The organism is Methylophaga nitratireducenticrescens, from assembly GCF_000260985.4.
In the GTDB taxonomy this organism is placed as follows: Bacteria; Pseudomonadota; Gammaproteobacteria; order Nitrosococcales; family Methylophagaceae; genus Methylophaga; species Methylophaga nitratireducenticrescens.
In genome coordinates this window covers 1785214-2015899 of sequence record NC_017857.3, presented here as the reverse complement: position 1 = coordinate 2015899, position 230686 = coordinate 1785214, and the positions used below count along the sequence as shown (strand labels likewise).

Below are 230686 nucleotides of genomic sequence, written 5' to 3'. Positions count from 1 at the left end.
CAGTATATCAGAAATACAAAGCCATTTTTGATTATTTTGATGCCTTGCTGATTGGGCTGACCGCCACACCCAAAGCCGAAGTCGATCACAATACATACGGCTTATTCGGCATTGAAGATAACAATCCGACTTTTGCCTATGAACTGGATAAAGCCGTTGAAGAAGGCTTTTTAGTGCCACCCAAGGCAATATCGGTACCGCTGAAATTTATGCGTGAAGGCGTGCATTACAATCAATTATCTGACTATGAAAAAGCCCAGTATGAAGAAAAGTTTGGTGATCCCACCCAGGGTGAAGCGCCGGATGAGATTGAAAGTGCGGCGCTGAATAAATGGTTATTCAATACTGATACCGTGGATAAAGTACTTGATTATTTAATGACTTACGGCATTAAAGTGCAGGGCGGTGACAAACTCGGTAAAACCATTATTTTTGCCAAAAGTCATGCACATGCGTTGTTTATAGAACAACGTTTTAATAAAAATTATCCTGAATATGCCGGGCATTTTTTACGGGTCATTGATAACTACGAATCGAAAGCCCAGGATCTGCTGGAAACGTTCGTTGATCCTTATGAAGAACATAATCCGCAAATCGCCGTGTCGGTCGATATGATGGATACCGGTGTTGATGCGCCACGCGTGGTGAATCTGGTGTTTTTTAAACCGGTGAAATCGCCTACTAAATTCTGGCAGATGATTGGTCGTGGTACGCGTTTATGTCCTGATTTGTTTGGACCGGGGCAGGATAAAACGCATTTTGTCATTTTTGATTATTGTCAGAACTTTGAGTTTTTTGATGCGAATCCGGATGGTGTGCAGGGAAGACTGGTTAAAAGCCTGATTCAACAAGTGTTTGAAGCAAAGCTGGAAGTCGCCATGCTGATTCGCGGCAACATTGAGCGAACTGAAGAGCAGGGGGCTTTGGCGGAAAATTATATCAGTGAGTTGTATCAAGCGATTTCGGGATTAGATAGAAACCGTTTTGTCGTCAAAGCTAAACTCAGATATGTCGTAGAGTTTAGTGATAAGGAACGCTGGCAGAATTTATCCAAAGGCGATTTGCTCGATATCAATACAGAACTGGCCAACCTGGTTCTGGCTGATAAAGACGATGATGAGTTTGCCAGGCGTTTCGATATTTTAGTGCTGAATTTCCAAATTGCGTTGTTGACCGGTTCGCATAGCCTGAGTCAATTTATTAATAAGTTAAGCAGCACCGCTAATGCCTTGTTAAAAAAGCAGAATATTCCTGCAGTGGCCCTGCAAAAAACGCTGTTAAATGAGCTGCAAACAGAACAATTCTGGCAATCCATCAATGTGAATCGTCTGGAGGATGTGCGCGTAGCCTTACGGGATTTGATGAAATATCTCGATAAAGATCAACAACCTATTGTCGAGACGACATTTGAAGATACGCTGGATCATGATGGTGTCAGCATCCATGAGCCAATCGGCACTTATATCACGCTGCAGAGCTACAAAGACAGGGTAGAGTCATATGTGCGAAGTCACAGTGATCATCTGGTGATTCAAAAGCTAAAGAGCAATAAAGCCATTACCGAAACCGAAATCAATTTACTGGAAAGCATCCTGTTTGATGGCAAAACAGTGGGTACCAAGCAGGATTATATTGATACCTATGGTGATAAACCGTTAGGCGTGTTTATTCGAAATATTGTCGGTCTGGATATGGCTGCCGCTCAAGCGCATTTTGCCGAGTTTATTCAGGCTGGTAATCTGAAAGCCGACCAAATGACCTTTATCAACAACATTATCAGTTACCTGACAAAAAATGGTGTGATTGATAAATCCATGTTGTTTGAACCGCCATTTACCCATATTCATGACCAAGGCTTGCTGGGTGTGTTCGATGATGCTGCCGCGACCAAAGTGATTAGTTTGATTGATCATGTGAATGGCAATGCATTGGCGAATGTCAGTTAGCTATGTTTTTGGAATACATTAAGAAAATAAAAGACGTCATCAGTCTTAAAGAATGGTTGGATGATCTACGTTATGCCAAACGAGCAAATGCATCCTTCGGATGCAAGAGAAATGCATGAATATCTGAAACGAAAAAATCTTTATGATGATATTAAGAATCTGAGAACATCTAAATTTCTTGATTAACCAAATTACCAACCATTCAGAATTTAAAATCTTGTGGGGTTTGTATCGTAAAAACGTGTGACTATTACTAAAAGCGTGTCTATTCAGTTACATATAAGCCATTGATTTCAAATGAAATGGATTTTTCAGAGTACTAAAAGTCAGTCTATTTTTTTGTAGTAAAAGTAGAGCTTAAGCGTGAAATGGTAGTAAAAGTATGTCTTAAGCGACCTGACACTGCTTCAACATTTTCAAGCTAATCAATACTTGAGTATTGCTCAAAGTTATTCACGTTAGAAGCTAATCGGAAGTGCTAAGAAGAAATAACTGATTACGGAATATACTTAGATTTAAATCTATCTCGTTAGCTAAATACCCCATGTTCAATTCTGCCAAGCAAGTTCAAAACTTGTTCAGAGCCTTCTTTAGTTTTGGCTAACTCTAAAGGAGTTTTATTAGCTAAAGCTCGCTTTGGAGTTTTTAACCAATATTCAAAATTCTCTTCGCCAAGCACGTCCGTTGCCCGTGCTCGAACTTTTGCCAATATCTCATTTACATCATTACTTGGAGTTACCATAAATATCTCCTATATTGGAAATGAAATAAAATTATATTTATTGACATACTATTAATGACTGAAAAATGTCAACAAAGTAGTTGCGATTCACTATTCTAATGCTGCTAATGCTCTACCACACTTACAATATAATCTGGGTTCAAAAGTTGTTAATAAATCCAACCAGTTTTTTAGGTTTTTAGCTTCATCACCTTCAGTTGGTAAATAAACAAGTTCTGATATCCAGTCGCCAGAATACTTCAGCCATTCTTCAAGTTCGATATGAGCTGCAGCGGCATATAAGCCGATACCTAATAATGTTACTTGTGAATGCTCACCCACATAGTTTCTATATCGTCGTGCGAGAATCCCCACCTGGGCAGCAAGTTCAGTATTTCGTGTTCTTGCAGCAACGGAAGCCAGTCCTATTAAAATTGATAAAATTTCATCCTGTTGTGTTGTTTTATATAGTTGGTGTTTGGCATCTTTCAGGATCACAATAAGCTGATCTATATATTCATCCTCTAACATACATATCTGTGAAAAATTGATTAGAGGAGCAATTCCTTTTAAATTTAGCTGAAATTCTTCTTTGATGACCTCTTTATAAAGTTCTGGAGGTATTTTTTGTACAGGAATATTTCCCTCCAATGGCCCTGGTAGCATGAAATTAACTTCAAGTTCGAAATAAGGTGCTGGTGATGAGCCATCGGTATCAAAGAATAACTCCCCAAGCTTTAATTGGTTTAACTGGTTCTTAAATTTTAGTGCTGACGTATAAAGTCTTCCTACTAATTCTGATTTAAGCTGTTTCGTTGATTGATAATCTGGAAACCAGAAAGGATCTAATCTCAGATCAATCAAGCTTTGGCAATAAAATGTCATCGTATGACTGTCCAGGATCATCCGAGTAAAATTGTTATCGGGAACAACATCTTTTCTGAGGATGCATTTGTGAATAAGGGCTGCCTGAGTATACGAGGCGAGGCGTCTATAGAATGTCGGTTTGTCTTGAAATAATTGTAAAAGAGCGAGCTCACTATCTACAAGAATTATTAAGGCGTTTAGCAAATCCCACTTATATTCATTTTTATCTACCAGCTTAAGAAGCAATTTCTTTATACACGGTCCAAGGTCTGGATAAGTTTCTAGAAGAGTTATACCTAATTCGACTAAGCCGGTTTGTGAAATTAGTTCGCCTTGTGTGGATAAATTTTCAAAAACTTTAATAAGTACAGACTCATCAATCTCAATTTCGCCTAAAGATTTGATAATAGCTGAATGTGATGACATCAATAAGGCTGATTCTATACCTGCGAAAGCATCATGATGTAGTAGCGTATCAAGATGGACTTTTAGTTCAGACTGAGAATATTCAGAAATATTTTTACTATCCTTATGTATACCTATTAAACGTTCGTAATATTTGATGTTCTGAGGAACCATTGTTTCTAGTTTGTTTACTCCTTGATCAATTTCCTGGTCAAGCTTTTCAGTAATATAATAAGGAGTATTATTTAGATCATCTTGTAGATCATTTATTTCATCATCAGTGAGTTGAGCAACTTTTAGTTTTTTTCTCCAGTAGCTGACATCACTATAAGGTAATTGTCTCTTTGAAGATTCAAGATTAAATATAGATAATCGTTCATTGGTAACGACTGAAAACGGCCAAAAATCATCAAGTATAATAGTTTCTGATTCGTTTGAAAGACGAACTACATAGCCATACTCTGAGTGATTTTCTAGGGTTAAATCCCAAATATTTTGATTATTATCTTGTATTTTTACTACTTTATTATTGTTGGCGGCACTTTCTCTTACGGAGTTAAATAGCTCAGAGCGTTTAAATGAAATATTTAGATTTTGAACAGAAAGCTTCGAATCCAGTGCAATGCCAAGTTTATTTCGAAAAGCAGAGGTTGATATAAGTGTGTTTTTAATTGAGGGAGGGAATAACTCTAGAGCTATTCCTACCATTGCTAAACGTTCTTCTTCAGAAGGCCTCATTTATCAGAACCATCTTCGTAAATCTTACCGCTATTTATTTTCTCTATTTCATGTTCTGCCATAGAAATTAGCCAATTATATGAAGTTGGATCACTTGCTTTTAGCGGCTGAAGAACCTTTTCTTCGAGCCATCTCCAATACTGTTCTTTCATTTTTTTCGACATGCTAGTGGGGGTATACATCAATGTGCTTGCTGTTAATCCTGCTCCTATTCTTGCCATTTCAAAGCCAGTATCACCTAAAAAACAATGTGACCATCCTTGGTAATCAATGAATTTGAATAGCCAGTCAGATCTGGCAACACATAGTTCATAGTCACTATTTTCTAACCATTGCCCTTTTATGATGTCACTAAAAAGTTTGAATAATTCTGATAGCCACTTATGATCTCGTGGTAATTGGACAAAATGACTCATTTTTAAAAGTTGTATATTGTCTCTAATAGCTTTTAGTTCGGCTGTTTCACGAAGTATGCCTTGAGCTAAATAGGTTTTATTGAGATGGTAGTTAATCTCTTCGGATGTTAATGGAATAAATATATAACCAGCTTGTCTAAGTTTAGTTATATTTATAGCCCATTGTTCATAATTTAGTATTTCACGACATTTTAATGTTTCGAGGAGATCTAATGTTGTATTTATAGGAGTATTTTTTGATTCAAAAAGTCCGTTTAAATGATTATTCATGAATCTATCATCAATAATGACACTTTGAGCATCTTGAATTGTTGAGAAAATTTCTAAAGATGAGTGTTTGATTTCATCTTCCGAACTATCCTTTAAAATAGAAGAGGGAGCAATTCTTACAGAGCCAGATTGGATGCCTTCACATAAGATGACTCTAATCTTTTCTATAATGTCATCAGCTTTATTACTTTCTGTTTCAAAATTTTGTAATCCATTTTGTTCTTGTACATATTCTGAAGAGATAAATACTGTGAAATGCGACGCGATCTTATCCATAAGGTCTAGTTGCAAAAAGTATGTAACCGATAGGCTATCTAAATAAATATTTGATTTATCATCTATTTCAAATAAGTCAGGCCATTCTCCTTCATTTTTCGAAAGGTATCTAATCGCTTCATCTTTCTCTGCCTCAGTCATTATTCCAGACATATATAATTTATTTACTATCGATGAACAGCTACATAAATGGTTTGCAAAAGATGATAGGTCTGCAAGCTCCTTCATCAATGAATCGATTTTGTGCACAGGAAATGGCCTAACTACCAGCTTTTGAATTTTGTTCGTTTCTGACTCATCTTTTGCTATACATAGAAGTTGGGCTAGTTCGTTTCCTATTTCTAGTGCAAGCTCCATATTAGGAGTAAATTCTTGAGAAAGTACTTTGACTTTGTTATTTGAAATTAGGCGCCCGATAGTTTTAGCTTTTTCTATTCTTGAAGGCTGATGAAATCCTACTTTTTGTTTTTCTGTAAATAGCCAGCTTAAGGTGGAGTGGGGGATCTCTATCGCTTTAAAGCAGTCAATAATCTGTTTTAATAAACCAAGATATCCTAACGTCAATAGTGAGGTCTTATCGATACTAACTATTTCATGAGGTATAGAGATTGTTGATCTGATATTACTGAATGCTGGGATTAGAGCTCTGTTTATAAGTGCTCGAGTACTTGTGTTAAGCAGTGCCGGATATAAATAAAATTCAGTCAAAGACTTATTTAATTGTTCAGCTACCATTGATATCGGAGCAACACCATCATTTAAGGCTTGCCATACTTTTCTATCTCGTTCACGCCATTTTGGAATTAGTTCATAAAGATCTTGCAAACTTATTTGATGGATAGAATCACTTTCATTGGCATCACTAAACCATTGAGCTGTATAGCTTTCATCCTCCCACCCCATTGCGGTAGCAGTAAAATATGCCGACATAAGTACTTCAGGAGAGTTATTAGCTTTTCCAGCTGCAGCAATAATGAATTCTTTTGCTCTTCTACTTTGGACAACTTTTGCCAATTGACCAGCAGTTAACAACTCATTTGCTGTTCGTTGCTCGCGGTTTAACCATTCATTTTCAAGAAAAGGAAGCAGTAACTCCCAGTTCCCACTAGTAATTGCTATATTTATCTGTAAATCTCTGCAATAAGCTTCATTTATTTGAGCCGTTAATTTATCGAGTTCTGCTTGGCTATCAACTAAATTGCCTTCACGGTAAAGAGTCCATGCCCAGTGGGCTTGAAGAATATGTGATTGCAGGAGAAACTCTGGATGTTGTCTTAAAAATTCACCAATTTCTTTAAAGCCTCCGCATTCACTCCATGCGTTAACTAGAGTGTTCGCATCCTCAACGGCTTTTGTTTTTTCAAATAAACATAGAGAGTATTGGAGTAATTTGGGATGGTGTTTTCTAGTCTTTAAAGAGTTAACTAATATCACTAGATCATTGATATGGCCAGTTTTTTCATATTGTGAAACCAATAAAGAAGCTAAGTCGTGATCTTTGTCTTTACAAGTGGCAATTATTATTTTTAAGCGCTCAAGTTGCGCTAAATTTAATGTGCTGTCCGCAATGTTTTCAAGATAATTTGTTGCTTGGTTTGTTTCTCCGGATTGAGCCAAAGCCTCAATTTCAATACAAGATAGAACATCTGGCTTAATAACTAGCTCAATTTGTTGTCGGTGTTTTTCTAAATATTTATATGCGTGTTTAGCGTCTTTTAGACACAGTAGAAGTTCAAACCTTGCCATTGCCGCATCAAGATCTTTCCCTCTTGATAGGGCAGTTCGACGATCAATTTCTTTTTCAACAATATCGAGATCTACTCTAATTCCAACATTGAACGCAAGTGGAAAGCGACGTAGGAGGAGAGCGGCATCATTTGAGATACTATTCTCAAGTTCTTGTTTAGCCTTTGAAGATTGAAATGAATCTTCTAATTGTAGCCATAATCGATAATCTTCGACGGTTTTGGCGATATCCTCACAGCCTAAATCTCTGGCTATACTGCTACAAGTGATAAGCAAATCAATTGCTCTGCTTCTATGTTCAAGAGCAACAGCATCAGATGCTAAAGGAAACTGGCCTATTTTATTAGGAATAGAATTAGTTATTATATATCGATACTCATCTGGCACTACTTGAATTAAATGCGCCATTGCTACGAGATTTAATAGTGCAGGATAGTCTTTATAATCTGAGTCATTGATTGTTGAAATATTGTCAATTAATAGTTCCCATTGTTGAAGAGCAAATAGAGTAGTAATGATTGCTGTTTTACCTTCGGAATCAAACTGAGACAATTGAAGGTTTGAACTTTGTTTCCAATCTAGTGCTTCTTGGGGGCATTTGTTTAAGTTTATGAGCATATAAGCTGCTGAATATTTCAGTTCAGTTGGTGTAACCATTAGGTTTGCAACAATATCAAACACATTTTCTGAACTCACATTAATAAATGCTTCTGCGATGATAATTTCTTCTGTAGTACCTAGCTTTTTAGCTTCATCAATGGCATTTTCTGCTATACAGCGGTTTTCACCACTACTCAAAAAGCGTGCACACCATGACAACGCTAGACATTTAATCTGTGTGGAGCCGTTTTTTAAGTTTCCCGACAAAATTTTACGAACTAAGTCTTTTGCTCTTTCTTGTGTTTGAAATCCACGGAGAAAACGTGATTTTCTAATGATTGTAAGTTCTTTATTTATATCAATATCAATAATTTCACTTCCACTAAAGTTTTCAGTAGAAGCCATCGAAGACAGCTTATCATTTAATTTTTCTACAACTAGATTAGCTGTTTCTATAGGCTGAGCTGATAATTTGCTGCTTATGGTAGAGATGCCTTTTACTGTAGTCTCCCTAACTAAATCAATTTTTTGCTCGATTACAGTATTTCGATGAAGGGTTTTCAGCTCTTTCTGGATAAAATTAAGAATGTGAGTGTATATCTCAGAGCTTTTATCTTGTGGTTTACAGATACTATAATGGTCTGCATCAACGGGTATAGCGGTGTGAGCAACCCCTGGGTCAGCACTATTGGCAGGGACAATTAATTCTTTATAACACCAAAATATTTTTGAGGATCTAGTCTCAAATAAAACAAGATGCTCAATTTCTTGCGTGCTAGCCCATTTTTTGTACCAATTATTGAGATCTCGAAGTTGTGGACTGTTTAGAATAAGACTATAACTGGCTTGACTAGGTCTAGCGAAAATTCGAAAAAAATTGGCTCTACTACCTAGAGGTGATCCTGAATGTGGTGTCGCTAAAAAAGCAACTCGGCGTGCTCGTTTAATAAAGTCATTAGCTTTTGCATTAGAGTTTGCCTCAGATTCAGCGTTTCTCAATATTTGTTTGATAACAAGACCTCCGAGACTATGGCCTATAAAAATTATCTCACCTTGTTGAAGTTGGGGCTTAGTAAGTAGTAAAGAGAGAAGGTTCAGTCCTCGATCTGTCAGATGCATTGCTTCCCCCCCAAACCAAAGACTTTTATCTGCAGAATAATCAATAGTCCATATTGAAATTTCATTTGAATTATCATTTATCCAACGTGGCCAGAATTCAGGGATCAGTGATGAAGACTGCCATGTGTCTGTTGAGTTTCCGTCTAGCCCATGAACAAAAATGACGTGCTGTTTCGTGTCATTATTTGCTTTTATCTTCAAATCTATTTTGGACAAGTCCTTCTCACTTCTAAGTTTTAGTCATCAAATAATTTACCCTAGGTGGTAGGCCTTATTAGACCATTAGTCTCCATCATCAGGCCTCTTAGAAGTGTACGCAAAGTCAGGGTAAAGAACCACAGACTTGGCTCATGGAAAGGACTGGACGAAGTAGAACATGCCACATTGAACTGGGTGGACTGGTTCAACAATCGAAGACTACTGGGTCCGATTGAGGATATTCCACCCGTAGAGTATGAAAATATGTATTATCAACAAGCCGAGTCTGCTGCCGCATGACTCAAATAAAAATCCCTCCGAAAAACTCGGGACGATTCAATTAAGATTTTCTAAACCTATGTCTCATAATGATTTTTACAAGAAAATTGAATCATTTGCTATGCTCTATATTAAGTTTGTTGGCTGTTCACTTAAGAAGTTGGTAGTTAATTGAATTCAGCATCTACATATTCTATAGAGGGTGGGGTAAATTCATGAGTACAAAAGAATGGATATATCGCTCGGATACTCAATATGAAACGACTTTGTATCAAGATGTATTTTCTGATGAGAACAAAGTAAACACAGCAACATTATCTATTGAGAATCCTACTACGTTTTCTGTGAGCTATTCAGAAAACAATAATTCAAATGGTATTGGGCATTTGACAGTGAAAATTCCTGTGTCTGTCCTCGATGAAATGGCGATAGCTTGGTGTAAACAGCGAAAGCTCCAAGGGGCCTTGGGTGGTCCAGTTGGACAAGAATGGGGTTCTCCAGATGCTGATTATGATTAGTTTTTATCAATGAATCTGCATGATCGGATACAAGAATTAATAAGAGAACAACATGGGTATGGTCACAATGGGATTCTGTTTTCATTCTCACTTAAGTTATGCAAAAAAATTGATGAAGCATCAAAGCATGACTCTTTCGCTAAGAAAACCTTAAACGAGATATTGAAGTTGCTTAAAAACTATAAAAAGGACTGTGACTCTTACAAAAAGCGTGTCTATTTGTTTTCAGCTAAACCATTGATCTATATTCAGACTAATTTTTCCCAGTAGTAAAAGTCAGCCCATGTTTTTGTAGTAAAAGTCGAGCTTAAGCGTGGTTTGATAGTAAAAAAATGTCTTAAAAGATGTGATACTTCTTTTGGGGTATTAAAATTAATATGTAACTATGAGACTTAGTTTGTTGCAATGAATATCTGGATTTTACCGAGATTATTAATGGCATTAAGACTTAGTTAAGATCAGATAGAGCAGAGCATGGTTGTGTCGGATCTATTATCGATTTTCCTTTATATTCATAAGTTCAAGTATCAAGTTAAATAGTAAATCATGGCTTATTGATTTGTCTTTGTTTGCTATCGTATTTTCCCAATCAAAATTATTTTCATGTTTAAAGCTATCAGATAACCAGATTAGCATCGGAACATGTTTTTGGGCTTCAGGAGCAATTCGATAGGGCAGTCCGTGGAGATATACACCGTTTTCCCCCAGAGATTCACCATGATCAGAGACGTATAGGAGCCCTACATTATATTTAGACTCAAGGGTCTTTAATGATTCAATGGTTTCAGAAATTAGTTCATCCGTAGCTAAAATACTGTTGTCATAAGCGTTAATGATCTCTTGTTGTGTACACTTTTGCAGTTGATTTGTTTCACATTCAGGGAAAAATTTCTTTTGGCTTACTGTACTACGTTTAAAATATTCCGGGCCATGGCTACCTAACTGATGCATGACGATAAATGCATCTTTTGAAGGCGGTATTGAAGCTACTTTAATTTCAAATGCTGGAATTAATTCCAAATCACTACATTTCTCACCATCACAATCAATAATATCTTGAGTAGGAATACGGTCACACATCCCTTTACAACCTGAATTGTTATCCAACCAAGTTACATCAACGCCTGCTCGTTGAAGAATGTCGAGTACATTGTCACTATTTTTGGCTATATCAGCATCATAACTTGCCTGATTAAGGTATGAAAACATGCATGGAACAGAGATAGCTGTTGCCGTTCCGCACGAAGCAACCTCACTAAAGTTCACCATTGAATCAGGAGCATTATCTAGCAGTTGCAATAGCTTTGGTGTTGTATTTCTATGATAACCATTGAGAGTGAAATGATCTGCCCTTGCCGTTTCGCCTACGATCATTACAAATAAATTTGGTTTAATTTTATTAATTGGTGTAGTTAACTTTGCATTCAATGCTACCAATTGAAATTCAGTTGGAAAAGCGGAGGCTACTATTTTTTCCCCGACAGAAATACTTGCTGAAATGGCATTGAATGGCACGGCTAGATGCTTAACTTCACGGTGATTTCTAAAAAAGGAAGAAAGTTCTTTGTAGTTAAACTGTAAAAATCCTGCGAGGAGGATAAAAGTTATTATTAGAAGTGTGAGCCATACTTTTAGTTGATGTCCAAAACCTCCCCATTGTATATTCATTTTTTTGTTAATCATGGCAGGTATAAACAAAAACAATACTAAATGAAAAAATAATCCGGTCCCAATCAAGCCTTGAGTTTCATTCCAATCCGTTTCAACCACATTTTGCAGCATATCCTTATCAATGAGGATGCCATACTTCATCATGAAGTAGCTGCTAAAGGCCGAAATAGTAATTAGTATCAGGAGCCAACCTTTTAACAGTCTTTTAAACGAGAATAATGAAACCAATATAAGATTCATCATAAAACTAAGAGCGACTATCTTAAATTGTAGCGATGGCTCAAAAGCGTTAAGTTGATTGAATAGAAAATAAAATATAGGTAAATTGTAAGCAACAGTGATAAATAGTGATGACAAAATTATATATACCCAAGATGGGATTGCTATTGAGTTACTAATCGCTATATAAAATGTATTACTTTGTAAATAAGATGAAGATTTTTTTGCGAGAGATAACATTGTTAAATTTCACTTATAAAGTTATTAACTCCCACTCTATAAGTTGAATCTTAAAAAATGCTTAAATCTAATTTATTGGCAATATTATTTTTACTTCAAACTGTTCTTTTTGCTGTGTGAAAGTGATTTGGCCTTGATGTAAATCAATAATCATCATTACTATCGATAATCCGAGTCCAGCCCCTGCAATATGCTGGTGCTGGCTATGCCTATAAAAGCGTTCTCCCAAACGATCAGACTCCGTAATAATGTTGTTATTGTTTTTAATTGTAATTAGAATATTATTTTCTGGAGCATTTGTTACTTCAATTTCAACTACTTGTTCTTGCTCTGAATATTTGGCCGCATTATCCAATAAATTTCGCATCACTATTTGCAGTAAAGATGGATCACCATAAACTTCACAATTTCTATCAATCTTAGTTGACCAGCTTACTTTCTCTAATTGATGGATTGATAGCTGTGACATGCTTTGTTCAAGCAAATCATTCACATTAAGCCTTTGAGGAGCGAGTAGAGAAGACTGCTCAATTCTTGCCATAGCAAGTAATTGATTGACCAGATGAACCATCCTTTTACTGCCAGTATCGATTGCCGAAATTGCTTGTTGTTTTTCTTGTTCGGTTAAATCCGAGTTGAGATTTTGAGCATGTAATTGAAGAATACTTAGCGGTGTTCTAAGTTCATGTGATGCATCGATGATAAATCTTTTTTCTTTATCAAGATAAAGAGTTATCCTTTTTAACAAACCATTAATGGCTACTTGTATTGGTTTTAATTCACTGGGCAAGTTGGTGTGAACTTCAGTTAACTTTTCAGGTTTTTTATCTCTTAACTGTTGGCTTAAGTGACTAAGTGGTCTTAAACTTAGTCCAATAATAAAATAAATTAAAATACTTAATGGAATAATTAATAATAATAAGGGTCGTATTTGCGTTGCCGCCATGTGTCCACTCATTTCACTGCGAACATCTTCTCGCTGAGATGTATTGACCCAAATATCTTCGACAGGATCATACAAACTAAAGGTTATCCATTTATAATTTTTTTCCGCTATTTCATGGAAGCCTTCTGTTTTACTTTGTGCTAAAAAAGAAGTGGCATTTTCTGATAGTAATATTAACTTTTCATTACGCCATATCTGAAAAGCAATTTTGCTTTCATATTTATGCTCTGGGAACATCCTTTCTTGTGCAGAGGTAAGCTGTTCACCTGTATCAATTCTTGTGGGCACAGGGATTACAATGGGATCTTCAGAAAATTTGTTGGGGTTAACTTTATATAAGGTCCACAATAAGCGTGCAGTTTGAGCAAGCTGAGCATCATAAATCTCGTCCATTTCGTGAAGTGAGTTATGGTACGAAATTGAAGCTGTCATCCCTAATATGATGATCATCAGTAGATTAATACTAACTAACAACCATAATTTGATCGAGTTAAACGTCATATTCTTCTACTAACATATACCCAATTCCTCTTACGGTTCTAAACAAATCATTTGATAGTTTTTTTCTCAGATGATGAATATGAACTTCGGTTGCATTGCTGTCTATGTCACCCTCCCAACCATAACTTAATTCATCAAGATATTGTCTGCTTAGAATACGATTGGGGTTCATCATAAACTCCTTTAACAAAAGAAATTCTCGTTTTGTTAATATGACGCTCTGACCGTTATATTCACAGTCATGAGTCTGTAAATCTAATCTCAAGCTTGAAATAAATAAAATATCATCCTTACGTTCCGAACTGCGTCTTACTAGTACACGAATTCTAGCTTCAATTTCACGAACATCGGTTGGTTTCACTAGGTAATCATCTGCACCATTATTTAAAGCAGCTAGCTTAATTTCGATTTGGTCCTGTGCTGTTAAGACTAAAATAGGCAGACTATGTCCATTTTTACGTATAGATTTAATTAGTGGAACAGCTGAGCCATCGGGTAATCCTAGATCCAGAATCATTAACGCAAACTCACCGTTCAAAACAGCTTGTTTAGCATGTAATCCTGTCGTGCAATGTTCTAATTGATACCCCATACGCTTTAATGCGGTTATGATCCCTAATGCTAATAGCTGATCATCTTCGATTAACAAAATTCGCAAAATATGTTTTCCTCACTTATCAAACCATTTAGGCCGTTTGTTCATCGGAATAAAGTAATTTAAAAATGACATAACTTGAGAACAAACAAATGAATAAAGTTGTGATGTCATGTGAGAGAAAATGTGCTCCCCTTAATTGTTGGCTAAAACCAAAGAGTAAGCCAAAGCCCATGCCGATTCCCAGACCATAATATCGCCAAGCTGGTTTTATCTCTCTCAACATAAAAAATAATGCGACCCAAGCATAACCGATGCTGGCATGGCCGGCGGGGAAACAGTAAGCCATGGGCAGACTATTGGATCTATGAGCGAATAAACTTAAATATGGTCTATCACCACCAAACAGATCTAAACTCCAGGGGCAATCTATGTCGGTAATTGATTTGAGATAACTGACAGCAACAAATGAAACGATTAATGACAATGTTAGTCCTTGCCATGCCCTAGCCAGGGAGGAGTATTGTTTATGTTTAACGGTGAAAAAAATGGTGATAACTAATACTGATAGCACTGCTATATAATTTAACCATCGACCACCATCATGTAAAACTTCATTGGTTAACCAATATTTTCGTAAAAGCCATTGGTGTCCCTCTAAAGCATAGATATAACCAGCAAGCTTCAGATCTCCTCCAAAATACTCTAGTCCCATCATTAAACAAAAATACACTACTAATAGTAGCCAAAAGGTATGGTTCCTATAGATAGCTTGCTTCACCATAAAATAATTAACCACGTCAAAAAAGCCGTAACCAAACTTACAAACACTGCCGCAGAACCAATATCTTTGGCCTTACCACTTAACGTATTAAACTCATGACCAATCCTGTCAACAACGGTTTCTAATGCCGTATTGAGTAGTTCAGCGACAACGATTAAAGCCAAGCTAAAGAGCAACATTACTTGCTCAACTGATGTGATATTAAGCAAAAAGGTGATTGGCACTAGAAACACAATAAGTAGGAGCTCTTGGCGAATGGCTGCCTCGCTTTCCCAGCTCGCACGTAATCCTTGGTATGAATACTGTGTCGCATAAAACAATCTTTTTAATCCCGTATAGCCCGTCTTCATTTTTTACCTCAACAAAAATTACTAGGCTCATATTATGTTCGATTTCTTAAGCAACGCTTAAGTATTGAAATTTATATTGGCCTCGAAATCTTTGCAGCTGACTACTTATATCAGCGAATAAGACGCAGTTAATGCATACGGGAAATATAAATAAATGCTAAAGAATCTAAACCGAACCTGGCTGATATTTGGGCCATATCAATTATTTATCAAAATCATGTTGCTAGGATTGTTCATCCTCTCATTATCGAGAATGGGTTTGGTGGTTTGGCAATGGGAAAGAGTTTCGGCTGTCACAGACCTTTGGACTATGTTCAGTCAGGGTGTTAGATCGGATCTGATTATTATGGGAATGTTAATGAGTCCCATAGCTCTATTACTACCAATACTTGTTAATCGATGGTTTTGGCCTGTCTCTCGGTGGATATTATTGATATGGAGCGTATTGATCCTGACGTTTATTGTTTTTATGGAGATTTCTACACCCGCTTTTATCATGCAGTATGATCTGAGGCCAAATCGTCTGTTTATTGAATATCTTAAATACCCTCATGAAGTATCTTCAATGCTATGGAACGGTTTCAGGGCTGAAGTTCTGGTAGGGAGTCTGGTAACGATATTATCGGGTTGGGGCATCACACGATTACTCAAATTACAATTCATCAACTTCAAGTTTGATTGGCCAGAATGGAAGATATGGTTGTTTTGGCCTGTCTTGGTGGTAATCCTAGCTTTGATGATCCGGTCTTCACTCGGACATCGTCCAGCAAATCCAGCATTATTTGCCAGAACTTCAGATGCCATGGTTAATAGTCTTTACATCAATTCGGCATGGTCTGTTTATTTTGCGATTTACAATATGCAGCACGAAGACAAATCCTCAGAGCTTTATGGAAAAATGTCTCATGAAGAAGTCCTTGGCACGTTGAGTCAACTCTATCCATGGATTCCAAATGATGCTGATGCAAAGAATCCTACCATGCATTTTCAGCAAGCAACTCAACACCGAGATAAACCACTCAATTTGGTAATAATTCTGGAAGAAAGCATGGGAGCAAGTTATGTTGAATCTCTTGGTGGACTGCCGGTAACACCAAATCTCGATCGATTAAAAAAAGAAGGTTGGTGGTTTGAACAACTTTATGCAACCGGAACGCGATCTGTTAGGGGTATTGAAGCGGTGGTCAGTGGTTACCTTCCGACACCGGCTAGAAGCGTTGTTAAATTGTCATTGGCCCAACAGAACTTTTTCACACTTGGTGGTTTATTAAAACAACAGGGCTACTTTACTGAATTTATTTACGGTGGAGAGTCTCATTTTGACAATATGGCCAGCTTCTTTATTGGCAATGGCTTCGAATCTGTCATTGATGAGCGTGATTTTGAGGATCCAATCTTTACAGGTAGCTGGGGTGTGTCTGATGAAGATTTACTCAATAAAACACATCAACGTCTTTCGGAGTTAAATGCTAAAAATCAACCATTTTTGAGTTTTGTTTTTACCTCTAGCAATCACACACCTTTTGAATATCCTGATGGTCGTATTCAACCTTATGACCAGCCTAAGCAAACGGATAACAACACAGTTAAATATGCTGATTACGCATTAGGAGCGTTTTTTGATAAAGCTAAACAAAGTGATTATTGGGATAACACACTGTTTCTCGTCGTGGCAGATCATACTAATCGGGTTTATGGCGACGATTTAGTTCCAATCTCAGGGTTTCATATCCCAGCATTAATAGTCGGTGCTGATATGGAATCAAAGCAAATTAAAACTGTGTCCAGTCAAGTTGATTTAGCGCCTACATTGTTATCTTTAATGGGGGTTTCTGCGAATCATCCGATGATTGGACGCGATTTAACCATTGAGTCAGAACAGCTTTCACCTGGCCGCGCCATGATGCAATTTGCTGACTATTTTGCACTTATGAAGGGGACAGATGTGACGGTTTTAAGGATGGATCAACCATCCAAATCTGGACAATATGATCGGTTAAAACGACGTATGGAAGTTATTGGCGACGCAAGTGAGTCACAAGAGAAGGAAGCTTTAGCACACTCATTGCTACCTTCATGGCTATATCGAGAACAACGTTATGGAATCAGTGATTAACAACACTCGGATTGAAAATAACATTGGCAAAATCAATCACTGATTTTAATTAAACCGAAGTCTTTAAGACTTAACACAATGCGATTTTCCACAATATTTTATTATGTTTAAACATTAATTGAAAAATTAGTAATTGCTGATAAGCGAGGTGTCTCGACGTACTTTCCAGATCATGCTCAGGATATAATAGAGACACCACTCATATGGACATTTCTATGTTCAAACTCATATTTTGGAGACATCAATTAAGTTAAGCCTATCTTAAGTTTCAAGTCAGACAATGCTGCTTCCTTATCTGATTGAGTAAGCGGCCTATTATGTCAAACCAAACGAGCAAGCAACTTGAATTTGCTGAAAAATATAATGAACAACATGCGAAAGCCTATTTCCAGAAACACACAGATGGATTAGCAAGAAAACTGTCAAACTGGCGTGATCAACAGATCGCCAGAAAAGCCTTAAAAATAGCGGGTAATCCGACAAGCGTATTGGATGTCCCGTGTGGCACCGGACGCTTTTGGGATGTGCTGACTGAAAACCCTAAAAGGCATGTCTATGCCTGTGATAACAGTCAGAAAATGATTGATATAGGACTGCAATATCGCGAAAAACAACTCATTAAGAAAATACATACATTTAAAGCTTCTGCTTTTTCATTACCACTTAGTGACGGTTATGTTGACAATATTTTCTGCATCCGTTTATTACACCATATTGGTTATTCCGAGGATCGTCTTAAACTATTAAAAGAATTTCACCGTGTAAGTAAATCCACAGTGATTGTTTCTCTTTGGGTGGATGGTAACGTTAAAGCCTGGAAACGAAAAAAACTCGAATCGAATCGAACTAAACGCCATTATCAGAACCGTTTTGTCATACCTCAAAAGACTATTGAAAAAGAATTCAACGAGGCTGGTTTCAGTATAAAAGCCTATCTAGATTTCATCCCGAAATACGCGATGTGGCGAACTTATATTCTCGAAAAAAATGAGAATATTTCATGTTAAACACTATCAATAGAGTCAGTTTGTTACGCTCGCCCCCTAACAAGGACAGTAATGTTTTTGAAGAACTTTGGCATATTAATACACCCTGGTTTGAAACACCCAATGTTCGTCGCGGCGGTTGGAGTGGTGTTGTCAAATGTATGATTGATAACTTTGGGAGATCAGAAAAAGTTTTTATCAAGAGGCAAGAAAATCATATGACAAGGACGCTTATGCATCCACTTAACGGTATTCCAACTTTTTTGCGTGAATACCATAACATTCAATTACTTCATGCCAAAAATATCCCAACGCTGGACGTTTTATATTTCGGTACAAAAGGTGCCAAAGCTGTTCTAGTTACCAAGGCGTTAGAAAGGTATATCAGTTTGGATAAAATTGAACTTTCAACTTTAGTACCAGAAGACAAAAAAACATTGATTTCTAGTATAGCCATAGTAATACGCCATTTACATCTACATCATTACCAACATAACTGTCTCTACCCAAAACACATCATGGTTCGTCAACGTGCAAATGGTTGGGATGTAAAACTTATCGATCTTGAGAAGATGAAATATCGTTTAGTAAAAAAATTGGCAGTCATCCATGATTTAACCACCTTTGTTCGTCATCTAAGTGAGATTTGGTCCGCGAGGGAAAAGGTATTATTTTTTCAAGCTTACTTTGAACAGCCGAAAATATCGTGTCAATCAAAAAAAATCATTAATACGGTGTGCAAAAGGATTAAATGGAAAGATGATGCTAGAAAACAATTTGAATCAGCACTCATCACTTGATTGTGATGACTAATATATATTTATCTGATATTGGGGGGGCCAGTTTTACGAAATAATATGAGGTTAAGGAGAAGTTTTACAAGTTACATTTCAAGTCTGGATTAAATGATCTTGATTAAAACATTTAGGTATTAAATTTTCTAATTTTGTGATTAGCTTTCAGTAATAACACAACTTTCAAACGTATTTTTTTCGAAACCACATTGATATAATTCTAGCTAACAAGACCCCTCCCGCTTCCCTTAGAACAGCGCACCGCGAGGGGTTACTCGTTTTTCACACTGCGATATGTGTCATCTTTCACTCGTCCTCATCAGCGTTATTATCTTTTGATATAAGTAGCCTTCTAGATGGCAAGGCTCGGATTAAACGTTGACGATAGTCAAAATATTTTTTATCGGATAAAAGTTCCAACAGGTCATTAGAGACTGCTAAGTAAGAACGAAGTTCTGCTGCCTCCAATGCTGGTAGATTCATTAAAGCACGCTGAATAAGAAGTTCGGTGGGATTTCTTTTCGATAAGTCTTCACGGACAAATGGCTCAATGGATACACCAAAATAATCTGCAAGTGCTTCGATCATGAAGTAATTGGGTTTTGAAATTTCATCATTTTCCAAATGCCCAATTTCAGAGTTTGAGGTACCTACTGCTGAACAAAGTTCACCTTTGTTAAGGTTCGCAATCTCTCGAAGGAATAAGAGATTGGATGATAAAAATACCTCTTTTCTGTTGTTCATCGTCACGAAACCATGAAACAAAACAAGTATTTTAATTTAAGCCTATCTGATGATTTTGGCAATAACCCATAAACTAGATTACAGTTTTATATTATCTGCAACCGAATTTAACCGATTTGTTAATTCAAATAGGTTGCGAAATTATGAAATTTTTTTAAATTAAAACTTTATAACACATCCGCAAAATATTGAATAATTCTAAATCTTGTGTTCATTAGATGTTTCTTATTTGTTTTTACTAGAAACTGAAATGGAGGCGGGTGATGGGGAAAATATATTCAACAACCGCACCGGGATTGTTTTCACGAGGTCCTTTTCCCATACCTCCCAGGCGAAGAATTGCCAATCAATTTCATCGATTATTTAGTATTAAAGCTGGCATGAGGACAGTATGTGTAGAGAGTCCTCTTGAAGCAGATGCCATTTATTGGGCTGAATCCGACCCTAATATTATTGAAGTATGCGAACAACCACTTCGAATCCATATGCCATTTGGTAATAGACCTTACTTTACCTTCGATATTTCTTTTAAATGGACATCGGGAAACGAATGCTTTTATGAAATAAAACCTGAATCAAGCATGGAGCGTTCATCGAACAACAATCTAATCCCTAAAAACTGGGAAGTGATTCAGGATATATGCAGGGCTAACGCTTATACCTGTCAAGTACTCTCTGATAAAACAATAAATGAAAAATCATTGGAAATAGCTAATTGGCGACGGTTACTTCCCTATGCCAGAACGGCATATGAATCAGATGAACCTTGGATAGTTGAAATGATTATTCATGTTCTTAAAGGGATTGATAAAGCCACTATTTATCAAGTTTTTGCACAGATGCCTGAGGTTTCAAATGAAAAGATTATCTGCTTTATTGCAAAGCTCATTCATCAAGGTCAGATGTCGGCAAATTTGAATAGCGCTCGCTTATCAGGTATGACCACCCTCAGCTTGATCAATCATGATGATTAACGGATTTTTGTGATCTGAAAATTCAGGAGAACAGCTATCATGAAATCTTCAATAAATGAGAATATTCAAGTAAACATGGAAAACTGGTTTCCAGTGGATACAAGTAATTTCAGCACAAGTAAGCTAAGGAAGTATAAACAAAGAAAAAAAGCGCTTGATCTTTATCTTTCCACACAATACTCGTTAGAACAAGTAGCTGTGATAACAAAGCTATCTCAAAGCGAAATAAAACGTATACGCAAACGAGCCCTAACACTCTCTGAAAATGGCATATATTTCGGATATTTAGCTTGCATACCTAATCTGAATCTCAAGGGTTATAAACGTTCGAATCCTCTAATGCTGGCTGGGGCTGGTAGATTTAATTATTTTCTTGAGAAATTCCCAAATGTTAAACAAAAACTCGACGCCTGGGCACTCGGTCGCTCAAGCCCCAGTCACGTGGCAGTGAGGGGAAGATTTTATAAGAGAATCTATAAAGCTTTCAGACAATGTTGTCAGGATGAGGGGGTAGATATTAATTTCGATTACCCATTTACTAATAATGATATGGGAATGGGAGCTGTAAGAAATTATTGTGTAAGGTTGAAGAATTCACATTTTGCACAAGCCGCTAAAGTTGATTATGGTGACTCGTCAGGTAGGTTGTGTGTCAATAGTGTTCATTCCATTTCGCCAACAGCATCTTTACAACCATATGATGTGGTGCAACTTGATGGTCACAAAGTTGACACTGAAATTTCCATAAAGCTAATGGATGAATACGGGGATATTCAGAGGGTTAATTTATCTCGGATCTGGCTGTTAACGCTCATCGATACAGCGAGCCGAGCAGTATTGGGATATTCAATAAGTCTGAAGCAAAACTATTCTTCTGAGGATGTTTTAACTTGTATCGCTGGTTCTTTGCAGTCATCCGAAGCAATGTTGCCTGGGCTACCTTATTATGAGATTGAAGAATGTAAAGGTAGACTTTTTAATTGCATAAAATTTGATAATGCATTCTCCCAAACGTCTTCTTGGTTACAAGAAAAGTTAATAGAAATAGGGGTTCAGGAAGTTATTACAAATAGGCCTGCAAGGCCTCGTTCAAATGCGATTGTAGAGAGATTTTTTCAAACTCTTGAAGAAGAATCCTTCCATCAATTTCCAACTACCACTGGTAGTTCTCCAAAAGATCCAAGAACAAGAAATCCACTCAAAGCAGCTAATGATTTAGCTATTCATGTAGAAGATATCGAACATGCAGCTAAGCTGACAATTCAGTGGTATAACAACTGCCCACATTCGTCCCTCAACGGCAGTAGTCCACTAGAATTTTTAAACAATTCCTTATTGCATAAGTCTGATTTAGTTCGTTCTTTAAGTGAAGACGATTTATCTTTGGAAAAACTCTTTAAACGACAGTTTCCACTGAAAATTAGAGGGAATAAGGCTCAGGGCCATCCTCCATATGTTCAATTCAAAAATGCCCGTTATAGCAGTCCTACTTTAACTTCCAGTCCAGAGTTGATCGGTGAATCAGCCATTTTCGAAACAGATATCAGAGATATACGTAAAGGAAGATTATTTAAAAGTAATGGAAAATATCTTGCTGAAGTTTCAGTAAATCGACAATGGGCAGAACACCAGCATTCATTAAGAGATCGGATAGCTATCCTAAAACTTGCAAAGGATAAGAAAATCCAATTTGAAGGTAATTCACCTATTACTAAATACATAGATTTCCTAGCAGAGCGCTCTTTAATCAGCAGAAAAGAGCGTAATGAATATATAAGAGTGAGCCGTATCCTTAAAAAGGATGTTCAAGAGAAGAAAAAAGAGATAAAAACTAAAGCTTTTATTCCAGAAAAAACCATATTTTTGTCTAAAATTTCTAACTTAAGGTAGTCAATCTCATGACAACTTTCGAGGACAAAGATCAAATTCATCCGTTGTTACAAGATAATGCTATTTTTCCTACAAGAGCGCTCGAAGAATTTATCAATACTCTTCGATATTGGCTAATGAATCTTCTTCCTGGGGGTATTGTTTACGGCAATCAACGAACAGGAAAAACTCAAGCATTAAGATATCTCATTAACAATATACAAACATCACTTGGAGAAGATATACCGGCTATCATTCTAAGTGCATGGGAACCAACCGTAACCAGCACTACCGAAAATCGTTTCTTTGGCGAGTTACTTTATGCATTAGGCTATGCAATTCCTAATTCAGGTACCGCGGCCATTAAACGGAGGAGGGCTATTGACTTTATTATTGGTAAAACCCGAGATAAAAAAGAACATAGGTATTTGTTAATAATTGATGAAGCTCAATGGTTGTCTAGTAGCCAGCTTCGATATCTAATGGATATCCATAATCAACTCAAATTTGCCAATATAAGGCTAATTACTATTCTGGTTGGACAGCCAGAACTACTTATGATGAAGAATGATCTTCGCACCCGCAAGGAACGACATTTGTTGGGGAGATTTATGACCGATAGTCATGAATTTCATGGATTACAAAATTTAAATGATTTAAAAAGAATCATGCATTCTTTAGATAATGACTCTGAATTCCCAATTGGTTCAGGTTGCTCATACACACAGTTTTTTGCACCTCTTGCATATCAGCGAGGATGGAGGGTAGAACAAGATGCTGACTTAACTTGGCGAGTGTTGAATGAGATGCTGGCTAGCCAGGGTATTACTACAGCTGGCCCCGGCTTTCCAATGCAACCTTTCACAGCCTATTTCATATGGTTATTTCGTACTATTCAACAAATGGACTCACCAGAGTTCACTCTCACTGAAGGGCTGATTGAAAGAGGACTGCTTCAAGTAGCAATTCAGTTTCAAGACCTGGGCTAGGCTCAATAAATGCTTTTACAAGCCAATACCTTAATTGGATTGTCTAAAAGAGAAGTTCTTGGCGAATCAATACTTGGAATTATGAGTAAAACAGCCGCAGATAATTATTTATGCTGGCGTGAAATAAAACTGATTTTTTTAGATAAACCAAATAAAGGACCGCTTTTTAATAGAACACTTGCTTCTCAATGTGACGGCATAGATTTTACAGCTATAAGCAGCTTATATGTGTCGGAAAACGACTATAAAAAAAGTTTTGGATATTTTTACTTTCCAAGTTGGATCCCCTTTGAACGCCTCGAAAAATCACAATTGTGCCACCAAAATATAACCATATGTCCAGAATGTGCAAAGCTGGGTAAACATCTATTTCTTCACCAAATCAAATTATTCGGTTTCTGTCCTATACATAAAGTCAAATTACACGATACCTGTTCAAGTTGTTCAAAACAGATTGGATACTTCCAAATTGATTCGGGCAATAGAAAAAAGGAAATTTACAATGCTTTTAAATGCAAGTTTTGTGGTCATGAAAATCTTACCTTTAATAATATCTCATCCAAAAATCTAAAATTATTTCAGAACAATTTAAAGAGCTTTTTAAAAGATTATGAGGTTTGGTTAACCGATCTTAACAAAATATATTCGCAATATGCTTGGATGAATATTTATGGCAATTTGAACATAGCTTTGACACTCTCAAAGCCTCCTGAACAAGTATGGAAATCACTACAAGACACTGTGTTTTTTATAAAGGGTGAAGTTGAATATGAACTGTGCTCAGGAGCATCAAAACTACCTGATAGTGCTTCGATTTTGCAAAAAAAACTCAGTTTTAATAATTTATGTGAGGAATTATTATTGTTTAGTCAAGATCAGCTCACAAAAATAGAAAGCAGGTTCAATATAAGCAGAAATCAATACAGAACAGCTTATTTTCTGACTCGGTACACGAATATATTTTATGGGGAAAACTATACGATTTGGGCACATGCTTACGTTGAGCTTTGTCATGCAATGTATTATAGATATCAAAGAGGTCACGAGTTTAGTGATGTATTCAGTTCACATTATTGGTTAATAGGGATGTGGTATACACATTTTGCTGCCCCTTTACTCAAGTACTTCGAAATTCATGATGCAAATCACGTGAAGATCCTAGTTCGATTAAGCAAAATCTGGATCCGTAAGTTTATAGTTCAGCTATTTAGTAACGAAGTCTATCGACTAAGTAAAGGGCTTATTGGGATTGAACAAGATATATGGTGCAGACTGATAGACAGAGTGGGGGAAGACCATCCATTATTTTCATTAGTTGTGGCTTACAAAATGGAGTCAGAAACAAATAAAGTTTGGATTTTCAGGGAGGGTCCAGCAATAAAAGATCTAATTTTTTTGCAAAAAAGCGGTTTCAACGGATTTACCCCAATTAAGCAACAATGCTTTACTAATTACAGAAAATTACATTCTGTTTTCAAAATCAGTGGAAAACCATTTAATAAGTACGACTATTTTGAAATGTTATCAAAAAAACCAATAGTAAAAATAAGCTAAATATAGCTTATGATAATATCTCTTATCAAAAGTAATAAGCAGTTAAAAAGGGCATCAAACTTGAGTGAAGATCACGATGACTTTCCAGATGTCATTAAACAAGATTTACCAGTTCTAATTGGAAAATTACCTGCCGGTTCAAATCCGGTAGATACCTATCTATCTGGTAAAGCCGATCACACTAAGCGAATGGTCAAAAGTCATATGAATAAGATTGCTGTTTTATTCGGATATGACAGTTATCTTTCAGCTCCTTGGGGAAATCTGAGATATCACCATGTGCAAGAATTACTAGGGCAATTGAAAAATGACGGTTACGCACCCAAAACCATCAATGCCATCTTAGCTGCAGTTAGAGGTGTGGCTACAGCGGCCTTTAATATGTATCAACTGGATGGTGATGATCTAGAACGTATTCGCGGTGTGAAAATGGTTCGTGGATCACGATTAAAATCAGGAAGGGTTGTCCCAGCAGGAGAACTAAGTTCATTGATATACACCTGTATTACTGATGAAGGTCCTGCTGGAATACGAGATATAGCAATAATTGGCATTCTTTATATATGTGGCCTGAGAAGAAGTGAGGCTGCAGCATTATCTTATAAGGATGTAAATGTCGAAAACAGAGAAATACGTTTGATTGGGAAAGGGAATAAAGAACGTAAAGTCTTCATGGATTCTGGAACACAAGCTGCATTAAGTGATTGGATAACACTTCGGGGTGACTGGCCAGGCACATTATTTTGCCGAATTCTTAAAAGTGGCAAAGTTATTCAAAATACGAGTATGACTGACCAAGCGATATACGGAGTCTTAACGAAACGTTGGAAACAGGCCGGAACACCGGCATTAACACCCCATGATTTCAGGCGAACGTTTATATCAAGTTTATTAGCTAAAGGTGTTGATCTATTAACTGTGCAAAGAATGGCCGGGCACAGTGATCCAAGAACAACCAGTGGTTATGATTTGAGACCTGAAGAAGATATGAGGACTGCTGCGACAATGTTGCATTTACCATATCAAAGCATCATGAATTCAAAAAACTAACGCGAGCTTAAGACACACTTTTAATAATACGTCGGAGCTTTGGACATACTTTTATTACAAACTTCAGAGCTTCGGACATAGTTTTAATGCAAAGAGACATACTTTTAGTTCTGAAAAGGACATGCTTTTACTAAGAATCACAGTTAACTCGGAACTGGATTCGAGCATGGCTTCTCTCGATTTCTTGTCTTTTTATAAGTTCGTATAATGTATATTATGTAAAATTATGTACCGATTATCAAATCCTATATTGAATGTAAGTACTTATCAACTAAAGATTTACCAGATACATCCCTTTTGAATTAATTGGTACAAAAAGAATGGATAGTTTAAGTTTTCGGGTTTGTCTTAATCTATGTATAAGAACTCATCGTTTAAAAACGTTACGATGAAAACTCTGTTTGTTAACCAGGAGGAAATCATGGCTGCTGACTTTATAAAAGATGCGAATTCTATTGAGCAGATTGTTGATGGGATAAATACTACCGAAGCATCTTCGGAGGTAAAATATTTTGGTGAATACAAATTAGACAGCGGTGAAAAACTTGCCGCTCACTATGCCTACGAACAGGTAGCAAATTATGAGCATATTAGCGATGATGAAATTAAAACCCATCTACAGGAGTTGAAGTCTAAAGATGCCCACTTTGATATGAATGAGTCTCTGCAGATTGCCAAACAATTCTGTAGTAAGTGTGAAACTTAATATTGCTTTACACTGACTCTTATCAGTTGGTTTATAAAATGAGGAAAAAAACATGAGCTGGAGAGAAACTGAAAACGAAAAAACCTATTCTGATGCTGAAGTCGAACAAAGGCTTAAGGCTGAGTTACCAAACTGGTATCTTGAGAATGGCTGGATCCGCCGAAAATACAAAACCAGCGGTTGGAAATCCACTTTAATGGTCGTTAATACAGTAGGACATTTGGCTGAAGCCGCCTTCCACCATCCTGATCTCACTGTTTCATATGCTTTTGTTATTGTTAAGCTGACTAATCATGCAGCGAAAGGCATTACTGATAAAGATTTTGAACTGGCGAATAAAATCGAAGAAGTCGTTATGTGGCAACCTGGGCTGATTGAAGGTGGAGCACTGGTTGGTACTCCAGATGATGCTCGTTTTAAATACATTAAATACGACTAATTATGGAATTGGATATCAGCCCTTCTTTAAATGTTCTTGGCGAACCATTACAAAGTTGCAGTCATGATCCGCTGACTGGTTTTTTCCGCGATGGATGCTGTAATACTAGTGATCAGGATTTTGGCTCGCATACGGTTTGTGTTGAAGTAACTCAGGCATTTCTTGAATTTTCACGGTTTCGTGGCAATGACTTAAGCACCCCTGTTCCGGATTTTGATTTTCCAGGATTAAAACCGGGGAATCGATGGTGTCTATGCGCCCAGCGCTGGCTTGAGGCAGAACAGCATGAAGTAGCGCCAAGAGTCGTGCTTGCCAGTACTCATCAGCGTGCCACAGAGATTGTTCCGTTAGCGTTATTGAAAAAATATGCGTTAGATTTGATGTAAGGTTTGCATGTTTAGTTATTGATATTAAAAAACTAAACTGCAGTTTTAACTTGTCGTTGCACAAAGAAATCTTCGACCTGATTGATATCCTGTGTGATCGGCATGGCAGGCAGACTTCGCATAAACACTTTGCCGTAGGGTTTGTTTAACAGCCGTGGATCACACAGGATCAATACACCATGATCCTGTTCATCACGAATTAAACGACCTATTCCCTGCTTTAACTGAATGACTGCAGATGGAATTTGAATGCTGCGAAACGGGTTGCCGCCCCGCTCTCGCAGATTATTGATGCGTGCTTCCAATACCGGATCGCCCGGCGAGGCAAATGGAATTTTATCGATTAATACGCAGGATAAGGCTTCACCTCGTACATCAACACCCTCCCAGAAACTGTTTGTTCCCAGTAAAACGGCATTGCCATGCTGACGAAACTCTTCCAGTAAGGTGGCCTTCGCCCCGCTCCCCTGCACCATTAATGGATAATCCAGATCGGCCAGTAAATCCGCTACTTCATGCATTGCCCGATAACTGGTAAACAATAAAAAGATGCGTCCCTGACTGTGCAAAATAACTTCTTTAGCTATATCAGCAACGTATTGATTGTATTGCCGATCTGAGGGTTCAACTGGAATATTGGGTAAATACAAAAGACTTTGTTTTGCATAGTCAAACGGGCTTTCCCAGCTGGCATATTCAGCGTTTTCAATGCCAAGATGCTGGCAGAAGTGATTAAATTTGCCGGCGACAGTTAAAGTTGCTGAGGTGAAAACCCATGCCGCCGGTTTTTCTTCCAGCCATTGTTGAAAATGCTGACTAATTTCAAACGGGGTGGCATGTAAAACAAATCCAGTTGGTCGATTATCGAGCCAAAGCACTAGATTATCGTCATTTTGCTCAGAGAATAATTGAATAATATTGACTAGCTCTTTAGCTCGAACATGGCATTGCGATAGCCCCGGACTTTGAACCGCCAGGGGTTCCAACTCTGATTCAAACACTTCAAGATAATCAACTAACTCATTGAAATTATTTTTAATTTCATCATTGAATAACTGTGTTAACCAGGGCGTACGTTGTTCAACATTACCAATGTGCAGACGTAACGATTGTAGTTTGGCTTGCAGTTTTTCTGCATGTAATCCCAGGGTTTTGCTGTCGGCTGCGTGTTCCTGAACTTCCTGCACGGTATCCCGGCATAGTTCAACGATTTGATTGCTGCTGATTCGATTGCCGAGAAACTGACCTGCAATCGCTGGGAGCTGGTGTGCCTCATCAATTATAAAAGCATCAGCCGTTGGTAATACCTCACCCTGTCCTGCGGATTTCAAGGCAAAATCAGACATCAGCAAGTGATGATTAATCACCACAATATCAGCTTCCTGGGCTCGACGACGGGCTTCCACAATAAAACACTGCTGATATTCAGGGCACTGCTGTCCCAGACAGTTATCTACAGTTGAGGTCACTCTTGGCCATAGATTTGATTGGTTTTCCAGCAGATCGGACTCGCTTAAATCGCCATTTTTGGAGCTTTGTGACCAATCACGTAAAGACCTTAAAGCATCACTTTGCGAGAGTAATAAAGGATCTTGTTCTGCCAGAGTCAGTCGATGATGGCATAGATAATTACTACGCCCCTTGAGGATGGCCGCTTGAAATGGTACAGCCAACGCTTTCCGCAATGTGGGTAAGTCGCGTCTGAATAATTGATCCTGAAGATTTTTAGTCCCGGTGGAAATAAAAACTTTTTGACCGGATAAAATGGCGGGTGCCAGGTAGGCAAAGGTTTTACCGGTGCCTGTTCCGGCTTCAGCGACTAAAACTGTAGCAGAGGCCAGGGTATCGGCAATACGCTGAGCCATTTCCTGTTGTGCCTGACGCGGATGATATCCCTTGATTTGCCTGGCAAGAATGCCGCCATCAGCAAAAATCTGTTGTAAATCATCCTGCATAACAACGTCCGTACAACTCCATTAACCTGTCTGGGTAAATCACGTAGCCTGATTATCCCAGATTTCAGGTTCTGCACCATTTTCAGCCGTCCAGATCCGTTCACCGATAATTTTGAATTGGGCGATAGACATGGCGCCACGTTTTTTACGATTACTCTCACGATCAGTCAGTGCTTCCTGGATAACCTGCTTGGAAGCATAAAATATTTCTATTGGCTGATATTCATCATCAAACAATACCAGTAACACTCCATCCCATTCCTGTGTTGGGTTTAATTGACCAATTCGTGGGGTGGATTTGCTGCTATCAAAAATGGCACGACCTTTAATCACCAGTTTTTGATCGGCTAATGTGCCACTTTTGCCGATTGCGTCATAACTGGAATTCAAATTATCCAGTAACTGCAGATCCAGCGATTTTGCGGCATCAAAACGAGCAATTTCACCGGTGACCGGCAAGGTGCTGCCAGTCGCCTGACGATAGCGTGCGGCCAGCTGTCGGGTTTCGTGCATTAATGTATCGATGGAATATAAATCCATTTCTATCTCAGACCGCTTTTTTTATTCACATTGAAGCATTATACATGGCAAAAAAAAACGGTCTGCCTGCTTTCGCAGACAAACCGTAAATTTTGTCGAGGCTGTGAATAACCTACTAGGGCCTGTTGACCTTTCATAACCACCACTGCTGGAGGCTATTTTTCATCCAACAAGGCGGCGGAAATGATGCGATGTAGTTGTCCTACATAAGTCATTTCCAACGCGGTAGGGCGGAAAAATAGTCCCAGCCCTTCGGGTTGTGGCTGAAAATGCACTACTCTGCGTTGCTCGTCATTTATTTAGAGTGACTAAACTTCACTCCTCGCGCCTTGATTGGTACATTTTCAGTCACAACAGAGGCGGTTATGAAAGATCAACAGGCCCTTATTAAGACCACAAACCAATGCAAAAAATTCAATTATGATTTTTTCGCATCCAGTTCTTTCTGATAATACTTATGAACCAGCTTATCCTGGTTTTCCAGAAGATAATCAATGCTTGGTTCATGATTCATCGCTTTCTCGATGGCGCGAGTAGTCGCACGACGATGCACATCAAATAACGCTTCGTGATCCAGGTTTTCAACGCCAGTAATACCAGGGTTTAACCAGACTGACACGATGATGCCTAAATCATTGGCTTTTTCTTTAGGGATAGTGCCGTTACGTACAGCATCCAATACACCATTGGCAATTGCACCTTGAACTGTCCCCATCAGGATATTGGTATAGGCAGTGTTTTTAACAGTTACTTTACTGACCATAATTGTCGCAGGACGAACCTGAACATCTGTATTCATCAGCGCTAAAACACGTGAATGACCTTTGACCTGATCACCCATTAAATTAGCAAAGGCAGTTCCTACTGGTCCATCCAATTCGCCAATAACAACTTCTGGTTCCGCAGCAGTCAATGGTGGGCCATCAGCGATCAATGCTTCACCAGTTCGCATCACAATTCTCTCACTCATAAGCTATTGCTCCTTGAATTAGTACTAAGAAAACAAATCATTATCCCGGTCTGAACCACATGTCGCAACCTTATAAACCTTTATGACAATATTGATGCAGAGTAAACTGACATTTTTTTGCTTGGATTTAGCATGACCGATATTGCAACACCTTATGAACGCATTGGCGGAGAATCAGCCGTTCGTAAACTTTGTCACACCTTTTATAAGATTATGACCGAGACGCCGCAAACCCAGCTCATTCGGAGCTTGCATCCGCAAGAAATACAACTTAGTGAAGATAAACTGTATATGTTTTTGACTGGTTGGTTAGGCGGCCCTCCTTTGTATACGGAAAAGTATGGACATCCAAAATTGAGATCTAGACATTTACCCTTTTCCATTGGTATAGAAGAGCGTGATCAATGGCTTTATTGTATGACGGAGGCACTAAACACAATGGATCTCGATCCGTTATTTACTACACAACTAATGAGTTCATTTGCCCAGACCGCAGATTTTATGCGTAATCGACAGGAATCGGAGTAAATATGCATATTGGTGCGGTCATAATTGGTGATGAAATTCTCAGCGGTAAACGTCAGGACAAGCATTTCAATCAATTGCAAATCATGCTGGCCAAACGCGGTCTTGAACTCAGCTGGACCTTGATTGTTGGCGATGATCCACAACAACTTGAACGGGCTTTGCGTTACAGCATGAGCAGTGAAGATCTGGTGTTCAGCTTCGGTGGAATCGGTGCAACGCCCGATGACAGAACCCGCCAGACAGTCGCCAAAATTGCCGATGTACCGTTAATCCCTCACCCTGAGGCAACTGCTGAAATCGAGGCGTGTTTTGGTAAAGATGCTTATCCCAACCGTATATTGATGGGCTACCTGCCAGAAGGATCGAGAACAATTCCTAATACAATCAATCGCATACCGGGATTTTCTTATGCAAATCATCACTTTACACCGGGCTTTCCGGAGATGGCCTGGCCGATGGTGGAGTGGGTTTTAGATAATTTATATCCACATTTAAAAAATCAACGTCCTGCCACGGAGCAGACTATTTTTGTACAACGTGGACGTGAGTCGGATTTGTTACCGGTAATGAATCAGATTGTTAACGATTATCCACTTCTGAAATTATCCAGTCTGCCTCATCTCGGTGACCCCCCCCATATCGAATTCAGTCTGCGTGGGGATTTGGATCAGGTTGAACAAGCCATGCAATTTATTAAACAGGCTGTTGATCAAGCCGGTTTTGTCTGGTCCAATCAGTTAATCCAGTAAAACCATAGCGGTAAACTCGCCATGCAGAGCACGGTCGTTAATGTCACTGCTGCCGCGTAAAGCGATGTATCCAAACCGTAGCGTTCACAGATCACAATCCCAAATACCATCGTCGGCATGGCAGCTGATAATATCACCGTAGTCATAATATCGGTCGGCAAGCTCAGGACCTGAGTCAACAGCCAAACACCCGCTGGCGCCATAAATAAGGTAATTGCTGCCACTGGTAGTAATAGTGGTAACAGGTTCAATCGCAGGCTCTGCCACCGAATGCTCATCCCCAGTGCTATCAGCATTAGAGGCACCACGCCACCTGAAAGCGTTTGTAAGGCAGAATGAATAAACTCAGGGCGTTCCACATTAAGCAAATTTAATAGCACTGCAATGGTCACTGCCCATAAAGGCGGGATCTTCAGCATGCTTTTTAATGGGTGCGCTGACTGATCGTGACTGCCGTAATATTCGGCCACTAGCATCCCGACCGTCATTAACACCGGTGTACAGGCAAATAAATCGTATTGCAGGATAATAGCATTCGACCAGCTGCCAAGCACCTGATCCAACACTGGCAGGCCAAGATAGGTGACGTTGGGAAAAGTTGCCGCCAGGATCAACGCGCCCTTTTGGGCATTGGTCACCGGAATCACTTTTAATACCAGCCATATAGACAAGGCTGCTGTCGCCAGACCACTCATTGCCAACAGCGATATCTTCATTGAAGTGATATCCAGTGGCGCTTGCCAGATCACATCAATCACCATGGCTGGCAACAGAATATAAAACACCAGATCGGTCAGTGCCCGGCGATGAGCCAGCGCCGGGATGTGTCTGGGGGCCAAAGCCTGCCATAGTGCACCACAGGCAATTAATACGGCCATTTGCGCCAACACCATAAACATCGGAAGACTACCTTGAATGGAGGACAGGTGATCGTATCAATCGGTCACTGATAACAAAAGCCAAAAGTCAATTGCTTTGCTTGCATGGTGCTGGATTTAGCTTGCCTGACGGCAGTTGCACAGGTAATGTTAGCCCGATTACTGGATGATGCTGTAAAACAGCTGTCTCATGCTGACTCCAGCCTGATGATACCTTTCATAATGAGGTTGTTTCTTATGTCTTTATCAAAACAATTACTTATCTTGCTAACACTGATTTTTCTGATTGTGTTCTCAGTAAATTTTGTCATGAGCATGGACAATATCCGTAGTTATCTGCAGGGCGAATCGGAAGTGCATGTACAGGACACCGCAACCTCACTTGGTTTATCACTCAGCCCGCATATGGCTGATGAGACTGATCCGATTTTACGGACCATGATGAACGCAATTTTTGATACCGGTTATTACAAGGAAATGCGGTTACTGGATGTGGATGGCAATGAATTGATTCGGCTGACCAATCCCGATGAAGTGCGTGGTGTACCCAGCTGGCTGATCCGGTTTTTTCCCATCGAAACCGCCACTGCTGTCAGTGAACTCAGTACCGGCTGGAATATTGCTGGTACCCTGCAAGTCACCAGTAATCCTGGTTATGGTTACCTCAAGCTATACGAACAATTTAAATCCACACTCAAATTTTCATTGTTAATTCTGCTAGGCGCGATTTTGCTGTTGTTGGTGGTGCTGAGAATGACCTTACGCCCATTAAAAGCCATAACTGAACAGGCAAATGATATTTCTGCAGGGAAATTTACCGTTATTGAAAATTTACCCTGGACCAGAGAAGTACGCTCAGTCGCCAAATCCATGAACAGCATGTCAACCAAAATTGGCAAAACCATTCATCACCTGAATTTGCGACTTGATAAGCTCAATGACAATTTGAATCGTGATCCCCTGACAAACTTATTAAATCAGCAAATGTTCAATGTCGATATAAAACAGGCGCTCTCCATTGGCGAGTTCGGCCATGTTATCTACATCAAATTCGATGACTTGAGCGCAGTGGTGAAAAATCAGGGCAAAAATGCAGTTGATGCATTGCTGATAGATTTTGCCAGCCAGTTGCAACAATTACCCTTTGCCAATGTGCGCAATTATCGCTGGTACGGATCAGAATTTGCTGTTCAGACAACCGATAGCAATATCGAGGATATAACTCAGATTGCCGAACATATTCAGGCTCTGGCCAGCGAACTGGGTCAACAATATGAGCATAGCGACTTGCTGCATATGGGGATTGTTTCCTACGAACGCAGCAGTGAAATTGAACGACTGATGCCAGCCTTGATTGAGGCCTACGAGCAAGCACGGTTGATTGAGGCCAATGCTTTCTACATTAAGGAAAACACCTTAAGCTCAATGACTGAAATGAGCTGGAAAGCGACTATCGAACAGGTGATTAATACAGATTCGGCGATGATTACCTTTACCAACCAGGCTTACAACTACAGTGATAAGGCAAAACCCCACCTGGTAATGCGGGAAGCCTTTACCGAAGTTCGCGATGCAAACGGTGATTTGCTGCCCATTGGTACCTTCTTCTCAATGGCTGAGGCTTTTGATCTGGTTGAAACGCTGGACAAACATATTGTGCAAAAGGTGTTGGACTTAATGGCCAAAGAGTCCAATCCAGCCCCGGTCACAATCAACCTTTCTCTGGCATCAATTGCTTCAGCAGACTTTCGTCAATGGCTTGGCAAAGCAGTGATTCAATCAGGCTTATCACCTGCCCTGTTAGCTTTTAGTGTGACCGCTTATGCTGCGGCCAAAGATCTGGATACATTCACCAATTTCAGCATCTTTGTCAGACAGTTAGGCGCTCACAGTTTATTAAAACGTTATAGCAGTGATGTGATTCCGGTGAATCTTTTGAAAGATCTGCATATTGATTACATTCGCCTGGCACGCGATCTGACCACAGATATCCGTAGTAATACCAATAAACCGGACTTGCTCGATATCATTCAGGAAATTGCCCGCTTACTGGAAGTAAGAGTATTGGCAGAAAGTGCAAAAGACGAACAAGACTTTCTCTGGTTGCAACAGGCTGGCTTGTTCGGTATTAGTCGTTAATCAATGTTGCTTCGGCTAAAACCTGTTGTATTAATCTTATTGCTGGTCTGGTGGCTGCCGTTTTCTGTTCCGTTGCTGGCAGAATTGCTGATTTCAGAAGCGTTATTGCAACGAATTGAAAATGAATACGATAGCGATGCCAGACAACGCGTTGAAGCCTGGCAAATATTGATGCAGGAAAATCAGGATTTAACAGAGCGGGAAAAACTCGCGGTAGTGAACGATTTTTTTAACAGTAATGTCCTGTTTGTTGATGATATTTTGTTATGGGATAAAGAGGATTACTGGGCTACGCCGATTGAAATGCTTTCCATTGGTGCGGGTGACTGTGAAGATTATTCCATTGCCAAATACTTCACTCTGAAACAGCTCGGTGTGGATGAAGATAAACTGCGAATCACTTATGTTAAAGCCATTGACCTGAATCAGGCACATATGGTTTTAACCTATTTTGAAAATAAACGTGCCATTCCGCTGGTACTGGACAATCTGATTAATGAAATTCAACCGGCTAGTCGTCGTCAGGATCTGACACCTGTTTACAGTTTTAATGGCACAGGGTTATGGCTGGCCAAATCCCGTGGCGAAGGACAACGGGTAGGTGATGCCTCACGCTTATCATTGTGGGAAGACTTAGCTGCCAGAATGCGGGCCGAAACCGTTGCGGATTGAAGATAACGTTTTTTGTTACAGAGTACGTCCGGCAATCTGATTAATCTGTGCAATCTGTTGTTGAATTTCGATTTCCAGTTGCAGTAGTTGGTGACGATGTTTATCAGCAACTTCCTGACTACGTAAAAAACTGGTTAAATCCACTCCACCCATATCAAAACTGCGTTGTTGCATATCAACATATTGCTGACTGACCGCATATTGTTCTTTCAATAGCGTCTGTCTCTGTTGCAACGTTTTAAGGGTATCCATCGCGGCAAGCAAGTCAGCTTCAAGCTGACGTTTCTGTTGCTGCTGGGCAATCTGCAAATCGGCTAACTGCCGGCTGGCCTGTGCAATAGCCGGTTGCTGATATTGTTTATCGTTCAAGGCAAAGCTGACGCCCACACCAACGCTGTTGTTGTAGGGATCGGCATGTTCATCCCGTTCACGTTTGACTCCAACAGACAGGCTGGGATGCTGCACATTGTCATACCGCGCATTAGCCATTTCACTGCGTTGTCGGGCAATTTGTTGCTCCAACTCAGCTAATAACGGATGGGCTTTATCAATTTCAGTCGACGCCGGTAAGTTTTCTTCAATCACATCGGGTAATACCTGCTGTCCGGTCAGGTACTGGTACTGATTTAAGCTTTTTTGCAAATCCATCTTTGCTGAAGCCAATTGAGACTGCATTTCCAGATGATGACTTTTTGCCAGCAGAGCTTCTGAGCTGGCTAAATCTCCCCCCTCTACCCGATTTTCAACATTCTTTAGCAAGTTTCGGGCATTGTCCCGTAATGTTTCGGCATGGCGAACTTTGACTGCAGAAAGCATCACTAGCCAGACATGACGTCTTACCTGTGCCGAGGCATCAAGGCGAATCCGTTGTTGATAGTAAGGCAGTTCTGCGGCCAGATGGCGCGACAGATTCTGTTGTTGACGCTTCTCACCGGGTAGCCAAATCGGCATTTCTACTGAAGATTCCCATTCCTGCAGCCCCTCACCACTACCAATGACATCATTAAAATGATTTACCGATAAACTTAAAGGCTCGGCAAATATTTTGCCAGCAAGATCTGCACGACTTTGTGCCAGCGCATCCATGCTGGATTCAGCTTGTCTGGCAGGGTGCTGGCTGTAAACGTAATCCGTCAGTGTTTTCAGCGTGATGGGATCCGCTTCCTCAGCATTAACGGAATAACTGAACAAACTTGAGCTCAGTCCGAATAATAAACACAGCATACGCAGTTTCATGTTCTACCCCTTATTCGGTGGTTTGAGTCTTGCCGTGACGAAGTTTGGCAAAATTTTCGGCAATGCTTTCATGGAACGACAATAATGCCGGAATGACCAGTAACACTAACACCGTGGCAAACATCAAACCAAACGAAATCGATACAGCCATTGGAATCAAAAACTGCGCCTGAGGCGATGTTTCAAATAGTAATGGCGTGAGCCCGCCAATAGTGGTTAAAGAAGTCAATAATACTGCCCTTAACCGTAAAACCGAGGCTTCAATAATGGCATTTTGGGTCTCCAGGCCTTTTTCCCGCAGGTTTTTGAAAAAGGTCACCAGAATAATCGCATTATTGACCACGATGCCCGACAGCCCAAAGATGCCGAATAACGACAGAATGGTCAGATCGATATTGAGTAACCAATGGCCGACCAGCGCCCCAATCAGACCAAATGGAATGGCAGTCATTACCACTAGCGGCCAGCCATACGATGCAAATACCCAGGCCAGAATGATATAGATTAACGCAAAGGCCAGCAGTGTGCCCTGCTTCATATCACCAATGGTATCGGCCTGTTCTTCTGCCCTGCCCTCAAAAACTACCTGGATGCCATAACGCGCCATCAAATCAGGTAGAAATTCTTCCTGTAAATCCGCCAGAATATTGTTGTTATTGGTGACCTGACTGTCTACGGTTGCCGTGACATGTACCGCCAGTCGAGTATCAGTATGCCGCAACACATCAAAGCCGCGCCGAGCGTCAAAGTGCACCACTGAGTCCAGCGGCACACTGCCACCATCTGGCAGGCGGATCATAAAATCGTCGAGTGAGGCCTGAGTATTTCGCTGGCTATCTGGAAACATCACCCGAACTTCAACTTCATCATCACCATCCTGAAAAATCTGTACCAGACGTCCGTCGTAAGCCGAGCGTAATTGTCTGCCAACGTTTTCTACCGTTAACCCCAACACCTCGCCCTGCTCTTTGAGGCGATAAATCAACTGTGATTGACCATAAGGCAAATCATCCTCAATCGCACTCACGCCGGGATAACGCTGTAATACTTCAATAACCTCAGTGGCAGCAGCTTTTAGGTTATCGGTAGTGCCGCCGGTGAGCCGAATATCAATATCACTACCCGGTGGTCCACCGCGACGTTCCGATATGGTGAAGGTTTCAATGCCCGCAGGCATAACGATCTTCTCGCGCCAGGCATTAATAAAGGTCTGATTGCGAACATCACGTTGATCTGGTGAGGTCAGTTCAACCTGTATTGAGGCAAACCGATCATCAACCTGAGCGGCAGACATTCCTCCGGCAGTGCCCGCCGCGCCCAGCTTGCTGGTGGCGACATCAACCAATGGCTGGTCCCATTGCTGATCAGTTTGCTGCAATGTCGCCGTGAGATGTTGCAGAAATTTATCAGACTCACTGCGCGGCGTTCCAGCAACAAAACGGGCATTGGCTAACACCGTGGTGCCTTCAGGGGATGGGAAAAAGTTAAAACTGATGCGACCACCTGCCAGCAAACCAAAACTGATGATCAGTAACGCCATGGCAATACTCACCGTTAAGCCACGATTTTTTACCGCATTGGTGACCAATGGACGGAAAAGATCGTCACGCAGATAATTGAAAGCATTATCCAGTCGTGCACGTATGGCCGAAGGCTTGGCATGATGAATATTTTGAAAACTATGGCGCAGATGCCCGGGCAGGATCAGAAAACACTCAATCAATGAGGCGATAATCACACAAATCACTACAAACGGAATATCAAACAGAATATTACCAATCACACCACTGATAAGCATTAATGGAATAAATGAAGAAATGGTGGTCAGCGAAGAAGATAAAATCGGTGCCAACATGCGTCTGGCACCACCTTCCGATGCTGTCAGTGATGGTTCACCACTCTGATAATGGGCAAATGCATCTTCCCCGACCACGATGGCATCATCAACAATAATCCCCAGCGACATGATCAGACCAAACAGGCTGATCATATTAATACTGCCGCCCAATGCATATAACACCGCTATGGCCGCCATAAAGGAAACCGGTATACCGACCGCTACCCAGAATGCGACGCGCCCATGCAGGAATAGAAACAGAATGCCCAATACCAGCAATAATCCGCCCAGACCGTTTTTTAACAGTAGATTGATCCGCTCTTTAATCAGTTGCCAGCTGGCATCATAGACTTTGAGCTCAACGCCATCAGGTAGTGTTCCGGCTTTTTCATCCAGCCATTTTTCAAGCACCCGTGCGCTTTCCAACGAATCAGCATTTTCAGTGCGTTGTAACTCCAGTTCAATGGCGGGTTGTCCCTGATAAAACAGATTCATCTGTTTACGTAAAGGCCGACGCTCAATTGTTGCCACATCTTCCAGTTTCACTAATCCATTGGCGAAATCGGACTGAACCGGAAATTCAGCAAAAGCCTGCACATCACGCCCCTGATCCAGACTGCGGATCTGCCGTGTGCTTTCATCATTGCCTATTTCACCGGCGGGTAAATCCTGACTCAGCTGGGCAATACGATCAGCAACCTCATCCAGATCCAGTCCCAATGCTTCCAATTTGGTTTTATCCAGCTGAATGGCTATTTCTTCAAGCGGTAATCCGCTGATATTGATCCGCGAGATACCACGGTCCAGCAACTCATGCTCAATATCATGTGCAAGGTAACGCAAGGAGGCCAAGTCGCCGGTTTCACTGGTGATCAGAATGCGCGCCACACTCTCATAATTGGTGACCAGGGTGACTTCAGGCTCTTCACTATCCGTGGGTAAATTGCGGATCTGAGCAATTCGATCCTTGACCTGATCCAGCGCCTGTCCCATATCGCTTTTTTCAACAAATTCAAGCGTGACCCGTGCCATACCGTAAGATGAGGTTGAGGTCATCTTTTTCACATAATCAACACTGCGAAGTTCCTGCTCCACTTGACGGGTAATCGACTCAGCAACGTCCTCGGCACTGGCACCACGCCATTCAATACTGACGCTGATAATATCCAGAGCAAAGGTCGGGAAAAACTGAGTGTTAATACGATTTAATGACAGAACCCCGGCGAGGATCATCACCATCATCAACAGATTGGCCGCAACCCGATGTTGGGCAAAGACACCAATAAAGTCACGTTTCACCGTATTATTCATCTTTAATACTTACGGATAACCCATTGATAGCATTAGGCAATTGAGTAACAATAATCCTATCGCCTTGTTGCAAAGCGTCGCTTTGAATCAGCAAGCGGCTTTTGCCATCCTGATCGGAATAATCACCGATTTTGCTGACGTGCACCGCTTCAAGCTGGTTATTACGAACCCGATAAACCCGATCCAAACCATATAAAGCACTGTAAGGAATGGCTACAGTATCCTGCCGAACAGGCAAATCCAGTTGGGCGCTGACAAACTGTCCTGCGGCCAAGGGCCCCGGATCACCTTGCAGACGGAACAGGCCATCTCGTCCTGCGACATTGGCATTCACTTCACCGCTGAGGCGTTGTAATTCAAATTCATATTGCTGACCGGAAACGTCTGCGGTGGCGGTCAAACGCTGTGTTTCAAGTACTGAATAAATATCCATCAGATAACGCTGCGGAATGGATGCACGCAATTCCAGTTGCTGCATATCATAAAGTGTCATTAAAGCATCACCGATCTGCACCCTGTCGCCCTTGGCAATTTGCCGATTAGTGATTCGACCTGAAAATGGCGCTTCGATAACGGTACGACTCAGATCCAGTTCTGCACGGTCCAGTTGTGCCTGAGCCTGTTGACGGTTTGCCTGAAGCTGGGCAATTCGAATGGGATGATCCTGAATATCAAATTGCCGTTGTTTAAGCTCCAGGCTTTGTTGCGCCTGTAAGGAGATTGACTCATCCAATAAAGCCTGTGACGACAACTGGCTCTGTTGCAACTTTTCGGCACGATTCACTGCCGCTTTGGCCAGATCAACTAATTGCTGTTGTGTACCTAACAAGGCTTGATTGCGTTGAAGTTGCGACTTTTCTGCGTCGATCTGTGCATCAATCAATGCCAGTTCGGCAGCAGCCTGCTCGACCGCCAATTGCGCTTCTCGAGGATCCAGTTCAATCAGCACATCACCCTGTTCAACATATTCGCCATCAAACACATAAACCTCAGCGACATCTGCGGTAACAGCAGCTCGCAAATTAGCCATTTGCGGCGCTTCAAGACGACCATACAACGTTAATGTTGGTGATAATGCGGCAAAATCAATCGTCTGGGTCTCAACCAAGACACCCTGTACCGGACGATCCTGAACCGGAGCCTGGGGACGGGTACTGATTAACGTACTGAATATTACGATGGCCAATGCCACGACCAGCAAAGGGGGTAACAAACGTTTAATCAAAACCCTACTCCGTTAAATTTTCATTGGTGACTTTGGCAGATCACTCCGCTTCTGTCACGATGATTAAGCGTAAAGCATCCAATTTCAGTTCGGCCTGATGCAAATACTGTTGCAGCTGTTGCTGTTGCGACTGCAGCGCTTCAATTTCTACTGGCTTGATATGGGTATTTTGTTCAGCAAGATGCTGCAGACGATTCAATTCATGGTCGGTCAGTTCGGTCATTTTACGGATAGCCTGTTCAATTAACTGTTTTTGATGGTTGTCTGCCATTTTTTTACTAGTGTCAATTAAGTTATCGATTCGGGATCTGGCGACCTGCACCATCTGCTGAGCAGTATGTTTGGGAATGCGACCAGCTTGCTGATTCATTTCCTGCTCCGGCAACTGTTCTTCAAAACACCGGCCATTCTCGTCTATAACAATTCGCAGGTACGATTCCGGAATATACCGCGTAATATTAAACTGCTTCGGTGCAGGACAATGCATCACAAAGGCGACTTCAAGTAACAGACTTCCGGCGGGCACCAGATTACTTTTTAACTGACAGAATGCGGTATTGCCCAGATCAGAACTGATCACCGCATCCATTGCCGACAACACCAATGGATGCTCCCAGCTCAGAAACGCCATATCCTCGCGGGATAATGCTCTGGCACGCTGATAAGTGGCTGTTAAACCGTCTTCTGGCAGATCAATTTCATCACTACGTAACTCATCACCACGCTGCAATATAATACTGTCAGCGCTGTGAGCCTGTTGCTCCACACCGTAAGCATCAAAGAAATCATCCATAAAAGCAGCCAGTTCCAATGGGCTGCTGGCATCGTCTACCTGCATCAGGATCTCTTTTGCCGCGGCTTCATCATAGGAATTCAATGTGAGCAGTCGGTCCCTGCCCTGACTGAGACTTTCGCGTAATTGCTGTTCTGCCTTTTGAGTATCCTTAAGCAATTTGGCAAAGGCTTTTTTGTCTTCGGGATGCCTTAGGCACTGCTCCAGCTGATCAGCAAATTGCTCACGTAATGCGGCACCGGTTTTACAAACCGATTCAAACGCATTTAAACCCTGCTGATACCAGTCCAGCAACAATTGCTGAGCAGTATCCTGATAAAACGGCAGCACGATATTGACGGTATTACGCTGGCCGATACGATCCAGTCGCCCAATGCGCTGTTCCAGCAAATCGGGATTGAGCGGTAAATCAAATAACACCAGATACGAACAGAACTGGAAGTTACGGCCTTCACTGCCAATTTCCGAGCAGATCAGAATCTGTGCGCCCTCTTCATCATCAGCAAAAAAAGCCGCAGCACGATCGCGGGTAATTAACGTCATCTGTTCATGAAATACGGCGCTTCGCACCCCATGTTGCAGACGCAGATGTAATTCCAACTCTTTTGCGGTTTCAGCATTGGCAGTAATTAATAAGGTCTTTTCACCACGGTGCTGTTTCAGCCAGCTCACCAACCATTCAACCCGCGGATCCAGCTCCAGCCAGTCTTCACCTAAAAGTGTTTCGGGTTGTACCAAGTGAGTAAGCTCGCTGTTGGTTTCCGGCAAAAACTGCTCTGGAAACTCCAGTGGATAAGATGTTAACTGCCGCTCAGGAAACCCTTTAACCGTATCGCGGGTATTACGGAATAAAATCCGCCCGGTACCGAATTGGTCAAGAAACCGTTGTTTAGCCTGTTCACGTGCTGCTGCAAATTCATCACTTTCAGCCAGTGCAGATAACAACTCATCATCCAAATAAGGTTTTAATTGGGCTTTTAAACTTTTGTTTTTATCGAAATCACTGGCGGATTCAACCGCCATCAGTTGATCCAGTAACAGACTGATTTGCTGATAATGCTGCTGTTCTTCACGAAATTGCGCCAAGTCATAATAGCGATCCGGATCCAGTAACTTCAGACGAGCAAAGTGACTGTCCATACCTAACTGTTCAGGTGTAGCGGTTAACAATAAAACTGAGGCAATCTGTGCGGCCAGCTTTTCCACCAGTTGATAGCCTTCACTGCTCTGATCTTCATGCCATTGCAGATGATGCGCCTCGTCCACTACCAACATATCCCAGCTTGCCTGCAACACATCTGTTTGCATTTCAGGATGATTTTCCAGCGTCTGTAAATCAGTTAAAACTAATTGTGCACTATCAAAGGCATTGCCCTCGTCTAGTTCAACCAGCGCTTCGTAACGTTCGGCATCAATCACTGTAAAAGCCAGATTAAACCGTCGCAGCATTTCCACCAACCACTGATGCACCAATGCTGAGGGAACGATCACCAATACACGACTGGCCCGACCCTGCATGATTTGCTGATGCATAATCAAGCCGGCTTCAATGGTTTTCCCCAAGCCAACTTCATCGGCCAGTAAAACTCTGCTAGAAATGCGGTTGGTCATTTGTGAGGCAATGTAAAACTGATGCGGCAGACATTGCACCCGAGCACCTAACAGACCAAATACTGGTGATTGATGCAAACGATGGAAATATTGATGAGTACGGAGACGTAGTTGAAACTTGCGGTTTTTGTCTATCTGACCGGCAAACAGGCGGTCTGTGGCCTGACTGAACTGCACAAAACTATCCAAATCCATTTCATGAATGCTGATGGATTCACCGTTTTCAGTCTCACCTTGATAAACAAAACAACCATTTAATGGATGCTTTTCATTGATAGTAAAACGTTCTCCGGTACGCGTTTTCACCTGTTCACCGAGCGGATAATCAACCCGACTCAGCGGCGCATTATTGGCCGCATAACTGCGCTGCTCTTCGGCAGCCGGAAAGGAAATTTCAATTCGTCTTCCGGTGACTTCAATGATGATACCCAGACCTAACTCGGCCTCGCTGTTACTGACCCAACGTTGGCCAACTGCAAAACTTATTTCTGACAAACTGTGCTACCTGATTAATTGCGATGAATTTAGACATTGCCCAACCTGACAGGCGAGCAAAATATGCCGATATGGTAAATTGTCAGGCTGTATTTTCCTATAGTAAATAAGATGTCCAGCCAGTTTTTTATACTTCGCACTCCTTCAATCAGCGAATCGGAAATCAAAAAATCGCGGTTTATTGGTGTGGCCATGCACTGTGACAGTGAACAATCGGCTTTAAAACAGCTTCGGCAATTGGCTGCCCAACATTCTTCTGCAAATCATCTGGCCTTTGCCTGGCGGATCCGCGCAGCGGAAGGGTTTATCACCGAACGTTTTTTTGATGCCGGCGAACCCTCCGGTACTGCAGGCCGACCCATTCTGTCACCGTTACAGGGTGAAGACCTGATTAATACGGTTGTGGCGGTCATTCGTTATTTTGGCGGGGTTAAATTAGGCACAGGAGGTTTGACCCGAGCTTATGGAAATGCCGCCAAACAAGCCATCGATGCGGCCGGCAAGCTTCCCTGGGTAGAAATGGCGCAACTCAGCTTAAAGATTGATTACAGCCAGTTACAAATGCTGGAATATCAGCTTAAACAGATCAAAGGACGAATTGTCGATCAGCAATTTACCGATATGGTCAGAGTGGTAATTGAATTGCCCGCTGAGCATCTTGTCGCAATTCGCGAACAATTCAGTTCGTAAACGTTATCAAACGCTGGTTAATTTCAATGGTACTGAAAGCAAATTGTTGCTCAATGAAATTCAGGCTATTGCGATGATAGAAAAACACATGGGTCATATCGTTTTTGTAATGCCATTTGGCGAAATCAATGCTGTTCTCAAATAGTTGAGTCATGCAAAACAATTTACCACCTGGATTTAACAACGATTTAAGCCGGGCGAATTCCACCGCCGGTTGATGAAAATGTTCAATAACTTCGCAACAGATAATAAAATCATATTGCTCGGATAACACGCTGTTATCCGGATGAAAAACCGGATCATACAGCTTTGTCTGATAGCCTTTTTCAGTAATGATTTTACTGATAACAGGTCCAGGCCCCGCCCCAAAATCCAGACCGATTTTGTCAGAGGTAATTTGGCTTAGAATAGCCTCGGTGATGGGTGAGACAAATTGCTGATATCGTGGATCATCAACATCATTTTCATGGGTCAGGTATAACGCTGTTTCGCTTTCCGTATCTGGCAAATGCTGTTTATCCATCTGCACAGCATGACATTCATCGCATTGCCAGTAATCGCGACCGCGCCAGTTTTGATAAAACGTCACTGGCGCGGCACATAAGCGACAATTATTCTCGATCCACGGGGTCACAACGGTAAAAAGCTGGTCAGCAATCCTATCAAACCACCAAACACGCCACCCCAGACGACGAGCCAGCCCAAATGCTGACGAATCAGATCCTGAATCATCTGCTTGACCATTAAGGGTGTCAGTTCTTCCAGGCGACTATGGACAATAGCGTAAATCTGCCGATATAAATCATCACTGACTGGCCCACTGCTGAGCTTTTCTCGCAGATGCTGCTGAAAATGTTCGCTATGGGCAATATCATTCAATGAGTGCTGCATTTTACGAACAAACGGTTCTTTCAGTGGATTAAGCGCCTTGGCACCGCCAACCATTGATAACATGCTGCCAAATGATGATTCCATAATGGTGGCCACCAGATTATCAAACACCGGATTCAGGTCAGTTTGATCGATGATTTCGGAAAAATCGAGTTGATGGTCACGCTTATCATCGAGCATTTCGCTGACAAAACGATCCAGACTTTGCTGATTGAAGAACTGTTCCATCACCAGTTTTTCAATCGCCGTGCGAAACTCACTAAAGCGCGCTGTAATAACACCGGATCCATACAATCCCGGCACTTTTTCAAACAGCATATGAATGGCCAGCCAGTTCGTTATCCCTCCTGCCAAGGCAAACATTCCCATGGATAAAACCGGTTCACGCCAAGGTGTATCCAACAATAAACCTACGCCAATCACTGCGGCCGCGCAGAGATTGGTTAATAAACTCTTATTCATCGGCAGTTAATTCTATTCAGTCTTTAGTCCAGCGGGTTAATGCTTCAATGATCTGTTGCGCCTGATCGCGGCTGGAGATATTGAATTTTGAACGTTGGCCATACTCACCATTACGTTTTTGATAGCGACGGATCGTATATTTATCAGGACCAAACTCGCCAGTTTTGCGATCCAGATCCTGATAACGGAACATCACGGTCGCCCAGGCACCTTTGGTAAGAACAACCTTATCGAGTTCCTTGACGGTGGTAACATCGCCTTCCTGATAGGTCACCGTTAACTCATCAACTGTTTCTGACATAGTGTTTATATTCCTTTGATTTAATTAAAAAACTGTTTAAGCGCATTGTATAAATGCGAAGTGTCCTGGCTGCCGGCAAGCTCTCGAATCGAATGCATGGCAAAAGTTGGTACCCCTATATCCAGAGTGTGAACGCCCAGATTACTGGCAGTCAACGGACCGATAGTACTGCCACAGCCCATATCCGTTCGCACCACAAAATCCTGCACCGGCACATCAGCCAGTTCACAAAGCTGCCGGAAACGTGCACTGCTTTGACTGTTAGTGGCATAGCGTTGATTGGCATTACTTTTAATCACCGGTCCTTTATTCAGAATGGGACCATGTTGTTCATCATGCCGATCAGCATAGTTGGGGTGAATACCGTGCGCATTATCCGCAGAAATTAATAATGAGTGCTGGATAATTCGTTGATAGCTTTCATTATCCTGGGCCAGACGCTGCAGAACGGCGGGCAAGAAGGTTCCCTGTGCGCCACTGGTCGACACACTGCCGACCTCTTCGTGATCTGTGCATACCAGTAAATTGGCCTTATTTTTCGATCCGGCCAATAACGCCTGCAAGCCAATATAACAACTCAGCAAATTGTCCAGGCGCGCAGCACTGATAAAGTCTTCATTGATACCGACCAGCGCCGACGGCTGGGTATCGTAAAAACAGATTTCGTAATCCAGCACTTTACCCACCGTCAGTTCACCCTGCTCGGATCTGAGCTGTTGCTCGAGTAAGGCACGGAAGTCCGGTTTATCACCCTCTTCGGTTTGCAGCACTATCGGTGGCAGGTGTAGCTGCGGATTAATACTGCGATTCTGATTAACGTCCCGATCCAGATGGATGGCCAGACTAGGAATAGCCGCCACAGGCTTTTTGAAATTAACCAACGCATGACTTAATTGACCATCAGCATCAGCAAAACTTACGCGTCCGGCCATCGATAAATCGCGGTCGAACCAGGGGTTTAACAGAGCTCCACCATATACTTCAACGCCCAGCTGCCAGAATGAATTTTTTACTGTGCCTGGTTGCGGTTTGACTTTTAAACAAGGGCTATCGGTATGTGCCCCCACCATTTGAAAGCCAGCTTCTGCCAAGTTGATATCGGGCAGATTAAACGCAATGATGGAGGAATCATTGCGGGTAACATAATAGCTACCGGTCGATAATGTTCCCCAGCTGTTTTTTTCATTAAGCGGTTTATATCCAGCAGCCTCCAGAGCCGCTTTCATATTGGCGACTGCATGAAACGGTGTGGGTGAAGCATCAATAAAATCAAGTAAACCACGATTGAGGTTATGGGGAGACGTGCTGCTCATGATGAATTCCGGAGTATGAAACTGGACGATATGGTAACGATTTTGTTGCATCAATGTGACAAATTCAGCCGATTGTTTCAATCTTCTATGTTCTGGCCGCGATAAATCCGTTTACTTTTAGGCTTTGAGGACGATTGTTTCTCAACCGGTTGGGAGGGACTGTTAACCCTTTTGATGTTGAGTCTGTCTGCGCCTTTTCAAAAACCAGATGCCCACGATACATACGTTTGGTGTTTGACTGGTTGGCAGAAATTAACTTTTTGATCTTGTCTTAAGAGATAATCCTACACGGCAAATTTTTCTGCTCATTTTTCATGTTGGCTCGTCTGCTCAGCAAACTGTTTAACGTTACTTTGTTGAGTTATTAATCATCGCAGCTATTTGGCTATGACAAGGCCTTATTCTGTATCGTTCTGGGATTTTGATCGAATGATGCGCCGGGCATTACCGCCATGTAAACGACAACGATCAGCCAAAGCGCCCAGCGACCATGCTTCAGGCTGGCGGATCGCCACTGAACGTTTGCACTTCTTCCCGCCTGGTAATCGTGCACCACATGGCGGGCGATAACGTTTGATCTTTTCCCATCCTTCCAGGGTTTGGGTGGCTTTACGAATGACTTTTACTTCCCGGGGTGACAAACTGTTTTGATCGACTGGACGTGTTTTTTCATCAGTATGGCGCCACCAGTAACGCACCACTGGCAATGGTAGTCCAAAACGACGAGCCAAATCATCAGGTTTTCGGTAAATTTCCATCTCCAGCAGCGTCAATGCAGCTTGTTCCAGACGAGTGGTAAATTCGCGGCTTTCTTCAGGTGTCATGCGGGTAAACAGGTGGCTGCAACGCAATAACCTCTTCGGTTAGATCTATATCTTCTGATTCGCTAATAGCCACATTGCGAACAGAAACTCCTGCATCCATCACACTTTGAGGGTCACCGGTAATCAATGGGTGCCATTCTGGTAACGATTCGCCTTCGGCCAGTAAACGATAGGCGCAGGTATCGGGCAACCAGTCAAAAAAGTGTGCCTGCTCTACGCTGAGTTGGATACAATCCGGCACAGTCTTTTGACGATTCGCATAATCCTTACAGCGACATGTTGAAATATCCAGTAATTCACAGGCTACACGGGTGTAATACATCCGTTCATCGGCATCATCTTCAAGTTTATGCAGACAGCATCGTCCACAGCCATCGCAAAGGCTTTCCCACTCGGTATGTGTCATCTGTCCAAGACGTTTATGTTTCCAGAACTCGGTAGATGTTTTATGCTGGTCAGTCATGAATCAATCAGTCTTATTATCTTCGCTGCTCAGTACGCTGATACAGCAATTTGATCCGCAATCTGTATTGGTTGCGGGAGAGTCGGCCAGGCTATGCCTGAACGACTGCCAAGATACCAGATCACTGGCGCTGGCGACACCATTTGAACAAGCACAACTCAAGCAAATTCACAGTGTGGATCTGGCGGTAATCAGCGATTTGACGGAAACTTTGCCGTTACAGGCCGGACAACAATGGCTGGGCTATTTACGCAATTTGCATGCACCACATATCATTTTGATTGCCGATCCTGCGCTGGCGCAAAAACAAGGATGGCAATTTCACGATTATCTGGCCATGGGCCTGCATCATATTGCCGGAACCAGTGATGGTTTACAGGTGTTCAGTTATGCTATTGAAAATTACCAACCCAAGCGCGACTGGCTGAACAGTCGTTTCTGGGCGAATCCGGAAAACTATGACAAATATCGTTGGTAGGTTGTCATCAGATTGTCATCAAATCCCTCTAGTTTGCTTGGGGGTGTCGGGTTACATAAACACTACACAATTACCGCAATTTTTATGTTCAAGCTTATCGTTAATTAACCTTCAAACAAGCCATCAAAATGGAAAACATGGAAACACAAATTGATCTGAATAGCTCCGACCTTTACTTGAATCGTGAGTTGAGTCTGCTGGAGTTCAATTGGCGCGTATTACAACAAGCTCTGGATCCCAGTGTGCCATTGCTGGAAAGACTGAATTATCTGTGTATTTCCAGTACCAATCTGGATGAATTTTTTGAAGTACGAGTGGCCGGTCTGATCCAACAGATCGAAATTGGCGATCCCTACCTGGAAGCTGATCAAATCAGCGCTCAGGAAGCATTAAGGTTGATCAGCATACGTGCCCATGAATTGGTTGATGAGCAATATTCAGTACTTAACAATGAATTATTACCGTTACTGGAGCAGGAAGGTATTAAAGTCCTGCCAAGGCCGATGTGGACCAGTGAACATAGTGCCTGGCTGGAACAGTATTTTCGTGATGAAATTCAACCTATCCTCAGCCCTATTGGATTGGACTCCTCACATCCATTTCCCCGATTACTCAATAAAAGTTTAAATTTTATTGTATCGATGGATGGCAAAGATGCTTTTGGCCGCAATATCGGTTTTGCCATTTTACAGGCCCCTAGAGCGCTACCACGGGTGATCCAGCTGCCTCCGGAGTTATGTGAACCGGGTCAATATCACTTTGTGTTTTTATCATCAATTATTCATGCGTTTGCCGATGATTTGTTTTTTGGGATGAAGATCAAGGGCTGTTATCAATTTCGCGTTACCCGAAACAGTGATTTAGCCATTGATACAGAAGAAACCAGTGATTTGCTGGCAACCATTGCAGATGAATTGACGCATCGTAATTACGGTGACGAAGTACGACTTGAGATTGCGCATAACTGCCCTGAAGAAATGGTTAATTTCCTGCGTGACCAGTGTGCAATGCATCAGGATAACGTCTATTTGGTCAATGGCCCTGTGAATCTAAGCCGTTTGCAGGCTTTGCATTCAATGGTTGAACGTTCGGATTTGAAATTCAAACCCTTTACTCAGGGACGACCAAATGGTCTGACGTCAGAGGTGGAAATCTTTGGGCTGTTAAAACAGAAGGATGTTCTTTTACATCATCCCTTTCAATCCTTTACCCCCGTCATTGATCTGATCAAACAGGCGGCTTCCGATTCCAGCGTGCTGGCTATCAAACAAACCCTGTATCGTACAGGTGCTGTTTCACCCATTGTCGATGCATTGGTTGCCGCCGCTCACGGCGGAAAAGAAGTCACTGTGGTTATTGAGTTGCGGGCGCGTTTTGATGAAGAAGCCAATGTTGCGTTGGCATCCAAGTTACAACAGGCGGGTGCTCATGTCGTCTATGGCATTGTTGGCTATAAAACCCATGCCAAAATGTTGCTCATTCTGCGTCGTGAAAATAATAAATTACGTCGTTACGTCCATCTGGGTACCGGTAACTACCATCGTAGTACTTCTCGTATTTATACCGATTATGGATTATTGACCTCAGACAAACAGATTGGTGAAGACGTTAATAACCTGTTTATCCAGCTCACCAGCTTGGGGAAAATCCCCAAAATGCATAAATTAATGCATGCACCATTCAATCTGCATCAAGGTTTACTGGATAAAATTAATCGGGAAATTGCTCACGCTGAAGCCGGCAAAAACGCGCATATCATTGTTAAGGTCAATGCATTGGTTGAACCTGAAATGATTAATGCCTTCTATCGTGCGTCCATTGCAGGTGTTAAAGTAGATTTGATTGTACGTGGTATCTGCACATTAAAACCGGGGGTTGCAGGCGTTTCGGAAAATATCCAGGTGCGAGGCATCATTGGTCGTTTTCTCGAGCACACTCGGGTATTTTATTTCGAAAATGGCGGCGATTTTGAAGTCTGGGCAGGTAGTGCCGATTTGATGAAACGTAACCTGCTACGTCGAGTCGAGACCTGTTTCCCAATTGAGTCAAAACGCCTGCAAAAACGAATTATCGATGATCTGAATCTGTACCTTACTGATAATACTCAGGCGTGGGTTTTATCGGCTGATGGTCGCTATCGGCGTGCCCCCCGCAACGAAGGAGATGCAATGATCAGTGCTCAGAACACGCTTCTGGAACAATTGGCGAAAACCAATTAATCATGCAAATAATCGCATTTTTTAATCTGAAAGGTGGTGTGGGTAAGACCACATCTGCAGTAAATATTGCCTGGCAAGCCGCAAATGAGGGCATTCCTACGCTATTATGGGATTTGGATCCGCAAGGTGCTGCCAGCTGGTTGTTGCAACGCAAAAGTAAATCTAAAGCGGAAGCCAAAAAACTGTTGTCAGGCAAAACCCCGATTGGGGAATTGGTCAAGAACACGGATTATCCGTTGTTGGATATTATTCCGGCCGATTTTTCATTCCGGCAAATGGATTTGGACCTGGCAAAAGCTGGGGATAATAAAAATCAACTGGCAAAACTGTTAGCCCCGTTTGGTGAAAGCTATTCGTTAATTGTTCTGGATTGTCCACCCAGCTTTTCGGAATTAACTGAACAAATGTTTACTGCGGCTGACGTAATTTATGTGCCGATTATTCCCAGCCATTTATCGATGCGAACATTTGAACAAACGCGTGACTTCTTCAAAGAAAACAATCTTAAACCTAAACGTCTGCACGCTTTTTTTACCATGGCAGATCGCCGTCGCAGTCTGCATCGAGTAATGCTGGCTCATCCGCCTAAAGTTTTAAAACACGGATTGCAAACAGCTATCCCTTATGCCGCCGTAGTGGAAAAAATGGGTGAAGTCAGAGCACCTTTGGCGGCTTTTGCGGCAAATTCAACAGTCAATAAAGCCTACCAGGCATTGTGGCAGGAAATTAAACTCACGCTTGATAGCTCAAGCTGATTTTTGCATTCGCCAGCAATAATGAATTTTTGAATTACGTTCAAAATCAATTGGTAGCGTAGCTTTGCTAATATCTTTTATATCCAGAGCTTTCAATGCCGATGCATTCAGTTTGAAATCACGGCGATTGGTTGAAAAGAATATTTCACCGCCAGGATTCAACATGCCTGCCACCTTTTGCAGCATATCGCTATAGTCCCGCTGAATATCAAACACCCCTTCCATTTTGTTGGAGTTGGAAAAGGTCGGCGGATCAACAAATATCAAATCAAAACGTAAATCCTGCGTTGCAGGCTCATTTAACCAGGCCAATACATCCGCACGAATAAATTGATGCTGCTCACCAACAAAGTTATTCAATTGCATATTATCTCTGGCCCAGCCAAGGTAAGTATTTGACATATCTACGGTGGTAGTCGATTTAGCGCCGCCTGCAGCAGCATAAACCGTCGCACTGCCGGTATAGGCAAACAGATTCAGAAAGGCTTTGTCTCTGCTGTTTTCAGCCAGCATCTGCCGGGTGATTCGGTGATCCAGAAATAATCCGGTATCAAGGTAATCCGTTAGATTAATCCAGAAGCGAAGATCATTTTCCCGTACTTCAAAACGCTGACGTAAAGCCGCCTGTGACTCATACTGATTAGAACCACGTTGTTTCTGACGTAGCTTTAGCGCAACTTTATCGTCCTTTACACCCAACACAGCCGGAATGATTTGCATGACTTCATCCAGACGTTCACTGGCTTTTAACGGATCGATATCCGCTGGCGGTGCATATTCCTGCACATGAACGTAATCTCCGTAGACATCAATAGCCACAGCATAATCGGGTAAATCAGCATCATAAAGCCGGTAACAATCCAGCTGGTTTTTGCGTGCCCATTTGGCTAAATGCCGAACATTCTTTTTTAATCGATTAGCGAACATCTCCGCTTGTGGAGAAACATTTTCCACCACCGATGAACTAACAGCAGGTTTTGCTTTGGTTTTCGGCGTTTTATCCCACGGTGAAGGTGAAGCTGACATCTCCTGTTGCACCGGTTTGGCATCACGGCGTAATGGTTTGGGGGCACGATATGACAAGACTTCACAGGCAATCGGGCCATTGTCAAAGGGCTTGCTGTCAAATAGAGTGAGGCCGGTCAATTTACCCAACTGGGCGTTGTCGGTAATAATGGTCGTTCGCCATGCCGGTAAATGGTGATTCACTAAATCACCAAGCGCTTCGTAAACATTATGTAACGAAGCGGCATCACCAATACGTTGCCCGTAGGGTGGGTTTGAAACCACTAACCCAACGTCAGGTAAGGTTTGAGCGACCGTCGCCCAGTTCTGCAGATCACGATGGATAACCTGAATACGATCACTCAGTCCGGCGGCTTCAATATTGGCTTGGGCCGCCGTAACGGCAGATTTATCCTCATCCCCGCCCATTATCATCGGCAATCGCGCCAGTCCACTGAGGCGTCTTCTTTCAGCATCCGCTTTTAATTGCTGCCAGGCAGCCTTGTCATGCTGCTTCCAGTAGAGAAAACCAAAATAATCTCGCTGTAAACCGGGTGCAATATCGGCTGCCATCAATGCTGCTTCGATCAAAAAGGTACCACTACCACACATCGGATCCAGCAATGCCCAACCTTCACGGGCAAGCTTTGACCACTCAGCAGACAATAATATGGCTGCCGCCAGATGTTCCTTTATCGGAGCATTAGTCTGACTGACACGATAGCCGCGTTTATGTAAACTTTCGCCGGATAAATCAATACTGACAATCGCCTGATTATGTTTAAGATAAACATTTACCCGCAGATCCGGTTGATGCAAATCTACAGATGGTCTTTTACCCGATAAATCACGTAATCGATCAACGATGGCATCTTTAACTTTCTGCGCACCAAACTGGGTATGATGGATTTTCGAACGGAAACTATTGAAATCAATTGCCAGAGTGGTGTCTTCAGCATCGATATGCTCTTCCCAGGCGTACTCTTTAATCCCGTTATAAAGCTGATCGGTGGTTTCGGCGGTGAAATGAGCGATTGGCATCAGCACTCTGACTGCGACGCGTGACCATAAACAGACTTGATAGGCTTCTTTAAGGCTACCGGTGAAACGTATGCTGCCCGCCTCTGTTTTGTATTGTTTAATACCGATTTGTTTGAGTTCGGTTTCCAGCAACGGCAACATGCCACGTGCTGCGGTGACGGTGAACTTGTGTTTAGTCATGAAACTATCCTGATATAATCACAGCATTTTAATACAGGTAGCACTTCACATGGCAGTCAATGATAAACAACGTCGATATCTGAAAGGATTGGCCCACCCGCTAAAGCCCGTAGTAATGATTGGTAACGCGGGTCTTACTGAAAACGTACTGGCTGAAATTGAAAATGCTTTGGCCTATCACGAGCTGATTAAAGTCCGAGTCAGCGGCCAGGAAAAAGCTGATCGCAAGCAAATGCTGGATGAGATCGTGGAAAAAACCGGTGCAGATTTAGTCATGGTCATCGGTCATATTGGTGGTTTATATCGCCCGGCTGATAAACCCGTCATTCAGTTGCCGGGTTAATTAAAGGGATAATTCATCTTGATACAAAAACCCGCTGAAACAGAACAGAAACTTGCTTCCATTATTGCTGAGCGATGGAGTGGCAAGGCTTATGATGCTACGCAGGCGGTTAGTGATGACATCATCATGGCACTTTGTGAAGCTGCATTATGGGCCCCCTCCTGCTACGGCGAAGCACCATGGCGTTACGTTATCTGTAACAAAATCAAAGACGAAATAAGCTGGCAAAAAACATTGGATTGTCTTGCTCCGGGCAATCAGCAATGGGCGGTAAATGCACCGTTATTGATCGTGACGGCATCCCTGCCCCACTTCACTCACAACGGCAGCGAAAACCGTTGGAATGGATATGATACTGGCGCGGCCAGTCTTAATTTATGTTTGCAATCAACCGCATTCGGTCTGATGTCTCATCAGATGGGTGGATTTGATGCTGATAAATTACGAGAGGCTTTAGCCATACCAACCACTGTAAACCTGTGGTCGGTAATTGCTGTTGGTTATCCTGCTGCGCTGGATACGTTGAGCGCTGAAGCCTTAGAACGGGAACTAAAAGCCAGGCAGCGGCGTCCTTTAAACGAACATTTTTTTGAAAATCGCTGGACCGGTTAAAACATATATCAATGAAGTTGAGGTAAGTAAAATGAAATCAATGGTGATTATCACAGCCCTGAGTTTATTCAGTAGTGCCGCTTACGCATACGATAAAATTTATTTGAAAAGACTGCTCGAAGAAAATCAATGTCACCATTGCAATTTAAGTGAAGCGCCACTGGAAGATCATGATCTGGAAGGTGCTGATATGAGTGAAGCCAATCTCAAAGGCATTATTCTTACCAATGCCAATGTTAAAGGTGCATGGTTTACGCATTCAAGGATGCAGGGAGCGCAGCTTGAAGGAGCCGATCTAAGTAATTCCTTAATGGATTACGCCCAGCTGATGGATGCCAATCTGAAAAATGCCAAACTGGACGGTGCACATTTGATTTTTTCGGATATGAGTGGCGCAGACTTAACCGGGGCATCAATGAAAGGCGTTCATGATCGAGGCATTAAATTCTGCAACACCACGATGCCAGATGGTAGCGTAAATAATGATGGTTGTTAGTTCAGTAAGAAAGGCATCATCTCTTTCTTGATAACCTAATAAGCCACATGCAGTGTTGGTGAAGGAAGATAAACCGAGCCCAGGTTAATACTCCTGATATTTAAAGAAAAATTCCCGGTAAATTACTCCTGACATTCGTCGCAGTAATCGTTAGTATACGGCGGACAAATTCAGCCATAGGAACCTATTTTGTTTTTGAAAAAAATCGTCTTCGTTTGTTTGTTGGTACCAGTTTTATCCCACGCTGCACCCGTTACGTTGATTCTGACCAACGGTGATCGTTTGCAAGGTGATTTATTAGAACGTAATCAGGAATCCCTTACTATTAAACATCAGCTGCTCGGTGAAATGATCATTAACACCAATACCGTCTCCGAAATCAAAACAGATTATGAGGCTCTGGCCCAGCAAACACCAACAGATGACACTCCCATTATTGAATCGGTTGACCTTGCTGAGGCTGAACCGGAAGATAAAGGCCTGCTGGGGACCGGCTGGTTAACAAACTGGGAAAGACGTTTTGATCTTGGACTGGCTGGAAGCCGTGGAAAATCAGATAACAGTCAGGTTAACGTGGCTTTTAACGCTGATCTAGCCACAGAAGAAACCCGGATTAACAGTCGAACTGCATATTATTATGCGAAATCCGAAGAAGAGACGTCTGACAACAGCTTTTTTACCTCAATTAACCGCGATTGGTTGAAACCTGAAACACCCTGGTTCATGTTTGCTGGTGGACGATTGGATGTTGATAAATTCAAGGATTATGACTATCGGCTCAATGCCAATGCTGGTTATGGTTATGAATTTGCCAATACTGATGATTGGTTATTCGTTGGACGTTCCGGTGCAGGTTTTAACAAAACGTTTGGTGGCGAACGTGAAGAATTTACCCCTGAAGGATTGTTAGGTCTCGAAACACGCTGGCGCATTAATGCTGCGCAACGTTTAGCGTTAGCCAATACGTTTTATCCTAGTTTCGATTCTTTCGATGCCTACCGGAATGTAACCACATTCGACTGGATTCTTGATTTGGATGAACGTGCTGGCGTAGCGTTAAAAGTCGGCATGACCAATGAGTATGATTCAGAGACGGAAGATGAGGTTAGTAAACACGATTTCAAATATACTTTGTCGCTGTCTTGGAGTCTTTAGGACTCAGCTGTCTAGCCCAGCAATGGAAGCAATGAACACAGATTAACCGTCCTGAGTACACGTTTTCAGATGCTACTCTGTATACTGACGCTGAAAATTATTAAGCTCAGAAGCTTCCAAGTAAATTGAAAATTAGTGAACAATCAACAGCAACAACTTAAAACTCAAATAAAAAACACCATGCTCGCCGACCAGCACAAACTGCGTCGGCGATTAGTGCAGTTACAGAATAAATCCGCCAATGAAAATGAATGGCTGAATCTGCAACAGCAAATTGAACGTTCAAATGAGCGCTTTCAGTTTCGTTTGAACAACCTGCCGAAGCCTTCCTTGGAGGCTGATCTTCCCGTAATTGAAAGAAAGGAAGATATCGCTAAAGCGATTCAGCAACATCAGGTCATTATTCTTTGTGGTGAAACCGGTTCTGGTAAAACCACGCAGTTACCCCAAATCTGTCTTGAGCTGGGTCGGGGTGTCGGTGGCCTGATTGGCCATACTCAGCCGCGACGTATTGCAGCCCGGACTGTAGCAACACGTATCGCTGAAGAACTAAAGTCCCAAATCGGTGAAGCAGTTGGCTATAAAGTCCGGTTTCATGATCAGGTAAAAGCCGATAAAAGCTATATCAAACTGATGACAGACGGTATTTTGCTGGCTGAAACACAAAATGATCCCTACCTGAATCAATATGACACGCTGATTATTGATGAAGCGCATGAACGCAGTCTGAATATTGATTTTCTATTGGGTTATCTCAAACAATTGCTGCCGAAACGCCCCGACCTGAAACTGATCATCACCTCGGCAACCATTGATACTCAACGATTCTCTGAGCATTTTGACAATGCACCGGTTATCGAAGTCAGTGGCCGAACCTACCCTGTTGAAATCCGCTATCGTCCCTTATTAAGTCGCGATGATGACAGTGAAGATCTGGATTTTGTTGATGGTATCGTCCAGGCGGTGGACGAATTATGTCGAGTCGGGCCAGGCGATGTACTGATATTTTTATCAGGTGAACGTGATATCCGTGATGTTTCTGAAGCGCTACGCAAACATCACCCACCCAATACAGAAATTCTGCCCCTATTTGCCAGACAGTCGGCCAGTGAACAAAATCGGGTGTTTAAAACCAGTGGCCCGCGCCGTATTATTCTGGCGACCAATGTGGCGGAAACGTCGTTGACAGTACCGGGTATTCGTTATGTCGTCGATCCAGGTCTGGCGCGAATCAGCCGCTACAGCGTACGCAATAAAGTGCAACGTTTACCGATTGAGAAAATATCGCAATCCAGTGCTAATCAGCGATCCGGTCGTTGTGGTCGTGTTGCTGCCGGGGTTTGTATTCGTTTATACGACGAAGAGGATTTTGCTGCCAGACCGGCATTTACCGATCCGGAAATTCTGCGTACCAATCTGGCCTCCGTTATTTTGCAGATGACCGCATTAAAACTGGGCGACCCGGCTAAATTTCCGTTTATCAATCCCCCGCCACCGAAGATGATCAACGATGGTTACCGGTTGTTGGAGGAACTCAATGCTGTAAATGGCAAACGGCAAATAACCGAAACAGGCCGACAGCTTGCCAAATTACCGATTGATCCGCGTATCGCCAGAATGATTCTGGCGGCAAATGATCAAAACAGTCTGAATGAAGTACTGGTAATAGCCAGTGCTCTGAGTATTCAGGATCCACGAGAACGTCCGATGGATAAACAACAGGCGGCAGATGAGGCACATAGCAAATACAAAGACGACCGATCAGATTTTTTAGCGTTTCTTAAGCTATGGGATTTGTATCATGACCGTCAGAAACACTTAAGTCAGAATAAATTTCGCAAATACTGCAAAGAAAACTTTCTGTCTTTTCTGCGTCTGCGTGAATGGCATGATATTTATCAGCAACTGCACGTGCAAACCACGCAGATGGGCTTCAAGCCTAATCAGCAACCGGCTGAGTATCAACCTATTCATCAAGCCTTGCTCAGCGGTCTGTTAAGCAATGTGGCCATGAAAGCTGACCAGCATAGTTATGCCGGCACACGTAATCTGAAACTGAAAATTTTTCCAGGCTCAGCATTACATAAAAAAGGTCCGAAATGGATCATGGCTGCCGAGCTGGTGGAAACCGGACAACTTTATGCCCGGATTGTCGCCAAAATTGAACCCGAGTGGATTGAGCCGATTGCAGGAGATCTGGTTAAACGCCAATACAGTGATCCGCATTGGGAGAAAAAACCGGCTCAAGTCGTCGCTTTTGAAAGTGTCAGTCTGTATGGATTACCCATAGTAAATCGTCGGAAAATTCATTACGGACCATTGGATCGCCCTACTTCCAACGAAATATTTATCCGTGAAGCTTTGGTCAATGGTGACTTCAACTGTCAGGCAAAATTTTTCCAACATAATCGCCAGCTGATTGATGAAATTGAACTGTTGGAGCAAAAATCACGGCGACGTGATGTGTTGGCAGATGAAGATACTCTGTTTGCCTTTTATCATGAGCGTATTCCTGACGATATTATCAATGGTCATGGCTTTGAAAAATGGCGTAAACAGGCAGAGAAAAAAGACCCACAGTGTTTGTTTATGAGCCGTGAGATTCTGATGCAGCACAATGCTGATCAGGTAACGGTTGATAGCTATCCGGATCAGTTGCTGGTGAACCGTGTTCCGTTGCCGCTTGAATATCATTTTGAGCCTGGCAAACAACATGATGGTATTACCCAGACGATTCCGCTGTCACTGCTCAATCAAAGTGATCCCGAACGTTATGAGTGGTTAGTGCCTGGCTTGTTACGTGACAAGGTCATTTTTTTGCTTAAAAGCCTGCCTAAATCCTTGCGCCGTCATTTTATTCCTGTACCGGATTATGCCGATCGCTGCCTGAAAGCATTAACGCCTTATGAAGGTGCATTGTTGCCTGCTTTAACTGAGCAATTACGTAAAATGACTGGTGTTGAGATTAAAGCAGATGATTGGCGGCAGGAAGATCTGCCACTGTATCTGAAAATGAATTTCAAGCTGGTTGATGAACAAGGTGAACTGCTGGCAGAAAATCGTGATTTAAATCAGTTAAAGCAAGACTGGTCAAAAGAGGCTGCTGCCAGTTTCCGTCAGTTACCTGATTCTGAGTATGAAAAATCCGGGATGACTGGCTGGGAATTTGATGCGTTTCCTGAACACATTGTGATGCAGCAAAACGGCCTGGAAATGACGGCTTACCCTGCCCTGGTAGATCGTGGTGATCATGTAGATCTGACGCTGATGGATACCTTGCAGCAAGCTAAATCATTCTCAGCAATAGGGTTGAGAAGACTATTTATGCTGGCAGAAAAAGATAACGTTAAATATCTGCAGAAAAACCTGCCGGATATACAGAAGATGTGCCTGCATTATGCCAATGTGCCTGCTGCGCCATTTGAAGAGAACAAAACCCAGCAGATTACTCCATGCGAGCAGTTGAAACAGGATTTGATAGCCGTTGCATTTGATCGGTGCTTTCTGAAAGATCAGGACTGGCCACGCGATAAACAACAGTTTGAACTGCGGCTGCAACAACGCAGTAGTGAACTCATTAACATTGCCAACCAACTTGCCAGACTGATCGCTGAGCCATTAAGCGAATATCATGCGATTGCCAAACGGCTGTCTGGAAATATTCCTCTGGCGGCGATGCATGCGGTTAAAGACATCCGTGAGCAATTAAATTATTTGCTGTATCAGGGATTTGTGCATCACACTCCGGATGAAGCTTTACAGCGTTTACCCGCTTATTTTCGAGCCATCGGTGCGCGTCTGGATAAACTGAAAACCGATCCAGCCAAAGATCGTCAACGACAAATGGAGGTCCAGCCCCACTGGCAGCGTTATCTGATCAATATTAAACGCGCTGATAATGAAGCAATGCAGCAATATCGCTGGATGATTGAAGAGTTTCGTATCTCGGTTTTTGCCCAGGAAATTGGTACTGCCTGTCCCGTATCAACCAAACGTCTCGATAAGCAATGGGCAGAATGTTAAAAAATTAACGTTAATTTACAGAACATTCAGTCACAGTTCAGTTAAACATTGTTACCCTGACTTGAGCTTCAATTGTGTGGAGTATGTCATGGATAAAATGATTGCTAGTTTGGTTGTCATCAGACATAACTGTTTTCATGACATCTCCACTCACTCCACAGTGGCGAAGATTCAGAGCGAAGACGCTTTCTCGTATAAGGACCTGGTTCAATACAATGTCATTTCAAGATCCCCAAATTACAACACTAAAACTGGCCCATAAGCAGCTATGTGTTTACGTTTAGCAGGATTGATATTTCTATGTTCCACCAGTGTCTGGTTTAGCCCCGTTCAGGCCCAAGCTTCTTATACCGTTACTGAAGGTAATAAATTGGACTCACAAACTTATCGAGGCTATTTGCTTTATCGAAATTGGTGTGCGCGTTGCCATGGTACTTTTGCACAGGGACTCGCAGGGCCCAATTTAGCTAAAAGCCTGAATAAACTATCCAAAGATAAATTCATGCAGGTGCTGATTGAGGGGAAAAAAGGTCGTATCGGTATCATGCCGAGTTTTGAGGATACTCCTCAGGTTATCAATGGACGAGAACAACTCTACAATTATCTTCGTGCCAGGGCTGACAATGCCATTGGTCCGGTGCAACCGACACAGGGAACAAAATGATGTGTTCAATAACGTGCAGTTTGCTATTATCGATTCATAACAAGCATACAAAATATAAGGCTGTTCCATGAAGTTTCCCTGGTATCTGTTACTTTTTATGCTAACGTTACCTTTGTCTGGTTACACTGATCACTTGCCGCCAGATGCGGAAGCAGGAACCAGTATTAACGATATAGCCTTACCACTGACCAAGAAAACTGCTGCAGAATTAGCTCAGGTGGAAACCGGTGGCCGTGTTCTGTCGGTAGAACAGGAACAATATCAAAACCATACGGTTTTTCGTGTCAAAGTTTTACATGTAGATGGTAAGCTGAAAACCTACCGATTGGATCGGCTAACCGGATATCAAATGCAATAATCATGCGTGTTTTATTAATTGAAGATGAACCTCACCTGCGAGAACAAATCGGCCAGCATTTACGCCAACACCAACTAACCGTTGACATGAGCGCAGATGGTGAAGATGGATTGTTTCTGGGCTCTGAATATCCTTATGATGTTGCTGTTATCGATTTGGGATTACCCAAATTATCCGGGATTGATGTGATTAAACAGTTGCGTGAACAGAACATTTCTTTTCCGATTTTAATCCTGACCGCTCGCAGTCGCTGGCAAGATAAAGTGGAAGGCCTTGAAGCTGGAGCCGATGATTATCTGGTTAAGCCCTTTCATTTCGAAGAATTACTGGCGCGTTTGAACGCACTGGCACGACGTGCCGCTGGCTGGTCAAATTCCACCTTGCGCTGTGGACCGGTTGAATTAAATCCCGCATCTCAACAAGTGACATTTAATCAGTCCTCGATTGATTTGACCGCCTTTGAATATCGTTTATTGCATTATCTGATGTTGCACGCTGGCGAAGTGATTTCCAAAACCGAGCTGACAGATCATATCTACGATCAGGATCAGGATCGCGACAGCAATGTCATAGAAGTATTTGTCAAAAGATTACGTAATAAACTGGACCCTGATAAAACCCTAAATCCAATTGAAACATTACGTGGCCGGGGCTATCGGCTGAATTTACCACGTGAGTAAACTGAATTTATCACTGACCAATCGCCAGTTGATAGCCATCACCTTGGTATTAAGTGCTTTTCTGGGTATTTCTGCATTCAGTTTATATAACGCCTTTGCCAGTAGTGCAGAAACAGCTCAAAAACAGCGTTTATTAAATTATGTGTATACCTTGCTGACCGCTGCAGAAATCAGCCATGATGGTAAGTTACATATGCAGGGAAACCTCGCTGAGCCAAAATTTGCTATTCCCAACTCAGGTCTTTATGCACAAATTACCAGTGGCAATAATATTGTCTGGCAATCGCCTTCAGTCATCGGTTTGTTTTTGGCGCTCCCCCATCATCCAGGCCCTTCTGAACAGTTGTACAGCCAGATAAATCTCGATAACGGCATGAAATTGCAGAATCTTGCGTTTGGTATTGTCTGGGAAAATGATGATGGTGAACATTTTGATTACACCATTAATGTTTCTGAAGATCAGCATATGCTGGAGGCGCAGATAAATGAATTTCAATTAAATCTCTGGTACTGGCTGGGTGGTACTGGCCTGATGTTGTTAATCGCTCAATGGCTAATTCTACGTTGGAGTTTGCAGCCGCTGCATAAAGCAGCAGCGGATCTACACGCTATCGAATCGGGACAACAACAACGGCTGGGAGACAGCTATCCCAGCGAGTTGCAACAACTCACACGAAATATTAATAACTTACTGGATCACGAACAATCTCGACGGCAACGCTATAAAAATTCGCTGGCAGATCTAGCGCATAGCCTGAAAACACCATTGGCTTTATTACGTTCTGAACTGGAAAATTGCGATGATATAGCAGCCTGTAAATTAACCGGCCAGGAGCAATTGAATCGTATCAATGCATTGGTTGATTATCAGTTGCAACGTGCAGCCACAGAAGGAAAAAGTAATTTATTGGCACCAGTATCAATTGGTGAAATTATCACTAAACTGATGAACACACTAAAAAAAGTTTATCAAAGTAAAAGTATCCATACACAATGTGAAATTGAACGTGATGTCATGCTCCATGCCGACGAAAGTGATATGTATGAGCTGCTTGGCAATCTGCTGGAAAATGCCTTTAAATACTGTAACAAGCAGGTCAACATTGTATTACGTCAGCAAAATCACAGAATTTTAGTGCGTATCGAAGATGATGGACCGGGAGTTCCCGCACATGCCAGCGCAGATATTATCAAACGTGGCAGACGAATGGATACCCAGATTGAAGGCCAGGGATTAGGTTTGGCGATTGCCAGCGATATCGTAGATGCCTACCAAGGCAAAATCAGTGTGCAACAAAGCTATCTGGGTGGTGCCTGCTTTTTAATCGAACTTATTGATCACTGATTTTGCTGTAATTGCTGCAGATACTTAAACAATAGTCGGGCAGATTTTGGCGGCTGTTGTTTGACGGCTTCCTGTTTGGCATTCCGGACCAACTGTCTTACATGTTGATTATCAAAATCTTTAAAGTAACCGCGTAGTTCTGTTACAACGATATCATCTTCCGCTAACAAGCGATCCCGCCAGTTTTCCAGTTGATGAAACTGATCAGTTTGAGCCTGTTTTGGCTGCTTCAGTTGTTCCAGTTTCTGCTGAATTTCTTCATGATCCAGTCGAGCAATGATGCCGCCGATATAACCTTTCTGACGTTTTAAAGCGCCTTTGCTCATGGATTGGGCGTTGATCACTGCTTCAGTTAAATCCTCGTCCAGTTCCAGCTTTAATACATCTTTTTTAGGCAACTCAATCAAGTCCTCGCCTAGTTTTTTCAGCTCATCAAGCTCACGTTTAATGCGAGATTTGCTTTTCGGAATCGAAGACCAATCAAACTCCTCATCAAGGTGATCCTGTTCAAATTCTTCATTCATTATTATTCACCTTGTACTGTCACGATCACACGACGCTGCTGGCGATGCGTGCGATGTTCCCATAAGCGTTCCCTGCCAGATACCCAGAGCACATTTGCCATTGCTCACGGGTACAACTAGATCGGGATTAGTCAAAACGGTTCGGATATGCGCACTCATATCATCCGGACCTTCGTCCTGATGCAAGAACATTGCATCACCGTCCGGCACTATATGCTGCATAAACGTTTCCAGATCTCGTCTGACATCAGGGTCAGCATTTTCACAAATCATCAAAGAAGCACTGGTGTGCTGGACAAATACATGACAGGTTCCGGTAGTGATACCCGAAGCAGATACAATTTTAGCCACATCATCAGTGATATTAATGGTACTGCGGCCTTTCAATTCAAATTGTAATTGTTGTTGCAAAATCATTTTGTTCTACCTTTTTCAAAAGCAGCAAAAGCATCACCCGAATCGAGGCTCTTTATGACTAAATCCCCTGCTTTATTCTGATCTGAAACCAGTCCGCAGTGCCATAAAGCCATTGCTGCTCCATAAACCAGCAAATCATACGCTACCCCTTTTTCACCCTGTAATGCCGCAATGCCACGTTGAGCAGACTCTGCCGCTGTCAGTTGATCCAAATCAGGCATGACTCCTCGGGTCTGTTGATCAACTCCAAATGCCTGAGGATCCAGTGAGCAGGGTTTTAATGCGCCATCAATCAATAAAAAGTTATCTGAGGTTTCACGTAAGGTCGGCACAATTCCGCCTTCCAGACCACGTACGATCAATGCGCTGTCAAAACCACTTTGTTTGGCAAGATAAGCCAGCACTGGAGGATAGGCTTTATGTACAAAGCCAATTTGCAGATGCGTTTTTTTAGCCTTAACCGGCATCACCAGCTTTTCCAGCGTCGCCAGACTAGGGCGTTTAATCATCAAACGACGTAAATCCTGTAAAGCAAACAAGCTGGGGGTGGTAATAGCCTGATCCAGATAAGCCCAGCCAATATTAGTAGTATTTAGTTGCTCGGCGGCTTCTGCAACAGTCAATTGTATATTCACACCCGCCGCTTCTAACACCTGTGCATGAGTGACACCGAATTTCGGCGCCATTTGGTAAACACCTTGCGATAACGCCGGTAAACCGCATGCTGCCATGACGGCAGGCAAAAATGCTGCGATTGGACAATGGCGACTAAAACCATTAAACGGATCGGAAAGTAGCATTACATTATCTACCTCAAGTGCATGCTGCCCGGTCTTTTCCTGGATAGCCAACAACAGTCCCAGATTTTCCTCATCCGTTTCACGTTTCATTCGCAATGCAATCAGCATGACCGCCATTCGCACCGGATCCACTTCACCGGAGAGGATTTCCAGCATCGCTTCACGGCTTTCCTCAAGACTGAGATCTTTACTCAGATGGGGGCCGGTGGCGACTTTTTTGATAGCATCAGCAACTGCACTCATTTAATTAATCCACTGTATTAGGGTCGCTTCATCGACCACATCAATCCCGAGAGATTGGGCTTTATTCAATTTGGAACCGGCGTCTCTACCCGCTACCACATAATCGGTTTTGGCTGAAACGCTACCAGCCACTTTGGCACCCAATGCCAATAACTTTTCTTTGGCTTCGCTACGCGACAGGTTTTCCAGGGTTCCGGTTAGTACAATGGTTTTACCAGCCAAAGCTGAATCCGCATAAACCGGTTTTTCTTCCGGCCAATTGACCCCGGCATCCAACAACCGCTGAATCACATCCAGATTGTGGGTTTGTTGGAAGAAAGTATAAATATGATGGGCAACTACTGGCCCCACATCTTCAATTTCAATGAGCTCGTCTTCTTTAGCTACCGTTAATTTATCCAGCTCAACAAAGTGTAAAGCGAGTGATCGGGCGGTCGCTTCACCGACTTCTCGAATGCCTAATGCATATAAAAATCGTGCAAAACGGGTATTTTTGGCTTGCTCTAATGCATTAACCAAGTTTTCGGCAGATTTTTCACCCATACGGTCCAAAGCCGAAAACTGTTCTTTGTTCAGATAAAACAAATCCGCTGGATCTTTAATGAGCTCAGCATCAACCAGTTGTTCAACCAGCTTATCGCCTAGACCATCAATATCCAGAGCTTTGCGCGAGGCAAAATGTTTTATGGCCTCCTTGCGTTGTGCGCCACAGAATAAACCACCACTGCAACGCGCTACGGCTTCACCTTCTACCCTTTCAACCTCTGCCCCGCAAACTGGACAATGCGTTGGCATTACGAACTCGGTGGCATTGGCAGGACGCTTGTCTTTAACTACCTGAACGACTTCAGGAATCACATCCCCTGCCCGGCGAATAATCACCGTATCGCCAATTCGAACATCCTTACGTCGGACTTCATCCTCATTATGCAGCGTGGCATTACTCACCGTAACACCACCGACAAAAACCGGTTGCAAACGCGCTACCGGGGTTAATGCACCGGTGCGGCCAACCTGAACTTCAATATCGACAACCTGAGTGCTTTCTTCCTGTGCCGGAAATTTATAGGCAATTGCCCAACGCGGTGCACGTGAGACAAACCCCAAACGTTCCTGCAAACGGCTGTCATCGACTTTGAACACCACCCCATCAATATCATAGGACAAACTGGCCCGGCGCTCCCCAAGCTGATGCAGATACTCCAGGCATTCATCAACACCCTTTAATTGTTTGGTATCAGGAGAAACAGCTCCACCCCATTCGCTGATTATCTGCATGGCTTCTGTATGGCTGGATGGACGCTCCATGCCCTGAAGTTCTCCAAGGCCATAACAGAACAATGCTAAAGGTCGACTAGCCGTTACCGAGGAATCGAGTTGCCTTAATGAGCCTGCAGCAGCATTGCGTGGGTTAACGAACAGTTTTTCATTGTTGGCCAGACGTTGTTGATTAAGCTTTTCAAAACCCGCTTTAGGCATATAAATTTCACCACGGATTTCAACTACTTGCGGAACATTTTTGCCGTGCAGTTTCAATGGGACATTGCGGATGGTTCGAACGTTTTCGGTGACATCTTCACCCACCGCGCCATCACCACGAGTGGCAGCCTGAACCAGTAAACCATTTTCATATCGAATACTGATGGCCAGACCATCCAGCTTGGGTTCAGCAGCATAAGTAATCACAGCATCGGTATTGAGACGATCCAGAACACGCTGATTAAACGCGGTCAATTCGGCTTCATCAAACACATTATCCAGCGACAACATGGGCATCGCATGAGTCACTTGGGTAAATTTATCCAACGGAGCCGATCCCACCCGTTGTGTCGGTGAATCCGCAGTGATCAGTTCAGGGTAATCGGCTTCGAGTTTTTTTAATTCAGCAAATAACCGATCATATTCGGCGTCGGTTACTTCCGGATCATCCGCGCTGTAATACAGAAAGTTATAACGGTTGATTAAGTCTCGAAGCTGTGCGGCTCGCTCGCTGATTTCAGGTGAAATCGTCATCAGATTTATTGCCTGCCTGCAAAGATAAATTTAACTCAAAAATTCGGTTACGCGTGGCTTCCAAATGTTTATCGGTAATCGGTTCACGTTTTTCATCACAGAGGATGCCACCCAGATAGGCGGTCAGTTGTTGTGCGGTATCCAGCATCGAATCAAATACCGTAAGACCGTTTACCGGGCCAGGAAGTCTGGCAAACATTAACAAGCCGGGAGTCTTCATTGAAATCAATTGATCAGGAAGCAAGGTGCCGGGATCCAGAATATTCGCCACACTGAACAGTGTCTGACGGCGATTATTAACGGTATAACGATGATATATCTGCATATCACCAAAATGCATTTCCTGCTGTTCCAGCGCAGATTTGATTGCGCGTCCGGTAAACATTTGTGATTCGGGGGCCATAATGGTTAATGCCACCACCATTTCCCAATCGGGCGTATCGTCTTCTTCATCTGCATCGGCAAATTCGTCATCCATTTCCGAATGGTCGAATTCGTCGCCAACATCAGCCACATCTGAATCCATACGAACTTTGGGGCTGTCGGATAAATCTACCGTATCTTGCGCAAAAACCGAGTCGAAACGCGCGTGAAAATCACTATTCTCGTCGTTATCAAAACGATCCAGTTCACGCTCGAATTCCTGGGCGCGCTGTTGCTGCCGGGAATGGCTATACCAGCCGCCAATAATCAGCGCCACTAAAACAACTACAGACAGGAGAATGATTTCTAACACTTAATTAAATCTGCCAACTCAGGGATAATAACGGTTTTGTTCACTCTTAGAGATTACCTATGTCTACGCTACCAAGCAAACAACTGGAAACCTTCGATAACGCAGTACCGGAGCGGGATTATACCATCCACATCGAAACACCTGAATTTACTTGTCTGTGTCCGAAAACAGGTCAACCGGATTTTGCCACGATTAAGATCGATTATGTACCTGATTTAAAATGCGTTGAACTGAAGTCTCTGAAACTTTACTTCTGGTCTTACCGTGAAGAAGGTGGTTTTCATGAAAAACTGACCAATCAAATCCTGACCGATTTGGTAGCTGCAACTGAACCACGTTTTATGCGCGTAACGGGTATTTTCAATGTTCGTGGCGGTGTGTATACCAACGTCGTTGCCGAGTACCGTAAAGAAGGTTGGGTTGCACCAACACCTGTTCATCTTCCATAAATATGCGCGATAGTGCATGGATTGGCATTGATTTCGGCACCTCCGGGTGCCGGATCTGCGCCATCGACCTATCCGGCAATATTATTGCCCAGACTAAACAAAACCTTCCCGCAGATCCACACCCCTACCCCTCACCAAAACAGCAGTCTTACTATCTTTTTGAGGCTTTAACAGATCTGGTAAAGCAAATTCCCGAGTTTGCAATTGATTCAATCAGCATTGATGCAACTTCCGGCTCAGTGATGTTATGTGATTCACAAGGAAATCCTCTGACTGAGATGTTGATGTATAACGATCAACCTGCTTCCTTGGCGAGTGAAAAAATAGCGGAAAAAGCACCTATCAATTCAGCTGCACATAGTCCCAGCAGCGGTTTGGCAAAATTGCTGTATTTTCAATTAACCCTGGCGTTACCTGAAAAATATTATCTATTGCACCAGGCCGACTGGCTGGCGATTCAACTCGGCGCTACACCCGGTATGACGGATTACAATAATGCCTTGAAGTCCGGTTTTGATGTAGTAGCAAATCACTGGCCCGGCTGGCTGAAATCAATAACGCCAATGAGCGTTTTGCCAACTGTAGTTGCACCAGGCACCGTGATTGGCAAACTCTCAGAAGCCGTTATGCTAGAACTTGGGATAAAACAGTCAGTACCACCATTGATTAAGGCTGGAACCACTGATAGCCTGGCTGCATTTATCGCTACGGGTGCCAACCGCGTCGGAGAAGGCGTAACGTCACTGGGTTCAACACTGGTCTTGAAACTTATCTGTAAAACTCCGGTATTTGATGCTCAAACAGGCGTTTACAGCCATAAGCTGGGAAATCGCTGGTTATGTGGTGGCGCGTCTAACACCGGTGGAGCAGTATTGAGACATTTCTTTACTGACGAACAATTAATCACGTTAAGCCAGAAAATTGATTTAAAGCAGTCTCCACCAGTCTATTATCCCCTGCTAAAGCCAGGAGAACGCTTCCCAATTGCTGATCCAAACTATCCACCACAAATGTTACCCCGCTCAGCGGAAGATCATCTATTTCTGCATGGGTTGCTGGCTGGCATTGCCAGTATAGAAAAAAAAGGTTACCAATATCTTCAACCATTAAGTGCTACACCGTTAACGTCGATTCGAAGTGTTGGTGGTGGTGCTAAAAATCCTGTCTGGACACAGCTACGTCAGTCATTATTGCGGGTTCCATTCGAATCAGTGGAACAGACTGAAGCAGCTTATGGCAGTGCATTACTTGCAAGAGATGGTCTTACATTATTCCAATAAGGTATTGAAAAATGGGTGATTTCATACAAGGCTCACGCTATTTACTAAGTGGTTTCAAACTTATCAATCAGCCCGGCGTACGTCGCTTTGCCTATATTCCAATTTTGATAAATACCTTGTTGTTTGCCGGAGCGATCTGGCTAGGTATTAACCAGTTTGATTATTGGATGACACAATTGACACCAACCTGGTTACCGGAATGGTTATCCAATGCCTTAATGTGGATCCTTTGGCCATTGTTTGCGGTACTGATTGTATTAATTGTATTTTTCACCTTTTCTATTCTCGCCAATATCGTTGCTGCACCATTTAATGGACTGTTGGCAGAAGCTGTAGAAAAACGTTTATCCAATCAGGCTCCGCCTGAACAAACTCTCTGGCAATTAATCGCAGACACACCCAGAATGATTTTTAATGAATTACGCAAATTGTCTTATTTGCTGAAATGGATGATTCCACTGTTCATCCTGTCGTGGATACCCGGACTGAATCTCATCGCACCCTTGTTATGGCTATTTTTTTCCAGTTGGACTCTGGCACTTGATTATCATGACTATCCGTTGGGAAATCATTTAATGGGATTTAAGCAGCAACGTGAACTGCTCAGAACCAAACGTTCATTGGCTTTGGGTTTTGGCATGACCACTCTGGGAGCAACCATGATCCCGGTGGTTAATTTTCTGATTATTCCAGTCGCTGTAGCTGGTGCAACGGCCTTGTATGTTGAAAAATTACAAAGCCATTCCAATAAGAAAACACCTCTAAATTAACAATTTGAATGTCTCGAGACGATTCATGTGCCAAGGAAAAAGATGAGCTGTGGTGCATTTGCAACATAATGACTGAATAAGCTTATCCGTACCTTTCCACCCTTGTCAGCAACCATTTTTCCTGCGCTCAGCCCTCCTTAATCACTAAAATCATCATCCCTCTGTTTCAAATCAGCTCGTGCCATTCACTCTTTGTTGGACAAAAACCACAATTAACGATTGCTCAACTAAATAAGAAGCATTAACATTACAGTTCCAATTTTTTAAACCATAAGGATCAAAAATGAAATTAAAACCACTTATTGTCATGCAAGCATTGGCAATTGGGAGTTATTCAATGGCTGCAAGTGCTGAAGAACCAATGAATGCAGAGTTTAAAATGCCTGCATTGCAAGTTGTCGGCTCTGAAGCAGATAGTATTTCGCGTCAGACTGGTGCGGTAATCATCATTGACCGTGAAGAAATTGAACGTATTCAGCCAACCTCAACTGAAGACGTTTTGCGCCGAGTTCCCGGAATAAACGTCAAGACCGAAGAAGAATCTGCCGTGGTCAGCAATGTCGGGATCCGCGGACTTTCTGCCAGCGAATCTAAATCTTTGATTCTTGAAGATGGTGTTCCGGTTGCTCCAGGCCTGTTTATTGGTAACGATCGTTATTTCAATCCTCGCATTCAGCGTATGGAAGGTATTGAAATATTGAAAGGTTCTTCATCTTTACGTTACGGACCCTCTACCATTGGTGGGGTGATCAATTATCAAACTAAAACGCCTGATGACGGCGTACATCTTTCTACTCGTTTTGGCTCTTTCAATACACGGGAAGCAACTTTAGAAGCTGGTGGTCGTACAGAATCTGGAGATAGTTTCGCTGGTATCGTCGCCACCCGTGCGCTAAGTGATGGGTTTATGGACAAAGATTACCGCATGAGTGACATCATGATTAAAGCGGGAACGAAGTTAAACGAAAACCATAGCCTTGGTGTGAAGTACTCCTATTACCAAAATGAAGCCAACATATCTTACCGTGGCTTGTTTCTGGATGATTACAAATCAGGTAGAACCTACAACCCTGCACCAGATGATTACTTCCTGACGGATCGTAGAGCTGTTGATATTAACCATGAATGGCATTTAACTGATAATGCAACGCTGACTACATTGGCCTATTGGAGTGAAGTAAGCCGTGATTATTGGCGTTATGGGGTTAATACAGCTGCCTCAAATGATGCTGGTCGCTGGGTTTACACTGATAGTCTAAATGGTAATAACCGAAGCTTTGAGCGTTATGGAGCTGAAACCCGCTTATCAGTCGATCATGGTTTGTTTGGTTTGAATAACCAAGCTGAATTTGGTGTTCGCTGGATGACCGAGGAATCTGATGACAAGCGTATTCGTGCCACTCGTGATCAGGATCGAACCGGTGTTAATGACCGTCATAGAGAAGATAGTGCGGATAGTTTAGCCGCATACGTTATGAACCGTTTTGAAATAACAGAGCGCTTTGCGGTAACTCCTGGCCTGCGAGTTGAATCATATAAGCAAAAACGTAAGGTTCTCACACAAAATAACGAATCAGAAAACACATCAAATACTGAAGTACTGCCAGGCATTGGTGCTACATATCAATTGATTCCTGAAGCACAATTATATGGTGGTGTATATCGTGCGTTCTCTCCGGCTTCAAATGGCGTTGCACTTGATGGACTCAAAGATCAGAATTTGGATGGTGAACGCTCTGTAAATTATGAATTAGGGGTGCGTGGTGACTCCGGACCAATGTCCTATGAACTTACTGGTTTTTATATGGACTTTGATAATCTGGTTGTTACTGGAAACTCCGATCCAAACTTATCTCGATCGAATGCCGGTGAGAGCAAACACTATGGTTTGGAAGCGGCTTTAGGTTATGAGTTGGGCGGTGGTTTCAGTGTCGATACAAATCTAACATGGGTTCCCTACTCTAGGTTTGAAGCAGGAGAGAATAGTGGTAATCGTCTACCGTACTCTCCTAAATTCCTGGCAAACGTAGCTTTGAACTACACTCAAGGTAAATTCTCAAGTTCATTAACTGCCCATCACCGTGGTGAGCAATATGGTGATCCAACGAATCTTGAGGATATTCCGAATGATGCTGCAGGTGGTATCTGGGGTGGAGAGATGTCTTCATACACCGTCTATGATTTCTTTGCACAATATCAAGTCAGCGAACAATTTCGTGTGCGTGGCGCTGTGAAAAATCTGACTGATAAACATTACATCACAGGTCTCCGCCAAGGTATTTATGTTGGCCCAGAGCGTTCTTTCGAAGTGGGTTTTGATTATAGCTTCTAATCCTAAAACCAATGGGGTGCGGCAACATTGCCGCACCCCAGTTTTAGTTATCAGTTTCTTTTATTTAAGCACTAATTCATCAAGCAAGTTCTCAATATCATAATCACAAGAACCACATCCTGAAATTGCGCCAGTTTTTCGGGAGATAGTATCGGTATCGACGATACCCTGCTCAATCAGACTGATAATTTTCCCTCGGGTAGTTCCACTACAATCACAAACCACCTCATCAGCATTAGCTGGGTTACTATTGTTGTTATTCATACACATTCGTTACCTGACGATAAGTGTTTTTAGTTTGGTTTAACGTCACGACGCCTCGGAAAGACTAAACTTATTGTTTTTGTGACAATTTAGTCAAAGCGGCATGAATCCGTTCAACAGCCTGCATTAAACGCGTTTCATCGGTGGTATAAGCAAAGCGCACATGCTTATCGGCAAGATGCTGCCCAAAATCATTTCCCGGTGTAATCGCAACACCGGCTTCTTGTAAAAGATAGCGTGACAAATTCATACTGTTGTTCATGGTGTCACTTAGAAATTTGCTGCAGTCCGCATACAAATAAAATGCGCCCTGAGGTTTCACCGGAATGGAAAATCCAATTTCCTGCAGCGCGGGTAACAAAACATCCCGACGTTTCTCAAACACCTCTCTGCGTTGTTCAAGTATATCCAGACTATCTCGATCAAATGCCACCAGAGCAGCATGCTGGGCATTGGTTGGCGCAGCTAAAAACAGATTCTGAGTCAGACGATCCATCACTGGTTCAAGACTTTCGGGTACGACTACCCAGCCTAAGCGCCAACCGGTCATACCAAAGAATTTGGAAAAGCTGTTGATCACTATCGCTTCGTCGTCTACTTCCAGAATCGAGGGTAAATGAACACCATCGTAATTTAACCCATGGTAAATCTCATCGACGACTAACAGACCTTGTTTAGCCTTGACGGCCTCTGAGAGGGCTTTTAAGCCGACTTTATCAATGATCGTTCCGGTTGGGTTGGAAGGAGTAGCAACCAGGGCCATTTGGGTATCCTGATTCCAGTATTTTTCGATATGTTGTGGAGATAATTGGTAGGCCGTATCAGCTCCTACTGGAACTGAAACTGCAGAGGCTTCCACGAACCTGGCAAAATGACGATTACAGGGATATCCCGGATCGGTCATCAATAAATGCTTGCCGGCTTCTAACAATGCTCCCATCACTAACAGCAATGCACCGGAGGCGCCCGGTGTAACCACAATCCGCCGGGGTGAGATATCCAGCCCGTATTGCTGCTGATACCATCCGGCAATTTTCTCCCGTAATGCCATTAATCCCAATGAGGGGGTATAAAAGGTATCGCCTTTATTTAACGAAGTAATTGCAGCGTTAATAATTGGTTGAGGCGTCAGAAAATCCGGCTCACCTATTTCCAGGTGGATAATATCCCTGCCCTGCACCTGCAGTATCTTCCCTTGCGATAATATATCCATCACCTGAAACGGTTTAATATCCTGGGCGCGCTGGGTAACGTTAATTGGCTTGGGCATGTAAATCCTGAAGTGATTGAGCTGTTATATAGCTTGTTTTAATCGGCGAACCATCGATGACTTGGCATGGGGCATCCGGTTCGCCAAGTTGGTCTACAACACAAATTGCCTGCGTGAAGTTTTCTTCGACAGTATAGGCATTCACGGTCACCAATGTGGTTACACCTGCCCCAACAGACGCTAATAAACCGTTGGCAGAATCTTCAATGGCCAGACAGTCTTTTGCTTCCAGTTGCAGTTGTTGCAAACAATAGTGATAAATATCTGGTGCAGGTTTTTTTGCAGAAACCATATCGCCCGCTGCAATGCAGTCAAACCAACTAATGGCTGACTCCCCCAGCGTGGCATTAATTAATGCTGTGACATTTTCTGCAGTGGTCGTTGTGGCGATCGCCAGGCGAATTTCTTGTTCTCTTAATTCTCCGAGTAATCGTTTCACACCCGGACGTAATTCAATAATCCGTGTTTTAAGCAATTCAAGGTAATATCGTGTTTTATCTGCATGGAGACAATCAATTATTTCACTGAAATTACCTGCAGAACCACACTGTAAATGAAAATTTTCCAGATAATATTGAATACGTTCCTTACCACCGGATACTGCCAATAGTTGTCCGTAAATCTCCTCATCCCAATACCAGTCCAAGCCCGCTCCGGCAAATGCGCGATTGAAGGCCTGACGGTGCCCATCACGCTCCGTTTCAGCAAGTGTTCCATCCACGTCAAAAATAACGGCTTTTAATTGTTTCATTCGTCTTTTTAATTTTAAAAATAGGGTAAAATAGCGCAATTATTTTGCACATGCCCGAAGCATCTGGTATAGATGCGCCCTTGTTTTTAGAAAGTATGAGGTTTGCCAACATGGACCCGAACCAAAATGATGTTAGTTTCACTCCGTACCAACCGGGTGAAAACGAAGAATATATGAGCAAAGATATGGTAAAACATTTTCGAGATATTCTCGAAAAATGGCGTTCGCAACTAATGGCAGAAGTTGACCGCACCGTTCATCATATGCAGGACGAAGCAGCAAACTTCCCGGACCCTAATGACCGGGCTACACAGGAAGAAGAGTTTACTTTGGAATTACGTACACGTGATCGTGAACGTAAGCTGATCAAAAAAATCGAAGAATCCCTTATTGATCTGGATAAAGGTGATTACGGTTTTTGCGAATCATGTGGGGTTGATATCGGTATTAGACGTTTGGAGGCCCGCCCAACAGCAACACTCTGCATTGACTGCAAAACACTGGATGAAATCCGCGAAAAGAACCGCGCCTGATTGAATATTCAGACTCACCTCATACTGAGTAAAGGTCGGTCCCAAAAGCCCTGTGTTTACAGGGCTTTTTTATCGTTCGTAGATATACAGTAGATCCACACCACTTTGGGTGCCGGACTCGGCTTGCAAGGTCCATATTTTACTTAATGTATAACGCAATTGAACGGTGCTGACCGGCTCAAAAATACCAATGCCATAGCCTAAATAAAGTTTAGGCGACAGATATTTGCCAATTTGCACGGCGGCGTTATCCGGACTTTCTCCAGTGAACTCAACAGTATCCAGACCAAAGGTGCTGGCAATCTTTTCACTGACAGCATTGCCATTGGAAATCCCCAGATTGGTGGCAGCTGAGGCCAACATCGCCGCATCAGCAGCACTTGCCTGCCCTAATGGTCGTCCCAACACAATATACGACAGTACATCTTCCTGGCTCATGGATGGGTTTGAAAATAATGTGGCTTGTGGATTGTTGGCTGGTCCGGTGATATGAATACCCGCTTCATAATCTGTGCCTGTGCGAACTGCTTTAATATCCAGATCGGGATTATCAATGGCCGTTCCAGCAAATCGCACTTTGCCGTTATTAATTTTTAATTCGCGACCATAGGCAGCATAAATACCGTCGTGAACAGTAATTTCGCCATCGCCTAATAATAGCTCTCCGGCTTCGCCATAAATTCGTAAATCACCTGCGAGACGACCGTTAAAACCCAGGGCACGAATCAAGACGTTTTCACCCAGTTCAACCGTCACATCAACATCAGTGGCTAAACGCATTTTCTCTTCTGTCGTATCCTGTCCAACCACGACAACATCCGGGCTGGCTGAAACAGTAGTATTAAAATCCATGGGTGCCAGATCAGCAGTAGGTATTGTTACTTTACCGCCGATTTTGGCCGTTTCAGGAGTAATTCTCAGCGTTAAATCCGGGGAGGCAATCACATAGGCCTCAGGCAGGTTCATTAATTCTAATTTGTCCCCCTTAATCGTCGCATCCAGCAACCAATCAGAATCGGTCATTGTGAAGTCACCAGCCACTTCCAACTGACCTTCTGCTGACTGAGCCTGTAATAATATTTTCAAGCCGGATAAAGGATCACCATTGATGTCGGCATTAATTTCGGTCAGGGTAATCCCCATATCGACCAGAAATATCTGGCCATCACGCAAACTGATAGCAGTCGTTAATTCAGGCTGATTGAAAGTGCCCTCCATATCAACATGAAGTTCCAGCTTGCCTGCCAGTTCATCAAAGGCCAGCGTTTCCAGATTTAATGAGGCAAGGTCTTCAATAGAGTTCTGCAATTGCAATGTGACTGGCGTATCCATGGGTGCCACCATTACCGTTTTGATTGGTGCGGTTTGCAATCTGGCTTCAATAGGCTCTACCCCGGCAATGTCCGGCTCAATGGTGATGGCAACCATGCTTTCTTCTGCCGTCAGCTGATAGCGTAGATCAACCGCATTAAATGCAATCGGTTGCTGCTGGCTTATCCCTTCAGACTGCAGTTTTAATATGCCATCATTCAGCGATAAATTACCCGTCCCGGTAATATCGCCCCCGGTTTGCATGGCTAATTGGAGGTTACCGGAAATTTCACCTGATAATGCAGCGTAGTTCTCTATTAAAGGCTTGAAAGTCGCCACCGACAACTGATTTATTTCAATTAATGTTTGTGCACCATCTGCGGTATTTTCACCCTGTAAACAAAGTTGTGCCTGCTCAGAAGATTGCCAGCAGTGTTGTGAAACAATCTGTTTACCGGCTGATAATTGAATCGCTCCCGGCTCACGTAACTGCCAGTCGCCAGCGATATCATTGGTAACGGTCATTGACTGCAATTGCCCAGACCATTGGTCATCTTTATCCAGGCTGCCTTGCAACAGACTGGATAATGTGCCGATTTCGGATTGAATCTCCAGCGCCAGTTGATGTTGGTCAAGCTTGCCATTCAGACTCAAATCAATGGAGTCGATATTCTGCTGTGCAATCGTAATCGCCGTGGATTGAATATTAAGTTTACTTTGCTGATTATCCGTCAGATCCACCTGGGCATCTGCTGAAATAGACCCTACAGTCAGCTCATCCGCCCAACGGATAGCTGAACCGTCGAGATTGGCATTTAATTTTAATTTGGCCAGCTCACCGTAAAGTTGCCCTTTTCCACTCAGCGTGCCAAATAATTCGGGATGAAAATCCTGCAGATTGGGGGATGACAAACTCCAACTCAGGTCCAGTTGTTTCTCTACTTTGCCGTTTAATGACAATTGCGAATCACCCAGATTCAACTGCAGATTTTCGATATCGATATCGGTATTTACTGCTTGCAGATTACTGTCCAGTGAGAAATTACGATCACGTAACAGGCCATTTAAATGTAATTCCTGCACACTGGCATGAAACTCGTTTTCACCTTTATCCTGAAACGTTACCTGAACCTGACCACTAATCAGCCCGGGCCACTCTGCAGCGAAGGCAGCAGGATCAAGCTGTCTCAATGTCAGTTTGCCATCAACTGCAAGCTTTTCTTTCCAATTAATACGGCCACTGAATCCTGCCCCGCCATCAGCTATTTTGGTATCGGCCCGAACATCCGTTATGCCTGTTTCCGGACTAGTTGCTACCAGATTGAGAATGAGCGGAATCTCATCGACAATAAAATCCGAGTCAACTGTTAAATTAAAAAGCTGTTTCTCTCCATCAAGCTTAAATTGCCCGATATAACTTTCTACCGGCACGCCGGTTAAACTGGCAGGAAGCTGCAGGTTTTTCCATTCGCCACCCAATTGATAAGCTAACTCCGGCTGCCAGCTCAAATCGCCACTGACGTCTAGTTGACCTAACGCCGACTTGATTTCAAGAGAGCTTATCGAGGCCTTATGCATATCCCCAAGTAGGTAAGAGGTTATATTCCATTCCTGTTCCATGGCCTGCAAAGAACTACTGAGGATTAAACGATAGTCCTGCAAAGTACCATCAACGGAAAATTCACCAGAAGCCTTCCCTACCAGCAGTTCAGCATCTGTCTGCCAGGGCCATTGTAATTCTGACCAGCTGCCGTCAATGGAAAAAACACTTTCCATGGGATCTTCTGCAATGAAGATGTTTCCATGCAATTCGGCAAAACTGTTCTGACTGATTGCCGTCATCAGATCTACCCGCCAACTTTGCAAATCGTTGGAATTGACACTTAAACTGGCCGCTACAGGTGGATTTAACGTCTCAGAGCCTTGCAACTGAAAATCGAGCTCTGCCTTAGCACTATCCAACGTACCTTTGGCATTCAGATTTAATGCTGTCAGATCTCCAATTTCATTGTTCAGGATGCGTGATAATGGCAGCATTCCGCTTTCAGCCGTCAATCGCCAATCCAAATCATCAAGAATATTACGCACCATCAAGGTTTGCTCAGAAGCGAACGGTTCGCCCAGTTGCTGACGTAACGTCATTTGCTGCAAATCACCGGTAATCGTCCCGGTAGCAGAAATAAGCCCTAATTCCGGATCATTAAGACGGGCGCCATAGTTCAGATTGGTAGCATGTGGAGAGCTCAGGTTGACGTCGCCGAGCAAAGTAAACGCCAGAACATCCCGATTCAGTCGTAATGATGAAAGAATTAACCGATCGTAGTTCACCCGTAATGACGTATCAAAACGATCGAACAATGGCGTTATATCGCCTTGAGGACTAAGCCGTTCTGCATGTGTTATTCGGAAAGAACGTAAATGAATTGCCAATGGAAGACTGATATCCGGCACCGTAAAGTCTTCATCTGCGGTAACTTCTTCATCCAGCCCATCTTTTTGTTTAATTTGCAACCGGTCGATATGTAACTGATTAATAATCAAACGGCTGGAAAGCAACGACCATAACTGCCAGCGAGCATCAATACTTTTTATATAAAACGCATCACCCTCTTCAGGTTCATACGAGACACCTTGCAGATAAATGCCGTCATAAAGCCGGCCACTTGCTTCATCAATCGACAGTGCTGGAAGAGATTGCTGAGTGAAATTGAGTGCGGTGTTAAAACCGGACTTTGTCATCAATAACCAATACATTGCTGCTGGAACAACCAGTAGCAATACAATTGCGATTATCCATAATGCGCGTTTTATCACAAATCAGGCCCTATCACGATATGCAAACCGAAAGGCTTGTCTTCATCTGAAATCCCATTGGCTATATCAACACGAATCAAGCCAACTGGTGAACGCCAGCGAATGCCTACACCCACACTATACTCTATTGGATCAGACCAACTATTGAATGCGTTACCAAAATCAGTAAAAATTGCAGCGCCCCAGTTTCTAACAAACATATGTTCATATTCGACACTCCCTACCGCCAGATAACGCCCCCCAATGACTTCATCCAGATCATTTTCCGGACCCAATAATTCATAATCAAAACCACGAATGCTGTTATCACCACCAGCAAAGAAACGTAGAGAGCTGGGTAATTGTGAAAAGTCATTGACCTCTGTTGCACCAACTGTCGCACGGGTGATAATTCGGTTTGACTCACCAAACCCCTGGATATATTTACCACGGACGACGATCTGACTAAAACTGATATCAGATAAAATACCTTCAGCCGCACCACTTAGTTCCAAACTGACTCGTCCACCCTGGCGGGTATAAAGTGTGTCATCTGCCCAGGTTCTTGCATACGCAATACCGGGAATCAGTAATGAAGTGGAAGCTGATTCGTCAGACACATCAAAACTTTCATTTAAAAACTTGATGCTACCGGTTTCTTCCCAGCCCCAACGCATTCGGTTGTAATAAGTCCCAACAGCTATGGATCGACTTTCACTGGTATCAGTATCTTCTTGTTTATATTCTGTATTGAAACCCACCGTATCAATATTTTCACTCCAGAATGGCATCTGGTAATCAGCCCCAACCCGAGTGGCAATCTGCGATAGACGGCTTTCAACCGAGAGTCTGTGTCCACGCTCATTCACGTACCGGTTCTGCCAGCCCAGACTCATTCTGGCGCCTGTATCCGTACCATATCCGATACCTGCGCTATAGCGATGCTTAAGATTTTCATTCAGCGAAACGTCTATCGGCACTTCTGCCTTTTCACGAACAGATGTCATCGCCTGGGCTGAGACCGTGGCGAAGTAACCACTGTTTTGTAAATTATTTCGCAGCCTGAGTAATTTATTGGCATCGAAGGGCTCGCCGGGTTCAATTGGTGTCATAGCCTCAAGTAGATTTGCATTGACAACGGTATCGGGAAATTCAATGTCACCGAATTGATAGCGTTGCTTTGAGTCGTATACCAGACAAATATCGGCAGCTTCGGCTTCTATATCGACACTGACTTTGCTACAGGCAAACGCACCGTCAAAATAACCACGCTCAGCTGCAAGTCTCAAAAAGGCTTTTTTGGTATTTTCATAACTCTGATGATCAAAATGGTCCCCAATCTTTAGCGGCAGTTTATTGAGTATTTTGGTAAAGGCTGGATCCGTCTTGGCATCCCCCTCCACTGCGGCATCAATCTGGCGAATGATAATTGGCTGACCAAGATCAATTTTATATTTGGCTAACCAATTATTTTCATCTGTTTCGGTTAACTCGGCTGCAACTTCGGGGGAATAATAACCATACACGGTAAGCATATGCTTCAATTCTTCAACGGCCTGTTCATGTAAGCGCTGAACACTGCGGGAATCCAATCGCGGACTGTTTTTCTGCCGATTGATACTCAAACCATTTACTATGGTTTCACTCCAGTCCTTTTCTATACCCTCAAGCTCGATCTTGATATTTTTTTCGGTGTCAGCCCAAACCATAAAGGGTTGAAATAAACACAAAAAAAACGCCAGGATGATTCTGCTATAGAAAAGTTTTGGGCATAACGGCATAGAGTTTCTGTCATGATTTACGAAGAGTGTAAAAGTGAATGCATCTAGTTAGTGACATTCATTATGACAGTTTCAACACGACAGCGTTCTTAACGCAGGTTATTAGGGCTTGTTGATCTTTCATCTCCGCCTCTGTTGTGAGCTGAAAAAGCGTCAATCAAGGCACGAGGAGCGCCGAGTGGCGCTTTTTCAGTCACAACCTATTTTTGCACCCGCCTGTGTTGTATGAAATACATCCCTGTATATCACCGCTACGTGGTCAGCTAAGCTATTCAAATGCGTTCCAGGTTCATTTTGTCAATCACTTATGCAGGATGGCTACACTGCGTGCTTTCCGCCTTGCCGGACACAAAAATAGTCCCAGCAGTGGTGGATATGAAAGATCAATAAGCCCTAATCAGTTGGGTCTGGCAGATTTTCTTTTCGAAAAGCACTTGGTGAACAACCAAAAAAATGACTGAAGCGTCGACTGAAGTGACTCAAATCATTAAAACCGTAGTTATAACAAGCCTCAGTGATACTCTGACCACCTCGTATCGCATCAGCGGCTGATTTTAGTCGAACCTGCTGATGAAACTCGCCTGGCGTACAGCCTAGTTGTTTTTTAAACTCAACATACAAACGGCTCCGGCTCATGCAGGCTTGGCGACAGAGTTTATCAATGTCGAGAGGTTCTGATAGATTTTGCTCCAGTGTATGAAGTACAGCGGTAATCCCATTGGTATCCGGCGCCTGCTTGCAATAACTCAGTAATACTTCACGACCTTGCTCACGTAGTAGCCTTATCACCAACTCAGAAACGCCCAAATCGACCATCATTTCTTTATCGGGATCATTGCGAATAAAAAATGAAACCATTTTTTCCAGCAATTGCTGAGTATCCTGAGTGTGATGTTTATGAATAATACGAGGTTGATATTCCCAGTTATATTCAGGCACATCTGTTTTTACCAAATCCCGCATGCGGCTGGAAATAGCTTCAATACGCTCTCTGGAAATTTCGATAGTCAAACAGGTAGTTGGTTGCTGCTCATTGGCATCAGGAAAATCAATTTCAACCTGTTCACCTGGAGGCATAACATAAGACTCGTGTGGTACGAATAATTCGCCCGTTGCATTGTAATGATCATGCATCACTTTACGACCACTGACCATTCCGCAATACAATAGGTGATCTGCATTGAGTGCCACGCCGGTAGAAGTGTGATAAGTATCGTAAATACTCAATTCTGTTTCTGGACCATTGAACGTCACTTTATTTTCTATCAACAACTGACGGTTTTCTCGTCGACTACTTGATGTGAAGGTCTTCAGGTCCATAATATAACCATTGATAAATAATGTTTGATTGTGTGACCGTTAATGACTTTTAGTCAAGTGATTGAACTTTTTGCCGTAATATTTATTCATCACACTTGCCGGGATTTTTACACATTGATAGCAAGATTATTGAACATTGTGTTAACTTTTTTGTCATCTATGGACTGACAGTCAAGTAATTAAGAATACGAGTCAAGTAGTTTATTTACTATAGGTCTTATGCTGGATATTTGAAAACATCCCAACAACAAGAGAGAGAATTATGATTTACGCAAAACCAGGAACACCAGAGTCAGTGATCTCATTTAAACCACGTTATGAAAATTTTATTGGTGGTGAGTGGATTGCCCCTGTTAAAGGCGAATACTTTAATAACATCACTCCAGTAACCGGCGAAGTAATTTGTGAAATACCTCGCTCAGGTGAAGCCGATATCGAATTGGCTCTGGATGCCGCACATGCAGCACGTGAGGCATGGGGTAAAACCTCTGTACAGGATCGCAGTAATATCCTGTTAAAAATTGCAGATCGTATTGAAGCGAATCTTGAAAAACTGGCCGTTGCTGAAACATGGGATAACGGTAAAGCTGTCCGTGAAACATTGAATGCCGATATTCCTTTAGCAGCTGATCATTTTCGTTATTTCGCTGGTTGCTTGCGTGCACAGGATGGCACCATGGGTGAAATTGATGAAAATACTGTGGCCTATCATTTCCACGAACCGCTAGGCGTAGTCGGTCAAATCATTCCGTGGAACTTCCCATTATTAATGGCAGCATGGAAACTGGCGCCGGCTTTAGCTGCAGGCAACTGCATTGTTATGAAACCGGCTGAACAAACACCGGTGTCAATCCTGATTCTTGCAGAATTGATTGCAGACATATTGCCTGCCGGAACATTAAATATTGTTAATGGTTTTGGCCGCGAAGCTGGTCAAGCGCTCGGTACTAGCAAACGTATTGCCAAAATTGCATTTACTGGCTCAACACCTGTTGGCTCGTTGATCATGAAATACGCAGCTGAAAACATTATTCCTTCAACAGTAGAACTGGGCGGTAAATCACCAAACGTTTTCTTTGAAGACATCATGCAGCAAGAACAGGATTACATTAATAAATGTGCTGAAGGCATGGTACTGGCGTTTTTCAACCAGGGTGAAGTTTGTACCTGTCCTTCCCGTGCTGTTATCCAGGAAAGCATCTACGACGAATTCATTGCTGTGGTCATGGAACGTGCCAAGCTGATCAAGCGTGGTAACCCGCTTGATACCGAAACCCAAGTTGGCGCACAGGCATCACAGGAGCAGTTCGACAAAATCCTCAGCTATGTTGAAATTGGTAAACAGGAAGGCGCTCAACTGCTAATGGGTGGTGGTGTAGAACAATTAGGTCCTGAATTCAATAATGGTTTTTATATCGAACCAACGTTGATGAAAGGCCATAACAAAATGCGTATTTTCCAGGAAGAAATTTTTGGACCTGTCGTCTCAGTGACCACTTTTAAAGATGAAGCTGAAGCACTGGAAATTGCCAACGACACCGAATTTGGTCTGGGCGCCGGTTTATGGACCCGGGATATGAATCTGGCCTATCGTATGGGCCGCGCTATTCAAGCCGGTCGCGTTTGGACTAACTGCTACCATCATTACCCTGCTCATGCTGCATTTGGTGGTTATAAAAAATCCGGTGTGGGTCGTGAAACCCATAAAATTGCTCTGGAACACTATCAACAAACCAAAAATCTATTGGTCAGTTACAGCACCAGTCCTCTCGGTTTCTTCTAAAACCCCGTTCTAACAACCTAACTCTCCCCTAAGCTTTGCTTTCGGGAGAGTTTTTTATTGTATGCTGACTACTTTTAACTGTGGCGGCGGGCTATACTCAAAAAACAAAAAGAGAGAATTATAAGGTTAGGTATTTATGGCTCAGAATAATATTGAATCAACTCTTCATGAAAATCGGCATTTCCCTCCGAGTGAAAGCTTTTGTAAAAATTCTGCGTTAAATCATAAAAAGCTTGATGCACTTTATGTTAAAGCATCAGAGGATTATGAGGCATTTTGGGGTGATTTGGCGAAACAGGAACTCGATTGGATTAAGCCTTTCAGTAAAACATTGGATGACAGCAATGCCCCTTTTTATAAATGGTTTGCTGACGGTGAATTGAATGTTTCATATAACTGCCTTGATAGACAATTAAAAGATAACGCAAACAAGACTGCCATTATTTTTGAAGGTGAACCCGGCGATATCCAACACATTACTTATCAAGTGCTTTACGAGAAAGTCTGCGTGTTTGCTAATGCGTTAAAAAAACAAGGTATTAAAAAAGGTGATCGCGTCATTATTTATATGCCGATGGTTACTGAAGCCGTAGTCGCAATGCAGGCATGTGCGCGAATTGGTGCTATCCATTCAGTGGTCTTTGGTGGTTTTTCAGCTGAAGCATTGAAAGACCGCGTTGAAGATACACAGGCTAAACTGGTCATTACAGCCGATGGCGGACATCGTGGTGGCAAAATTATTCCGCTAAAAAATACTGCTGATCAGGCATTGAGCAAAGGCTGCAAGAGTGTTGAAACCGTTATCGTTTTTCAACGTTGTAATAATGATATAAACATGCAGGATGGCCGGGATATCTGGTGGCATGATGCTGAACAGGAGCAATCAGCAGAATGTGAACCCGAACCAATGAATGCTTCGGATCCGCTCTTTTTACTCTACACATCTGGCTCGACTGGTAAACCAAAAGGTATTCAACATTCATCAGCCGGTTACCTTTTGAATGCCATTAACACCATGCGCTGGGTGTTTGATATTCAGGAAAAGGATGTTTTCTGGTGTACTGCAGATGTTGGCTGGGTTACCGGTCATACTTATGTTGCTTATGGGCCTTTGGCGGTCGGCGCGACAATGATCATTTATGAAGGTGTGCCAACTGTGCCGGATGCTGGACGTTTTTGGGATGTCTGTGCACGTCATCATGTCACTATTTTCTATACCGCTCCAACAGCGATTCGTGCCTTGATGAAAGCAGGCGATGAAATTCCACAGCGCTATGATCTCTCCCATCTGCGTTTATTGGGCACAGTCGGTGAGCCAATCAATCCAGAAGCCTGGATGTGGTATCACAGGGTTATTGGTCAGGAACGTTGTCCGATTGTAGATACCTGGTGGCAGACAGAAACTGGAGCTCATATGATTGCGCCAGTTCCCGCCGTTACAGTCACCAAACCAGGTTCATGCACTCGTGCCCTGCCCGGTATTGATGCGGCAGTGGTCAATGAACAAGGAGAAGCGCTTGGTCCCAATCAAGGCGGTTTTCTGGTGATTCGCAAACCCTGGCCGGCCATGATTCAAACTATCTGGGGAGATGATCAACGTTATAAAGATACTTATTGGCCCTATTTCGATGGCAAATACTATTTGGCGGGTGACAGTGCTCGTATTGATGAGGAAGGATACTTCTGGATCATGGGGCGTATTGATGATGTGCTAAATGTTTCAGGTCACCGTCTTGGTACCATGGAAATTGAATCGGCATTAGTTGCTCATGAATCTGTTGCTGAGGCTGCAGTAGTCGGTAAACCGCATGAAGTTAAAGGTGAGTCGGTATTTGCTTATGTCGTTTTAAAAGGCGAACGTCCTGAAGGCGGCGTTGATGAAGACATGACTAATGAATTAAGAGCATGGGTAGCCGAACAAATCGGACCTATCGCCAAACCAGATGAAATTCGTTATTCCGATAATCTCCCCAAAACCCGCAGCGGTAAAATAATGCGTCGTTTACTACGAGCCATTGCCAAGGGTGAAGAGATCACCCAAGACACTTCAACGCTGGAAAACGAAGGCATTTTATTGCAGTTGCAAGGTAAGGCTTGATGGCGAAAGCCGAAATCGAAAGCCAGGAAAATCAGCGGCTGGATAAATGGCTTTGGGCTGCGCGGTTTTATAAAACCCGCAGCCTGGCTGTTGAAGCCATTAATGGTGGAAAAGTGCATGCAAATGGTCAACGCGCCAAACCCAGCCGAACAATCCGTCCTGGTGATCAATTAACCATTTCACAACCACCTTATGAATATGTTATTGATGTTTTAGCTTTGAAAAAACAACGCCGTCCGGCCAGCGAAGCCCAGTTGCTATATCAGGAAACACCGGAAAGCCGTGAAAAGCGCGAATTATTACGCGAACAAATCAAAAACGAACCATTAGGTTTTCGTGATCAAAAAGGTCGGCCAAGTAAACGCGATCGTCGGCATATTATTAAATTTACCCGTGGCGACTAATGGCTAAATCTTCCTTGCTTAATGCTGCAAATAAACAGCTTTTATCTCTTCACTATGCTGTTGAATTGCAAAAAACAGCTGCCAGTATTGGATTTGACTGGCCGAATATTGATGGGGTAATTGCCAAAATTCATGAAGAACTGGATGAGGTTGCTGCTGAATTGGATGAAGCTGATCCAATGAAATTACAGGAAGAAATCGGCGATTTGTTATTTGCCATTACCAATCTTGCCAGACACTTAGACGTCGATCCTGAACAAGCCATCCAGCAATGTAATCAAAAGTTTCTCCGCCGTTTTCAATTTATTGAAACGCAGATAAACCAACAGGGAAAATCATTGCAAGCGGCTTCATTAGATGAGCTTGACGCACTGTGGGATAAGGCGAAACTAATCGAGAAACAACATTAGAAATAACAAGAAACGTATTGATAAAAAATAACAACAATATCATAACCAACGAGAACACCCGATAAGTGCTGTTAATAAAAAACCTCAGGGTATCACTGCCATTATCGCCATCAAAAATCACACTCTAACTTGTCGTTTGTAACTGGCTATCCGGGTTCAAATACGGGCCTCTGCCCGGTGGGTAAACGTTAGTTTGTTGTTTGATGATTATTTTCCAGCGGAAGCACCTAATAATGAAGTATTGGTTTCAAATTGCTCTTGACCAGTATAAACCAGAAAATGTTTACCTTTCGCCCGAGCGATCATACCAATTCCAATATCCTGTGCAATGCTCAATCCCATTTCCGTCACCCCACTGCGAGATAAAAGTAAAGGTACCTGCATTTGGGCGACTTTAATAACCATTTCTGACGTCAGACGACCAGTGGTATAAAACACTTTATCGTTACCTTTAATTTCATTCAGCCACATCCAACCTGAAATGGCATCAACCGCATTATGCCTGCCTACATCTTCAACAAAACATAACACTTTATTTTGTTGACACAAAGCACAGCCGTGCACTGCCCCAGCCTGTTTATAAATTTCGTTATATTCGTTCAAAGCATGTAAAACGTCATAAATAAATTGTGCGTTGAAAACGGGGCATTGCAGTTTCAACTCAGACAACGAATCCATCACATGAGCAAACATAGTGCCCTGTCCACAACCGCTGGTGGAAATGCGTCTGGACATAAGTGAATCAAGATTATTTTTTTGTTGATGCGTGGTGACAGCAACAGCCTCAACATCCCAATCTACCTGAATAGATTTGATATGGGTTAATTCATCCACCAGACTTTGGTTACGTAAATAACCTAGTGTCAGTAACTCTGGCTGAGCACCAAGCGTCATCAGCGTCACAATCTCACGGTTATCCAGGTAAATGGTCAACGGCCGTTCACCAGTTAATGATACCTCGCGGTGTTCACCAAACTCGTCTGAAACAATAGTGGTTTGCAAACGATTAATCCCATTATTGGTCATTTCAGGTAAATATCTAGCCACCGGTCACGCTCATATGCCTGAAGAGAATTGGTTCGGCCTTGATGTTAAAATCATGGCCTTTAGGTTTGATGGCCATCGACTGGATAATAGCTTGTTTCAGTTTGTCGGCATCGCCTGGGTAGCGACGAATGACTTCACGCAGGTCCATTGAATGTTCTTGACCTAAGCACAATAGTAAACGGCCTTCAGTCGTTACTCGAACACGATTACAGCTTTCACAGAAATTATGGCTATGCGGGGAAATAAAACCTATTTTGCTGTTAGTGCCAGCGACTTTGAAATAACGAGAAGGTCCGCCGGTATTAGCAATAGAACTTTGCAAGTCAAAATGCTTTTGTAATGTATCCAATACTTCATCACTGCTACAAAAGCTCTCATCGCGATTGTGGGTTACCTGCCCTAAGGGCATTTCTTCGATATAGGAAATATCCAGATCGTTATCAATGGCAAACTGAGCCAGATCGACAATCTCATCCTCGTTTCGACCTTTCATAATCACTGTATTAAGTTTTATACGCTCAAAACCAGCCTGTTTGGCTGCGGCTATTCCAGCCAAAACCTGCTTTAAATCACCAGTTCGGGTTAATTCACGAAAACGATTACTATTCAAGGAGTCCAGACTGATGTTAATGCGATCCATACCGGCTGCAGCCAGCTTTTCAGCGTACTTGGGTAACTGGGAGCCGTTGGTGGTTAAGTTCAGTTCTTTAAGCGATGTGGTGTGCTTTAACGCGCCAATTTGCTCTATCAACCAATCGACGTTGCGACGCACTAACGGTTCGCCACCGGTGATACGGACTTTTTCCACGCCTAATTCACAAAAGGCTCTTACCAGAAAGGCAATCTCTTCCAGCGTAAGCAACTGTTCGCGTGGCATGAAAGTCATTTCTTCATCCATGCAATACACGCAACGGAAATCACAACGATCAGTGATCGACATGCGTATATAGGTGACGTGTCGCCCGAAATTATCGATTAATTGTGAGAGTGTCTGTTTCATGATATCTATTATGCGCTAACTACGCCCTATTATGAGAAAAATCGTATGAATTACCTGTAGTAGAAAAGCCTAGTACGCATAAACCTTCACATTGACTGCCTGGCCATTACAAAACAATGCCTGCGAACCCAGGTATAACGAAGTAATCACTATATAAACAGACTAATTATAATGCGTAATGTTCTGGCTACATACCGCAGATTTTTTATTCGATTACTCCAGATACAAACAAGCCCCTTTGCAGGGGCTTGCATGGGTCAAATTAACTGAAGGTCAAATCAATCGTCACCTGAGAATGCACCAATTAAATGCAGAAGGCTGGTGAACAGATTGTAAATACTGACATACAACGTGATGGTTGCCATGATGTAGTTCGTTTCACCACCATGAATGATGTTGCTGGTTTCATAAAGAATCAAACCAGACATCAATAGCACAAACATTGCAGATACGGCCAGAGACAAACCTGGCATATTAAAGAAGAACGCTGCCAGACCCGCCAGGAAAGCCACCAGGATACCGACAAACAGGAAACCACCCATAAAGCTGAAGTCTTTTTCAGATTTAATCGCGTAAGCAGATAAGCCTAAAAAGACAATCCCTGTTGCGCCCAGAGCCTGCATAACAATCTGTGGGCCATTGGGCAATCCCAGATAAGCATTAACGATTGGTCCCAGTGTCAGCCCCATAAAACCCGTCAGCGCGAATACTGAGGCAATACCCCAAACGCTGTTGCGCAATTTAGCTGTCAGGAACAACAAGCCGAAGTAACCAATTAGTGTAATGATAATGCCTGGATGTGGCAGGTTTAAGGCCATTGATATCCCAGCAGTCAGCGCACTAAAACCCAGCGTCATTGCCAGGAGTACATAGGTGTTACGCAATAACTTGTTGGTTTGCAGCGCAGACTCGCGCGAACGTACAACTGTTGATTGTGTATCGTAGTTCATCAGTTTATTTCTCCATTACTCAGTAAAGTATTGATGATAGGTAGTTCATCCAATGGACATCATCCTACCGGATAAGTTCTAAATGGCAATAGCAATATAAATTTTGCTTTCACTGTTGTCAGAACAAGTCATTCCTAGTAATATGCCGCGTCTTGGAGGGATGGCAGAGCGGTTGAATGCACCGGTCTTGAAAACCGGCGTGGGTTTATAGCCTACCCAGGGTTCGAATCCCTGTCCCTCCGCCAAACAAACTAACGGACTTCGGTCCGTTTTTTTGTATCTGGGGTTTGGTAATTACGATTTTAGCTGTTGTGTATTTAGGAAATGTTTCAGACTATATCGTCGTATCTGAACAAACCCTTTTTAAACTGACACCTTCTAGTTCTGTCTTTGCCTATCCACGCATGAGCATGGGAACGAGTTGCAATTAAACTTATGCGCATCTTCTTCTATAACGCAGAACTTGCCTTAAAGTCATGTGCATTTCCATCCTGGATTTAATCATCTGAAAATCGATATACATGATGATTCCTATCACTACGATGCCAAATAAAAAGAAAATGTCACCACTCGTTGGTAACAAGTTCAACGAAAACCGAGCAATTATCTCGATCTGAAATGCGAGCAAACACAAAACCATAATGATGATTTTGTAAAAGTGCTGAGACAATCCTACCTTCACTGCTGAACGTTCTCTTACACCTTTGATGAATATTTTCCGTAATAATCTTTGCATTTCCATACCCAAGTTATTTAAGGAAAATCATATTAGTCACATCATTTTTACCGGCGCATTAACCTGAAGCAAAGCAGTACTAAAGCCCTTTTCGCTTCGAATTTTCGCCCTTCTGCACCATAGATGTATTGACCCTTTTACAGATCGTGCCAGTAGCTATTCCCTTGAGGATTTTTCATAAAATCAGGACGAGCAGCTGTAATACGATAGCCCGCCAACCTCAAAAAACGCTGGTGGCTTGAGCCTGTAAAACTTCTCCTCTACCTCTTTCGATTGCTCGTCGTATGGATTTGTCATGACTTCTTGCAGCTTTCGAATTAGTGAGTAGTTCCCCTCTTTCGCTTGCTGATAAGCAGGCACAACTAACCACTCACGCAAACTGTATTTTGGATTGACCAGTTTCATATTGCTGGAGAGCTCGTCATGAGAAAACGGATGAGTATCTGTCGTGTTGGCCTTAACGATAAGCGCTTTCCATTTTGTGAGCCATTCTGCCCAGTGATTATTTATCCGTTCGAGGTCTAGATTATAGGTCGGGTTCTGGTAAAAGCTTTTTTTGAGTGGCCCGATATCGTCAGGTACTAAAGAGAGTTCGCGAAAGAAAATGGTGTAATCAACCGATGTTTGCATCATCAGCGATACAAGCTCACTAAACAACTCCTCATTAAAAGTATCCAGCCCAAGTTTGGCTGCCCACATTTTCTCCATTTGCACCTGCATTACGGATGCGAAGCTGCTTTTAATCTCGTCGAGCTGTCGCAAACTGTCCTGATGCGAAGTCAGTAACGGACGCAATGCTATACAAAACATCTGAAAGTTTTTTTCCGCTGCAACAGGTTGATTCAAAAATGCGAAATGCTTTCCTCCCCCCGTCCATGGCTGATAGTACGGATCAAACATTTCGCAGAATCCAAATGGACCGTAGTCGAGTGTGAATCCACCGGCAGCACAATTATCGCTGTTGAAGTTACCTTGGCAATAGCCGACACGGATCCAATTCGCAATAAGAGATGTAAATCGGTTTTGGTACTCACGAGCAAGCATCAATACTTTTTCGGGGGTGCTCAGGTTTTGATCGATGACGTCACCATACTCACGATCGATCAGGTGCAAGACTATCTGCTCCAGCTCTTCCATTGCTTGTGGGTGTTCATTCTTTCGAGCACGGCGACCGAAAAGCTCAATTTGGCCAACCCGAATGAAAGAGGGTGCGACCCGCGTCGAGATAGCTGCTGGCTCCAATATAATCGTATCCGGGTCCTTCGAGCGTGAGCCTTCTGAGTACCATGGACGTCTTACTTTCTCCGTTTTAGAAACGTACAGACTCAAAGACCTTGAGGTTGGCACCCCTAGCGCATGCATATTCTCCTGAGCCAGAAACTCTCGTACACTCGACCGCAAAACAGCGCGTCCATCTGCGCCGCGGCAGTATGGCGTCCGGCCCCCACCTTTTAACTGCATTTCCCAACGATGACCATTGATGACGGCCTCTAGCACCGAAATAGCACGACCATCGCCGTATCCGTTACCGGTCTGAAAAGGACATTGCTGGGTGTATTCGGTACCATAAATGGACAGTGCATAGCCACACGCCCAACCAACCTTACGCATCGGCTCCGGAACGTTTGCAAGATTGCCGGAGAAGACACGCATGAAGTCGGCCGACTCAGCCAAACTATCAGCGAAGCCCAGTTCGCGAAACAGGTTTCTACTATGTGCCACGTACTCGGGATTTTCGAGTGGCGTTGGACTGACAGGAACATAATGGCCCGAAAAGACTTGTCGTGGTAAATGGTCAGCTCCAGTTGATGTCGCGTCAGGATCAGCATTGAGCGTGTCCATAAACGAGTAACTTACCAACTTTGCAAGATTATCGAGATTGGAGATTGTTTCCATAGCGTCGGTTTGCTGGTGTAGTCGCATTACCATCGGGCTCCTGTTAAGGTGAGGAAAAAGCTGCTTGACCGCTGATTAATCAATTGTATCGGCAGCTTGTCCGATTACAGATCAACACTTTGAGCATAACTTTGGATCACTTTCTGATTGTCTCTTGAGGATTTGCCTCTCTGACAGCTGTTACTCATGTTAGTGCTTAGCTTTTCTTGCCACTTCTCCATAATAGAATAGAAATTCTCTCACCAGAGTTAGTGAGCCACTATTTCTTGAATTTATAGGTTGAACCGTAGACAAAATTAGAGATGGGTTAGGTGACAGATTGCTTAGAGCGAAAGATCAAATTTAAAAAAAGACTATATTTTTAAACACATTTTACGCAGATATTTTCGTAGTTTATAGGTGCAACATTTCTGCTTGCCATTGATATTTAGTCGTTAGGTTTAGGTTCTAAGGACTCTTACAAACCTAATCCCAAAAGTTAGCCTAGAAAGTGACAACAACACAAAATAAGGTGTAGTTCCATATGATTCCACTATCTATTCTTGAACTTGGCCGTGTACGCCAAGGCTCTGACCGAAGAACGGCACTTAATGATGCCCGGAAATATGCCCAGCATGCTGAGCGTCTGGGATACAAACGCATATGGGTAGCTGAGCATCATAATATGCCTGGTGTCACAACAGCCGCCACCGCCATTGTCATTGGCCATATCGCTGCTGGGACAAATACCATCCGCGTGGGATCCGGTGGAATCATGCTGCCTAATCACGCGCCATATATAATTGCTGAGCAGTTTGGGACATTGGAAGCGCTATTTCCCGGCCGTATTGATCTTGGTTTGGGCCGCGCTCCTGGCACCGACCAAATGACCTTACGTGCTTTGCGTAGAGATCCAGCCAACGCTGAAAAATTCCCGCAAGATGTACAGGAATTACAGGCTTATCTTGCACCCAAAGACGCCGCTCAACAAATAGAGGCAGTACCCGGTTCGGGAAGTAATGTGCCTATTTGGATATTGGGTTCCAGCCTATTTGGTGCACAACTGGCGGCGATGCTGGGATTACCTTATGGTTTCGCCTCTCATTTTGCCCCACAAGCGCTTTATCAGGCACTTGAGGTCTATCGGATGAATTTCAAACCTTCGGCACAACTGGATAAGCCATACGCAATGGTCGGAGTCAATGTGATCGCGGCTGATACTGACAAGGAAGCTCGCTACCTGGCAACATCACAGCAAATGTCCTTTACTGACCTCTTTCGAGGTACTCGCGGCTTGATGCAGCCACCTATCGAGGATATAGAAACCTACTGGTCTCCTCAGGAAAAAGCCCAGGCAGGACAAATGCTGGATTGCAGTGTCATTGGAAGCCATGAGACAGTTCAAAACGGTTTGCAAAATCTTATCGAGAAAACTGAAGCCGATGAGTTAATGATCGTCTCAGACATCTTTGATACCCCAAAGCGGCAACGTTCAATCGAAATTACAGCTCAGGCAATGGCTTGAATAGCTCCGAAGTCTTGGCCAGGCAAATTATTTGTCCCCACCAACACTGATTGGTATAGGGACTAAAAAAAGCTTACCTTCTGATGTGTTTGCAGAAAGAGATACAGAATAAATCAAGTTGGCTGACCCCTTGATTTCGACCCCTTGATTTCGTTGATTTCCTTCACCGGCTTGTCCGGTGTAACGCTTTGTTAGAGCGCCGCTTTTGTGACAGATTTTCCTGGCCTTCACTACTAATCGCTCCATATGCAGCTAATCCAAGCAGACGTCGAAACTTCGGGCATTCCATATGACTTGGCGCAGAACAAACGGCGGCATGTCGAAGACCATCGCGCATCGCTATCAGCTTTTTAATGTTTCTATCCAGTTCATCTGCCTTACTCACCAGCAACTCTCTGTCAATATTTGGGTTTCCTTTAGACCCAATCATGCGGGCAATTTCATCTAGTGAAAACCCCGCAGCACGCCCCAGTGCAATCAACGCCAGTCGCTCCAATATGTCGGCGTTGAAAACCCGCCGTAACCCTTGCCTACCAATGGAGCTGATTATTCCTTTCTCCTCGTAGTAGCGCAACGTGGATGCCGGCACGCCAGAACGTTTGGCTACTTCAGAAATATCCATAAATACCCCTTGACCTCAAGTCGACTTGAAGTTGTAAGCTAGCATCAGTTCTAAATTCAAACAAGCAAAGGAGAGAGTTATGAACAATCTGCTATTCATTGTATTAATCGGTATTGGAGCTACTGCCGTGATGGACTTGTGGGGTATTGTTCGCAAGCCACTGCTAGGAATCCCGTCTCCAAACTATGGATTAGTGGGCCGCTGGATAGTTTACCTAGCTCACGGGCAATTTCGTCATGACTCTATTGCGGCATCTTCTCCCATATGCGAAGAGCACATCATAGGGTGGGCAGCCCACTACCTAATAGGCACTGCCTTTGCTGCCTTACTAATTGGTATCTGGGGAGAGTCATGGATTCACAATCCTACGATTGGTCCCGCACTCGCAGTTGGTATAGGCACAGTTGCAGCGCCCTTCTTGTTAATGCAACCAGGTATGGGGGCCGGCATCGCCGCCTCTCGTACGCAACACCCAGCCTCTGCCCGAATTCAGAGCCTGATAACACATACAATTTTTGGTCTTGGCTTATATGCATCAGGCTTGGCAGTAAAACTTTCTTTCTCAATATAAAAGTCAGCTTAGTAAACTATACACAGGAGAATAAAATGCGTATTCCCGATCGTTTTGCTCCAATTTTATTCAGCGCCCTGCTCTCGGCAATCATGGTCTGCATCGTATCCGCCTTCGTTCTTGCAATCTCACAAGGTATTCATTCCGAGTTTGCTGCACAGTGGGTCAAAAGCTGTATAACGACATGGCCAATAGCTTTCTCAGCGGTCGCGATTGTAGCCCCTTGGGTGCGACGAATAGTCGGACGATTGACTGCATAAATCCGAAGTTAATATTCCAACTAGCTTCAATGGCCGCCGCAAAATTAGATAGCCGGCGGTCTAGCACCGTACGCTGTGGAAACGTTGTCCGAAAGCAGTGCCTTGTTATGTGTTTTTCTTGGAAATGTATCTGACATTCGCTAAACCCTCGAAGTCGTTATCTTGAGTCCAGATTACTGCGGAATACTTCTGAGCAGTGGCAAAAATAATGCTATCGGCCAGCGGTAGTTTATGGAGAACACCTAATTTGGCAGCATCCTTCGCTAGTTCTGAACCCAGGGGGATTACCGTGCCCTGTTCCATATGAGCAGTGACAATCAAGGCAGCTTCTTCTCCACGCTGACGCAATACATTCTTGAAAACTTCCGTGATTGTGATGCTTGGAACCAGTAACTCGGACTGATTTTCAATTGGTTCGGCAAATACTGTGGCATTGCTATCGCTGGCGAAGTACGACAACCAAGCCGACGAATCTACGACATTCATATCCGATCTTCTTCCCTGTGTACGGTAGTTTCAATTCCTTTCAGGAAGCCTCTCATTTTCTTCATGGGTTTGAGAGGAATCACCTCAATTCGCCCTTGGTAAGACATTATCTGAACTTTTTGACCAGACACAATCCCCATGGATTCACGAATTTCTTTAGGAATAACAATTTGATACTTGGGTGAAACAGTTACTAAAGTCACGGTAATACCTATCGATTAGAATTTGGTATTACGATACCTTTATCGATAAAAGTGGTCAAGACACATAACAGCGTTTTAATGAGGCCGTTGGCCTCACAATAAATCAAGTTGGCTGACCCCTTGATTCTTTTATCAGCCACCTTTTCACGAACAATAATGGATTGTTTCAACCATTTTTCAGCTTCATCCAATCTACAAAGCTTAATATTTGTTCTTCCCAAACCATACATTCCAATAGCAATATATTGCTGGTCTTTATTTTTATTTGCCGCCTCCAGCGTTTTTTCATAACGTCGAAGTGCTTCCTGATAATGCCCAGAAAGGTATGCTTTATTACCCTCATAATTTAGTTGTTGTTGAGAGGAAACAGTCGCACAGCTCATGCTTGAGAGAATTAATAACATGCAACAAAACTAGAAATATTTTTAGTAAATGCATTTTTTATCCTTAAATTTATTGCAAATAGATACTCAATTGAGAGTTTACTAATCGTTCTCATCTAGTTTTTGGATATGTGTTACGCAAGAGATCACTCATCTCGTGATTGCTCTGATTTTGCACATCCCGTTGTAGTTGTGTTGCTCTGTCGGGATATTCTTCGGTGTGGTCTGTTGAGTGCCATGAAGAGGAGACTTCTGGAAGCAATTCCTTATCGACATAGACCAATTTAACGTCTTGATGGGGATTCACATTGCCTAATATTTCTTGCTGTTTTTTATTAGCCACCAAAACGATAGTAGTTGCAGCAACTGGCTTGCCTTCAGTTTTTATCAATGCATTTTTTACCGTTGCAACATTGAGTGTCTGACTTTTACCTAAAATACCAACTGAAAGCTCTGTATCTGTGGAGAGCAATTGAACAAGCTGGTCTATCGCCACCGTTGACTGGCCCATTTCGAACGTTGCCAACATGAGTTTTTCTGATATCAAGTTGCCTGGGCTGTCTACTTCAAGAAAATACATCTCCGTTGAATCGGTCATTTTCATGATTGCTGTCATCTGGTCAGCGTAAGGATGCGGCCGTTTTTGGGCAGATGATTTAGTAGATGTGTAACAGCCTGTAACAAGGCTATAAAGAAGGGTGGCAAGAGTAAGCCTTAGAATAGTTTTTTTCATGATTTGTCCTTACATCAAAATAAAAGTTTGCTGTTTTTTTCATAACTCTTTTTTTGCAATTAATTACTTTCTAGTTCGCAGGGGGTCATTCGCAGCTGATGATGTGCTTTTTACGAAATATGAACGTTATTTGCCAAGTGTTTACTCCCCACAGTTACCTGAAACTTCTGAGATATGTCCATCGGTGGAGACTTTCACACGTAGCAAATTCTTCGATGCGGCAATTGATTCCTGATCTTGCCAACCAAACACTTTCTCGTGCTTTCCGTTTTGCATATTTATCTGAACCACATAGGGGTCCCCCATCAACCTAACCACCTCTTTTTCTGACATGCCGACACTGACTTTTTGGGCTTTTTCACAATTGATATGCGGCATAACGCTACAGCCAGATAAACTAATAATTAATGCAAACAAAGGGTGCTGAGAGTTTTTCATAACAAGAATTTCCTTATACAGTTAGAGAGTTATTGGTATTTAATTTGGCAAACTGGTTGATTTTCGCTCCCACAGAGAGTTGTTGATTTGATTGCGTTCAAGAATTTTTCCGCCATGTCGGGCGTGATTCCCCAAGTTGAAAGATTGTTTTTATTATTATCTGATGTCGGGCGACATGCGTATTGAATCCGAAAAATATTGTGATGACCTTCTAAAAAAGCAACAAATGCACCTTCACCATATGGTGCTGAGTTTTCGTAACGACTACAAAAACCGCCACTCATGGCAAATAAAATGTCATTAAATTTGTTTACGCTTCGAGATATTTCTTTATGCTCTCCCCTACAACCTGTCTTGGCTTGCTCTATAAAATGATGCAACGCCATTTCTGGCAAGGTCGTTTTCATGCTACGGATTTCTTCTAAAGCCTCAGCTGATGGCAAAGGAATTCTTTCAATTAACAAATAACCAGAATGCCAAGAGTTGATTTCCTCGTCAGCAGGAATATATTCAACAAAAAAACGGCCATCTGACTCCCCACTCATCCAAGCCAGCTCCCATCCGTCGGGGATTTGATGGTTAACTTGTTCGCCAACAACTGCAAAAGGGTTGCCATCTGAATCGCTTGCCGAAAGTGACGCTGAAAACAATCCAAAAATCAGAATTATATGAAAATAAGGCAATGACATTTCTAACTCCTTGAAATGTAAATTAATTAGATGGTAACTCTCTGTTTTGAAGAGATTAACAAGCGGGATATTTTATCAATTCATATATGTGATGCGTAACAAACTTACCTGTCTTGATATTTTTCAAGTGACTGACAAGCTGTTTTATTGTTATTCCGTGGTTCTTTGCATGTCTTATTTGGATCAAGGTAATTAAAACCATTATTGATCATGCAAATTGCATTCTCTTCTGTATCGGTGCCACAGGACTTGTTAGCTTCTATTATCATTTGAAATGAGTATCCGGATTTATGCCAATAATCTTGAGGGTATTTTGGAGGCGAAAATACATTACTCACACAACCAGAAAATAGTAATGAAAGAATTGATAAGTTAGTTAAGGTATAAAAAAAACGGTTCATTTTGGTTTATCTCACTACTTAGATTCAGGTATAACAACTACGGGTTCACTCTTACTATCATTTCCCCAGAACTTATTATCTCGATCAATTTTTTCTTGATGTTGACTATTAGTGGGATTAAGTTGCTGATTGCCACGATAAGAACTGTGTGAACCGATCCCCGTACCATCTACACCACCTGTTGATGGATTATTGCCAATCACATTTCCTATCCAGTCATCTACATGCGTAGATTGCTGCACTATGCCTTTTCCACTCGTCACTTGATCGACCATGTTAGCCATGTTCTGAGCGTTAGCAGCTGCGCCATTAAATGTGACGCTGTTTAGCGGCACATTTATTTGCTGATTATTACGTTGCTGTGCAGTTGCGTTACTACTGGTCAGACTACCTCTAGAATGATTTATTTCATCAATGACTACAGGAGCTAATCCTTGTTCGGCTCGTTGAGCATTTGTTTTTGCTATCAAATTACGAATATCTAAATTGGCTTGGGAGGCATTGCTGATAGGTAATACACCCCCTAATAATTCATTTAACTTATCCCACCCCGCATAAAGCAATTCACTGACTACATCGCCAGTATAGGGATTAATAATCACATAAACTCCTTGGGCATTTTGCTCATCAGAGGCTTGTTGTGCTGCATTAGTAAGAGCCTCCTCCTCATTATTTAGAATACCTTGATTAAAAATATAAACTTTGCCACTTTTAATCAAAACCTCAATCCCATCCTGCTTAACCTTAGTGCAATTTGCACCTCCAGGATCGCATTTTTGCAGAACAACTCTTTTGGGTGCGGTACCACTTTTATACGCTCTTTCTAAAACCGCGGATAAGGTTGTATATAAAAGCATTCCATCATCTTGTTCCTGCTGTGCTCTCTCTTGTAAAGCCTCCATATCCGGTCTTTCCAGAACGCGATTTGTATCTGAGGTATCTCGATTTATTGATGCAAGAGTTTCTTCAGCATTTTTATCCGTTAATGCTATTTGAGCAGTTTCATCCGTGATCGTTATGCTTGCAGGGCTGATAGCGCTCAGTGTTGTACTGCTGTCCTTAATATCTGCTTCACCATGATTCTGTAAATTGCTTGCAAGGCCCTTAGCTGCAATGTATTTAACCTGAGCTGTGCATAAGAAAAGAGGAACTAAAAGCCTGAGCCACGATCGAATCGTTTGACCAAAAACGAGAAACGAAAGGGCTCAACTATGTACAATTTAGAGAAAATGTATTGCGAAGTCGATGATTTTTGCCAAAGATTTATCCCGGCCTGGCAACACCAGCAGATAGCAGCCGGAGATAAATGCCGGAACAAGCCTGGCAAGTTGTCGGAAAGTGAAGTCATCACTATTCTGATTTTATTTCACCAGCTCCGCTTCAGAGACTTCAAGACCTTTTATACACACTATGCCCGGAAGCACTTGAAGCAAGCTTTCCCCCAACTGGTTAGCTATACCCGCATGTTGAAACTGCTGCAAAGTGTGCTGGTTCCCCTGTGTGCCTTTATGACACAACGTTACGGCAAACCAACCGGCATCGCCTTTGTTGATTCAACCAAACTGGCGGTATGCCACAACATTCGCATTCCTCGGAACCGTGTCTTTAGCGGTGTTGCAGAGCGAGGCAAGGGCACCATGGGCTGGTTTTATGGCTTCAAGCTACACCTGTTAGTGAACGAACAAGGTGAAATACTTTCAGTAAAAATCACAACGGCCAATATTGATGACCGCAAGCCCATACCGGACATGGTCAAACAGCTATGGGGCACCTTGTATGGCGATAAAGGTTATCTGTCTCAAACACTTAAAGAGTCATTAGCCGAACAAGGCATTAAGCTGGTCACCGGCATTCGCAAGAATATGAAACCGCAACTGATGACGTTATGGGACCGGTTGATGTTGAGAAAACGCTATGTGATTGAAACAATATTTGACCAATTGAAGAATATTTCTCAAATCGAACACTCACGGCACCGCAGCCCTGTCAGCTTTATGGTCCACCTCATGGCTGGATTGGTGGCTTATACCTTCCAACCCAAGAAGCCTTCTATCAAGTTGAACAGGAATGAAAAGGGCGCGCTTATGCAGATCTGAGGTTATATTAATTTTTGTTTATGGGTACTGACATCTCTCCTCGCAGTACTCTAAATAGACATATCCTTTATCTCGCATACATTCAGCACATTCTTTAGTGAGTATTCTCAACCTTAATATTTTTCTTACCACCCACCACGATATCCATTTGTAGCGCAGGAAGAAACAAAAAAAATGATTAAAATTAACCAAGAAAATCTAATAAATATTTTTGATACCATTTTTTCCATTAAGGATCCTTCATCTATTGTTCAAAACTGTAAACACAGAGTTCCATACTTCAGGTGGTAAAAAGACACTTGCAGCAAATGGTGTAGCGTTAATCACATTTATGTAATTTGCAGCTTCTCCAATTTTTCCCATCGTAGTTTTATCCAAATTTCTACCATTACCTAATTCGTCATACCAGATCACGCTGTTCAAGGTGTCATGTGTTCCTGCATAGGCCTCGGCTAACTTATCCCAAAATGAATTCGCAGCATATTCAAACTGAATACCTAGCGCCATTTGGCCATTATCACCTTGAACCCCTCCTAATGGACTTCGCAGCTCTTGATTTTGTGCAATAAACTCGCCAATAGTCAATGGATTACCGCTTGCATCCTTGGGTTTGAATATCACCGTTCCATCAGAATTTTCCTTGTAACCACTGACGGTACTGGGGTCTTTTTCACATCTTCCATTACCACACCATTTATTTAGTACAATTCGACCGCCAGCAATTTTCGTATTATCTCCATTTACACCTACGCTTGTCCCTGACTCATTACTTATACAATCGTCCTTTGTTACACACAGACCCGCGAACTTCATTGAATCCTCAATCATGGCTTGACGCATCTTATCGGCAGCCCAAGACATAGATTCTTTAGTAACTGCAGAGGTTAATCCAGATGAACCACCACCAATTGCAGCGACAATAATATTGGCTGCTTTTCGGTAATCACCATTGCCATTCCAGTTCTCGTAGTCAGATTTCGCCTGTGGATCATTCAATATCGATTGAGATTTTTCCGTTGTCAGTCCAGAAGCCTCCAAGGCTGCAAGTCTGTTGATTTCATAATCTGTCAGCTGAATATTATTTTCAGCACGACTTTTGATTAGCTCGTAATCCTTCGCATCCTGATAGGGTTGTGTTTTACTAAGCGCGAAAGTTGCTAATGCTTTGGGTGCTTCTTGGTTGAACGCCTGTGTGATTTTCACCTGCGCTTCAATTTCTTTGGCGACTTTTTCCGCATCAAAGATTGGGGCGATACTATTAGCGGTTGAACTCCCTTGACTATCGACTGCCTCTCCTTGCTCGTTAACATGTACATCCCGATTGAGCACGGCCACTGTGGTGGCAGCATCCTCGCCATTGAAGTTTTGTTGGCTATCATTATCGGTAATAGTTAATGCACCCTGACTGATGGCGCTGATTGAAGTGCTTTCTGCTTTATCGTTATCTTTTCCTATTCCCGCCCCTGAGAGTTGCGGTAGCCCCGCCTGAATACCACCGCCGATGGTTGCTGAGGTAGCCTTGCCATCGTATTCAGCATTATTGCTGATGTCTGATACGGTCAGCGTTTCCGTGGTCAGGTTATTCTTGTTGTCCTGAATGGCTTGCTCTGTCGATGCGATTACAGCACCCTTAAGATTAGTATTGCCCGTCACGTTGACTTGAAAGCCTTCATCACCGGCGAATATACCCGCTTGTTCATTGACGCTGGCGTAATCACTTTTGATCTTGCTTTGACTTGAACTGAACGAACCGCCAGCCATGCCTGCTCCTATTGGAATGCTGACACTGATACCTGCACTTTTCTGTTTACTATCGTAGGTGCTGGTATCTTGCAAACTATGGATATTGAGATTGCCCTCTCCCGAGTTGCCGACATCGGCCACTACTTGTTTACCCCTCACTTGTGCACCGATGAGATTGGTATCGGTACCGCTTTCCAGGCTGGCTTTATTGCCCGCCTCTACCATGGTTTCCGTCCAGCTCACATCTGTGCCATTGGTTTTACCTTTTCCTTTAGATGCGCTGGCTGTGATAGCGAGTCCATTAGTGCCAATACTGATGCCAACACTGGCACTACTGTTTTTATTTTTGCTGTTGAGTGTGTCGGTGTTTTTAGCAGCAATCAGATTGATTTGATCATCAGCTTTGATTGAGATGTTTTCTCCCGCATTGATAGTACTGCCGATCACATTGACATCGGAATCTTGATCGGCCCCTGTGGCGCTGATAGTGACATCTCCTCCAGCCATCACTTGACTACCTTGAACGTTGGTGCTGGTTTGGGTGGAGGTACTGCTACTCTTAGAAGTGCCAATGGAAAGGCTGAGGTTAATGCCACCGGCTTGATTGGCTGCATCCGTCACGTCATTGCCCGTAGGCGCCGCAGACAACGCCTGTTGTGTAGAATCATAAGCACTCTTTGCTGCCAGGGCTGTAGCGCCTGCCGCCAAGGCATTCATACGTCCATCCGAGGTATCACTGGTAGCTTCACTCATTTGTTGTGCCGTTTGAATGGCAGAGATAACCGGGCTGGTAATCGCAAGCGTTAAGCCACTTTGCTTGAATTTAGTCTCTTGGGTGGAGTCACGGGTGTTTTGCCCAGCAACGATATTGACCTGTTGAGCACGGATATCAATATTGCCTTGCGGGGCCAATACATCACTGGCTTTTTGGGTATAGGTTTTACCACTATTTATGGTCACACCCCCTTCTACACTGCCCACTGTGCTGCCGGTTTGATTAGTACTGTTTGTGGTTTGCTTGGTGTTGAGTTGGCTGCTGCCCAGAGTAAGACTTCCACCGCTGGCGCTAAGGCCGCTCTTTTTGGTTTTTCGCTCATGAAATTCGTAAGCCGTGTTGTTGGTAGCAGTGATATTCACATTATCTACTGCGCTTAATGTGGTGCCGTTATCACTGATAACATTGCTGCCACGAATGTTCAGTTCGTTACCGGCATCTAACATAACGGTTTCACCACTGAAGTTACTACTGATGCTGTTATCCGATTTGAAAACATCGCGGCGGGTTTTGGTTTTACTGCTGAAGGTGCTGCTTCTTTTTACTTTGCGTGCCGTATCAAAGTTGCTGGTTTCACGGCCTTCGATGATGTTGATATCTTGCATAGCAGTCACATTGATTGCGCCAGCTTCACTGGTGATGCTAGCGGCTGTTGCATTAAGGTCATTGCCTGCATTGAAGCTGATATCGCCCGTTGTTTGAATATCGCTGCCAATTTCCTGCGTGCCGCCATGTTTTACATAGTTTTTCGCATTACGGATGCTGTTGTTCTGTTCTGCAGTTTGCACAGTGCCAAGGTTAATATTTTCTTCAGCAGTGATTTGTGTGAGGCCACCTTCACCACTATTGACGATACTGGCCGCCATCAAGTTAACGTCATTACCTGCTGAGGCAATGAGAATCGCATCGGGGTTGCTGAGATACAGTCCGGCAACACGATCTATATTCGTCCGACTAAAACTGCTGGCCCCTTCTCTTTGTTTGCTGCTTTGTGTCGTGCTCCGAAGATTAATATCATTGCCTGCCTCCAACAACATGGCATCTCCTGCTCTGACTTGACCGCCAATGTTGTTGATATCATTTTTGGCTTTTAATAACGTCAAATCAGCCACAATCTGACCGCCCAGATTATTGATATTGTCAGCATTCAATTCCACGATCTCGCGACCTGCAATCGTCCCCTCATTGGTCACATCCGCAGTGAGGTTCATGATGACCGTGTTACCTGCCATCAAACCGGTGGTCGGCTGCATATCTTCTGTCTGTGGTCTTATATACACCTGAGGCACCAAGGCTTGTGTAACTGTGCCATCAGGTAGTGTGACTGCTTGCTCAACCAGCCAGACAATATCACTGGTGAGTTGAGCCACCTGATCGGCTGAAAGTGCCACACCCGGAATAAGCTGTAAATCACTGACTTGTGTGAGGGCCGATGTCATCAACGCCTGATATTGCGCTTCATCAGTAGCGTGTCCATCAAGGAATCGACGGCCTGTCAGTTGGGCGATTTGTTCACGCACCAGCCGTTGCTCATAGAAGCCATCGCCCAAACGTTTTTGAGTCGTTGCGGGGTCAAATGCCAGTTGCTGCAGCATGTAGTCAGAACTTAACCAAGAGCGATAATTGGCAAAGCGTGGATTGTTTTCAATCAGATAATCTGCTGCAACATCAGGTGTGGGTTGAAATAAGTTGCTGGTGACAATCGGTAACGCCGCCGAGTTAACTGTAGTGCCACTGCCCGCTGGAACGGTATTACCATCCAATTGTGTAGTGGCAAGGTTATACGTCACGACTTGGTTAGCTGGATTGTAAGGGCCTATAACATCAACATCGTAATCATTGTCGTGGCCATCCCAATCATAATAGTAGGCGGTGCCGTTATAGCTTGTAACAGTTCGACCCTCTGAATTCATGTTTTGTACTGAGGCGCCAGTAACATCAAGGTTACCTCCGGCGATGATCTGACTATCGCTATTGAGTACAGAGCCACTGATAAGCATATCGCCACCAGAGAGGAGCTGACCTGGAGTTGAGGAAACGATTTGTGTTTCGTAGAATCTTTTTGTACCTAAATAGCGTGTGTATTCGCGGAATGTGTATGACCCTGCTGAACGCCATTCAACATGAACGTTACCAATATGGGCTCCAGGATAGTCAGAGGTTTCATAAATGACACTCGCCCCTCGTGGTGTAAATCGATCAAAACTACCGCTTCCAGTTTGAACAACTTCGGTAATGAGTTCGGCATTCAAGTTTTGTAAATCAGCTATGGTCAAAGCTGCATTACCTAATGCCTCGATAGTAGCGCCATCATTGATGAGTGAATCTGCTGCTCCAATAGCTTGATTAGCCCCATCGAGACTACCAGCTATCGCCAAATCGCCAGCACTGAATATCAAGCTATCATCACGATTTTCAATAGTTGTTGTGCCCATATCAAGTCGATTACGAGCAGCGATTACAGCACCTGCATAATTGGCAAGGTGAGCAACCTGAATGGCGATTTGATCAGCAAAGATACTGCCGGTTTGACTGTTGAACAGATTATCTGCGTTAATGAGCGTATTTACGCCATCAATCAGGCCCTGGTTTGTAATCGTGTCAGCGGCGGTAATATGAGTATCAAGACCGACTATTTCCCCATTCACCATATTGTCGATGTTGTTAGCGCTAAGGTGTAGCGATTGACTAGCAAGTATGGTCGATTGATTGGTGATATCACCACTGGTATGTAAGTTAAGATTGGCGCCTGCTTGCAGCTCACTGGTGTGAATATAATCAGAAGCCAGGTTGATGCTAATGTCACCATCTGCTGTAACGCTGCCATCACTTTCCAGACCTGCAACATCCAACTGGATATTGCTTTTAGCACTGATAGCGCCGGTATTTTGCAGCACTCCGTCGGCAGTAATACTGACACTGCCTACGCTTGCACCAATATCGCTGGCGTTATTTACTCCCACACCAGCTTCTGTCCCAACCATGTGAATTTTGCCCGCGTACATGCCTCCCAGTGCAGCAACGTCAACCGCAAAAGCAGGGACAGCAGTTCCTGCATCAGGAGCAATACTGCTTACGTCGGTCTGATGACCATTACTATCGACATTGACCTGGTTCGTACCCGTAGTAATATTAAGACTGTTAGCCCATATACCGGCGTTCACATCCACTGCGCGTGCAATCACGTCGGTAAAGTTAGTTTGTGAAGTATCGAGTCCATTCCCTAAAAAGTTAATCTTCCCGCCACCGACGCGATAACCAAGCAGATTGCCATTATTCATGATGGGTTTCCCCGTCGTCAGCGTGGCCCGATTCGCATTGATAAAGCCACAACCACTGCAGCTGATACCTGCCGGATTGGCAATAACAACCTGAGCGCGACTACCGGCCACTTCAATATAACCGTTCAGTAAACTCGGATTTTGACTGTTAACTTCATTTAATATTACTTTAGCTGTGCCCCCGGCAAGGTAGGGATTGCCTTGCACCCAGCCGCCCAGTTGGGTTTGGGTATTTTTATTGCTGTTATTGAGGATAGCGCCTTTCGTCTTTACATCGAACTGGCGATAGGTGTTACGTGAGACACCCGCAGCACTGGGGGTCTGAATATTGACCAGTGGCAAGCCATTTGCTGTTTCATTAACAATCGGTTGCTGATTGGCTGGGGCATTTGGATCGGCAATGATGTCTGCATAGGTTGGGCTTGTCATTATTACCAGACTACTCATGACAAGCATTGAGAAAATCAACGGGCGCAGAGTGGCGAGGACCATAGGGCAAGGTGTTGTTGGTACGTTTGGGTTACTTCCCGAAGAATTACATCCGACGTTTTCTGCAACCACCATCATCAAACCGCGTGCTCTGTTAAACACCACCCTGAATTTATTTTTGTTCATCTTTTTAATCCCTTATCGCAGATGATTCAACGAAACGTTAGTCAGAACGTCAGATTTAAATTGAAACCTACTGTTGTACTGGCTGTTTCAAAGCCCTTGGGCTTCTTAAGTGCTTTACCCACAAATAAGTCATAACTAAATCCGCCAAAGCCCCCTCTTAACCCCATTACGATTCCTGCCAGCTGCTTGCCTAATAAAAGATCACTGGATTGACCACCGACTTCGCCATAATCAAGCCCCCAATAAACGGCCTGCCCGGTGTTAGCGATTAATGCACTCATTTCATTACGCAAGAACCAGCCGTTATCTGCACTTAAAGTCCATTGACCGTCAAAGCCGCGAACGGTGTAACGATTACCAATAGACAGCCGATCCTGAGGCGTTAATGGTGTGAAATTATATTGGCCACGAAATTGGGTTGAGTAACGCAAAGCTTGCTCACCCCATGGGGCTTTAACAGAAAATGGCAGGTCGAAACCGAGATCAGCCGTCAGTATTTCCATACGTGATGTTCCTTCATCAAAGCTCTCTTCAGGTGCTTTGAGAGCATTCATTGCTCCAGTCCCCCGCTTGTAGGCTAATTTGTAATCCAGCAGCGATTGCCCTAAATACCAGGTTTGGCGGAAACCTAACTCCCATCCCGCGGTACGGCGTTTTTGCACTTCAATTTCTGTGTCGTTTATGTAGTTAGAGGATTTTCTGAAGAAACCGCGAAATGAAAGATAGGTTTTATTGATTGCATTGCGATATATGAGACGGCTGGCCTTAACATCCGAGTTTTCGCTACGGCCACTGTAGGTATAGGATTGATTAATACCAGAAACCACTTGATGGTAGTCATAGGAGGATGTGGTGAAACCGAATAACCAATAACCGACGGGAAACGAATAATGAATAGTCTGGCCGTCAGATCCACGTTTACCTGATTCGCCCCCACCCTGGTCATGGTTGTAATTGACGTAGAACAAGTCATTGAGCATCAGCAGATTGTCTCCAGACAAGGTAACGCCAGCTTGATATTTGCCGGTGGAATCGAACCCGGCATCATCAGCGCTGATAGTCAGTCGAAACGGAAAACGCTGTTGATATTGAATGATTACATCACTTTCACCAGGCTTAGCATCTGGCCCTTCTGCCGGCTCTATCTGGATATCGACTTCTGTAGTGGGTACTCGTTTAAAGTTTTCCAGACCTTGCTCAATATCCCGCAGATTCAGAATGTCACCGCGTTGAACAGGGATCGCATTCCATTTGGTCGCTCTTACAGACACACCTTCAGCAAAATGAATCTTTCTGACTCTGCCGGGTATCACCGTAAGTTGTAATAAACTGGAATTAAGATCCTGGGGAGCTGCCAACACCCGGGTAGTTACAAAGCCCCGGGCAATAATGGCATTTTGAATACGGCTCATTGCGACATTAATGCCTTGTGCCCCAAGACAACGTCCTATGGCGGAATCATTGCCATCCGTTACGGAGGATAAAGCAAACTGAAATTCTGCAGCGCTTTCGCCAATCAGTGAAACGCTGGAGATAGTGAAACAGGGAGATTCACTGTCTGGATAAACGAGGAGTTCTGGCGGAGAAGCTGGATTTGGTATTCGTACATCAGGAGAGATTTCCTGTTGCTCGCGAAGCTGACGCTCGCGCTCTTGCTGTAGCAGTTGCTCTTGTGCGGCACGATCGATAATCGTAGCACCAGCATAAGCTGCTAGAGAAAATAAATTCCATATAACAAACGCTCCTACCCGAAGATAGGGTGCTCGTCTTCCATGACGACATTCCATTTTTTTCTTCTTGAATTCCTTTCAATTACCAGAAATAGTAATTCAAGAGCAAAGACACAGGCAACGATCAATCGAAATGGAATGATAAAAGTGTGCGCCAGTTAAAATTTTTATGGATAACCGATTATCTTTAATCCAGATTGATTTCAAACATTTGCTGATTATCAATTGCTGGGAAAAACGCTGGCCGATCATGCATCAGCACGATAAGCATTTTGTCCTGCCATTGCGGATACAAACGCTGCCAGATACGTTCTGCCATTTCGGTATCAATGCCGTTAAATGGCTCGTCAAGCAAGATCAGTTTTGTTTCTTTTAATAAGAGTCTTGCCAGACAGATCCTTCGGGCCTGCCCTCCGGAAAGTTGACTGCCGGTATCACCCAGCCAGCTGTGTAACCCGGCTGGTAGTTGTTTGGCCCAATCATCCAGCTCGACCAAGGTCAGTGCCTGCCAAAGCTTATGTTCGTCGATGTCATTCAGCCCCAGTGTCAGATTGCTATATAACGTCGCGGCGATGATGCTGTTTTGCTGAGTCAGATAGCCAATCTGCTTGTGCCAAGCTTGTGTTTGATCGATTCGCAATGGAATGCCGTTTATCAACAACTGATAAGGCGTTATAAATGAGTCCGGTATCTCCAGTCCTGCCAGTATATTGGCTAATGTCGATTTGCCGCTTCCGGATCGGCCACTTATTAACAGACATTCAGATGGGTTAAGTTCAAAAGCAAAAGCGGTATCTATGCTGCTGATAACCTTAGGGTGATCTGCCAGCATCATCGACAGCCGCTCAAGTTCTGCCAGCGTCGATTTCTCTGAAGCTGCATGCTCTGCCAGGGGTTGCAACCGTTCAGCTGCATAGCGTGTCCTGCCCCACTGCCCTAGCTGGCCTGGCAGGTTTAAAAGTAACTCACCCAATCCAAACACGGCCAGAAACAACATGACGGCAACCGGTCCACTGACAAGCTGATTCTGGTAGGCAAATAACGCTGCAATTGCCACAGCGATGACCAACAATCCATGACAAATATTCACTATTAACTGTGCGTTGGCGATATGTCGATTCAATTTTAGCTGCGACTTGCCAATCTCACTCAGCGAACTGACCAATCTTGCTTGATCCGCTTGTTGCAGATGTGCTGCCTGGAGTTCCAGCTGGCCCTGAAGATGCTCTATGGTTTGTGAGCGAGCCTGGTTAATCTGCCGGGCATAATCGCTGCTTATCTGCGATGTTTTCCGAGTAAAAAAGCTGAAATAAATACTTCCCAACAGCAGCGTGATAACTCCGAATGTAACCCCCAGCGTTAACCAGAAAAAACTGATAAAAACTACAAGCAAAAGCACGCTGGATATCACAACAATTGGAGGTAAAAGTAACTTTAATAACAGGCTGTCGAGATTATCCAGATCTGCGGTTAACCGGCTCAGCCATTCACTATCCTCTGTGTTTCGCAGTTGCTGAACCGGCAAGTCCATCAGGCCGGTAAACAGGGTTAGTCGAAATCCGGCAATCACTCTTAACACCATATCGTGACTATGCAGCCGTTCAAAATACCGTCCCACTGTCCGACTTAACGCAAAAAACCGAATGCCACCACCCGGTCGGTAGATATCCAATAACACGGCAGTGCCAGCGGTAATCGCCAGCCCGGTGATTGCAGTAGCTGTAATCAACCAGCCAGACAACGCTAATAACCCCATGGCGGAAATAGCCGTTAATAAGGCCAGCAGTAAAGAGATGATTAATCGTTTTTTCTGATTTTGCAGAACTTTGATTAGCCAGAACTTCAGGGGGGCAAAATTCTTTTGAGAATGGCTGAACATCGTTAGTCACTCTCCTTACTGGCAAACTGCAACTGGTGATCGGCTAGTGCCAGTACATCAGTATCATGGCTGGAAATCACTAAAATGCATTGCGGTTTTAATACTAAAAGCGCCGCCAGAACGTACTGCCGGCTTTCGGCATCCAGGCTGGCCGTCGGTTCATCCAGTAATACCAATGGGGCCGGTGAAAGTAATACTCTTGCCAGTGCCAGACGTTGTAATTGCCCTCCTGAAAGACCTTCACCATGTTCATTAAGTTTGCTAGCTAGACCTTTGTTTCTATTTGTAATTAAACTTTCCAAACCTAGCTGATTTAATACCTTATGCATTTCTTTTTTGGTGGCATCTGGTGCCAGTACAGCTAGGTTCTCTGCCCAGCTGCCGTTAATGATCCACGGTTTTTGCGGCAGATAACGAATTGCTTCCTTTCCCATCGGCTGATTATTTAAAAGCACTTTGCCGGATAAGGGCGACAGATAACCGGCCAAGGTATGTAATAACGTGGTCTTGCCGCAGCCGGAGGGTCCGTTAATCACCAGGCACTCTCCTCTGTTCAACTTAAGATTGATTGGGTCCTGAAGAACATTGCCTAACTGATATCCGATACACAGTTCAGTGGCAATTAAGGTGAATGATGAATCATCCGAAGTTAGCTCAAAAACATCATCTGCTGGCGGGGCGTTGTTTTCGCCTGTGAGATGCGTAGCAATATGCGAAGCGGCTGCCAATGCCGCAGCACGGTCATGATAGAACTGGGAAAGATTTCGTAAGGGCTGAAAAAACTCGGGGGCCAGCAACAGTATAAATAACCCGCTGAATAATGTGATATCTGCTGCCGGGCCCCAGGTGATGGAGCCAAACAGAGCAAAACCAATATAAATGGCGATACTGGCAATCGCTACACTAGTAAAAAACTCCAGAACGGCCGATGAGAGAAATGCCAGCTTCAGGGTTTTCATCACTACCTGACGATAGTCCTGACTCCTCTCTTCGACTTCTGTTAAAGCCTCATTCTCAGCTGCAAATAGTTTTAACGTCGTGAGATATTTGACGCGATCCAGAAAATGGCCTGCCAGACGCTGGCGTTGGTAAAAAAAGCGCTGATTAACTGCTTCAGCTCCCCAGCCTATCAGCATCATAAATAATGGAATTAACGGTGCCGCCACCAGTAAAAACAATGCAGCCAGCCAGTTGTAATAAAACACCGCTATTAGAATCAAAACCGGTGTCAGCACTGCCAGCAATTGTTGCGGCCAGAATCGGGCGAAATAGCCATCCATCGACTCAACATCTTCAATCAACTGGCTGGCTGCAGAACCGGGAGAACGTTGACTATGGATTAATGCACTGGTTTGTCGCCAGCCACTGAGGACCTGCTCACGTAAATGCTCTCTTGCATGCAAGCTGGCCAGTTGGGAGTAATGCTCTTGAGCTCTGATCAGTACCGGTCGTAAAATAAGGCTCAGCACCATCAACAAAATCAGCATGTATTGCTCAACAAAAGGTTGTTGTTGGATGATTAAGTTATAGGTCAGTTGGGCCAGAGTATACCATTGCACAATCATTGCAATTGTCGCCAACACACCCATCAAAACAGCCAGAAGCAATCGGCTTCGCTGCTTTTGGATAAGCTGTTTGAGTAAAAAACGTCCGGCTTTATCCTGGACCTGTTGATCTTTCATAGCCGCCTATCCATAAAACTGAAAAAGCGCCAATCAAGGCTCGAGGATCGCCTTGATTGGCGTTTTTTCAGCTCACAACAGAGGTGGAGATGAAAGATCAACACGCCCTAGTGATAACCACCTCTCACCTTGCCGCGGAAAATATAGTAAGACCAGGCGATATAGCCCAGCACAAATGGAATAACAAATAAGAAACCCAACAACAGAAATAATTGGGATTCATAAGCCGAGGCCGCATCCCATAGTGTGTAATCAGGCGGAACAATATAAGGCCATTTACTCGCAAGCAAGCCTAGATAGGTAAATAGAAACAACCCCATAGTCGCAACAAAAGGTACTCCTTCCTGCTGTTTTTTAACGGCTCTAAAAACCAGAAAGGCACAATACAATGCGAGCAAAGGCAATAACCAGATTATCGACACACCATTAAACCATCTATTTAATACGCCCTGATCAACAAAAGGCGTGTATAAGCTGATAAGAACAAATACGAAAAGTACCACTATCAGCAATATTGGCGTAATTTTATAAGCCCACTGCTGTAGCTCACCTTCAGTTTTCATGATCAACCATGTACTACCCAATAAGGCATAACCAGCGACCAATCCTAACCCTGTAATAATCGTAAAAGGGGTTAACCAATCAAAAGCACCACCCACATAAATAAAGTTACTGGTTTCAAACCCCTGAACATAAGCCCCAACTACCGCACCCTGTGAAAAGGCAGCAACAAATGAGCCGCCGGCAAATGCCCAATCCCACAAATATCTGGTGGAATTGGCCTTAAAACGAAATTCAAACGCGACTCCCCGAAAAATCAAACCGGCCAGCATCAAAAACACACCAATATACAAGGCGGGTAGAAAAACCGAATATACCAGTGGAAAAGCAGCCAGCAAACCTGCCCCACCCAACACTAACCAAGTCTCATTTCCGTCCCATACCGGTGCTACCGAGTTCATCATAATGTCACGTGAATGATCGTCTGGCGCAAATGGATATAAAATACCCTGTCCCAGATCAAACCCATCCATCAACACATACATCATCACAGCAAAGCCAATAATACCGGCCCAGATAATCACTAAATCAAAGGGTTGCTCCATCACAGACCTCCTTCTAAATTGGCATTGGCAGCAGACATTGGTCTTTGAGCTTTCTCCCTGGCTGAATCCAGATGATTTGTATTTGCCGTTTCCAAACCACCCCGGAATACGGTCATTAAATAAAACACACCGGCACTGAAAACCATCGCATATACCAGGATATAACCAATCAAAGTAAACAAGGCCATACCGCCCGTTAATGAAGGTGTTAAACCTTGAGCATGTGTCATCTGTTCATAAATCAGCCAAGGTGCTCTGCCCGTTTCAGTGACGATCCAGCCTGCTAATACTGCGATAAAAGGTGAAAGACTCATCACCCGTAAACCATTCAAGAAAGGCTTACATTCAAGATAGCGCTGCTTTCTGCGTAACAAGAGCCCGGCCAGACCGAACAACACCATCAGCATGCCCATACCCACCATCACCCTAAATGCCCAGAACACAATAAACACTGGAGGTTGTTCTTCGGGTGCCACTTCTTTCAATCCTGGGACTTCTCCATCCCAGTCATGTGTCAGGATAAAGCTGGCTAATTTGGGGATTTTGATTTCAAAGTGATTTTCTTGGGCCTCCTGATCCGGCCAAGCAAATAACAATAACGGTACGCCGGTCGAGGTTTCCCAATTGCCTTCCATTGCAGCCACTTTAGTGGGCTGGTGCTCAAGCGTGTTCAAACCATGAAAGTCGCCAATCACCACTTGTGCAGGAGCCAGAATCAAAATAAGCCACAAAGCGATCGACAGCGCTTTTTTGTTGGCCTCCATCTCGCGTTTTTGCATCACAAACCATGCAGTGACACCGGCCACGACAAAGGAAGCTGTCAAGAATGACGCCACGCCCATATGCAAAAAGCGATAGCCAAATGACGGATTGAAAATAGCATCTGACCAAGAGCTGACATAGTACAAGCCATCACGCATCACCAATCCATCCGGGGTATGCAAGGCGGAATTGGCCGCTAAAATCCAAAATGACGAGATAAACGTACCGACGGCAACCATCAATGCCGCAAAGAAATGTACGCCCTGCGGTACTTTATCGCGACCAAATAACAAAACGCCGAGAAAGCCCGCTTCTAAGAAAAAGGCTGTGATTACTTCATAGCTCAGAATCGGCCCGAGAAAATTGGCCGTCGCGTAAGAAAAATTACTCCAGTTGGTGCCAAACTGGAATGACATGACGATGCCGGAAACAACCCCCATACCAAACACCACGGCAAATACCTGGATCCAAAACTTAGAAAGCCTCTGCCAAACGGGATTGCCGGTCTTTAACGATAAGGCTTCTAAAACAGCAACAAAGCTTGCCAAGCCGATGGTAAAAACAGGGAAAATGGCATGAAAACACACCACAAATGCAAACTGAATTCGTGACAGTATAAGTGGGTCGAGTTCCATGGTGCCTCCAGTTATTGGTCAGACGTAAAGCCTAGTAAGGCTTCAGTAACAATCGATCTTACATTGCCATCACTGCTGGAGGCTACTTTTTTCGCCAAGCAAAGCCGAAATGATGCATTGCCGTTGTTCAGCATAAATTCTTTTTATCTGTTTATATAGAAGAATAGTCCCTGATCTTCGATGATGGCAGACCAACAGCTACTGAAACAAGGCTATAAATACTTGCTTACGATGGAAATTTTTATTTATCCGATAACAGCGATAGTATGAACATGAAACTGCCGAATGAAATTACGTCTTATGTATCTCAGGAGGAAAACTATGGATGTAGAAATTCAAGATGAAAAACATACCGGGCGAGTAGCCGCAGTCTATAGTGATAGAGATTCAGCCAATGCCGCGAAGCAAAAGCTCATCGATAATGGTATTTCGCCAGACGTTATCAATATCATTCAACCTGATGACGTTAATATTAGCCGAAAACTCGAACCTGAAAGCCATGGTATTGCCAAAACGATTGTGAAATCACATGGCTGGCTTGGTTTGATTGGTATGATTATCGGGGTATTGATTGCAACAGCGCTTGTCATCGTTGGTCCCGAAATGACTCAATCAAATCCTTTATATACTTATTTTGTGTTTGTTTTTTTTGGTGTCACCTTTGGCATGATGGTCGCCGGCATCGTATCACTACGTCCGGATCATGATCCTCTGATTACCAAAACAATTGAAGCGAGCCATGAACATCACTGGACGCTTATCGTACAAACGGATGACCATAAAGAAATCAATTTGATCAAAAACCTATTGAAAGGGTCGGCAATTTCAATGAGAGAAACTATCTGAGTTACCTCCAGTTAAAAAGCCAACGAGTCATGATCTTGTGACTCGTTGGGGTAAACTTTCTAAGCATTTTTACACTGATTAGTGTCACCTCTGTTGTAACTGAAAGTGTTCCGCATAAGCAGCGAAGGCAGCTTGCGCATACGGTGTTTTTACTCATGGGCTGCTTCCATGTTGACCACACAATATGTTAATTTTTATCTTGAATCTATAGAGCTGCTCATGAAAGTTGATCAGACCTTAAATTAAACAAAAAATATTTTTTCTTCATCAAAATAGGAGAAATTTTGGTGATCTCGCATGACATCTCAGTTACCGCCTGATCGTCCCAAAGTTATCCACATCTAATGCACAATTTATGTGCAACTTATCCCCTTGCTAAGACTTTAAAAACACATTATCTTGTGGTTCAATCATGTTGCGACCACAATTTGTTGTGGTTTGCCCTTTAAAGCCTTAACACACAATGCAGGAAAAATCACTATGGCGAGCGAAGCAGAACACTATATCCAACCCTCCTCTGAAACCGGCTATAAAGTTATTCGTCGTAACGGCAAAGTCACTGAGTTCAATAGTAGCAAAATTGCTGTTGCGCTGACCAAGGCATTTTTAGCCGTTGAAGGTGAAGCAGCCAAAGATAGCCGACGTATTCATGAAACCGTTACCGAACTTACCCGTCAGGTAAGTGAAAATTTGCTGCGACGTCTGGATGATGGCGGCACAGTGCATATCGAAGATATTCAGGATCAGGTTGAACTTGCTTTGATGCGTGCCGGTGAATATAAAGTTGCCCGCTCCTATGTGGTTTACCGTGAACAGCAATCTCAAAAACGTGCTGAAGAAGAACGTAAACACCCGCAACCTGCCAATGAAAGCAAACTGCATGTCACGTTGAATGACGGCACTCGCCAGCCGTTAGACATCGACCGCCTGCGTAACCTGATTGATGAAGCCTGTGAAGGTCTGGCTCAGGTAGATAACGCAGCCATCCTGCGTGATACCCAACGCAACATCTTCGACGGTGTCTCCGAAAAAGACGTCGAAAAAGCACTGGTAATGTCTGCTCGTACCTTTATCGAAAAAGATCCTGCTTACAGCACTCTGGCTGCTCGCCTGCTGATGGACAGCATCCGTCGTGAAGCTCTGAGTTTTGTTTACCAAAGCCCTCGCCAGGCATCACAGGGCGAAATGGCTGATCAATATAAAGACTATTTCAAGACTTACATCAAAACCGCCATTGAAAACGAACTGATTGATTCAGAACTCAGCCTCTATGATCTGGAACGTCTGGGTAGCGCACTGAAACCGGAAAACGATTTCAGCTTCACTTACCTGGGTCTGCAAACACTGTATGACCGTTACTTCATTCACTGCGATGGCACCCGTTTTGAATTACCACAAGCCTTTTATATGCGTGTGGCAATGGGTCTGGCCATCAATGAAATCGATCGTGAAGCCCGCGCCATCGAGTTCTACAACCTGCTGTCGTCTTTCGATTTTATGAGCTCTACTCCGACATTGTTTAATGCCGGTACCTTGCGTCCACAATTATCATCTTGCTATCTGACAACCGTGCCAGATGATCTGAGCGGTATTTACAGCGCGATGCGTGATAACGCTCTGCTATCTAAATATGCCGGTGGTTTGGGTAATGACTGGACTCGTGTTCGTGGCCTGGGCGCCCATATCAAAGGCACCAACGGAAAATCACAAGGTGTTGTGCCGTTTCTGAAAGTCGCTAACGACACTGCCGTTGCCGTTAACCAGGGGGGTAAACGTAAAGGTGCGGTGTGTGCATATCTTGAAACCTGGCACATCGATGTTGAAGAATTTCTGGATCTGCGTAAAAACACCGGTGATGATCGTCGTCGTACCCACGATATGAACACGGCCAACTGGATCCCTGACTTGTTCATGAAGCGTGTGGCTGAAGAAGGTCAATGGACCTTGTTCTCACCAGAAGAAGTGCCGGATCTGCATGATCTGACCGGTTTGGGATTTGAAAAAGCCTATGCTGAATACGAAGAAAAAGCGGCACGTGGTGAAATCCGTAATTTCAAAACCATGCCTGCCACCGACCTGTGGCGCAAAATGCTCGGCATGTTGTTTGAAACCGGCCACCCTTGGATTACGTTTAAAGATCCATGTAACCTGCGTAGCCCGCAACAACATATCGGTGTCGTTCACAGCTCAAACCTGTGTACTGAAATCACCCTGAACACATCTGATCAGGAAATCGCGGTATGTAACCTCGGTTCGATCAATATGGTTCAGCACATTGATGCCAACGGCAAACTGGATAAAGAAAAACTAAACCGTACTGTAAAAACAGCCATGCGTATGCTGGATAACGTTATTGAGTACAACTATTACAGTGTGCCACAAGCACGTCATTCCAACCTGCTGCACCGCCCTGTCGGTCTGGGCATCATGGGTTTCCAGGATGCGTTATATAAACTGCGTATTCCATACAGCACCGAAGAAGCTGTGAAATTCGCTGATGAATCGATGGAAGCGGTTAGCTACTACGCGATTGATGCATCGTCTGATTTGGCTGCAGAACGTGGCAAATACAAATCTTACGAAGGCAGCTTGTGGAGCAAAGGCATTCTGCCAATTGATTCCATCAAGATCCTTAAAGAAGCGCGAGGCGAATATCTGCAACAAGATGAAAGCCAAACCATGGATTGGGATGCACTGCGTGACAAAGTCAAACGTCAAGGCATGCGTAACTCAAACACCATGGCGATCGCACCGACAGCCACGATTTCAAACATCTGTGGTGTCAGCCAGTCAATTGAACCGACTTACCAAAACCTGTTCGTTAAATCGAACCTGTCTGGCGAGTTCACTGTCATCAACCCATACATGGTTGAAGACTTGAAACAACGTGGTTTGTGGGATGATGTCATGATCAATGACCTCAAATACTACGATGGTAGCTTGCAAGCGATTGACCGTGTGCCAGCTGAACTGAAAGCGCTGTACACCACCGCATTTGAAATGGATGCACGCTGGTTGATTGAAGCCGCATCACGTCGTCAAAAATGGCTGGATCAGGCACAAAGCCTGAACCTGTACATGGCGGAACCATCCGGTAAGAAAATGGACAATCTGTATAAACTCGCGTGGGTACGTGGCCTCAAAACCACTTATTACTTACGTTCAATGGGCGCAACCGGTGCCGAGAAAACCAGCACCGTGCCCACCACAGCAACAACTGCTAAACCGACTGCACCACCTGTGTTAAAGCCGGTTGCCAAACAAGAAGATGACTTTATTTCAGGCGAAGGTATCGACGCACCGAAAGCCTGTTCAATCTTGGAACCAGACTGCGAGGCTTGCCAATAATGTTTAACTGGGATGATCCACTTGCCGAAAAACCGGCAACCGACAAAGTCGACAACGAACTGCTGCCGCCTATGCAGCAAGCAGCTAATGAACTCGACACTCCCGAACCGTCAACGGCCAGTGTCGGTGAATTGCCATTAAATGCCAAAGCCGTAAATGCTGACGACAAACGCGTGGTGAATGGTCTAGCTGATATCAATCAGCTTGCGCCATTCAAATATCCATGGGCATGGAACTACTTCTTAAACGCCAACAAAAACCACTGGACACCGCTCGATATCAACATGGCACAAGACGTTCATGACTACCGTCATAAACTGACACTGGAAGAACGTCATGTCTATGAAAACGTACTGTCCTACCTGACCACCTCCGATATTCTCGCCATGCGTAATATCGGTCTGGCGGTAATGGAAAAAATGACCGCACCGGAACTGCAGATTTATCAGGCACGTCAGGTGTACGAAGAAGCATTGCATACCTGGACCTACCAGCACTGCATCGAAACCATTGGTCTGGATCAAAGTGAAATCTACAACCGCTACCGCGTAGTACCGGAGATTTACCAAAAGATCCAACTCGCCAATAAGCGTCTCGATACTGTTATGCGTAGCGATATCGATCTGCGTGATAAAGACGAACTGGAAAACTTCGTCATGTCCTACGCGTTCTTCGCCGGCATATTCGAAGGCTGCTGGTTCTATAATGGTTTTTCACCGATCTTTGCCCTGCAACGTCGTGGCCTGATGAAAGGTACTGGCGAACAGCTGCAATACATCATGCGAGATGAAGTTATGCATGCATCGTTCGGTATTCGTGTTTGCAGACAAATCATTAAAGAGGAAAATGTCAAACTGGATCCAAAGAAAATCCAGGAAATGTTCGAAGAAGCTGATGCAGCTGAAGCAACCTACGGTGGCTACATCCTGCGCGACCCAATTCTGGGTTACTCAAAAGAAGCCCACCATGGCCAATTCCGCTTCACCGCTAATCGCCGTGCCAAACAACTCGGCTTCGAAGAACCCTTCCCCGGTGCCGAAGCTACCCTGCCCTGGCTGGATGAACAGGCTAACATGCGGAAAGAAAAGAACTTTTTTGAGACAAAAGTTACCGAGTACCAAACAGGTGGCGGTTTGAAATGGGATTGATTTTGTCGCGTAACGTAGGGACATACAAAAAGTGAGATTATTGAGGGTTAAATCTAGACTAAAAAATACTAAAGCTGGATTTGCCCTCTTCTCTAAATATTATTTCTAGATTCGCAAGACAGAACGGTATTTTATAAAAAAGTTAAAACTAGATTTACAAGAAACATCTTTAATGAAAATAATCTATGTAAGACAATTTACAGCCCTTAATTCATTGATCTTGCACTGTATTACTTAGCTTAGATTTTCTTTCACCATCTACAGTGTTATACATTTCGAAATGGAGGTAAATAATATTATTGTCAGCAGTTTTCTTCTCTATTGATGTAAGCTTCCCAAGCTTCTCTCGCCCGTCGTAAACCATTAAATAATGACTTTTGGCTTCTCTATCTTTCCCATAATCTAACACTTGAAGAATGCCGCCGCTAAGCCATTTTTCACAGCTTTGTTCGCTATGCCCCTTGCTGCGTATTTCGGTGATTCCGAACAGCGATTCCGGAGTTATCCGATCACCCGTTAGCCGTTCTTTTTCATAATGCTTTTTTTACGCTAAGTGATCGGATTGGTCTAGTTTTCTCATCGATTCTCCAGTTAGTTCAATACGGTGACTGTTGTGCAGTAAACGATCGAGCAATGCATCTGCGATTGTTGGACTGGGTATCAGTGTGTACCATTCTGCGGTGGGGATTTGGCTGGCGATGATAGTGCTGGATTGTTGGTAACGCAGCTCCATCACATCCAGTAAATCGTTGGCCTGACGTGCGGTCAGCTTTTCCATTCCCCAGTCATCAAGGACAAGTAGCTTACGTTTAGCCAGCACAGTGAGTTGTTGCCGGTATGAACCATCAGCTCTCCCAACATGCAGCTCATCAAGCAACTCACCGAGCCGATAGTAACGGGCACTGTGATGTTGCTCGCAAGCCTGTGTTGCCAGGGCGCAGGCAAGATGTGTTTTGCCGCAGCCAGTGGCACCGGTAATGATAATATTCTGGTTGTAATGTAAGTACTGTCCGCTCAGTAATGTGGCTATTTTTTCTTTCTTAAGCCCCCGGTCACTGCGATAGTCGATACCACTGGGGCGAGCATCAAAACGAAGCTTTGCCTGCCGGACCAGGCGCGTGACTTTTGTGTTATCGCGACACAACAGTTCATGGGTTGCCAAAAGCCCAAGCCGCTCTTCGAAGTTCATATCGGCGTAGGTGTTGGGTTGTGCTTGTTGCTGTTGCAGTGCCTGGCAAAAGTGGCCCAGCCGTAGTGCTTTTAACTGTTCATGCAATGAGGATAAACTCATGGTCAGCGTCCTTATTGGTAGTAGTGTTGTCCACGGATGTTGTGGTGATTAACCGGTTGCTCATCAGCACCGGTAAAGCTGGTGTCGCGTTCTTTGTTGTTCACCAAGAGATTCGTAATCACTTTTAAATGTGGCTGCTCAAGCAGCAATGCCTTTTGACACGCAGCTTCAAGTCGTTCCTGTCCATATTTGTTGGTAAGCGTGAGGATGGCCAGACAGCTTTTAATGGCCTGTTCAGGGTGTTGTCGTCGTTGAAGCTGTGAAGTGATCACCGTACGGCACCCGCTACCGATGTTGTTAGCCCAACCAAGTAATCGCTCGGTACTCCAGCGCTGTTTTACATGGGCTTCTGGCATATGCTCTTTGACGGTGGTAAAGCCACCAGGCTGATGTTTTCTTGGATGCTGAGCAATGACGTTGCCCTGGTAATAGATACAGATAATTTGTGCTGTTGCTTCTAACGTGACGTTTTTACCAACAAGGTGATGTGGTACCGAGTAAGCATGTTTGGCATACAGCACATGATAATCAGGTCCAACGCGTGCCTGCTTGCTGTCGATATACTCATAAGCGTAAGCTGGTAAAGGCATCAATGCCGGTTTATCCAGCCGGATATACAACTCATAACGTGAGCCTGGATGAACGCGTTGTTGACGGTGGTTAAGTTCAAACAGCAGTTCCTGTATCCGCTGATTCAGGCTCGATAACGTATAGAAGTGCTCATGGCGCAAACGCATCAAGATCCAGCGTTCCACAATCAGTACCGCATTCTCAACTTTGGATTTGTCTTTCGGCTTATAGGGTCTTGCCGGCATAATGGCCGTGCCGTAGTGCCTGGCCATACGTGCATAGTTTTCATTCAGTATTGGCGCGTATGAACTGGCTTTGGTCACGGCTGAACGCAGATTGTCGGGGACTAAAAGCTGAGGCACGCCATCGAAGAACGTAAAGGCATGGACATGTGCCATGATCCAGTCTTGCAGCTGTTGCGAGCGCATCGCTTCAACATAAGTATAGTTCGATGCACCCAACGTTGCGACGTAGATTTGTGCCTCGTAGAGGACTTCACCCGTGTTGGGGTCAATTATCGGAACAGTCGGTCCGCAATAATCAATGAACAGCTTGTCCCCGGCAAGATGCAGCTGTCGCATGCTGCGTTTTTGTGTTCTTACCCACCGACCGTAATGTTCACAGAACTGGGTGTAACCATAGGCGGTTGCCGGTTCTTCCTCTCGATACTCCTGCCACAACAACAGTTTGGTCATGCCCTTGCGTTTGAGCTCATGGTGCATGGTGACAAAATCAGGCTGGCGTTTGTGGCGTGAGACGTTTCTGCCTTTATAGACGGCATTTTCAAGCTCGGTGTCACTGCATTGCTCTGGCAATGGCCAAGTGAGTCCGCTGGCAGAAAAACGGGATAGAATTTCACTGACGGTCGCAGGGCCAACCGCACAGCATTTACTGACGTCTCTTAAGCTGAGACCTGCGTCAAATCGTAGTCTCAGGATATCTTTTATCTTGTTCATTTGTGTTCTCTTTCTAGCCATGGTCAGCCATTCCTCAGTAAAGTTACGTCAGGAAAGCTTACCAATTGATTTAGTTAGAAAAAGAACGGTATTTCGGCATTCCGAACACTTGCTTCGGTAAACCGAACAGTGATTTCGGAAAAAGGCTAAAAGTGTTCGGATAAAACCGAAACAGGCGATCGGATTAAACCGAAATGGGTGATCGGATTGAACCGAAATCAGTGATCGGATTCAGCCGAAACATGCACCTTGCGAAGCACTTTGAACTCCAAGACGCATGGCCCCTGGCTTTCCACCATTGCTCTAGTATGAATTATGACATCTGCTCTACCATGCGCGCCTCTTGTCTCCTGACTAACATTATCTTTCCCCAGAATTGCTGATAGTGTTAGTGTAAACCTAAGAGCGATTCGATCCTCAGCTTTATCAATCAATTTATATTGCCCCTGATGATCCCAAATCATCATTCCGCAAGTAGGAAGCTTTGTTTCTCGCTCGTGGAATTCATTCGAAAACTTATCAACATCCTCTTTTGAAAAGCGTTCTTGCTCTTTCCCATAATGAATCAATAATTCATATTCATCTTTTTCAGTTAAAAACACAGATATAGTTTGAATAGCATAATCGACAATCGCATGAAAAAGACCTTCACCACAAACTGCTTCTATTTCATGAAGTTTTTCTTCTAATTGATTCCAGACGCTATCATCATTACCAGAAAATGGAATTACTCTAGTTTTATTAAGGGAAGAATCCAAACATAAAAAAATCTTACCCGGTAAATCGTAGCCTTTATTTTTCCTAAGCGAAGCAATTCCAATACCGAGATTTTCTACATCTCTTATACATTCGGGCGGGATGAACACAAAATATGACACACCTGAACTCGGCATAGAATTAAGGGCATTTCGATTCCGGAAGTATTCGCAAATAAAGGATGTGAAACGATATTGCTCTTCGTCTTCCCCCTGCGCAAAGGGTGACGTATTTTCGGGTATATTGGATTTGACTCTATTAAGAATGTTGTCGTCTAGTTGCAATATGGGTTGACTCATTTCTCATTCCTTAAGAGCTTACTGAAACTTCATCTAGGTAGTTAATATATCTATGTACACCTTCGGTTGGCGTGTATACTCTGTCTTCTGGAAACATTAGTACTACAGCCTTTTTGCTAAGGTTTCCCTCCATCTCAGAAAACTTAACGCCTTCCCCCTCAGATGCTGCGGCATAATGGAAATCTAGCTGAGTAATGGTATTAATTTTTTGGGTCGGTATAAGAGAGCACGCAGACATAAACTCTCTTAAATAGTTAGCTTGTTCACGAAAATAACTATACTCAGCAAGCGTTTTTATACACAGAATTCCACGTTTGGTAATTCTGAAATCCGCAGCGAGCCAAAAACCATTGTCATCACTGAATGGTTTGAAGTTTTTTGATTCGACAAAACCTTGCAGTATCAATCTACCAATATCCCATTGTGCTTTAGGAAAATAAGGCCCCCTCATATGTTTTAGTGTGTACGACTCAGGCATTACTAACATACAGACAGGTGAGAGAACATTCGCAAGATAAATATATCGATGAAGCTGTTCCATCTGGATTGTGTTTATCCCGTTCCGCTCTGCACCCTCAAGCAACATTAAAAGCCACGCTCTACTTGCTAAGAAGGGATTGCTATTCATGCCCTAATCCTTTTGGTTGTCAGCGTCAGGATAAATCGCATCGTTGAATAATTGTTCGTAATAGTTTCTGTAGTTAACTAAAGCTGCATTTGGTGCTGATAGTTCTAGCAGATTGATTATGTGTTTCTTCCGATTACTTATATCTATTACTGACAGAGGTAAATGTTCGTTATGCACACTTCCTGGCTTACCTGAAAGTCGTTGATTTCTATTCTGCTCTATGTGCTCAGGCATATCCTCTGCTCCAAGCAAGCTTGATATCATTGAGCTTTGATTGAGATTTGTTGAAGCCAAGAATACATTTTGACCGTTATTCTTATCACCAAAAGAGCGAAACAACCTGCTGATTTCATGCATAAAGATACTATCAAGGCTAGCTTCAGGTGTTTCCATGACAACCATTGCCGGCGAGTTAACTGACTCAGTTACGATATCAATTAATGAAAGCCTAAATGCTAAATCAATAAACTCCCTTTGTGACTCTGAAACTTGCTCATCAGACTCCCTATATTCGGGGTGCTCAGTATGCACTCCAGACGTCATTTTGACCTTAAAATATGGTGTTTTTACTTTTTCCTTCCCCCCTTGACCAAGAGGCCCCTCATAATAATCAAGCTCTAGCATTACTGTCTCAGCAAGAAGCTGTGAGCAGTAGTATTCAAATTTTTTCTTTAGTAGCTTGAGTTTGTCATCAAACGATTTTCCCTGAAGCGCTATTTCTTGACTATAAGCTAGCGTTTTCTTTTTCCTTGTGTCGTCATATTGCTGTAGCATTCCTTGCCAACTTTTTAACTGTTTAGCCAACTCCTGTGCATCCGAATCATCACTCGGTAAAGTTTTTTCAATAGAAGCAACTTTTCGGTACCATATTTCTCTTTCTTTTGATGTAGAACTAATGAGTTCTAATAAGCGTCCCTGTTCTATATAAAGCCCATGAAGTATTAACTTTTGGCTCTCATGATCTTTTAAACACTGTAGCGATTTTTTATGTAATCGTTCAATTTCTGCTGCCGCTCTTTCTGGCTCACTAACCACATTGGCGAAAGATTCTTGGACATTTTCAGTAGAGTGGCAAACGGGGCATTGTTTCTTTTCTATAGATTTTTCAATTACATAATATGCATCTTCAGATTCGTTACCACAAACAAAACATCCTCCACCAGATGATAAATTACCAAGTAAAATCTTTATGGTGTCATCTAAATTTGGGAAGTGCTTTGAAAGCATACTGTGTTGGGATTCTTCAATTCCAAATTTGTACTCATCAAAATCTCGACGAGATTGAGCTATTTTTACTTTTGCGTTGGTGATTTCAGCATTATTATCGGAAAGTTCGTCATTTATCTCCGCTAATCTTCCCTCGATACCATTTAAATGAGCAATTGCTGAAGCATATTCCTTACTATTAGTTTCTGTTTCATCAGAAGTTAAGTGATCAAGCTCATCCTTTATTTTATTTACAGACGCCAGTAAATTTCTGTAGTTACTGTCAGCACTCCTGGCTTCATCCCTATATTCAGCAGCAACCTTTGCTGACTCTCTATCGAAAAAAAGTATTCGGAAAATTTCAAACTGGGACATGTGATCCCAAATTAAGTCTGATCGATCTTCCAAAAAGAAAACTAGAAATTTAACAACTGAGAAAAAATCTATAAAAGATGGAAGCCCTGATAGTTCTACAACTTTTTCTTCATATATATCTTGGCTAGCATCAATATCAACATCATCGATAGATAGGCTAATAACTTCTAGATTCGATAATTTTCTTTTTAATTTGATTCTTCTTTCACCAAAGCTAATTATTCCCTCAATCGTTGCATCTAGGGCGCCATCTTTGACTCTGCTTGAAAAAAACTTTCTTCTTCTCCAACTGGTTAATTCATTCTTGCTACTACCAAGTGTTTTTTCTCCACCTTTTGGAGCATCATTTGGACCAACTAACAATCTGTAGACCCCATTGAGTAGAGTCGTTTTTCCTAGGCCGTTTATGCCAACAATTAAATGCACCCCGCCGTTGAAATTGTGCTCTAAGCCATCGCTTTTTTCATTTTTGTAAAGTTGATAGTTCTCAATCTTTAAATTTCTAAGTACTGGAAAACAAATCAAAACTAATTCCTTTTATTCTTTTACGAAGTATAACGCTGTCTCATCTAGATCTTTAGCCCAGCCCTGTTGGGCACTTGATTTCATTATTCTTATTGTTGTTTCTTCTTTAAAAGACAATTCTAGATTATTACAAATTTCTTTTGTAATTCGTGCAGTGTCTATTCTTATATTTGCGTAACGGCTGTCACCGATAACTATACCGACCATTCCACCTTTCGTTAGTATTCGTTGGGATTCCCTCAATATTGCTTCAATGTCACTAAAATAAGAACCTACCATATTTGGTATTTGTTTATTCCAAAGCTGCTCTTTAACTGCATTTAATTTTTCCAATGTATCAGAAAGCGTTGTGGATTTAGGTGGAGATACAACATCAAATTTAGTTTGTACATGTGATCTGAATGTATTTTGTCGAAGAGTTTTATTCTCTTCCGACGAATTTAGGTAGCCCAATACCCACAGCTCAACATTATATATATCTGTATAGTCAAAAGTGTTGGGGTATGGCGGAGAAAACAAAACCAAATCACTATTTTGCACTTCGCTGAGCTTCAAGCGCGAGTCCCCCCTATGAAGGCAATAATTACTTAGCCTTCTGCCAGAGTATTTTGAAATATCAAATATGGCTTCATTCACTTTTTTCTCTAATAGTCTATCGACATCGCTACTAGCTACCACACGAGATTGCCAATTTTTCCGATAGCGACGCCCTTTCCCACTGATGACAACATTACTAAGAGGGATTAAAACGGAACCAAGTAACACTTTAAAAAGGCATTTATTAACACTATCAGTAAGTGCTTCTATCGCCATTCTGTACTGAGCAATTCTATTCAAAACATCAGGTTTGAAAAGCCATCGCTCTACTCCACTCTTCTTATACAATGTACTTGGGCCATTAGAATACAGCTCTTCCAATTGTGGATCATGAAATTCAACACTTCTTATTACATCCATCCAGTCATTAATCAGCGAATCTAAATCGTATGATTGAAGCTTACTCTGTATCAAATCTGCAATGAAAGGATTCACCTCAATCGTAGTTGGAGTTATTCCAAGTAGTTGGGCAGTTAATGCCGTTGTACCAGACCCACCGAAAGGATCTAGTATTTCGTTCACTTTAATAGGCGTCTTGGCAATAGAGTCAATAACAAACTGCGGAGAAAACGCTTCCTTGAAATTAAACCATCTCTGAAAAGGAACATCTTTTACACCTTGGGCAGTACTTATAGGTACAGACAAATCTTGGCTACCTATGAAATTCCTTATATTCCTTTCGGAAATATGCATTGACCTAATTCCTTTATATTAATAAAATATACGTATATATTTTTATTATATACGTATATTATAAGAGAGTCTATAAACTTGAATGCAAATGATATAACTATAAAAACTGGCGCTAAATTGCGTCGGTATTTCAAAAAAAAAGGAATAACCCAAAAGGATCTGGCTACTGAGTTTGGAACGCGCCAAAGTTGGATTTCAAGAATATATAATGGTAACTTCAGCTCAAGAAGTGAAATAGCGAGAAAACTTTGCGATAAAGCTGGTATCTCTTTTCTAGATTCAGCTTCATTATCTGATACTGATGAAAAATTGATGAGTGTAGCTCACCAAATATCAAGCTTATCCATTAGGGACAAAAAAGCGTTAATTCGACTTACCAAACTATTTGAACAATTATAGTGCGCATAATTAACCCCCACCTCTTTTCATTTATTTTGTTGAAGTTCAATGATCGTCGAGAAATTTTTATTGGAATTGAAATTTTCCGTTTCAATCCCCTTATAGAATATCGGACGCCAGACTTACTAAAGCAAATGATAAGTTCCAGTTTATAAATCAAATCTGTCAATATTATCTTCGTTACTAGAAATACTGCTAAGTTGAATATTATCTGGTTCAAGGGATAAGCCTTGTGCCAAAACACCATCAATTAATACACCCATTATTTTTGCAACCGCCTTAACCTTATCGCCATCGGGCAAAACAAAATGATTACGGGAAAACGAATACAAAAGCGCCTTAGCAAAAAACTCTCTGGCTAGCACCCTTTTTTCGTCGTTGAAACTACTTGAAAGATTGTGAAAGTAATAATTTTCTAGTCTTGCAGAGGCATGGCCTCGGATATTTTCTTTTGGGTGGCAACGCAACCATTCATTTAATACTTCATCGACTGGTATCTTTAGGACTTCGCAATAGTCATAGATAAACTCGACCGAGGGATATCTTTTGCCTTGCTCATAATCATGCAAGGTGTTTTTACTTATTTCCAAAGCATCTGCCAAGTCTCTCAGCGAATACATCTTCAGCTTATATCGTCGGGCACTCGCTTGGAGCTCACGAAACGTCTCCGGCAATTCTTCGTCTGGGAATAACTCGTCGAAGAACGCAAGGTCAGATTGATATAGTTCTTGCAAACCTGAAACATTATCCATTGCCTCAAACCTTTCGGCCATTTTGAGCTTGTACTGGTAAATTTCAGGGCATCGAAGAAACTTCATAAAGCGCCCAAACTCTTCCATCGATTGAGTTGATATCTCATTTTTCTTTTTACGCATTTTCGATCCGATACCAGTAAAAGGAATTCTTTGCTATTTCTGACAAAACGCTTCTAGTCCCAATATATTGGGACAGTAAAACGGCGTCAAATATGATGAAGCTTTGAGTAAATAAATTTCTTAGAGGTTCGAATGACAATACAGTCAGATATAAGCATCAAACCTTTGACTATCCATCGAGAATTAGTTGAAGCGTTTGCAAAAGGCCCGGACTCTGCCGGTATCTTGCAAGGGGTACGAAAACTTAGAAAAGGCCGACCACATACCCCAACTTTCTTGTTCCCCTCCCCTAAAAATGGTGGTCATTTTATTGGGTGTGAAGGAAGCTTAGAACCATTGATGGCGTTGGCTCTAGAGCTTAATCCAGACATTAAGCAATATCGTGGTCAACCAATAGAATTACCAGGTCCTAACGGAAGAAAAATTACCCCAGACTTTGCAGTCGACTTGGGTGATGGTTTTGCTGTGATAGACATAAAGCCCGAAGGTCGTTTATCCAGCCCTCGAGTGAAAGTACGGATGCAGCATATCCGAACATTACTCCAACAGGCGCATATCCCTCATTTCATCATGACTGAGAAACAGTTATGCCGGCAGCCATTTTTACAAATTCGCCAAGCCTTCAAAAAAGGCCTCGGCATAAAGCTTACTACGTATCAACGAAACAAACTTTTGCACTGTATTGATGAGCAAATAACCACGGTGCAAAAACTCAGGGAATATGCCATCGAGTGTGGATTCAGGCCACACATCATCGAAACAGCCGCAGCAAGTGGAATGCTGACATTTAACTTAAACACGCCTTGGGCGGAATATTCAAAAATAGGAGTGAATCATGAACATAACCGACTCTCTACTTCAGGTTGGGGCACGGTGCACGATATCTGCTTACCCATTTGAAGTCGCTTTTGTCAGTGACAGTGGTATACGTCTTAGCCCTGAACATGGAGGGTCACAGAGACACTTAAACTTTGGAACAATTAATGAATTAATTGAACAAGGTGATCTGGAAATAACATATACCCCGCCCACGATCGATGAAGGGATGCTTAGCAGTCTCACTGAGAAACAATTACAGGTATTCAATCGAAAACTAGCATATGTCCAATCAGTGTATAAAAATCACGAGCACGCTCGTTCGCAGAAAAAGATACATAAAACCATCAGGCAAACAGCGCTAGAAATTGGGGACGTAAAACCGCCGGCAAGTTCTAGTGTTGCAGGTTGGGTGAAGCTTTGGATTGATGGTAAATACGACCGTCGTGTTTTTCTACCAAAACTTAAACCCAGTCGCTCTGATATCAATAACGAAAATCCAGAACTGTTAGTGATATTGAGAAAAGCCGTAAATAGCGTTTATTTGAATCGACAGAAGAACCCTCAATCTGCGGTTATGGCAGAAATTCAAATTCTGATCGCTGAGTACAATGCGAGCCATGACGACCAACTTGAGATTCCATCCAAAGAAAAGCTCAGACGGTTTATCAATACAATGGATAGTTACGAAGTATCGCTTCGCCGGCACGGTAGACACTTTACAAACCGAAGATTTCGAGCAGCCGGTATAAGCTTTGTAGCAAGAGAACCACTCGAAATGGTCATGGCTGATGGTCAGGTGATGGATGTTGTGCTTGTTCGCGAAAATGAAGATGGCACTTTTGATGACATTGGCCGCCCTTTCCTAACAGCTTTTATAGACATTAGAACTCGTGTCATCCTTGGTTTCTATATTTCATTAGCCCCTTTCTGTGGTGCCACCCTGCTACGCGCGCTAAGAAATACAGTCGTAAATGATAGTACCCAACCAAAAGGCATTCCCAGTAAGCTCATTATTGATAACGGTGCTGATTATCAGGATTCGGGTTTTCTAAAAGCCTGCAACAAACTCAATATATTGGTTGAGGCCTGTAAGCCCAGAGATCCGAATGCAAAAGCGCTTATAGAACGCTTTTTCCGGACATTAAATACAGATCTAATCCATAAACTATCTGGAACCACTTTCTCAAATCCAACAGAGCGTGGTGATTACAACTCTCAGGCTATGGCAAGACTCACCCTTGATGATCTTCGTCATCATGTCGAGACTTGGATCGAAGACGTTTATCACCTTCGCGTGCATCGTTCGTTGGAAAGGGCTCCGATTGATGTCTGGAATGAAGAATCACCTAGTTGTTACCCAAACACCCTCAGCCTTAAAGATGCAGAGATTTTATTGCGTGATGAACGTGAATGCACTCTCTCCAAAGGCAAAATTGAAGTTCATGGACTGCAATGGAAATGTCCTTCATTGACAACATGGGAAATGACCAGACGACGACTCACTAAAGATCGAAAAGTCATCGTTCGCATTGATGAGCTCAATCTTTCTGAAGTCTATGTCGCGACAAATGACGAACCTACCAACTTCCACAAAGCCTATTCACGTACCCCAGGCTATACATATAACTTGTCCTTATACGAACACAAACTTCTCAAAGACGAACTGAAGAAAAAACGAATCACAGCCCGCATGACACGTATGGAAGACAGAGAGCTTTATGAATATCGGCTGGAATATTACGCAGCACTCGGTCATGCAGATGACAAAGTTGCTAAACGGAAGCTAGAGCGCTTACGTGATTTGAAAGCTCGTCGGAGAATAAAGGACGTTGAAAAAATTACTACTGATGAGCGCAGTAAGAAAAGTGGCAATAAAGCTGACTTGACTCCTAAACCTGAAAATTTCACAAGAAATGCTCCCAATCCAGAGCAGGACCATTCTAAAACTCTGCCATCTAAACAAGTCATGCCTAGAAACAAACCTAAGAGCCAATTCGAAATCACTCACATCAATAAGAGGGCCCCATTATGAGCCAGAAATATCAAACTGAAAAAGTTATGAAACAAGACATGGCAGAAATTACCAGTAAACTCTCCTCTGTCATTATTAAACACCATAAACTTCAAAGTGGTTTCGACTTAGTAAAACGTACAATGACGGATAATGAAATTTTAGTCGAAAATAAACATGCAGTAATCATTGGCGATTCAGGATGTGGCAAGTCGTCTTTGATGGACTTGTATCAACAAACTCACTGCCCGAAAAACATTGAGTTTCAATTAGGTGCGAGATTGGACGTGCCGGCCATTTTTTCTTCTGTACCAAGTCCAGTAACCCCCAAAGCCATGTCCGTTGAGTTATTAAAAGCGGTGGGAGATAACTCTGGCCTATCCCAAACTTCACATGCTTTAACAGAAAGATTGATTTATCACTTGAATCATTCGAATGTTGAAGTCGTTTTTCTTGATGAATGTCAGCACTTGCTCTCTCTAGGAGCGAAAAATAAAAATCTGAGTATTAGTACGCGTTTAAGAGAATCCTTAGACTGGATTAAATCGTTAACCAACAAAACTAAAGCCACATTCGTTTTGATGGGAATGCCTGAGCTGCTGGATATCATCAGAGCTGATGACCAATTGGCCCGAAGGTTTACGAACACGCATTATCTGAGCCCTTTTGATGAACCGACACAACCGGAAAGTTTGTTGGTCGCGTTTACAGATGAGTTGCTACTCGAAGCTAGCGAAATAGTATTAAGTACTGGCCCCTCTCCTTATTTTAGAGAAATCCACTATTTTTGCGACAACCCAGATGATGCGCGACGACTTTATTTAGCAACAGGCGGTAATCCATCGAAGGTAAAAACTCTCGTCATCAATGCTGCATGTATTGCTTATTCTGAAATGAGCCACGAAATTAATATGACTCATTTTACTAAAGCTTTTCAAAAACTTGAGGAAGCCAACTTAAATGCTAAAAAAGCTGCTGCAGAACAGCAAAAATTAAGAGAGCGACATGCTCAAAAAGAAGTCGGGAAATTCCAAAATCCATTTACACTCGGAATGGAGCAGCTAGATTTCTTATTATGTGAGCATGCAGCATGAATAGAATTACTGCTCTTCCGTTTATCCCCACAGCTCAACTGAATGAATCTCCCATGAGTCTTTTGCGAAGAGCTGCCATTGGAAATGGTTATACAAACCTGCTTTCGCTATTGCATTCCCTCTCTCCTAATATCGATCATTCTGTGGGAATGATCGGCTATGTGGCGCGAAACCCAACGTTGTATAAAAGTCTTTGTGAAAAGCTTGGTATCACTGACGGATGTCGGAGACGAGTTTCTTACAAAAGAACAGGGAATGGGCGAGAAGATAGTGTTCTCTGGCAAGGGTTAGAGGTACAGATAGGAGATCTGCAATTTAGTACAGAAAAAGTCTGTATTCCTTGTTATTTAGAAAAAGGATATACCATTGCCGATTGGGAGCATTTTGCTGCTATAGGCTGCCCAAAACACCAGGTCTTTTTAGATACCAGCTGCCCTGTCTGCAAAACACCCTGGAGTTATGAGCAAGTGCCTCTCACTTGTGGTTGCGATCCAGAAACAGCTTTATCACTGGTCAGACCACTGCATAAGAACCGAGCGGCTTTGTTGACTAAAATTGTTAAGGGTAATAACCAACAGAAGATTTTGGTGCTGTCTAATTTAAGGCGTCTTTTTGAATGGTGGTCTCAGCTGAGTGTCCATCTATCTCAAGCTGAACAATCTGATTATCTTTATCACTTGATGACAGGTAAATGGCCTAAGTTAGAACAGGATAAAAATGCTTTTGGAGTACACCCACGAATACTCTTTTTACCGTTATTATCTGCTTCTGATAGTGGCACACAGCTTTTAATTAAAAAATTACTTGAAGTAAAAACAATTAATCTCAGAAATTTAAACATTGAGTTCAGTTTTATCACTAGAAAAGATGCAGAGCTGTTACTTGGAATTAGTCGTGCTAGGTTCAACAACTTCATAAAACAAGGGCTAGTTCATCGGGATATTGCGGGCAAATTTGATCTTCAACAAATAAATCATCTTTTATTGATTTCAAAGTGGCTACCGTTCAACTCAGAAAAAGAGTTGTTATGGAAGAATAATCGTTCAATAGCATCCCATTTTTCAGTGGCAGCGTTGGTAAAAAAGGACGTTGAGAACACTCCGCTTCCTGCACACCACTCAACTAGGTCAATACCATCATTAAGCCAACAATCAATCCTCACCCTCTGTGATGCCACACATATTCTTCAAGCTAATGCGGAATCGATCCGTCATTTAATAAAAATTGGTTTAATCAAAGCAACCAAAGGCACACAGGTAAGTGCTGTTCAGTGGAGTATAAAAAAAGAAGAGCTCCAAAGTTTTAACCAAAAATATGTATTTGCCTCCGCGATTGCCCGAGAAATAAACCTTCCAGTTACTACCACATCAAGTCGATTACAATCTTTGGGCCTGCTTCCTATCAGCGGCCCTGGTGTTGATAAAGGAAAAACATACTTATTCGCTCGCTCTGATCTGAATTCTGTTAGCAATGAAATATTAATCAACAGACCGTACAAATCACCTGCTGGACGAAAGCGAATAAATGACATGTCCTCGTCCGCAACCACGCTAACAAGCCAGCAAGTGGCTAGAGAATTACATCTAGATACTTATCAAATCCGATTTGTCGTACGTGATGGATGGATTACGGGTAGCAAGAACTCAAAGGGCCATTATTTGTTCCGTGCAAGTGACGTAGACAATCTGGCTGACAAAATAAATAATGATTATATCGATCTCGATAGAGCCAAAGATTACACAGATCAATCCATCCAGTCCTTCAGAAGGACTTGGATTATTTCTGGGCTTGTAGATGAGTATAAACTGGGTAACCGTAGATTAATAAAGAACGCAGATCTTCTTGTGGTACAACGTCTTTGGATTAACAATAAAACTTCCACCCACATTGCCAAACAGATAGGACGGCAACGAAGCTTCTGTATCAACCTTGAAAAGATAGGATTGCTGAAACCAACATTGATCATTGGTAAAAAGGAAAAGAAAATAAAGCTTTATCCTGACAATCATCCGATTTATCAGTGTTATTCAATATCTAGTTAGGTAAGCTATCTCAGCTTGCTGTTGATCTATAAGCAGTTAAACTAGGATGACAAAACCGTGACCTTCAATTTCAATGCTTTGGCTATTTCTGATGATGAACTGAATACTGCTTCAGATATTCTTGGTATCTATGTCAAGAATCAAAAAGCACTGAACCATTCTATAAATGATGGCCTGAACGCTAGCTGTCTCAAATTGCTACAAAACGAGTTGGCACTTAATTCTTTGGAATTAAGTCAATTGTTAAATGTATCCATTCGCACTCTATCTCGAAGAAAATCCTCCGGAAAACTGAATAAAAATGAATCACAGCGTGTTTTTTTACTGACAATTATGATTGTCATAGCAAACAAAGTCTTGGGGGATCATGGCTCAGCACTCAGATGGCTCAAATCACCTAAAAAAGCCCTCAATGGTATAAGCCCACTTGAGCATGCAAAGTCAGATCAAAAAATTGAGAAACTCATCAACATACTGCACCAAATAGAGCATGGAGTCTTTCTTTAGTGACCGCAGAATTAAGTATGGTGCCTGATTAAATTTAGCAACAACTCGTTATCTATTCTAACTTTATTCCCATTTAGGCAAGTCAAATGGTATCGATATACCTGACATTTCCTTGGCTTTCATCTTCTCTCTCTGATGAACCGCCATTGATAAGTACATCAGAGCAGCTCTAGCCATTTTAATCAGACGAATCGTCTTTTGAGACAGCTCTTCATGGGAGATATGATATGCAAGCTGATCAGAAAAGAATGAACCCCACTTTTCATCTGTATATCCCCACATATTGTCATGGACTTTTAAGTATTTGTGCTCAAGATGATTTCGAATCGTACGTAACTTGTCAGCTTCCGGTTCCATTGTCTTACCAAGTACTAATTCATTGCTGTTATCTTGCTCGATGAAGTCTTTACTAATCCAATACAAACCTCGTAGACTTAAATTTGGATATTTCATGAACTCAGAACGTAATTGCTTTACACCTTTATGGGTATCAACCCAAACTGATTGAAAGTTTATTTTTTTGGCTTCTGGAATTTTGAGCCCCCAGTAGTCATTAACAAAGTAGGCAATCTTGTCGAATAACGAGTATGTCGAACGAAATGCGATTTTTATCTGTTCTATTGCTAAACCATACGCTGTTGAATCTAATGTGTTTAAAAGGTAAACGTCATTATCCGAAAAATGCTTATTGTACTTTTCTGACTCCGTAATACCTTCCCATAGTAAATATCGTGCAGAAACATACTCTTGTTTTAGTTGATTATAAAAACCAAACAGATAAGGCGGCTCATCAATATTCGTTATCATACTGGGCAGGTGCATGACATCCTGTGCAGCAATAGAAAACGTTCCAATCTCATTTAAAGGGTTGATATAAAGACTATTATCCAATGTCCATTGCCGATAGTTCTGTTCAACTTTACTTTTCCCTAATGAAAAGCCATCAAGTGAAATGTTATCTAAAGCACTAAAATCTACGTGCTCTGCAATTTGCGAGGCTCGACCTAGCATCTGTTTTTTTATTATTTCAAATTCATTATCTTCCCAGAGTATCCTTTGGTTAGAAATGCCAGTTAATACATCATAAGCCTCTTTAAAAATAACCACCGCATGGCCTTGGTCATAAAGCATCTTGGCATAAGTCTCATAGCCCAAACCTAAATTAACCATAGCCATGCCAAAATTGGGTAAGATATTTAATGCCCTTTGCCAATACTCGATCGCCTCAATCAGTCTACCTATATGACTCAAGATATTGCCCGTATTGACCAAAATCTGGCATTGGCGTACTTCACTTAAGTCTCCGAAGTCATCTGAACGAATAGCACTTCGCAACCAGTAAACTTCCTGTAGTAATTCATCTTGATCCCAGAGCCAAATAGTAGACTCATCTTTATGTTTTACGTGTCGGATAACTGACCATGCATTGGCTCTAAAATAGTAAAGCTCGACTTTCAACGTTCCCTGCACGCGTTTGGCTAATTCGTCACATAGTTTTAGCGCGAGTTTGGCTTGCTCTGAATTGCTTGTATCTGAGGCGTGATCAATGAATTCGGCGAGAACTAACATCGCTTGTTGATCCTCCAACCGTCCTAAATCGGTCATGGGCGATTCATAAGTCATTTCGGTTTTTAGTCGTCTCTTTCAACTTAGGGAAGCATCTATGATGTCCATGATCAATACCTGATAATTAATTCTATTTTTAAAAAGAGAACAACTACCGGTATCAGCTTAAACAAGCATTTAAAGAGTAGCCGTTAATATCTAATGAGCCGATTCTTCAACTTTATCAATAAATTCTGCACTGTTTGCCAATTCACGCATCAAAACCACTCTCCAATAATTCACACCATAGATGCCCGCTTCGTTAGCTGAATAGTTATTTAAAAAACTTGCAACATCAGGTCCGCCCGAAGCTAGATGGGATCTGCATACATCAAATATGGATGATATTTCACTGTTAACTTCTTTGTTATATCTATCGATTAGTAAGAGTTTTGTGTAATGAGATCTCACAAGCTCCCACTCATCTGCTGATAAGTCCTGCGGGACGTTCTCTGAAATATAAAACTTTGCTCCTATACCTAAAGCGTCTGGTCTTTGATGAAGCTGTACATGTAGGTATTGATTAGATGAGACTTCGTCGCTATAAAAATGAAGAAATAATCTACGGCCACCTTCGAGCCAACGCATACCCTTGGATGAGTTACAGTTCGAACAACATGGAACCAAATTCAGTGGATGAACGGAAAATTCTGGAAAGATCTCTGCAGGTAAGTAATGATCATGAGTATTAGGTAATGTAACTCCACAATATGGACAGAAACTTAATGTCCTTTCACTGGATTGAACAGACTTGATTTTTTCAAAAATTGCTTTTGTTTTCTTTGATTTGTTCTTATAGCAATCTAATAAATATTGGCTATTTTCCTGCATTTCTTCATTAATAGTGATGCTTTGAATAGTTTTATTGGAAACATTATTTTTTAAGACTGTGTAACGCAAACCGACGTTAACTGAAATCTCTTGGAGCGCTGTTTTAGACTCACCCGTATGTTTACTGTTAACAATATTTTCATGCCAAGAAAAATAATGAGGAGGCTCAATTACACTATTCAGTTTCTTCATTTTCCGAATCCATGTATTGAGCTAACAAGTAAGACTGGGCATTCATGCTGAGCTTGTCATTGAACAATTTCATAACTTCTTTAAAGCTATTATTCTTGGATAGCTTTTCAAGCACTTCCCGATAATAAGAAGGCGTTTCAATCGTCTCAAAGACATGCCTGGTAAGTTCAGAGACAGTTTCTCCAAAAGATTCAACAGACAGAGTTTTGACTGTTGTGTAACGTCCTTCTCTCTCAAAAACTCTTACCCTCTCACTAGGTACTTCCTGAATTACTAAGGGGGAATGAGTAGCAACGACAGCATAAGAGCGATAATCTTTTAACATTGAGTTAAAGACATGAAAAAGTGATGATACGGCATTAGGGTGTAGATGAGTTTCTGGCTCATCAAATAATACAAGAGAGTCTCTGTCCATCCACGCAACAAGTGAAGTGATAAAATTTGCCAAAATGGCCTGACCTGAACTAAGTATTGTTAGTAAGTCCTCAGATATATCACTTCTTTCAATCTCAATTTCCAGTTTTAAATGGTCGGCAAGTTCCTGACTTCGATCTCCAAGTATTTCTTGCATATAATAAAGCCAATCATCCTCTCGGCTAAGCTCACGTATTCTTTGAAGATTGCGTTTGTATGTTTCTAATAAATGTCGTTTAGACAAATTCCCTTTTTCGTCTCTGATGCCACAATATACATAACTAACATGCTCAGACTTTGGTCTTTCAAATTGGTCAAAAGCACTATATGAGACTGTTATTATCCTGGTGAATATTGGTCTTTGCGGACTAAACTTTGTATCTCTCTTTTCGAGAGCCATCTTGGATTTTCTACCAATTTGAACCAGATCACTAGCTAATAAAGATAAGTATTGTGTCTTGCCAGTAGCATTCCTACCTATAATCGCTATTAATCGCCCGGGTAGCTGAGCTTTACTGTCGAAATTAAATTCGCACTCTGTTGCCTCCTCAGCTCCAGGGATAATAGCGCTGTACGTAAATTCATAGTTTTCATTTATGGATTCTTGCCTTATAACTTGCTGACCGAACCGTCTAGCACGTTGTGCCACATTAAATCTTAGTAATGCATTACGAAAAGATGACTTACCTTCAAACTTCTCTGCTAAGGGCGGTTGCCATGCGATATCTCTCAGAGACTCGAGGACATTTATTGTCAGGTCTTGACCACATAACTCAACTAACAACTCATAGAACTTTAGTTCTTGGCCAAGAGATATGAAACTCTCATCAAGTTGCTCAAATTCAGCAGAAAGTTTTGTGTTTTCAAGATCAATGTGAAGTATCTTGATGTCCCCAATCTTATGAGCTGTTGTTTTTTCATCATAGAGATAAAGTTGGAATAGACATGTTGTACTGAAATCATCCCAATTATCTTTATTAAGAACAAAACATGGGAATTTTTTTGGTTTGAATTTTTCAAAATCTTTCGGTTTTTGCTCAGTAGTATAGAAAAGCAACGGCTTCATCTTGATTCCCTTCATTTATTCACACCCTTTTTTTAGACTAACTTATATAACCAAATATTTTAGATAGAATCACCTATGTAAGTGAGCTTTGGACTGCCCCCAGTATTGTTGACAAAATCCAGCCTCAAAAAAAGCCTTATTGAGGGCTTCTGGCGCAGTCTTGTTTTTAATAAAGTCCCAATCCATATTGCTTATAACCTCATTGAAACTGAATGATCGTTGATAAAATTTATTCATAGTCAGCATCTGGAGAACCCCATTCTTGTCCAACTGGCCTCCCTGGAGCTTTCGCTGTTTGCACCAAGCAATAGCCATGTCATCGAGCACAGACACAGGAATTTCCACTTTCAAATGCCCCATAGCACTTGAATTATTCTTTTCTGAATAACTTACAGAAAATTTAGCTGGATTTTCAATACATAATGTTGCCGTGTTTAAATTGTCATCATTAGATGACACCTCTTGAAACAAAGTCGTTTCATATTGAGTCTCCGAGCGATATATCCATTTTTTTGTACTCATGAATCCCCCCCTTCCATAAAATATGTAGATGCTGAACTCAGTTAATTCAACGTTTATTAAGGGAACAGCTCGCAAACTAAAAATAGAGCATAGCAAATGATTTGATTTTCTTGTAGGAATCATCATTAGGCATGAGTGACCTGCTCCCCACTTTCTAATCCATAAAGAACTTAGTAATGTTCATTACTGACCCTGACCCAATATTAGGCCAGCAAGGTATTAGTAACGCCAACAAAGATGGTTTTGTAGAATACCAAGGCTAGGTGGCATTGGTCCACGGTACTATTCGTTATACCTTTGAAGGTGACACTAATGAAGCTGGTGCAGTAGTAAGTCTTATAGAAGCTTAATATTTATGTGAGTTTTACCTAATCTCTATTTACATCATTCCAGAAAGAAATAACGCAGGATATAGATGCTGAGCTAAGTGTAGACAGAGATTTTATAACATGTTCAACATTTTTGGAGATATTAAAATCAATGTGTTTTCAATGAGAATATTTAATACTTTTCACTTTCAGTGAAAACGTTTTATTCTCATTTTCAGTCTCTAGTTGTCATGATAAATGGCTTAAAGTTGTACTACAAATGAGAGTCGATTGAGGGGGCCCTCACATTATTGAGGGCCCTATAAATTTTACGGTTAGTTTTGTGCCCAACTATTTGCAAGCACTGGCTGTAAATTATCTTTAACATCTTGAGGGATCACATTTCCACTACCCATTGGAACATCATATGCTGCCATTGCAGATACGAGCTGGTCTATTTGATTGTTCATTAAAACCATTGAACCAGATTCAAATTGATCCAACTGATGTGCAGCATCGTCATACCAATCTGTAACGGTAATTTGATCGTCAGTACCTTCAATATTGATCTGCAAATCATCACCACTTCGGCTGAACCAAAGCTCTTCATAAGATATGTCAGTATCAAAAGCTATGACATCATTAAATGTAGAAGTTGAATTCGTATCGTTTTGTATAATTTGGTCTTGACCGTCATTTAATCCAAACTCAATCCGATCATTTCCTTCTCCACCATCAAGTACATCATTCCCTGCACCTCCAGACAGAACATCATCACCAGCCAAACCTGAGATATACTCATTCGCAGCAGTTCCAGTGATAGTGTCATTACCGGTTGTTCCAGCAATCACATGAGTCAACGCGTCCTCAATAACGACATTCTCCGTTGGTGCAGAGAGGCCAAAAGCACCGTAAAGCTGACTTGCCGTGAGTTGCGATCCATTTTCGAATTGCAGGCTGTCTATCGTGTTAGCAACAGAAAAGAAATTGGTTACGGTAACCTGATTACCAGTGCTACCAATATTCAGGATAAGATTATCGCCTGATTTCATCAGTCCACTAGCTACATCTGAGAAACCAATACCATCAATAAAGCTGATTGTGTTGACACCAGCCGTATCAATAATCGTATCTTTACCGCTATTAGAGCCGATAACATAAGTATCATCATCTGCTCCACCGATAAGTTGATCATCCCCCGTCCCGCCATTTAAGGTGTCATTGCCTCTTCCACCCAAAAGAACATCATTATCTGATGTGCCGGTCAACGAATTATCTTGTCCGTCCCCCAAAGTTAACTCACCAGCAACGGCTGTCGTTGTTGGTGCAGCTAATCCAAAAGCAGAAAAGACCTGACTCGCGGTGAGTTCACTGCCCCCATCAAAAATCATTTTTTCGATAGTGCTTGATACAGAGAAGAATTGTTGAATTCGAACACTGCCATTTCCGTTAGCAATATTTAAAATCAGATCATCGCCAGATTTCATTAGGCCACTGGCTACGTCATTAAAAGTCAGCCCGCCTGAGAAGTGAATGATGTTATTGCCATCTATATCAATAATGACATCTTGACCATCGCCAGGATTGATTAGATAAGTGTCATTTCCTGAGCCACCAATTAAGTAATCATTCCCTTGAGCACCTTCAATAGCGTCATTCCCATCACCTGATGCAATTACTTCATTTAACGCAGAACCCGTCAAAGTATCGTCACCTGAAAAATCGAGATTGATTTCACCACTACCCGGATTGCTTGGTTCTTCCGGCTCTTCTGGGTCTTCTCCACCTCCATCTGTAGGTAGATCACTTAATTGATTATAAATATCAGATGGTGTCTGAGTATAACCGCCGTTAGGTTGGACCATAATCTCGTAATTGCCGCCAAGGAAATGATTAATCACTTTAACTTGTTGATTCAGATCGCCATCAACTAGTACGATTAAATCATCACCTAATTGGTGATAACTTAGTCTTTCAGGCGATACATTATTGAAAAACAATATATCTTGGCCGTTTCCTGAATCACTGATGATGTCTTGTCCATGGCCTGAATAGTAGTAGTAATGGTCATTACCATTACCACCATCCATAGTGTCATTTCCATCTTCACCGAAAAGGATGTCATTACCCTCCCCTCCAATTAGCTCATCATCACCAGAGCCGGAACCTGAGCCGTTACCGCCTGCGAGCCAATCATCACCTGCTCCGCCTTCTAGCCGGTCATTTCCTGCAAAGCCATATATATCATCATCCCCATCTAGACCTTGAATAAGATCACCACCGTTAGCTCCCAGGAGCTGTTCTCCAGATGAAGTACCGATAATAACGTTCTCAAAGTACGTAGGATCTGAATCGACAGTCACTGTAAAGATGTCACTAACACTCTCACCAGAAGAGTCTGTAGCCGTAATTATAATTGCATATGCTCCCACTTCTGCATGTGAAGGGGTCCCGTAGAAAGTTTGTGTTTCAGCATCAAAGGTTAACCAGGAAGGCAAAGTAGAGCCATCAGATAACATGGCAGAATAAATTAAGCTGTCATCAATATCAGGGTCGGTGAAAGTATTTCCAGGTACAGTGAAATTAAAATTAGCCCCTTCGGTTGTGACTTGATCACTAATTTCTGTGGAGACAATAGGGGCAGAATTAGCATTATTGATTGTCAGCGTGAACGCCTGATTTACATTTTCACCCGAATTATCAACAGCAGTAACTTTAATATTAATGGAGCCAACTTCACTGTTTGTAGGGGTCCCTGAAAAAGTTAGACTATGCGAATCAAAACTTAACCAACTAGGCAAAGAGCTTCCATCAGTTAAAGTTGCTTGATATATCAACGTATCACCCACATCTTCGTCAATAAAGGTATTAATTGGTAATGTGTAGTTAAATGCATTGTTAACTGTAATTGATTTATCTATTAGTACTATATTAACAATTGGAGAATCGTTGGTATTAATCACTGTAAGTGCAAAAGTATCACTTATACTCAGTCCATCTAAATCCGTTGCAGTGACTGTAATTTCATAATTACCCACATCATCATTAGAAGGTGTACCTGAAAATGTGTGAGTTAATACATTAAAAGTAAGCCAGCTTGGCAGTTCACTCCCATCAGCAAGTTTAACGTTATAGGTGAGCTGATCATTTTCATCAACATCGAGGAACGTATTCTCAGGCAAGGTAAAACTAAATTCGCTATCCTCATCGGTTGAAATATCAGAGATAGCTGATTGGACTATAGGGGCATCATTAGTATTATTAACTGTTAGTGTAAAAGTATCCTGTGCGTATAACCCACTTTGATCCGTTCCAGTAACAGTAATATCATAACTACCCACATCTCCATTAGTTGGTGTCCCACTAAATGCTAAAGTTAATGGGTCAAAGTTTAGCCAGCTAGGTAATGAATCCCCATTACTAGTTTTTGCAGTGATTGTAAGAGTATCACTGCTGGTGTCATAAAAAGTATTCGCTGGTAGCGTAAAACTAAATGCATTATCTTCATCGATTATTTGATCAGATAAATCTTGATATATCGCAGGTTTAAAGGTTAATTCATTAAAATCACTTAAATTAGTCAATACATCCTGATAAAACCACTCCGATGAATCAAAAAATCTTATTTTCTCTAATACGTTGGCACCCTGTCCAAATTGTTCAGAAAAATAGCTACCTACTCTCACACTATCTGAAGCATTTTGACCAATTAGAATTAATAGATCATTACCAGCCTTATATAGACTTAAATCCGAAGATACAATAGATTCGCCAAATTGTAGAACATCATTACCAGACCAAGCATGGTTCATTATTTGGTCATGACCATCACCTAATTCAAAATGATAAATATCATCACCTTCTCCCCCAACTAAATAATCATTACCTTTCTCACCATTAATCACGTCATGACCGTTTTCTCCGTATATCCAATCATCCCCATCCCCACCGACTAAATAATCATCACCATCTTGCCCCGCAATATAATCATTGCCTGTGGTACCTATTATTGAATTGTCTAGGTGGTCTCCAAATAGATTGTTTTGGATAAGAGCTTGGTGAAGGACGGCATTATTAATCGTTGAAATATCCCATTCTGTACCGTCTGCGAATTTGATTGAATCAAGTGTAAATTGACTGGAAGACTCTTGTTCAAAGTGATCGGATATTAAGATCGAGTCTCCAGAAGATTTGATAGTAATAAGCAGATCACGAATGGTATTTGTGGCTGTTCCACCTTTTCGCTCAATTAAAATGTCACTTGCTCTAATGCCAGGACCAAAATGTATGATACTTTTGGCACTGCTGGATGCAGCGACTACGTCATGTCCATCCCCTGAATTGAAATGAAGAACATTTAATCCTTTGCTAAGGTAAATGTTGTCATTTCCTTGTCCACCAGTGATTTGCTTTACGTCATTATCAACAGTTGAAGAATAAGATCGCATATCCAAGTTAATAAAGTCGTTTCCATCTCCGCCATAGATATCATCATTTCCACTACGACTAAAGATTATGTCATCACCATTGCCACCTCTTAATACGTCATCACTATCACTGCCTTGAATAACATCATCCCCTCCACCTCCATTAATCGTTAAATTAATTCCGTCAGAGAACAGATAATCATCCCCCTCAGTTGCAATTGTCGCCAAGGATCTCAAATAATCACGATCCCATATGGTTCCATCATCAAATTCTATCTGGTCTAGTACTTTATTGGATTTAACATATGGAATATAAAAAAATCCTGATATTTCAATCGAGTCATCAGAATTTACAAATTTCAAAAAAATGTCATCACCGACTATATCTACCTCAATCTCATCAGGAGTAATACCATCGACTAATTTTAATGTGTCAATTCCATATTGAGTTTGGCCAGTCATGCTAATGACATCTCTACCTTCGTTTCGTCCGATAATATATATATTATCTCCTTCGTCTCCTTGAAGATAATCATCACCTAAACCGCCTATAAGAGTGTCATTACCCAATTCACCAAAAAGTAAATCATCACCATTTCCACCTTCTAAGAGATCATCTCCTTCCTCGCCATTTAATTGATCATCTCCATCCCCTCCCAATAAATGATCATTCCCTTGTAAGCCTCGAATGTGGTCGTAGTTTGCTGTCCCAATAATTACATCATCATTTTGGCTACCAGTCTGATAGATATGGTCGATTTGTGTAACGGATAAGTTATTAACGGTATTAAGGTCCCAAACAGTATTGTCAGAGAAAATGATATTAAAGGTAATGTTATTACTAAAATAACCAGCGATATCTATTTGTGATCCAGTGCTTGAGAATCTAATTAGAAGAGTATCGTTTAATCTGAAGAGTGAAATATCTGATGGAGTTATATTTTCATCAAAAATGAGTTGGTTGGAACCTTCAACATCATAGATATAATCTGAACCATCGCCTAATGAATAGTAGTAACTATCATTGCCGCGCCCACCTCGAAGTATATCATTACCTAAACCACCATAAAGATGATCATCTCCGACATCTCCAACTAGGTTATCGTAACCACTTCCTCCGTGAAGGATATCGCCCCCATCTTCGGCATAGTTGGTGCCATGACCGTAAATATAATCATCGCCGTCACCTCCCATGATCGTATCACTGCCACCTTTTCCCCTAATTATGTCATCATCGGCACCACCATTTATTACTTCATCATTATCACTACCCCAAATCCAATTATCCTTATGGGTGGTTTCATATACGACTTGTTTTATGTCTTCATAAGTCCAGATAGTGCCATCTGAAAATTCGAGGTCTAATTGTGAACTAAGATTTAAAACATTTTCGAATAATATTGAATCGGTCGTACCTTTGATGCTAACGATTAAATCTGAATTAACATCAGAAAGCTCAATATCGAGGGGAGAAAGACCATCTTTAAATACAACTTTTATTTGGGTACCATAGCTAGAAAGGACCGTGTCTTCTCCATCACCTAGACCAAATAAAATAGTATTTAGACCCGCTGACAAACGGATAGTATCTTGGCCTGTGCCACCGTAGTAAGTATCGTTGCCAAGACCACCATAAAGATAATCGTTACCTTCACCCCCAGATAAATAATAATTTTCTGATGCTGAATCTGCTCTTAAGCTATCATCGCCCCAACCGCCATATAAATGATTGTCTGTAGCGTAAGTGTTTAGAAGAATATCTTTCCCAATGGAATGACGATCCACTAAACCGGCAATAATTTCACGTGTCCATACAGTACCGTTAGCAAACTCGATAGCATCTAAGTTTGTGTTATTACCGGAAGAATAATTACTGTTAAGCAGTATTTTTCCTCCAGTAGCCCACAAATTTAAGGTTAACATGCCATTCGAATTTGATGAGATAGAAATATCTTCGGGAGAAATTCCATCACCAAGTCTAAGTACGTCATATCCACCTGCAATGTCCTCAGAGTTAGAAATTGAAATTTGGGAATCATTCAGGGAATATAAATAGACATCATTTCCATTGCCACCAATTAAAATGTTATAGCCTGCACCACCATCCAGAGTGTCATTTCCATCATAGCCATAGAGAACATCATCCCCCTCATATCCGTTTATGGTGTCATCGTTAAAACTTCCATATATGGTGTCATCGTCTTCCGTACCGTTTTCAGCTAAAGGTAATATCAGATTCTCAACATCAATTGAGGTATTGTCACCAAAAGTTAGAGTTTTAATAGTCGGCCTTGAGAATCCTCCTGCCAACTTTATTGAATCACCTGTAGCGAATCCATCATCGTCTACTAATGTTAAGATGAGGTTGGTGTTTTGCTTGGAGATAACTACATTGGACAGAGTAATATTTTCTCCAAATATAATCTGGTTAACACCCTGATAATCAATGATTTCATCATTGCCATCTCCAATATTGAAAATGTATGTATCGTCACCACCTTCTCCGCTTAACCAGTCATCTCCACCATTTCCCTCGAAAACGTTATCTAAATCATTTCCGATTATTTGATCGTCAAATTTACTTCCACTTGCTCCCGTTGACTCATTATTTATAGTTGTGTTTAAAGGAACATTGAGTGTTTTCGTAATGAAAGAATTAGAGTCAAGAATGGTCCCGTCACTGAAGTGAAAGGATGAAATCACATTCTCTACGCCATACTTAATAAGAAGTATAATTGTAGTGCCATTTCTGACCTGAAGGTATTCACTACCACTCATGAGTACAATATTAGAACTGAGATTGTCTAAAGAAATACCTGAATTAAATTTAACTATGTCTGATCCGTCTGCATCTTGAATGGCATCGTAACCATCTCCAACAACGAAGGTGTCCACTCCTTCTCCCCCGAATAAAGAGTCGTTTCCACTCCCCCCTTCTAATCTATCATTACCGCCTCCACCGCTAAGTAAATCGTTCCCAGCTTCACCGAACAGTTGATCTTCACCGTCATCGCCATACAAATAGTCTTTATCGTCTCCACCTCGAAGAGTGTCCTCCCCATTACCACCTTCAAGGGTATCCTCACCAGCACCACCATTTAGTAAATCATTCCCTGCCCCACCAGAGAGAAGATCACTACCCGCTCCACCAACTAATTCATCAACACCAGAAGCACCAAAGAGATAATCATCACCAGCTCCACCGTCAAGGTAATTGTTTCCTCCATTCGGAGCATTTTCATCATCTTCATCCCCCCAGAGATAATCATTACCATCGCCGCCAAAAAGTCGGTCATCTCCTTTGCTGCCAACTATTTGATCATCACCTTCAGCACCATGAAGTGTGTCATTACCATCCATACCAAATATAATGTCATTACCTGCTCCTCCATCAATAACATCATCGCCAAAGTCACTTAATTGGGTAGCATTATCACCGTTGATGACATCATCACCTTCACCTCCAAAAATGGTGTCACTTCCTTCATCTCCAGAGATAACATCATTTCCTGATCCACCATCAATATAGTCATCTCCAAATTGACCTGAGATCCAGTCGTTACCGGCACCACCAAACAAATAGTCAGCACTACCTTCAAGAGTTACATGGTTAATATTCTGATAAGTGGATAAATAATTTGAACCATTTTCCGTACGAACCACATGCCAGTCTAAACCTGCACCTATGAGGTGCGTATCGCCCTCAATGTTGTCATCCCCTGCGGAGCCGATGATAATATCTTCGCCAGTCCCACCAAATAAGATATCGTTCCCATTACTACCGATTAACGTATCGTCATCAGCTTCACCTGATAGTAAGCTTCCTTTAGTGTTGCTGGGCAATTCAGCATCCAATGCCAATGAAACATCTTCTATATCATTTGCATAAAGAACGTCTTCTCCAGAGCCACCATATAAAATATCTGAACCATCATTACCTTGTATGACATCATTACCAGCACCTCCATGTAAAATATCTATTCCTGCTCCACCTTGAATATTATCGTCACCGCCTTTAGCGTCAACGACATCATTACCATCCCCAGCTTCGAACGAGTCATTGCCCCCCGATCCATTGAGCGTGTCGTCTCTTACTTCGGGTTTGGAAAAGTCTTGAATTTCATTTCCAAATGCATCCACTTGATATTGAATTCCAGGCTCTTGGTCGTCATAGTCATACCATTCATAATCGCCTACAAAAGTGTGTTCACTGGCAGGTATTGGAGGAAGAGCATCTGCTTCGCTGAAATTAATACTTAATTTAGTAATGGAGGTGTCACTGCCAAAATTCTCGACTAGGATTTTCTGACCTGTAGATAAGGTGATATAAAGATTGTTGTTTGCTAGAAAATAGATGTTGTCATCGTCATCTTTATAGACGTTAGCTTGTCCCACGACGGATTTGATTCCGACGCCTAAAGCGACATTGTTGAATTTTATTTGGCCATTGAGATCACTGTCACGGATAACAGTGTCCCCATCTTCATCGGTAATGTAATAAATATCATTACCTTCACCACCATCAAGAATGTCATTTTTTACGATACCGCTCTGGCCACCATAAAGTTGATCGTCTCCATCACCACCAAAAATTTCATCGCCACCGCCGCCACCGTATAGAACATCATGATCATCACCACCGATTAGAATATCGTTATACCCCGGCCCAGTACTGTTTTCATCATCCCCAAAAATAACGTCATTACCATCGCCACCTATAAGACGATCTTCTCCTTCTCCACCGATTATAGTGTCATTGCCAAGGTTACCTTCGATATAGTCATCGCCGCCATAACCATTAATTGTGTCATTTCCTCCTCTTCCATAGAGATGGTCGTTCCCGTTTTTAACTTCACTACCATCTATCGGTTCCCCATTGTTTGATCCAAAGGTATACCAGTCAGCAGTACCACTACTACCACTGATATTGCTAATAATTTCCAATGTGAAATCTTCATATACAGCACCATTGCCTTGTGAATGAGTACCTTCATTCAAATTAGTGCGGTTACGAACCATGAGGAAACCAGCTCGATCTTGTAAATACTGTTCGGAAAAGTTCTCAGCATTTAGCTGACCGTTTTGATTATGTGGTACATACAAGCTCCCATTCCCTATAATCGCAAAAGAGGTAAGATTTTCTAATGCATATCGATAGGCTAATCCATCCACAGTATCTAATTTGGCTGATTCAGCTAAACTGGCAAGAGTAACTAATTGAAGGTTTTGATATTCGGGCTTGAGTACGAGGCTCTGAGCTTCTGGATCAACATAAATGCTCTCAGAAATTTCTTTGAATCGTTGATAATAGGTTTCCCTATCGCTGAGAGTACTTTTCTGACCAATATTTAGAAGAACTCCAAGCGCATCGAGAAGAGCATCCAAATCCCAATCACTATTAACTGAACCAGTTGGTATGAGATCCGCTATAATTTCTTCATCTAATTCGGGTGAAAGAGTTTCGAACAAACTATACAAAGCAAGAGCATCAGTGAGCCGTTTGATTTGGTGGTTTTCCCAAATTAGTCCCTCGACGCCTTCAATGACAAACGGTATTTGAGCCCCCCAACTTGTTCCCCAATCCGCGGTACCATTTATTCCAAAATCTGCCACCACATTTGATACACGACTTAGATTGATACTAGCATCCAAATTATCAGTAAGAATTGCTAATTCAGCAGACAATCCTCCGACACCAGGAGAGTTATATAGATAGGCATGATTAATTTCTTCTGGATAATCTACCAAAAGCCCCCCCGCGAGAAAGCCTCCAAGGGAATGACCGCTAACTGTGAAACCTGGCTCAAGCGTGCCATCCCCAAGCCAACCATCAACGAGTGCTTTGAGTTCCTGATATTGACTAGTCTGGTCTGGGGTTACACCTTCAAAAATACCAAGATCAGTAATAAAATCGTATGGGTTATCGGTTCCCCGAACAGACAATGCCTTTTCACCACTTTTATTCTCGAAAACCGTAACCGATAATCCTGACCATGTGTTTGGTTGATGAGCGACAATTGTCCATTCATCCACAAACTCTTTCGCTTGGGTTGCCGAAAATCCGTTATCTCTAAGTGCAGCTATATAGTTTTCTTCATTATCAACATTACTAAAGTCTGCATAAGAAGCTTCAGCTAATAAAGCTTGCTCAAATAACATCCGTGTTGCCATTAGTTATACTCCTTTTGATATAAAAATTTAAACAAAGTCATTTGTCTATTAAACTGGTACTTTTGGGGTCTAGTCCTTTTTTTATTTCCTGACTCACATGTGTTTACTTTCAACCACCACTTGTAATCTCTGAGCGAGTCATCTGCCACGAGTGGGTTCCCGACTCCGGTATTAAAATCAACATATCTCGCCAGTACTTCTCCTGTTTTACTATCTATCAGTCGTTCATCACGTTCATGAATTTTCAATGGGTGAATAGATGATTCAAATTCCCAAGTAAATCGCTGGTTGAGGGGTACTTGCGTTAAGTTGCCTTTCTTTATCCAAGGCCCTCTGTCGATTGGTGTCAAGGTCTCGGCCACACCAGGATTTTCCTGCTTCCACTGCTCCAGAGATTTGTAAACGGTGAAGCCACCCTCTGTAGCACAGTAATATTGATGCATGGCATGTGTCGGAATAAAATCCCAAAGAATCAATGAGTACATAAAGATGCCGGCCCCCCAGCCTGCAAGCACATGATTACCACCCACTTCTTTGGAATAATTGACTGCACTTCGGACTATTTTCACAGAAAGCCAGATGTAGAAAACCAGAAATAAAATCAGAACCGGTAATACAAGACCTATCATGTTCGGATACCTAAATTGAGAAACAGGTCATTCTTATCATTAATGAATAACAGCCGACCATACTTCCTCAGTAAGAGAAATATTTTTGATTCTGATAACAAATTGTCTATATTCATTTTGTTATTACCTTTCCCTTAAACTCTCATTCCCATGTCTCAGCAACGGTGCTAAGAAGAACTCTACAATACGTCTCGTACCTGTTTTAACTTCAGCAGTGACAGCCATCCCAGGCATGAGTCTGACTTCTTTGTTATCTACCCATATGGTGTTCTTATGCATCAATAAATGCATGCCATAGATGAGCCCACGCTTTTCATCAACCGTGGCATCATCCGATACGGTGGTGACTTGCCCATCAATCACACCGTATTTGGTAAATGGGAAGGTGTGAATTTTAATCTCAGCATTCATCCCTTCTGCCACAAAGCCAATGTCTTTATTTTCTAGAAACACCTCGACTTCGAGCTGCTCTTCATTTGGGACGATAAGCATGAGTTGCTGGGCCTCCGTCACGACCCCACCCACAGTATTGATGGCAAGCTCTTGTACTTGACCTGAAACAGGTGCATAGAGAATTTGTTTTTCATTTAAATCGGTGGCTTTGGCGAGCTCTTCGTCTAATGAGGCGAGCTGACGTTGATACTCAGCAATTTCCTGTAATGTTTTGGCTTTTGTTTGAGCCGTGAGGGTCTGCAGTTGATATTTGACTTCAGACTCAGCTGCCAGCAGTTGTTGGCGACGCTGTCTTTCGGCGACTAAATCCTGAGTTTGCTCGATACGCTGTTGTTCAAGCTCAAGGTATTCGGTTTCGGTAACAAGTTTTTTCTTCTGTAATGTATTTATCTTTTCAGTCCGCTTCGTGATGATTGGCAAGGTCTGCTCCAACTTATGGATAACCGCCTGACTGGCAGATTGTTCAAATCGGGTTTTACTTAAGGTGTTCTGCAAGGTATGCATCTGGCTTTGATAGTCTTGCCATTGCTGCCAGAGCAGTTCCAAATAAAGTGTTTTGTCCAGCTCAGTAATGTCAGCAGGAAATAACGGTTGAATTGAAACCTGTTTAATATCCGTTTTACTGGTCAGCATCTCCAATAACGTTTTTTTGATGGCGAGCTGCATAGCCATACTATGACGTTCATATTCCAGACGGTTTTCATCTGCAGAAGTTAAGGTGCTATCCAGCTCAATTAACGGTTGGCCTTTATCAACTTGCTGTCCTTCATGGACCAAGATGGTTTTTACTACAGCTTTTTCCAGGGGTTGGATTTGTTTCACGCGCGAACTGGGAATGATTTTGCCTTCAGCACTGGAAACAATGTCTATCTCGCCAATACAGACCCAGACAATGCCTATTAGAAAAAGGATAATCAGACTACGTCCTAGCCATTTAGCAATGGGATTGGGTGGTGCTTCTTGTATTTCCAACGCGGCTGGTAAAAATGCAGCCAGCTCCTGAGTTTTACTGCCTTCGCCCATGTTATGACGATTACGCCAGGCATCGCCAAACACGGTTAGCCAGCTCATGAGTAGGCCTTTTCAAGGTTGGGATTTTCTTTGGCCTTGCTCTCTGTAACAGGATGTAAAACGGGTGTGTGACTTTGATAGCTATAGAGTTTGGCATAGTAGCCATTTTTGGCTATCAACTCATCATGGTTTCCTTCCTCTACGATGCGACCTTTGTCCATCACAAAAATACGATTGCATTGTCTGACAGTGGTTAACCGATGAGCGATGATAAACACGGTACGACCTTTACAAATGCTGGCCATATTGTCCTGAATTAATCGTTCAGACTCGTAATCAAGCGCACTGGTCGCTTCATCAAAAATCAATATTCGAGGATTGTTGATAAGAGCGCGGGCTATTGCCAACCGCTGTCTTTGGCCACCTGATAAATTACTGCCTTGCTCACCGACCAGGTTGTCATAGCCTTCGGGCAAATCAACGATAAATTCATGTGCTCCAGACGTTTTGGCTGCAGCGATAACGCGTTCCATCGGAATAGAGGGATCGCTTAAGGCTATATTTTCTCTGATACTTCGGTTAAACAGAAAGTTTTCCTGTAATACCACACCAATTTGTTTACGCAACCAAACTGTATCCACAACAGATAAATCCACACCATCAATAGCAATGCGACCTGATTCTGGGATATACAATCGTTGAATGAGTTTGGTAATCGTACTTTTGCCACTGCCACTACGGCCAACAATACCGATAACTTCACCGGGCTTCACTTGCAAGCTAACGTCATCCAGAATGGTGGCGCCATCAGTACGATAGCGAAAACGAATATGGTCAAAGGTGACTGCGCCCTGTAAAGCTGGCAGTCGTGAACGATTGGGATTAAAGCCTGGCTCTCTCGGCGTGTTGAGGATATCGCCTAAGCGTTTAATAGAAATCCCCGCTTGCTGAAAGTCTTGCCATAGCTGGACCAATTTAAGAATAGGACCGCTCACTCTACCAGCGAGCATATTAAAGGCGATTAATTGCCCGACGGTGATTTGATTATCGATAACCAGATGTGCACCCCACCAGATAATGCCCAATGTCATCAGTTTATTGATTAAACCGGCTATCTGATTGGCAACATTGTTCAGGTTCTGACTTTTGAAAGATGAATGCACATAGCTGGAAAGATGGTCTTCCAGCTTTCGTTTCATTTGAGGTTCAACGGCCATGGATTTAACGGTACCAATCCCGGTCATTGATTCGGTCAGAAAAGCCGTATTCGCAGCACCATGGGTGAATTTATCATCCAGACGTTTACGTAATATCGGGGTAATGAAAATGGAAAGAAGGATATAAAACGGGATAGTGGCGAGTACTATCCAGGTAAGTGCAGAGCTGTAGTACCACATGACCGCCAAAAAGACGAAAACAAAGAATAAATCAATAACCAGTGTCAGTGCTGTACCTGTAATGAAGTTACGGATAGTATCAAGCTCTCTGACCCTGGCTACATTTTGCCCTACTTGTCTGGATTCAAAATAGGCCATAGGCAAGGCCATAAGATGTGTAAATAACCGTGAGCCCAGTTCAACATCAACCCGATTGGTTGTATGCGATAACACGTAGTTTCGTATTCCGCCCAGCAGAGCTTCAAACACCACGACAACAAAGAAACCGACAGCGAGCACATCCAGTGTGGTGAAACCACGATGCACTAAAACCTTATCCATAACGACCTGAAAAAACAGTGGCGTCATTAAGGCAAATAGTTGCAGGAAAAATGAAGCCAATAGCACTTCACCGAAAAGCTTTCGATATTTTACAAGTGAAGGAATAAACCAGGAGATATCAAATTTTTGTTGAAGACTTTCACCGAGACCTTGGCGTCTGGTAATGGCAATGATTTCACCACTCCAGCGCAGTTCAAAAGCTTCCTGATCTAGACTCTCTGGAGCTTTTTCACGTAAATCGTGGATCAATACGCCCGGACGAGCGGAATCACCTTCTTTTATTGCATTTGAAATACGCGCCAGAATGAAATAACTGCCATCTTTTGCTTTGGCAATCGCCGGCAACATGCCGTTAGTAATTTGAGCGAATTTTGGGGAGAGAATTTTGGCTTTTAGCGTAAGTGCTTTGGATGCTTGCAGAATTTGCGTATCAGTAAAGACTTCACCGGGAACACCATACTCATGAGATAGCTGCTCAGCTTCGGCGGGGAGCCGATGGAATCGCGCTATTGCGACTAGAGTATTGAGTCCAGTATCCATACTGAGGTTTTCCTAGAAATCCTGTAGGGAACTTACTACTACTCTTTTGGATTAACAATAGGAAAATATCCCCCCGCACAGCGTAATTCAAAAAACTTTAACTACGTCACAAATCAGATTTAAAAATACATACTATGGAAATTGACAACCACTCATTACTAACAGTTTACAAAGTCTGGGATTAGTCCTTTAGTATCGGTTAATTGTGAGACTAAATGTGTACAGACTTAGGAGAATCACCGGTCATGTGGAGCTGCTTCATGCATTTTCGGCATTGCCTTGGCACAATCTGGGCGTTTGCGGGTCATTTCAATTCTGCCTGCATAGTCAGTTAAAATCGTTTCTAAACGAGGAATACCAAGCTTAGCTATCTATGTACTCAATAAGGGTTTCCATCTTCAACCGCTAAGACTGCTGGAGCAGTCCATTTTTTTTAAAGTCCCAATCCATATTGCTTATAGCCTCCTTGAAACTGAATGATTGTTGATAAAAGCTATTTATAGTCAGCATCTGGAGAACCCCATTCTTGTCCAACCGGCCCGCCCAATGCTCCCTGGAGCTTTCGCTGTTTGCACCAAGCAATAGCCATTTCATCAAGCACAGACACAGGAATTTCCACTATCAAATGCCCCATAGCACTTGAATTATTATTTTCTGAATAACTTACAGAAAATTTAGCTGGATTTTCAATACTTAATGTTGCTGTGTTTACATTGTCATCATCAGATGACACCTCTTGAAATAAAGTTGTCTCATATTGAGTATTCGAGCGATATATCCATTCCTTTGTACTCATGATCCCCCTTTTCATAAAATATGTAGATGCTGAACTCTGTTAATTCAACGTTTATTAAGGGAACAGCTCATAGACAAAGTAAAGCATAGCAAATGATTTACTTTTCTTGTAGGAATCATCATGAGGCATCAGTTGGCAAATCTAAATATAGGGTTTGAGAACATTTAGTTATCCATATTTAGGCAAATCCAAATATTAGTGATGATTTTTCTTTCAAATCCAATTATTAATGTTCGTTTAATCTAGGAACTCTAAGTATGCATATTGTTAAGTGATTGTTATTAAATGGAATCGAATATAGTTGTATTCATTTCCTTACGTAACTAATTTAGTGACCGAAATGTAACCATCGGTGACCCTGAGACTTATTCTCATTCGTTTATGGTTATTTAATAACAGTTTTAGTTGAAAACGGGGTTGAATCCATATGGCAAGTAATAATAAACAAACTTCTAATGACGTCTCGTTTCTTGCAGCTAAAACGCTTCGTGATAAAAATGCTTCTAATATTGCAAAGAGCCTAGCTGCATCTGCTCTATCTCAGAGTAGAAATAAGAACCAAACAGGGGCTGAAATGGAAGATCTAGCATCAAGAGTGCTTAGCAGTTCTAAGTATAGTAATGAAACTAAAACTCTCGCTGGATCTGTTTTATCCCAGTCCAATAAGAAGCGATAAGAGAGTTATACGATTGTGGTTAACTTACTTATAACCGCGTGATGAACCTAAACACAAATGCAAGGAAATACGTTGAAGCCTGAGGAAAAGCTGCCGGAAGGTTTTTCTGACCTTGAACTGGCAGCATGGCTTTGTTTACACCACTCTAATGAGTCACGCGTAGCTTATGCTCATGCGAACTATTTATTCAAGGTATTTGAGGTATGCTCAAAGCCTACACCATTGTTTATTGGTGACTTAGGCGCTGAGACCGTAAAAACCCTAAAATTGTTATCAAAATCGAAACTTCTGCAACGTATAGAGCTTCCATTTAAAGAATTGGATAACATTTATACTTCAAAACCTGATTGGGTATTGCTTGAAGCTCAGGTCAGGGATATTACTGATCTAAAGGCTTCAAGAGATAAATTATTTCTTAAAGGTCGTGGGAAAGCCATATCAAACCATACGGCTGCTATGGTTTGGCATGATGCTGCAGGAAGATGTATGTATCGCGGGTGTGGACAAGATCTTGGGTCTACCCCACTAACGACAAAAATTGCAAGAGTTGCATATTTAGCACATATAGTAGCTTCTGACCCTGATGGTCCAAGAGGGAATGAACATTCCCATAACTCATCAGACGACCCTGAAAACATCATGTTAATGTGCGATGCACATCATAGGCTTGTAGATAGAATCGATGTTAATAAACATTCTGTCTCATATTTAAAGCAAATGAGGGAAGACCATACAGTTCGTGTTGCTAAGCTCCTGGATAGTTTGCGCTATCCAACTGCACAGATAATAACGCTGCTTGCAGACTTAGCACAAATTCCCACAAATGTATCTTTGGCTGAACTACGTGAATCAGTTCTGAGACGAGAGCTCAGTCCTTTACCCGAAATCAGACATATGATTCGAAGAACACAGAGGGATGATCGAGGTCGCCCTGGTTTTTGGGGACACTTTTTACATGAGCATGAGTCAGACATTCGAGAATTGATTGCCTTCACAAGCAATAAGCCTTCTCAGTCATCAGTTATTTCACCTGATTATTTAGCCATCTTTCCACTCCATTTAGTTCCTGTGCTGGTTCTTTCCGGTAGGGTTATCGGTGAAGCTAGAAATATACAACTTTTTCAGTATGACCGTGAAAGGTCATCATGGCAGTGGCAAAACCAAGATTTGAACATAACTTCTACATTCGATATTTCATATGAAGTAGCTAATCCCATTAATTCTACAGAGACGATCCTATCATTAGAGCTCACAGCTACTCTCGACATGAGGTCACTGCCTGAGGAGCTTGTAAAGGCAATTCAAGAAAAGAAAATTGGGTGGGTCAGAATTACCAACAGCAATCCAAATCCAAACTGCATCCATTCTCAAGAGCGACTAGAGTCTTTTTCAAGCTTAGCACGGCAAGCCATAAACACGATTCAAGATTCCTGGCGTTCAAAGATGATACATGTGTTTGGGGTATCTCCTGCCAGTTCACTTTTTAAATTTGGTCAGATGTTACAAGCCGGTAACCATTCAACATACAGAGTCTATGATAGACCTGATGGTTCAAAGCCATTCGTACCAGCTCTCGATATAACTGGAAACGAAGTTTTGTCAGTTGATTTTGAAAGCGAACTGCAACATAGCATTAGTCTCAGATGAAGGATATTAAAATGGCAGATACACATTATTCATACCTCGTAAATGAGGCTATGGCTAGACGTAAAAACAACACGCAAATAACTAAAACTTTGCGAGAATCTCTTGTCATGGATAGCATTCAAGACTCGAGACGTCATCTTGAAGCGTTAGCTCTAGACATAAAGATGGTTAATGACCACATAAAGGTTGATGAAAGTATTTTCGGTGAAGCATCAGTCGATTATGACAAAATCGCTAATAAATTAGTTGAAAAATTACATTGGCCGAATGAGTCCATACGTATTATCCCTCAGGGTTCAGTGAGCACTAAAACTTTAATTAGATCACCAGACAATTCAAAATTTGACATTGATGCGGTTTGTTCTGTCGATTTATCCATGATTGAAGTTAATGATCCAATGGATTTTTTCGATAAAGTTGGTCTTGCTATTGAAGAGTGGGAGCCTGAAGCTAAAAGGAGATGCTGGAAAGTAGATTTTAAAGGACGCAGATACTATATCGAGTTTACACCTTCGACGCCGCTAAATAAGGTGCCCCAGACAGCTACCAATCAAATCGCTCTTTCTCCAAGTAATCGTTACAGAGACAAAGCTTTAGCTGTTGTCAATACTCCTTCTAGACAGTGGAAGACCTCAAACCCTGAAGGATTCTCAAGCTGGGTAAATGATCAGTCTTCCAGACCTTTACTGCGATGGCTTATAGAAAATTCGATGCAAGAAAGCTATAGCTTAGATAGTGTTATTCCTGTTCCTGCACAAGAAGTTGAAATTTCGGACACCTTACGCGTAGCAATTCGACTCTTAAAAAGGCATAGGGATATGTCCGTTAAACGTAACTATATTGAACCTAATTTAAAACCTATCTCGATAATTATCGTGACTCTGTTAACACAGTGCTACGAAGGCTTGGCTGATAAAGGAGCAGTTTACACACATCCGATTGAGCTCCTCCTCGACCTGGTGGAGTTGATGCCATATATGATCGAACATCGAGCTAATGATTATTGGATTTCTAATCCAACAGTTGAAGGTGAAAATTTTGCTGAAAAGTGGAATGAAAATCCACAATTGAAGAATTCTTTTGATATATGGACAAATCTATTAAAAGAAAATTTGAATGAAATTCTTGCCGCCGATAATCTAGATTCCAGAAGACAAATAATTAAGGAGGTCTTCGGCTGCACAGCTACTCAGAGCCCACCATCCCCAATTATAAGTGGTTTGGCTCAAAACAGACCAACTCAAGCTCACAAAGCGCCACCAACCAAAGGCTTAGCTTAAATTGCAGAAAGGGTTTGATCAATTTCTTCGTGAGCATAAGTATCTATTGGATGAAATAGAAACATCCAATTCCTCTCGACGATTTCCACTTTGGATTCCAGATTTATCTAATGAAAGAGCTATTGATACAGCTTGGATCGAGATTCCTAGTGACTTTGCTGACAAGGGATTAGCAAAAATTTCGCTTCCAGAAAAATATATTCTGAAAATTCCTCATATAGAAAACCATGGGAACCTTTGTATTGATGGTGACCCTGGCCCATTAAGCGGATGTTCACCAGAAGAGCGAATTGAGCAAATCATTGATCTATTTTATTCCTCGTTTATAGAGCCATGGTCAAGAGGGGATTTGGACGACCACTTTGCCAAAGAGGCAATGAATTATTGGGCAATACATTACTCAAGATATTTAACATCAACTCAACCCGTAGTGAAAATTTATACAACAGATCATAAAGTTGATTTACCGAGAGTGTATAAATCGCCTTACATAGAAAGTATACGCATTGTCATCGCCGGTAATGACTCATCAATACGAAATCGCTACGTTAATGCAATTAGTTGCGGAAGTAACATATCAAGTGTGATGGTATGTGAAATACCTATTTCATTCCCTTTCACTCCAGAAACTTGGCCCAAAAACTTAAAAGATATACAAAGACTAATCAAAGCTAAACTAGGATCTATTGATGCAGATAAGTATTTAGAATCTGTAGGGAGAAAAAAAAGGAGTATTCATAAAATTGTCGTTTTTAGAGCAGCTGACTGTTCCTTTGGGTATCTTTTACCCGATGGTCCAGCTTTAAAGATTAAGAAAGGCTACTCCAACAAATCATTTCCTAGCAAAAGACTAATTCCTCTTAAGGTCGAGCGATTGGATGTAAGCTGGACTACTGGAAGGGATCAACATCCAGAATATCTCGATAGACAGCAAAAACACGCATTAATCATTGGCGCAGGTGCTTTGGGTAGTCCTGTAGCAGAACAGCTTGCAAAATCTGGAATTGGCAAGCTGACATTAGTTGATGGTGACACTTTAAATTCTGCCAATATTGGTCGTCACACATTAGGAGCAGACTCAATCGGTTTTTATAAAGTAGAGCGATTGGCAGAAAGTATAGCTGTGAGATGGGTTAGCTGTGATGCACATGGGTTTTCTATGTCTATTCAACAATGGCTTAAAAATCACACGTTGAGAAATATTGATATTATCCTAGATCTCACCGGGGAGCCAAGTGTTCGACTTATAGTCAATCAAGAGCGGAAAAAGTATAAGGTAAACCTTTTAATTGGGTGGATGGAACCATATGCTGCTTCTGCTCACGCATGTATTTTGCCAACTGATAATTTTTGGATAACAGACAATATAGACAGACTAAATAGTTTGAACGTAGTTGATTGGCCCAACGAAGTTATAGTCAATGAACCAGCCTGTAGCAGCAGCTTTCAATGTTATACATCTGCATCAGCTTCACATGCAGTAGCATTAATAACGGAGGCAGCATTGGATGTTATAGACCTAAAAGTAGTACACCCCATCGTTAGGCATTGGATTAGGGGCCAAAACTACCTTGATAAATGTTATCCCGGTCTAAAACTCAAACAATGGGCGTCTTTTGCTCGCGACTATGATGGCATCATTACGGAATTTGATTTTGAATGATCGGTATTTTATTTTGCCTAATCAAGCAGGACTGATTCATCTGACAGGAAAAGTACTTGAACATATATTCAAGTATGCACAAGTCAGAAAGTCAGACAAAGAAGCGGGAGGCCAAATTTTTAGTGAAAACCCTGATAGTTCCGTAGTTTCAGTTTCAGTCGCTACCGGCCCCTACAAAGAAGATTTTCGATCTAGAAACAGTTTTAACCCATGTTTAAATAATATTAATAAAGATAGAGAATACTTTTTCAATAAAGGGCTTTACGCCGTAGGTCTCTGGCACACCCATCCACAACTCCATCCAAAGCCATCGCATGAAGACAAAATTACTACACAGAAGTATCTAAGTGCATCAAAAGGAGAAATGAATGGGTTTCTTCAAATAATTATTGGCAATACAATGTCATCATCTAATATAACTGTGTGGTTAGCTAGTAACTATGTTTCTGACCAGTGGATCCAACTTAAAGAAGAAAGTTAGAATTATGTAATGTGCCAGATCGTGACGTTGAGCAAAGTTAATCTAAATCATCTACTTGAATTATTAAATTTGGCCTGAAAGGATGTGGCATCCTCTCACGAAAATACCCCTTTTGATTGCTCAGCACTCTACACCCATTAATATCCATATCAATGTTTGCATGCGTATGGCCAAAACACCAGACATCAGAATGGTTAAGTAAATCATCACAATCCGAAATAAAGGCGGCAGCCATGTCATCCATCTCAAAATCAGGATGATGACAAAGTAAGCTCGGTGCATGGTGTGTCACCACCACGGTTTTACCATCAAATAGCTCACTAAGCTTCTGCTGCAGAAATAACTTTGATTCTTGATGAAGTACAAGTGCATCTTGTGGTTTAAAACGTTTATCGCCAGTTTTTATCAACCGGTGATCGTTTAAGTAAAAGCCGATAAAGTCCATTGTTTTCTGTTTATCGAGACTTCCATCAAGTGCATAGTCTGTCCATAAGGTGGACCCTATAAAACGTACACCATGTATTTTGACTATATCGTTATCAAGCAAGTGAAGCTTAGAATGCGCTTTGGCTAATAACGCCATCTCTTCACGCAGTAACCCGATGTCATAACGGTAAAATTCATGATTGCCAGGCACATAAATAACATCTTTACCCAAGTGCTTAATAAGCTCGACAGCATATTCAAGCCCTTTTAATCCAGTATTAATATCGCCTGCCAAAATGATGACGTCGGCATCGGAGTCCGGTGGGATGAAGCTGTCCCCCATCTCAAGATGTAAGTCAGAAAAAAGTTGAAATTTCATAAAAACCTTGAAGTGTTACGATTAATTAGCGACGTGACCGATGTGATTGTTACAGCGTGTCATCACACAACCGTCTACAACCACCATCTTTCCATCATCGCCACAACACTCACAGATTGATGTAGAAGCATGTTGAGCTTTTTCAATCAATGCATATAACTCTGGGCTGCCATTTTTCATATAGACCCTCAGCCCGCCAAATTTTTCTTTCACCTGACTGATCATTGGCAGTTTACTTTCTGGAATGCCCATCTGTTGTTGCCTACGAGCGTTTTTTTCTAGTGAATCTGAGAGGTTTAAGAGTAAATCGAACCAGCCTGAGCCGCAGAGAAAGCCCCAAACCATCAACGTTCGATTTTCCGTGTCTGCTGCATCTCGATTTCGGTAAATGATAGGACAATTTGAATAGAGTGCATCCGTTAACGTCTTATGCATGGCTAAAACTCGTATTTTAATTTGATGTTCACTTCTTTCACTTTGCAGAAATCGTCATAGGCCTTCTGAGCCTTCGGGTGAAGCCTTCCGGGCGGCGTCAGAAAACAATATCGAGAACCCGTCGTCGTGGTTCCTCTATTGGTATGGGGGTCATACTCTTTTATGGCAGAGCTAAAACGAAACTCTCCTGTATTTATGTCGTAACCCAAAAATTTCTCGATAACGTCGCTCTCATACTCAATGATCAGAATGTTCCAGTCTGTCATTACAATACTTCCTGGGGGGACGTTAATCATATGATTGCCTCTGCTAAAATGTGACCGATTAATGAAGGTTTTTTTTCGGTTTGGGCTTTGCACTATCACCCTGTATATGTTTAACGGCTTTGGTGATGTGAAATTCAGTTAACTGACGAGACTTATCTTGCACGCCATAAAACATAGCTAATCGCAATATCTCATTCAACTGACGAACGTTTATTTGTTGTAGCTGTAAGGCATTGAGTGCATCCGTACCTAGAGTCGCAGTCATAATAGGTTCAATTTCAGACTGCTTGATCAAACTATCAAGTGCATAAGGGGCAATTTGTCTCAATTGATCTGGTGTTGGTTCAGAAACGGTGATCTTCTTAAATCGACTTAAAATCGGCTCTTCAATAGGATCGACGTTATTGGCGGTGGCGATAACGCAAATATGTGAGGCATCCATTGGCACTTGCACAAACTCATCCTGAAACTCTCTTGCCGCTTCAGGCTCAAGTAGCGTCAACAAGGCATTAGTAGCATCACCCGTTTTCTGACCTGCTTTATCAATCTCATCTAAAACCAACACAGGATTAGCCCTGTGATTTTGCAAAAGATGCGATGCAACGATACCGGGCTTGGAATTACCCCATTGCGAAGATGAACCAGACAACACCATTACAGCGGTGGTTGTCGACAGATCTATTTTTTCAAATCCCACCCCTAATAGGTTGGCCAGTTCTCTTGCATAATGCGTTTTTCCTATCCCTGGTGGACCCAGCAATAACAAAGGCGAGAAATAGCTGCCCTTTGAAGTGCTCGCAGCAGAGAGTATGAGTTGTTGATTAATGTAGTCTGTTGCTTCAGAAAAGTTGGGGAATTCACGCCGTAATTGAGACACAATTTCTTTTATTTGTTCGATACTGAGCTGCGACCGAATTCGGACCTCAGGTAATCGCTCAAACATCATTTTGGTCTGCTGGACAACATCCTTGGAGAGAGTTTCGCGTCGCTTTAATAAGGCTTGTTTATCGTATAAACGGATAAATGGCGTTTTCTTAGTCATTTTCCTGCTCTCCTTTTAAGTCATAAATAGCCTGAACAGCCCGATAATGTCTATCCAATATGCTTAGAAGGTAATAATTGCTATTGAAAGTCTCGATTAGATCATCTTTAGCACTTTTTCTGGAGTGGAAAGATGTCCGGTTATCTAGTGCCCAACTTATCCTTGCCTCCTTGGTCGGCGGGGATAATGCTAATGGGGATGCGTTTTTCTGATTGGTTAAATCAACGAGTTTGTTCATCATTACCGTCGATAGACGACACATTTCATCCCAAAGTGATCTTGAAAAAATGATGGGGAAATCAGAATCGATGACGACTTTAGAAAGCTCATCTCGTTCTAAATGCTGACTCGCTTTCTCGGTGGCTAAGAAGCGCTGATAGTTTTGTTGAGTGAAAATCTCTTCAACTTCTTGACTGCAAGGATGACTCAAAGCAAATTCATTCCAAAGCGTAAATTCATCGTGGGATTTGCCAATGAATAGAAAATTATGACGACAAAAAGAAAGAACATGAAAACAATCAGAAGTGCTCGTAAATTCTTTTCTTAACAATTTGCTGGCTTTACTCTGATAAGGCGGATAGGGATTTTGTTGGAAAGCATTGATAAGGCTTCTAGCTTGATGAAGAACAGAGCCTCTTGACTTATTATCCCCCTCCTCTCCAGGTGACATGATGGTGAAGCGTCGATTTGAAAATCTGGTGGCTAAAATAATTTTGGCCAGACGATGTAAACCACTGGACGTTTTTCCAAGTTTATATCGAGAGCCAGATTGGGTTGTTGCTATATGCGATTCAATATCTATTGCAACCACAGGAGTACTCACCCTCGCTTGTTCTTTCTCTACATCAAAGCCAGCAACTGATAACTCCGAACTGAACCTGACAAAAGCCCAATCTTCAAATTTTATAAGCTTCCCTACCGTCTCTTCTTCTTCCACTTCATTCTCCTAAACCACTCCAACTTTGAAGCAGAGAATAATGAAGGATGAATCGGGATGTCAAGTTATTTTATTATATATATCATACACTTATTTCGCAATAGTAATATGTTACATTATATTTTATGCGTAGTTTGTGTAGTTAGTAACCGTTACGTTTTTAAGAGATTTTGATACTTCTTTCCCCTAATTGAACCACTCTTGGCCAGCGACTATGGATCTGGGCATCTTCGGGTTCCGGCTCCAGCGTCACCACATATACACAACGCTCGTTGCCCTCCTACGCTACCAAGCCTTGAATGTATTGTCCTTTCTGCAGGTCATACCAGTGACTGTGTCCCTCGAAGTCTTTTTGCCGTGCACAGCCAAAGTTGGAGGCAGGTAAGTTGAGCCGACACCAAAAGAAAACGAGTTAATTGTACGCAATGTCGATAATGAGATACTTATCAGAAAGAGTTGGGTCAAAGCTTTTGTTCGACAGTTATCTGATACGGTGGTTGATAGGCTTAAAAACATGAGTCCAAGGATGATTTCAAGTACTGGAAACCGCTTGCTACAAGACATTTAGTCGCAGCGAAGCCGGTGGACAAAAATGCGTAATTTCATATAACGACATCGTTTTATCTGAGAAGAACAAAAAATGTAGGATTGGTATTATCAGAAATTAAAATGTTTGGGTCAGCACTTTAGGTGCTGACCAGTTTTACAAGGGAGTAAAATCGGTCGGATGGGAGAAAAGTATGCCCCATCCGTCACCAAGCCAATCATGGAAATTGATAATCCCTTCAGTGGTATTCGCTTCGAAGTCTAGGGCGGTATCGCCTAGATGTATGTTCATAATAATCTCCTTTGGTAATTTTAAGTTCGCTTTGGTTGGAACCTGCATTTAGACAATTCACAGTATCCATATGTACTCCATAATAGTCTTTCAGTTTCATAAGTTATTTCACACAAGTGATGACATAACCTTGTTCTGCTTTAATAAACTCGAAATCAACCGTTTCGCCCACCTTAAGCTTGTTGAATAATTTATCATCCTGAACTGAAAATCCCATGGTCATGGCCGGCCAGTTGAGGCTTTCAACCGGTGCATGAGCCAAAGTTACTTTTTTTAAGCTGGCATCGACTTTAGTGACGGTACCTATAGCGGAGTGGCTGTTCGGTTGATCCGATGTCTCGACTTTAGGATCCATCTTCTTCATTTCGTCATGATTCATTTTCTGCTCCGCTAATATCGACGTTGCCGAAAAGGACAGAATGATCGTCAAAGAACTTACTAATAATTTTTTCATTTTAATTTTCTCCAGTGCGTTAAAAAATAAAAAGCTAGGTCAAAGCACGTTAAATGTCCCGGCGTGATTCATCACTCGTTATTTGTTTGTGATTGAATTGGTTGGTTTTTCGTCTGCCGCTGTGCACGCTTTTTATGAATCAGTAGATAAATCACCGGGATCACTAGCATCGACAACAGCGGTGCCGTCACCATGCCGCCTACCATTGGTGCCGCAATGCGCTGCATCACTTCACTACCAGTGCCGCTACCAAACATTATCGGTAACAGGCCGGCCAAGATAACGGTCGCTGTCATGGCCTTGGGTCTAACCCTGAGTACTGCGCCCTCAGCGATGGCATCAAGCAGATCAGCCTCCGTATCTTTTTGTTCATCCAACCGTTTTTGCCAGGCTTGCTTTAGATAGAGCAGCATAATGACGCCAAATTCAGCTGCGACCCCGGCTAGCGCAATAAAACCCACCACACTTGCCACTGACAAGTTATGGCCCAACAGATAGAGCAGCCAGATGCCGCCCACTAAAGAAAATGGCAAAGTCACCATCAACAGCAATGCTTCGCCAAAATTCTTAAACGTGAGGTAGAACAACACAAAGATAATAAGCAAAGTGAAAGGCACAACTAGCTTGAGCTTGGCAGTGGCGCGTTCAAGATACTCAAATTGTCCGGACCAGGTGATTGAATAGCCGGTCGGCAAATCCACTTGCTCCGAGACGATTTGCTGCATATCGGTTACCGCCGAACCCAAATCCCGATCCCGAATATCAACATACACAAACCCCGCTAACCGCGAGTTTTCACTGCGCACCATGGGTGGACCGTCACTGATGCTAATGTTCGCAACATCTGACAGTATCAACTGCTGGCCGCTAATAGTCACGATAGGCAAGGTCCGTAACGAGGCTAGTGAATCCCGGATCTCTCGGGGGTAGCGAACATTAATGGGAAAGCGCTGCAATCCCTCCACCGTTTCGCCAATATTCATGCCTCCCACAGCCGAACTGATAATCAACTGCACATCATTAATATTAAGGCCATAACGCGCCGCGGCATCACGTTTAATATCAACATCGACGTAACGACCACCGGTGAGGCGCTCAGCAAAAACACTGGTGACCCCAGGTACATCTTTGAGGACTTTTTCAATGTCGCCAGCAATGCCATCAATAACGTTTAAGTCTTCCCCCAAAACTTTTACGCCCACAGGACTCTTGATACCGGTAGCCAGCATATCAAGTCTGTTACGAATCGGTGGTACCCAGATATTGGTCAGGCCAGGCACCTTTACTGTCCGATCTAATTCGGCGATCAATTTTTCTTTGGTCATACCCGGCCGCCACTCTTCACGGGGTTTGAACTGAATGGTAGTTTCAAACATAACCAGTGGCGCAGGATCAGTTGCCGTATCCGCACGTCCGGCTTTGCCATAGACGGTTTTTACCTCCGGCACGCTTTTGATCATTCGATTAGTCTGCTGTAACAATTCGGCTACTTTACCGGCAGATAGACTGGGTAAAGCACTAGGCATGTAAAGCAGATCCCCTTCATCCAACGGTGGCATAAACTCACTGCCGATATGTTGTAAAGGCCATAAACTTGTCAGTAATAATACGCTAGCGACCACTAAGGTCATCTTTGGAAACTTGAGTACGCCTGCCAATAAAGGTCGATACAAAGCAATTAAAAAACGGTTTAGTGGATTAGCCTGTTCAGCCGGAATTTTGCCCCGGATAAGGTAGCCCATTAGTACCGGGATAAGCGTTACAGCAAGGCCAGCTGCTGCGGCCATTGCATAAGTCTTGGTAAATGCTAATGGAGAGAATAGTCGGCCTTCCTGAGCTTCCAAAGTGAAAATTGGGATAAAAGACAGTGTAATAATCAACAACGAGAAAAACAGCGCGGGGCCCACCTCGACGGCAGAATCACCTATCACCTTCCAGCGTCTTTCGCCCTCAAGCTTTAATCCGGGATATTTTTCGTACCAGCGTTCTAAATGTTTATGGGCATTTTCAATCATCACCACCGCTGCATCGACCATAGCACCGACAGCGATGGCAATACCGCCAAGTGACATGATATTAGCGTTGATCCCCTGCCAGTGCATCACAATAAAAGCCATCAAGATCCCCAGTGGCAGTGAAACAATCGCCACCAAGGCTGAACGAAGATGGAATAAGAAAATAAGGCACACTAATGCCACCACAATGAATTCTTCAATAAGCTTTTCTGTGAGATTATCGACAGCGCGTTCTATTAGCCCAGAGCGATCATAAACCGTCACAATCTCAACACCCTCGGGCAAACTCTTTTGCAGCGTTTTCAATTTGTCTTTCACAGCAGCAATGGTGGTCAGGGCGTTTTTGCCAGAACGCATCACGATGATGCCCCCCACAGCTTCACCGACTCCGTTTAGCTCGCTGATAGCCCGCCTAATTTCAGGGCCGATTTGAATATGCGCGACATCGCCCAATGTCACTGATATACCAGCATCAGTGGTTAGTAAGGGAATAGATTGAAAATCTTCCAAGCTTTGCAAATAGCCCGAGGCGCGAACCATATATTCCGCTTCCCCCATCTCCAGCACCGCGCCGCCGGTCTCTTGATTACCATTATTGATAGCCTCAATAACACGGGAAAGCGGTATGCGATAAGTGGCTAATTTGTCGGGATCGACAACCACCTGGTACTGCTTGACCATGCCGCCGACAGTTGCGACCTCTGCTACATTGGCGACGGTTTTCAGTTCGAATTTAAGAAACCAATCCTGCAAAGCGCGCAGCTGCGAAATATCCTGAGTACCGGATTTATCTACCAAAGCATACTGATAGATCCAACCCACACCGGTGGCATCCGGACCGATTGAGGAACTTGCCGTATCCGGCAGCCTTGACTGCGCCTGATTAAGGTATTCCAGCACCCGACTGCGGGCCCAATACAGATCGGTACCCTCTTCGAACAAGACATAGACATAGCTATCGCCGAAGAATGATAAACCACGAACCACTTTGGCACCGGGCACCGATAACATGGTCGTGGTTAATGGATAAGTCACCTGATCCTCGACCAATTGTGGTGCTTGTCCCGGCCAGCTCGTTTTAATTATCACCTGAACATCCGAGAGATCAGGCAGCGCATCCAGCGGCGTGCGTGATAAAGATACCAAGCTCCAGGCAAGCATCATCAGCGTCGCCAATAACACCAGAAAACGGTTGTCGATCGACCAACGTATGAGTCTAGCAATCATTTTGCACCTTCCATTTCAGTCTCGGCTGACAAAGGCTGCAGGTCGATAATTTTAGGTGCCGAGCCTTTTTCTAAGCGAAACTCAATTGCTATTTGCTCGCCCACTTTTAGCCCGTCGGGATCCAGCGAGGATGACAGTTCAAAGTCCATGGTCATGCCCGGCCAATTTAAGCTGGGAATATCTGGATGGGTCAGCGTTAAAATCTGCCCGTCTATAGCTTCGATTTTTGCCTGCGTCTGATGACTCTCCATTACCATTTCAAGATCTGCTGAGCGCGGTTGTAACTCCACAATCAATGGCGCCGCGCCTTTTTCTAAACGAAAGGCAATTTCAATTTGCTCACCCACCGTCAGTTCATCTGGATTGAATGATGACGAAAGTTCAAAGTCCATGGTCATACCCGGCCACTCCAGGCTGGGAATATCCGGATGGGTCAAAGTCAATATCTGCCCGTTTATGGCTTCGATTTGTGCCTCGGTCTGATGAGTTTCCATTGTCATCTCAGACATTGAATGGTCATCGACTTTCGACGTGTTATCGTCACTTAGTCGCGCTTCAACACCTCTCAGGCTGGCTTCTGAATCCACCAAAAACTGACCTGATACCACAACCCGTTCACCTTCCTGCAGTCCTTGCTGGATTTGGGTTTTATCATCAGTTACGCGTCCGGTTATGACTTCAACCGGGCGAAAACTGCCGTTATCGAGCGCCAGCATGATTAAGGTGCGTTTGCCCGTTCGGATAAGCGCTTCGGTTGGCACCATCAGCGCATCGTTAATTTGTTTGCCTGCCAACTGCATATTGACGAACATTCCCGGCGCCAATTCACCCTGTGGATTGTCCAACACCACACGCGCCTTAAGGGTGCGTGTTATAGGGTTCACTTCCGGTAATAATCTTTGTATTTGACCTTTAAATTGTTTGCCGGGAAAAGCCGGGCTGCTGGCGGTGATGGGATCACCAGGATTGAGTAATGCAATCTGACTCTCCGGTACCTCAGCATTCGCCCAGACGGGGTCTAATCCATTAATACGCATCAATGTGGAACCGGTTGATATGGTCATGCCTTCGCGGGCAACTAATTCTGTGATGACGCCATCAATGGGGGCGGTAATAATCAGCTGCGTTTGAAGTCTGCCGGTGCTTTTTACCTGACGGATTTGTGCTTCGCTCATCCCCACTTGGCGCATGCGGGCAATTGAGGCTGCTATCAGTTCATCTAATCCTTCACCTTGCATATTGTTAAGAGCCAGAAATTCTTCTTGTACGGCCACCCAGTCAGGTACATAGATAGCCAAAAGCGGCTGGCCTTTATTGACCTGCTCCAGGGTGGCCTTTACGAAAAGTTTTTCCACATAACCCAGCGCACGGGCTTGAACATTCACTTCCTCGCGCTCGTTCCATGCAATAGCGCCTACCGCTGTCACCTGCGTCGCTATGTCCTGTTTGGTTACCAAAGCCGTCCGTATGCCAATATTTTGTTGTAGGCGGGAGTTAATGCTAACGCCGGGCTCATCGGTTGCACTCTCACCACCCGCGCTACCCTTATAAACTGGCACCAGCATCATATCCATATAAGGTGACTTACCGGGCGTCTCGAATTTATTGCCGGGGACCATCGGATCTTGGTAAAAAAGAATCTTTTGGCCCGTGACCGGATCAATATCACCGGCTTTAATCCCAGCGTCGATATGACGGCGGGTCGCTTTTTCGCCTTCGGCAATCCCCCAACTTGAAGGATCTTCAGTGGTCTTGGCATTACCCGCCATGCTCTCTGAGCTCGATGAAGACATGTCCATCTCTTGCTGCATCCCCCATTGATAAGCAGCATAACCAGCAATAAGCGTCATCAGAGCCATGACTAAAAATAAAAAAATGTATTTGCGATTCATTATTTGAACTCCATGGTGCGGGATGAAGGAATGACGGTACTATCGGGCAATATCAGATATTCCAATGTGGCCCAAAGCGCTGCGGTTTCCATTTCGATCCGCAGTTTTTCTAGACGCGTAGCGATTTCCATTTTTCGGGCATCAAATACCGTCTGTAACTCACCTTTACCGCCACGATATTCGGCGAGTGCCGCATTAGTGCGCTGGCTGGCAAGGGGGATCAAAGCCGTTTCATAGTCACTGAGTCGGACTAAATTACTTTTCCAGGTATCGAGCCAGCGCGCTGTCTCAGCAATATGTTCTCGGGTCATTTCTTCGCGTTCTGCTCGCACCTGGTCCGCTTGGGCCAATTTGGCAGCTACCACACGATCCTGGCGGCTCTCCTGATTCCATTGCAGCGGCACGCTGACACCAATCGAAATCATGTCCGAAAAACCTGAACTTCGTTCGCCATACATTACTGACCAAGTCCAATCAGACTGTTTTTCTTGACGTGCGACCTTGGCTTCAGCCATTGCAACCGCCTCCTCAGCCCTCATTACAGCAATATCTGGATGTTCACTTACCTGATGATATAAATGCTGAGTGTCGAGCGGAGACTGAGTGATGTCAGGCGCGGCGTCTAAAGAGATATTGTTAATATCTCCGACCCAACGCGACAGCGTCGTTTTGGCATTTTCAAGACGTGCTTGAGCCTGATGAATACGATCCTGGATTTCAGCCACAGTTGTTTTGGCCAGAAAAATATCGGACTGCGGGCCAGTCCCTGCACGATAAATAGCTTCGGCAGCCTCTACTTGTAAGCTTGCTTCTTGCTGCTCACGTGTTAAAAGTTCCACCATTTGCTGCTGGTAGTAACCATCAAACCAGGCCAATGCAGTGTTTTGGCGAATTTCAGTAAGTGTCAGTTTTTTAGTTATCTGCGCCTTATCTGCTTTAAGTTCAAACACGTTGGCACGAGCATGGCGCTTGGCTTCACGGGTATATGTCTGAGAAATGCCAATATTGCGAGAGGTCATAAAATCTTCCGTAAGGCTATAAGCCATGGGACCATTGACTGGCAGGTTATTTACAGATAACTCCAGCATGGGATCGGGAAGTTGACCGGCTTCAATGGCCAGCTCTTGGGAGGCTTGCGCTGCAGCATCTTGCGCTAACAAGGCCTGAGAGCGATGCTCAGCAAGTTGCAATGCATTCTCAAGGCTTAGTGACTCAGATGAAACTTGTGGTTGCGCCATGACGGCAGTTGCAAAACTGGCAGTCAATAATGCAATAAAGCTTAGCCAGTGAATTCGCCAGATTGGTGGCGAATAACTTTTGAGCACAACGGCTCTGGTAAATAAGTTTGACATAAGCTGGATCCGATGAATTCAGAGGCGTTGCAGCAAATGCAACGCAAATGTTTCAAGCATGGAGATAAGTCGCAGCTTGAAACGCTACGGAAAAATGGGATCAGCTTAAGGTTGGCGGACGCCAAAGGTCAGTAGGCGCCAAGGTAGGCACAAACGGTATACCCGCTCGTGCCAAACGCCTATCAGTGAAAACGAAGTTCCATGATGGAACAGAAAAAAGGATAACCACATTAGAGATGCTGCAATCTTGATCTGCTTTACAGGATTTACCTGTTTTAGCGGCAGTCTCGGCATCATTACAGCAGTCTGGCATATTGGCATGATCCATATTACTCATGCTGCCGTCTTGCTCCATAGGGCAATTTTTTTCATGGTTCTGCGCATAACTAACATTGGCGAAAGCCAACGAAAAACAAAGCAGTAATAGACTTACTATGCGCATTTTTTCAATAATACTTTATTGTCTAAATTAATAACAAAATGACCTGCACACCATAATCCAAGTTTCAAGCGCCACATGGCATCAAAGCTTTCTAAACAGATCATCCATAAATCCAATTATACGCAACTTTATGAAATTTATGATTACGATTTTGTAATCTAAACGTAATGATATTGAAAGAGGCATCTAAGTATCTTCTTATAGGTGTAGTATCTATTTTGTTCTACTGCTAGAAACTCTAACTTAGAGATCCTAGCCGTCATATATTAGTTAGCGAGATTGATTCTACAACAAGATAAATTGGAGCTATATTTGTTGACGGGTTTTTTGATAAATCACGAGATGCATATCGATGTAAGTATGCTGGAATGTTCGAACTCAGTTTCCGAAATTTGATGTTAACTGTCTGGAAAATTCCCAGATAATGGCAAATCAATCTGATTGAATTGCCCAACAACATCTTAACTATTTGCATACTAAATTGGAGTTAGATGATAGCTATGGACATACCTGAACAACCCTCAAAATCTAAACTTACGAAAACTACTTCGGATGTTGAAACAACACAGTTTTTGGTGTCCGGCATGGGCAGCAATCACTGCGCTGGCCTCATAACAGCTTCTATTAATCGACTATCAGGCATCATCAATATCAGTACCAACATAGCTAACCACCATGTCACTGTGGAGTTCGATCCAAACCAGCTAAGTGATAAGAACATTTGGGACGCAATCGAAAAGGCCGGCTACGATGTAGATAGTATGTCATCACCAATGTCTAGCGGAACTAGCGAAGCCTTGTTCACAGTACCTAGCATGGGCAGCGATCATTGTGCTGGGCTAGTCTCAACCTCCATCAAACGCCTTACCGGCATTAATGATATTTCAACTAACATTGCCAATCATAAGGTGACGGTTAGTTTCGATCCGGTAACAGTAAACACAAAAAACATCAAAGAAGCTATTGAGCAAGCGGGATACGATGTAGCAGCCATCAGTGAAAGTCGTTCGCAGGGAAATGCGGAAGCCGACGCGGCGGTTGAAGAGCGTTACCTTGAACAGGCTTGGAGGCGTTTATGGTTCGCCGCCATCCCAACCACATTGATTATGGTATTGATGATGGTGCATATGTTCTGGGTGCCGGTGCCAAACTATCTCACTTGGGTTGCTTTACTTGGCTTTCCTGTGGTCTTCCTGCAAGGCGGGTGGGCAACCCACCGCTCATCCTGGCGTTCCCTTACCAATCGCACCGCCAACATGGATGTCCTTATTTCCTTGGGAAGCCTGCCCCCTTACCTGATTGGGCTTGTGGGATTTATCTACCCCATGACATCTTTTATTGAAATGGCCGCCACCATCATGACCTTCCATATGCTTGGCCGCTACCTGGAAACTCGTGCCAAGGGGCGGGCATCACAGGCGATCAAAAAACTACTAAAACTGGGTGCTAAAACCGCCTCCGTACTACGGGAAGGACATGAAGTTGAAGTAGCGGTTGCGGAGCTTCAGGTCGGAGACATCATGGTGGTTAGGCCTGGCGGCAAGGTACCTACCGACGGCGAAATTGTCGAAGGTAATAGTCATCTGGATGAATCCATCGCCACGGGCGAGTCCGTGCCGGTGGAGAAAGGACCCGGCGAAGCAGTGATTGGAGCCACCATTAATAAGGAAGGCATGCTGCAAGTTCGCGCCACTCGGGTAGGTGCCGATACCTTTTTGTCACAAGTTGTCCGACTGGTGGAACAGGCACAAGGCTCTAAAATACCCATCCAGGAATTCGCCGACAGAGTGACCGCAAAGTTTGTCCCGGCGGTTATCATGATCAGCCTTGCTAGCTTTGTAATCTGGCTAATTTTCGCCGAGTCGCTTCGGCCGATTCTTTACTGGGGTGCCGAGTTCCTGCCATGGGTTAACCCGGAACTTTCACCATTGATGCTGGGTACACTTTCGGCAATTTCCGTACTGGTGATAGCCTGTCCCTGTGCTTTGGGGCTCGCCACTCCCACTGCCATCATGGTGGGCTCGGGACTGGGCGCAGAATTAGGTGTGCTTATCCGCTCCGGCGAGGCCATTCAGTCTCTTAAGGACATCAAGGCCGTTGTACTCGACAAAACCGGCACCATCACCAGAGGCGAGCCCGCGCTCACAGATGTGATTGCTACCGCCGGCTTCAATGAAAGCGATGTACTTAGGTTCGCGGCATCTGTGGAAGCCGGCTCCGAACATCCTCTGGGGCAATCCATCGTGAATGGCGCCCGGGAAAAGGGACTGGAGGTTCCTACAGTGGTGGACTTCCGAGCGATTACTGCGCGAGGAGTGGAAGGCCGTGTCGACGACCAGCTCATTCGCGTGGGCAGCCGCCGTCTTCTCAGCGAAGCCAATATAGAGTTGGGCGACCTCGAAGAAGTCATGATCCGTCTTGAAAACGAGGGTAAGACCGCCATGCTGGTTGCCGCCGGAGACCAGGCAGCCGGTATTGTCGCCGTGGCCGACACCATTAAAGAGGACTCGAAAGCTGCCATTGCCGCGCTTCATGAGATGGGCATTCACACTGTCATGATCACAGGCGACAACGAACGCACAGCTCGCCACGTCGCGAACCAGGTGGGGATCGACGAAGTTATGGCGGGCGTTTTGCCTGAAGGCAAGGTGGATGCAATTAAGCGGCTGCAGGAAAAATATGGGCAACTGGTGGCCATGGTGGGCGATGGAATCAACGACGCCCCGGCACTGAAACAGGCCAATGTGGGTATCGCTATCGGTGCTGGCGCCGATGTTGCCATTGAAGCTGCGGATGTCACCTTGGTTAAAGGTGAACTAACCAAGGTGGTGGAGGCTATTCGCCTGTCCCGTGCAACTTTTCGGAAAATCGTTGAAAACCTGTTTTGGGCCTGGTTTTACAATGTGGCCGCGATACCCATTGCAGCTGTCGGCCTACTTCATCCGATGATCGGGGTGATCGCCATGACAACCAGCTCTTTGTCGGTGATTGGCAACTCACTGCGCCTTAAGCGGGTGAAACTGAATATTGATAAATGACCCTGACATACATCTAACAGCGCTGTCTATAAGGCGGCATAGGAGAAACTAGATGGCAAGCAAACCCGGTTTTTGGACCAGCCTTCATGGTATGGCAACTCTTATACTTATTGGAGTGGCGCTCTATTTTATTTTCGTTGATCACAGTGCCCACATCCTTCCATATCTTCCATTTCTGATTATTTTGTTGTGTCCACTGATGCATATATTCATGCATAAGGGGCATGGCGATCATGGAGAAAACAGTAAAGACGAACATCAACACCAAGATGCGGAAGAAGCCTATCGCCGTGGTCTGGAAGATGGGCGAAAAAAAACGAATGACCGGCTGTAGTGTCATGTCAGGTCACAACCGTTAAACCAGAGGGGAATCCTCCCCTTGAAGTAAACCTAGGAGATAACCATGAAAAATCTTACCCGATCACTCATCATCACCGCCATCCTTACTGCGCCAGCTTTCGCCCAGGATGACCACCAGCATAATGACAAAATGCAAGACAACACCATGAAAATGCAGGATAAGGGTATGACTGCCATGCATGATCATATGCAGGAAATGCAAGCTCTGATGGATCAAATTCAACAAGAACAAGACCATGAGAAACGCCACAAAATGATGGAGGATCATATGACCGCCATGCAGAAAGGAATGAAAATGATGCATGGGGGCATGAAAGGTAAAACCATGGAACACAAAGGCAAGGAAGACTGCATGAGCATGATGGATGAACGAATGAATATGATGCAGATGATGATGAACCAGATGGGAGAACATCAGATGGAAGAGAAAAAACTCCGCAAGCATATTCACAAGAAATAGCTGGTTTAGGTGTTCAGCATCCGAATTTCACGATGCTGGGACACCCCATCTCTCAAACAAATAGCGCAATGCGATGAAACACTTAGTACATCGAATGGGCGTTTTAGTAGTCAGTTTGGTGAGTCATCACACGGGCTTTGAGGCAGACCAAGGATAAATAAGTGAACGGAGCCATTGCATAGATTGACCAGCTATACGGTCTGGATGAAGTCGCTTTTGATGAGAAATTCGCTAGGCTCGTTTTTCCTACGACGCATCGCATTTATGTATCGACGGCATGGTGGAAATTTTGACAAAACACTGTATCAACCTATGCATGACGGGTGGATGGACTTCAAAGAAGAGTATTACCGATCCGTCGATCAGAACGCCACGGACAATTCTTAGCATCAATCTTGGCGTTTTCACCGCGTACACATTCAGTCTTGAAAATAGGATCTGAAGCAAAACGCCAACATTCCCACATAGCGAAGACAGGTACCCAAAATGAACCCGAAATCACACCAGAGAAATAACTCCCAAATGGAAAAGCCGAACAAGCATGTCAATTGGCGATACTGGTTTGTTCTGTGTGGTTTTACCGCATTTGCTGCACTACTTCTCCTACAGGAGCATAGAGCCCATTTATGGGGAATGGCGCTTTACTTGATTCTGATTCTGTGTCCGCTGATGTTTTTCGTCCTCTATCGAGAGGGCAGATCGATGGACCGATTGTTCGGCAAAAAGGCCGAAGACGATGAGGAGCAAAAATGATGAATCATGAAAGTATGCAGGCTTACGGCTTGTGGGGCTTGGTCATTGTCAACTCGGCGGTTTTCATTTTCTTTGCATTGAGTTTTTTCAAACCGAAAACTCGCACGGATTGGCGTAGTTTCAGCGCATTCAGTGCTTTCCTTGTTGCTTTATTTGCAGAGATGTATGGATTTCCACTGACCATCTACCTGCTGTCGGGTTGGCTGCAGTCCCGTTTCCCTCAAGTGGACTGGCTGTCCCACGATGCCGGCCACTTGCTGGAGATGATGTTCGGATGGGAAGCCAACCCGCATTTTGGTCCATTTCACTTGCTCAGCTTCGCGCTGATCGGTGGAGGATTCTGGCTAATCTCGAAAGGATGGCAAGAGCTCTACGCCGCCCAAAAGGCAAAAACCCTGGCCACACATGGATTATATGCCAGGATGCAGCACCCACAATATCTTGGCTTTATCTTGATCATGACCGGTTTTTTGTTCCAATGGCCAACACTGCTGACACTTGCAATGTACCCCGTGCTTGTTTACATGTACGTGCGACTCGCCAAACGTGAGGAGAGAGCTGCTGAAGCCGAATTCGGGGAGCTGTGGCGACAATACGCTCAAAAGACGTCCCGGTTTATCCCCTTCTGGCGTAAAACGACCAGCACAAACGGCTAGACAGTTGCCAGAATGACGGTTTCTCGACTTGCTGGTTTTCACTTGGGACGTCAAGTTAGAATCAATGAAAATAAGTAGTTTGGGGTAGCCGACTAAATTTACCGGCTCAATTTTCTGTTGTAGCTTGGGGTGGTCGATTCGGGGTTGTACAGTGAGGACGCGAAGCTTTGGCTTTCAATCTTACCGCCTCTCCCGATACCCATGAGGAATAAATCGTTCATTCGTATTATGTCAGCTAAAGGAGAACACAGAACATGCAGAATTCGAACTCAGACGAATGTAGGATACGGGTCGTTCCGGTGGGGAAAAGTCTGTCATTATTATTGGCAATCAGTTATTTGTTGTGTGTGGGCTTCGGTCTTCTTGTCCCACAACAAATACGCATGTATGAGGCATGGGCACCATTGCTGCCAGGTTTTGAGTGGTTGACGTGGTCGGGATTTTTAATTGGCTTGGTGGAAGCCTATCTTTATGGTTGGTATATAGCACTTTTGTTCGTTCCCTTGTATCGGTGGTTCTCCAAAAGCCACAACTCGGAGTAAATCCGTGACCATATCATCAAATTCCTCGCGACAGACCGAAGCGGAAAGGCTAAATCAGCATTGCGTCTGTGTCATTCTTGATTGCCCCCAAATTGCTCATAATCTTGCTAATCAGCTCGGTGAAAAATACCGATGAGATCCTGACCAGTTCTGCAATGCATCAACTCTTCTCAAACAGTGCTGTTTGTGTTCCCAACTCAGATCTGGAACAAATGCTAGCTATTGTTCGGACAGTGTATGTGATCAGGTCCCACTAGAAAAATCCAACCCAGCGAAGTACAAAAGCTTAAATAGCTCTGAGAAAAAGGAATCTGTAGGCCATTATGATGACAATGCACTATCTGAGGGTTTTCTATCATGTTACTTAACCTTCACCTGAAATTTGTGAGCTCTGCTGCAATCATGGTGATGATGATGTGGGCACTTTGTTATCCGCTTATTAAGCTCAGTCTGCCTTATGCCCCCGTTATGTTGACAGCTTTTTTGCGTGCCGTAATAGCAGGCTGTGTACTCGTGCTCATTGCTCATTTCACAAATCGACCTTTTCCAAGAGGTTATAGGCTCTGGATATATATAACGATCATAGGTCTATCTGCGACAAGTCTGGGATTGTGGGGCATGTTTTATGCTGGCAGCTTGCTTAATCCCGGGCTTGCAACAGTCATTACTAATATGCAACCACTTATTGCTGGTATTTTGGGCTGGTATTTTCTCAAGGAGAGAATGACCGGAGTACATTTAATTGGTAGTGTTATTGGATTTACAGGAATAGTCATAATTTCTTTGAACAGTCTGGTGCAGACAGAAAAGCAAGTTCTATTGGGAATAATCTTTGTGCTCATGGCTTCGTTTGGCGGTGCTGTTAGCAATGTCTTGCTTAAGAAAATTGCTGGTCAAGTAGACGTGCTTTTTGCAATGGGATTCCAGTTATTCATTGGTGCCATACCTCTTGGTATTTTGGCTTTTTACACCACCAATCTGGACTCTTTAGACTGGAAAATGGATTACACCTTAATTCTTCTTGCATTGGCATTATTGGGAACTGCGCTACCGTTTATTTTGTGGTTCTGGCTAATGCAACATGCACCACTTTTTAAGCTTAACGTATATAACTTCCTCACCCCTGTGTTTGGAATATACCTTGGTCATACCGTATTTTCAGAGTCATTAACTACCATTCAATGGCTTGGAGCTACATTCATTATTACAGCTATCTTCTTAGTCACGGTCATAAATGGAAAAATAAAACCTGCTCATTAACACGGCTTCAGGTTTTATCGTTGAGTGCCTCTATTTTATTAATACTTAACATTTCAGTTAAGCATGATTATATTTGTATGGAGCACAAACCTGTATTCTGTTCATTGCCAGTAATGAAAATGATGCAGGACATTCTCTTTCAAGACTGTTGTTTCATAAATCCTCCAGCCGATTTGCTGACTGCACCATCTGCATTATTTCATGTTCTTCAAAGGATTTGAGTGTCTCCATCAGCTCTTTTGCCGAAGGTATATCTGCGCGTTCATGTAGATAACGATACAGGTCAATGACCTGTTTATGCTGATCAATAATTACCTGCATGATTTCTCTAGTCGATAGCTGAGAAAATGGTGCATCACAATCATGATGTTGAACAATTGGATGTTTATTTAAATACTCATAACACCAGGTATTTAACGCGTGTTCATTACCTGTGACTTCAAACTGGTGAACAACATGTCCAAGCTTTTCTTCATGTTCTGATAAATACTTGAGAAGCATTTGTGCTCGAGCATTCTCATTCTTGTCGGCACAATGTTTCAAACACTCAGTAAGGTGTTGATGAAACTCGCTTGTCCAATGAAGGACATCTCTTAACGTTTCAACCTGCATAATAAACTCCTGGTTTTTTGGTTGTTGCCATTATTTAAATCGCTTGTTAAACGTAAAGCGGTTCATTGTTGAACTACTTCACTTAAAAGCGAGGATTGATCTTAAAAATGCTTGGTAATCCCTCTTACAACAGACATATTTTTTTATAAAAATTACTATCAATGTAAGAAATAACATAAAAAAATTTAAACTTCAATTACAATTAACATCAAGATTTTGTAATTAACTCTATAGTTCAACCCAACAGAAAAATTTGGTTGTTCGTCTTACAAATTAAATCAAATTTCGATTATCAGGAATTATGTGTCATGAATGATCAATATGTCTGGTTAATTTGGTCTCTTGCATTTCTTATTCCTTGGGTAGCAGTGTACTGGACAGCTCCCACATATAGGTCAGTGATGTTGAAAGCAAGTTTGATTACTATGCTGTTTGGACTCACTGAACCGATCTTTGTACCAGAATATTGGAGTCCTCCCAGCTTATTTAACCTTGCGATTGAAACCGGGTTTGATATAGAGAGCTTGATTTTCTGCTTTGGCATCGGGGGTATTGGGGCTGTTGCCTATAATGTGGTGACCCGACAAAGGTTGCAGCCAATCCCACTAACCGCACGTTTGTCTCAAAGACATAATCACCACCTATTCGCAATCACGGTCCCATTTATTGTCTTTCCCGTTTTGATGCTCTTCGACTGGAATCCAATTTATCCGGCCATTATGGCGATGATCGCGGGAGGCATTGCCAATAGCTGGTGCAGACCAGACCTTGCACTCAAGAGTTTTTGGGGAAGCGTTCTATTTCTTGTTTATTACGCGATTTTTGTCCTTGGTCTTGAAAGCATTGCACCGGGATACATCGAACGTGTATGGAACCTGGATGCACTGAGTGGCCTGTTTCTTATTGGTACACCCTTGGAAGAGTTACTTTTTGCAGCCAGTTTTGGATATTACTGGACGGGCATTTATGAACATTTGACTTGGAAAAACCAAGTCAGATTTAATTAATGACTGCTATCGTCTTTATAGGGGTGTCCGAGATTACCCAATTCACCTTCCTCACTGAGATGAAGGAGAGCATCGTGAACCTTATCAAGCCACGACTGCTCCATATCTACCCCCGAGGCCAAAATATAATGCTCAATTTCATCAAGTGATATTTGAACCAAATCGTATTCAATTTCAAGCACTTTTTGATTAATTTTAGCTTGCGTCACCCCCATCAATGAATTTAAACCATTAATCAATTTAATTTTAAACTCCTCATTGTCAGGCAGTTCAAGCTTAATAAGTCTCTGTTTATTAACCCTTACACCATGTTGCTTGACTGATTTACCATGCTTGGGATCACCAATGTATAAGCTTGGCCGTTGGTTGAATCTGTCCTGACATTGTTGAGAACAAAACCAAAGATCAATGCCACGGAAATTTACAGATAATTTGTTATCTGCGACGGACATTTCACAAACAGGACAATTTTTTGACGGAAACATCAGAACCTCGCTCTTCTATTAGATATGAAACGCTAGAAAAGATTGTTAGTCACAGCAAAAATACCAGCACTTATGTCTACTGAAGATGACCATAAGCTTAGACCCTCAATAAATCCTGATGGTGAACATACCAGTGTTCGGCTGCCTTTATCTCAATCTTTTTTCTACTGGCTAATCGGTAAACGCAATGAAATACAGTAATGCCTGATTAATGAAAGGAATCAATATCAGTATTCCCATCCAACCTGGGCACTCTGTACGCTGACAAAAACGCCAAACCGGAATAACAACGACAATGGCAAACACCAGCATCCACTACCAATATCATGCGTACATGGTGTTACCAAAAATATTATCAGTCATCATGGTACTGCCCTCCACGTAAAATATTGTAATTAATGATGATGATGTAATTCAGCGGATCTTTTCAGGAAAATCTGCTCAGCAACTGCGATAATAATCATAGTAACAACCGCCACACCAATCACAAATGGATCAGTATTCAGTTTTACCCAGACAAAGCCCCCTAGCGCGAGCAAATCTAAAATAATCGCGGTAGTTGGCACCCATCTATTGGCGTTAATGTCTTCTCGCAAATAACGAAGAACGCCCCAATGAATGGCAATGTCCATAATTAGGTAAAACACGATACCCAGTGCAGCAATTCGAGACAGATCAAAAAATGCCGTCAGAATAAGTCCTAAAACGACCGTGTAGACCAGCGTATGTTTTTGAATACTACCCGGCATACCGAAATGCCGATGCGGAACCAGTTTCATTTCCGTCAGCATTGCCAGCATTCTTGAGACAGCAAAAATGCTGGCCAGAATACCGCCGGCAGTCGCCATCATGGCAATAGCAACCGTAAACCACACACCATATTCACCTAAGGCAGGCCGTGCTGCTGCAGCAAGGGAATAGTCCTGTGTTTTGATGATTTCTGCCAACGACAAATTACTCGCCACAGCAAAACCGACCAAGCTATAAATCACCACGCAGGCCGCGATGGAAATAACAATGGCGCGACCCACGTTGCGTTTAGGATCTTTTACCTCAGAACCGCTGTTGGTAATGGTGGTGAACCCCTTAAAGGCCAGTATTCCCAGTGCAGTTGCACCGAGGAAGTTGCCAAAAGTTCCCGCCTCTCCTGGGCTTGAGAAGTCGACTGATATACTGTCGGCGATCCAAATACCTACTAATCCAAAGACGAGAATGCCCACGATTTTCAAAACACCAATAAAAGAGGCCACGCCCTCGATAAGTCTATTGTCTGAAAGATTAATCAAAAAAGCTGCCAAAATCAGTGACACACCAAGTATAGGCACCATCATGCCGCTATCATCACCACCAAAAAGTTGCATGGTATAAGAGCCAAATGTCCGCGCCAAAAAGCTCTGCGCGATAACCATTGAGAAGTACATCAGTAAAGCATTGAAAGCAGTTGGCAATCGGTCACCATATGCCTTATGCAGATACATGCCGATGCCACCGGCTGAGGGATAAGCGTTAGAAATTTTGATGTATGAATAGGCACTAAAACTAACGATTACTGCGGCGGCTAGAAACGCTAAAGGAAATAAAACACCTGTCATCTGCGCCATTTGCCCAGTGAGCGCAAAGATACCAGCACCAATCATCACCCCGGTACCGAGCATAACTGTTCCCGCTAAAGTGAGACTTCCCTCCTTATAATGCGTTGTTCTGTCGTCATTGTTAGTCATTAACTCTCCCTCTTCAGTTTTACTAATTTTGTTACTCTAGTTAAAACCACATCCGAACCCCGGCAACAAAACCTGTTTCGATTTTATCCCCCCCGTCATCAGCGATTTGATTAGCCTTTTGACCTAAGGCTCGGCTCCAATAAACACCTATATATGGCGCAAACTCTCTAGAGATTTCATAGCGATAACGCAGTCCTATTCGAACATCGTTGAATCCACTGGGGCGATCGAACGCTTGGGCATCTGTGAGTCCAGCAGAAACTTCCAAGCGTGGCTGTAAGTACGAAACTTGACTGAGGCGTATGTCGTATTCGGCTTCAAGTGATGCTGCTATGTCGCCATCTTCATTAATGGTAAGTGAATTATCCATTTCAAATCGATAGGGAGCCATGCCAAACAGACTGAATACTAGATAGTGTTCATGATCGGCATCCGATGCCATTGATCCACGAAGTCCAACGCCGCCCTGTATTTCCCAAAAAGGAGCAATTAACCGGCTCGCTAACACCTCCGTACTTTCCAGTTCTGTGGGTTCACCATCATTTTGTTTATTCTCACCTTCACTTTTAAAATAAACCCGATTTGTGTCCCCACCGTACCAAGCCAACATATCCCAGACGATTAGGTTCTCATTATTGTCTGTACGGGTGAATTCCAGCCGATCAAATAAAACCTGCCCGGTTCGGTAAGACTCAATGGGTTCGGGCCAGTGATCCTCAGCGTGATCGGCAGAGACCGTGGTGCTCATTCCTATAAAAACGAGCATTGTCATGATTGTAAGTTTGTTCATATCATCTCCTTAGCTGACCCTGACAACTCGAAACATTCCTGCTTTCATGTGATAAAGAAGATGACAATGGAAGGCCCAGCTACCAGGAGCATCGGCACTTATTTGCAATGAAACGACCTCACTGGGTTTGATACTGATAGTGTGCTTTCGAGGACGGGGATATTGGCCATTTTCAAGTTCCATCCACATGCCATGCAGATGAATCGGATGATCCATCATCGTGTCGTTTACCATTATCAAACGCAGACGCTCACCATGATGAAACTCCACTGGCCCATCGACTTCAGTGTATTTCACACCATCAAAAGACCACATATATTTTTCCATATTACCGGTGAGATGCAGCTCGATGTCACGCTCCGGCTCCCTATCATCAGGCCAAGGATGAGCTCCAATGAGGTCGCCATAGACCAGAACTCGGTGGTCGACATTTTCAAGGCCAACACCCGGCTCATTTAGACGGCTGACTGGGTTTCTGGCAATCATGGCAGCACCGGGACCATGCCCACCTGGCGCGTGTTCAATGCCAAGATCGGGCGCCGAAGGTCGCTGTTGCGTCACAGCCTTATGCCCAGCATGGCCGCCCTCGGCCATTTCTTGTTGGTCATCCATTCCAGGCTGTTCTTTATTGGTGGATTGCATGTCCATCCCATCCATTTCATGACGCATCCCCATCGCTGCCATCCCTCGTTCAGGCACTGGTCGCAATTCGGGCACTGGGGCTTCCTGCCCCAATTCTGTTGCTAGCGTACCTCGCACATAACCGCTACGATCCATGCTTTCCGCAAAAAGCGTATAAGGACGATCGTTTTTCGGCGTTACGATGACATCGTATGTCTCAGCCACACCAATTCGAAATTCATCTACTGTAACGGGCTTGATCGGCTGGCCGTCTGCAGAGACAACCGTCATCTCGAGACCCGGAATACGAAAATCGAAGAACGTCATGGCAGAGCCGTTTATAACTCTCAGACGAATTTTTTCTCCGGGCTTGTAAAGTGCTGTCCAGTTGGTCGAATTATCGCGGCCGTTTATCAGGTAGGTATAGGTAGATCCGGTTACATCCAATAGATCCCTGGCGCTCATGCGCATTTTGTTCCACATGGACCGCTCTTGCCATGTTTTTGCAAGCCCTTGTCGGCGAATATCGTCGAAAGTGTCACCCAAGGTTCGCTGCTGATAGTTGTAATAACCCTCGGCTACCTTGAGATTTCGGAAAACCTCGTCGGGATCTTCAAAGGTCCAGTCGCTGAGGATAATCACATGTTCCCGATCTGCGCCAATATCACCATCCTCAGGGTCTATTACAATCGGCCCTAAGTGACCTAACTGTTCCTGCAATCCAGAATGGCTGTGATACCAGTAGGTTCCGTTCTGATTAACATCATATTCGTAGTGAAAAGTTTCGCCGGGGTCGATACCCAGAAAACTGACGCCGGGCACACCGTCCATATTCTCCGGCAGAATAATGCCGTGCCAATGGATGGAGGTAGATTCATTCAAAGCATTACTGACACGTAAACTGGCTAGCTGCCCTTCTTTCAACCTGAGCAAAGGCCCTGGCATACTACCGTTGATAGTTATCGGTCTAGCAATTCTTCCAGCAACATTCATATCTTCGCGGCGAATATGCAGATCGACCACATTCTGCGTATGAATAACATCACCATAGCTTCGACCCAGTGGATAAGCCCATGCCGGCGCCATTTTGGCTAAAACAAGGGCTGATGCTGTCCCAATGGCAGATTTAATAAAGCGTCTACGATTCTCTTCAATTGAATTTGCCATGGAATTCGTCTCCTAACAAAATTGGATTTAACTTAAACGTAAGCCTGTATTACACATTACAGTCAATGGTTATGGGAACTTGAAGATCCCTGAGCCGTAAGAATCTGGTATTGCTCGGGGGACAATTCAGGAAGTCGCTGCAAGAAAGCGACTAGGTTCCATATCTGTTCGTCAGTATGGCCCGGCCCCCAGGCTGGCATTCCAGAGCCCTTAATGCCGTGTTTAATAATCCAAAAATATTCTCTGGCTTGGACTACTTTTGGCTCATCATGCCCTGAGTGCTTCACCGTCAAATTAGGTGGTTCAGGATACAGTCCCAAAGTGAAATCTGAATTCATTTTGTCTGGCACAAGATGACAGCCTGCACACATAGCAGCATAATCTGAACCACCACGAAGTAATCGCGCAGGTATATCAAGATCAGTTGGCACCTCAATATTCTGAGCAGCCCGACTGATGGAGCGTTCACGTAAGATTTCTAATGCCCAGTACGTAAGCTTTGTGTGCTTACTGTCAGCCCCCATTGGGTAATAGCCTGAATAAATGAACCCTAATCCAGCCAATACGACCAGACCTGACACAACAACAATACATTTAAAGCATTTCAATAACTTAGAAGATGGCACACTAATCACTTAGTTATAACAGCTATCTGAAATTAATGTTGATGCTCAGAAGGTTTTTTAACACCTGCTTCCATATCATGGCCAGCATCACCATCTTTAGACATTACTTCATCTTTAGGCATACATTTCTGCATCATGGCTTGCATGACTGGATCATTCATATCCATTTTAGAATGATCCATATCTTTCATAGCTGCACAGTTAGGTGCTTCTCCTTTGTTAATATGCTCTTCAGGGTTATGAGCTTGAGCAGATAGAGCCAACATTAATGCTGGCAACGCAACAAAATATGGCAAGGTTTGAAATTTCATAAAGTTAGTCCTAAATAGTATTAAAAGTATGAATAACTTGATTAAAGCAAAAATTATTAGCGGCAACACATAGTTAAATCTTGTCATTGCCTCTTAAGCTACATTTAATTGGATGAGCCAACATCACGATAAATTAAATTTGATTTCCGCTTGACCAGCGTTGGCTCAACTATTAAATCAACCTACTTTGAAGATTAACCGGACGATTCTGTCACCTTGATGACCTAGACATTACAAAAACGTAATCCTTATGTAATCCTGTAGTTATTTCTGAACAAATAGCATTGTTGGAAAATAATTTAGGGAGAGTATTCGTCTATGCGATTATTATTAGTGGAAGATGAGGTAAAAACAGGCGACTACTTACAAAAAGGACTAAGCGAGGCCGGGTTTCAGGTCAATCTTGTTCGAAATGGCCTAGATGGTCATCATTTGGCAATGACAGAAGCGTTTGATTTGATCGTTCTGGATGTTATGTTGCCGGATGTTGACGGGTGGCGGATCTTGCAGTCGTTACGTGAAGCAGAATGCCAAACGCCGGTACTATTCCTCACGGCTCGTGACACGGTGGATGATCGCGTTAAAGGCCTAGAATTAGGCGCAGATGACTATTTAGTTAAGCCCTTTGCCTTTGCCGAACTTCTAGCAAGGATAAGAACATTATTGCGCCGAGGCAGTCCCTCAACTTTTTCTGAGCTTCTTAAAGTAGCAGATCTGACTTTAGATTTACCTAAGCATCGCGTTACGCGGGCAGGTAAAAAAATAAATCTTAGCCACAAAGAGTTTTGTCTTTTAGAGTTATTGGCACGTCGCCAAGGTGAGGTTCTACCACGCTCTTTGATTGCCTCTCAGGTATGGGACATGAATTTTGACTCTGACACCAACGTGATAGATGTGGCAATACGCCGCCTGCGAGCAAAAGTTGATGACGATTTTGAACCGAAACTTATCCATACGGTTCGCGGTATGGGTTACAAACTTGACGTAGAGCCCGTTGATGAAGCCTTATAATCAAAAACCCCTTTCGCTCGCTGCAAGGGTAATGTTTTTCGTTGGCGCATCTGTAGGTTTAAGCTTACTTTTAATTGGCATCCTTGTACTGAATGCGGTCGAACGCCATTTTGCTGAACAGGATGCAGAAGAAGTTGCCGTTATTAATAAGGCTGTCATAGACGTATTGCGAAATAATAACGACAGCAATTTACAACTTAGTAAAGCGCTGTTCGGTGCTGTCTCTGGACATCATGGCGTCTATTATCAAGTACGTAATCAACAAGATAAGGTGGTTTTCGAAAGTGCCGGCGCAAACCTTTCAATAGTGAAGGACAGCCTTCGCCACGTTACAGAAATTAGTGCCGGTAACCTACAAGTCTGGCATGCGGACGATAAGACATTTCGGGGTGTCCTCACGCACAATGCGATAGCGGGTCATAACTACTTGGTTATTACTGCCATCGATATTGGCTTTCACCTTCAATTTCTCCATAAATTTCGTCTAACGCTATGGTTAATAATGGTCCTTACTTGGGCCGTTACCCTGTTGGCTGCTTGGTATGGCGTGCACAAAGCGCACGCACCAATAAGAAGACTTTCGAACAAAATGGGTGACATACAAGCAGATCGTCTAGATATGCGACTTGCCCCATCTTTTGTCCCATCGGAATTACAGGACTTGGTGACTTCATTCAACCACATGATAGGTCGACTAGAGGATAGCTTTAATCAGCTATCACATTTTTCAGCCGATATTGCACATGAGCTACGAACGCCTCTGACTAATCTCATCATCCAGACACAGGTAGGCTTAGGCAAATCCAGAACACTCGAAGAATACCGTGAATTATTGTACTCAAATTTGGAAGAACAAGAACGTTTGGCAAAGATGATTAATGATATATTGTGGTTAGCAAAAAGTGACCACGGTTTAATCAAACTTGAGCAAACACCGCTGGATTTATCCGATGAAGTCAGTAAATTATTTGGCTTTTTTGAAGCTTTAGCAGAGGACAAAAATATAGTACTAAGCTTGGAAGGTCAGGTGCAGCAAATTCAAGGCGATAAAGCCATGTTACGCAGAGCAATTTCTAATCTACTTTCCAACGCCATTCGTTATACGAAATCTGGGGGATCAGTACTAGTTCGACTGAAAAATCTCTCAGACAACGAGGTTTCCCTGACAGTTGAGAATCCTGGGCCTGAAATTCCAGTTGAACATTTGCCATATCTCTTTGACCGTTTTTATCGAGCAAATCCTTCTAGGTCAAGACAAGGTGAAGGTGCCGGTCTTGGTCTCGCCATTGCTCGTTCTATTATTGATGCCCATGGTGGGCGGGTAGAAGTCACATCTAAAAGCGATAAGACTGCATTCATCATCTATTTACCCACGACGATTAAAGCTATTCAATGATGGTTGGGATATGTCGGTGGTTATTCCTATCAGCGACATTAAATATAATGTGATTAACAATTTCAGATACTAGATAAAGCTTCACGCAGCTTCAACACTTTTACTTATTGGAGTGGCATTTTTTTACCGTTTGTAGAGCATACGAACTATATTCTGCCCTACCTGCCTTTGTTAATTATTCTTTTGTGTTCACGATTTCCTTTGCTTATTACAAGGATTATGGAAGCCTCAGGCAGAATGTTCATCCTGTTTAAACTATAGAGGACGTCCAACAAAGGGGCTTTAAGCAGGCTGGTAAAGATTGCAATAACGGTCACTAATCAAACTAAACACCTATGATTTAAAGTTAACCGTTGGACATTAATATAACGTTTTCCGACAGAGGAGAATCAATGAAAAAAATCGATAGTTCTCAAGAGCAGACAAGATCACAACGGCTAAACCATCACTGTACCTGCGTTACTCTAGATTGGTCAGCGATTATTCGCGATCTCAACAACCAATTGGGCGATAACGCTGAAGGCATCCTGTCTACTTCGGGCATGCGCCAATTCTTCTCAAATGCCGCGATTTTTGTTCCAAGTTCTGATCTTGAACAAATGCAGGCGATTGTTAAGGCAATCGAATCCGCTGCTTCACTTGCAGAATATCAGCAACAGATCATGTCTTGGGCACCTGAGAGTGCACGGCATAATCCCGGTCCAGTAGGCGCTTTTATGGGCTATGATTTCCACCTCAGTGAGGATGGTCCTCGTCTTATCGAAATCAATACCAATGCCGGTGGCGCTTTTCTTAATGCCATCCTGACTCGCGCCCAACTAAAATGTTGTAGCGGCAATACACAGGCGTCTTGGGCAAAAGATTTCGATGAAGCAGTCATTGCGCAATTTATAAGTGAATGGCGGGCCCAGAGAGGTAGCGGACAACCTGAGCGAATTGCAATCATCGACGATGCACCGGAAGAACAACATCTCTATCCGGAGTTCAAACTCGCGCAACAGCTATTCATCCAACATGGCATTGATGCCGTCATACTTTCACCAACGGATCTCAAATACGAATCAGGAGTCTTGTATGGTGATAACCAGAAAATCGATTTGGTTTACAACCGTCTGGTCGACTTTGGACTAGATGCACCTGAACATGCTGCTTTGCGTTTTGCTTGGTTAGAATGTGGAGCAGTTATCACCCCGAATCCTTATACACACGCCCTATTTGCTGATAAGCGAAACTTGGCCTTAATGTCAGATCAGCAGACTCTACTAGATTGGGGGTTAAGTACTGAAAATGCTGAACTTTTAAAAAAGGGTATTCCCCACACCATTCAGGTTACCGCCCATGATGAGCAATCACTCTGGCAACAACGGCGGCAGTGGTTTTTTAAACCGGTGGCAGGTCATGGCAGCAAGGGTGTCTATCGCGGCAGCAAGCTGACCAAAAGCACATTTGCATGTATTCTTGAAAGTGATTATGTTGCACAGGCCTATGTGCCACCCTCAGAACGTGTTGTGATGGTTGATAACGAACGTGAAATGCTTAAGGTTGATGTGCGATTGTATACCTACCGAGGGGAATTATTACTTGCTGCAGCAAGACTTTATCGAGGTCAAGCTACCAACTTACGTACACCGGGTGGTGGATTTGCACCTCTACTTTTGCAGCAAAGTTAGAAGAATGTGAATCAACATCTCGGCGTAATTGTTTATCGAGCCGCATCACCAGCCGGAAGAGTTTATCGCCCTCATAAATCAGCCCCAGATCCTGACCGCCAATGACCATTTGCTAGGCATTTTGTAAGGTTGCAATGTCCAGTCCCAGCAGGGTCAGATGTTCTCGCTGCGGATTAATTGATAACATCGGCAAACCGGTCACTTGTTCCATGCGCACATCTTTAGCGCCACTAATCTGTGCAACTGCTGCGGATGAAACGTACTCAGAGTCAGAACTATCTAGGAGGCAGACTCCGCCAGATAAAATATTTAAGTTAATAGTCGTTTTTATATGTGGTTTTTGTTTATTAGGATATACAGGTGGTATTTGTGTATTCCCCAACACCGAAGTACTAGTCCTCACACATTAAATTCTTATTAAATTTATGACTGTGTCTGTTGAGCTAAGCGACGGAGCTTTCATGCAAGTAATAATTTACTTCGGGACTGTGTTAAATCAGGTATTGCTATGTTTGTAGAGAAACAACAGTTAATTTGAGATTAATCTCACCACGGTAGTACATCTGAGTTAACGCATCAAAATAAATTTTCTTAAGTGAAGGAGTTGTGCATGTCAACAATTTATTCCAATAAGACGAATAAAGATAAGACATTGGATGTAATTCCACAATATCTTTCACTTTAATATGAATGGGGCCATCCTCAAAATCGAGTATAAATGTAGCTAACAGAGGGGATGAAGTATCCATATAAAGCTTAAGATTGGTTAAATTTGTATTTTCGTTCGCCAAAATTTCAATCACTGGTAAAGGGGTAGCTGACAAAAATTGGTCTAAAAATTGGAATTCTTTCTCACCGGCCTCATTAATACATTGTTCATTAAGTTTTTTTAGCTCAACTAACTCTGTAAGGCAAGAGTTATTGTATAACTGAGAGAGTAGCCTTGTTTTATCCTGACCTAAATAGTCATCAAGTATTTCTTCAGTAAGAATATCTCTAATCTTTTTGGTATCCGTATGTAGTTGGTCTTCTAGAGAAAGATCGTAGCGTATGAATTTATAATGACATAACTCATGGCTTTTTAAGGTATGTGATAACGCTACTTCAGAATTCATCGAGGGAGTTATTTTGTAAACAGCATTCGGATATTTGGTATGTTTAACTAATAAGTAGAATGAAGTCAGATTAGAATGCTCTTCATCGTTCGTTGCCATATCAGTAAAATAGTCGAACAACAGTAAAGAAAATGAAGAATTTTTATTCTCAACACTTTCTTTAAACCTACTTAGCACCTCCTCCCAGATTAAACTCAAATCTTCATGAGTAAATCCTGTGTAACCACTTACTGAAATATCTTGCCGATGAGTTTTCAAGTTTGCAGATTCATAATATATTTCTAAAATCTGATCATTGATTTCAGGTATGTTTTCAGTATTATGCATGTACCTGAAAATATCTATTATTATATTGTTAATAGTGGTTTTATTATTATCATCATTCATATATTTAACCGTATTATTTGGCAATTAGTCCACCTTAAACTGGTCATGGTATGATTACTATGTTCAATCTCATACACCGCTTATCATAGTTAAATTGCTAACTATTCAATCCGCTCTTACGTCATATATACCTTTTTAGGACTTTACTTGTCTCTACATGGTCCAGTATTAACAGCCAATCGTAATTTTCATCTTAGTCTTGACGAATGGACAAACATGATATATGATACACAAATGGATATTAATGAGAAAACCCTACCTCAAATAACTGCTAAAGCCGTTAGCCAGTTAGATGATAGACTGTGGGGGCCATTTGCTGCTGTAATTGATAAAGTTCAACGCGATCAACTCTGGCGTTATGGATTTGCAAATTTTTCTGAATGGATGTCCTTTATATCAACCACTTACAATATCTCTAGAGCAAGATGTTGGCGTTACAAAAAAGCTGGAAGCTATTACAATAAACTCAGATCACATAATCAAACTTTATGTGAATTAGAAGAACTTCCGGATTTTATCTCAGCTGAGGCATTAGAGATTCTTGAACGTTTGGAACGTGTGGCTCCTACTGACATTACAACTAAATTATCGGAACAAATTCTTACAGGTAAAGCATCCATACGTTCAGTCAAGCAAACTTGGGAAGCTTATCGTCCGGCCCTTCAAGGAGCAACTAACCGGGGACGAGGTGATGATCTACTCGTAGCTAGCTTAAATGAAGCTGATCGCTTTGAGGCTGAAAGCATTCTCGTGCTATCGCAAAATCATTCTTGGACTAAGGTCAATAGCCCTGCTCGTTGTTATGTCTATCCTAAAATTTATGATAAACAAAAAAATCTAACTTATGACGCAATAGCACTAGTTCAATTGAAGCTGGACTCACCAGTCCAGATACATACTTTTGAAATACATTACGAATTTGATGCTGCAACTAACATTGAAACTAGTTTACCTGAAGCATACGTGGACTATTGCTGGATTATACTTCAAGAAAAAGACGCTGTATCTTCAGAATTATTAGTTGATCCCAAGTTCGGTATTATAGGTGTTAGAGCAGGTGAGCTTTATATTCATCGTAGCGCATCAGCAATTAATCACTCACCAGGAGCGGAACCTTTTATGAAAGAACTATTGAAATTGGCTTTGAGGAAATAACTTTTTATTTGTCTATATTTGTCCATACGTATAGACATAAGGTTGATTAAAAATGAATGAAACGAAAAAGAAAATCTTAGGTTATTCAGAAATCCCCCCAGATGTGCCACGTCTCGAAGCGTTTGATGCGCTATTTGTGGATGATCCGTCGTGTGAGCTCCTTATTCCAACTAAGCTAACCAAGCAGGCTGTATCAAGGGAAGTATTTCGTTCGGGTTTCAGAACACATTTTATTGGCTATTTCGCAAGTAGAGTTAATCAAGCGTTGGTGACTTTTGAAAGTGCACTTGAAAAACACGCCTGCAGATATTTTGAGTCTTACTCTGAAATTCTTTCCTATAAGACTCAGCCTTATCCTGTGAACGTGTATTTTTTTGATAAGTTCAGAACTGTTTATCCGGATTTTGAGTTGACTTTAAAAAGTGGGCACGCACTGATCGATATTCGCTATATCGATAACACTAAATCTCCAAAATTTAAGGCACGTTGCGCGGCATTGAAGCAATACGCAGCGCAGCGTGGATATAGCTATACACTTTTGACAGAGCAGGAGCTCATCACGACCAGAACTGATAATTCAAAACTGTTACTCAGCTTTTGTAAGGGTTCTCCCCATACAAGACTGATTGATGATGTAAAGACTTGGTTAAACAGCTCATTGCCGATGGATTTCAATGAACTAGTGAGATTAACCTCAGCCTACCCTTCAGTGCGAGCAGTGCTGGCGGGCATGATTTTAGATGGCGCCTTATTGATTGATTGGGATCTGCCAATTCAAAGCCAATCCGTCCATTTCGGAAATGACTCATGGCTGGCTTAAGTCTTTCAAAAGGTGAAAGTCTCTCAATAAACGGCAAAACTTATTCATGTGCTGGGAAAGGTCCCGGCGGCAGATATAAGTTGATTCCGCATAAAGGTCGAGTAGACAAATATCTATCAGCAGATGAGTTGTATGACTTATCTCTTCGAAACAAAATTGAACTGCATGAAACCTCAGATTATTACCGGGAAATGCCAAATTTTCAGGTGAATCTCTCTACTATTCCAGAAAATCAACTTGATGAAGTATTGATGCGTCATTTTTATATGACAGAAATGGATGCCTATCGGCGAAATGGAGGCAAACTCTCTGAAAAACCTGTAACTAATTTTGTAATTCAAACTCACAAAAAATATCTAAAAAACTGCCACGAGCTTGATAGAACAGCTATCAAAAACAGCCCCAGCGAAGCTACAGTGAGACGCTGGTATCGCTATTGGCAAAAGTCTGGTGGGAATGTCCTGAGCCTTATTAGATCGCCATCAGGCAACACTCATTCCAAATTGAGTCCAGAGCAATTAGAGCTTCTTGAAGAAATTATTAAGTCAGTTTATTTGAATAAACATCGCCGTTCGGCCAGAAATGTTCATGAGCTCATGGCTGCGAAAATTGATTTAGAAAATAGGCAGCGTAGTGCCAACGGGCAGAAGTTAATCGACACACCGAGTTATAACACGCTATGTCGCCACATTCAAAAACTTGATAAATACGAAGTTTTAACTTCGCGTTTCAGCCATGAATACGCCTACAAAATGACTCGTCACCAGAGAATGTCACCGATCGTCAGTAAACACCTTGAACTTGTCCAGGCAGATCACACACAAGCAGATGTTTATGTCGATCTCGGTTTAGGTGTGCTGGTAAGACCATGGGTAACACTGTTAGTTGATCGTTACAGTGAGGCGATTCTGGGGTTTTGGATTTCTCCATACGCACCAAATGCTGACACGGTCATGAATGCGTTGAAGATGGCTATTAGTCCAAAGATCATGAGTGAAATGGGCGGCAATACAACTTGGCAGTGGCCTATGTTTGGGATCCCTGATGAATTAATCCTAGACAATGGTAAGGACTTTCTTGGTCGAGATCTTGAACAAGCTGCTATCGAATTAGGTATTACTCTTAGCTATTCGCCTCCCCGACAGGCCTTTTATAAAGCTGAAGTTGAGCGAGAGTTTGGTAAAACAAACAAACGTTTATTTTCCAAGTACAACGGTCAGGTATACAAATACGAACCAGAGAAACACGGCTTAGATTATCCTCACTTATCGTTTGATGAATTTAAAGAACTTTTTTTACAGTGGATTGTAACTCTACGGCATATAACGCCTAACAAGGATGGTTATACCCCTAATCAATTATGGGCTAATTCAATACAAAAGAATGGTTTTGCAGGTTCTGGACTTGAAGAGGACTACGTAAAACTATGTTTATCAAAGTCCAGCAGAAAGCGTTTTAGTATTCAACCGGACGGGGTCCACTTCAACTCTCTCACATTCAACAATGAGTGGCTGTCTCGATACAGAAACCAAATCGTGTCTCATTATGATGGTAAAAACCCTACCGTCGAATTCAAGTGGTCTGAATCTGATGTGGGCGTGATTTGGGTTTTTGATGAGCTCAATCACACATTTTTTGAGGTTAAATCTAAAGAAAAGATCGCCCATGGCCGAAGCTTTTTCAATCACAAAGTTGTGCTAAGAGAAAAGAATAACCGCAAGAAAGCCAACCTATCTCGCCATGAATACCATGATGCGGTATTGGCACTTGAAAACAAAATTGATGAATTCACCCAAGCTAAAGGAACAAAGAAACTACCGGCAAAAGCTGCCAGATATATCAAAGGAGGACCAAATAAATCTAAACGAAAAATAAACAAACCAAGTCAACCTGAACTTCCCAGAACGCTCTCTAACCAATCTCATTCGGAAGAAGGTGCAGATGAGTTTCGGACAATGAAAGACGAATTAACAGATGAAATTGAAAATATCCCTGATGAAATTGAATTTTAAGGAAAAATTATGACTGTAAACAATAATGAAAAAATCAAAACGTTAAATGAAGCGATCCTCTCAAGATGTATCCCGCATGGTAATTTTCAGAAAGCTTTTGATCGCGGCATGAGCTTGATGACACTGAAAGATGAAGGGATGCCTGGAAGTGGCATGATTGTTCATGGTAACAGCGGTGTGGGTAAAACAACTTTAACCAAAGCTTTATTGAAGCATGGCACAAAACTTTATGGCGAGGACGCTGTGATAAGAACCCAGTTAACCTCTGGTTCTACTGTGAAAGGCATGTTTTCTGAATTACTGGTAGGGTTTGGAGACCCACTTGCGAGGCGTTCTACAACAAAAGATTTAGAACGAAGGTTAATTGCGACAATTTCAGAGAGAAAGTGTCGTTTGATAATCATTGATGAAATTCAACATTTAATCCCTGGTGGTAACCCCTCCCAAAAAGTCATCGATAACATTCTGAATGCCTTTAAAATACTGGACGAGACGGGCGTTTCATTTGTTTTGTCTGGAATGAGTTCGGTGATGGTTTTGTGGAATGCCGATGAACAAATTCGAAGCCGATTCCAAACTCACTATTATCTTAGTCATTTTCTCTATCCGAAGGACAGATCGTCATGGCGAGCAGTTACCCTCAAATATGTCCAAACAATAGGCCAACATGGGATCCAAGTTGAATGTCCTGATTTTGAAGACAGATGTTATGCGGCCACATCAGGTGCGATGCGCCCTTTGGTTCTCATTCTCACAACGGCGATCAATAATGCGCTTAAGTCAGGAAGTGAGACGATAACTGCTGAGCATCTTCATAGTGCCACAATTAAACAAATTGATAGCCAAGATGGGCTGACTGATGCTTTTGATGTGAGCTTAGAGAAGGTGTTGAACTTCTCTGTAAATTTAGAGACGAAACGAACACTGGCCCCAACAGCCAGAGGCATGGGAGAGATTTTTGGAAAATAAATATCACTTGCCAGTGCAGTGTTTGCTGTTGGAGGGTGAATCACTGCCTGGCCTATTATCACGTGCAACGCATGTAAATTCATACGCCAGCATGTTTTCAATTGCTAATTATTTCGGTATGGAAACAAGCGGAAATGGTTTAACAAAAAATCATATGCGTATGCTGGCAAAAGGTAATGTCAACATAGAGGCACTGGCAAGTTTTACTGGTGAAGAACCTCTTCGAGTAAAACAAGCTGCTCTAACACTTCGAAGTCCGATGCCTGGTACAGTCTCGGACGACTATATCTCATTTAACAGCTGGCGATTTTGCCCATCATGTGTCAGAGAAGGTCGTCCCCATCAAAGAGCTTGGTTGATTTCGTTTGTAACTGCGTGTCCAGAACATCAATGTCAATTAGTGGATAGCTGCCATGCTTGTGGGACGACATACTCAACCGCTCATATGCTATCCAGGTTCTGTTTAGTATGTCATAAGCCAGCAAATAAAATTATTGCTTCAGAACAAGAGTTAGAATGCACAGAAGCACTTATGGACAAAATTGATAATGTGAATGCAATTGAAAAGTTACTTGATCGATTGATGCTTGGATGGCTTTTAACGAGTCCAGATTGTCTTCGTCCACATCATAGACTAAGTCCACAACTCAAATCTGTTTCAGAAATGAGAGACCTAATCGATAGGTTATGGCCATATTGTTCTGACGAACCTACGTTCACTCAGTCTCTTGCAAATTTCCAGAATCAGGTTGTTGCAAAATGGCAATACCTACCAAATCTGCCGAGTGCAATCAAAGAAAGAGCGCTATCTGCTGGGGGGAAATTCAACAATACAGTTCCTGATAATGAAAACCGCACATTCGAACTACCAGTTTCTGTCTGGTGGGCACCTATCAATGAGACAGCGAGGAGTGCTGGCATTTCTGCCTTTGTACTCAAAAAGCTAATCGAGGAAAAATATATAGCATCCAAAGTATTCAACGATACAGGTGATGACAAAAAGCAGCATAAATTTCTAATGGTCAATCTTGATTCGGTTAATGAGCTGATTGGCAAACTTATTCAAAAAGCACAGCCATATAATGGGAAAATTAGCCTAACAAGCATTAAGCACTACCCTATTGAAGAAATTGTTCATGGCGTTCTTTCAGAAAAGTTACCCATCTACTTCAAAGGAAAAAATTTAATCAATCAACTATATGTTCTTAACATAGATACTGAAAAGGCTAAAAGGAAAGAGCTCAGACCTGATGACGCATTAACGGTAAAAGAGGCTGGCGAGGTATTGCACACTTACCATTCTGTAGTAGTTGATTTGATAAATCATGGTTTTTTACTGGAACATGACTCCTCAGGGAGTAGAAGACTTTTGATTAAAAGGGATTCACTAGATCGATTTAAAGATAAATTTATTGTGATCGGGAGTATCGCTGAAGAATTGGGAGAGAATGCGACAAACCTTGCCGAAAAACTTGCTGCTGTCGGTATTACGCCTCAGCCGGATAATACTTTGGTTAAGATTTATCTGAAAAAGAAATTAAAGGATCTCGATATACAAAGGATTAAGTCAATGGCTTCTTATGACACTAAAACAGGAAGAAAACCATCATACAACCAAGAAAATGTTTCCTCCTTAAGGGTTAAAAATTTAATTTTGCTTATTGATAAACATGGAGGAATCACTGATTTCACCAGAAAATTTGGTGGTTCAGAGGGTACCCTGTCAATGATGCTTAGGGAAAGAAAAAGCTTTGGTAATCTTGCAGTAAGGCGTATGGAGAAAAAAGTTGGCCTCCCAGAAGGCTGGTTTGACTCCAGAAATAATGACAGTAGTAAATTCAAATAATAATTTCAAATCGGATTATTCCACTAAAAACCGATTCTGAGGTTTACACATTTGAGTCTCTCTCAATAACAAAAATAGTTCCAGAGCCAAAAAAAATGGGGTATCTGCTTTTAGCTTCATCTCAAAGCGGAAAATTCTAACCTGATCTTATAATCAAGTTATTCCATTAAAACGATTATCTGTCTGTAAAAATTCATACTTAGTAAACAATCTAGACCCTCCTCTACCATTATCCACGGTCACCGGATCCGTTATTTGGGGCCATTCACGGTCAGTTGATCAGTTATTTTTATCGGTACACGGTCACCTGTTGCTTATAAATCAATGGTTAGCAGATGCTATAGTAAAAATGTAACCCATTGATATATATAGATTCCAAGGGTCATTACATCAGTTGCACGACAGATTTTGTCATCACAACCATAAGCTGCAAAGGGTCTTCAACAGGTTTTACCTCCAATAATAGGTAAAACTCTTTATACTGCATATTTTGTATCTTATATGTATTTGAGCAATTATAGCCGGTCAATGAAATTCATCATTGACCGGTTTTTTCATTTAATAAACTTTAAAACAATTGTTTAATCTGATTCATAAGATCTCCTCAGCACTATTGATATTAAGTCACAACTTGAACATAGTTTAAGTTTGTATAACTCAAATTTATTGGAACGGCTAAAGGCTGATTAGTATAGTTACAGATTGTTTTTGATTTTATTGCAGATAGCTATTAACTGGTTAACCTCTGTCTCATTCAAGCCAGTTGCACATAATGCCATTTTGGCAATGGCTTCTCCCTCTCCCGCAAACTCGCGTCCCTTTTGGGTCAAAACCATGGATTTGGTTTTCTCATTATCTGGCACACTTTTTCTCAGAAGGTATCCGGTCGCTTCCAGCTTTTTTAAGATGGGAGACAATGTCGCTTTGCTTAAGCCAACTACGCTGGCAAGCTGTGTGGGGGAAGCACCATCATTTTTCCATAATGCCATCATCACAACAAACTGTGGATAGGTCAGCCGATGCTGTTTTAACAGCTTTCCATACGCTTTGGTGACCTCCCCACTTGTTGAGTACAAAGCAAAGCACACTTGATCTTGTAATAACGGGCCCATTGGTATCCTGTAACCTTAAATTAGGTACTTGACTAACTTAGTTATGGCTATTATTGTTAGCGTACGTACATTTCGTTAACGAACAATAGGATAACTCAAATGAAACCACTTTATTCAATAATCTTGATGACACTGCCATTTTTAATGCCTGTTACTCTGTCTGCCAATGAAATGGCCGCTGATGATAACTATGTTCCTACTTTAATCACGGAAACACCGTATGAAGGCCGTCAGTTAGCCATTAAATTAGTGCGTAAAACGATTGGAACAATTCAAACTGACGCTGCAGCAAAACATCGTGTGAGAGCCAAATATGCTGAAGATCCTGCACTTCTAATAGATGCTGCTGAGCTTGTGGCAATAGAATTCAAAACGATAGCTATTGCCAACGATTATTGGCGTAAATAATAACAATGGTGTCGCAATGCCGTTTAGCCTGGTCGTCCATCGGGTCTGGGGGTGGTTAATACCGGAAAGTAAATGATGGTATACAGGGTATAAGCCGCAGCCCAAGCAAGGATGCTAACCCATAACCATAAAGATAATTGTGCAGGTAACAGCCAAATCAATAATGTTCGAATGAACCCAACGACAATTATCAACATAAATGCCAATGACATTAGACGTTTAGGGGTTAAGGATCTGCCGCTATGACCCAATGATACGCGGGACATCATACTGAGTATCATTGACCCCATTGCGCCAGCTGTTAATGCATGTAAGGCAACACTATAAGGAATATCAAGACCTGCATAATGTGCAGAAAACATCATCAACCCTAATGGAATAAACCAATAACCGATGTGCAAAGACCATAACAATGGTACTCGCAAGGTGATCCAAATCTTCCATCTAAATCCACGAATAAAGACTAATATTGCTGAAATGGCGAACAACACACTCAGAATGCTAGAGGGAAGGAAGGATGTGAGCATAAAAAAATGTAAGGCAAACAATAGCCAAACACTTATAAGAGCGCTTATATCCAACCATAAAATATTGTTAACTTTGGATGTCTGAGTTCCGTTTGCGGTAAACATAGGAATAACCCGGCCACCAATCACTGTCATCAATAAGGTGATAAGTAAAACAGCGCTAAGACTGCCTGTTTGTTGAATATCCGGGCGTTCCACCATCAGCCCTATATACATAAACGCATTACATATCGTGAGTAATAACAACACCGGAATGAAAAAAAGGTTTTTAGTTTGTTTGGCTCGCACGATGGGCTTCGCTAATAAATATGCGCAAACGGGTAAAAAACTTAAATCAATCCCAATTACCAGCCATATCGATAAATCGGCCCCAAAGAGCATGGCAAGCCTTCCCATCAGCCATAACATAACAATGAATATCAGTGTCCTGCCGTGCGGCGCTCGCTGCCCCGTCCAATTCTGGACAGCGGTTAATAAAAATCCGATTACTATCGCTGTGACAAACCCGAAGATCATTTCGTGGCTATGCCAAAACAGTTGGTTGCCAACAAAGTTGAGATTATTAATATGACCGGATATGGTTAAGCCCCACAGCAATATGGCAATCACACTAAAAAACGCCCCAAACAAAAAAAGTGGTCTAAATGCCTGGCGAAATAAGGGCACAATGGCTTTTTCATTTTCCGTTAGTAGGTTTTGTTTCGTCATCATTTAAATCCTTGATTTCAATAATTTTTAACCAAAACGCAAAGGTTTTTCATGTTGCGTTGATTGAGCATATGATGGCACAACGTACCTGCCGAGCCCCATTTTGTGCATTTTTGTAAACTGTCTTGATATCTGACGTAAATGCATAATGTCTTTATGGCATGGTAAAAGATTTGTCTTTAAGAAAGTTTCTTATTAGAGAACTAAAATTATTTACAGATATTTTTTGAAGCTTGTCTTTGTCCATGAATAAACCAATTGTGCGCGGTGGTATCGCAGGCTCAAGATCAATGGCAACAAGTTTTGTGCCTAAATTCATTTCTGTAAATATTGCTGGAAGTATACTAAACGAACTGCCTGCTTCAATTAATTCAAGTATAAACGCAATGCTATTCACTTCGGTTATATTCGAATGTTGAATTTTATTGGTTACAAAATAAGCATCCACTATTGCCCTTGTTTCGAATTCTCTAGGCAGTAAAACGGCTTTAAGTGGATGTTTTTTTCCCATCATAATGTCTTCTGCATAGTGCGCGCTTTGTGATGACAAAACTAACTTCCAATTTTCATCAAAAAGCTTTTCGAACAGTAAATTCTGATAATTTTGTCTCAACAAAAACCCTATTCCAATATCAAGCGTTCCATTTGCTACTCCATGTTCAATTTCAATATTGGGAAGTTCCATAATATTTAAAGATATACCGGAGTGCTGGCGATCAAACTCAGTGACTATCTTCCGGATATACAACGCATTAATTGACTGCAAAACTCCGACTTTTATAGTACCGGAATTACCTTTTTCGATATTGGTAACGGCATTAGTGAGTTCTGCAACCTCGCTCAGAATTTGATTAGCTGCGGAGAGCACAGCTTCACCACTCTCTGAGAGCAGTACCCTTCGACCTACTCTGTTAAACAGCTTTGTACCAAGTTCTTCTTCTAACTGTTTGATCTGATTTGATAAAGCAGGTTGTGTGATACATAACACTTTAGCTGCATTGTGAAAATGCTGTAATTCAGCAACGATTTTAAAATACCTCAAATGGCGTAATTCCATAACCAACTCTTACATAACAAAGATCACAAATAAACAGCAATATGACGTTTAACCGGCTAAATTTGAAGATCGATAAGGATATTCAATTCAACATTTTTAATTGATAACTAAATGTTATCATTATGATAGAAATTTACACTTATTATTTTCTGTTTAGATATGTAAGCATATACCTCATCGGGAAAAACATCCCGTCAGAACTCAGCGTAAGGCTTTGCTTTTATACAGAATAGGTACGAAAGATGAAAAAACTCTCCGGAGTTATCAGCTATGTTATTACCCCTTACAACGCTCTTGGTAACCTTGATGTTGTAAAAATGTCAATTATCATCAATGAATTAATACATGATGGTGCGGATGCAATTGCTATTCTTGGCTGTGCTGGCGAATGTTCATCCCTGACAAATGATGAAAAAAAACTGGCTATTTCCCTGGCTGTTGATTGTGTGAAGTCACGAGTGCCCGTTGTGGTAGGCATTTGTGAGTCGACACCTCAGGAAAGTACTGTTATGGCAGAGTTTGCTCAATCTCAAGGTGCAGATGTTCTCATGATTAGCCCTGCACTGAATTACGCTTCAGATGATGAGTTAATTGAGCATTATCGAGCTATTTCAGAATCATTGATTATACCAATAATGGTCTACAACAATCCTGCAGTAACCGGAACAGACATTTCCATCGAATTACTTTGTAAATTAGTCGAACAAATCCCTTCCATCGTCATGATCAAAGAAAGTAGTAGCAGTGTTGAAAAGGTTGACCATTTAATTAAAGCACTTAATGGCAAAGCCAACGTTCTTTGTGGTTGCAACTTTATCGCTGTAGAAGCTTTATTAGCAGGTGCAGACGGTTGGTGTACTGTATCGCCCAGCTTAATTGGCAATAAAGCAAAATCCATTTATAAACTTGTTAAAAATGGAAACAAAATTGAAGCTATACAGCTATTTGAAAAATATCGGTTGTTGTTTGAATTTATGGTCAATAATGGCTTATCTTCCGTCGTTAAAGCAGGTTTAAATTATTTTGGTCAAGCTGTAGGAGAGCCACGAAAACCTTTAGGAAAACTCAGTGATGATAAAAAAACAGAACTAATAGAATTATTGAATAAATTATAAATCACCATAAGTCGCCCTTTTGGAGTAATCTAATGAAACTTCCATTACAAATCGAAAATACTCAACCTTATAATGTTATTAATGATCAATCTGAAATGGAAATAATTAAAGAAATTACAGCATTACAAGAAAATTTAGCACGTGATTTGCATGATGATTTAAGCCAATACATTACTACTATGACGCTTTATATTTCAGAGATCCTTGCCAGTAAAAAATTAAAATCAGCTTATCATTATGCAAATGAGATGAAATCTGTCAGTAATGACATGAATGATAGTTTGAAAAAATTATTAGCCTCTTTGAGAACCAAAAAAATCGCTTCTAACGATTCACATCATTTAACGAGAGAAGATTATCAAACGTTATTATCTAAATGGGAAGAGCTTAATCCATCAATATCTTTCAATTACCAGCTTGGTTTAATCGCCTGTATTAATGATTCTGTTTTATCTCAATGTTATCAGATAGTGAAAGAAGCTTTAGTAAATATCAGCCGTCATGCAAAGGCAAAACACGTACAAGTAAAAATTGGTAGAAATAATAATACCTTTCAAATTTCGATTTCAGATGATGGATTAGGATTCAATACATCTCAGACTGATAATTTTAAATTTGGGGTAATTGGCATGAAAGAACGAGCCAAAAAAATTAATGCTTTTATCAATATAAGTAGCGCTCCGAATCATGGAACGTCTATTCAGATTAATGTACCTTTGTAAGTAGTTATAATATGAACAAAAAAATCAGTATATTATTAGTTGATGACCATCAAGTTTTACGTAAAGGATTAAAAGAAATACTAAAAAATAAATTGCATATAGAAGAAATCAATGAAGCCGACAATGCCAATCAAGGTTATGAGCTTTACATTAAGTATATGCCAGATATTTTGATTACCGATTTATCGTTATCAGATGTGGGTGGGTTAGAACTAATTAATAAAATACGACGCAGAAATCCACATGCAAAAATTATTGTGTATTCGATGCATGAAGAACATTTTTATGCCGTCCAAGCTTTATCAGCTGGAGCCCTGGGGTATGTGCTTAAATCGTCCCCGCCAGAAAACCTGTTTCAGGCCATTACTCACGCCCTAAACGGCAAACCCTTCATGTGTAGTGAAATCGCCCAGAAAGTTGCTATCCACAGTTTAACGGGGGAATTATCCTCTATGGAAACGCTGACCTCAAGAGAGTTTGAAGTTTTCAGGCTGATTGCAAAAGGATTATCGGTGAATGATATTGCTAACCTTTTAAGTATCAGTCATAAAACTGTAGCTACCTATCAAACGCGTCTTAAACGTAAATTAAATATTCAAAATCCAATCGATTTAGTCAAAATTGCCATGCAACAAGGTGTGTTAAATTAATTTTATAAAAAGATAAAAGCCGAGTATTCTTTCAGCGACAATACTGCTGGTGATTTTGTTTTCAGATCACTAAGTATTTCAGCAACGTACAATAAAAGTACCATTTCAGCAGTAAGTAACAAAGCTTCTATTTATATAAGTAGGAATAGAGCATTTATCTCGTATTACAACCGCTATGTTGATGCTGACTAAGATGAGAAAAATTAACGCAACGTATCCTCTGATTGGTAACCTTCTTGAATGGTGATTTGTGTATTTTTTGGGAATTTTTCCAGAGTCATGCTGTTCTCACCAATCGTAATTTTGAAACTATCATGTGTAACCTCCGAAACCTTGTAGGGAGTAAGATCAAGTAACAGCATATTGCCACGAAGGCGAGTAATGCTGTCATCTGTTTGCGAAACATACGTCATGTCCTCATCATGATAAGTGACCAGTTCAGAAAGTGTTTCCATTCCTTTATCTGTCATGGTGAAGGATAAAGCAAAGGTATATTGGCCTTGCTCACCAATCCAGGTGGTATCTGCGAGCATTGTATAATCGACACCTCGTGTCAGTAAAATACCGTTGCTTTGCAGGTGATCCTTATCTTTAACATTGAGGATCTTTGCAGGTAAATCCTGATCAGATTTCAGTTTAATGAATTGATCGCTACTGTAGTATTCATACTTAACAACCGTAACATCCTCACCCTGATGAATTTTAAGGGTTCCATCCGGCTGAAACGTATAACTGAGATGACCTGCTGGCCCGATAAATCGACCTTGAAATGACTCATAGCCACAGCCTGCGAGTAATAGTGAGAGAGTTAAGGCAATAAGTAATGCTTGTTTCATTAAGTTAGAATTCCTTCGTGGGGACAAATAATGCTGCGGATGAGGATACCTTGAAAACAGTTTGTTTCAAAACCTGAATCATCTGCTTAGGGCTGGTTTATCTCTCCTCCTCCTTCTGTTGTGATTTGAAAAATTGTTAACCAAGGAACAAGAAGATCAAAGAGAAAATGATAAAAAAGATGAATAACGATTTAATTAAAATAAAATACTTTCAAAAGAAGTCTCACCTTATTTATATAAAAACACAGGATTGGTAAATTGGATTTTTGATCTCTTATCCAGGACCTCCTAAGCTTATTTCTTCAGTCTGTGCATATAAATTGATTGCCGATCTGGTTCTATGTAAATATAAAGGGATTATTAAGTTCTGCTTATCTTTAACCTGCACCGATAGCGGTGCAGGTTAAAGATAAGCAGACCCAAGAACATCAGGTTATTATCAATGGTTGTCACGTTTCAGATCTCCATTCTAAACCTGACCTGATGAATCTGAGAAAAAGGAGCTGGGATTGAAAGCACGTTTGCTTTTATGGATGATAGCGACGAGAAACAGCTTTGTTGCACTATTACCGCTCACATTTCTTCGTGTTATTGCCGAACTTATACTGAGTTTTCCCTGGCTTTATTATCAGCAGTCAATGGCTTATTGGCTCGGACCAGATTGGCGTGAACCATTAAGACAAATCATTGATAGTTCATTTACCCTGTTTGGTTTGTTACTGGCCGCTATCGTCTCGGCACAACTTGTTTTTCGTCTTCCAAGCTTAACCAGGCAGCGTCAAATCGCTCCGCCGTTGATGGTGGCGCTCAGCGCTGTTATTAACTATCTGATCATTACCGTTTTACTGCCAAATGTCTCACCAGTTGAATTCAGTGCTGAGATTATTCTTTTAGGTATTATCATCGGTTTACTCTCTGCCGAACTGATGCTTTGGGCAGCAAAACAATCTTATCTTGATTGGTTAAATCTGCCCGTTGACAGTGATACTACTTTTTACCATGCCATGCGCTTGAGTCCTGCGATTATTCTGAATGGGCTTGTCTTTTTTAGCACCGGCATGCTTTTGGCCACCACACCCGAATTGCCTGATGTAACCCGTTGGATTATTACTTGGGCACAATCCGATGGAAATGGCACCTGGATTTTGAGTACCTTTGTGGTACTGGTGAACCAGCTGTTCTGGTTTATTGGGCTTCATGGCAGTGTCTTTTTGCAAGGTGCTGCTGATGGTGCATTATTCGCGACCTCGACCGTTGCCGGATTTGAGTCCAATCTGGCATTACCAACCATGCTCAGTAATTTTGTGCTGATTGGCGGTTCAGGAGCCACATTAGGATTATTAATAGCCATTTTTATCGTCACCCGGCGAGGTTCACAGAATAAAATCGCAAAAATATCGATTATCCCTTCCCTGTTCAATATTAACGACATATTGATCTATGGCCTGCCAATTGTATTCAACCCGTTTTACCTGATCCCGTTTGTGCTTATTCCAGTGCTGCTGATGGTGATCTCTTTGCTGGCATTACAGTTTGGTTTTATCACTATTTATGAGAACGCTATCGTCAGTTGGACAACACCTCCGTTACTGTCTGGCTGGTTACTTACCGAATCATGGCGTGGGGTTGCCTTGCAAATCCTGTTAATCGCACTCAGCAGTGTGTGTTATATCCCCTTTGTCAGGAAAGCCGAAGAAAAGCGTCACCAAAAAGCCATGGAAGCATTTCAACTGACCACTGATACGATCATCAAAGTAGGAAACAGTAAACAAAAAATTGTCACCCGACAGGATAAAGTTGGCATGATTGCCCGGGATCTGGCTGTTGAAATGCAGAATGCCATTAAACAGAATGCCATGACCCTGGTATATCAACCCAAACATGACGGGGATGAGCATATTGTCGGAGTGGAGGCTCTGATCCGCTGGACGCATCCCAGATATGGTTTTATTTCCCCAGTAGTTATCATCACTGTCGCTGAAGATTGTGATGTGATACATCAGCTGGGACGGTGGGTTATCCAGCAAGCCTGCGCCTGTAAAGCACGCTGGAATGAAGCCGGATACAAATCATTAACCATGGCTGTCAATATTTCTCCGATACAGTTAACCGACAAGGAGCTACCCTTTTATATTTCAAAATATATCCAGGACTATGGAATTTCGGCCCAAGAACTCGAATTGGAAATCACAGAATCTTCTGAAATACCGGACACCAACCTGACTGATCTAATCTTGCAACAACTTGTCGATACCGGCGTAAATCTGGCTATGGATGATTTTGGCATGGGCTATTCTTCACTGTTATATATGCGTCGTTTTCAGGTGCATGCGATCAAAATAGATGGCTCTATCACCAGAGATGTCCTGATCAACTCAACCAACGCCGATATCGTCAGAACAATCTGTTCACTGGGACAGGCACAAAATGTACATGTGGTGGCGGAGTATGTTGAAACCAGTGAACAACGTGATGCACTGGCGGAAATGGGCTGTGATATCTTTCAGGGTTATTACCATAGCCAGCCGATAGCAGAAGCGGATTGTCTGAACTACTTTCAGACTCAGCTCGATAAGCCTGTGAAACAATTTGAACTAAATTACAAAACGTAACTAAGATGGATTTTTCACCTCTGTTTTATTCCCTCTTCAGCTTTTGGTCTTTCATACCCATTTTTATCGTTGTTGCCATTTTTAAATCCGCCTGGTTTAAAGGTTTATTCGGTGAATTTATCATCAATCTTTTTGCAAAATGGAAACTGGATAAGGAGGTTTATCATTTAATCAAGAATGTGACGTTACCAACCGAGGATGGAACAACTCAGATCGATCATATCATCGTGTCGGTGTATGGCGTATTTGTGGTGGAAACCAAAAACCTTCGGGGATGGATTTTTGGATCAGACAAGCAGAAAATGTGGACACAGCAAATCTACAAACATAAAAATAAATTTCAAAATCCGCTGCATCAAAATTACAAACACTGCAAAACACTCCAATCACTTTTAAGTCTGGAAGATAATCAGATACATTCAGTGATAGTGTTTATCGGTGAAAGTACGTTTAAAACTGAAATACCGGATAACGTAACATGCGGTATGGATTATATCCGCTACATCTTGTCCAAAACTGATGAAGTGTTAAATCCACTTCAGGTAATGGACATCACCCGTGCCATTGAGGCCGGACGCTTAACCCCTTCTTTTAAAACAAATCGTCAACATGTGCGTCATGTTCAAAGAATCATTACAAACAAAGAAAACCAGCATCTTTGCCCGAAATGTGGCAGTGAAATGATCTTAAGAGAAACAAAAAAAGGCGTTAATGCTGGCAAGCAGTTTTGGGGCTGTTCTGAATTTCCAAAATGCCGCTTGATGCTTCCCGTTAGCCAGGAAATCATTTAGTCATTGAGTCGTTGTACAATGGCAGTTTTATTTTCCAACTAACATTTCAAGGGAGCTTTCATGAAGATTCAAAGCCATTTTGCCGATCTTGATACACCAACCGGTATTATGCGTACTTACATTCACCGCCCGGTTGGCGAAGGCAGCTACCCTGTCATTTTGTTTTATTCCGAAATTTTCCAGCAAACCGGCCCGATTGAACGTGCTGCCAGATTAATGGCCAGCCACGGCTATGTGGTACTGGTCCCTGAAGTATTCCATGAATTGAATCCTATCGGCACGGTATTGAGCTATGACGATGCCGGTCGTGATAAAGGCAATGCCGATAAAGAAAACAAAGATGTGCAGGGCTATGACACTGATAACGAAGCGTTAATCAAGTATGCAAAACAACAATCTTGGTGTAACGGTCAGTTCGGCGCAATGGGTTATTGTATTGGTGGCCATCTGGCATTTCGTGCAGCCCTGCAACCTGAAGTCAAAGGCACTGCCTGTTTTTATGCCACCGATTTACATATCCAGAAAATCCCGAATAAACCGGGGCAACACAGCATGGAACGGCTGGCTGATATCAAAGGTGAGTTGCTGATGATCTGGGGCAAACAGGACAACCATGTTCCATCTGAAGGCCGCACCTTGATATACAGCAAATTGAATGAAACCGATATTCCTTTTACCTGGCATGAATTCAATGCCGAACATGCGTTTATGCGTGATGAAGGTGATGGCGGTCGATATGATGCTCAGACAGCACAGATTGGTTATCAACTGGCGCTAAATTTATTTAGTCGGACGCTGTGTTAAAGTCCGTGTTCCCACGCAGAAGCATGGGAACGAGTTTCAATGACAAAGCAGGCTCCCACGCTCTGCGTGGGAGCCTGTTTGAATCTGATTCCCCGACTTTCTGTGGAAAACACTTAACTGAGCTGTCCATCTAATGAATAATACAGCTAAATCGGTCTATACCCTGTTCAACTGGAATATTCTGATCCTGCCAACCGATGAAGAAATCTTTGTTGGTTTGTGCAATCGACCTGAAACTGTTCCACCGTTTGCGCCACCCGGTGCAGCAGATGATTTAATGCCTTTTATCCTGCAAAACAGTGGCGCCATATCGGAATTCAACGATAAAACTGGCGTGGGATTTGATCGTGATGGCAGTCGTTATGTTGTCTTGGGCAAAGCTTCAGATCCAACCAACATGATCCGTTTTAGTGTCAGGCAGATGATGAAGCCGGATGAGATTCGCTGGAAGTACGAGTTTATTGATTAGGTTTGCATTCCCACGCAAACGCATGGGGGTGAAACAGAACTAGCTCTCTCAAAATTCATTCGAGTAAAAGTGATTCAAATTCCAATTGGGCTATATTGTCCATTAGCCGCTTGTTGACACATTTGGAATAGATCCATATTACCTTTGGTTAAACATTCAGCAACCATAAGTTCCACTGGATTGCCACTCTTTCGAACCACATCAATTCTATTAGGTAAGCGGATATCCTCTTTTCCAAACTCATTATCAATCAGGTTGAGCTGATTAATGGCAGCGTCGAAGTCACCAGCCTGCAAATAAGTTATGTATTTTTGATAATAAATATGGTAACTGGCACTACCTGATTCCATCGCTATATCTAGATTTTTCAGGGCTGTTGGTATATCGCCTTGGGCTTTTCTTAATTCGAACATTGCTAACCGTGCAAAGCTATCTGAAGAATTGTTGCCACTAACACCTTTTATTGCGTTTGATTCAATTTCAGTAAAGTTTGTACCTACTTTAGTCATTTGATTCCTAGCTGTTTTGGAAGCTTGAAATCCTTCAATATGTTCAATAAATTGCTTATCTTTTTTTACCATCATTATGTAACGTTCTGTTGATATATCAGGTCGTTGACGGTCACGATAAAACTTTTTTACATAATTATTTAAGCGATTTAATCGTTTATCTGTGTCTTGGTGCCTCTTAGCAAGACTATCCTGCAACTTATTAGCTGATTGCTCAACTAATCCACCTATATCAAGGCTGAAAGAAGCATTCATTCCTTCCCCTTCACTCTTCGCATAATTCGCAAAAATAATTTCTTCTTTTTCGTTTTCATAAGCAGCTAACTTTTTGAGTACAGACATCATGCCGTTTAAACTATAGCCAGCGTTTAACAATAAATCCGTACCTAATAAATCAGCTTCATTTTCCTGACCACGGTTCCATTTTGGAAAAAAAGCATCTGTAATCAAAAAATTTGCAATTTGAAAATTCAGAAGATCTTTAGATATATTATCTTGATTAAAACCACCCTTTAAAGCTAATCCGATTTGTGCGTATTGCATTGTTTTATCGAGGGTAATATCTAAGTTATCAACAACGTGATGCTTCAGTATTACATGCGAAATTTCATGAGCAATCAGTGCAGCTAACTCATCTTCTGATTCGATTAGATTTAATGTTTCGATAGGAATAAAAATTCCTCCATTAGATCTCGCAACAGCCGTATATCCTTCTGCACTTACTACATATATTGATGTATTTACCTCATAGCCTTTCCAGCTAATTAGCAATTTTGCTGCAATTTTATTCAAATAAATATTAACGTTTTCGAGAGGCTCGATTGATTCACCTGCTCGACGTGACATTAAAACATCTTGCTTAAGTGCATCAACATATGAATAATTTTCTTGCTGCGTAATATTATGTTCTTGAGCATCTATTTCCAGGCTCTGGATAAATGGATATTCCAAAGTATCAACAACATCACCAACACCGACCACAGATTTTGTTTTATTAAAAACATTCTTTCCTGTATCGGCAACTGTGCCCCCAAAGTTTTTCACACCATCCAAAAAGCCTGCTGAAGTACTTGTGCTAAATAAAACAAAAAAAATTGGTATAACTATTCTTATTGACATCCTTCGCCTGCTCCCCTGGTTCCATGCTGTTGCGTATGTTGGTTTTTGCCAATTGCCATAGATTTACAATCAATTACTGGTTTATCGGTATTCAACGTAACAGTACTTTTTGAAATCCAAAGATCATCAGAAACTTCAGAATCTAATTTGAGCCAACCTTTTTTATTTTCTTCAAGCACTCTAATGGGAAGCTCACCAATAACATTACTCTCTATATATTTATATTGACCATTAAGTTTCACCTCAACCTCCTCGAAACTAAAACTAAGTACTTGAGTTTCTTCCGCATTAACTTGTGATGAAAAAACTGCCCAAGTAATGAGCCCTAATATTAGTAGACGCATAACGTTCTCCTTTAGTTGTGGTATGGGTAATGGTTTTTTAAACACTGAACAAGGTGCTTTAATAAATTGTCGGGTTTGAGCCGAGGAAGTCATTATCGAACTGAGTCTTATAGTTAACTCATCTAACTTATTTCCGAGTGTTACGGCACCCAAAAGTGCGAGAATAAAGCTTGCTGAATGACCGGGTTCATAACCAAAAAATCTGAACATAAAATATCCATATAACCAAATTAAAAGCGCATTTACACTTAAGATGAATGTTGAATAATATCCATTAAAATAGTCATCAAATTCACTACGCTTTGAAACTAAGAAAGTAATAAAGAAAGCAATAACACTCCATGCAATTAGAGAGACCTTTTGAGAGAAAGCATCACTCACCCTTAAATATTTCTCTCCATCAACCATTAAATTATCTAAAGCCATTGCGTGATACATAACACCAGGTAACTTACCGTGAACAGGTGATAGCACCTCGTCATGCAATCCTTCAAAATTGGCACCATATAAGACGTTCCGATTAATAATGGTGTTTTTGAGTAATACCTTCTGATCTGACGTTCCATATTTATCAATATAGATGAGATCATCTGCATGCAAGATTTGATGAAACGGGCACTGAACAGCAAGGTGATCATTGAATATGTTGTCAAGACTAAGATAGGAGAGAATTGATGGCGCTTCACAATAATTTTTTGAGAGAGTTTCGTCTATTGGCTTGGCAGGTGAACTTCCCCAACGGACAGAAAGGTTTTTTGTTGATGTAATCAACTTTTCAGAAATATTGCTACATCCAGAGTTGGCATTACTGTTTAAGCATGTAATTTCATAAAGTCTGGTCGCTACTGTTTTCTGAGAATCAATATTGAGCGGATAATTACCAATTGGTGAAGTCCATCCATTTATAACCAATTCGAATCGATTTTTTAGTTGTTTTTGAAATTTAGTTAAACTCTCATCGGGATACCCCCCAGCAAACATAATAGGGATATTTGCCTTCAATCCATAATAATCTAGCATCGATAATAATCTAGGTGCTGAATTATCAGTAGATCTTTCCTGCTTAAAATATATATCGATAAATAAACTACTGGGTTTATATTTCAGCAATGTTGCTAGCAAAACACCATGGTCGCTATATAAGATAGGCCATTCATTAGCCTGAAAAAAACCTTGTTCATGTAATGCCGTAAGTGAATTATCATTTATCAATAATATAAGTGTTTTATCTCTTGCTTGTTCTGGATACAGTGGAGAAGATATGGCGTAAAGTTTATCCTGAAAATATTTATCGCTTATCTCGCTTATACCGAAAAGGTTAAATAAAATTAGAAAATAACCTAATAAAATAAAAACAAGTGCTTTGATGAAAAATTCAAATTTTTTATTAATTTTATTCACTTGTCTGTACTTTACTCGTCCTTGATATTTCCTTACTCAGGAAATGAATTTTTCGCTTTTATTCTTTTTAACAGTAAAAATTTTTAATAAAAGTAAAAACTCTCAAACCTTCACCACTTATTTGATTTTTAAGAAAATTAAATTTTATGGAATTTAATACTACATAATTTCCTTAAAAATATGCGCATATCAATACATATTTTTAATTTTACTAAATATATTTTTTTGTGATGTAAGTCAGAGTTTTAATTACCTATATCCCGTAAGGATTAATTAAAGACTTGATGTGCGCTCCCCCGCAGGAGCGTGGGAACGAGGCAACGAGTTTGATGTATTCTCTGGCTCCCATGGTCCCCCGTGGGAGCCTCCGCAAGGACCTTTATATCCTTCAGCACCTAGGGCGGTAACGCGATATAAGTACCCTCATTACGCTTGGTCAACTCTCGCATCAATATGCTGAATCTGTCAGTGCTATTAACCGATAAAAAGCCTACTCCATGAATTTTGGCTAATCGTCGCCCATCGCTGAGTTGCTTGTTCTGTTTGGTTAAACGGTCAATAACAGGGTCATATGATGATCCGGTGTAATCATCCCCAAATACGTAGATTGAAGTAGTGATATTGGGTTTGGCATATTTTCTCAACGCCATTTCCACGCCTTCCACCGGACTACTGTTGGAGACAACTGACCAATTCTCAAACATTCTGATGGCACTGTTTCTTGTTGAGGGCGTATCAGGCATCCAGCGGCCATCGTAGCCGGAAATCATCGATGTCCCCATATCATTTAATATCTGGAAGCCTTTCACTTCAGGGTGAATATTCAACACGTTCACCACTTCTCTGGATACCCGCGACCATATCTGTTTCATACTGCCGGACGTGTCGATAATAAACACCACATAATCGCTGTCGACCGGAATACCCCCGACCTCTTCGGAACGCTTATCAGCAGATTTCCTTGGCGTTGGCAAAGCTGCCTGCTTTAGGCGTGATTCCACCAAACTTAATCCCGAAATATTTTCTTCCAGAGCGGCATTTTTTTGCTGAAGTGCTTTGAGCTGATTTTCCAAAGAAGATTCAGCCTGAGCGATAGCCTGTTTTTCACCCGATAAGCCTTCTAACGTCGAAAGCTCCTGCTCAATTTGCTGACTGACTTCAGCTATCGAGTTTTCCAAGCCAATCAACGAGGCCAGTAAACTGCTGATATCATCGGCACCGGCGGTAGAAACATCGACATCGGTTTTAGAGATCAAAATCAGCATTACCACTGCGCCAAACCCACAGGAAATCACGTCCAGAAAAGACAGACTGAATATATCGATCCCTTTTCTACGATGTTTCATGGCCAGTTACTCGCCGGACTGATCAGTAATCCACCGGTAGTGGCAGCCCAAATCCAGTATTGATTAACGGCATCAGGATCCCCTTCAAGTGGCAGCATAATGACATCCACCTGCACTCCCCGCTTCCCACTTTCATTGATGGTTTGCTGAAATAGTTTTACCCGACATTTACCGGAAATCGTCTGGGCATTTCCGGTGAGCGAACTGCAACTGGAGAAAGGATTCAGACTACGATATTGCGATTCCCCTTTGGTCGGTAAACCGTCAGTAATCACGTAGAGGTTGGATGGCGAATACTGATTTACGGTATTCAAGCCTTTTTGCAGGTTTGTTGCGCCTTCTGGAACAATGATATTCAAATCACTCATAATTGAAGCAGTCGTTTGTGATGCACTGGCTTTTTGCCAACCTTTTTTATCACCTAATACCTTGGCATCTTCGCTAAAAGCCACCACCACAACGTCACTGTTTTCCGGTGTTCGTGCCAGTAACCACTCAACAACATTTTTAGTGCGTTGCCATTTGGCGGAATTCTGCTTGTTTTGCTGGGAACTGTTTTTGGTGCGAATAATATCAATCAGTTTTTCATTGGTCATTGAAGCACTGGTATCAACCAGAATCGCTATTTTGGGGCCTTCAACTTTGAGACCCAGCAGGTAATTTTCTTCATTTATTCGGGGCGACTCAACCAGATCGGCCTGTTGTTTGGGTATTTCAATCGAGGTAATACTGGATTTAAGTTCATCCAGTTCACTTTCAGATCGTTGGACTTGCTGACTCTGACTTTCCAGTGTCGACTGCTTATCATTCAGTTGTTTTTTTAACGCCTGATAACGTGCATTTTCACTACTTAGCTGTTCCCTTATTTGACCCAATGTGGTCTCAGCATCATCCCTCACCTGTTCAAGCTGACTGATGTCCTGTTTAAGATTATCGATTTCAACCGGGGTTTCATCAATTTTCTGCTTGACCAGCATAAACACAAGGATAACCGCGCCCAATCCACAGGACATGATATCCAGGAATGCCAGACTGGAACCTTCGGCTTTTTTACGTCGGTAGGCCATTTGCTGTTAGCGAATGCGTCTCAACAGGTATTTGTCACAATAGCTTTGGGTATCGACAATCTGGCTGTCCTGCATGCGTTGCAGTTGATGGAACAAAAACATCAGAAAGATACTGATCAACAAAGCGACCAACGTCGAATTAAATGCCAGACCAAGACTATCAGTCATGCCGGAAATATCGCCAGCAAGTGCTTGATCAGCTTGCGAAAGTGCCTGACCAATACCACGCACTGTGCCAATAAAGCCAATAGAAGGAATGGCCCAGATCAAGTAGCGAATCATGGAATTTTCGGAATCCTGTTTGACGGCCAGCGCTTCCAGATTACTTTCGATAGCGTCCGAGAGATTTTGTACGTTATTAGTCGAGCTGTAACGCCATAAGGAGGCGCGTAAAGTCTGAACCAGTGGCGAGGAGATTAAATCCTGAGGAATCTCACTATCCAACCGATGAATAATACGATTTACATCCAGTTCTTTATGTTCAGGACTGTCAGTTTGTGCTTCATCATCATTATTTTTGGGTGTTTCTATCAGATCCACGCTATAGAGATATTTGGTTTTCAGAATTTCCCGGTAGGAACTGGCAATTAAAAAACAGCCCCAAAACATCAGAATAAAACAGATTTCCTGTTCGTAATCTTTGATGATAACCACAATATTGCGTGGTGATGATTGCTGCTGTTGTAAGGCAAGCTCAACCAGTTGTGCAGCTTCTGGCCGGATAAAGCCGATATAAATCATGTGCACCACAATGATCGATACAATCAAGGCGGCAAAGCTTTTCATCAAATCATTCATGTTCAGATATCCACTGGGAACGAAACGGGGGAGTTCAGACTGATAACCGATTTACCTGCCCAGGCATTGTGAATCATTAACGATAAGACCACTAACAGCATGATTGAAGCTCCAATCAGTAAGATTCTTTTTAATAGCATCACTCATTTCCTCCAGATAAAAAACGGCCGATTCTAAAGCCCAGAATATCGCGTCCCTGCTCAGCACCATCACGGTAGGACGCTCTTAATTCACTGAGTGAACCTGAACGCCAGTTTGCGCCTTTTATCACACGCATTGCTATGGTTGAGGTATCAAGAACATGTTGATAAACGGTATTCGGTTTTGGTGCCGTTAGCGAGTAACTGTCGTGGGTCCATTCGCTGACATTGCCTCCCAAATCGTAAAGCCCGGACTTTTCCCGCTCAAGGCTCTTCACTGGAGCAACTCGCGCATAGCCATCATAAAATCTTGGCACATATAGCTTTACACTGCCTTTAGCAGATTCATCGGCAATATTCACTGCTTTGGTTGGGATGGTTTTATCATTGCCCCAGACGAACAAAGTTTGCTCAGGTTTACCCGCTTTTCGAGCCAGCCATTCCCACTCCGCTTCCATTAATAATCGATAGCCATCGGCATTGCTATTAATTTGATTGAGCTGATTGCCCTGCAGGTCGTATACAAGTGTCAGGCCTTCCTGCTGGCTTAACCAGTTGCAGAATCTGACTGCTTCCAGCCAGCTAACATCGGTTATCGGTAATTGACTATCGCCTGATTTGCTGCTATCAAACTGCTGGAACTCAGCATTAGTAACTTCATGTTTACCGGCATAAAAAGGTCGATTAAGTCGGACTTGTTTTAAAAACTCGTTCGCACGCTGCCCCGGCTCATCACGCCCTGCACCCATTTTAATAATGTCGTTGGGGAAAAACAGTGCTAACTCACCACCAGCTTTGGTTTTATACACTCTGGGGGCTTCAGCTTTTTTGGCTTGTGCTTCGGGCAGTAAAGTAACGGATATTTTTTGTGGTTCATTAGCCGTTGGGGTAATGCTTTTCGAGACCGTTCGATATCCCTGCAGGCTCAGCTGTAGAGCATGTGGAATGGCATTTAATTCCAACTCAATTGGCGTATTTCCTAGCGCTTTTCCATCAATTTTCACTTCAGCAGATGGCGTGGATAACACTTCCACCTTGCCCATTTCTTCTTCCAAGGTGAGATCAATGGTTCTTTTTTCATTGGTGTCCAAAGTGAACGTTTCCGTTTTGGGAAAAAAACCCGGCTTGGAATAGTGCACCCGGTGCTGTTTACCCGCTTCAACCGAAAGCCAGTCTTGATTATCGATCCGCAGTCCATTTAATGTCAGTTGTCCACCTGAGGGTTGAAGGTTTAACCGAACACCCGCCGTTTCCGCAGATAACCGATAGTTTCTTTCTATCGTGGGGTTGGGATTTTTTATCTCGATGGTTTCTTCGGTGGTTTCATATTTTTGCAGTGTTAATTGCACATCATGAAAACCGCCTTGCAGTGGAAATGTGAGCGGTGTTTTGCCAACTTCAACAGCATCTACCGTTACCATTGCGCCAGTTGGCACCGAATTTACAACAAACTCCCCCTGCAGCGGTTGCAGTTCAACATCGCGGGTTACTGTTTCACCACGGCTGAGTGTTAGATCAAGCGTCGTTGTTTGATAATGTGGATGCTGGGCAATGAGCTGATGTTCGCCCGCAGGAAGTTCATACTCAAGGTGATTCGCTACTGCAATAATTTCATCGTCGATCAGCCATTGAGTGAGATCATCGTCAAGCGATGTGGACAATTTAATCTTAGCTGGCAACGGATTTAGTGTGACCGTAATGACTTTGCCAGAATCAGCTCGTTCAATGGTGTGTCTTTGAGGATAAAAGCCTTCTGCAGCAACTTGAATCTGGGTAGATTGGGCAAGCGAATAAACGGAATCCAAAATAACCATTGCCAGCCAGGACTCAGCGTTAATTGATACATCAGAAGCATCATCCGGCTGAACCTCAACACGGGTACCACGTGATGCAAAGATCACCGTCACTATAATCAGGAAAACCAATACAAATGTCGTCAATAACCACAGATACATTCTGTGCTGACGTTTTCGGGCGAGCTCCAGCTGCTGATTAAATTGGCTCATCGCACACCAGTGTCAGACTAAAACGGTTCACATCGTAAGGAATAGTGACTTCAACTAACTTTGACTTGTAACCCTGGCGTTTACCTTCAAAAGTATATTGGCCGGGTTTAAGCTGAATCACTTTTGACTCGACCTCACCCACATTGCCAACACCCCGCACCAGAATATGTGTTTGATTGTCTGAGCGAACTTCTACAGCAACAGGCTGGTTCACTGCGGTTAATACCGTTTCCAGTTCACGGCTTTTCCGGCTCAGCGAGAGGCTTTGATTACGATATGCTGCGGCAGCATTTATGGCAGCACGGGCTTGCTCTGCCAGTTGGCTGTTTGACAGTCGATAAGGCGATTCCAGGTAGTCATCGAACTGCTTATCCAATGACAATATGTTATTGGCCATGGCCAGTTTTTCTGTGGCCGTTTTATTATTGGGATTTTCCTTAATCACCTGCTCAAGGTTGGTTTTAACAGCTTGCCAGTTATCATTCGATTCAGCCTGTGCAGCGTTGCTCAGAGAAGACTGTATACGCTGATTTTTTTCATACTGTTGTATCGCCATATTTACATCACTCAGTTCACTTCGACTTGAGTAAATATTTCGGGCCTGATTCAGTGCTGATTTGGCCGCTTCAATGCGACCATCATCAATCGCAGCATAGGATTGGGAGATAAGCGATTGAAATTTTTGATTATTGAGTGTGGTTTGCAACGCCTGAGCCCGTTGCTTCAACGCTTCTCTTTCCGGCGTTAGCGTTAATAACTGGTTGATTAATGTAAGCTCGGTCTGGGGATTATTTTCGACTTTAGCGACTTCAATTTGCTCAACTAAAGCTGCAATCTCCGGTAATTGCTCAATTCTTTCTGCTAATTCCGAAGCCTGATTAGAGCTACTATCCAACATCAATGCTTTGGAAATCGCTACTTTAGCCTGCTCATACTGATTGTCATCAAAAGCTTGCTGAGCATTTTTCATTGCCGATTCAAATTGTTTCTGGCTATCTGTGATGGTTGTTTCAGCCAGTTTAATCAAAGCATCTAATGTCGCATTAGCCTGAGCATATTTCGCTTCACCAAACTGTTTTATTGCAGCACTTTCATTTGCATTTATACGATCGGCCAGCGGTTTATCCCACTTTGGCAGATCGATCTTGTTTAACTCGGGTTTAATTGTATTTTCAAAATGGGCATAGGCTTCAAGATATTGCTGACGCAAGGTTTCACTGTACTGGTTGTCATTTTCCTGGGGTGAACTTTCAACAATATCTAATGGCTGCTCAGTTTCGGTGCTATTGGAACGGGTTTTGGGGGCTGACACCCACAAAATTAACGCCACGCAAAACACGCTCAGCAAAATGATAATAAGCAGTGTTTTGAAGAATAATTTTCGTTTAGCGAGTCGAGCCTCAGCGATTTTCTGATGGATCATAATCTATGGCTGAACCTCAAACGTGATTTAGAGCTGCACATCAGGCGTGGCTTCTAATTGATACATCCGGTTCAAAAAAGCACGCCATTGGCGGAACTGCTCATCAATATCACCGGTTAACTCGACCGATTCTTCTTCGTAAGTCATCACCTGTGGTGCCATTTCCAAGTTCACCGATTCACCTAATTCGTTTAGTGCCTCCTGATGAAACTTGGCTTCCTCACGGGATTTAAAGCCACTGCTGATCAGCACAGCACCGCCAATACCACCGGCAACAGTGGCAAGATCCCGGCCAAAACTAGGATCGTTAGAACTGCCTGATGTTGCGGCAGCAACAGCTGCACCGATTAAAACTGCCCCGCCAATCATTTTCCAGATGCTTTTGGTTTTAGCTTCTTTGCGCAGTTGCATTTCTGTGGCACTGGCTTCCTGCCATGCCAGATAGCTGTCATCCATTTGCTGAGAAAATGCACTGTAATTCTGCTGCAGATTATCAACAAATAACTGTTCCCGAACCTGGACCGATTTAACTCTTTCAAACATTGGGTCAGCATCGCTTGGCATACTTACCAGCTTGATGTGTTGACCACTGGTATCGAGATGTTCCATAAAGGCCTGTTCGTTGAAACTCGCGGCAAAACGAAGATCATTAATATTTTGCAATTGCGCCAGTTCGCTTTGTTGTTGTTTAAGCAAGGCTTCAATTATCGCCTGGGCCGCTTTATCAAAAGCGGGATTATAGGGATCTTTGCCATCATTTCTGGGATTTTTGTAAAAACCTTCACCAACTTCATGATCAATGGTTTCGTTTAGCCACTGTTTGCCACTGGCATCGACCACATTGAGGCTAAATTCAAGCTCCTGACCATTTGATTCAATGATCTCGCCAACGGCAAATAAATCACCTGAGGCAGTGCTGTTGGGGGCGACTCGAACTGCACCAAACTTACCACTTTCATCCAAAGCCGTTTTTAATTTGTAGGCAAACCGGTTGGCTTCCGCTCGTCTTAATTCAGGCCAGATACCTTCTTCTTCATATTCAGCGGCTGAATCGGAAAGCCCTGGTGAAAAGACCGGAATAATAACGTCAAGTTTAACGCCCTGGTAGGGTATTTCTTTGTTTTGTTCCTGAGCCGAGGCCAGCTGTGGACCGGTTTTTAAATTCCCTGACGATGACGACGTAGTGGCACACCCCGTCAGCACATGGGTCAGAATAATCAGATAGATAAGAAACCTGGAGGGGGCTCTAAATGATTCAGTCTTCAACAATGTTCATCCCCTTATATTTACGATATTCGTTCCAGAGTTTCTTTTTAATCTCTGGATCTTGTTCAGCTTCTGCAGCCAGTCTGATTTGTGCAGCAATGGCATCGTCATTATTCGCGGATGGAATATCTTCAGGTATAGCACCGTTATCTGCTCCACCAGAAGAAACCACTGAGCCACCCTCATTTTCAGATTGCTCATTTGAATCTGCTGTGCCGGACTGAGCTGGCATTGAGCTTTCAGTTTCTGTCTCAGGTTCAGTGCCTTGCATTTCCTGACTGACAACTGAGCTATTACCGGAATTATCACCCTGATTTTCTCCACCGTCTTGATCGCCACTATCGCTGCCAGCTGCAGAAGTATTATTTGGATCAGACAAATTGCATGATTCAAAGCGGTTGACCGAATCAAAAAAAGCTTTTTCCATTAGTGCAAGTTTTTCGGCTCTCGTGAGATGTGGATTATCACTGTATCGAATTTCTGCTTCACCACAATCCTCAATCGCCTCAGCTGCCTTTTCTGCATTTACGTTGAGACTGGCTGTTAAAACAATCGGGAAAAGAATAGATAAGCTTTTATTCATTGAGAATAAATGCAACAAATCCCGGTAACGAATGGTGAGTTTCTTCATAGAATTAGCACTAATCCATTAATATTTTTTAAAAAAACCAGGCTCAATATTGTTTATAGATTATTTGTCAACATACGGCGGTGATAAGTTTTCACAGCTTTATATGGCTCACAATATGAAACGGTAAATTGAGATATATCCTTGCTCTCCGTAGCCTTTTTATCATAGCAGCAAAACATTATTCATAAATGACTGAATCGTCTACTTTGTGTCGCAATATTCAAAACATGCAAAGTGATTTCAGGAAATGCTCCCAACGTAACGGACTCATCTCTCTGCTAAAGTAACAATATTTCGATGGCGGGATATAAATATGAAATGGGTTGTTTTGGCTTTTTTCTGGTTTCTCAGCTTTCCACTGCCAGCAAAGCCGGTTCACTATCAGGTCAATGATGAAATATTTGAAGGGTATTTTGTCAGCTCCGCTGATTCAGCCCCATTAGTTATTCTGATTCATGACTGGGATGGGGTAACCGATTATGAGATTAAACGCGCCAATATGCTGTTTGATGCGGGTTATGCAGTTTTTGCGGTGGACATTTATGGAGCAGGCGTTCGGCCTGTTGCTATTGCCGATAGAAAGCACCATACAGGTGAATTGTATCGTGATCGTCAGCGCATGCGAGATCTAATCAACGGCGGTATCAATAAAGCGAAACAACTCGGTGCAGCCACCGACAATGCGGTCATGATGGGATATTGTCTAGGAGGTACTGCTGTATTGGAAATGGCTCGCGCAGGTTCGCTGATGAAAGGGTTTGTGGCGATTCACGGAGGCTTGGGTACCCCTGAGGATCAGAATTATAAAAATGTTCAGGCTGAAATACTGGTGCAGCATGGATCAGCTGATGCCAATATTACTATGAAAGAATTTATTACTTTGAGTGCCGCTATGGATAAGGATAGCGCTCCCAATGAAATGATTGTTTACGGTGGTGCAGAGCATTCATTTACTAAAGCAGGTAATCCTCATTATGATGCAGATGCTGATGAGAAGTCCTGGCAGCGCCTGTTAACTTTTCTGGATGAAAAATTGCGTTAGGTCCATTTGCATTCTCACCCGAGAGCATGGCAACGAAAAAAATAATTACCTTATTTATCTGTTGAAAATATTGTGGTGGTTACCATTGAACTACCGCCCGAGAAAGTTGCCGGTACCACCTGGCCTCAGTCTGACTACAATCAAACAAGTATGGGCATACAGTGTTACGATCAGCGACGTAACTTTGAAAAGGTCTTTATCTGTCACGGTATCTTGCATGATGCCTCTGTAAAACCGGAAAAGCGTCTGGAACAACTCTTAGCAGGCTAAATCAACATCAATACCATTATCCCGATAATTTGGCTGAAACAGCTTTACCCATGATGAAACACACTGACATCTGTCAGGTAACCATCTTCAACGCACGGGTTTAGCGCATTAACGATAATCATATGGGAAGCTGGTACAGCCAAAATGGAAAAGTTACTGGTTTTTCATCCCGGTACAACTGACTTTTCACTGTCTCGCTCTTATCATTCGAATGTGCCAGACGATAAGTTATTCACCACGGATTTTGTTGCCAATAGATTGGTTGAAATTCTAAAGGGTTTGCCTACAGACGGCGAATTGTCTTTTCTGGATTGGCGGGGGAAAAACACTGAATGGTAAACCTTTTTCACATATCCCGTTTCTGCTCTCGTGCATTCAATCTGTCATAGGCTTCTTTCTCATGATGAATATCACTGATCAAGCCCCGATGCATGGCTACTGAAATGGCCTCTTGATTCTGAAATCGGCCTCCTTCCTTAAACAGCAAATCAAGCAAATCCCGGGCAGGCATATCCAGATATTTAGATAATTCCTGTGATTCATTTGAGAACTTTTCCAAGACTTCCGGGTGCTGTTGCTGAACATTTAATATCGCCAGATTATCAATAATGGCCAGTTCTTTCGCTGTCACCAGACTCAGACCATTATCCTGAACAAACCTTAAACTGGTCAGCCCTGTCAGTTGATGAAAGGTGTTCTGAACCAGATTCAGATCGGCATTTCTCCCGGCCAGGGCAACCCTCAACCATTTCAATCGGTGCCGTGCCAGAATAATGATGCCTTGTTCTATTTCTTTGCTCATAGACTGCAGATCCTTTGGGCTTCCTGCACCCTTGTTAGCATAGCAACGCCCTTTCATACAAGCCCCTAGTAGTGAGACAAGGTAAATGAAACATTTATTCATGATGACAATAGCCAGTATGTGTATTGGTTCAGTCCAGGCAGAAAATCTTGAGCATGGGACCATTACCAGTTGCGCCTATCAGGCAGGTACTGTCAATAAAAGCCAGAAAATCCGTCAGACCGAGGGCGATGACTGGGAAACGTTTGAAACGAAGATTAAATCGATTTACAAAGACTCCCAAGGCCGTGATGATTTACTGCAAATTGCCAAACAGGTATTTATCCAGCCATCCAGTAAATCAGCGGATTTTATTCATGATCAGATATTTGATGCTTGCGTTAAACGTCAACAAGGCACTGAGTCAATTTATTGATTTTTAGTATTTTGACTCAACTAATAAGCCCCATCAAAAGATTAAACGCCAATACAACAAAAATCAGTGCTGTCGTGCGACTGAGATAAATCTGAGCATTGGGTTTTCTTTTAAGCCAGTCGCCAAGCGTTGAAGCTAATATGGAAATACCACTAAAGATAAAGAGCGAAACAACACCAAATATAGCCCCAAGTAATATAATTTGTGGCGTAATCGCACCATAATTTGAACTGGCGAACTGTGGCAGAAAAGCCAAAAAGAAAATACTAACTTTGGGATTAGTTACATTCATCACAATACCGCGCAGATATAAGTTTGTATCACTCATTACTACGCCCTTACCTGATAATTCTTGTGTCTGGCTGTTAAATATCTGCCATGCCAGGCAGACCAAATAGATAGCGCCAATAATTTTCAACGCACTCAAGGCCCAGTCAGAAGTTTGCATAATAGTGGCAACACCGAATGCCACTAAACAGGTGTGAAAAACCAACCCTGTACATAGACCTAAGGTAATCAGAATGCCACTGCGTTTACCATAAAGTGCTGACTGGGTAAGCACAAAGATATTATCTGGTCCGGGAGTTAGAGCCAAAAGAGTTGAGGTGAAAATAAAAACTAAATAAACGTCG

General features: G+C 42.4%; 187 protein-coding genes, 1 tRNA gene and 1 pseudogene (2 of these 189 running past the window's edge). 87 read left to right on the top strand and 102 right to left on the bottom strand.

What is annotated here, in order from left to right; all coding sequences use genetic code 11:
- Nucleotides 1-1946, top strand: the 3' portion of a protein-coding gene (locus tag Q7A_RS09585; protein ID WP_014707151.1) for a DEAD/DEAH box helicase family protein. It extends 1504 nt beyond the left edge of the window; 1946 of the gene's 3450 nt are visible here — the last part of the coding sequence; the start codon falls outside the window, past its left edge; its stop codon occupies nucleotides 1944-1946.
- 529 nt (nucleotides 1947-2475) lie between these two features.
- Here the strand turns inward: Q7A_RS09585 and Q7A_RS09580 are convergent.
- From Q7A_RS09580 to Q7A_RS09570, 3 genes are all read right to left on the bottom strand, one after another.
- The gene (locus Q7A_RS09580) at nucleotides 2476-2688 is read right to left on the bottom strand and encodes an MbcA/ParS/Xre antitoxin family protein (RefSeq protein ID WP_014707149.1); all 213 of its coding nucleotides are present in this window, start codon (nucleotides 2686-2688) and stop codon (nucleotides 2476-2478) included.
- A gap of 90 nt (nucleotides 2689-2778) precedes the next feature.
- Nucleotides 2779-4677 (bottom strand): hypothetical protein, encoded by a 1899-nt coding sequence (locus Q7A_RS09575; RefSeq protein ID WP_014707148.1) that lies wholly within the window; start codon nucleotides 4675-4677, stop codon nucleotides 2779-2781.
- Nucleotides 4674-9320 carry an esterase/lipase family protein gene (locus tag Q7A_RS09570; protein ID WP_014707147.1) on the bottom strand — a complete coding sequence of 1549 codons (4647 nt, stop codon included), beginning with the start codon at nucleotides 9318-9320 and terminating at the stop codon, nucleotides 4674-4676. The genes Q7A_RS09575 and Q7A_RS09570 overlap by 4 nt, the downstream gene beginning before the upstream one ends.
- Nucleotides 9321-9452: 132 nt before the next feature.
- Between Q7A_RS09570 and Q7A_RS09565 the strand changes: the two are divergent.
- Nucleotides 9453-9602: pseudogene (locus Q7A_RS09565) on the top strand (IS3 family transposase); the annotation flags it as partial.
- A gap of 194 nt (nucleotides 9603-9796) precedes the next feature.
- Nucleotides 9797-10099, top strand: coding sequence for a hypothetical protein (locus Q7A_RS09560; RefSeq protein WP_014707145.1), 303 nt, complete (start codon nucleotides 9797-9799; stop codon nucleotides 10097-10099).
- Nucleotides 10100-10591: 492 nt separating this feature from the next.
- Here Q7A_RS09560 and Q7A_RS09550 read toward each other — a convergent pair whose 3' ends face one another.
- The 5 genes from Q7A_RS09550 to Q7A_RS09530 form a co-directional block, all read right to left on the bottom strand.
- Nucleotides 10592-12229: a phosphoethanolamine transferase gene (locus tag Q7A_RS09550; RefSeq protein WP_014707144.1), complete on the bottom strand. Its 1638-nt coding sequence runs from the start codon at nucleotides 12227-12229 to the stop codon at nucleotides 10592-10594.
- Nucleotides 12230-12296: 67 nt separating this feature from the next.
- Complete coding sequence (locus Q7A_RS09545) at nucleotides 12297-13625, bottom strand: ATP-binding protein (RefSeq protein WP_202971527.1); 1329 nt, start codon at nucleotides 13623-13625, stop codon at nucleotides 12297-12299.
- 40 nt (nucleotides 13626-13665) lie between these two features.
- Entirely contained in the window at nucleotides 13666-14334 is a 669-nt protein-coding gene (locus Q7A_RS09540; protein ID WP_014707142.1) for a response regulator, read from the bottom strand.
- Between the two features lie 28 nt (nucleotides 14335-14362).
- Nucleotides 14363-15055 (bottom strand): phosphatase PAP2 family protein, encoded by a 693-nt coding sequence (locus tag Q7A_RS09535; protein ID WP_014707141.1) that lies wholly within the window; start codon nucleotides 15053-15055, stop codon nucleotides 14363-14365.
- Nucleotides 15049-15405 (bottom strand): diacylglycerol kinase, encoded by a 357-nt coding sequence (locus Q7A_RS09530; protein ID WP_041354509.1) that lies wholly within the window; start codon nucleotides 15403-15405, stop codon nucleotides 15049-15051. Before Q7A_RS09530 ends, Q7A_RS09535 begins: the two co-directional genes overlap by 7 nt.
- A 358-nt stretch (nucleotides 15406-15763) precedes the next feature.
- Between Q7A_RS09530 and Q7A_RS09525 the strand changes: the two genes are divergently transcribed.
- From Q7A_RS09525 to Q7A_RS09515, 3 genes are all read left to right on the top strand, one after another.
- Nucleotides 15764-17521: an LTA synthase family protein gene (locus Q7A_RS09525; RefSeq protein WP_238595898.1), complete on the top strand. Its 1758-nt coding sequence runs from the start codon at nucleotides 15764-15766 to the stop codon at nucleotides 17519-17521.
- A gap of 317 nt (nucleotides 17522-17838) precedes the next feature.
- Nucleotides 17839-18528, top strand: a complete 690-nt coding sequence (locus Q7A_RS09520) for a class I SAM-dependent methyltransferase (RefSeq protein ID WP_014707138.1) — start codon at nucleotides 17839-17841, stop codon at nucleotides 18526-18528.
- The gene (locus Q7A_RS09515; RefSeq protein ID WP_014707137.1) at nucleotides 18522-19307 is read left to right on the top strand and encodes a lipopolysaccharide kinase InaA family protein; all 786 of its coding nucleotides are present in this window, start codon (nucleotides 18522-18524) and stop codon (nucleotides 19305-19307) included. Before Q7A_RS09520 ends, Q7A_RS09515 begins: the two co-directional genes overlap by 7 nt.
- A gap of 300 nt (nucleotides 19308-19607) precedes the next feature.
- Here the strand turns inward: Q7A_RS09515 and Q7A_RS09510 are convergent, their stop codons facing one another.
- Nucleotides 19608-20045 carry a helix-turn-helix domain-containing protein gene (locus Q7A_RS09510; RefSeq protein WP_041354507.1) on the bottom strand — a complete coding sequence of 146 codons (438 nt, stop codon included), beginning with the start codon at nucleotides 20043-20045 and terminating at the stop codon, nucleotides 19608-19610.
- Between the two features lie 263 nt (nucleotides 20046-20308).
- Here Q7A_RS09510 and Q7A_RS09505 point away from each other — a divergent pair, with 263 nt between their 5' ends.
- From Q7A_RS09505 to Q7A_RS09470, 8 genes are all read left to right on the top strand, one after another.
- Nucleotides 20309-21019 (top strand): PDDEXK family nuclease, encoded by a 711-nt coding sequence (locus Q7A_RS09505; protein ID WP_014707135.1) that lies wholly within the window; start codon nucleotides 20309-20311, stop codon nucleotides 21017-21019.
- A 39-nt stretch (nucleotides 21020-21058) separates the two neighbouring features.
- Nucleotides 21059-22909: a DDE-type integrase/transposase/recombinase gene (locus Q7A_RS09500; RefSeq protein WP_014707134.1), complete on the top strand. Its 1851-nt coding sequence runs from the start codon at nucleotides 21059-21061 to the stop codon at nucleotides 22907-22909.
- Between the two features lie 8 nt (nucleotides 22910-22917).
- Complete coding sequence (locus Q7A_RS09495; protein ID WP_014707133.1) at nucleotides 22918-23877, top strand: ATP-binding protein; 960 nt, start codon at nucleotides 22918-22920, stop codon at nucleotides 23875-23877.
- A 9-nt stretch (nucleotides 23878-23886) separates the two neighbouring features.
- Entirely contained in the window at nucleotides 23887-25431 is a 1545-nt protein-coding gene (locus tag Q7A_RS09490; protein ID WP_014707132.1) for a hypothetical protein, read from the top strand.
- A gap of 60 nt (nucleotides 25432-25491) precedes the next feature.
- Complete coding sequence (locus tag Q7A_RS09485; RefSeq protein ID WP_041354506.1) at nucleotides 25492-26481, top strand: tyrosine-type recombinase/integrase; 990 nt, start codon at nucleotides 25492-25494, stop codon at nucleotides 26479-26481.
- Between the two features lie 421 nt (nucleotides 26482-26902).
- On the top strand, nucleotides 26903-27187 hold the full coding sequence (locus Q7A_RS09480) for a hypothetical protein (RefSeq protein ID WP_014707130.1): 285 nt from the start codon (nucleotides 26903-26905) through the stop codon (nucleotides 27185-27187).
- A gap of 52 nt (nucleotides 27188-27239) precedes the next feature.
- Nucleotides 27240-27626 (top strand): 4a-hydroxytetrahydrobiopterin dehydratase, encoded by a 387-nt coding sequence (locus tag Q7A_RS09475; protein ID WP_014707129.1) that lies wholly within the window; start codon nucleotides 27240-27242, stop codon nucleotides 27624-27626.
- Between the two features lie 14 nt (nucleotides 27627-27640).
- Nucleotides 27641-28012 carry a DUF2237 family protein gene (locus Q7A_RS09470; protein WP_269147706.1) on the top strand — a complete coding sequence of 124 codons (372 nt, stop codon included), beginning with the start codon at nucleotides 27641-27643 and terminating at the stop codon, nucleotides 28010-28012.
- 32 nt (nucleotides 28013-28044) lie between these two features.
- Here Q7A_RS09470 and Q7A_RS09465 read toward each other — a convergent pair whose 3' ends face one another.
- From Q7A_RS09465 to fae, 3 genes are all read right to left on the bottom strand, one after another.
- The gene (locus tag Q7A_RS09465) at nucleotides 28045-29967 is read right to left on the bottom strand and encodes an ATP-dependent DNA helicase (protein ID WP_014707127.1); all 1923 of its coding nucleotides are present in this window, start codon (nucleotides 29965-29967) and stop codon (nucleotides 28045-28047) included.
- 39 nt (nucleotides 29968-30006) lie between these two features.
- Nucleotides 30007-30507: a hypothetical protein gene (locus tag Q7A_RS09460; RefSeq protein ID WP_014707126.1), complete on the bottom strand. Its 501-nt coding sequence runs from the start codon at nucleotides 30505-30507 to the stop codon at nucleotides 30007-30009.
- Nucleotides 30508-30925: 418 nt separating this feature from the next.
- Nucleotides 30926-31477, bottom strand: coding sequence for a formaldehyde-activating enzyme (fae, locus tag Q7A_RS09455; protein ID WP_014707124.1), 552 nt, complete (start codon nucleotides 31475-31477; stop codon nucleotides 30926-30928).
- 132 nt (nucleotides 31478-31609) lie between these two features.
- On the opposite strand from fae, the gene Q7A_RS09450 reads away from it, so the two are divergent.
- Nucleotides 31610-32005, top strand: coding sequence for a group II truncated hemoglobin (locus tag Q7A_RS09450; protein ID WP_014707123.1), 396 nt, complete (start codon nucleotides 31610-31612; stop codon nucleotides 32003-32005).
- A gap of 2 nt (nucleotides 32006-32007) precedes the next feature.
- Nucleotides 32008-32754: a competence/damage-inducible protein A gene (locus tag Q7A_RS09445; RefSeq protein ID WP_014707122.1), complete on the top strand. Its 747-nt coding sequence runs from the start codon at nucleotides 32008-32010 to the stop codon at nucleotides 32752-32754.
- Here the strand turns inward: Q7A_RS09445 and Q7A_RS09440 are convergent.
- Complete coding sequence (locus Q7A_RS09440; protein ID WP_331231969.1) at nucleotides 32739-33647, bottom strand: AEC family transporter; 909 nt, start codon at nucleotides 33645-33647, stop codon at nucleotides 32739-32741. The two genes, Q7A_RS09445 and Q7A_RS09440, sit on opposite strands and share 16 nt — an antisense overlap.
- A 222-nt stretch (nucleotides 33648-33869) precedes the next feature.
- On the opposite strand from Q7A_RS09440, the gene Q7A_RS09435 reads away from it, so the two are divergent.
- Both Q7A_RS09435 and Q7A_RS09430 read left to right on the top strand, forming a co-directional pair.
- Entirely contained in the window at nucleotides 33870-35771 is a 1902-nt protein-coding gene (locus Q7A_RS09435) for a bifunctional diguanylate cyclase/phosphodiesterase (RefSeq protein ID WP_041355115.1), read from the top strand.
- 3 nt (nucleotides 35772-35774) lie between these two features.
- Complete coding sequence (locus Q7A_RS09430) at nucleotides 35775-36443, top strand: transglutaminase-like cysteine peptidase (protein WP_014707119.1); 669 nt, start codon at nucleotides 35775-35777, stop codon at nucleotides 36441-36443.
- A gap of 15 nt (nucleotides 36444-36458) precedes the next feature.
- On the opposite strand, the gene Q7A_RS09425 is transcribed toward Q7A_RS09430, so the two are convergent.
- From Q7A_RS09425 to rapA, 4 genes are read right to left on the bottom strand one after another with little or no spacing between them, the layout of a single operon-like run.
- On the bottom strand, nucleotides 36459-37679 hold the full coding sequence (locus tag Q7A_RS09425) for a TolC family protein (RefSeq protein ID WP_014707118.1): 1221 nt from the start codon (nucleotides 37677-37679) through the stop codon (nucleotides 36459-36461).
- Between the two features lie 10 nt (nucleotides 37680-37689).
- Nucleotides 37690-40827 carry an efflux RND transporter permease subunit gene (locus Q7A_RS09420; protein ID WP_014707117.1) on the bottom strand — a complete coding sequence of 1046 codons (3138 nt, stop codon included), beginning with the start codon at nucleotides 40825-40827 and terminating at the stop codon, nucleotides 37690-37692.
- Nucleotides 40820-42052, bottom strand: coding sequence for an efflux RND transporter periplasmic adaptor subunit (locus Q7A_RS09415; protein WP_014707116.1), 1233 nt, complete (start codon nucleotides 42050-42052; stop codon nucleotides 40820-40822). Before Q7A_RS09415 ends, Q7A_RS09420 begins: the two co-directional genes overlap by 8 nt.
- Before the next feature lie 40 nt (nucleotides 42053-42092).
- Nucleotides 42093-44951, bottom strand: a complete 2859-nt coding sequence (rapA, locus tag Q7A_RS09410) for an RNA polymerase-associated protein RapA (protein WP_014707115.1) — start codon at nucleotides 44949-44951, stop codon at nucleotides 42093-42095.
- Between the two features lie 111 nt (nucleotides 44952-45062).
- Here rapA and Q7A_RS09405 point away from each other — a divergent pair, with 111 nt between their 5' ends.
- Nucleotides 45063-45641 (top strand): YigZ family protein, encoded by a 579-nt coding sequence (locus Q7A_RS09405; protein ID WP_014707114.1) that lies wholly within the window; start codon nucleotides 45063-45065, stop codon nucleotides 45639-45641.
- On the opposite strand, the gene Q7A_RS09400 is transcribed toward Q7A_RS09405, so the two are convergent.
- The 6 genes from Q7A_RS09400 to Q7A_RS09375 all read right to left on the bottom strand — a co-directional run bounded on the left by Q7A_RS09400 (nucleotide 45631) and on the right by Q7A_RS09375 (nucleotide 49895).
- Nucleotides 45631-46230 carry a class I SAM-dependent methyltransferase gene (locus Q7A_RS09400; RefSeq protein WP_014707113.1) on the bottom strand — a complete coding sequence of 200 codons (600 nt, stop codon included), beginning with the start codon at nucleotides 46228-46230 and terminating at the stop codon, nucleotides 45631-45633. The genes Q7A_RS09405 and Q7A_RS09400 overlap by 11 nt on opposite strands.
- Before the next feature lie 41 nt (nucleotides 46231-46271).
- Nucleotides 46272-46994: a hypothetical protein gene (locus Q7A_RS09395; RefSeq protein WP_014707112.1), complete on the bottom strand. Its 723-nt coding sequence runs from the start codon at nucleotides 46992-46994 to the stop codon at nucleotides 46272-46274.
- A gap of 16 nt (nucleotides 46995-47010) precedes the next feature.
- Complete coding sequence (locus Q7A_RS09390) at nucleotides 47011-47295, bottom strand: hypothetical protein (RefSeq protein ID WP_014707111.1); 285 nt, start codon at nucleotides 47293-47295, stop codon at nucleotides 47011-47013.
- A gap of 20 nt (nucleotides 47296-47315) precedes the next feature.
- The gene (locus Q7A_RS09385; RefSeq protein ID WP_041355107.1) at nucleotides 47316-48608 is read right to left on the bottom strand and encodes a M18 family aminopeptidase; all 1293 of its coding nucleotides are present in this window, start codon (nucleotides 48606-48608) and stop codon (nucleotides 47316-47318) included.
- A 398-nt stretch (nucleotides 48609-49006) separates the two neighbouring features.
- A complete protein-coding gene (locus tag Q7A_RS09380) occupies nucleotides 49007-49432 on the bottom strand; it encodes a hypothetical protein (protein ID WP_014707109.1) in 426 nt (141 codons plus the stop codon).
- Entirely contained in the window at nucleotides 49422-49895 is a 474-nt protein-coding gene (locus Q7A_RS09375) for a YcgN family cysteine cluster protein (RefSeq protein ID WP_014707108.1), read from the bottom strand. Before Q7A_RS09375 ends, Q7A_RS09380 begins: the two co-directional genes overlap by 11 nt.
- Between Q7A_RS09375 and Q7A_RS09370 the strand changes: the two genes are divergently transcribed.
- The 3 genes from Q7A_RS09370 to Q7A_RS09360 all read left to right on the top strand — a co-directional run bounded on the left by Q7A_RS09370 (nucleotide 49894) and on the right by Q7A_RS09360 (nucleotide 53347).
- Nucleotides 49894-50373, top strand: a complete 480-nt coding sequence (locus Q7A_RS09370; RefSeq protein WP_014707107.1) for a DUF6231 family protein — start codon at nucleotides 49894-49896, stop codon at nucleotides 50371-50373. The two genes, Q7A_RS09375 and Q7A_RS09370, sit on opposite strands and share 2 nt — an antisense overlap.
- Nucleotides 50374-50510: 137 nt before the next feature.
- Nucleotides 50511-52592, top strand: coding sequence for a polyphosphate kinase 1 (gene ppk1, locus Q7A_RS09365; RefSeq protein ID WP_014707106.1), 2082 nt, complete (start codon nucleotides 50511-50513; stop codon nucleotides 52590-52592).
- A 2-nt stretch (nucleotides 52593-52594) separates the two neighbouring features.
- Nucleotides 52595-53347, top strand: coding sequence for a ParA family protein (locus tag Q7A_RS09360; RefSeq protein ID WP_014707105.1), 753 nt, complete (start codon nucleotides 52595-52597; stop codon nucleotides 53345-53347).
- Here Q7A_RS09360 and rlmKL read toward each other — a convergent pair.
- The gene (rlmKL, locus tag Q7A_RS09355; RefSeq protein WP_014707104.1) at nucleotides 53339-55573 is read right to left on the bottom strand and encodes a bifunctional 23S rRNA (guanine(2069)-N(7))-methyltransferase RlmK/23S rRNA (guanine(2445)-N(2))-methyltransferase RlmL; all 2235 of its coding nucleotides are present in this window, start codon (nucleotides 55571-55573) and stop codon (nucleotides 53339-53341) included. The genes Q7A_RS09360 and rlmKL overlap by 9 nt on opposite strands.
- A gap of 49 nt (nucleotides 55574-55622) precedes the next feature.
- On the opposite strand from rlmKL, the gene yhbY reads away from it, so the two are divergent.
- From yhbY to Q7A_RS09310, 9 genes are all read left to right on the top strand, one after another.
- Nucleotides 55623-55916, top strand: a complete 294-nt coding sequence (yhbY, locus tag Q7A_RS09350; protein WP_014707103.1) for a ribosome assembly RNA-binding protein YhbY — start codon at nucleotides 55623-55625, stop codon at nucleotides 55914-55916.
- Between the two features lie 18 nt (nucleotides 55917-55934).
- Nucleotides 55935-56528 carry a nitroreductase family protein gene (locus Q7A_RS09345; protein ID WP_014707102.1) on the top strand — a complete coding sequence of 198 codons (594 nt, stop codon included), beginning with the start codon at nucleotides 55935-55937 and terminating at the stop codon, nucleotides 56526-56528.
- 31 nt (nucleotides 56529-56559) lie between these two features.
- Nucleotides 56560-57024 carry a pentapeptide repeat-containing protein gene (locus Q7A_RS09340; RefSeq protein ID WP_014707101.1) on the top strand — a complete coding sequence of 155 codons (465 nt, stop codon included), beginning with the start codon at nucleotides 56560-56562 and terminating at the stop codon, nucleotides 57022-57024.
- Nucleotides 57025-57213: 189 nt separating this feature from the next.
- Entirely contained in the window at nucleotides 57214-58179 is a 966-nt protein-coding gene (locus Q7A_RS09335; protein WP_014707100.1) for a DUF481 domain-containing protein, read from the top strand.
- Nucleotides 58180-58314: 135 nt separating this feature from the next.
- Nucleotides 58315-62202: an ATP-dependent RNA helicase HrpA gene (gene hrpA, locus Q7A_RS09330; protein WP_014707099.1), complete on the top strand. Its 3888-nt coding sequence runs from the start codon at nucleotides 58315-58317 to the stop codon at nucleotides 62200-62202.
- Between the two features lie 268 nt (nucleotides 62203-62470).
- Complete coding sequence (locus Q7A_RS09325) at nucleotides 62471-62866, top strand: c-type cytochrome (RefSeq protein WP_041354501.1); 396 nt, start codon at nucleotides 62471-62473, stop codon at nucleotides 62864-62866.
- 67 nt (nucleotides 62867-62933) lie between these two features.
- Nucleotides 62934-63224, top strand: coding sequence for a PepSY domain-containing protein (locus Q7A_RS09320; RefSeq protein WP_014707097.1), 291 nt, complete (start codon nucleotides 62934-62936; stop codon nucleotides 63222-63224).
- Nucleotides 63225-63226: 2 nt separating this feature from the next.
- On the top strand, nucleotides 63227-63904 hold the full coding sequence (locus tag Q7A_RS09315) for a response regulator transcription factor (RefSeq protein ID WP_014707096.1): 678 nt from the start codon (nucleotides 63227-63229) through the stop codon (nucleotides 63902-63904).
- The gene (locus tag Q7A_RS09310; protein ID WP_014707095.1) at nucleotides 63897-65249 is read left to right on the top strand and encodes an ATP-binding protein; all 1353 of its coding nucleotides are present in this window, start codon (nucleotides 63897-63899) and stop codon (nucleotides 65247-65249) included. Before Q7A_RS09315 ends, Q7A_RS09310 begins: the two co-directional genes overlap by 8 nt.
- Here the strand turns inward: Q7A_RS09310 and yjgA are convergent.
- From yjgA to Q7A_RS09285, 5 genes are read right to left on the bottom strand one after another with little or no spacing between them, the layout of a single operon-like run.
- Nucleotides 65243-65773 (bottom strand): ribosome biogenesis factor YjgA, encoded by a 531-nt coding sequence (gene yjgA, locus Q7A_RS09305; RefSeq protein ID WP_014707094.1) that lies wholly within the window; start codon nucleotides 65771-65773, stop codon nucleotides 65243-65245. The genes Q7A_RS09310 and yjgA overlap by 7 nt on opposite strands.
- 6 nt (nucleotides 65774-65779) lie before the next feature.
- Nucleotides 65780-66190, bottom strand: coding sequence for a secondary thiamine-phosphate synthase enzyme YjbQ (locus Q7A_RS09300; protein WP_014707093.1), 411 nt, complete (start codon nucleotides 66188-66190; stop codon nucleotides 65780-65782).
- Nucleotides 66187-67233, bottom strand: a complete 1047-nt coding sequence (locus Q7A_RS09295; protein ID WP_014707092.1) for an anthranilate phosphoribosyltransferase — start codon at nucleotides 67231-67233, stop codon at nucleotides 66187-66189. Before Q7A_RS09295 ends, Q7A_RS09300 begins: the two co-directional genes overlap by 4 nt.
- Nucleotides 67234-69246 (bottom strand): NAD-dependent DNA ligase LigA, encoded by a 2013-nt coding sequence (ligA, locus tag Q7A_RS09290; protein ID WP_014707091.1) that lies wholly within the window; start codon nucleotides 69244-69246, stop codon nucleotides 67234-67236.
- Entirely contained in the window at nucleotides 69230-69982 is a 753-nt protein-coding gene (locus Q7A_RS09285; protein ID WP_014707090.1) for a cell division protein ZipA, read from the bottom strand. The genes ligA and Q7A_RS09285 overlap by 17 nt, the downstream gene beginning before the upstream one ends.
- A gap of 59 nt (nucleotides 69983-70041) precedes the next feature.
- Between Q7A_RS09285 and queF the strand changes: the two genes are divergently transcribed.
- The 4 genes from queF to Q7A_RS09265 all read left to right on the top strand — a co-directional run bounded on the left by queF (nucleotide 70042) and on the right by Q7A_RS09265 (nucleotide 74813).
- Nucleotides 70042-70431, top strand: coding sequence for a preQ(1) synthase (gene queF, locus Q7A_RS09280; protein ID WP_014707089.1), 390 nt, complete (start codon nucleotides 70042-70044; stop codon nucleotides 70429-70431).
- Between the two features lie 2 nt (nucleotides 70432-70433).
- Nucleotides 70434-71711, top strand: coding sequence for an FGGY-family carbohydrate kinase (locus Q7A_RS09275; protein WP_014707088.1), 1278 nt, complete (start codon nucleotides 70434-70436; stop codon nucleotides 71709-71711).
- 11 nt (nucleotides 71712-71722) lie between these two features.
- Nucleotides 71723-72481, top strand: a complete 759-nt coding sequence (gene cysZ / locus Q7A_RS09270; RefSeq protein ID WP_014707087.1) for a sulfate transporter CysZ — start codon at nucleotides 71723-71725, stop codon at nucleotides 72479-72481.
- Between the two features lie 283 nt (nucleotides 72482-72764).
- The gene (locus tag Q7A_RS09265) at nucleotides 72765-74813 is read left to right on the top strand and encodes a TonB-dependent receptor family protein (protein WP_014707086.1); all 2049 of its coding nucleotides are present in this window, start codon (nucleotides 72765-72767) and stop codon (nucleotides 74811-74813) included.
- 60 nt (nucleotides 74814-74873) lie between these two features.
- Here the strand turns inward: Q7A_RS09265 and Q7A_RS09260 are convergent, their stop codons facing one another.
- The 3 genes from Q7A_RS09260 to Q7A_RS09250 all read right to left on the bottom strand — a co-directional run bounded on the left by Q7A_RS09260 (nucleotide 74874) and on the right by Q7A_RS09250 (nucleotide 77098).
- Entirely contained in the window at nucleotides 74874-75077 is a 204-nt protein-coding gene (locus tag Q7A_RS09260) for a (2Fe-2S)-binding protein (RefSeq protein WP_014707085.1), read from the bottom strand.
- A gap of 70 nt (nucleotides 75078-75147) precedes the next feature.
- Nucleotides 75148-76347 (bottom strand): pyridoxal phosphate-dependent aminotransferase, encoded by a 1200-nt coding sequence (locus Q7A_RS09255; protein WP_014707084.1) that lies wholly within the window; start codon nucleotides 76345-76347, stop codon nucleotides 75148-75150.
- Nucleotides 76331-77098: an HAD family hydrolase gene (locus tag Q7A_RS09250; RefSeq protein ID WP_014707083.1), complete on the bottom strand. Its 768-nt coding sequence runs from the start codon at nucleotides 77096-77098 to the stop codon at nucleotides 76331-76333. The genes Q7A_RS09255 and Q7A_RS09250 overlap by 17 nt, the downstream gene beginning before the upstream one ends.
- 110 nt (nucleotides 77099-77208) lie before the next feature.
- Between Q7A_RS09250 and dksA the strand changes: the two genes are divergently transcribed.
- Nucleotides 77209-77631: an RNA polymerase-binding protein DksA gene (dksA, locus tag Q7A_RS09245; RefSeq protein ID WP_014707082.1), complete on the top strand. Its 423-nt coding sequence runs from the start codon at nucleotides 77209-77211 to the stop codon at nucleotides 77629-77631.
- Between the two features lie 69 nt (nucleotides 77632-77700).
- Here the strand turns inward: dksA and Q7A_RS09240 are convergent, their stop codons facing one another.
- The 3 genes from Q7A_RS09240 to Q7A_RS09230 form a co-directional block, all read right to left on the bottom strand.
- Complete coding sequence (locus tag Q7A_RS09240) at nucleotides 77701-81756, bottom strand: translocation/assembly module TamB domain-containing protein (RefSeq protein ID WP_041354499.1); 4056 nt, start codon at nucleotides 81754-81756, stop codon at nucleotides 77701-77703.
- On the bottom strand, nucleotides 81753-83465 hold the full coding sequence (locus Q7A_RS09235; protein ID WP_238595896.1) for an autotransporter assembly complex protein TamA: 1713 nt from the start codon (nucleotides 83463-83465) through the stop codon (nucleotides 81753-81755). Before Q7A_RS09235 ends, Q7A_RS09240 begins: the two co-directional genes overlap by 4 nt.
- 444 nt (nucleotides 83466-83909) lie before the next feature.
- On the bottom strand, nucleotides 83910-84836 hold the full coding sequence (locus Q7A_RS09230; protein WP_041354497.1) for a helix-turn-helix domain-containing protein: 927 nt from the start codon (nucleotides 84834-84836) through the stop codon (nucleotides 83910-83912).
- Nucleotides 84837-85098: 262 nt separating this feature from the next.
- On the opposite strand from Q7A_RS09230, the gene exaC reads away from it, so the two are divergent.
- From exaC to Q7A_RS09210, 4 genes are all read left to right on the top strand, one after another.
- The gene (exaC, locus tag Q7A_RS09225) at nucleotides 85099-86619 is read left to right on the top strand and encodes an acetaldehyde dehydrogenase ExaC (RefSeq protein ID WP_014707078.1); all 1521 of its coding nucleotides are present in this window, start codon (nucleotides 85099-85101) and stop codon (nucleotides 86617-86619) included.
- A 136-nt stretch (nucleotides 86620-86755) separates the two neighbouring features.
- A complete protein-coding gene (gene acs, locus Q7A_RS09220) occupies nucleotides 86756-88717 on the top strand; it encodes an acetate--CoA ligase (RefSeq protein ID WP_014707077.1) in 1962 nt (653 codons plus the stop codon).
- Complete coding sequence (locus Q7A_RS09215) at nucleotides 88717-89121, top strand: RNA-binding S4 domain-containing protein (RefSeq protein WP_014707076.1); 405 nt, start codon at nucleotides 88717-88719, stop codon at nucleotides 89119-89121. Before acs ends, Q7A_RS09215 begins: the two co-directional genes overlap by 1 nt.
- Nucleotides 89121-89531 carry a MazG nucleotide pyrophosphohydrolase domain-containing protein gene (locus Q7A_RS09210; protein WP_014707075.1) on the top strand — a complete coding sequence of 137 codons (411 nt, stop codon included), beginning with the start codon at nucleotides 89121-89123 and terminating at the stop codon, nucleotides 89529-89531. Before Q7A_RS09215 ends, Q7A_RS09210 begins: the two co-directional genes overlap by 1 nt.
- Before the next feature lie 207 nt (nucleotides 89532-89738).
- On the opposite strand, the gene Q7A_RS09205 is transcribed toward Q7A_RS09210, so the two are convergent.
- The 3 genes from Q7A_RS09205 to Q7A_RS09195 form a co-directional block, all read right to left on the bottom strand.
- On the bottom strand, nucleotides 89739-90578 hold the full coding sequence (locus Q7A_RS09205; RefSeq protein ID WP_014707074.1) for a formate dehydrogenase accessory sulfurtransferase FdhD: 840 nt from the start codon (nucleotides 90576-90578) through the stop codon (nucleotides 89739-89741).
- Nucleotides 90571-91578, bottom strand: a complete 1008-nt coding sequence (gene moaA / locus Q7A_RS09200; protein ID WP_041354495.1) for a GTP 3',8-cyclase MoaA — start codon at nucleotides 91576-91578, stop codon at nucleotides 90571-90573. The genes Q7A_RS09205 and moaA overlap by 8 nt, the downstream gene beginning before the upstream one ends.
- A 278-nt stretch (nucleotides 91579-91856) precedes the next feature.
- On the bottom strand, nucleotides 91857-92528 hold the full coding sequence (locus tag Q7A_RS09195) for a Bax inhibitor-1/YccA family protein (protein ID WP_014707071.1): 672 nt from the start codon (nucleotides 92526-92528) through the stop codon (nucleotides 91857-91859).
- A gap of 154 nt (nucleotides 92529-92682) precedes the next feature.
- On the opposite strand from Q7A_RS09195, the gene Q7A_RS09190 reads away from it, so the two are divergent.
- Nucleotides 92683-92773 (top strand) — tRNA-Ser (locus Q7A_RS09190).
- A 674-nt stretch (nucleotides 92774-93447) separates the two neighbouring features.
- On the opposite strand, the gene Q7A_RS09180 is transcribed toward Q7A_RS09190, so the two are convergent.
- Complete coding sequence (locus Q7A_RS09180; protein ID WP_014707070.1) at nucleotides 93448-95187, bottom strand: protein adenylyltransferase SelO; 1740 nt, start codon at nucleotides 95185-95187, stop codon at nucleotides 93448-93450.
- A gap of 496 nt (nucleotides 95188-95683) precedes the next feature.
- Here Q7A_RS09180 and Q7A_RS09175 point away from each other — a divergent pair, with 496 nt between their 5' ends.
- A complete protein-coding gene (locus Q7A_RS09175) occupies nucleotides 95684-96664 on the top strand; it encodes an LLM class flavin-dependent oxidoreductase (RefSeq protein ID WP_014707069.1) in 981 nt (326 codons plus the stop codon).
- Nucleotides 96665-96827: 163 nt separating this feature from the next.
- On the opposite strand, the gene Q7A_RS09170 is transcribed toward Q7A_RS09175, so the two are convergent.
- The gene (locus Q7A_RS09170; RefSeq protein ID WP_014707068.1) at nucleotides 96828-97286 is read right to left on the bottom strand and encodes a helix-turn-helix domain-containing protein; all 459 of its coding nucleotides are present in this window, start codon (nucleotides 97284-97286) and stop codon (nucleotides 96828-96830) included.
- Nucleotides 97287-97365: 79 nt separating this feature from the next.
- Between Q7A_RS09170 and Q7A_RS09165 the strand changes: the two genes are divergently transcribed.
- The gene (locus Q7A_RS09165; RefSeq protein WP_041354490.1) at nucleotides 97366-97857 is read left to right on the top strand and encodes a DUF2938 domain-containing protein; all 492 of its coding nucleotides are present in this window, start codon (nucleotides 97366-97368) and stop codon (nucleotides 97855-97857) included.
- Between the two features lie 35 nt (nucleotides 97858-97892).
- Nucleotides 97893-98117, top strand: coding sequence for a DUF2798 domain-containing protein (locus Q7A_RS09160; RefSeq protein ID WP_041354489.1), 225 nt, complete (start codon nucleotides 97893-97895; stop codon nucleotides 98115-98117).
- A 105-nt stretch (nucleotides 98118-98222) separates the two neighbouring features.
- On the opposite strand, the gene Q7A_RS09155 is transcribed toward Q7A_RS09160, so the two are convergent.
- The 7 genes from Q7A_RS09155 to Q7A_RS09125 all read right to left on the bottom strand — a co-directional run bounded on the left by Q7A_RS09155 (nucleotide 98223) and on the right by Q7A_RS09125 (nucleotide 102352).
- Nucleotides 98223-98603 (bottom strand): type II toxin-antitoxin system VapC family toxin, encoded by a 381-nt coding sequence (locus Q7A_RS09155; RefSeq protein WP_014707066.1) that lies wholly within the window; start codon nucleotides 98601-98603, stop codon nucleotides 98223-98225.
- Nucleotides 98600-98806 (bottom strand): AbrB/MazE/SpoVT family DNA-binding domain-containing protein, encoded by a 207-nt coding sequence (locus Q7A_RS09150; RefSeq protein WP_041354488.1) that lies wholly within the window; start codon nucleotides 98804-98806, stop codon nucleotides 98600-98602. Before Q7A_RS09150 ends, Q7A_RS09155 begins: the two co-directional genes overlap by 4 nt.
- Nucleotides 98807-98814: 8 nt before the next feature.
- Nucleotides 98815-99210: a tetratricopeptide repeat protein gene (locus Q7A_RS09145; RefSeq protein WP_041354487.1), complete on the bottom strand. Its 396-nt coding sequence runs from the start codon at nucleotides 99208-99210 to the stop codon at nucleotides 98815-98817.
- Between the two features lie 91 nt (nucleotides 99211-99301).
- Nucleotides 99302-99922 (bottom strand): hypothetical protein, encoded by a 621-nt coding sequence (locus Q7A_RS09140; RefSeq protein WP_041354486.1) that lies wholly within the window; start codon nucleotides 99920-99922, stop codon nucleotides 99302-99304.
- 141 nt (nucleotides 99923-100063) lie between these two features.
- Nucleotides 100064-100360 (bottom strand): hypothetical protein, encoded by a 297-nt coding sequence (locus tag Q7A_RS09135; protein ID WP_014707063.1) that lies wholly within the window; start codon nucleotides 100358-100360, stop codon nucleotides 100064-100066.
- 29 nt (nucleotides 100361-100389) lie between these two features.
- Nucleotides 100390-101049, bottom strand: coding sequence for a hypothetical protein (locus Q7A_RS09130; RefSeq protein ID WP_014707062.1), 660 nt, complete (start codon nucleotides 101047-101049; stop codon nucleotides 100390-100392).
- Between the two features lie 415 nt (nucleotides 101050-101464).
- A complete protein-coding gene (locus Q7A_RS09125) occupies nucleotides 101465-102352 on the bottom strand; it encodes a hypothetical protein (RefSeq protein WP_014707061.1) in 888 nt (295 codons plus the stop codon).
- 309 nt (nucleotides 102353-102661) lie between these two features.
- On the opposite strand from Q7A_RS09125, the gene Q7A_RS09120 reads away from it, so the two are divergent.
- Nucleotides 102662-103546: an IS982 family transposase gene (locus Q7A_RS09120; RefSeq protein ID WP_014706222.1), complete on the top strand. Its 885-nt coding sequence runs from the start codon at nucleotides 102662-102664 to the stop codon at nucleotides 103544-103546.
- Nucleotides 103547-103786: 240 nt separating this feature from the next.
- Here Q7A_RS09120 and Q7A_RS09115 read toward each other — a convergent pair whose 3' ends face one another.
- The 6 genes from Q7A_RS09115 to Q7A_RS09090 form a co-directional block, all read right to left on the bottom strand.
- The gene (locus Q7A_RS09115) at nucleotides 103787-109960 is read right to left on the bottom strand and encodes a hemagglutinin repeat-containing protein (protein WP_041354485.1); all 6174 of its coding nucleotides are present in this window, start codon (nucleotides 109958-109960) and stop codon (nucleotides 103787-103789) included.
- 41 nt (nucleotides 109961-110001) lie between these two features.
- Nucleotides 110002-111747 (bottom strand): ShlB/FhaC/HecB family hemolysin secretion/activation protein, encoded by a 1746-nt coding sequence (locus Q7A_RS09110; RefSeq protein WP_014707058.1) that lies wholly within the window; start codon nucleotides 111745-111747, stop codon nucleotides 110002-110004.
- Between the two features lie 130 nt (nucleotides 111748-111877).
- A complete protein-coding gene (locus Q7A_RS09105) occupies nucleotides 111878-113569 on the bottom strand; it encodes an amino acid ABC transporter ATP-binding/permease protein (RefSeq protein WP_014707057.1) in 1692 nt (563 codons plus the stop codon).
- Nucleotides 113570-113571: 2 nt separating this feature from the next.
- Nucleotides 113572-115251 (bottom strand): thiol reductant ABC exporter subunit CydD, encoded by a 1680-nt coding sequence (cydD, locus tag Q7A_RS09100; RefSeq protein ID WP_014707056.1) that lies wholly within the window; start codon nucleotides 115249-115251, stop codon nucleotides 113572-113574.
- A 107-nt stretch (nucleotides 115252-115358) separates the two neighbouring features.
- The gene (gene cydB, locus Q7A_RS09095; protein ID WP_014707055.1) at nucleotides 115359-116357 is read right to left on the bottom strand and encodes a cytochrome d ubiquinol oxidase subunit II; all 999 of its coding nucleotides are present in this window, start codon (nucleotides 116355-116357) and stop codon (nucleotides 115359-115361) included.
- A complete protein-coding gene (locus tag Q7A_RS09090; RefSeq protein WP_014707054.1) occupies nucleotides 116357-117754 on the bottom strand; it encodes a cytochrome ubiquinol oxidase subunit I in 1398 nt (465 codons plus the stop codon). Before Q7A_RS09090 ends, cydB begins: the two co-directional genes overlap by 1 nt.
- Before the next feature lie 321 nt (nucleotides 117755-118075).
- Between Q7A_RS09090 and Q7A_RS09085 the strand changes: the two genes are divergently transcribed.
- From Q7A_RS09085 to Q7A_RS09075, 3 genes are all read left to right on the top strand, one after another.
- Complete coding sequence (locus Q7A_RS09085) at nucleotides 118076-118600, top strand: hypothetical protein (protein ID WP_014707053.1); 525 nt, start codon at nucleotides 118076-118078, stop codon at nucleotides 118598-118600.
- 480 nt (nucleotides 118601-119080) lie between these two features.
- A complete protein-coding gene (locus Q7A_RS09080) occupies nucleotides 119081-121948 on the top strand; it encodes a ribonucleoside-diphosphate reductase subunit alpha (protein ID WP_014707052.1) in 2868 nt (955 codons plus the stop codon).
- The gene (locus Q7A_RS09075) at nucleotides 121948-123096 is read left to right on the top strand and encodes a ribonucleotide-diphosphate reductase subunit beta (protein ID WP_014707051.1); all 1149 of its coding nucleotides are present in this window, start codon (nucleotides 121948-121950) and stop codon (nucleotides 123094-123096) included. Before Q7A_RS09080 ends, Q7A_RS09075 begins: the two co-directional genes overlap by 1 nt.
- A gap of 544 nt (nucleotides 123097-123640) precedes the next feature.
- Here the strand turns inward: Q7A_RS09075 and istB are convergent.
- The 6 genes from istB to Q7A_RS09040 all read right to left on the bottom strand — a co-directional run bounded on the left by istB (nucleotide 123641) and on the right by Q7A_RS09040 (nucleotide 130992).
- The gene (istB, locus tag Q7A_RS09065) at nucleotides 123641-124387 is read right to left on the bottom strand and encodes an IS21-like element helper ATPase IstB (protein ID WP_014706061.1); all 747 of its coding nucleotides are present in this window, start codon (nucleotides 124385-124387) and stop codon (nucleotides 123641-123643) included.
- An 11-nt stretch (nucleotides 124388-124398) separates the two neighbouring features.
- The gene (gene istA / locus Q7A_RS09060; RefSeq protein ID WP_041354483.1) at nucleotides 124399-125934 is read right to left on the bottom strand and encodes an IS21 family transposase; all 1536 of its coding nucleotides are present in this window, start codon (nucleotides 125932-125934) and stop codon (nucleotides 124399-124401) included.
- 197 nt (nucleotides 125935-126131) lie between these two features.
- Entirely contained in the window at nucleotides 126132-126968 is an 837-nt protein-coding gene (locus Q7A_RS09055) for a hypothetical protein (RefSeq protein WP_014707049.1), read from the bottom strand.
- A 10-nt stretch (nucleotides 126969-126978) separates the two neighbouring features.
- Nucleotides 126979-127596: a hypothetical protein gene (locus tag Q7A_RS09050; protein ID WP_041354482.1), complete on the bottom strand. Its 618-nt coding sequence runs from the start codon at nucleotides 127594-127596 to the stop codon at nucleotides 126979-126981.
- 3 nt (nucleotides 127597-127599) lie between these two features.
- Nucleotides 127600-129702 (bottom strand): AAA family ATPase, encoded by a 2103-nt coding sequence (locus Q7A_RS09045; protein ID WP_014707048.1) that lies wholly within the window; start codon nucleotides 129700-129702, stop codon nucleotides 127600-127602.
- A gap of 12 nt (nucleotides 129703-129714) precedes the next feature.
- On the bottom strand, nucleotides 129715-130992 hold the full coding sequence (locus Q7A_RS09040; RefSeq protein ID WP_014707047.1) for a hypothetical protein: 1278 nt from the start codon (nucleotides 130990-130992) through the stop codon (nucleotides 129715-129717).
- 78 nt (nucleotides 130993-131070) lie between these two features.
- On the opposite strand from Q7A_RS09040, the gene Q7A_RS09035 reads away from it, so the two are divergent.
- Nucleotides 131071-131391, top strand: coding sequence for a helix-turn-helix domain-containing protein (locus Q7A_RS09035; RefSeq protein ID WP_169712027.1), 321 nt, complete (start codon nucleotides 131071-131073; stop codon nucleotides 131389-131391).
- A gap of 149 nt (nucleotides 131392-131540) precedes the next feature.
- Here the strand turns inward: Q7A_RS09035 and Q7A_RS09030 are convergent, their stop codons facing one another.
- Nucleotides 131541-132266 carry a helix-turn-helix domain-containing protein gene (locus Q7A_RS09030; RefSeq protein WP_014707046.1) on the bottom strand — a complete coding sequence of 242 codons (726 nt, stop codon included), beginning with the start codon at nucleotides 132264-132266 and terminating at the stop codon, nucleotides 131541-131543.
- 132 nt (nucleotides 132267-132398) lie between these two features.
- On the opposite strand from Q7A_RS09030, the gene Q7A_RS09025 reads away from it, so the two are divergent.
- From Q7A_RS09025 to Q7A_RS09005, 5 genes are read left to right on the top strand one after another with little or no spacing between them, the layout of a single operon-like run.
- Nucleotides 132399-133166, top strand: a complete 768-nt coding sequence (locus Q7A_RS09025) for a PDDEXK family nuclease (RefSeq protein WP_014707045.1) — start codon at nucleotides 132399-132401, stop codon at nucleotides 133164-133166.
- Nucleotides 133102-135117 (top strand): Mu transposase C-terminal domain-containing protein, encoded by a 2016-nt coding sequence (locus tag Q7A_RS09020; protein WP_041354481.1) that lies wholly within the window; start codon nucleotides 133102-133104, stop codon nucleotides 135115-135117. Before Q7A_RS09025 ends, Q7A_RS09020 begins: the two co-directional genes overlap by 65 nt.
- Complete coding sequence (locus Q7A_RS09015) at nucleotides 135114-136190, top strand: TniB family NTP-binding protein (protein WP_014707043.1); 1077 nt, start codon at nucleotides 135114-135116, stop codon at nucleotides 136188-136190. The genes Q7A_RS09020 and Q7A_RS09015 overlap by 4 nt, the downstream gene beginning before the upstream one ends.
- On the top strand, nucleotides 136187-138232 hold the full coding sequence (locus Q7A_RS09010) for a MerR family transcriptional regulator (RefSeq protein ID WP_014707042.1): 2046 nt from the start codon (nucleotides 136187-136189) through the stop codon (nucleotides 138230-138232). Before Q7A_RS09015 ends, Q7A_RS09010 begins: the two co-directional genes overlap by 4 nt.
- A 57-nt stretch (nucleotides 138233-138289) precedes the next feature.
- Nucleotides 138290-138739 carry an antitoxin Xre-like helix-turn-helix domain-containing protein gene (locus Q7A_RS09005; RefSeq protein ID WP_014707041.1) on the top strand — a complete coding sequence of 150 codons (450 nt, stop codon included), beginning with the start codon at nucleotides 138290-138292 and terminating at the stop codon, nucleotides 138737-138739.
- A gap of 63 nt (nucleotides 138740-138802) precedes the next feature.
- Here the strand turns inward: Q7A_RS09005 and Q7A_RS09000 are convergent, their stop codons facing one another.
- The 9 genes from Q7A_RS09000 to Q7A_RS08960 form a co-directional block, all read right to left on the bottom strand.
- Entirely contained in the window at nucleotides 138803-140344 is a 1542-nt protein-coding gene (locus Q7A_RS09000) for an LA2681 family HEPN domain-containing protein (protein WP_202971526.1), read from the bottom strand.
- Between the two features lie 159 nt (nucleotides 140345-140503).
- Nucleotides 140504-141367, bottom strand: coding sequence for an HNH endonuclease (locus Q7A_RS08995; RefSeq protein WP_014707039.1), 864 nt, complete (start codon nucleotides 141365-141367; stop codon nucleotides 140504-140506).
- On the bottom strand, nucleotides 141351-142847 hold the full coding sequence (locus Q7A_RS08990; RefSeq protein WP_151903917.1) for an AAA family ATPase: 1497 nt from the start codon (nucleotides 142845-142847) through the stop codon (nucleotides 141351-141353). Before Q7A_RS08990 ends, Q7A_RS08995 begins: the two co-directional genes overlap by 17 nt.
- Before the next feature lie 69 nt (nucleotides 142848-142916).
- On the bottom strand, nucleotides 142917-143369 hold the full coding sequence (locus tag Q7A_RS15560; protein ID WP_238595895.1) for a hypothetical protein: 453 nt from the start codon (nucleotides 143367-143369) through the stop codon (nucleotides 142917-142919).
- 643 nt (nucleotides 143370-144012) lie between these two features.
- Nucleotides 144013-154275 (bottom strand): putative Ig domain-containing protein, encoded by a 10263-nt coding sequence (locus Q7A_RS15350; protein WP_014707036.1) that lies wholly within the window; start codon nucleotides 154273-154275, stop codon nucleotides 144013-144015.
- Nucleotides 154275-154904 carry a hypothetical protein gene (locus tag Q7A_RS08975; RefSeq protein WP_014707035.1) on the bottom strand — a complete coding sequence of 210 codons (630 nt, stop codon included), beginning with the start codon at nucleotides 154902-154904 and terminating at the stop codon, nucleotides 154275-154277. Before Q7A_RS08975 ends, Q7A_RS15350 begins: the two co-directional genes overlap by 1 nt.
- Before the next feature lie 123 nt (nucleotides 154905-155027).
- A complete protein-coding gene (locus Q7A_RS08970) occupies nucleotides 155028-156428 on the bottom strand; it encodes an HlyD family type I secretion periplasmic adaptor subunit (RefSeq protein WP_014707034.1) in 1401 nt (466 codons plus the stop codon).
- Nucleotides 156425-158626 carry a type I secretion system permease/ATPase gene (locus Q7A_RS08965; RefSeq protein ID WP_014707033.1) on the bottom strand — a complete coding sequence of 734 codons (2202 nt, stop codon included), beginning with the start codon at nucleotides 158624-158626 and terminating at the stop codon, nucleotides 156425-156427. Before Q7A_RS08965 ends, Q7A_RS08970 begins: the two co-directional genes overlap by 4 nt.
- Nucleotides 158627-159119: 493 nt before the next feature.
- Nucleotides 159120-159422 (bottom strand): hypothetical protein, encoded by a 303-nt coding sequence (locus Q7A_RS08960; protein WP_041354479.1) that lies wholly within the window; start codon nucleotides 159420-159422, stop codon nucleotides 159120-159122.
- A gap of 427 nt (nucleotides 159423-159849) precedes the next feature.
- Here Q7A_RS08960 and Q7A_RS08955 point away from each other — a divergent pair, with 427 nt between their 5' ends.
- The 5 genes from Q7A_RS08955 to Q7A_RS08935 are packed head-to-tail and all read left to right on the top strand — an operon-like array spanning nucleotide 159850 to nucleotide 165169.
- Nucleotides 159850-160098, top strand: a complete 249-nt coding sequence (locus tag Q7A_RS08955; protein ID WP_041354478.1) for a hypothetical protein — start codon at nucleotides 159850-159852, stop codon at nucleotides 160096-160098.
- Nucleotides 160099-160155: 57 nt separating this feature from the next.
- The gene (locus tag Q7A_RS08950; RefSeq protein ID WP_044326390.1) at nucleotides 160156-161745 is read left to right on the top strand and encodes an SAVED domain-containing protein; all 1590 of its coding nucleotides are present in this window, start codon (nucleotides 160156-160158) and stop codon (nucleotides 161743-161745) included.
- 11 nt (nucleotides 161746-161756) lie between these two features.
- Nucleotides 161757-163025: a nucleotidyltransferase domain-containing protein gene (locus Q7A_RS08945; protein ID WP_014707030.1), complete on the top strand. Its 1269-nt coding sequence runs from the start codon at nucleotides 161757-161759 to the stop codon at nucleotides 163023-163025.
- Between the two features lie 46 nt (nucleotides 163026-163071).
- On the top strand, nucleotides 163072-164688 hold the full coding sequence (locus tag Q7A_RS08940) for a HesA/MoeB/ThiF family protein (RefSeq protein WP_202971525.1): 1617 nt from the start codon (nucleotides 163072-163074) through the stop codon (nucleotides 164686-164688).
- Nucleotides 164681-165169, top strand: a complete 489-nt coding sequence (locus tag Q7A_RS08935; protein ID WP_048480990.1) for a Mov34/MPN/PAD-1 family protein — start codon at nucleotides 164681-164683, stop codon at nucleotides 165167-165169. The genes Q7A_RS08940 and Q7A_RS08935 overlap by 8 nt, the downstream gene beginning before the upstream one ends.
- A gap of 37 nt (nucleotides 165170-165206) precedes the next feature.
- Here Q7A_RS08935 and Q7A_RS08930 read toward each other — a convergent pair whose 3' ends face one another.
- The 9 genes from Q7A_RS08930 to Q7A_RS08885 form a co-directional block, all read right to left on the bottom strand.
- Nucleotides 165207-165974: a metallophosphoesterase gene (locus Q7A_RS08930; RefSeq protein ID WP_014707027.1), complete on the bottom strand. Its 768-nt coding sequence runs from the start codon at nucleotides 165972-165974 to the stop codon at nucleotides 165207-165209.
- Between the two features lie 21 nt (nucleotides 165975-165995).
- The gene (locus Q7A_RS08925) at nucleotides 165996-166409 is read right to left on the bottom strand and encodes a hypothetical protein (protein ID WP_048480989.1); all 414 of its coding nucleotides are present in this window, start codon (nucleotides 166407-166409) and stop codon (nucleotides 165996-165998) included.
- 2 nt (nucleotides 166410-166411) lie between these two features.
- Nucleotides 166412-166675: a hypothetical protein gene (locus tag Q7A_RS08920; protein ID WP_089418526.1), complete on the bottom strand. Its 264-nt coding sequence runs from the start codon at nucleotides 166673-166675 to the stop codon at nucleotides 166412-166414.
- Nucleotides 166676-166733: 58 nt separating this feature from the next.
- Entirely contained in the window at nucleotides 166734-167717 is a 984-nt protein-coding gene (locus Q7A_RS08915; RefSeq protein ID WP_014707025.1) for an AAA family ATPase, read from the bottom strand.
- Complete coding sequence (locus tag Q7A_RS08910; RefSeq protein WP_014707024.1) at nucleotides 167710-168654, bottom strand: hypothetical protein; 945 nt, start codon at nucleotides 168652-168654, stop codon at nucleotides 167710-167712. The genes Q7A_RS08915 and Q7A_RS08910 overlap by 8 nt, the downstream gene beginning before the upstream one ends.
- A 941-nt stretch (nucleotides 168655-169595) precedes the next feature.
- The gene (locus Q7A_RS08900; protein WP_014707023.1) at nucleotides 169596-169946 is read right to left on the bottom strand and encodes a copper-binding protein; all 351 of its coding nucleotides are present in this window, start codon (nucleotides 169944-169946) and stop codon (nucleotides 169596-169598) included.
- Between the two features lie 71 nt (nucleotides 169947-170017).
- Nucleotides 170018-173188, bottom strand: coding sequence for an efflux RND transporter permease subunit (locus tag Q7A_RS08895; RefSeq protein ID WP_014707022.1), 3171 nt, complete (start codon nucleotides 173186-173188; stop codon nucleotides 170018-170020).
- Nucleotides 173185-175080 (bottom strand): efflux RND transporter periplasmic adaptor subunit, encoded by a 1896-nt coding sequence (locus Q7A_RS08890; protein ID WP_014707021.1) that lies wholly within the window; start codon nucleotides 175078-175080, stop codon nucleotides 173185-173187. The genes Q7A_RS08895 and Q7A_RS08890 overlap by 4 nt, the downstream gene beginning before the upstream one ends.
- Nucleotides 175080-176432, bottom strand: a complete 1353-nt coding sequence (locus Q7A_RS08885; RefSeq protein WP_014707020.1) for a TolC family protein — start codon at nucleotides 176430-176432, stop codon at nucleotides 175080-175082. Before Q7A_RS08885 ends, Q7A_RS08890 begins: the two co-directional genes overlap by 1 nt.
- Before the next feature lie 942 nt (nucleotides 176433-177374).
- Here Q7A_RS08885 and Q7A_RS08875 point away from each other — a divergent pair.
- The 7 genes from Q7A_RS08875 (at nucleotide 177375) to Q7A_RS08845 (ending at nucleotide 183943) form a co-directional block, all read left to right on the top strand.
- Nucleotides 177375-179912 carry a heavy metal translocating P-type ATPase gene (locus Q7A_RS08875; RefSeq protein ID WP_041355081.1) on the top strand — a complete coding sequence of 846 codons (2538 nt, stop codon included), beginning with the start codon at nucleotides 177375-177377 and terminating at the stop codon, nucleotides 179910-179912.
- A 52-nt stretch (nucleotides 179913-179964) separates the two neighbouring features.
- Nucleotides 179965-180246 (top strand): DUF2933 domain-containing protein, encoded by a 282-nt coding sequence (locus Q7A_RS08870; protein ID WP_041354475.1) that lies wholly within the window; start codon nucleotides 179965-179967, stop codon nucleotides 180244-180246.
- A gap of 69 nt (nucleotides 180247-180315) precedes the next feature.
- Nucleotides 180316-180732, top strand: coding sequence for a hypothetical protein (locus Q7A_RS08865; protein ID WP_014707014.1), 417 nt, complete (start codon nucleotides 180316-180318; stop codon nucleotides 180730-180732).
- A gap of 486 nt (nucleotides 180733-181218) precedes the next feature.
- On the top strand, nucleotides 181219-181485 hold the full coding sequence (locus tag Q7A_RS08860) for a DUF2933 domain-containing protein (RefSeq protein ID WP_041354474.1): 267 nt from the start codon (nucleotides 181219-181221) through the stop codon (nucleotides 181483-181485).
- Nucleotides 181482-182141 carry a methyltransferase family protein gene (locus Q7A_RS08855; protein WP_014707012.1) on the top strand — a complete coding sequence of 220 codons (660 nt, stop codon included), beginning with the start codon at nucleotides 181482-181484 and terminating at the stop codon, nucleotides 182139-182141. The genes Q7A_RS08860 and Q7A_RS08855 overlap by 4 nt, the downstream gene beginning before the upstream one ends.
- Nucleotides 182142-182395: 254 nt before the next feature.
- Nucleotides 182396-182683: a DUF5676 family membrane protein gene (locus Q7A_RS15670; protein WP_044326389.1), complete on the top strand. Its 288-nt coding sequence runs from the start codon at nucleotides 182396-182398 to the stop codon at nucleotides 182681-182683.
- Between the two features lie 357 nt (nucleotides 182684-183040).
- The gene (locus Q7A_RS08845; RefSeq protein WP_014707011.1) at nucleotides 183041-183943 is read left to right on the top strand and encodes a DMT family transporter; all 903 of its coding nucleotides are present in this window, start codon (nucleotides 183041-183043) and stop codon (nucleotides 183941-183943) included.
- Between the two features lie 153 nt (nucleotides 183944-184096).
- Here Q7A_RS08845 and Q7A_RS08840 read toward each other — a convergent pair whose 3' ends face one another.
- On the bottom strand, nucleotides 184097-184555 hold the full coding sequence (locus Q7A_RS08840) for a hypothetical protein (protein ID WP_041354473.1): 459 nt from the start codon (nucleotides 184553-184555) through the stop codon (nucleotides 184097-184099).
- Nucleotides 184556-184863: 308 nt separating this feature from the next.
- On the opposite strand from Q7A_RS08840, the gene Q7A_RS08835 reads away from it, so the two are divergent.
- Complete coding sequence (locus tag Q7A_RS08835; protein ID WP_014707009.1) at nucleotides 184864-185562, top strand: lycopene cyclase domain-containing protein; 699 nt, start codon at nucleotides 184864-184866, stop codon at nucleotides 185560-185562.
- Here Q7A_RS08835 and Q7A_RS08830 read toward each other — a convergent pair.
- The 6 genes from Q7A_RS08830 to Q7A_RS08800 all read right to left on the bottom strand — a co-directional run bounded on the left by Q7A_RS08830 (nucleotide 185559) and on the right by Q7A_RS08800 (nucleotide 191283).
- Complete coding sequence (locus Q7A_RS08830) at nucleotides 185559-186047, bottom strand: YHS domain-containing protein (RefSeq protein WP_151903916.1); 489 nt, start codon at nucleotides 186045-186047, stop codon at nucleotides 185559-185561. The two genes, Q7A_RS08835 and Q7A_RS08830, sit on opposite strands and share 4 nt — an antisense overlap.
- A 395-nt stretch (nucleotides 186048-186442) precedes the next feature.
- Nucleotides 186443-187768 carry an APC family permease gene (locus tag Q7A_RS08820; RefSeq protein WP_084227458.1) on the bottom strand — a complete coding sequence of 442 codons (1326 nt, stop codon included), beginning with the start codon at nucleotides 187766-187768 and terminating at the stop codon, nucleotides 186443-186445.
- Nucleotides 187769-187808: 40 nt separating this feature from the next.
- The gene (locus Q7A_RS08815) at nucleotides 187809-188558 is read right to left on the bottom strand and encodes a copper resistance protein B (RefSeq protein ID WP_014707004.1); all 750 of its coding nucleotides are present in this window, start codon (nucleotides 188556-188558) and stop codon (nucleotides 187809-187811) included.
- Between the two features lie 9 nt (nucleotides 188559-188567).
- The gene (locus Q7A_RS08810) at nucleotides 188568-190346 is read right to left on the bottom strand and encodes a copper resistance system multicopper oxidase (RefSeq protein WP_014707003.1); all 1779 of its coding nucleotides are present in this window, start codon (nucleotides 190344-190346) and stop codon (nucleotides 188568-188570) included.
- Between the two features lie 62 nt (nucleotides 190347-190408).
- Nucleotides 190409-190972 carry a c-type cytochrome gene (locus tag Q7A_RS08805; protein WP_044326388.1) on the bottom strand — a complete coding sequence of 188 codons (564 nt, stop codon included), beginning with the start codon at nucleotides 190970-190972 and terminating at the stop codon, nucleotides 190409-190411.
- Between the two features lie 32 nt (nucleotides 190973-191004).
- The gene (locus Q7A_RS08800; protein ID WP_014707002.1) at nucleotides 191005-191283 is read right to left on the bottom strand and encodes a hypothetical protein; all 279 of its coding nucleotides are present in this window, start codon (nucleotides 191281-191283) and stop codon (nucleotides 191005-191007) included.
- Nucleotides 191284-191601: 318 nt separating this feature from the next.
- Between Q7A_RS08800 and Q7A_RS08795 the strand changes: the two genes are divergently transcribed.
- From Q7A_RS08795 to Q7A_RS08785, 3 genes are all read left to right on the top strand, one after another.
- The gene (locus Q7A_RS08795; RefSeq protein ID WP_014707001.1) at nucleotides 191602-192294 is read left to right on the top strand and encodes a heavy metal response regulator transcription factor; all 693 of its coding nucleotides are present in this window, start codon (nucleotides 191602-191604) and stop codon (nucleotides 192292-192294) included.
- Nucleotides 192281-193690 (top strand): heavy metal sensor histidine kinase, encoded by a 1410-nt coding sequence (locus Q7A_RS08790; RefSeq protein WP_084227456.1) that lies wholly within the window; start codon nucleotides 192281-192283, stop codon nucleotides 193688-193690. The genes Q7A_RS08795 and Q7A_RS08790 overlap by 14 nt, the downstream gene beginning before the upstream one ends.
- Before the next feature lie 392 nt (nucleotides 193691-194082).
- Nucleotides 194083-195360: an ATP-grasp domain-containing protein gene (locus Q7A_RS08785; protein ID WP_014706999.1), complete on the top strand. Its 1278-nt coding sequence runs from the start codon at nucleotides 194083-194085 to the stop codon at nucleotides 195358-195360.
- A 506-nt stretch (nucleotides 195361-195866) separates the two neighbouring features.
- On the opposite strand, the gene Q7A_RS08780 is transcribed toward Q7A_RS08785, so the two are convergent.
- Nucleotides 195867-196862, bottom strand: coding sequence for a hypothetical protein (locus Q7A_RS08780; protein ID WP_014706998.1), 996 nt, complete (start codon nucleotides 196860-196862; stop codon nucleotides 195867-195869).
- A 234-nt stretch (nucleotides 196863-197096) separates the two neighbouring features.
- On the opposite strand from Q7A_RS08780, the gene Q7A_RS08775 reads away from it, so the two are divergent.
- From Q7A_RS08775 to Q7A_RS08755, 5 genes are read left to right on the top strand one after another with little or no spacing between them, the layout of a single operon-like run.
- Nucleotides 197097-198017: a hypothetical protein gene (locus Q7A_RS08775; RefSeq protein ID WP_104934726.1), complete on the top strand. Its 921-nt coding sequence runs from the start codon at nucleotides 197097-197099 to the stop codon at nucleotides 198015-198017.
- Nucleotides 198018-198069: 52 nt separating this feature from the next.
- Nucleotides 198070-198837 carry a hypothetical protein gene (locus Q7A_RS08770; RefSeq protein ID WP_014706996.1) on the top strand — a complete coding sequence of 256 codons (768 nt, stop codon included), beginning with the start codon at nucleotides 198070-198072 and terminating at the stop codon, nucleotides 198835-198837.
- A complete protein-coding gene (locus Q7A_RS08765; RefSeq protein WP_014706995.1) occupies nucleotides 198825-200849 on the top strand; it encodes an integrase catalytic domain-containing protein in 2025 nt (674 codons plus the stop codon). The genes Q7A_RS08770 and Q7A_RS08765 overlap by 13 nt, the downstream gene beginning before the upstream one ends.
- Before the next feature lie 9 nt (nucleotides 200850-200858).
- A complete protein-coding gene (locus tag Q7A_RS08760; RefSeq protein ID WP_014706994.1) occupies nucleotides 200859-201818 on the top strand; it encodes a TniB family NTP-binding protein in 960 nt (319 codons plus the stop codon).
- Entirely contained in the window at nucleotides 201808-203664 is a 1857-nt protein-coding gene (locus Q7A_RS08755) for a TniQ family protein (protein WP_089418525.1), read from the top strand. The genes Q7A_RS08760 and Q7A_RS08755 overlap by 11 nt, the downstream gene beginning before the upstream one ends.
- A gap of 695 nt (nucleotides 203665-204359) precedes the next feature.
- On the opposite strand, the gene Q7A_RS08750 is transcribed toward Q7A_RS08755, so the two are convergent.
- Complete coding sequence (locus tag Q7A_RS08750) at nucleotides 204360-204776, bottom strand: MarR family winged helix-turn-helix transcriptional regulator (protein ID WP_014706992.1); 417 nt, start codon at nucleotides 204774-204776, stop codon at nucleotides 204360-204362.
- Nucleotides 204777-204875: 99 nt separating this feature from the next.
- On the opposite strand from Q7A_RS08750, the gene Q7A_RS08745 reads away from it, so the two are divergent.
- A complete protein-coding gene (locus Q7A_RS08745) occupies nucleotides 204876-205184 on the top strand; it encodes a hexameric tyrosine-coordinated heme protein (protein WP_014706991.1) in 309 nt (102 codons plus the stop codon).
- Nucleotides 205185-205207: 23 nt separating this feature from the next.
- Here Q7A_RS08745 and Q7A_RS08740 read toward each other — a convergent pair whose 3' ends face one another.
- Both Q7A_RS08740 and Q7A_RS08735 read right to left on the bottom strand, forming a co-directional pair.
- Nucleotides 205208-206422, bottom strand: a complete 1215-nt coding sequence (locus tag Q7A_RS08740; RefSeq protein WP_238595894.1) for an NnrS family protein — start codon at nucleotides 206420-206422, stop codon at nucleotides 205208-205210.
- A 151-nt stretch (nucleotides 206423-206573) separates the two neighbouring features.
- On the bottom strand, nucleotides 206574-207476 hold the full coding sequence (locus tag Q7A_RS08735) for a LysR substrate-binding domain-containing protein (RefSeq protein ID WP_014706989.1): 903 nt from the start codon (nucleotides 207474-207476) through the stop codon (nucleotides 206574-206576).
- Between the two features lie 242 nt (nucleotides 207477-207718).
- Between Q7A_RS08735 and Q7A_RS08730 the strand changes: the two genes are divergently transcribed.
- From Q7A_RS08730 to Q7A_RS08720, 3 genes are read left to right on the top strand one after another with little or no spacing between them, the layout of a single operon-like run.
- Nucleotides 207719-208591, top strand: coding sequence for a dihydrodipicolinate synthase family protein (locus Q7A_RS08730; RefSeq protein ID WP_089418524.1), 873 nt, complete (start codon nucleotides 207719-207721; stop codon nucleotides 208589-208591).
- 32 nt (nucleotides 208592-208623) lie between these two features.
- Nucleotides 208624-209313 carry a sensor histidine kinase gene (locus tag Q7A_RS08725; RefSeq protein ID WP_014706987.1) on the top strand — a complete coding sequence of 230 codons (690 nt, stop codon included), beginning with the start codon at nucleotides 208624-208626 and terminating at the stop codon, nucleotides 209311-209313.
- 11 nt (nucleotides 209314-209324) lie between these two features.
- Entirely contained in the window at nucleotides 209325-209963 is a 639-nt protein-coding gene (locus tag Q7A_RS08720; RefSeq protein ID WP_014706986.1) for a response regulator, read from the top strand.
- 203 nt (nucleotides 209964-210166) lie between these two features.
- Here Q7A_RS08720 and Q7A_RS08715 read toward each other — a convergent pair whose 3' ends face one another.
- Nucleotides 210167-210799, bottom strand: a complete 633-nt coding sequence (locus Q7A_RS08715; protein ID WP_014706984.1) for a hypothetical protein — start codon at nucleotides 210797-210799, stop codon at nucleotides 210167-210169.
- Nucleotides 210800-211308: 509 nt separating this feature from the next.
- On the opposite strand from Q7A_RS08715, the gene Q7A_RS08710 reads away from it, so the two are divergent.
- The 4 genes from Q7A_RS08710 to Q7A_RS08695 all read left to right on the top strand — a co-directional run bounded on the left by Q7A_RS08710 (nucleotide 211309) and on the right by Q7A_RS08695 (nucleotide 215475).
- Nucleotides 211309-213411, top strand: coding sequence for an EAL domain-containing protein (locus Q7A_RS08710; RefSeq protein WP_014706983.1), 2103 nt, complete (start codon nucleotides 211309-211311; stop codon nucleotides 213409-213411).
- A 5-nt stretch (nucleotides 213412-213416) separates the two neighbouring features.
- Entirely contained in the window at nucleotides 213417-214202 is a 786-nt protein-coding gene (locus Q7A_RS08705; protein WP_014706982.1) for a nuclease-related domain-containing protein, read from the top strand.
- A gap of 60 nt (nucleotides 214203-214262) precedes the next feature.
- Complete coding sequence (locus Q7A_RS08700) at nucleotides 214263-215006, top strand: dienelactone hydrolase family protein (protein ID WP_014706981.1); 744 nt, start codon at nucleotides 214263-214265, stop codon at nucleotides 215004-215006.
- 133 nt (nucleotides 215007-215139) lie between these two features.
- Nucleotides 215140-215475 carry a hypothetical protein gene (locus tag Q7A_RS08695; protein ID WP_014706980.1) on the top strand — a complete coding sequence of 112 codons (336 nt, stop codon included), beginning with the start codon at nucleotides 215140-215142 and terminating at the stop codon, nucleotides 215473-215475.
- Nucleotides 215476-215549: 74 nt separating this feature from the next.
- Here the strand turns inward: Q7A_RS08695 and Q7A_RS08690 are convergent, their stop codons facing one another.
- The 10 genes from Q7A_RS08690 to Q7A_RS08650 form a co-directional block, all read right to left on the bottom strand.
- The gene (locus Q7A_RS08690) at nucleotides 215550-217103 is read right to left on the bottom strand and encodes a M48 family metallopeptidase (protein ID WP_089418523.1); all 1554 of its coding nucleotides are present in this window, start codon (nucleotides 217101-217103) and stop codon (nucleotides 215550-215552) included.
- Entirely contained in the window at nucleotides 217094-218848 is a 1755-nt protein-coding gene (locus Q7A_RS08685) for a CHASE2 domain-containing protein (protein WP_014706978.1), read from the bottom strand. The genes Q7A_RS08690 and Q7A_RS08685 overlap by 10 nt, the downstream gene beginning before the upstream one ends.
- 395 nt (nucleotides 218849-219243) lie before the next feature.
- Nucleotides 219244-220194 (bottom strand): TMF family protein, encoded by a 951-nt coding sequence (locus tag Q7A_RS08680; protein WP_014706977.1) that lies wholly within the window; start codon nucleotides 220192-220194, stop codon nucleotides 219244-219246.
- Nucleotides 220191-221261, bottom strand: a complete 1071-nt coding sequence (locus Q7A_RS08675) for a VWA domain-containing protein (protein ID WP_014706976.1) — start codon at nucleotides 221259-221261, stop codon at nucleotides 220191-220193. The genes Q7A_RS08680 and Q7A_RS08675 overlap by 4 nt, the downstream gene beginning before the upstream one ends.
- Nucleotides 221262-221267: 6 nt before the next feature.
- Nucleotides 221268-222059 carry a MotA/TolQ/ExbB proton channel family protein gene (locus tag Q7A_RS08670; protein WP_014706975.1) on the bottom strand — a complete coding sequence of 264 codons (792 nt, stop codon included), beginning with the start codon at nucleotides 222057-222059 and terminating at the stop codon, nucleotides 221268-221270.
- A 2-nt stretch (nucleotides 222060-222061) separates the two neighbouring features.
- Nucleotides 222062-222199 carry a hypothetical protein gene (locus Q7A_RS15205; RefSeq protein WP_014706974.1) on the bottom strand — a complete coding sequence of 46 codons (138 nt, stop codon included), beginning with the start codon at nucleotides 222197-222199 and terminating at the stop codon, nucleotides 222062-222064.
- Complete coding sequence (locus Q7A_RS08665; RefSeq protein ID WP_014706973.1) at nucleotides 222199-224205, bottom strand: PEGA domain-containing protein; 2007 nt, start codon at nucleotides 224203-224205, stop codon at nucleotides 222199-222201. The genes Q7A_RS15205 and Q7A_RS08665 overlap by 1 nt, the downstream gene beginning before the upstream one ends.
- Nucleotides 224192-225535 carry a hypothetical protein gene (locus tag Q7A_RS08660; RefSeq protein WP_151903915.1) on the bottom strand — a complete coding sequence of 448 codons (1344 nt, stop codon included), beginning with the start codon at nucleotides 225533-225535 and terminating at the stop codon, nucleotides 224192-224194. The genes Q7A_RS08665 and Q7A_RS08660 overlap by 14 nt, the downstream gene beginning before the upstream one ends.
- Nucleotides 225536-225655: 120 nt before the next feature.
- Nucleotides 225656-226897 (bottom strand): hypothetical protein, encoded by a 1242-nt coding sequence (locus Q7A_RS08655; protein ID WP_238595893.1) that lies wholly within the window; start codon nucleotides 226895-226897, stop codon nucleotides 225656-225658.
- Entirely contained in the window at nucleotides 226884-227525 is a 642-nt protein-coding gene (locus Q7A_RS08650; protein WP_014706970.1) for a hypothetical protein, read from the bottom strand. Before Q7A_RS08650 ends, Q7A_RS08655 begins: the two co-directional genes overlap by 14 nt.
- Before the next feature lie 313 nt (nucleotides 227526-227838).
- Here Q7A_RS08650 and Q7A_RS08645 point away from each other — a divergent pair, with 313 nt between their 5' ends.
- The 3 genes from Q7A_RS08645 (at nucleotide 227839) to Q7A_RS08635 (ending at nucleotide 229176) form a co-directional block, all read left to right on the top strand.
- Nucleotides 227839-228567, top strand: a complete 729-nt coding sequence (locus Q7A_RS08645; RefSeq protein ID WP_014706969.1) for a dienelactone hydrolase family protein — start codon at nucleotides 227839-227841, stop codon at nucleotides 228565-228567.
- 72 nt (nucleotides 228568-228639) lie between these two features.
- On the top strand, nucleotides 228640-228837 hold the full coding sequence (locus Q7A_RS08640; protein WP_014706968.1) for a hypothetical protein: 198 nt from the start codon (nucleotides 228640-228642) through the stop codon (nucleotides 228835-228837).
- Between the two features lie 144 nt (nucleotides 228838-228981).
- Nucleotides 228982-229176, top strand: coding sequence for a Rossmann-fold NAD(P)-binding domain-containing protein (locus tag Q7A_RS08635; RefSeq protein ID WP_014706967.1), 195 nt, complete (start codon nucleotides 228982-228984; stop codon nucleotides 229174-229176).
- A 7-nt stretch (nucleotides 229177-229183) separates the two neighbouring features.
- On the opposite strand, the gene Q7A_RS08630 is transcribed toward Q7A_RS08635, so the two are convergent.
- On the bottom strand, nucleotides 229184-229639 hold the full coding sequence (locus Q7A_RS08630; RefSeq protein WP_014706966.1) for a hypothetical protein: 456 nt from the start codon (nucleotides 229637-229639) through the stop codon (nucleotides 229184-229186).
- A gap of 85 nt (nucleotides 229640-229724) precedes the next feature.
- Between Q7A_RS08630 and Q7A_RS08625 the strand changes: the two genes are divergently transcribed.
- The gene (locus tag Q7A_RS08625) at nucleotides 229725-230054 is read left to right on the top strand and encodes a hypothetical protein (RefSeq protein ID WP_151903914.1); all 330 of its coding nucleotides are present in this window, start codon (nucleotides 229725-229727) and stop codon (nucleotides 230052-230054) included.
- 16 nt (nucleotides 230055-230070) lie between these two features.
- Here the strand turns inward: Q7A_RS08625 and Q7A_RS08620 are convergent, their stop codons facing one another.
- On the bottom strand, nucleotides 230071-230686 hold the 3' portion of the coding sequence (locus tag Q7A_RS08620; RefSeq protein WP_014706964.1) for a LysE family translocator. Its footprint extends 11 nt past the window's final position; the window shows 616 of its 627 coding nt (coding positions 12-627); the start codon falls outside the window, past its right edge; the stop codon is at nucleotides 230071-230073.

Excerpts from the sequence above, each read along its gene's own strand:
- Q7A_RS09580 (WP_014707149.1), bottom strand. The coding sequence starts at position 2,688 with ATGGTAACTCCAAGTAATGATGTAAATGAGATATTGGCAAAAGTTCGA.
- Q7A_RS09575 (WP_014707148.1), bottom strand. The coding sequence starts at position 4,677 with ATGAGGCCTTCTGAAGAAGAACGTTTAGCAATGGTAGGAATAGCTCTA.
- Q7A_RS09560 (WP_014707145.1), top strand. The coding sequence starts at position 9,797 with ATGAGTACAAAAGAATGGATATATCGCTCGGATACTCAATATGAAACG.
- Q7A_RS09550 (WP_014707144.1), bottom strand. The coding sequence starts at position 12,229 with ATGTTATCTCTCGCAAAAAAATCTTCATCTTATTTACAAAGTAATACA.
- Q7A_RS09545 (WP_202971527.1), bottom strand. The coding sequence starts at position 13,625 with ATGATCATCATATTAGGGATGACAGCTTCAATTTCGTACCATAACTCA.
- Q7A_RS09535 (WP_014707141.1), bottom strand. The coding sequence starts at position 15,055 with ATGGTGAAGCAAGCTATCTATAGGAACCATACCTTTTGGCTACTATTA.
- Q7A_RS09530 (WP_041354509.1), bottom strand. The coding sequence starts at position 15,405 with ATGAAGACGGGCTATACGGGATTAAAAAGATTGTTTTATGCGACACAG.
- Q7A_RS09525 (WP_238595898.1), top strand. The coding sequence starts at position 15,764 with ATGAGTCCCATAGCTCTATTACTACCAATACTTGTTAATCGATGGTTT.
- Q7A_RS09520 (WP_014707138.1), top strand. The coding sequence starts at position 17,839 with ATGTCAAACCAAACGAGCAAGCAACTTGAATTTGCTGAAAAATATAAT.
- Q7A_RS09515 (WP_014707137.1), top strand. The coding sequence starts at position 18,522 with ATGTTAAACACTATCAATAGAGTCAGTTTGTTACGCTCGCCCCCTAAC.
- Q7A_RS09510 (WP_041354507.1), bottom strand. The coding sequence starts at position 20,045 with ATGAACAACAGAAAAGAGGTATTTTTATCATCCAATCTCTTATTCCTT.
- Q7A_RS09505 (WP_014707135.1), top strand. The coding sequence starts at position 20,309 with ATGGGGAAAATATATTCAACAACCGCACCGGGATTGTTTTCACGAGGT.
- Q7A_RS09500 (WP_014707134.1), top strand. The coding sequence starts at position 21,059 with ATGAAATCTTCAATAAATGAGAATATTCAAGTAAACATGGAAAACTGG.
- Q7A_RS09495 (WP_014707133.1), top strand. The coding sequence starts at position 22,918 with ATGACAACTTTCGAGGACAAAGATCAAATTCATCCGTTGTTACAAGAT.
- Q7A_RS09490 (WP_014707132.1), top strand. The coding sequence starts at position 23,887 with ATGCTTTTACAAGCCAATACCTTAATTGGATTGTCTAAAAGAGAAGTT.
- Q7A_RS09480 (WP_014707130.1), top strand. The coding sequence starts at position 26,903 with ATGGCTGCTGACTTTATAAAAGATGCGAATTCTATTGAGCAGATTGTT.
- Q7A_RS09475 (WP_014707129.1), top strand. The coding sequence starts at position 27,240 with ATGAGCTGGAGAGAAACTGAAAACGAAAAAACCTATTCTGATGCTGAA.
- Q7A_RS09465 (WP_014707127.1), bottom strand. The coding sequence starts at position 29,967 with ATGCAGGATGATTTACAACAGATTTTTGCTGATGGCGGCATTCTTGCC.
- Q7A_RS09460 (WP_014707126.1), bottom strand. The coding sequence starts at position 30,507 with ATGGATTTATATTCCATCGATACATTAATGCACGAAACCCGACAGCTG.
- fae (WP_014707124.1), bottom strand. The coding sequence starts at position 31,477 with ATGAGTGAGAGAATTGTGATGCGAACTGGTGAAGCATTGATCGCTGAT.
- Q7A_RS09450 (WP_014707123.1), top strand. The coding sequence starts at position 31,610 with ATGACCGATATTGCAACACCTTATGAACGCATTGGCGGAGAATCAGCC.
- Q7A_RS09445 (WP_014707122.1), top strand. The coding sequence starts at position 32,008 with ATGCATATTGGTGCGGTCATAATTGGTGATGAAATTCTCAGCGGTAAA.
- Q7A_RS09440 (WP_331231969.1), bottom strand. The coding sequence starts at position 33,647 with ATGGTGTTGGCGCAAATGGCCGTATTAATTGCCTGTGGTGCACTATGG.
- Q7A_RS09435 (WP_041355115.1), top strand. The coding sequence starts at position 33,870 with ATGTCTTTATCAAAACAATTACTTATCTTGCTAACACTGATTTTTCTG.
- Q7A_RS09430 (WP_014707119.1), top strand. The coding sequence starts at position 35,775 with ATGTTGCTTCGGCTAAAACCTGTTGTATTAATCTTATTGCTGGTCTGG.
- Q7A_RS09425 (WP_014707118.1), bottom strand. The coding sequence starts at position 37,679 with ATGAAACTGCGTATGCTGTGTTTATTATTCGGACTGAGCTCAAGTTTG.
- Q7A_RS09420 (WP_014707117.1), bottom strand. The coding sequence starts at position 40,827 with ATGAATAATACGGTGAAACGTGACTTTATTGGTGTCTTTGCCCAACAT.
- Q7A_RS09405 (WP_014707114.1), top strand. The coding sequence starts at position 45,063 with ATGTCCAGCCAGTTTTTTATACTTCGCACTCCTTCAATCAGCGAATCG.
- Q7A_RS09395 (WP_014707112.1), bottom strand. The coding sequence starts at position 46,994 with ATGAATAAGAGTTTATTAACCAATCTCTGCGCGGCCGCAGTGATTGGC.
- Q7A_RS09390 (WP_014707111.1), bottom strand. The coding sequence starts at position 47,295 with ATGTCAGAAACAGTTGATGAGTTAACGGTGACCTATCAGGAAGGCGAT.
- Q7A_RS09385 (WP_041355107.1), bottom strand. The coding sequence starts at position 48,608 with ATGAGCAGCACGTCTCCCCATAACCTCAATCGTGGTTTACTTGATTTT.
- Q7A_RS09380 (WP_014707109.1), bottom strand. The coding sequence starts at position 49,432 with ATGACACCTGAAGAAAGCCGCGAATTTACCACTCGTCTGGAACAAGCT.
- Q7A_RS09370 (WP_014707107.1), top strand. The coding sequence starts at position 49,894 with ATGAATCAATCAGTCTTATTATCTTCGCTGCTCAGTACGCTGATACAG.
- Q7A_RS09375 (WP_014707108.1), bottom strand. The coding sequence starts at position 49,895 with ATGACTGACCAGCATAAAACATCTACCGAGTTCTGGAAACATAAACGT.
- ppk1 (WP_014707106.1), top strand. The coding sequence starts at position 50,511 with ATGGAAACACAAATTGATCTGAATAGCTCCGACCTTTACTTGAATCGT.
- Q7A_RS09360 (WP_014707105.1), top strand. The coding sequence starts at position 52,595 with ATGCAAATAATCGCATTTTTTAATCTGAAAGGTGGTGTGGGTAAGACC.
- rlmKL (WP_014707104.1), bottom strand. The coding sequence starts at position 55,573 with ATGACTAAACACAAGTTCACCGTCACCGCAGCACGTGGCATGTTGCCG.
- yhbY (WP_014707103.1), top strand. The coding sequence starts at position 55,623 with ATGGCAGTCAATGATAAACAACGTCGATATCTGAAAGGATTGGCCCAC.
- Q7A_RS09340 (WP_014707101.1), top strand. The coding sequence starts at position 56,560 with ATGAAATCAATGGTGATTATCACAGCCCTGAGTTTATTCAGTAGTGCC.
- Q7A_RS09325 (WP_041354501.1), top strand. The coding sequence starts at position 62,471 with ATGTGTTTACGTTTAGCAGGATTGATATTTCTATGTTCCACCAGTGTC.
- Q7A_RS09320 (WP_014707097.1), top strand. The coding sequence starts at position 62,934 with ATGAAGTTTCCCTGGTATCTGTTACTTTTTATGCTAACGTTACCTTTG.
- Q7A_RS09315 (WP_014707096.1), top strand. The coding sequence starts at position 63,227 with ATGCGTGTTTTATTAATTGAAGATGAACCTCACCTGCGAGAACAAATC.
- yjgA (WP_014707094.1), bottom strand. The coding sequence starts at position 65,773 with ATGAATGAAGAATTTGAACAGGATCACCTTGATGAGGAGTTTGATTGG.
- Q7A_RS09300 (WP_014707093.1), bottom strand. The coding sequence starts at position 66,190 with ATGATTTTGCAACAACAATTACAATTTGAATTGAAAGGCCGCAGTACC.
- Q7A_RS09295 (WP_014707092.1), bottom strand. The coding sequence starts at position 67,233 with ATGAGTGCAGTTGCTGATGCTATCAAAAAAGTCGCCACCGGCCCCCAT.
- ligA (WP_014707091.1), bottom strand. The coding sequence starts at position 69,246 with ATGACGATTTCACCTGAAATCAGCGAGCGAGCCGCACAGCTTCGAGAC.
- queF (WP_014707089.1), top strand. The coding sequence starts at position 70,042 with ATGTCTACGCTACCAAGCAAACAACTGGAAACCTTCGATAACGCAGTA.
- Q7A_RS09275 (WP_014707088.1), top strand. The coding sequence starts at position 70,434 with ATGCGCGATAGTGCATGGATTGGCATTGATTTCGGCACCTCCGGGTGC.
- cysZ (WP_014707087.1), top strand. The coding sequence starts at position 71,723 with ATGGGTGATTTCATACAAGGCTCACGCTATTTACTAAGTGGTTTCAAA.
- Q7A_RS09265 (WP_014707086.1), top strand. The coding sequence starts at position 72,765 with ATGAAATTAAAACCACTTATTGTCATGCAAGCATTGGCAATTGGGAGT.
- Q7A_RS09260 (WP_014707085.1), bottom strand. The coding sequence starts at position 75,077 with ATGAATAACAACAATAGTAACCCAGCTAATGCTGATGAGGTGGTTTGT.
- Q7A_RS09255 (WP_014707084.1), bottom strand. The coding sequence starts at position 76,347 with ATGCCCAAGCCAATTAACGTTACCCAGCGCGCCCAGGATATTAAACCG.
- Q7A_RS09250 (WP_014707083.1), bottom strand. The coding sequence starts at position 77,098 with ATGAAACAATTAAAAGCCGTTATTTTTGACGTGGATGGAACACTTGCT.
- dksA (WP_014707082.1), top strand. The coding sequence starts at position 77,209 with ATGGACCCGAACCAAAATGATGTTAGTTTCACTCCGTACCAACCGGGT.
- Q7A_RS09230 (WP_041354497.1), bottom strand. The coding sequence starts at position 84,836 with ATGGACCTGAAGACCTTCACATCAAGTAGTCGACGAGAAAACCGTCAG.
- exaC (WP_014707078.1), top strand. The coding sequence starts at position 85,099 with ATGATTTACGCAAAACCAGGAACACCAGAGTCAGTGATCTCATTTAAA.
- acs (WP_014707077.1), top strand. The coding sequence starts at position 86,756 with ATGGCTCAGAATAATATTGAATCAACTCTTCATGAAAATCGGCATTTC.
- Q7A_RS09215 (WP_014707076.1), top strand. The coding sequence starts at position 88,717 with ATGGCGAAAGCCGAAATCGAAAGCCAGGAAAATCAGCGGCTGGATAAA.
- Q7A_RS09210 (WP_014707075.1), top strand. The coding sequence starts at position 89,121 with ATGGCTAAATCTTCCTTGCTTAATGCTGCAAATAAACAGCTTTTATCT.
- moaA (WP_041354495.1), bottom strand. The coding sequence starts at position 91,578 with ATGAAACAGACACTCTCACAATTAATCGATAATTTCGGGCGACACGTC.
- Q7A_RS09195 (WP_014707071.1), bottom strand. The coding sequence starts at position 92,528 with ATGAACTACGATACACAATCAACAGTTGTACGTTCGCGCGAGTCTGCG.
- Q7A_RS09180 (WP_014707070.1), bottom strand. The coding sequence starts at position 95,187 with ATGCGACTACACCAGCAAACCGACGCTATGGAAACAATCTCCAATCTC.
- Q7A_RS09175 (WP_014707069.1), top strand. The coding sequence starts at position 95,684 with ATGATTCCACTATCTATTCTTGAACTTGGCCGTGTACGCCAAGGCTCT.
- Q7A_RS09170 (WP_014707068.1), bottom strand. The coding sequence starts at position 97,286 with ATGGATATTTCTGAAGTAGCCAAACGTTCTGGCGTGCCGGCATCCACG.
- Q7A_RS09165 (WP_041354490.1), top strand. The coding sequence starts at position 97,366 with ATGAACAATCTGCTATTCATTGTATTAATCGGTATTGGAGCTACTGCC.
- Q7A_RS09160 (WP_041354489.1), top strand. The coding sequence starts at position 97,893 with ATGCGTATTCCCGATCGTTTTGCTCCAATTTTATTCAGCGCCCTGCTC.
- Q7A_RS09155 (WP_014707066.1), bottom strand. The coding sequence starts at position 98,603 with ATGAATGTCGTAGATTCGTCGGCTTGGTTGTCGTACTTCGCCAGCGAT.
- Q7A_RS09145 (WP_041354487.1), bottom strand. The coding sequence starts at position 99,210 with ATGTTATTAATTCTCTCAAGCATGAGCTGTGCGACTGTTTCCTCTCAA.
- Q7A_RS09140 (WP_041354486.1), bottom strand. The coding sequence starts at position 99,922 with ATGAAAAAAACTATTCTAAGGCTTACTCTTGCCACCCTTCTTTATAGC.
- Q7A_RS09135 (WP_014707063.1), bottom strand. The coding sequence starts at position 100,360 with ATGAAAAACTCTCAGCACCCTTTGTTTGCATTAATTATTAGTTTATCT.
- Q7A_RS09130 (WP_014707062.1), bottom strand. The coding sequence starts at position 101,049 with ATGTCATTGCCTTATTTTCATATAATTCTGATTTTTGGATTGTTTTCA.
- Q7A_RS09125 (WP_014707061.1), bottom strand. The coding sequence starts at position 102,352 with ATGGAGGCTTTACAAGAGAGAGCACAGCAGGAACAAGATGATGGAATG.
- Q7A_RS09120 (WP_014706222.1), top strand. The coding sequence starts at position 102,662 with ATGTACAATTTAGAGAAAATGTATTGCGAAGTCGATGATTTTTGCCAA.
- Q7A_RS09115 (WP_041354485.1), bottom strand. The coding sequence starts at position 109,960 with ATGAACAAAAATAAATTCAGGGTGGTGTTTAACAGAGCACGCGGTTTG.
- Q7A_RS09110 (WP_014707058.1), bottom strand. The coding sequence starts at position 111,747 with ATGGAATGTCGTCATGGAAGACGAGCACCCTATCTTCGGGTAGGAGCG.
- Q7A_RS09105 (WP_014707057.1), bottom strand. The coding sequence starts at position 113,569 with ATGTTCAGCCATTCTCAAAAGAATTTTGCCCCCCTGAAGTTCTGGCTA.
- cydD (WP_014707056.1), bottom strand. The coding sequence starts at position 115,251 with ATGAAAGATCAACAGGTCCAGGATAAAGCCGGACGTTTTTTACTCAAA.
- cydB (WP_014707055.1), bottom strand. The coding sequence starts at position 116,357 with ATGGAGCAACCCTTTGATTTAGTGATTATCTGGGCCGGTATTATTGGC.
- Q7A_RS09090 (WP_014707054.1), bottom strand. The coding sequence starts at position 117,754 with ATGGAACTCGACCCACTTATACTGTCACGAATTCAGTTTGCATTTGTG.
- Q7A_RS09085 (WP_014707053.1), top strand. The coding sequence starts at position 118,076 with ATGGATGTAGAAATTCAAGATGAAAAACATACCGGGCGAGTAGCCGCA.
- Q7A_RS09080 (WP_014707052.1), top strand. The coding sequence starts at position 119,081 with ATGGCGAGCGAAGCAGAACACTATATCCAACCCTCCTCTGAAACCGGC.
- Q7A_RS09075 (WP_014707051.1), top strand. The coding sequence starts at position 121,948 with ATGTTTAACTGGGATGATCCACTTGCCGAAAAACCGGCAACCGACAAA.
- istB (WP_014706061.1), bottom strand. The coding sequence starts at position 124,387 with ATGAGTTTATCCTCATTGCATGAACAGTTAAAAGCACTACGGCTGGGC.
- istA (WP_041354483.1), bottom strand. The coding sequence starts at position 125,934 with ATGGCTAGAAAGAGAACACAAATGAACAAGATAAAAGATATCCTGAGA.
- Q7A_RS09055 (WP_014707049.1), bottom strand. The coding sequence starts at position 126,968 with ATGAGTCAACCCATATTGCAACTAGACGACAACATTCTTAATAGAGTC.
- Q7A_RS09050 (WP_041354482.1), bottom strand. The coding sequence starts at position 127,596 with ATGAATAGCAATCCCTTCTTAGCAAGTAGAGCGTGGCTTTTAATGTTG.
- Q7A_RS09040 (WP_014707047.1), bottom strand. The coding sequence starts at position 130,992 with ATGCATATTTCCGAAAGGAATATAAGGAATTTCATAGGTAGCCAAGAT.
- Q7A_RS09030 (WP_014707046.1), bottom strand. The coding sequence starts at position 132,266 with ATGCGTAAAAAGAAAAATGAGATATCAACTCAATCGATGGAAGAGTTT.
- Q7A_RS09025 (WP_014707045.1), top strand. The coding sequence starts at position 132,399 with ATGACAATACAGTCAGATATAAGCATCAAACCTTTGACTATCCATCGA.
- Q7A_RS09020 (WP_041354481.1), top strand. The coding sequence starts at position 133,102 with ATGAACATAACCGACTCTCTACTTCAGGTTGGGGCACGGTGCACGATA.
- Q7A_RS09015 (WP_014707043.1), top strand. The coding sequence starts at position 135,114 with ATGAGCCAGAAATATCAAACTGAAAAAGTTATGAAACAAGACATGGCA.
- Q7A_RS09010 (WP_014707042.1), top strand. The coding sequence starts at position 136,187 with ATGAATAGAATTACTGCTCTTCCGTTTATCCCCACAGCTCAACTGAAT.
- Q7A_RS09000 (WP_202971526.1), bottom strand. The coding sequence starts at position 140,344 with ATGACCGATTTAGGACGGTTGGAGGATCAACAAGCGATGTTAGTTCTC.
- Q7A_RS08995 (WP_014707039.1), bottom strand. The coding sequence starts at position 141,367 with ATGAAGAAACTGAATAGTGTAATTGAGCCTCCTCATTATTTTTCTTGG.
- Q7A_RS08990 (WP_151903917.1), bottom strand. The coding sequence starts at position 142,847 with ATGAAGCCGTTGCTTTTCTATACTACTGAGCAAAAACCGAAAGATTTT.
- Q7A_RS15560 (WP_238595895.1), bottom strand. The coding sequence starts at position 143,369 with ATGAGTACAAAAAAATGGATATATCGCTCGGAGACTCAATATGAAACG.
- Q7A_RS15350 (WP_014707036.1), bottom strand. The coding sequence starts at position 154,275 with ATGGCAACACGGATGTTATTTGAGCAAGCTTTATTAGCTGAAGCTTCT.
- Q7A_RS08975 (WP_014707035.1), bottom strand. The coding sequence starts at position 154,904 with ATGATAGGTCTTGTATTACCGGTTCTGATTTTATTTCTGGTTTTCTAC.
- Q7A_RS08970 (WP_014707034.1), bottom strand. The coding sequence starts at position 156,428 with ATGAGCTGGCTAACCGTGTTTGGCGATGCCTGGCGTAATCGTCATAAC.
- Q7A_RS08965 (WP_014707033.1), bottom strand. The coding sequence starts at position 158,626 with ATGGATACTGGACTCAATACTCTAGTCGCAATAGCGCGATTCCATCGG.
- Q7A_RS08960 (WP_041354479.1), bottom strand. The coding sequence starts at position 159,422 with ATGAGTACAAAGGAATGGATATATCGCTCGAATACTCAATATGAGACA.
- Q7A_RS08955 (WP_041354478.1), top strand. The coding sequence starts at position 159,850 with ATGGCAAGTAATAATAAACAAACTTCTAATGACGTCTCGTTTCTTGCA.
- Q7A_RS08950 (WP_044326390.1), top strand. The coding sequence starts at position 160,156 with ATGCAAGGAAATACGTTGAAGCCTGAGGAAAAGCTGCCGGAAGGTTTT.
- Q7A_RS08945 (WP_014707030.1), top strand. The coding sequence starts at position 161,757 with ATGGCAGATACACATTATTCATACCTCGTAAATGAGGCTATGGCTAGA.
- Q7A_RS08930 (WP_014707027.1), bottom strand. The coding sequence starts at position 165,974 with ATGAAATTTCAACTTTTTTCTGACTTACATCTTGAGATGGGGGACAGC.
- Q7A_RS08925 (WP_048480989.1), bottom strand. The coding sequence starts at position 166,409 with ATGCATAAGACGTTAACGGATGCACTCTATTCAAATTGTCCTATCATT.
- Q7A_RS08920 (WP_089418526.1), bottom strand. The coding sequence starts at position 166,675 with ATGACAGACTGGAACATTCTGATCATTGAGTATGAGAGCGACGTTATC.
- Q7A_RS08915 (WP_014707025.1), bottom strand. The coding sequence starts at position 167,717 with ATGACTAAGAAAACGCCATTTATCCGTTTATACGATAAACAAGCCTTA.
- Q7A_RS08900 (WP_014707023.1), bottom strand. The coding sequence starts at position 169,946 with ATGAAAAAATTATTAGTAAGTTCTTTGACGATCATTCTGTCCTTTTCG.
- Q7A_RS08895 (WP_014707022.1), bottom strand. The coding sequence starts at position 173,188 with ATGATTGCTAGACTCATACGTTGGTCGATCGACAACCGTTTTCTGGTG.
- Q7A_RS08890 (WP_014707021.1), bottom strand. The coding sequence starts at position 175,080 with ATGAATCGCAAATACATTTTTTTATTTTTAGTCATGGCTCTGATGACG.
- Q7A_RS08885 (WP_014707020.1), bottom strand. The coding sequence starts at position 176,432 with ATGTCAAACTTATTTACCAGAGCCGTTGTGCTCAAAAGTTATTCGCCA.
- Q7A_RS08875 (WP_041355081.1), top strand. The coding sequence starts at position 177,375 with ATGGACATACCTGAACAACCCTCAAAATCTAAACTTACGAAAACTACT.
- Q7A_RS08870 (WP_041354475.1), top strand. The coding sequence starts at position 179,965 with ATGGCAAGCAAACCCGGTTTTTGGACCAGCCTTCATGGTATGGCAACT.
- Q7A_RS08865 (WP_014707014.1), top strand. The coding sequence starts at position 180,316 with ATGAAAAATCTTACCCGATCACTCATCATCACCGCCATCCTTACTGCG.
- Q7A_RS08860 (WP_041354474.1), top strand. The coding sequence starts at position 181,219 with ATGAACCCGAAATCACACCAGAGAAATAACTCCCAAATGGAAAAGCCG.
- Q7A_RS08855 (WP_014707012.1), top strand. The coding sequence starts at position 181,482 with ATGATGAATCATGAAAGTATGCAGGCTTACGGCTTGTGGGGCTTGGTC.
- Q7A_RS15670 (WP_044326389.1), top strand. The coding sequence starts at position 182,396 with ATGCAGAATTCGAACTCAGACGAATGTAGGATACGGGTCGTTCCGGTG.
- Q7A_RS08845 (WP_014707011.1), top strand. The coding sequence starts at position 183,041 with ATGTTACTTAACCTTCACCTGAAATTTGTGAGCTCTGCTGCAATCATG.
- Q7A_RS08840 (WP_041354473.1), bottom strand. The coding sequence starts at position 184,555 with ATGCAGGTTGAAACGTTAAGAGATGTCCTTCATTGGACAAGCGAGTTT.
- Q7A_RS08835 (WP_014707009.1), top strand. The coding sequence starts at position 184,864 with ATGAATGATCAATATGTCTGGTTAATTTGGTCTCTTGCATTTCTTATT.
- Q7A_RS08830 (WP_151903916.1), bottom strand. The coding sequence starts at position 186,047 with ATGTTTCCGTCAAAAAATTGTCCTGTTTGTGAAATGTCCGTCGCAGAT.
- Q7A_RS08820 (WP_084227458.1), bottom strand. The coding sequence starts at position 187,768 with ATGACTAACAATGACGACAGAACAACGCATTATAAGGAGGGAAGTCTC.
- Q7A_RS08815 (WP_014707004.1), bottom strand. The coding sequence starts at position 188,558 with ATGAACAAACTTACAATCATGACAATGCTCGTTTTTATAGGAATGAGC.
- Q7A_RS08810 (WP_014707003.1), bottom strand. The coding sequence starts at position 190,346 with ATGGCAAATTCAATTGAAGAGAATCGTAGACGCTTTATTAAATCTGCC.
- Q7A_RS08800 (WP_014707002.1), bottom strand. The coding sequence starts at position 191,283 with ATGAAATTTCAAACCTTGCCATATTTTGTTGCGTTGCCAGCATTAATG.
- Q7A_RS08795 (WP_014707001.1), top strand. The coding sequence starts at position 191,602 with ATGCGATTATTATTAGTGGAAGATGAGGTAAAAACAGGCGACTACTTA.
- Q7A_RS08790 (WP_084227456.1), top strand. The coding sequence starts at position 192,281 with ATGAAGCCTTATAATCAAAAACCCCTTTCGCTCGCTGCAAGGGTAATG.
- Q7A_RS08785 (WP_014706999.1), top strand. The coding sequence starts at position 194,083 with ATGAAAAAAATCGATAGTTCTCAAGAGCAGACAAGATCACAACGGCTA.
- Q7A_RS08780 (WP_014706998.1), bottom strand. The coding sequence starts at position 196,862 with ATGAATGATGATAATAATAAAACCACTATTAACAATATAATAATAGAT.
- Q7A_RS08775 (WP_104934726.1), top strand. The coding sequence starts at position 197,097 with ATGGATATTAATGAGAAAACCCTACCTCAAATAACTGCTAAAGCCGTT.
- Q7A_RS08770 (WP_014706996.1), top strand. The coding sequence starts at position 198,070 with ATGAATGAAACGAAAAAGAAAATCTTAGGTTATTCAGAAATCCCCCCA.
- Q7A_RS08765 (WP_014706995.1), top strand. The coding sequence starts at position 198,825 with ATGGCTGGCTTAAGTCTTTCAAAAGGTGAAAGTCTCTCAATAAACGGC.
- Q7A_RS08760 (WP_014706994.1), top strand. The coding sequence starts at position 200,859 with ATGACTGTAAACAATAATGAAAAAATCAAAACGTTAAATGAAGCGATC.
- Q7A_RS08750 (WP_014706992.1), bottom strand. The coding sequence starts at position 204,776 with ATGGGCCCGTTATTACAAGATCAAGTGTGCTTTGCTTTGTACTCAACA.
- Q7A_RS08745 (WP_014706991.1), top strand. The coding sequence starts at position 204,876 with ATGAAACCACTTTATTCAATAATCTTGATGACACTGCCATTTTTAATG.
- Q7A_RS08740 (WP_238595894.1), bottom strand. The coding sequence starts at position 206,422 with ATGATGACGAAACAAAACCTACTAACGGAAAATGAAAAAGCCATTGTG.
- Q7A_RS08735 (WP_014706989.1), bottom strand. The coding sequence starts at position 207,476 with ATGGAATTACGCCATTTGAGGTATTTTAAAATCGTTGCTGAATTACAG.
- Q7A_RS08730 (WP_089418524.1), top strand. The coding sequence starts at position 207,719 with ATGAAAAAACTCTCCGGAGTTATCAGCTATGTTATTACCCCTTACAAC.
- Q7A_RS08725 (WP_014706987.1), top strand. The coding sequence starts at position 208,624 with ATGAAACTTCCATTACAAATCGAAAATACTCAACCTTATAATGTTATT.
- Q7A_RS08720 (WP_014706986.1), top strand. The coding sequence starts at position 209,325 with ATGAACAAAAAAATCAGTATATTATTAGTTGATGACCATCAAGTTTTA.
- Q7A_RS08715 (WP_014706984.1), bottom strand. The coding sequence starts at position 210,799 with ATGAAACAAGCATTACTTATTGCCTTAACTCTCTCACTATTACTCGCA.
- Q7A_RS08705 (WP_014706982.1), top strand. The coding sequence starts at position 213,417 with ATGGATTTTTCACCTCTGTTTTATTCCCTCTTCAGCTTTTGGTCTTTC.
- Q7A_RS08700 (WP_014706981.1), top strand. The coding sequence starts at position 214,263 with ATGAAGATTCAAAGCCATTTTGCCGATCTTGATACACCAACCGGTATT.
- Q7A_RS08695 (WP_014706980.1), top strand. The coding sequence starts at position 215,140 with ATGAATAATACAGCTAAATCGGTCTATACCCTGTTCAACTGGAATATT.
- Q7A_RS08690 (WP_089418523.1), bottom strand. The coding sequence starts at position 217,103 with ATGTCAATAAGAATAGTTATACCAATTTTTTTTGTTTTATTTAGCACA.
- Q7A_RS08680 (WP_014706977.1), bottom strand. The coding sequence starts at position 220,194 with ATGAAACATCGTAGAAAAGGGATCGATATATTCAGTCTGTCTTTTCTG.
- Q7A_RS08675 (WP_014706976.1), bottom strand. The coding sequence starts at position 221,261 with ATGGCCTACCGACGTAAAAAAGCCGAAGGTTCCAGTCTGGCATTCCTG.
- Q7A_RS08670 (WP_014706975.1), bottom strand. The coding sequence starts at position 222,059 with ATGAATGATTTGATGAAAAGCTTTGCCGCCTTGATTGTATCGATCATT.
- Q7A_RS15205 (WP_014706974.1), bottom strand. The coding sequence starts at position 222,199 with ATGCTATTAAAAAGAATCTTACTGATTGGAGCTTCAATCATGCTGTTA.
- Q7A_RS08665 (WP_014706973.1), bottom strand. The coding sequence starts at position 224,205 with ATGAGCCAATTTAATCAGCAGCTGGAGCTCGCCCGAAAACGTCAGCAC.
- Q7A_RS08650 (WP_014706970.1), bottom strand. The coding sequence starts at position 227,525 with ATGAAGAAACTCACCATTCGTTACCGGGATTTGTTGCATTTATTCTCA.
- Q7A_RS08645 (WP_014706969.1), top strand. The coding sequence starts at position 227,839 with ATGAAATGGGTTGTTTTGGCTTTTTTCTGGTTTCTCAGCTTTCCACTG.
- Q7A_RS08635 (WP_014706967.1), top strand. The coding sequence starts at position 228,982 with ATGGAAAAGTTACTGGTTTTTCATCCCGGTACAACTGACTTTTCACTG.
- Q7A_RS08630 (WP_014706966.1), bottom strand. The coding sequence starts at position 229,639 with ATGAGCAAAGAAATAGAACAAGGCATCATTATTCTGGCACGGCACCGA.
- Q7A_RS08625 (WP_151903914.1), top strand. The coding sequence starts at position 229,725 with ATGAAACATTTATTCATGATGACAATAGCCAGTATGTGTATTGGTTCA.